The following is a 227,987-nucleotide window of genomic DNA, read 5'->3' on the forward strand; positions in this document are numbered from 1 at the left end:
GCAACGTCAAGAAGGACACCGCACCGCTCGCCCCGGACCTCCTCTTCCCGGGTACGCAGCTGACGATGGGCGAGACCGTCTACAAGAAGGGCGCGATGGCGTCCACGAAGAACTGCGCGTCGGCCGCCCAGGGCACGCTCGGCCCGGTTCTCACCAAGAACGACTGCACCCGCTTCATGCGCGTCACGTACACGAAGGACGGGATCGCGGTGACGGTGGGCGTGGCCGTCTTCGACGCCGAGGGCCAGGCCCTCAAGGCGAAGAACGACGCCGACGACAAGAGCGTCGTCCAGTCCCTCTCCGGCGAGGGTGTCCCCACCTTCTGCCGCTCGGCGATCTGCCGCTCGACCACCAACTCGTACGGCCGCTACACGTACTTCACGGTCGCCGGTTTCACCAACGGCAAGGACGTGACCCAGAAGGACTCCAAGGTCTTCACCACCGGCGACGACCTGGCCGAGTTCACCTTCCGGCAGATCCACCGCCGCGGCGAGTCCCAGGCCTCCGCGGCCGCCAACCAGTAGACCGCGCCAGTAGACATCGTTCGACCGGCGGAACGGCCGCCGGAGAACAGAACGGCGGCCCGCCCCCCGGCAGGCCGCCGTCCCCGTTTCTGCTCGCCTACTGCTGCTGCTTGCTCACTTGTGCTTGAGCCGCAGCTTCACCGGCACCACGGCCGACTCCAGCTGCGTACGCAGGGTCATCTTCGAGACGCCCTCGGTCCGCTCCTCGAAGCGGATCGGGATCTCGACGGCCGCGTGACCGGCGCGTACGGCCTTGAACTTGAGCTCGACCTGGAAGCTGTAGCCGGCGCTGTCCAGGGAGTGCAGGTCGACGTCGCGCAGGGTCTGCGCCGACCACAGGTTGAAGCCCGCCGTGATGTCACGGATCTTCGTGCCGAGCACCGTACGCGCGTAGCGGTTGGCGAAGCGGGACAGCAGCACGCGGTGCGCGCCCCAGTCGTCGTCGAGCTGGCCGCCCTCGACGTACCGGCTGCCGATGACCAGGCCGACGCCCGAGGCCACGGCGGTGCCGAGCATCCGTGGGACCGCTTCCACGGGGTGGCTGCCATCGGCGTCCATCTGCACGACGTACTGCGCGCCCTCGTCGACGGCGGCGCTCATGCCGGCGACGTACGCACGCCCCAGGCCGTCCTTCTCGGTCCGGTGCAGCACGCTCATCCGGCGCCGCCCGTCCCAGTTGTACTTCTCCGCCAGCTCCTCGGCGATCCGTCCTGTACCATCCGGACTAGAGTCGTCCACTATCTTCAAGTGGAGCCCGTTCAGCGGCAGTTGAAGCACAGCCTCGGCCATTCTCGGCAGATTGGCAGCTTCGTTGTACGTAGGCATCACCACGGTGACAGCCACGTCCGCCCCCACGTCGTACGACATCTCTTTCCCTCCCCTTTTCTCTGTTTGCCCCCCACCGGACGCGGGACTCGGCCCGCGTCCGGCAACCCAACTCAGGTATGCACCTTGCGCTTGGCGGCGTCGTCCTTTTCCTCGGACGAGTCGTCCGTCGCCGCGCGTGTCCTTTCGAGGAGCACGAGCTGGAGGTATTTGAGCTTCTTGGTCTTCACGACCTTGAAGCTTCGCTGGATCACGGTCGCCGACGTCTTCGGCATGCCGCTGAACGGCTTCCCGTCGAGCGTGGTCGACACGAGCCACAGCCGGTCGGCCTTGGCCAGACACTTGGCGGGATGCGGGCACTCGGCCGCGTCGAACGAGCCCCGCTCCTGCGGTGTGCGGTACATCAGCCAGTCCTTGGGCCGGCCCGCGTCGTCGCGCAGCTCGTAGTCCATGGCCCGGCGCTCGGTCTGCACACCACTGAAGACGATGCCGTCGCCCTTCTTCTGGCCAGCCTCGATGAGCTGCGCGGCGCCCCGGAAGTCCGGCTCGCCCAGCGCGTTCTGCCGGGTCTCACGGATGCCGGGCAGCGACTGGAAGGCGATTCCGGCGACCGTGGCCGCCACGAGCACCCAGCCGAAGCCGCGCCGGGCCGCCGCACCCGTACCGGCCTTCGCCCCGGCCACCGGGCCGGCGATCCGGACCACCGCGACGGCCGCGAGCAGCACCCACGCGGGTGCCGTGAACTGCAGATAGCGCGGCAGGAAGAGGTGCAGCTGCGCGGCGGTGACATAGGTCACCAGCGGCGGCAGCACGATCCAGGCGGCCAGCGGAAGGGCCATCCGGCCGGCGAAGAACAGCCCGACCGTGCCGAGCGCCATCACCGGTACGGCCACCGCCCAGGAACCGAAGAGGTTCATGGGGAAGTCCATCAGGTCGTCGATGCCGGGGTTGTTCCAGGCGATCTGGCCGCTCTGGCCCGAGCCCGAGACGGCCATCGGGACGACGAAGCACATGCCGAGCGTGAAGGCCGCCGCGTACGCCCAGCCCACGATCTTGTCGCCCGAGCGGCGCGCGATCACGATCATCACGAGATGTGCGCCGAGCACCGCCATCGAGGCCAGGTGGCTCCAGCCGATCAGCGGCACCGACAGGGTGTAGGCGACCCACACCTTGAACGACGGCTTGTCCAGCGCCCGGGCGAGCAGCAGCGTCGACAGCAGCACCGCCGCCACGGCGAAGGCGTACGGCCTGATCTCCTGCCCGTACCGGGTGGTGAACGGCATGACGGCGACGGCCAGCCCCGCGAGGATGCCCGCCTGCGTGGTGAACAGCCGCCGCCCGAGCAGGGCGAGCAGACCGGCCGAGGCCGCCATGGCCACCGCGCCCGGGATGCGCATCGCGGTCGGGGAGTCCCCGGCCACCGCGAGCCACATGTGCATGAGCACGTAGTACGGCGTGAACACCACGTCGATCGAGCGGATCAGCAGGCTCAGGTCGTGGAACGACAGCGAGGCCGCCCACCAGGTGGCGTGCTCGTCCCGCCACAGCTGCCGGTCACCGATCCCGCGCCAGATCATGGCGAAGGCGAGCACCGTGGGCAGCAGAAACGTCACGGCAGTGACGAGCCGGCCACCCTTCGCATCCTCGGGCTCGTCCTCCCCGGGCTCGTCCGCGGCCGGCTCCGGCTCGACCGGCGCCGGCGGGACGGGCTCGGCGGCCTGCGCCTGCTGCTGCCCGGGCGCGGTGTAGGCGCCCTGGTCGGTGTACTGACCGGGATCGGCGTACTGGCCGGGGGCCGCGTACGCGCCCTGCGCCGGGTCGGCATACGTGCCCTGACCAGGACCGGCGTAGCCGCCCTGGCCGTCGGCGTACGCGCCCTGCCCGGCGTAGGCGCCCTGACCCGCGTACGGATCATGGCCCCCCTGGGCATCGGGATATCCGCCGCCGTACGGCGGAGAGGCATTGACACTCATCGCTTCACCCAAATCCGGAACGCGCCGTCGCCCTTACTCGTGGTGAAGCGCGACACGGCTGCCAGGCGGTAGTGGGAATTGCCGCGCAGCGCGTCGGTCACGGCCGTATCGACCTCGGGCGTGACCGTCCCGCGCAACACGATGACGTCGAACTTCGCGTCCTTGACCGCGGCACGGTAGGCATCGGGGCCGGAGTGCTGCTTGCCCTTCTTGTCCTTGTAGTCCATGCCGAACGTGCTCTGCCACTGGTCGTAGTCGGTCTTGTCCCGCAGGTAGTACGCGGGAACCTCGTGCTCCTCGGCGAGGTAGGTGCCCTTGCGGTCGACCATGTTGCGCAGGATCGCCGTCATCTCCTTGGAGTCCGGGAAGCTGTACGCCTGCTGGGACTGCACCATGCCGAACACCAGCGTCAGGACGTAGAGCATGATCCCGAGCTGCGGGTGCCGGAAGTGCGGGCCGACGAGCCGGGACATGCCGAGGCCCGCCATCGGCCCGGCGAAGAGCAGACCGAAGCCCACGTGCTTGAAGAGCGAGATCTCGGTCTGCAGGTGGATCTGGTAGGCGGGGGCAAGCAGCGCGGTGCCGGTCAGCACCAGACCGAGCGAGACCCGCCGGAACCTGCCCGGCCCCTGCTTGTCGACCCACGGCATCTCGCCCATGCTCGGGCGGATCACATAGGCGATGGAGCCCCCGAGCGCGGCGAGGAACATCAGCCCGCCCCACTCGGAGCTGTGCTGCAGGATCGTCGCCGCCGTGTCGGCGCCCTTGGCACGGTCGGTGGTGGTCTGGCTGATACCGCCGAGCGACCCGGTGTAGAGGTAGGCGGCGACCAGCATGGCGAGCATCGCCCCGCCGAACACCACTCCTCGGGCGAAGGCGAGCAGCCCGCGGTGCCGGTAGGTGGTCAGCACCGCCAGGACGACCAGGGTCGGCAGGTACAGACCCGCCGCGTACTTGGTGCCGAAGGCCAGGAACGCCGGGGGCGCCGCGAGCACGACCATCAGGATGTGCGACCGGCCGGTCCGTACGACGATCCAGAACGACAGCGCGAGCAGGAAGATCGCCGCCGCGTCGAAGGTGGCGAAGTTGCCGAGGAACACCGTCGACTGGATGACCGAGAAGAGGGCCGCCGCGCCGAGCGCCGCCCGGACGTTGAACATCCGGCGGGTCGTCGCGTACAGCAGCGCGGTCGCGCCGAGCATGAAGAAGAGGCTGACGATACGCACTCCGGCGAGCCCGGCCACGCTGTCGGCCATGGCCGCGAGCACCGGGTACAGCTTCGGGTAGCCCGAGAAGTAGCCCTCGAAGTCACCCGGCACGGGCGTGCCGTGCAGGATGTTCCCGACCTCGTAGTGACCGGCCGCGATGTAGAGCGCCTCGTCCTGGAACGCGGTGCCGCGCAGCCGCAGCGAGAGCCCGGTCTGGATCAGCAGGACGCAGAGCATGACCCAGCGGCCCAGCAGCTTGCTGCGCCCGCCGTCCACGGCCCACGCCGACTCCTGCACCGGCGGCAGCGTGTACCCCGGCTTCTCCGACTCCGCCTCGGGCTCCACGGACGCGGGAGCCGCCTCCGGCTCCACCGCCGTGTACGAGGCATAGGGGTCGTACGGCGCGTACGTGTCGTACGCCTGCTGGTCCGTGTACGAGGACCGCAGGTCCTTGACGTCGAAGCGCCAGGTGCCGGTCTCGCTGACATAGCCGCCCTGATGGGCCCCGGCCTGCTCCTGGTACGGAGGGTAGGTCGGCTGTACCCGGGGCCGGGTCTGGGCCTGCTGCGCGTACTGCCGCAGGCTCTCCTGCTGCGCGTACCGCCGCTGGTCCTCTTCGGCCGGGGCGTACTGCTGCTGGTTCCCGTGGCCGTACTGCTGTTGCTGCTGCTGGTGCTGTTGCTGCCCGTTCTGCTGGTACTGGTCGTTCTGCTGGTACTGGTCGTTCTGCTGGTACTGCCCGTTCTGCTGCGGGTACCCGTTGTCGGCGTACTGCTGCTGACCCTGCTGCTGTTGCCCCTGCGCCTGGCCCCGCTGCTGCCCCTGCTGCTGCCCGTACCCGTACTCGTCGTGCAACTCGGAGTCGTCCGCCCAGGTGGGCGTGCGTCGGTCGCTCATGGCTTCGTCACATCGAATCCGAAGCTCGAGTTCGCCGCCTGCTGCTTGAAGGTCTTCTCCGACAGCGGACCGCTGTTGATGCGCCAGTCCGTCTCCTTGTCGAAGTTGAACCAGACGAACCCGATGACGTCGTCGCGCTGCACGGTCCCCTGGAAGAGGGACTTGATGTCGGCGGGCTTGCGCTCACCGGCCTGCGCGGCGGTCTCCGCGATGATGAAGGGTTTGTTCGTGAAGCCGCGGATCTGCGTCATCGTCGGCCCGTACAGCGTCTGGTACGTGTTGGGGCCGGTGGCCGCGTAGTAGCCGATGACACCGACCCAGTCGACGTAGTCGTCGCCCGGCCAGTACGGCTTCAGCTTCACCTTCGGCATCGGGTGGGTGACGTTCGGGCTCCACACCCAGATGACCTGGGTGGCGCCCTCGTCGTCGAAGATGTCGTGGATGTGCTTGTACGCGGCGGTGAAGTCGGCGGCGCTGGTCTTCTTGGTGCCCCACGGGTACCAGAAGCCGTTCATCTCGTGCGCGAAGCTGATCGCGACGGGGAGGTTCAGCTCCTTGACGGACTTCGCGTACTCACGGATGTACTTGTCCTCCTTGCCGGAGGCGATGTCCTTCATGCTGGTCTCGAAGGGCTCCCAGGCGATGAACGCGACAGAGCCGTAGTCCCATGAGTTCTTCACGAGCTCCTGCTCGTACTGGTCGCCCCAGGCGGAGTAGAACTCGATCAGGTTGGGCTTCTTGCCCGCGCGCTTCGCGAAGTCCTCGACGGCCTTCATCTTGGCGGGAGCGCCGTCGGCGGCCACGCCCAGGTACTTCTTCTTCGGGTCCAGCAGCGGCCGCACGTCGTACGGCGGCTCCGGCTTCGCGGACTCACTGGCCTCACCGGTGCCGTCGGCACCCGGCTGCTCGCCCTGTCCGCGCTCGTACTGGTCGCGGCCCTCCTCGGAGAACGTGCTGCACCCGGCCAGCAGCGCACCGGCGATGAGCGTGGCGGCGAGCGCCCGCACGGGACGTGATGCCCGCACTCGGCGTACGGAAAAACTCATGCGGTCGCTTCCTGCACTTCCTGGGCACGCGGCTGTACGAGGACACGGCCGACGACCATCGCGTAGAAGAGGCCGGCGGACAGCATCAGCGCGAAGTCCGGCGGATAGAGGGTGAGCATGCGCCAGGCGGCGACGATGATCCACAGGACGGCGGTACCGCCGGTCCAGAAGATCATGCAGTTCCAGTAGCGGCGCATGCCGTTCTTCTTGGCGCCCGCCGAGCCCGTGGGCTTCCAGCCCATCGGACGGCCCCGCAGCACGTCCCAGACCGCGAAGACGTGCGACCACCCGTACATGATCCGGACGGCCCAGGCCTCGAGTCGGTACGGTGCCCGGTGCCACAGCGGCAGGACCAGCGTCACGTACGCGACGCTCGGCAGCACCCACAGGGCGGCCTCGGCGCGCAGCAGGTCGGGCCGCAGGATCATCAGGGCGAGCGGGATGACCGGCGCGATGAACGTGGCGAGCGCGGTCTGAAGGTAGTAGAGGAACCCCGACACATAGCAGAGCCGGGTCTTGAACTTGAGGTCCATCTCCCAGAACCGCTTGCTGGTGAGGAGCTCCAGGGAGCCCATGCACCAGCGGTACTGCTGGTTGTGGAAGGCACCGGCCGTGTCCGGGCACACACCGGCGGACAGCGCGACGGGCACGTAGCGCAGCTTCCAGCCCAGGGCCCTGAGGTCGAAGCCGGTGTACATGTCCTCGGAGTGCTCGATCAGCGTGATGCCGTTGGTCTGCTCCAGGGCCGCGCGCCGGTAGACGGCGCACGAGCCGACACAGATGGAGCCGTCCAGGTCCTCACGGGAGGTCTGTACGGACCGGTAGAACTGCTCCTGCACGGCGCCCGCGCCGCGCTCGATCCAGTTCTGCGCGTCGACGATGCGGAAGAACTGCGGCGACTGCACGATGGCGCACTTCTCGTCGTCGTCCATGTGCGGCAGCAGCTCGTCGAGCAGGTCCGCGCGCGGCGCGAAGTCGGCGTCCAGGATCAGGATGTGGTCGCCGTCGGTCCTCTCGAAGGAGTAGTTGAGGTTGCCGGCCTTCTTGAACCAGCCGCGGTTGGGCCGCACCACGTAGTTGAACCCGAAGTCGCGGGCCATCGCCCCGACCTCTTCCTCGGCCGCGTCGTCCAGGACGTACGTCTTCACGACACCCTGGTAGCTGTCCGCGAGCCGGTTCACATGGACCCAGGTGTTGTGGAGCACCTCCAGGGGCTCACCGCACACCGGCAGGAAGATGTCCACGCTCGGATACACCGCGGGCTGCCACTTGCGCACGAGGCGCTTGTGGCCCTTGATGTCGAAGTCCTTGCTGAGCCCGTCGAGGTACAACGAGATCAGGTAGTCCGCGATGATGAACGCCAGCAGCGGCAGCGTCAGCCAGAACCACGGACTCGACGCCGTGAACAGAAACTGGCTCATCGCCAGACACGCGAAGCTGATCAGCGAACCGACCGTCAGCACCCACAGGTACCGACGGGAGTACGAGTACTTCTCGACGTCGTCAGGCGGCGTCGGCAGGAGCCCATGACTCTGCGGCGTCCTTTTGCGTTTCCTGTTCTGCGGAACACGAGCAGTCCCCACTGCACTCATGCAAAACCCCCGGGGCCGTTGCGGCCCGTTACCCCCACCCGAACTCGGCCAACCCCTAATCGAACCTTCAGCCGAGCAGCGGAATCATAACCGAGTTTCAGAGGTTACGTCCGAACGTACGTGTTACGCAGGGGTTTCATCACACGCCACAGCGGGCATACGTAGCCACTTGCCCCTTTGTTCTAGGGGCGCGGCTCCCGTCAGCAGCACCCCGCTCCCGGCAGGGTCCGCCGGTTTCGCGCCTCTTTGTTCCGCGCGGCCAACAGCTCGTCGGCCGGGTACCCGACCTCTTCGAGCGTCAGCCCGTGCGGCCGCACCACATGCACGGCGGAGTCCCGCACCCCCGCGGCGAGCACCTTGCCGGGCCAGTCGGGCCCCCGGTGCCCGTCCCCCACGAACAGCAGCGCCCCGATGAGCGAGCGCACCATGTTGTGGCAGAAGGCGTCGGCCCGCACGGTGGCGGTGATGATCCCGTCGCTCCCCCGCTCCAGGCTCAGCTGCTGCAGCGTACGGATGGTCGTGGCGCCCTCCCGCTTCTTGCAGTAGGCGGCGAAGTCGTGCTCGCCGAGCAACCGCTCCGCGGCCTCGTTCATGGCGTCGACGTCGAGCGGCCAGTCGTGCCAGAGGACATGGCTGCGCAGCAGCGGATCGACGCCACCGGGGTTGTCGGTGACGCGATAGGCGTACCGGCGCCAGACGGCCGAGAACCGCGCGTTGAAGCCGCTCGGCGCCTCCCTGACGGCCCACACCCGCACATCCTTGGGAAGCCGCCCGGCCAGCCGCTTGAGCAGCTTCCCGCGCTGTTCGCCCCACACCTCGACGGGCAGATCGACATGCGTCACCTGCCCCCGGGCGTGCACCCCGGCATCGGTCCGCCCGGCCACGGTCAGCTCGTACGTGGTGTCCCGCGACCGTGTCACCGTCCGCAGGGCTTCCTCGATCTCCCCCTGCACGGTCCTGCGCCCGCCGGCCTGCTTGGCCCAGCCGGAGAACTCGCTCCCGTCGTACGAGAGATCCATCCGGATACGGACATGGCCGGGCGCTGCTTCATCACTCACCTGGAGATCCTCTCAGGAACACGGGAGCGGGCCCGCTCCTCGAAAGGAACGGGCCCGCCAACGCAGAACGCTTACGCGTCCTTGGACTCCTCGGCGGCCTCGTCGGCCGGCTTGGCGTCCTCGACGACCTCGTCGGACTTGGCCTCGACGGCCTCGTCCTTCTTCAGGGCGTCGTCCTTCTTGAGGGCGTCTTCCTTGACGGCACGCTGCGTCGCCGCCTCGGCCTCACCGGTGGCCTGCTGGGCCACGGTCAGGGCCTCCACCAGCTCGATGACAGCCATGGGCGCGTTGTCGCCACGGCGGTTACCGATCTTGGTGATACGGGTGTAGCCACCCGGACGGTTCTCGTAGCGCGGGCCGATCTCGGTGAAGAGCGTGTGCACGACGCTCTTGTCCGTGATGACCGTGAGCACCTGACGGCGGTTGTGAAGGTCGCCCTTCTTCGCCTTGGTGACCAGACGCTCGGCGTACGGCCGGAGCCGACGGGCCTTCGCCTCGGTGGTCGTGATCTTGCCGTGCTCGAAGAGCGACTTCGCGAGGTTCGCGAGAAGCAGCTTCTCGTGCGCGGCGCTGCCGCCCAGACGGGCACCCTTGGTGGGCTTCGGCATGGTGTTTCTCCTAGGTGTCTGCCCCGGCCGTATCAGGTACCGAGGTCAGTATCCGAGCGGGCGGCTGCCCGTCGAAGATCCGGGGCGCCCTTTTCGGGGCGCCTCGGAGGGTCCGCGCCCCATAAGGGGCGCGGGGAAACTGCGCGACCAGCCACAACGGTCCCACAGCCACATTCCGGACGTCTCGTGGAGAGACTAGTACTGCTCGGTCTCCACGAAACCCGCGTCCGCGTCGTCGTCGGCGCCGAAGGCGTCGGCGGCGGCGGTCGGGTCGAATCCGGGCGGGCTGTCCTTGAGGGCCAGACCCATCCCGGCGAGCTTCGCCTTGACCTCGTCGATCGACTTCGCACCGAAGTTGCGGATGTCGAGCAGGTCCGCCTCGGACCTGGCCACGAGCTCACCCACGGAGTGGATGCCCTCGCGCTTGAGGCAGTTGTACGACCGAACGGTGAGCTCGAGCTCCTCGATCGGCAGGGCGAGATCGGCGGCGAGCGCGGCGTCCGTCGGGGACGGACCCATGTCGATGCCCTCGGCGTCGATGTTCAGCTCGCGTGCGAGACCGAACAGCTCGACCAGCGTCTTACCGGCGGAGGCCATGGCGTCACGCGGACGCATCGCCTGCTTGGTCTCGACGTCGACGATCAGCTTGTCGAAGTCGGTGCGCTGCTCGACACGCGTCGCCTCGACCTTGTACGTGACCTTCAGAACGGGCGAGTAGATGGAGTCGACCGGAATACGACCGATCTCCTGCCCGACCTGCTTGTTCTGAACAGCCGAAACGTAACCACGGCCACGCTCGACCGTCAGCTCCATCTCCAGCTTGCCCTTGCCGTTGAGCGTGGCGAGGACGAGGTCGGGGTTGTGCACCTCGACACCGGCCGGGGGCGCGATGTCGGCTGCGGTGACCAGACCCGGACCCTGCTTGCGCAGGTACATCACGACCGGCTCGTCGTGCTCCGAGGAGACGACCAGCTGCTTGATGTTGAGGATCAGGTCGGTGACGTCCTCCTTGACGCCCGGCACGGTGGTGAACTCGTGCAGGACACCGTCGATGCGGATGCTGGTGACAGCCGCACCGGGGATGGAGGAGAGAAGAGTCCGGCGGAGCGAGTTGCCGAGGGTGTAGCCGAAGCCCGGCTCCAGCGGCTCGATCACGAACCGGGAGCGGAACTCGTCGACGACCTCTTCGGTCAACGAGGGACGCTGAGCGATCAGCATGAAGTGAATCCTTCAGTCATGGGCACCCACTATTTGATGCCCTTGAGTACTACAAGGGTACGGGCGGTACGGCCCCGAAAGGCCATACCGCCCGGACCCCACAAAAATCAAGACAACCGTGCGTCAGACGCGACGGCGCTTGGGCGGACGGCAGCCGTACTGCGACATTGTGGGGGATAACCCCCACACCCCCAGCCGTATGCCGAGCCGCCCTGCGTCAGAGCGTCAGACGCGGCGGCGCTTGGGCGGACGGCAGCCGTTGTGCGGCGTGGGCGTCACGTCCTGGATGGAGCCGACCTCAAGACCGGTCGCCTGCAGCGAACGGATGGCCGTCTCGCGACCCGAACCCGGGCCCTTGACGAAGACGTCGACCTTGCGCATGCCGTGCTCCTGCGCGCGGCGGGCGGCCGACTCGGCGGCCATCTGCGCGGCGAAGGGGGTGGACTTGCGCGAGCCCTTGAAGCCGACGTGGCCGGCGGAGGCCCAGGAGATCACGTTGCCCGCGGGGTCCGTGATCGAGACGATCGTGTTGTTGAACGTGCTCTTGATGTGCGCGTGACCGTGAGCGACGTTCTTCTTTTCCTTGCGGCGCACCTTCTTGGCAGCGCCCTGACGACCCTTGGGGGGCATCTATATCTCCTACGGGGAGGTGGTCGGTCCTACAGCGAAGACCGCTGATGAAGCGTTGTCCGCTGCGGACTACTTCTTGCCCGGCTTCTTCTTGCCGGCGATGGCGCGACGCGGGCCCTTGCGGGTACGAGCGTTCGTGCTGGTGCGCTGACCGTGGACGGGCAGGCCACGACGGTGGCGCAGACCCTGGTAGCAGCCGATCTCGACCTTGCGGCGGATGTCGGCCTGAACCTCACGGCGGAGGTCACCCTCGGTCTTGAAGTTGTTGTCCACGTACTCGCGGATCCTGACCAGCTCCTCCTCGGAGAGGTCACGAACGCGGGTGTTGGGGTTGACGCCGGTGTCGGCCAGCGTCTTCTGCGAGAGGGTCCGGCCGATGCCGAACACGTAGGTGAGGGCAACCTCCACGCGCTTTTCGCGCGGGATGTCAACACCGGAAACGCGTGCCATTCAATGGCTCCAGTTGTCGTTCGGAGGTCTTCCGCAAAACCGGTTCCCAGCCGCCGTATGAGGTACGAACTGGGTCCCCGGCCTCCGACCGGGGGTATCGGAATCCCTGCGAACAGCGGATCCGGGCTCTGCGTATGAACATGTGCTACTTGCGTCGCGCGAAACTCTGCGGGTGCAGAAGGTTCGGTCGTGCGTCAGCCCTGGCGCTGCTTGTGCCGCGGGTTTTCGCAGATGACCATGACCCGGCCGTGACGGCGGATCACCCTGCACTTGTCGCAGATCTTCTTGACGCTCGGCTTGACCTTCATTGGGTGAGGTTCTCCGGGTCAGTGCCACCGCCCCGCGGAATACGGGACACAGGCAAGATCTACTTGTACCGGTAGACGATCCGGCCACGGGTCAGGTCGTACGGAGACAACTCCACCACGACCCGGTCGTCAGGGAGGATGCGGATGTAGTGCATACGCATCTTGCCGCTGATGTGTGCCAGGACCTGGTGGCCGTTCTGGAGCTCGACCTTGAACATGGCGTTCGGAAGAGACTCGACGACAGTGCCCTCGATCTCGATGGCACCTTGCTTCTTGGCCACGCTTCGCCCTTCGAATCGACTACCTTGATCGACCCCGTGCTTACTGCACGCAGACATGCAGATGCACGAGAGCCGACGAGTCAGTCTACGCCAGGGCCCTCGGAAAGACGAATCGAGATAGCCTGCCCCGCGCGGAAGATCCCTAAGCAGCAGACGCGCCCCTCAGGGGCGCAGGGCACTGCGCGACCGGCCCCACAGGGCCGCAGCCGCGACGCATACACCAGCCCAGCACTACAGCGCGAACTCAGCCCAGAGGGTCAGGAGCCGCCGTGATCCCGTACTCGGCCAGCTTCGCCTTGCCCCCGTCGGGAGCCGTGAGCACGAGCGGCCCCGCCTCCGTCAGCGCGACAGAGTGCTCCCAGTGGGAGGACCACGTGCCGTCCGTCGTGATGACGGTCCAGTCGTCCGAGAGAACCTCGGTCTTCGGCGTACCCAGCGAAACCATGGGCTCGATGGCGAGGCAGAACCCGGGAACGAGCTTCGGCCCCTTCCCCCGACGCCGCTCCACGTAGTTCAGCAGATGCGGATCCATGTGCATCTCGGTGCCGATGCCGTGGCCGCCGTAGTCCTCGACGATCCCGTACTTGCCGCCGCCGGGCTTCGGCTGCCGCCGGATGTACGTCTCGATGGCGCGGGAGACGTCCACGAGCCGGTTTCCCAGCTTCATGGCGGCGATCCCGGCCCACATCGACTCCTCGGTCACCCGGGACAGCTCGATGAGCTCCGGAGCGTGACCGGATCCGACGAAGGCGGTGAAGGCGGCGTCCCCGTGCCAGCCGTCGACGATGGCGCCGGCGTCGATCGAGATGATGTCGCCGTCCTTCAGCACGACGTCGTCGCTCGGGATACCGTGCACGACGACCTCGTTCGCCGAGGTGCAGATCGTCGCGGGGAAGCCGCCGTATCCCAGGAAGTTGGACTTGGCACCGTGCTCGGCCAGCACCTTGCGGGCGACCTCGTCGAGGTCCTTCGTCGTGGCCCCGGGTACCGCCGCTTCCCGTGTCGCCCTGTGGACGGCGGCGACGACCAGGCCCGCCTCACGCATCTTGGCGATCTGCTCGGGGGTCTTGATCTGCACCATGAGGGCCCGCGCTCTCCGTCTTCTCTGCCTGCTCGGTTACGTACACAACAGTACGGCCGCGGCGCCCGACAGGGGCACCGCGGCCGAACCAGCCAGGACGACTACTTGTCGTCGCCGCCCTCGCTGTCGTTCTTGCCCTCGGACTGACGCTTGAGGGCGTCCATCGCGCGCTTGGTGACGTCGTCCACCTTGCCGAGCGCCGAGATCGTCACGACCAGGCCCTGGGCCCGGTAGTAGTCGATGATCGGCTCGGTCTGCGTGTGGTAGACCTCCAGGCGCTTGCGGACGGTCTCCTCGGTGTCGTCGTCACGCTGGTACAGCTCGCCGCCGCAGGCGTCACAGACGTCCGTCTTCTTCGGCGGGCTGTACGTCACGTGGAAGACATGACTCGAGTCCCTGCGGCAGATGCGGCGGCCTGCGATGCGCTTGACCACCTCGTCCTCGGGGACCTCCAGGTCGAGCACCGCGTCCAGCTCCACAGCGTCGGCCTTGAGCGCCTGATCGAGCGCCTCGGCCTGCGAGACGTTCCGCGGGAAGCCGTCGAGCAGGAAGCCGTTCGCGGCGTCCGGCTGCTCCATGCGGTCCCTGGCCATGGCGATCGTGACCTCGTCCGGCACAAGGTTGCCCTCGTCCATGTACGACTTCGCCAGTTTGCCGAGTTCGGTCTTCTGGCTGATGTTCGCACGGAAGAGGTCGCCCGTGGAGATGTGCGGAATCGACAGGTTCTGGGCAAGGAACGCGGCCTGCGTTCCCTTGCCCGCACCGGGCGGCCCGACGAGGACGATACGCATCAGCGGAGGAACCCTTCGTAATTGCGCTGCTGGAGCTGGCTCTCGATCTGCTTCACCGTCTCCAGACCCACACCCACGATGATCAGGATGCTGGTACCACCGAACGGGAAGTTCTGGTTTGCCCCGAAACCAACCAACGCCATCGTCGGTACGAGAGCGATCAGACCCAAGTACAGCGAACCTGGCCAGGTGATCCGGTTGAGTACGTATCCCAGGTACTCAGCGGTCGGCCGGCCAGCCCGGATGCCCGGGATGAAGCCACCATACTTCTTCATGTTGTCCGCGACTTCCTCGGGGTTGAACGAGATAGCCACGTAGAAGAAGGCGAAGAACACGATCAGCAAGAAGTACGTGCTGATGTAAATCGGGTGGTCACCCTTGGTGAGGTTCTGTTCGATCCAGGTCTTCCAGCCGGACGTCCCACCTGCGAACTGAGCGATCAGCGCCGGGATGTAGAGCAGCGACGAGGCAAAGATCACAGGGATGATGCCGGCCTGGTTGACCTTCAGCGGGATGTACGTGGACGTGCCGCCGTAGGACCGGCGGCCGATCATTCGCTTCGCGTACTGGACGGGAATGCGGCGCTGAGCCTGCTCCACGAAGACGACCAGACCGACCATGACGAGACCGACCGCGATCACCGTGCCGAACTCGATCCAGCCGTCCGCGAGGTTGCCCTGCTGCTTGATGGCCCACAGCGCGGACGGGAAGGTCGCGGCGATCGAGATGAACATCAGGATCGACATGCCGTTGCCGATGCCGCGGTCGGTGATGAGCTCACCGAGCCACATGACGACGGCCGTACCGGCGGTCATCGTGATGACCATCGTGATCGTGACGAAGATCGACTGGTCGGGCACGATCTGTTGTGCGACCGGGCAGCTGGTGAACAGTGCACCACTGCGGGCGGTGGCCACCAGGCCGGTGCCCTGCAGGATGGCCAGGGCCACCGTCAGATAACGGGTGTACTGCGTGATCTTCGCCGTACCGGCCTGACCCTCCTTCTTGAGGGCCTCCAGTCGCGGGATCACCACGGTCAACAGCTGCAGAATGATGCTCGCCGTGATGTACGGCATGATGCCCAGCGCGAAGATCGTGATCTGCAGCAGGGCGCCACCGCTGAACATGTTGACCAGACCGAACAGGCCCGTGTTCTGGCTCGCGTCGTCGATACAGATCTGGACGTTCTTGTAGTCGACACCGGGGATCGGGATGTGCGTACCAACCCGATAGACCACGATGATGCCGAGCGTGAAGAGCAGCTTCTTGCGCAGGTCGGGCGTCTTGAACGCCCGGGCGAACGCGGTGAGCACGGTGCCTCCTGCGACCCCCGCGCAAGTGCGTCAGAGGTGACGGTCTTGAGGTTCGACGAATAAGTAACGGACAGCTGACTAACAGTTAAGAACCGCCCTGAGTTCCCAGAGGTCACACCGGGCGAAAATTAGCAGTGCAGGCCACCTTACCGGCGACACCGCTCCCCTAGGAACGACCAACCGGGGATGCCCCTTTTGTGGGGCACCCCCGGTCGGGTTCGCTCAAGTCATCGAGACGCCTGGTGATTTCAGACGAGCTCGGTGACGGTACCGCCGGCGGCGGTGATCTTCTCCTTGGCGGAGCCGGAGACGGCGTCAACCGAAACCTGCAGCGCCACGGTGATCTCGCCCTGGCCGAGGACCTTGACGAGGCTGTTCTTGCGAACGGCACCCTTGGCGACGAGCCCCTCGACGGTGACCTCGCCACCCTCCGGGTACAGCGCGCCCAGCTTGTCGAGGTTCACGACCTGGAACTCGGTCTTGAACGGGTTCCGGAAGCCCTTGAGCTTCGGGAGACGCATGTGGAGGGGCATCTGGCCACCCTCGAAGCGCTCCGGAACCTGGTAACGGGCCTTGGTGCCCTTGGTACCACGTCCAGCCGTCTTACCCTTCGACGCCTCACCACGACCCACACGGGTCTTGGCGGTCTTGGCGCCCGGGGCGGGACGGAGGTTGTGGATCTTGAGCGGGTTGTTCTCCGCCATGATCAGTCGACCTCCTCAACCGTCACGAGGTGGCGGACGGTGTGAACCATTCCGCGGAACTCGGGGCGGTCCTCCTTGACGACCTGCGTGTTGATCCCCTTGAGACCAAGGGACCGCAGGGTGTCACGGTGGTTCTGCTTGCTGCCGATGTACGACTTCGTCTGCGTGACCTTGAGGCGAGCCATTACGCACCCGCTCCCGCACGCGCACGGAGCAGAGCCGCGGGGGCGACGTCCTCGAGGGGCAGACCGCGGCGGGCCGCGATCTCCTCGGGACGCTGCAGGCCCTTGAGGGCCGCCACGGTCGCGTGCACGATGTTGATCGCGTTGGACGAGCCGAGCGACTTCGACAGGATGTCGTGGACGCCGGCGCACTCGAGGACAGCACGCACCGGGCCACCGGCGATAACGCCGGTACCGGGGGAAGCAGGCTTGAGCAGGACGACGCCCGCGGCCTTCTCGCCCGTGATCGGGTGCGGGATGGTGCCCTGGATACGGGGGACCTTGAAGAAGTGCTTCTTGGCCTCCTCAACACCCTTGGCGATGGCGGCCGGCACCTCCTTGGCCTTGCCGTAGCCGACACCGACGGTGCCATCGCCATCGCCCACTACGACGAGCGCAGTGAAGCTGAAGCGACGACCACCCTTCACAACCTTGGCGACGCGGTTGATCGCGACAACGCGCTCAACGTACGCGGTCTTCTCGGCAGCAGCGCCGCCGTCACGGCCCTTCCGGTCCCGCCGCTCGCCGCCACCGGCACCGCTTCCGCGGCGCTGGGGTCCAGCCATTGGAATTACCTCTCTCTGTTTCCGCTAGCTACGGAACCAGGACTCAGAACTTGAGTCCGGCCTCGCGGGCGGCGTCCGCCAGGGCAGCGATGCGCCCGGCGTACTGGTTGCCACCACGGTCGAATACGACAGCCTCGACACCGGCGGCCTTGGCACGCTCGGCGACAAGAGCGCCGACCTTGCCGGCCTGCGCCGACTTCTCGCCCTCGCCACGGATCGACGCGTCCAGGGTCGACGCCGACGCCAGGGTGTGACCCTTGATGTCGTCGATGACCTGGGCCACGATGTGGCGGTTCGAGCGCGTCACGACCAGGCGAGGACGCTCAGCCGTTCCGTTGACCTTCTTACGGATCCGGATGTGGCGCCGCTTGATGGCAGCACGCTTGTAAGCGTCGCCCTTAGCGATCTTCGTACCGTATGCCATGGCTTACTTACCCGCCTTTCCGACCTTGCGGCGGATGACTTCGCCCTCGTACTTGACACCCTTGGCCTTGTACGGGTCGGGCTTGCGCAGCTTGCGGATGTTGGCCGCAACCTCGCCGACCTTCTGCTTGTCGATGCCCTCGACCGAGAAACGGGTGGGGGCTTCCACCTTGAAGGTGATCCCCTCGGGGGCCTCGACCAGGATCGGGTGGCTGTAGCCGAGCGAGAACTCCAGGTTGGAACCCTTCGCCAGGACTCGGTAACCGACACCGCTGATTTCGAGCTTCTTCACGTAACCCGTGGTCACGCCGGTGATCATGTTCGCCACCAGCGTGCGGGACAGGCCGTGCAGGGCCTTGTTCTGACGCTCGTCGTTCGGGCGGGTGACATTGAGAATGCCGTCCTCGCCCTTAGCGATCTCGATCGGCGCCGCGACGGTGTGGGAGAGGGAGCCCTTGGGGCCCTTCACCGAAACCGTACGGCCGTCGATGGTGACGTCCACGCCGGCGGGAACCGTGATGGGGAGCTTGCCAATACGCGACATAGCTTCTTCCGTTCCCTTCCGCTACCAGACGTAGGCGAGAACTTCTCCGCCTACGCCCTTCTTGCCGGCCTGCTTGTCGGTGAGGAGACCGTGCGACGTGGAGATGATCGCCACGCCGAGGCCACCGAGCACCTTGGGCAGGGAGGTGGACTTCGCGTACACACGCAGACCCGGCTTCGAGATCCGCTTGATGCCCGCGATGGAGCGCTCACGGTTCGGGCCGAACTTCAGCTCGAGGACGAGCTTCTTGCCGACCTCGGCGTCCTCGACCTTCCAGCCGGTGATGAAGCCCTCCTGCTGGAGGATCTCCGCGATGTGAGACTTGATCTTGCTGTGCGGCATCGCGACATCGTCGTGGTACGCCGAGTTCGCGTTACGCAGACGAGTAAGCATGTCTGCGATGGGATCAGTCATGGTCATGAATTGGCCTTCGGCCTCTCTCGCCGGGGTTTCCAGTGCGCCATCCCTCTCCCCACTCAGTGGCGGGACGGGTGCGGTGCGGGGACCTACGGCGTAGTAAGTCGTACGGGCGTCCAGGCGCCCAACCCTCCTAGCCTAAGCCATGGAGGGGTGGGCGCCCGACATCGCCCTTTACTTACCGAGAGCCTCTGGAATCCCGAAGTACGGGATTACCAGGAGCTCTTGGTCACGCCCGGCAGCTCGCCACGGTGAGCCATCTCACGAAGGCACACGCGGCAGAGGCCGAACTTGCGGTACACGGAGTGCGGACGGCCGCAGCGCTGGCAGCGCGTGTAGCCACGTACGCCGAACTTGGGCTTACGAGCAGCCTTGGCAATCAGAGCCTTCTTCGCCATCTCGCTTACGCCTCCTTGAAGGGGAAGCCGAGGTGACGGAGAAGGGCACGGCCTTCGGCGTCGTTGGTCGCCGTGGTGACCACGGTGATGTCCATACCCCGGACGCGGTCGATCTTGTCCTGGTCGATCTCGTGGAACATGACCTGCTCCGTGAGACCGAAGGTGTAGTTGCCACGGCCGTCGAACTGCTTGGGGGACAGACCACGGAAGTCGCGGATGCGCGGCAGCGCGAGCGACAGGGTGCGGTCCAGGAACTCCCACATGCGGTCGCCACGAAGCGTGACGTGGGCACCGATCGGCTGGCCCTCACGCAGCTTGAACTGCGCGATGGACTTACGGGCCTTGGTGACGGCCGGCTTCTGACCGGTGATCGTGGTGAGGTCGCGAATCGCGCCGTCGATCAGCTTGGAGTCGCGGGCGGCGTCGCCCACACCCATGTTGACCACGATCTTGACGAGACCCGGGGTCTGCATGACGTTCTCGTAGGAGAACTCTTCCTGCAGCTTGCCCGCGATCTCCTCGCGGTACTTCGTCTTGAGACGCGGAGTCGTGGTGGTAGCCATCAGATGTCCTCACCCGTCCGCTTGGCAACGCGAACCTTGTTGCCCTCGTCGTCGAAGCGGTAACCGACACGCGTGACGACCTTGTTGCCGTCCTTCTCAACGACCAGCTGGACGTTGGAGACGTGGACGGGCGCCTCGGTCGTGACGATGCCACCGGCCTGCGAACCGCGAGCGGTCGGGCCGGCCTTGGTGTGCTTCTTGACCCGGTTGACACCCTCGACCAGGACGCGGTCCTCGCGGGGGTAGGCCGCGATGACCTTGCCCTGCTTGCCCTTGTCCTTACCGGTGATGACCTGTACCAGGTCGCCCTTCTTGATCTTCATGCTTACAGCACCTCCGGCGCGAGCGAGATGATCTTCATGAACTTCTTCTCGCGCAGCTCCCGGCCCACCGGGCCGAAGATGCGGGTGCCGCGAGGGTCGCCGTCGTTCTTCAGAATGACGGCGGCGTTCTCGTCGAAGCGGATGTACGAGCCGTCGGGACGGCGGCGCTCCTTGACGGTGCGAACGATGACCGCCTTGATGACGTCACCCTTCTTCACGTTGCCGCCGGGGATCGCGTCCTTGACGGTGGCGACGATCACGTCACCGATGCCCGCGTAGCGGCGACCGGAGCCACCGAGCACACGGATGCAAAGGATCTCCTTCGCACCAGTGTTGTCGGCGACACGCAGTCGCGACTCCTGCTGGATCACGTCTATCTCCTGTTTGTCTGCCGGTTCCCGGCAGGGGCCCTGTCCTGTACGGGATTCGGGCCCCTGCCGAGCCTGGCGGAACTGTCCTGCGGGGGGTGCCCCGCAGGAGAATTACTTGGCCTTCTCGAGGATCTCGACGATGCGCCAGCGCTTCGTCGCGGACAGCGGCCGGGTCTCCATGATGATGACCCGGTCGCCGACGCCCGCGGCGTTCTGCTCGTCGTGCGCCTTGAGCTTGTTCGTACGGCGGATGACCTTGCCGTACAGCGCGTGCTTGACGCGGTCCTCGACAGCGACGACGACGGTCTTGTCCATCTTGTCGCTGACGACCAGACCCTCACGGGTCTTGCGGAAACCGCGGCTCGTGTTGGTCTCTTCAGTCACGTTGCTCTCGCTCATCAGGCGCTCTCCACCGTCTCGATGCCCAGCTCGCGCTCACGCATCAGGGTGTAGATCCGCGCGATGTCCTTGCGGACGGCCTTCAGCCGACCGTGGTTCTCGAGCTGACCGGTCGCCGCCTGGAAGCGGAGGTTGAACAGCTCTTCCTTGGCTTCGCGGAGCTTCGCGAGAAGCTCCTCGTCACCCAGTTCGCGCAGCTCGGACGCCTTGGTACCGGCCGACATCACGCTTCACCTGCCTCGCGCTTGACGATCCGGCACTTCATCGGCAGCTTGTGGGCTGCGCGAGTCAGGGCCTCACGGGCGATCTTCTCGTTGGGGTAGGACAGCTCGAACATGACCCGGCCCGGGTGCACGTTCGCGACCCACCACTCGGGGGAACCCTTACCGGAACCCATGCGGGTCTCGGCGGGCTTCTTGGTCAGCGGGCGGTCCGGGTAGATGTTGATCCAGACCTTGCCGCCACGCTTGATGTGACGGGTCATCGCGATACGAGCCGCCTCGATCTGGCGGTTCGTCACGTACGCCGGCGTGAGGGCCTGAATGCCGTACTCGCCGAACGAAACCTCCGTACCACCCTTGGCCTGACCACGGCGCTTGGGGTGGTGCTGCTTGCGGTGCTTGACCCTACGGGGGATCAGCATTTCGGTCAGGCCTCCGTTCCGGTGCTCTCAGCCGGAGCGGCAGCGGCGGCGGGAGCGTCGGCCTTGGGGGCCTCGGCAGCCGGCGCGGACTGCTGCTGCGGCTTGCGGCCGCGGCCGCCACGCTCGCCACCGCGGCCACCGCCACGGGCCGGGCGGTCGCCGCCCGGGCCGCCACCACGGGCCGGGCGGTTACCCGCACGGGCAGCGGCGTTCTCGGCGCGGACCTCGGCGATGTTCTTGACGTCGCCCTTGTAGATCCAGACCTTCACACCGATACGGCCGAAGGTCGTCTTGGCCTCGAAGAAGCCGTAGTCGACGTTCGCGCGGAGCGTGTGCAGGGGCACACGGCCCTCGCGGTAGAACTCCGAGCGGGACATCTCGGCGCCGCCGAGACGGCCACCACACTGGATCTTGATGCCCTTGGCGCCGGCCTTCATCGTGCCCTGCATGCTCTTGCGCATGGCACGACGGAAGGAGACGCGGGAGGACAGCTGCTCGGCGACGGCCTGGGCCACCAGCTGAGCGTCCGTCTCCGGGCTCTTGACCTCAAGGATGTTCAGCTGGACCTGCTTGCCGGTCAGCTTCTCGAGGTCACCGCGGATGCGGTCGGCCTCGGCGCCACGACGGCCGATGACGATGCCCGGGCGCGCGGTGTGGATGTCCACACGGACGCGGTCACGGGTGCGCTCGATCTCAACCTTCGAGATGCCGGCGCGCTCCATGCCGGACGTCATCATCCGACGGATGGCGACGTCTTCCTTGACGTAGTCCTTGTACAGCTTGTCGGCGTACCAACGGGACTTGAAGTCCGTGGTGATGCCGAGCCGGAACCCATGCGGGTTAACCTTCTGGCCCATTACCGGGTTCCTTCCTTGCTGCTGACGACCACGGTGATGTGGCTGGTCCGCTTGCGGATCCGGTAGGCACGGCCCTGAGCACGCGGACGGAACCGCTTCAGGGTCGGGCCCTCGTCGACGTAGGCCTCGGAGATGACAAGGCTGCCGGCGTCGGTGTGGTCGTAGTTGTGTGCGGCGTTGGCAATGGCGCTGTCAAGCACCTTGCCGACCGGCACGCTCGCGGCCTGCGGGGCGAAACGCAGGACCGCCTGAGCCTCCGTGGCATCCATGCCACGGATAAGGTCCACCACGCGGCGGGCCTTCATGGGCGTAACGCGGATGTACCGCGCCTGGGCCCTGGCTTCCATGGTTGTCCTTCCAGTGTCTGTCATGGTCGATTCCACCCCGCGTTAGCGGCGCTTCGACTTCCGGTCGTCCTTGACGTGACCCCGGAAGGTGCGCGTCGGCGAGAACTCGCCGAGCTTGTGGCCGACCATCGACTCGGTGACAAACACCGGAATGTGGGTCTTGCCGTTGTGCACCGCGATCGTGTGGCCGAGCATGGCCGGGATGATCATCGAGCGACGGGACCAGGTCTTGATGACGTTCTTGGAACCGGCTTCGTTCTGTGCGTCCACCTTCTTGATCAGGTGGTCGTCGACGAAGGGCCCCTTCTTGAGACTGCGCGGCATCTAAACCCGCTCCTAGCGCTTCTTGTTCGTCTTGCGGCGGCGGACGATGTACTTGCTCGAAGCCTTCTTCGGCGAACGAGTACGACCCTCCTTCTGACCCCACGGCGAGACCGGGTGGCGACCACCGGAAGTCTTGCCTTCACCACCACCGTGCGGGTGGTCAACCGGGTTCATCGCCACACCGCGAACGGTCGGGCGGACGCCCAGCCAGCGCTTGCGGCCGGCCTTGCCCCAGTTGATGTTCGACTGCTCGGCGTTGCCGACCTCGCCGACGGTTGCGCGGCAGCGCACGTCGACCAGGCGGATCTCTCCGGACGGCATGCGCAGGTGGGCCATCTGGCCCTCCTTCGCGAGCAGCTGCACGGAGGCACCGGCGGAGCGGGCGAACTTGGCACCGCCACCGGGACGGAGCTCGATCGCGTGGATCGTGGTACCGACCGGGATGTTGCGGAGGGCCAGGTTGTTGCCCGGCTTGATGTCGGCCCCGGGACCGTTCTCGACGCGGTCGCCCTGCGACAGGTTGCGGGGGGCGAGGATGTAGCGCTTCTCGCCGTCCGCGTAGTGAAGCAGCGCGATGCGCGCGGTGCGGTTGGGGTCGTACTCGATGTGCGCGACCTTCGCCGGCACGCCGTCCTTGTCATGGCGACGGAAGTCGATGACACGGTAGGCGCGCTTGTGTCCACCACCCTGGTGGCGAACGGTCACACGACCGGAATTGTTACGGCCGCCCTTGCTGTGCAGCGGGCGAACCAGCGACTTCTCCGGCGTGGACCGCGTGACCTCGACGAAGTCGGCGACGCTGGAGCCACGACGGCCCGGCGTAGTCGGCTTGTACTTGCGGATTCCCATTTCTCAGTCCTCGTCCGATATTCGGACCAGGGCGCTCCGTTAGGAGGCCTGGCCGAAGATGTCGATACGGTCGCCCTCAGCGAGGGTCACGATCGCGCGCTTGCTGTCCGCACGCTTGCCGAAGCCGGTGCGGGTGCGCTTGCGCTTGCCCTGACGGTTGATCGTGTTGACCCCGGTGACCTTGACCGAGAAGACCGCCTGGACGGCCTGCTTGATCTGGGTCTTGTTGGCCCGCGGGTCCACGACGAAGGTGTACTTGCCCTCGTCGAGCAGCGCGTAGCTCTTCTCCGAGACGACCGGCTTGAGGAGGACGTCACGGGGATCCGTGAAGCTCTTGCTCAGCGGGGTCTCGACGGTGTTCTTGCCCTCGGTGGCGTGGCGCTTCGCCTTGGCGACGCGCGCGGCCTTGGCGGCCTTGGCCGCCTTGGGCGCAATGCTCGGGTGACGCGTAGCCATCAGGCTTCGCTCCCTTCGGTGTCAGCGGCCTTGGGGCCAGACACGAAGGACTCGAACGCGGACTGGGTGAAGACCACGTCGTCCGAGACGAGAACGTCGTACGTGTTCAGCTGGCCCGGCTCCAGGATGTGCACCTGGGGCAGGTTGCGGGCGGAGAGCAGGCCCTGCTCGTCCTCGCGGGAGATGACCAGGAGCACGTTCTTGCGCTCGCTGATCTTGCCCAGCAGGGACTTCGCGGCCTTCGTGGAGATCTCGCCGTCGACCACGCCGGTGACGACGTGGATACGAGCGTTGCGGGCCCGGTCGGTGAGGGCGTGGCGCAGGGCCGCGGCCTTCATCTTCTTCGGGGTCCGCTGCGAGTAGTCACGCGGCACGGGACCGTGCACGACGCCACCACCGGCGAACTGGGGCGCGCGGGTCGAGCCCTGACGGGCGCGGCCGGTGCCCTTCTGGCGGTACGGCTTCTTGCCGCCACCGCGAACCTCGCCACGGGTCTTGGTCTTGTGCGTGCCCTGGCGGGCAGCGGCCAGCTGGGCGACGACGACCTGGTGGATCAGCGGAATGCTGATCTTCTCGACGTCGAAGATCTCCGCGGGGAGCTCGACCGTCCCGGTCTTGTCGCCTGCCGGCGAAAGGATGTCAACAGTGCTCATCGTTACCTCAGGCCCCCTTGGCCGCGGTGCGGACCAGGACGAGGCCGCCGTTCGGACCGGGAACCGCGCCCTTGATGAGCAGCAGACCCTTCTCCGCGTCAACGGCGTGGACGGTCAGGTTCTGGGTGGTGACCCGCTCGTTGCCCATGCGACCCGCCATGCGGAGGCCCTTGAACACACGGCCCGGGGTGGCGCAGCCACCGATGGAGCCGGGAGAGCGGTGCTTGCGCTGGGTGCCGTGACCGGCGCCGAGGCCCTTGAAGTTGTGACGCTTCATGACACCGGCGAAGCCCTTGCCCTTGCTCTTGCCGGTCACGTCCACCTTCACGCCGGCCTCGAAGACCTCCGCGGAGATCTCCTGACCCAGCGTGTACTCGGAGGCGTCCGCGGTGCGGATCTCGACGAGGTGGCGGCGGGGGGTGACGTCGGCCTTGGCGAAGTGACCCTTGAGGGGCTTGTTCACCTTGCGCGGGTCGATCTCGCCGAAGGCGATCTGGACCGCTTCGTAGCCGTCGGAGTCATTCGTACGGACCTGGGTGACGACGTTGGGGGAGGCCTTGACGACCGTCACGGGAACAACACGGTTGTTCTCGTCCCACACCTGCGTCATGCCGAGCTTCTCGCCCAGGATGCCCTTGATCTGCTTAGCCATTCTCAGATCACCGGCCCCTAGAGCTTGATCTCGATGTCGACACCGGCCGGGAGGTCGAGTCGCATCAGGGAGTCAACGGTCTTGGGCGTCGGGTCGAGGATGTCGATCAGGCGCTTGTGCGTGCGCATCTCGAAGTGCTCGCGCGAGTCCTTGTACTTGTGCGGCGACTTGATGACGCAGTACACGTTCTTCTCAGTGGGCAGCGGCACCGGGCCCGCGACAGACGCACCAGTTCGCGTCACCGTCTCGACGATCTTCTTCGCCGAGCTGTCGATGACCTCGTGGTCGTAGGCCTTGAGCCGGATGCGGATCTTCTGTCCCGCCATGGCTACTCAGTAGTCCTTAGTCTCGTTTAACGCTCTGGAACCCGGGGGTTCGCGTCCCTTGCCTCCGACCCACGCGGTCGGGCGTGTCGCGCTCCTGCTGACAGAGATGTCCACGAGTGGATTTCCCTGCCGAGGGACGCGGCTGAGCCCAAAAGACAACCGCTGGACCGGGGGCTGAACACCCACCGGGCGCCTGGTCTGCACCCCGCTGACACTTCCCGGAAGATTCCCGTACGTCCGCTCCAGCGCTGCCTTACGGCAGTTGGAGCGACGAGTACTGTGGGACTCGCTTCCGGTCCTCCCGGCGGGAGGCGCGCAGCATCGGCACTCAACCGAGCAACCCCGACAGTCTGCCATACGGGGCATACGGCTGGCCAATCGAGCCGGAGAGAATACCCCCAGGGTGACGCAGGTCAAACACAGGCTCGCAGGGGGAGCGGGGCGGGCGCCCTCCACAGGGCCGCAGGCCGTGGGCCGCCACACGGCCGACCGCCACCGCCGGCCGCTCTCCCGCCGCCAGGTCTCGCAGCCGTCCCGCACTCGCGACGCGATGGCGGTCGCGGTCGCTCGCGGTCGGCGGGCCTGCCCCCGGCCCCCGTCGTCCGGCTTCTCAGCTCCGGGGCTCGTCGCGTTCGAGTGCGTCGAAGTCGATCGGCTGATAGTCCCGGGCGTAGCCGCGCAGGAACTCGGCCGCCTCAGCCGGCAGGGGCGGGGTCGCGATCACCGCGTACTCCAGTACGCGCTTCGGGGCGAAGTACTTCCAGAACTCGTACTCCGGCTCCCCCGCCGCGAGGCCCGGATACCGGTCCGTGACGCCGAGGCTGTCCAGGAGTTCGACAAGCGTGGCGTCGGCGAGGTTCGCCATCGGCTCGCGCGGGAGCACGATCCGCTCCACACCGGGGTCGAGACGAGGCTGCTTCCCTTGCGCGATGTCCTCCAACTGGGGCCGGTCCAGCACGTACCAGGGCCCGGCATGCTCCTGTACGAGCCAGCTGTCCCGGGTGTCACTGCGATGGATGGCGCATTCGTCGCCCCGGAAGATCTGCTCGACGTAGCCGAGACCGGGCTGGATCAGGGTCTGGGTCTCGCCGGCCGCCTGATACGTGATCTCCCTTCCGTGTCCTGTCGCGATCTGCGCGAACTCGGCGGCGAACTCCGACCGGGCGGGCGAGGCACGCAGGCAGGAGAAGTGGAGCGACCCGACCAGGAACGCGTGGTCCTCCTGCCAGGTCGCCCGCATGAGGCGGTACGGAGGAACACTGCTGGCCCACCCGGGGATGTGCAGGACGAATTCCCCGCAGAAGACACACGAAGCGTGTTCACTACTCATTACAGCTTTCCCTTTCCGCGACGCGGTTCATGCCAAGGTACGCACATCGTCGGTCATCCCATTCGCACGGGAACGATGAACCCCAACGGATTCACCGGACCCCCCTCAGGATATGTCCCCTGCGGCAGCTCACGGATTCCATCACCGTCGAAAAATCTCAGATTTCCGTCCCTGCTGACGACAACTTCCATATGATCCGACGCCTTGTATTCCAGATCCCGCGACATGCTGTTGGGAATCCCCCGCGCCTCTTCTATTCGGTTGGGCGGTCCGGGAATTCGGTCTTCCGGGTGCGTATGGGCGATGAAATCGTAATCCTGCCCCCTGAGGTCCCGCGGAATGGAACTCGTCCGCTCCGTCCCCCGGAAGAGACGCAGATCTCCCGCCGGATTCTGGATGATGGCGTGCTCGACCCCGTGGAAGCTCTGGAGTTCGGAGAGATGCGAAACGTTCACCTCTCCGGGCCGGATGGGTATGTGCCCGTTCTCCAGCGCCCGGGTGAGCTGCCTGGCCTTCGGGGACAGCGCCCGGTAAGGGATCTGGCCACCCGGCATGCGGGCTGCGCCCTTGAAGACGCCGCTCATGCCGCGAACACCCTCGGCCATGCCCTTGAGCCCGACCTTGAGCCCGTTCATGGTCCGGAGGCCCTTGAGCCCCTTGGCGAGTCCGCCGAGAGTCGTCAGCCCCTTCATGCCGGGTATGCAGTCCAGCGCCGCGAAGGCCACATCCCACAGGGACGCCTGCCCCTTCATATATTTGTTGAGGGTGTCGGCCAGGACGACGAGCGCAGCGATGAGCACGATGGCGCCGAGAATGGGCCCACCGATAATGAGGGCGATGATCCCGAGGACGGCGACGACGACCTTGCACACGGCGACGATCGTGTCCCAGTTGTCGACGAACCAGTCACCGACCTCCTCGTACCACTTACGGTTCTGAATGCCGGCGTCGGAGGCCTCGTCCAGCTTCCGCTTCGCATCCCCGGCGGCGTCCTCGCGCATCTTCCGCGCATCCGCCGCCATCTTCTTCGCGGCATCGAGGGCGTTCTGCGCGGTGGTGACGTCGGACTGGGCGGAGGTGTGGGCGTCCTTGGCACTCTGCGCGTCGCGGGTGGCGGCACGGACTTTCGCCTCGTCCGGCTTGGGGACGTCCTTGCCCGCCGATGTCGGGTCGTCCTTGTACTTGTCGGCTTCCTTATTGGCGCGGGTGACCCACGAGTCGGCGGAGGAGAGACGGGACTTGGCGGAGGACAGGTCCGCCTGCGCCTCCCGGCCCTGGGCGAGGGCCTTGTCGGCGAGGGCCTGAGCGCGCTCCAACTGCGGCCAGTAGGCGGCCAGCGCGTCCCCGGCAAGGTCGTACGACTTCTTCAGCTTCTTGAGATTCTTCGGAACCCCGGAGAACTCGTCCCGGAACACATCGGCGGTCTTGCCCACCATCGACAGGACGGCGTCCTCGTCCGCCATCCCTTTGACGAGACGCAGCGCGTCCTGCACATCGTCCGCGAAGTCGTGCAGGCTCTTGGCCAGCGACTTCACCCGGACCGGATCCCCCGGCGTCGGATCCTTCTCCAGATCGAGGACATGCCAGTCCGTCGGCCGATAACCCGCCACGCCTCAACCCCCGTCACAACTGCCCCATACGAAACCGTACGCAGCAGCGAATTTACTAGGCGTCGACGTCCCTCGCATGCAAGATCAGTTCGGATCCCGAGGTCAGGCCTGCCGGTCGAGTCGCTGTTCAGGGACTGCGACGGAGCGTCCGTGGCTCTGGCCCAGCAGCGTCGGGAAGGGAGCCGGACCGGGAGTACGTCCGCACGCTCGCCGGAGCACGCCCTCCACGCCCCTCGCTCAGGAGCGGCGTCCGCGCAGGGCCTTCCAGGCGTCCTCGGCCGCGTATGTGATGGTCAGCCGCCAGACCTCCAGCTTGTCCAGCACCTTCGACACGACCTTCCACCACTTGAGCCACAGCGGCAGCTGCCGGAACGGTACGTGGTCGAGGGTGTCGTCGATGGCGTTCTCGGCGACGCTCATGCGCCCGGTCCCTTCCGCCCGCAGCGCGGCGTACAGCTCCGGCGTCAACTCGCCATTGAGCCGCGCCGCAACGCCGGCCGCGGTGAACGCGAACCCCCGCTGATCGCGGTCGGACAGCCGCATCGCCCTGACGATCCGCGGCGAGGCCTCGGCCAGAGAGCAGTTGAAGGCCAGCCCGATCACGGCGGAGCCCAGTGGGCCCTCGCCGCGTGCGTACGCCGCGTCCCACTCGGCGGGGTCGTCGAAGCGAAGCAGGCTCTCGTCGCCGCCCCAGTCCCACCCGGACACCATGTTCCGCCTCTCCCGATGTCAGCTACGTCGGCGGAGGACCCGCCAGATTTCCTCAGCCGTTTCCCCGGACCTCAGCCACCAGCTCTCCAGCTTGTTGCGCACCCCTGACACGACCTTCCACCACTTGAACCGCGGAGGCAGTTGCCGGAACGGCACGAAGGCCAGCGTGTCCTTGATGGCGTACTCGGCAATGCTCTTGATCCCCTCCGCTTGTAGCGCGGCGTACAGCTCGGGGGTCAGCCGACCGTTGATCCGCGCCGCGGCACCGGCCGCGGTGAACGCGAACCCCCGCTGAGCGAGATCCCGCAGCTGCATCGCCCTGATAATTCGAGGCGATGCCTCCTCCAGCGGACAATTGAAGGCCAGCCCGATCACCGCTGAACCCAGAGGCCACTCACCACGCTCGAAGGCGGCGTCGACCTCGGCGGGGTCGTCGATGTGCGACACGCCCTCGCCGGTTTCCCAGTTCCACTCGGACGCCACGCCCGGCCCTCAGAATTCGTCCGAAAACGGGGCGGAATTCCCTCCCCAGTGGAACCGGTAGCCATCACTTCCACTGTCGAAAACAGCGAGGAGGCCGCGGTCAGGAAGGTCGAATTCCTTCCGCACCCAGCCGTCCATCGCCAGTGCCGCCACTTCGGAGCGGAAGTGAGCGAGAGGGAAAGTGAGCGCGGCGACCTCGATGAGCAGACCGTCGGGGTGTGCGGACGACAGGTCGGAGGAGTGAACCGAGAGCCCGAAGGAGAGCCATGCGGCGTCACGCCAGTTGATGCCATGGGGAGGCGCCAGCCATACGTTGCGGTAGATCTGCAGCCGGAACCCTTCGCCCGCATCCGCACCAGGCGCGCGGTGCTCCGCCGTCAGGTCTGCGGCCAGGCCGCCCAGAGGGCTCCGGAAACGATAATTGAAAATGCTACTCACCTGTCTCAACTCTAGAATTTCAAGCGCACCTTCCGGGCGTCGGAGGCCATCTTCTTCGCGGCATCGAGGGCGTTCTGCGCGGTGGTGACGTCCGACTGGGCGGAGGTGTGGGCGTCCTTGGCACTCTGCGCGTCGCGGGTGGCGGCACGGACTTTCGCCTCGTCCGGCTTGGGCACGTCCTTGCCCGCCGACCCCGGGTCGTTCTTGTACTTGTCGGCTTCCTTGTTGGCCCGGGTCACCCACGAGTCGGCCGACGACAGGCGGGACTTGGCGGAGGAGAGATCAGCCTGCGCCTCCCGGCGCAGGGCCAGCGCCTTGTCTCCAGGTCGTACGACTTCTTCAGCTTCTTGAGATTCTTCGGAACACCGGAGAACTCGTCCCGGAACACATCGGCGGTCTTCCCCACCATCGACAGGACGGCATCCTCATCCGTCATCCCCTTCACCAACCGCAGAGCATCCTGCACGTCATCGGCAAAGTCGCGCAGGCTCTTCGCCAACGACTTCACCCGTACCGGATCCCCCGGCGTCGGATCCTTCTCCAGATCCAGCACATGCCAGTCCGTCGGCCGATAACCCGCCACGCCGCAACCCCCGTCACGCCAACCCCGTCAACCACACATACGCACAAGTGAAGTTACTGGGTACGGGCGTTCGGCGTGAAGATCACATCGCACCGTGCCCAGCAGCCACCACCGCCTCGTCAGCCCTACTCGTCCTTGAGGGTCCACACCGGCGAGTCCTTGGGCGGCAGCGGGCGGATCGGCAGCTTCGTGAAGTCGATGTCCGCGTCATCGTCCGCGTCCCCCATCGGCAGGCGGCCTTCTGCTTCGGCGTGGTGGTAGTACGCGCCATAGGCCCAGAATTCCGGCAGCTCGTGGCACATGAGATCGGGGTACGGAGAGATCTCCAGGCTTCCGTACCTCTCGTTGATCCTCGCCACTGCCTCTGCACGGGAAATCCCGAAACGCTCCGTCATCTCGCCCGCCATCTCGCGAAAATATTCGAGCATTCCTTCGTCGAGCTTCATAAGAAATTCTGCGGTCACGACGTCAGCGACCCTACTCGTCTTTGAGGGTCCAGAAGGGGGACTCCCTGGGTGGCGGTGGGCGAACCTCCCACTCCGAGAGGTCACCGTCCACATCCGGATCACCCGAGGGAAGCGGTTGCGCGTCACGTGTCGCCCTGAAGTAGAGATGATAGGCCCAGAATTCCGGGAACTCATGACACATAAGGTCCTGGTTCATACCGCTGATGTCCTCGTCGGCATACCTCTCATTAATCCTCGCCACGGCCTCGGCTCTCGAGATTCTGAAATGTTCAACCAGCACGTCCACCATTTCTCGAAAATAGTCGAGCATCTCGTCATCGAGTCGAGTCAGGAACTCTTCGGTTCTCATGATGCTGGCCCAAACCTCTGATGGAATGAATTATTGAAGAGTTCTGCCGCCCGGTCCGAATAGATCGCTACCTGGTGGCCTGAGAACACAGGGTCGGCTTTACCCTTTACAAAGCTTCCGGGATTTCTCAGCATGGGCCCCTCCACGAGCTCATAGTTGTGCATCGCGCCCCCGCTGCGGTGGTGCTTCATGAAGGAAGCGAGTTCATCACTCGGACCATCGAATATCTTGCCGTTCAACTTGTCCATTTCACTCTTCGGAACTCTGAAGTGTAGTACGGCAGGGACATCACCCCTATCATCGGCCAGCCTCTTGGCCCAGGTAAGCGCCTGCCGGGGATCATTCGTCACATAGAAACCTCCCCTGCCGAAGTCCATCTTGCGATTGCTGACCGCGAGATTGATTCCGTCATTGACAATGCTGTCCGCGGCACCGCCGAAAGTTCCATGATAGAGATCCACCATGCACGGCGCCTTGAGCCCCAGGGGGTCCATCCACTGCAGGGGATTATTCACATAGGCGTAGTGATTCGGCGCTGGTGTGCGCCCCAGCGGATCGGGGCTCAAATAGCGTGCCGTGCCGGGCTCGTAGTAGCGGTGATGGTTGTAGTGAAGCCCGGTTTCCGCGTCGAAGTACTGGCCCGGGAAACGCAGCGGGCAGTCGGCGCGGTCACCACCGGCCGGACCGGCTGGAACGCCCCACAGCGTCGACGACCGCGTCCAGACGACGTCTCCGTCCTCGTCGACCAGTTCCGTCGGCGTTCCGATGAGGTCGGTGACGATCGCGTAGAAGCGCTCGTCGATCTCTTCCTGTGGTGAATCCGGCCCCACCGGTCCACGACCGCGGACCCGTTGGCCGACCGGTGTCGTTCCGCTGCCCCAGTCCCACGACGTACTGACGACGCCGTCCGTCTGCTCCGCGAGCCGGTCACCGTCCCAGAAGAAGGTGACATGCTCGACCACGGTCGTGCCGTCGTCCCCGAGCAGTTGTTTCGCCACACGCCGGCCGAGCGGATCGTAGACGTAGTGCCAGTAGCGGCCATCCGGTGTGCGGACGTCCGTGAGCTGGTCCTCGGCGTTCCACACATAGCGCCACTCACGCCTGCCGCCAGACAGTAGCTTCGTGACCCGCCGGACCACCCGGCCCTGACCGTCGTGCCGGTAGAACGTACGACCCGCCCGCTCGATCAGGCTGCCCGAATACGTCCGGTCCCCAGGGCCTGTCTCGGTGTCGTCCACCGGCGCGGACGTACCGAAGGCGACGAGATTGCCGAGGCCGTCGTACCGATACGTCTCGTCCCAGCCGACGCCGCCCCGCGCGGCGGTCACCCGCCCGGCCCGGTCCAGTTCGAAGGACCGCTCGCCCTGGCGGAGGTCGGACATCCCGACAAGGCCGCCGTCGACACTGTGCTGGTAGGTACGCCGTATCACTTCGCCCGAGCCCGACGAGCGCACTTGCTGCGTCGTCCGCAGACGGTCCGCGTCCCAGTCATGGGTTAGACGTGCCGCATCCCCGAGTGCCCGCTCGATCTCGCGTCCCACGACGTCGTACTGGAAGGTGACGTCGTGCCGCCCCAGCTGCTGCACCAGCGAACGCCGCTCGGGCGCGTACGTCCAGCGCGTGACCGCGCCGCTCGGCGTCCTCCGAAGAGTGCGGCGCCCTGTGGTGTCGTACTCGGTGCGGACCTCCTGCCCGTTCCACCGCTCCGCCAGGACCCGGCCCGTCGCATCGTGCTCGATACCGAGTTCGACATCGGTGTTCCGCGCCCGGACAAGCCTGCCGAGCGGGTCGTAGGCATACGTCGTCGTCGCGCCGTCGGCATCCATGGTCACGACGTTGCCGAGCGAGTCATAGCTGAACACCGTGACCTGTCCCGCTCCGTTGACCCGCTCGACCAGTCGGCCCACCGCGTCGTAGCGGTAGGTCAGTCTGCGGCCGTTGAAGTCCGTCTCCGACGTCAACCGGCCCACTGGGTCGTACTCGTAGCTCCAGACCTGCCCGGCTCCGTTGGTGACGCTTCTCAGCCGAAGTTCGGTGTCGTACTCGAACCGCTCCAGCGTCCCGTCCTCGTTCTCGCGCACGGAGCAGAGGTCGAAGTGGGTGTTCTGGTACGCGGTGTGGCGGCCGGTCGACGACGAGTACTCCAGGGGATTGCCCTCGGCGTCGTACGACCAGCGCTCGGTGGTCCCGTTCGGAAGCTCACGCCAGGAGATCTGGCCCTCCACCGTCCAGCCAACCCGGGTGACTCCTCCGAGAGGATCGGTGAGTTCGTTGATCCGGCCGAAGGCGTCCCGGACGAAGGAACTGCTCGCACCCAACGCGTCTGTCATTCCGACGACCAGGCCGGCGTCGTCGTTGACGACGGTCTGCTGATGTTGGCCGAGCGCGTCCACGACTCCGGTGAGACCACCGCGCTCGTCGAACATGAAGGAGGTCGTGGCACCGAGCGGGTCGACGACGGCCACGCGGTTGCCGCGCTCGTCGTAGACCGACTCCCATGAACTGCCGTCCGGTTGCGTCACCTTGGTAACCAGATCGAGTTCGTTGTACTCGGTGGTGATGACACCCGCGTCGGGCCGGACGACTTCCGTGACGTTGCCCGCCACGTCGTGGCTGTAGCGCGTGGTACGCCCGAGCGAGTCGGTGAGGGCGACCAGTCGGCCGCGATCGTCCCAGGTGCGCGACGTGGTGTGGCCGAGAGGATCGGTCTCGCTGACAGGCCGGTACGCCGCGTCGAAGCTGTACGCCAGGGAATGCCCGAGGGAGTCGGTCGCGACGGTGGTGCGCGTTTCGTCGTCGTACGCGTAGGAGTAGGCGAGGACTCCGTCCGCGCCGCCCGAGCGAACACACCGGTCGACGTCGTCGTACGCGTAGCGGTACCAGTCGCCCTGTCTGCTCTGCCAGCCCGTGATCCGCTGCCGGTCGTCGTAGCTGTAGCGCTGGGGCACCGAGGACGAGTCGCTGACACCGGTGAGGCGGCCCTGCTCGTCGTACTCGTAGGCCACGAGGCGCGGCCGGCCGGGAGCGCTGAGCAAGGTGAGGGCGGTGATGCGGTTCGAAGCCGTGGTGATTCCGAGCCGGTAGCCGGAGTGGTGGATCAGCTCTTGCGGGGAGCCGTCGGGGGCGTACCGGACATCGATGGTGTTGCCGTTGCGGTCTTCGATACCGGCAAGCAGCAGTTCGCCCGCCCCGCCGCTCGGTATTCGCCTGAACCGCAGCGTCGTGCCGTTGTCCGGCCGCCACACCGTGATCTCACCGTCGGGGGTGCCGTCCCAGCTCAATGGCCAGCTGGGGCCGACGATCGGCTGCGCCGGCTCGGCAGCCTCCGGAACGGCGTAGTACAGCACGGTGCCGTCGTCCGCGATGAACCGGATGCCCTCGTCGTCGGCCAGGAGCCGCTGGTCCAGGGTCGATGTCCAGCCGGCTCCGAACCAGCGCCCGGCCTTCACGCCGGTGCGGTGGCTGCGTTCGACGACAAGGGGCAGGACGCCGGGCAACGAGACGTCCGGTATCGACATCACCATTTGGCCGGTGGCCATGTCGATCGGATCACCGCAGGTGAAGAGGTTCTTCATCTGACGTCCGAGACCCTGCACACGCGGACCGAGGCCCTTGAGGCCCATGGCCATGCCCTTGAGGCCCACCTTGCCCAGGGATTTCAAACCCTTGGCGAGTCCACCGAGGCTGGTCAGCCCCTTCATGCCCGGGATGCAGTCCAGCGCGGCGAAGGCCACATCCAACAGGGACGCTTGGCCCTTCATGTACTTGTTAAGGGTGTCGGCCAGGACCACGAGGGCGGCGATGAGGACGATGGCGCCGAGGATGGGCCCACCGATGATCATCGCGATGATGCCCAGGACGGCGACGACGACCTTGCACACGGCGACGATGGTGTCCCAGTTGTCGGTGAACCAGTCGCCGACCTCCTCGTACCACTTGCGGTTCTGAATGCCGGCGTCGGAGGCTTCGTCGAGTTTCCGCTTCGCGTCGCCGGCGGCGTCCTCGCGCATCTTCCGCGCGTCCGCGGCCATCTTCTTCGCGGCATCGAGGGCGTTCTGCGCGGTGGTGACGTCGGACTGGGCGGAGGTGTGGGCGTCCTTGGCACTCTGGGCGTCCCGGGTGGCGGCGCGGACCTTGGCCTCGTCCGGCTTGGGGACGTCCTTGCCCGCCGATGTCGGGTCGTCCTTGTACTTGTCGGCTTCCTTGTTGGCCCGGGTGACCCACGAGTCGGCCGAGGAGAGGCGGGACTTGGCGGAGGAGAGGTCCGACTGGGCTTCACGGCCCTGGGCGAGGGCCTTGTCGGCGAGGGCCTGAGCGCGTTCCAACTGCGGCCAGTAGGCGGCCAGCGCGTCCCCGGCAAGGTCGTACGACTTCTTCAGCTTCTTCAAGTTCTTCGGGACGCCGGAGAACTCGTCCCGGAACACATCGGCGGTCTTGCCCACCATCGTCAGGACGGCGTCCTCGTCCGCCATCCCCTTCACCAGACGGAGGGCGTCCTGCACGTCGTCGGCGAAGTCGTGCAGGCTCTTCGCCAGCGACTTGACCCGTACCGGATCGCCCGGCGTCGGATCCTTGTCCAGGTCCAGCACATGCCAGTCCGTCGGCCGATAACCCGCCACGCCGCAACCCCCGTCACGCCAGTACCAAAGACATCCGTGTGCACACGTGAACCTACCGGGAACACCGGTGCGATCAAGCTGCCGCCGGAAACTCCGAACCGATCAGGAATGAGCCGACACTCCAACTGGTCTCAGGCAGACGCGAGAACCTTCTCCAGCTCAAGGTCGTACGCGCGAAACGCGGCCCGCCCGCTCTCCGGTGCCTCCGAATACGGGTGGAGGATGCCCGGCAGTTGGGCGACCCGCCACATCCGGAAGGCCGATTCAGGGGAGTTGCGGCCCGAGGGGTCCACCAGTTCGGAGGCGATGTCGAGGATCTCGGCGAGGTGGACGGCCGCGGCCCGTTCCTCCACCTCGGCGCAGATGGCGGCAGTGATCAAAGCCTGGAGGAATTGGGTCAGTTGGAGGTCGGCGCCCATCCGGCACATGCGCCGCACCACACGCGGTTCCGCAAGCTCTTCGAGAGGCTCCGGAACCCCCGTGAGACCCGCCGACCACAGCAACAGGAACTCCGGCGTCACCTCGTGCTCGCGCAAATACCCCAGCTCGTCCGCGATCGCCATGCCCGGGGCGCCGAACCGGCAGACCTCCTGGATGCCGTCCATCAGGCGCCCCAGTTCCTGTCGTCTGCCTGCCAGGAAGCCGTCCACCGAGACGTCAGCGAGCTTCCATGTCCCCGTGAAATTCACGGCACCGATCTCCACGACGCCCCCGAGCGACGCGAACACCGAACGCGCGAGCGACTCCTCAGGTACGGGCGTAATCTCGTCCCCTGCTTCGCGTTGCTTGCACACCCGCACAGTCTCGTGCAGGTCACCCGTCGAGGCCGAGCCGATAGGGGGCATCCGCGACGGCTCGTCGTCCAGCCCATAGCCTCTCCCTCATGCCTCGCACCACCCCACCCCGCCCCCTCGACGCCACCGCCCTCTTCCCCGAGTTGGCGCCCCTGGCCCGTACCGCCGTCAGGCTGCACCCCCGCGCCGGTACGCCCACCGCCACCGACAGTTCGATCGGCGGCCCCCTGCTGTGGCCGGCCGATGAGCCGTGGCCCACCTGCCCGGATCACAACAGCGCCTCGCACCACGGTGTAGCCCCCGACGACGTACGGCTGGGGCGGCGCATCCTCGCCGAGGCCTGGGCCCGGCCGCGCGCCGAGGGTGCCGACCTCCTCACGCCGGAGGAGCGCGTGATCGTCGACCGTGCCTCGATCTCCGGCAGCGCGCGAATACCCCAGGACGGCCCGGTCCCCATGATCCCGGTGGTCCAGCTGTACGCCTCGGACGTCCCCGCGCTGCCCGGCCCGGCCGGTACCGACCTGCTCCAGGTGCTGTGGTGCCCCTTCGACCACGACGAGGACTACCTCCCGGCGGTCGAGCTGTACTGGCGGGCCTCCGCCGACGTGACCGACCCCCTGGCCGCCCCGCCACAGCCGTCGGTGATCGGCAGCGACGACTACCTCCCCGAACCCTGCGTCCTCCACCCGGAGACGGTCACCGAGTACCCGGCCCCGCACGAACTGCCCGAGGACCTCGCGGAACGCATCGAGGCCTGGGAGGAGGACCAGAGCCCGGACGACCCGGATGACCCGGACCACCTGGACGACCTGGACGACCTGGACGACGTCACCGTCGTGGACTATCAGTACGACCTCAGCGTCGCCCCCGGCTGCAAGCTCGGCGGCCACGCGCCCTGGAGCTTCAGCGACCCGTTCCCGATGGCCTGCCCCGAGTGCGGCTCGGACGTACGCCCGCTGCTCACCATCGACGGCACCGAATGGGACGGCGGCAGCGGAAGCTGGCGCCCGACCGAGGACGCCGACTACACGGGCCTCCACTTCCTCGGCCCGGCCTGCTCGACCCACCTGAACATCGGCCGCAGCTACAACCTGCAGCTGTACGTGTGCACGTCCTCGCCCGACCATCCGCACGTGCAGAACATGCAATAGCACCTCGTCCGGGACTGCAATCCCGATCGAGGGCCCGACCACCGAGGAAGTCGGACCCTTCCCGATGGATGAGCAGAACCCCGGCGCGACCCCTACGCCCAGCCCCGGATTCCGCGGGGCAACATCCACCAGCCGACGAAGCCCCAGGGTCACCGCCCGTCGGTCAACTCCTCCCGCACGGCCCCGTACGCCGGCTTCCGTCCGAAGTCCTCCCCCAGCAGCGTCGCCGCCCCCTGCCCCGCGAAAACCCCCGGCACCCACGAGTACTTGTCCGTGAACCCCCACACGGTGAAGGACTTGCAGCTCCGCGCCCCCAGGCAGGCATCCATCAGCCCTCGGAAGTACGTCGCCTGAGTCGCGAGCTTCTCCTCATCCACCGGCAGGATCATCCGTACGTCCACCTCGGTGAAGGCGGTCTGCATCCCCAGCCGTTCGAACCGCGCGAGGTTCCCCGCCACATCCCCCGGGAAGCCGTACTGGATGGCCAGATGCCCCTGGATCCCGAAGCCCTGCACCGGAACGCCCTCCGCCCGAAGCCGCTTCGCCAGTTCGTAGTAGGCGGTCGACTTCGCGTTGACGCCCTCCACGTTGTAGTCGTTCAGGAAGAGCTTCGCCTTCGGGTCCGCCGCGTGGGCCCAGCGGAAGGCGTCGGCAATGTACGACGGTCCGAGCTTCTGCAGCCAGATCGAGTTCCGCAGCGAACCGTCCTCCTCGAAGACCTCGTTCACCACGTCCCACTGCTGGATCCTGCCCTTGTACCGCTTGACCTCCGTGGTGACGTGCTTCCGCAGGATCCCCCGAAGCTCCCCCGCCCCGATCGAACCGTCCGCCACCCCCGTCGTCAGCCACCCCGGCAACTGGCTGTGCCACACCAGCGTGTGGCCCCGCACCACCTGCCCCCGCTCCCGCGCGAACCGCACCAACTCATCCGCCCCCGACCAGTCGTACGTCCCCCGCGCCGGCTCGACGACCTCCCACTTCATGACGTTCTCGGCGGTGACGGAGTTGAACTCCCGCCCGGTCGCCCGCCGATACGTCGTGTCCTCGCCCAGCGCCGCCATGTCCACGGCCGTACCGATCCGCAGGTCGGCACGCTCGGCGAGCGCCCGCAGCGGAGCCTTCCCGCCGGGCGATGCCTCGTGCGCGGAAGCCGTCTGTACGCCCGTGACCAGCAACGTCACGCCGAGCAGCCCGACAACAGGCGTGCGGAAGCTCTTCATGTGCGATCCCTCCAATGAATACGACTCAGCGAACGCAATCGACCGAACGCGGCTCAGCGAACGCGGCACAGCAAACTCGGCTCAGCGAACTCGGTAGCTCTCCAACGGCCCCAGATACGTCGGCGTCAACCCACCCGTATCGATCACCAACCGCTGCACCACCACCGTCGGATCGACCATCCAGAACTTCAGCCGGTGCACCCCGGCGGCCCCGATCATGTGGCGCGTAGACGTGCGATTGACGTTGTCCGATGTGTTGCGGGCCCACTCGATGTCCATCAGCCCGTCATCGGCACCCGTGGCCGCGTGGATGTCGACGATCTGCGGGGCGTCCCCGTCGAACGAGATCCCGTACTTCAGCCCGCCCGTCGGCAAGGTCGGGTTCCGCGGAGACAGATACGCCCACACCGTGACCTCCCCCGCGGACAGCAGGCTCACCTCGTACTCCAGCCGCGGAGACGATCCCCCGGGCGTCCGCCGAGGAGCCGTCACCGGCCACGGCGTCACCCCCGCCCCCGTACGCCCGATCCCGTCGATCCGCCGCCACGCCCCCACCGAGCGCGCGAAGTGCTCGGCATCGACGGCCACGTACCCACCCGCCTCGACGAACCCCCGCAGCCCCCGCGCCCCACGCACCGACGGCCGCTCGGCAACCACCCCGACCGTCACCACCGCACCCGCCCCCTCCACACTCACCGACGCCTCCGTACGCCCCCGCGGCGCCCGGTCCCAGTCCACCGTCAGCACCACGCGCACCTGCTTCTCGACCCGACCCCGCGGCCGGTCGACCCTGACCCACGGCACCGATGGAGTGATCCGATAGTCGAAGGCCGTACGCCCCCGATTGAAGACCTCGATGTACTGGTCGGGCCGGGTCTGGTACGGGCTGAAAACAGGCAGCTCAGCCGGACGCGCACCCGCACCCGCACCCGCCGACTCATCCGCCACCCCCGGCCACCACTCCCCCGACTCCACCCCATCCACCGCCACCCCCATCTCAGCGGCCACCGGCACCTCAACCCGCCTCACCGCCGGAAAGATCTCATCCGGCAGAGCCACGTTGTCCCGCTCCGGCTGCTGCCACGGCGCATTGGGCCCGTACCGCTCCACATCCCCGTACCCGATGTGCGGCTGCGTCTGGAAGCCCCGCCATTTCCCGCCCGCCACCCGGGAGTTGAAGCGCTCGGCGAGAGCGAAGTCCCGCGCCAGCCCGGCCTCCGCCTCGGCCGCCAGGTCATTCGTCGCGGCCCGCCCCTGCCGCGCGTACAGCAGATTGGTGAACTCCGCTTCCCGCAACCCGTACAGGTTGGCCGTCGCCGCCACCGCGTACCCGACGAGCTCGAACCACGCGTCCTGGTCCGCGGCCGGCAGCCGTCGGCCGATCCGGTCCGTGTCCTTCGCCAGCCGCCGCCACTCCTCCGTGACCCGCTCCAGCTCACGGTGACCGAAGTAGAAGGGCGTCTGCTGGTCGTCGTACACGACCTTCCCGTCCGCCAGCGTGATCCGGCGATTCAACAGCTCAGGCTTCCGCCGCGACTGGAGCTGCGCGTACCGCGCCAGCACCGACGAGATCGACGAGATCTCAGCAGCCGCCGCCCCGCCGAAGTTCTGCCGCGCATACCCCCGCTCCCACTCCCCCAGCCTCTCCACCGGCCAACGCCCCGGATCCCAGGCATAGTTGAGAAAGAACTCGGCCGGCAGCTCATTGCCCTTCAAGTCACCGACGTTCGTGACCCACAACTCCCGGTTCCCGTACGCGACCGCCTGGTGGAGCTGGTCCCACATGTTCGGCAGCGAAGTGGTGTCCACCCACTTGTAGTTGCGGCCGACGCCGACGTAGTCGAAGTGGTAGTACAGCCCGTACCCGCCACCCCGAACCGCCTCCGCCCCCGCCCCCGCCTCAGCCTCAGCCTCAGCCTCAGCCTCAGCCTCAGCCGGATGCTTGCGGATGTTCCCCCAGTTGTCGTCCGTCAGTACGACGGTCACGTCGTCCGGCGCCCGCAGCCCGCGGTCCCAGTACCGCTGGACCTCCTTGTAGAGCGTCCACACCTGCGGGGTCTCGGCGGCCGGACGGCCGGTGACGTCCTCGATGATCGACCGCTGTGTCGCGATGATCTCCCGCATCAGCTCGATGCCGTCACCGTCGGGCAGGCTCGTGTCCCCGTTCCCGCGCATGCCGAGCGTGACGACACCCTCGAAGTCCTGGTCGACCATGCGCCGCACGCCCTCACGCCAATACGCCTTGATCGCCTCGGAGTTGCGCCGGAACGACCACTCCCCCGTACCGCCGTACGGATCCCGCCCCGGCGTCACGACGTTCCCCGCGCTGTCGCGCACGGCCGGCACCGCATGCCGGTTCCACTCCTCGATGCCCCGCATCATCGGCGCCTCATGAGACGTGCCCATGACAATCCCATACGCCTTCGCCCTGGCGTGGTTCTCGGGATCGTCCTCGGCGAAGGCCCGCCCCCACACCGCCGGCCACAGATAGTTCGCCTTCAGCCGCAGCAGCACCTCGAAGACCCTGGCGTAGAAGTCCGCGTTGAAGCCGCCGGGATGACCGGGCGCCTTCCCCGGCCCGAAGAACGCGGGCGCCCACGTCCCCAGCGCAGGGTTCTCGTCGTTGATGAAGACCCCGCGGTACTTCACCGCCGGCGTGCCCTGGCTGTACCGCCCCGGCAGCACGTACACCTCGCTCCGCCGCACCGGCCGCACGTCGTCCCACCAGTACCAGGGCGAGACCCCGATCCCGTACGAGACGTCGTACGCCCCGAAGATCGTGCCGCGCGGATCGCTGCCCGCGACGACGAAGGCCCGCTCCACCCCCGGCATCGGCCGCTCGACCACGGTCTGCAGCGAGGTCTCCCACTTGCCCCGGATCCCGCGGACGTCGAGCTTCCCGGCCGCGACCAGCCCGTCGATCAGCGGACTGCGCCCGATCGTCCCGACGAGCACGACCTCCCGCGCCACCGCCGAACCCGGCCGCACCCCCGTGACCCGCTCGATGTCGTCCCGCAGATCCCCTGCCACCCGTACGACTCCGGGGTGGTCGTCAGGGCTGACCACCACCGCCACCCCGACCAGCGAAAACCCGCCCAACACCGGCGAGAAGGACAGATACGCCCCCGAGTCCCCCACCCGCAGACCCCCACCCCCGCCGTCGGCCCACGCACTCCCGGCCCCCATCGACAGCACCGGCACAGCACCGATCCCGGCCCCGAGCACACCCCTACGACTGACGCACCCAGACATGCCACACCCCTCGATCCCCTATTTGGTCAGCGGCATGACAAATGGTGAAGGGAGTGCAGCGAGGGGACAACGGGTCGAACGCGCCGAATAGTTTCGAAGACGGGAAGGCCCGAGAGCCCGTACGACCTCGGTCGTACGGGCCCGCCCGGCTAGTCCTCCCCCACAAGCCCTTCGAAGGGCACTTCCTTGCAGGGCTTGATCCGTCCCTCGACCACGTACATGCTCCAGGCGGGGCTGACGTCGTCCTTCACCCTCTCCGGCTCCTCGAAGGCCAGGGTGTCGCCGGGGTGCAGGGTGTACGTCCAGGGTTCACTCAAGATGCCCTTCTCCACGTCGTAGGTCCTCGTTTGCGGCGGCGGCAGCTCACCGCGCGGCTGCTCACAGACGTAGCCGCTCCTGGGCTTGTCGACACTGACGAAGATGCCCTCCGCACGCAGCCGCTCGGTCAGCGCCGTCTTCTCGTCCCAACTCAGGGCGATCTCGTCGAGGGTGAGGGTGACACTGCCGTCCTCGTGCCGCTCGACGGCGTACGCCTGCGCCCCACCCGTCGATGCCGGCAGCGCCACCACGCCCCCCACCGCGGCGACACACGCCGCGAGGGCGACCAGCGCCCGGCGAGTGGTGATCGTGCGGCGGATCACCGGCTCCGGCTGCGGCGGGTCCTCGGCCCGGAGAGCGATCTCCCGCTGGAGTTCGTTCAGCAGCCGGTCCTCGAAGGTCTTCGTCGTCCTGGTGCTCATGCCTCTCCCCCTGCGTACGTGAGTGCTGCCTGCTGCCCGCCGGCTCCGGCCGCCGCCGAGCGCAGCGACCTGCGTGCCCGGTGGAGCCGCACCCGGGCGGTGACCTTGCGTATGCCCAGCGCCACGGCGGCCTCGGTGACGCTCAACTGGTCGACGGCGACGAGTTCGATCACCGCACGCTCGCCGTCGGGGAGCGTGACCATGGCGGCCAGCGCGCGACGCCCGGCCTCCTCGGCGTCGAGCTTCTCCTCCAGCCGGTCGATGTCGTCGCCGTCCAGCAGCCGGCGGCCGGCGATACGGCCGCCGAGCACGTTCTGACGCGCGCTCCTCCGGGCTTCCGCGGCCACCACGTTGCGTGCGATGCCGTACAGCCAGGCCGTCTCGCTCCCGAGGTCGGGGCGGTAGGCGCGGGCGGAGTCGATCACCGCGAGGAAGGTCTCGGCGGTGAGGTCTGCGACGGTGTGCGGGTCGGTGACCCGCCGGGCCATGAAGCGGGTGACGGTGTCGACATGGCGGCGATAGAAGACCTCGAAGGCGGCCGGGTCGTACATCTCTCCCGGTGGACCGCCCCGGCCTTTGCTGTCGGATGCCAAGGTGTGAACCTCCCGTTGTCCGTCCTGCTGTCACTTCTACTTGGAACAGGCAGCCGAATGCGTTACGGGACGGCCCCGGCGGGCCTGCCGGAAAAGGCGAAGGGGCCCGCACGACCGAAGTCGTACGGGCCCCTTCAAGGAGCTCAGCGATGCTGGAGCTACCAGGCGTTCAAGCCCAACAGGTAAGCGAGGCTTACTTGTTGATCTTGGTGACCTGGCCGGCGCCCACGGTCCGGCCACCCTCACGGATGGCGAACTTCAGGCCCTCCTCCATGGCGACGGGCTGGATGAGCTCAACGGTCATCTCAGTGTTGTCGCCCGGCATGACCATCTCGGTGCCCTCGGGGAGGGTCACCACACCAGTCACGTCCGTCGTGCGGAAGTAGAACTGGGGACGGTAGTTGTTGAAGAACGGCGTGTGACGGCCACCCTCGTCCTTGGACAGGATGTACGCCTGGGCCTCGAACTCCGTGTGCGGGGTGACCGAGCCGGGCTTGATGATGACCTGGCCGCGCTCGACGTCCTCGCGCTTGATGCCACGAAGAAGCAGACCGACGTTCTCACCGGCCTGGCCCTCGTCGAGCAGCTTGCGGAACATCTCGATGCCCGTGACCGTGGTGGTGGTCTTCTCGGTCTTGATGCCGACGATGTCGACGGTCTCGTTGACCTTGAGGACACCACGCTCGATACGACCGGTGACGACGGTGCCACGACCGGTGATCGTGAAGACGTCCTCGATCGGCATGAGGAACGGCTTGTCGACGTCACGCTCGGGCTGCGGGATCGACTCGTCGACGGCCTTCATCAGGTCGAGGACGGACTGGCCCCACTCCTTGTCGCCCTCAAGAGCCTTGAGCGCCGAGACCTTGACGACCGGAAGGTCGTCGCCCGGGAACTCGTACTCGGAGAGCAGCTCACGGACCTCGAGCTCGACGAGCTCCAGGATCTCCTCGTCGTCCACCATGTCGGCCTTGTTCAGCGCGACAACGATGTACGGAACGCCGACCTGGCGGGCCAGGAGCACGTGCTCCTTGGTCTGCGGCATCGGGCCGTCGGTGGCGGCGACCACGAGGATGGCGCCGTCCATCTGGGCAGCACCGGTGATCATGTTCTTGATGTAGTCCGCGTGACCCGGGCAGTCGACGTGCGCGTAGTGACGCGTCTCCGTCTGGTACTCGACGTGCGCGATGGAGATCGTGATACCGCGCTGGCGCTCCTCAGGAGCCTTGTCGATCTGGTCGAAGGCCGAGGCCTCGTTCAGGTCCGGGTACGCGTCATGCAGCACCTTGGTAATGGCGGCCGTGAGGGTCGTCTTACCGTGGTCGATGTGACCGATGGTGCCGATGTTGACGTGCGGCTTAGTCCGCTCGAACTTCGCCTTCGCCACTGGGTCCTCCTGTGGAGTGGTTCTGGTACGCCTTACTCATCGGCGCCAGGGTGATCTTTGCTGGGATGCCGCCCGCCGGGATTTCCGTTTCCGGATGAATCCCGTCGGTCGGTGTCAAGCCTAAAGCGTGCAAACGGTGTGCGTTACTCGCCCTTGGCCTTCGCGATGATCTCCTCGGCGACGTTCCGGGGAACCTCGGCGTAGGAGTCGAACTGCATCGAGTAGCTTGCGCGACCCGAGGTCTTGCTGCGGAGGTCGCCGACGTAGCCGAACATCTCCGAGAGGGGCACGAGGCCCTTCACGACACGGGCGCCGCTGCGCTCCTCCATGGCCTGGATCTGGCCACGGCGGGAGTTGAGGTCGCCGATGACATCACCCATCGACTCCTCGGGCGTGGTGACCTCGACGGCCATCATCGGCTCGAGCAGCACGGGGCTGGCCTTGCGAGCGGCCTCCTTGAACGCCTGCGAGCCGGCGATCTTGAAGGCGAGCTCGGAGGAGTCGACCTCGTGGTAGCCACCGTCGAGAAGAATGACGCGGACGCCCGTCATCTCGTAGCCGGCCAGGATGCCGAACTGCATGGCCTCCTGCGCACCGGCGTCCACCGACGGGATGTACTCCCGCGGGATACGGCCACCGGTGACCTTGTTCACGAACTCGTACGCCGGACCATCGGTCTCGGTGATGGGCTCGATCGCGATCTGCACCTTGGCGAACTGACCGGTACCACCGGTCTGCTTCTTGTGGGTGTAGTCGTGACGCTCGACGGCCTTGCGGATCGTCTCACGGTACGCGACCTGCGGCTTACCGACGTTGGCCTCGACCCTGAACTCACGGCGCATACGGTCGACCAGCACCTCGAGGTGCAGCTCGCCCATACCACCGATGATGGTCTGGCCGGTCTCCTCGTCCGAGTGAACCTGGAAGGAGGGGTCCTCCTCCGCGAGACGCTGGATGGCTACACCCAGCTTCTCCTGGTCACCCTTGGACTTGGGCTCGATGGCGACCTGGATGACCGGCGCCGGGAAGTCCATGGACTCCAGGATGACCGGGTGCTTGTCGTCACTGAGCGTCTCACCGGTGGTGGTCTGCTTCAGGCCCATCACGGCGACGATGTCGCCGGCGCCCACCGCCTCGATCTCCTCACGCTTGTTCGCGTGCATGCGGTAGATCTTGCCGATGCGCTCCTTCTTGCCCTTGACGGAGTTCAGCACGGCAGTGCCGGACACCAGGCGGCCCGAGTAGACCCGGACGAAGGTGAGCTTGCCCAGGTGCGGGTCGCTCATGATCTTGAACGCGAGGGCGGACAGCGGCTCGTCCACGGACGGCTTGCGCTGGATGACGACCTCGGGGTCCTTCACGTCGTGGCCCTCGATGGCCTCGACGTCAAGCGGGGTCGGCAGGTAGCGCACGACCGCGTCGAGCAGGGGCTGAACGCCCTTGTTCTTGAACGCGGTGCCACAGAACACCGGGGTGACCGTGGTGCCCTCGGACTTGCCGGACGCGATGGTGATACGGCGGATCGCGGCGTACAGCTGCTCCACGGAAGGCTCCTTGCCCTCCAGGTACAGCTCCATGATCTCGTCGTCGTTCTCGGCGACCGTCTCGACGAGCTTGCCGCGGTACTCCTCGGCAGCCTCGGTGTGGGTGGCCGGGATGTCGACGACGTCGTACATCTCGCCCTTCTCCGCCTCGGCGGACCACACGAGAGCCTTCATCGTGACCAGGTCGACGACGCCCTTGAAGTCGGCCTCGGCACCGATCGGGAGCTGCATGACGATCGGCTGCGCGCCGAGGCGGCCGCTGATCATGTCGACGCAGCGGTGGAACTCCGCGCCGGTCCGGTCGAGCTTGTTCACGAAGCAGATGCGCGGCACGCCGTAACGGTCGGCCTGACGCCACACCGTCTCGGACTGCGGCTCGACACCCGCGACACCGTCGAACACGGTGACGGCACCGTCGAGGACGCGGAGCGAACGCTCCACCTCGACCGTGAAGTCGACGTGACCCGGGGTGTCGATGATGTTGATCGTGTAGTCGTTGTCCTCAAGCGGCCAATGACAGGTGGTAGCAGCAGAGGTGATCGTGATGCCACGCTCCTGCTCCTGCTCCATCCAGTCCATGGTGGCAGCGCCGTCGTGGACTTCACCGATCTTGTAGCTGACGCCGGTGTAGAAGAGGATCCGCTCGGTGGTGGTCGTCTTACCCGCGTCGATGTGGGCCATGATCCCGATGTTGCGGACCTTGGCCAGGTCAAGTGAAGTGGTAGCCATAAGGCTTCGGTCTTCTCTCGGTCTCGATGGGGGTAGCGACTACCAGCGGTAGTGCGCGAAGGCCTTGTTGGACTCGGCCATCTTGTGGGTGTCCTCGCGCTTCTTCACAGCGGCACCAAGGCCGTTGGAGGCGTCGAGAAGCTCGTTGAGCAGACGCTCGGTCATGGTCTTCTCGCGACGGGCGCGGGAGTAACCGACCAGCCAGCGCAGCGCCAGGGTGCTCGCGCGGCCGGGCTTGACCTCGACCGGCACCTGGTAGGTGGCGCCACCGACACGGCGGGACTTGACCTCGAGGGTCGGCTTGATGTTCTCAAGAGCGCGCTTGAGCGTGATGACCGGGTCGTTGCCGGTCTTCTCGCGCAGGCCCTCCATGGCGCCGTAGACGATGCGCTCGGCGGTGGAGCGCTTGCCGTTCAGCAGCACCTTGTTGATGAGCGACGTGACAAGAGGAGAACCGTAGACCGGGTCGATGATGACCGGGCGCTTCGGGGCGGGGCCCTTACGAGGCATTTCTACTTCTCCTTCTTGGCGCCGTAGCGGCTGCGGGCCTGCTTGCGGTTCTTGACACCCTGGGTGTCCAGGGAACCTCGGATGATCTTGTAGCGAACACCCGGCAGGTCCTTCACACGGCCACCACGCACGAGCACGATGGAGTGCTCCTGCAGGTTGTGTCCCTCACCCGGAATGTAAGCGGTGACTTCGATCCCGCTGGTCAGACGCACACGCGCGACCTTACGCAGGGCCGAGTTCGGCTTCTTCGGGGTGGTCGTGAACACACGCGTGCAGACGCCGCGACGCTGGGGCGAACCCTCGAGTGCGGGCGTCTTGTTCTTCTCGACCTTGTCCTGCCGGCCCTTCCGGACCAGCTGCTGGATCGTAGGCACTACTTCTCCGGTTTCTGTGTGCCGAATGGTGAAGCTAACCTGGAACATCGCCGACCCACGCGGTCGGGTGTGTCGAATCCTGCAGACTCTCGCCGTGAGGCGAGAAGGGCGCAGATTTACGGTGGCCGCTTACGACTCCCCTTGCGGTTTGAAGGCACGCACGGGAGCCAGGGCACACCCCAGGCACAAGGTCTGAGCGTACCTACCTCATACGCTGCGGTCAAAACAAATGGGCCGCACTACCATCCGTGAGCGGACCATGCCAACCCGCCAAGCCGTCCGTGATCTTCATCCGGTCGTCAGCGCGGCGATGAGCAGCAGCGTCACCACCAGGGTCCAGCTGGCCGTGGCCAGCCATCCGATGACGAGCCCGGTGAGCGCCAGACCGTCACCGCCCTCGCCCCTGCGCCGGATCTCGGAGCGCGCGGAATGGCCGAGAATCACCGCGGGAAGACCGGTGAGCCCGAAGGTCACCAGGCACAGCCCGCCGCAGATCGCCGACCCGATCGCCTTCTCGTTCGTCTTCGGCACGGGAAGGGGCAGGAACGTCCGTGGCACGGCTCCTACGGCCGCCGGGAGCGGTACGGGCCCCTGGGGCAGGTCGGCCACCAGAAGGGCCAGCTCGCCCACCGTACGGGCCGCGTAGGCCCGCGCCACGCGCTTCTCGAACTCGGCCTGCTCCATGCGTCCCTCGCCGAAGCCGGCTCTGAGCACGTCGACGGCCCGCTCCCGGTCCGCGTGCGAGGCGAGCATCGAATGACTGCCGTCCGCGTACCCGGGCTGCGGAGGACCGCCCTGCCCGTACCAGACGGGCGGCTGAGCGCCCTGCCCACGCCACGACGGCACACCACCCGGCCCCGGCCGGGCCTGCGGATCCTTCGGCCCCTCCCCGGGCTGCCACGACGGGTACGACACGGGAGCACCTCCCCCCGAAAGACTGGGCTTCCATCATGCTCCAACGCGGCATTTCCGGCATAGGTTCCCGTCACGGAAAAGCCGAAGGGCGGCCACCCCGGAGGGTGACCGCCCTTCAACTCAAGCAACCCGCTTACTGGTTGTACGGACCGTAGTCGTAGTCCTCCAGCGGAACGGCCTGGCCGGAGCCCGTGCCGAACGGCGAGTAGTCGATGTCGTCGTAGCCGACGGCCGAGTACATCGCGGCCTTGGCCTCCTCGGTCGGCTCGACCCGGATGTTGCGGTAGCGGGACAGGCCCGTACCGGCCGGGATGAGCTTACCGATGATGACGTTCTCCTTGAGGCCGATCAGGGAGTCGGACTTGGCGTTGATCGCCGCGTCCGTCAGAACCCTGGTCGTCTCCTGGAAGGACGCCGCCGACAGCCACGACTCGGTGGCCAGCGACGCCTTGGTGATACCCATCAGCTGCGGACGGCCGGAGGCCGGGTGGCCGCCTTCCTGGACCACACGACGGTTCTCGGTCTCGAACTTCGACCGCTCGACGAGCTCGCCGGGCAGCAGCTCCGCGTCGCCCGACTCGATGATCGTCACACGGCGGAGCATCTGCCGGATGATGATCTCGATGTGCTTGTCGTGGATCGACACGCCCTGCGAGTTGTAGACCCGCTGGACTTCGCCGACCAGGTGGACCTGGACGGCACGCTGACCCAGGATGCGCAGCACGTCGTGCGGGTTGGTGGCACCCACGGTGAGCTTCTGGCCCACCTCGACGTGGTCGCCCTCGCCCACCAGCAGACGGGCACGCTTCGAGATCGGGAACGCCGTCTCGTCGCTGCCGTCGTCGGGGGTGACGACGAGCTTCTTGGTCTTCTCGGTCTCCTCGATCCGCACGCGGCCGGAGGCCTCGGAGATCGGGGCGACACCCTTCGGCGTACGAGCCTCGAAGAGCTCGACGACACGGGGCAGACCCTGGGTGATGTCGTCACCGGCCACACCACCGGTGTGGAAGGTACGCATCGTCAGCTGCGTGCCGGGCTCACCGATGGACTGGGCGGCGATGATGCCGACCGCCTCACCGATGTCGACCAGCTTGCCGGTGGCCAGCGAACGGCCGTAGCACATGGCGCAGGTACCGACGGCGGACTCGCAGGTCAGGACCGAACGGGTCTTGACCTCCTCGATGCCGTACTTGACGAGCTCGTCGATGAGGACGTCGCCCAGGTCGGTGTTGGCCGGGGCCAGCACCTTGCCGTCGACGGTGATGTCCTCGGCCAGCGCACGTGCGTACACGCTGGTCTCGACGTTCTCCGTCTTGCGCAGGACTCCGTCGGAACCCCGCTCGGCGATCGCCAGACGCAGACCGCGGTCGGTGCCGCAGTCCTCCTCGCGAATGATGACGTCCTGCGAGACGTCCACCAGACGACGGGTGAGGTAACCCGAGTCGGCGGTACGCAGGGCGGTGTCAGCCAGACCCTTACGGGCACCGTGCGTGGAGATGAAGTACTCCAGGACGGACAGGCCCTCACGGAAGGACGCCTTGATGGGACGCGGGATCGTCTCGTTCTTGGCGTTCGACACCAGACCACGCATACCGGCGATCTGACGCATCTGCATCATGTTTCCGCGAGCGCCCGAGTTGACCATCATCGAGACCGGGTTGGTCTTCGGGAAGTTCGCGTTCATCGCCTCGGCAACCTCGTTGGTCGCCTTGGTCCAGATCGCGATGAGCTCCTGCGTGCGCTCGTCCTTGGTGATCAGACCACGCTCGTACTGCTTCTGGACCTTCTCGTCCTGGTCCTCGTAGCCCTTGACGATCGCGCGCTTCGCGTCGGGAACGACGATGTCGGAGATGGCCACGGTGACGCCGGAACGGGTCGCCCAGTAGAAGCCGGCCGCCTTCAGGTTGTCGAGCGTCGCCGCCACGATGACCTTGGGGTAGCGCTCGGCGAGGTCGTTGACGATCTCGGAGAGCTGCTTCTTGCCGACCTCGTAGTCGACGAACGGGTAGTCCTCGGGCAGCAGCTCGTTGAAGAGCGCGCGGCCCAGGGTGGTGTTCAGGCGGAAGGTGTCACCCTGCTGCCACTCCGGGTCGCCCTCCTCCTGAGCCGGCGGGGTCCAGCCGCGCGGCGGGATGGTGCCCACCGGGAAGCGGATGTCCACGCGCGACTGCAGCGAGAGGTCACCGGCGTCGAACGCCATGATCGCCTCGGCCGCGGAGCCGAAGGACCGGCCCTCGCCCTTGACGTCCCGCAGCTCGCCGTCGGTGGTGAGGAAGAACAGACCGAGGACCATGTCCTGGGTCGGCATCGTCACCGGACGGCCGTCCGCGGGCTTGAGGATGTTGTTCGAGGACAGCATCAGGATGCGGGCCTCGGCCTGCGCCTCCGCGGAGAGCGGCAGGTGCACGGCCATCTGGTCACCGTCGAAGTCCGCGTTGAACGCGGTGCAGACGAGCGGGTGGATCTGGATGGCCTTGCCCTCGACCAGCTGCGGCTCGAAGGCCTGGATGCCGAGGCGGTGCAGCGTCGGCGCACGGTTCAGCAGAACCGGGTGCTCGGCGATGACCTCTTCCAGGACGTCGTACACGACCGTGCGGCCGCGCTCGACCATGCGCTTGGCGCTCTTGATGTTCTGCGCGTGGTTCAGGTCGACCAGGCGCTTCATCACGAACGGCTTGAAGAGCTCCAGCGCCATGGCCTTCGGCAGACCGCACTGGTGCAGCTTCAGCTGCGGACCGACGACGATCACGGAACGCGCGGAGTAGTCCACGCGCTTGCCGAGCAGGTTCTGACGGAAACGACCCTGCTTGCCCTTGAGCATGTCGCTCAGGGACTTCAGCGGGCGGTTGCCCGGACCGGTGACCGGACGACCACGACGACCGTTGTCGAACAGCGCGTCGACGGCCTCCTGGAGCATGCGCTTCTCGTTGTTCACGATGATCTCGGGCGCGCCGAGGTCGAGAAGCCGCTTCAGACGGTTGTTCCGGTTGATCACACGGCGGTACAGGTCGTTCAGGTCGGAGGTCGCGAAGCGGCCACCGTCCAGCTGCACCATCGGGCGAAGGTCCGGCGGGATGACCGGGACGCAGTCGAGAACCATGCCCTTGGGGCTGTTGGAGGTCTGCAGGAACGCAGACACGACCTTCAGCCGCTTCAGCGCACGGGTCTTCTTCTGGCCCTTGCCGGTACGGATGATCTCGCGGAGGCGCTCGGCCTCCTCGTCCAGGTCGAAGGACTCCAGGCGCTTCTGCAGGGCAGCCGCACCCATGGAGCCGTCGAAGTAGGTCCCGAAGCGGTCACGCAGCTCGCGGTAGAGGAGCTCGTCACCCTCCAGGTCCTGGACCTTGAGGTTCTTGAAGCGGGTCCAGACCTCGTCGAGACGGTCGATCTCGCGCTGCGAACGGTCCCGCAGCTGCTTCATCTCACGCTCGGCACCTTCGCGCACCTTGCGGCGCACGTCGGCCTTGGCGCCCTCGGCCTCGAGCTCGGCCAGGTCGGTCTCGAGCTTCTTGGCGCGGGTCTCGAGGTCGGCGTCGCGGCGGTTCTCGATCTGCTGACGCTCGACGGAGACGTGAGCCTCCAGCGACGGCAGGTCGCGGGTACGACGCTCGTCGTCCACGTACGTGATCATGTACGCGGCGAAGTAGATGACCTTCTCGAGGTCCTTCGGGGCGAGGTCGAGCAGGTAGCCCAGCCGCGACGGAACGCCCTTGAAGTACCAGATGTGGGTCACGGGAGCGGCCAGCTCAATGTGGCCCATCCGCTCACGACGCACCTTGGCGCGAGTGACCTCGACGCCGCAGCGCTCGCAGATGATGCCCTTGAAGCGGACACGCTTGTACTTGCCGCAGTAGCACTCCCAGTCCCGGGTCGGACCGAAGATCTTCTCGCAGAAGAGTCCGTCCTTTTCAGGCTTGAGGGTGCGGTAGTTGATGGTCTCCGGCTTCTTGACCTCACCGTGGGACCACTGACGAATGTCGTCAGCGGTAGCAAGGCCGATCCGCAGCTCGTCGAAGAAGTTGACGTCGAGCACTTGTCGTCAATCCCTCTTTCGGGGTCGATTCTTCACTGGTCTGACTGGGGTCCGGGGTTAGCCGGGGCTCTTGTTCAAGGAGCCCCGGCCAGACCCGTCAGACCTCTTCGACGCTGCTCGGCTCGCGCCGGGACAGGTCGATACCGAGCTCCTCCGCGGCGCGGAAGACGTCCTCGTCCGTGTCGCGCATCTCGATGGACATGCCGTCCGAGGACAGCACCTCCACGTTGAGGCAGAGCGACTGCATTTCCTTGATGAGCACCTTGAAGGACTCGGGAATGCCGGGCTCGGGGATGTTCTCGCCCTTGACGATGGCCTCGTAGACCTTCACTCGGCCGGTCACGTCGTCGGACTTGATGGTCAGCAGTTCCTGGAGGGCGTAAGCGGCGCCATAAGCCTCGAGCGCCCACACCTCCATCTCACCGAAGCGCTGGCCACCGAACTGGGCCTTACCACCCAGCGGCTGCTGGGTGATCATCGAGTACGGACCGGTCGAGCGGGCGTGGAGCTTGTCGTCGACCAGGTGGTGGAGCTTGAGGATGTACATGTAGCCGACCGAGATCGGCTCCGGGAACGGCTCGCCGGAGCGGCCGTCGAACAGAGGCGCCTTACCGGTGGGGAGCACCATGCGCTCGCCGTCGCGGTTCGGAATCGTGTGCTGCAGCAGACCGGCCAGCTCGTCCTCACGCGCACCGTCGAAGACGGGGGTGGCGACGTTCGTGCCCGGGTCGACCTTGTCGGCCTCGATGGCCTGGAGGCGCTGCGCCCAGTCGTCCGCCAGACCGGAGACGTCCCAGCCGCGGCTGGCGAGCCAGCCGAGGTGGATCTCCAGGACCTGTCCCGGGTTCATTCGGGACGGGACACCCAGCGGGTTGAGGATGATGTCGACCGGGGTGCCGTCCTCCAGGAACGGCATGTCCTCGATCGGCAGGATCTTCGAGATGACACCCTTGTTGCCGTGACGGCCGGCGAGCTTGTCACCGTCCGTGATCTTGCGCTTCTGCGCCACGTAGACACGAACCAGCTGGTTCACGCCCGGCGGCAGCTCGTCGCCCTCTTCACGGTCGAAGACGCGGACGCCGATGACCTTGCCGATCTCGCCGTGCGGCACCTTCAGCGAGGTGTCGCGCACCTCGCGCGCCTTCTCACCGAAGATCGCGCGGAGCAGGCGCTCCTCCGGGGTCAGCTCGGTCTCACCCTTGGGCGTGACCTTGCCGACCAGGATGTCGCCGGCGACGACCTCGGCACCGATGCGGATGATGCCGCGCTCGTCGAGGTCCGCCAGGACCTCCTCGGAGACGTTCGGGATGTCCCGGGTGATCTCCTCGGGGCCGAGCTTGGTGTCACGGGCGTCGACCTCGTGCTCCTCGATGTGGATCGAGGAGAGGACGTCGTCCTGGACGAGGCGCTGCGACAGGATGATCGCGTCCTCGTAGTTGTGACCCTCCCAGGGCATGAAGGCGACGAGCAGGTTCTTGCCCAGCGCCATCTCGCCTTCCTGGGTGGCCGGACCGTCGGCGAGAACCTGGTTCTCGACGACCCGGTCGCCCTCGTCCACGATCACCTTCTGGTTGACCGAGGTGCCCTGGTTGGAGCGCGAGAACTTGGCGACGCGGTACGTGGTGTACGTGCCGTCGTCGTTGGCGACGGTGATGTAGTCCGCGGATACCTCCTGGACGACACCCGCCTTCTCGGCCTTGATGACGTCACCGGCGTCGACGGCGCAGCGGTACTCCATGCCCGTACCGACGAGGGGGGCCTCGGCGGTGATCAGCGGCACGGCCTGGCGCATCATGTTCGCGCCCATGAGGGCACGGTTGGCGTCGTCGTGCTCCAGGAAGGGGATCATCGCGGTCGCGACGGACACCATCTGGCGCGGGGAGACGTCCATGTAGTCGACGTCGTCACCGGGGACGTAGTCGACCTCGCCGCCACGACGGCGGACCAGGACACGGGCCTCGTCGAAGCGCATGTCGTCATTGAGCGAGGCGTTGGCCTGCGCGATGACGAACCGGTCCTCCTCGTCGGCTGTCAGGTAGTCGACCTCGTCGGTGACCTGGCCCTCGACGACCTTGCGGTACGGCGTCTCGACGAAACCGAACGCGTTGATCCGGCCGTAGGAGGCGAGCGAGCCGATCAGGCCGATGTTCGGGCCTTCGGGGGTCTCGATCGGACACATGCGGCCGTAGTGCGAGGGGTGCACGTCACGGACTTCGAAGCCGGCCCGCTCACGGGACAGACCACCCGGGCCGAGCGCGTTGAGACGACGCTTGTGCGTCAGGCCCGACAGCGGGTTGTTCTGGTCCATGAACTGCGACAGCTGGCTGGTGCCGAAGAACTCCTTGATGGAGGCGACGACCGGCCGGATGTTGATCAGGGTCTGCGGCGTGATCGCCTCGACGTCCTGAGTCGTCATCCGCTCACGGACGACACGCTCCATACGCGCCAGACCCGTACGGACCTGGTTCTGGATGAGCTCGCCGACGTTGCGCAGACGACGGTTGCCGAAGTGGTCGATGTCGTCGGTCTCGACGACGATCGAGGCGCCGTTGGGACCAACGGTCTCGGTCTCACCGGCGTGCAGCTTCACCAGGTACTTGATCGTCTCGATGATGTCTTCGACGGTCAGGATCCCGGCGTCCAGCGGGGCCTCGCTGCCCAGCTTCTTGTTGACCTTGTAACGGCCGACATTGGCGAGGTCGTAACGCTTCGGGTTGAAGTAGAGGTTCTCCAGAAGCGTCTGCGCGGCCTCACGGGTCGGGGGCTCGCCCGGACGCAGCTTGCGGTAGATGTCGAGCAGTGCGTCGTCCTGGCCCTGGGTGTGGTCCTTCTCCAGGGTGGCGCGCATGGACTCGTACTCGCCGAACTCCTCGAGGATCTGCTCGGTCGTCCAACCGAGAGCCTTCAGGAGAACGGTGACGGACTGCTTGCGCTTGCGGTCGATGCGGACACCGACCATGTCGCGCTTGTCGATCTCCATCTCCAGCCAGGCACCCCGGGAGGGGATGACCTTGACCGAGAAGATGTCCTTGTCGGACGTCTTGTCGATGGAGGAGTCGAAGTAGACACCCGGCGAACGGACCAGCTGCGTCACGACGACACGCTCGGTGCCGTTGATGACGAAGGTGCCCTTGTTGGTCATGAGCGGGAAATCACCCATGAAGACCGTCTGGGACTTGATCTCGCCGGTCTCGTTGTTGGTGAACTCGGCCGTGACGAAGAGCGGGGCCGCGTACGTGAAGTCGCGCTCCTTGCACTCGTCGATCGAGTTCTTGGGAGGCTCGAAGCGGTGGTCGCGGAAAGTCAGGGACATCGACCCGGAGAAGTCCTCGATCGGGGAGATCTCCTCGAAGATCTCCTCCAGACCGGACTTGGTGGGGACGTCCTGTCCGCTGTCCAGAGCCGCCTCGACACGAGCCTTCCACGCGTCGTTTCCGAGCAGCCAGTCGAAGCTCTCGGTTTGCAGCGCAAGAAGGTTCGGAACCTCGAGGGGCTCCTTGATCTTTGCAAAAGAGATGCGCAGCGGGGCGGTGCTGGCGCCGTTGTTCGTATTCGCGGAGGCAGTGCGCGAGGCGGCCAAGAGGGGGTCCTTCCGAGGGCTCGGACTCACTACGCGCGTACCGGTCCCAAGCCGGACACCAGGACAGCCGTTTCCTGAATCAGCCAAAAGGCCAGGTCAGGATCGGTTCAATCCACAGTGCTGAAGCGAGGGCATGCCCCTGGTGACGGGCAGGAGGCAGCTAACAGGCAGCGCAAAGGGTCAGTGTAGCCACTAGGCCCACTGATGTCCAGTGCGGGTTTTTGAAGACCCTCGTTGTTCTCAACCCCTGCTGCAAGCCACGCCCTCGATGCACATCGATACTGCCCTCTTCGCCACCGATCCATGCCTCGGATCCGGATCGTTGTGACGACGCGTCCTGAGAATTGCGCGCTGCGTGCGGTTCGTCAAGGCCCCCCATGCCCGAACCGGGTGCTGCCATCGTCACTTGCAACCCGTCTTGCAACCTGTCTCGCTGCCCGTCACAGGGCGGCCGGAGGCACGAACGAAGATCACCATACTCGTAGCGACCGACAGCGCAAGGCAGTCGCCGCACGGCCCCCTCGAACGCCGAAGAGCGACCACCCAGATGGATGATCGCTCTTCGGTGCGTCAGCGTTACAGCCCCTGCGGGAGCGGCTGTGTCGGCCCGCTGGAGCCGTCGCCGCGGGGCGCCCTCAGGCGCCCCGGCGGGCGGCTCGTGGTGTTACTTGACCTCGACGGAGGCGCCGGCGCCCTTGAGGGACTCGGCGGCCTTCTCGGCGGCGTCCTTGGCGACCTTCTCGAGGACCGGCTTCGGAGCGCCGTCCACGAGGTCCTTGGCCTCCTTGAGACCCAGCGAGGTCAGCTCACGCACGACCTTGATGACCTGGATCTTCTTGTCGCCGGCACCCGTGAGGATGACGTCGAACTCGTCCTGCTCGGCCTCGGCCTCGGCGGGGGCGGCGGCACCGGCGGGGCCGGCAACGGCGACCGCGGCGGCGGCGGTGACGTCGAACTTCTCCTCGAAGGCCTTCACGAACTCGGAGAGCTCGATGAGGGTGAGGGACTCGAACTGCGCGAGCAGCTCTTCCTGGGACAGCTTCGCCATGATGGCGTCCTTCCACTAATTCGGCAGGTGCCGGATGTACTGGTGAGGCGGGCGTACGTTCGGCCCGCTACGACCGTCGCCTCAGGCGGCGGTCAATGCGCGAGCCGAATTACTCGGCACCGCCCTGCTCTTCGAGCTTGACGCGAAGCGCCTCCGCAGTGCGGACGAACTTCGACGGAAGCGCCTGGAAGAGCTGCGCAGCCTGAGTCTGCTTGCCCTTCATGGCACCCGCCAGCTTGGCGAGCAGAACCTCGCGGGACTCGAGGTCCGCAAGCTTCTTGATCTCGTCGGCGGACAGCGCCTTGCCGTCAAGGACACCGCCCTTGATGACGAGGTTGGGGTTGTCCTTGGCGAAGTCACGAAGACCCTTCGCCGACGTCACCGGGTCACCGGAGATGAAGGCAACCGCCGTCGGACCGTTGAACAGGTCGTCGAGCGTCGAGATCCCGGCCTCGTTGGCCGCGATCTTGGTCAGCGTGTTCTTCACCACGGCGTACTGGGCGTCTTCACCGAGCGAACGACGCAGCGTCTTGAGCTGCGCCACGGTGAGACCCCGGTACTCGGTCAGCACAGCGGCGTTCGAGCTGCGGAACTGGTCCGCGAGCTCGGCTACCGCGGCAGCCTTGTCGGGCCTTGCCATAAGCGTGGCCTCCTTCCGGGTGATGAGGACCGCTCAGAAGGAGACTGGGAAAACGAAACGCCCCGGCGCAGGCGCACGGGGCGTGACTCGACCGAACGGATCCGTACGAAGTACGGGACTGCCCGGGAGTTCATCCACAGTCACCTACGCGGGTCGTCCGCAGTTTCAGCGGATCCTTCGGTCACCGCGCCCTCCAGGAGCACACGGCAACGACCAGCGGTCTTTGGCTTCTGTGGAAGGTTACGTGAACGGGTCGCTGTCAAGCAAATCCGTACGTGGGCCGACGCCGTACGCCGGCCCACGCCGGGGTCAGCTCTCGATGTCGCCCATCATCTCGGCGAGGTCCATGACGTCCTTGGCGGGCGGCGCCTCGACCGTCACGGGCTTGTTGTAGTCGACGAAGGTGATGGTCATGTCGAGCTTGCCCTTGTCGGCGTCGCCCTTCATGCGGAACCGCTTGGTGCGGTCGTCGCCGTCGATCCACATGTCCATCGTGAGCGCGTCCACGCCCATCTTCTCGTACTGCTCAAGGCTCTTCTCCCGCTGCTCACGGGTGGCCTTGCTCTCGCTCTTGAGGGACTTGCGGAACTCGTCGAGGGTGACCGTGCCCTTGTAGTGGGTGGTCTCGACGCCGTCGATCTTCTCGGTGCCGACCTTCTTCACGTCCTTGGAACCGGTGAGGAAGGTGGACTCCTGGGCCGGGTTCTTGTCGGCCGTCCCGGCGCCCGGAGCCGCGCCCCCCAGCGCGTCCTCCCCCAGCGTGGACAGGTCGAACTTGATCCAGCTCTTGCCGTCCATCTCCTTGGCGGCCGCGGCGCCCCCGCCTATGTACATCGCCTTGTCGACGAGGCGGATCTCGGCGGTGCCGTCCGCGCCCTGGTCGAGGGCGGTCATCTTCATGCTCATGGCGACGTCCGGCTTCATGCGCATCTGGGCATCGGCCTTGACGCGCCCCTCCTCAGGGGTCCTGCCGGTCATCCGGTAGCTGATGGAGGTGATGTCCTCCGTGTTCTTCGCCGCCTTGGCCACGGCCGCGGCGGGCGTCATCTTCGGTGACTCCTCGCTCGCGCCGTCCTTCGAACAGCCGACGGCACCCCCGGCGAGGACCAGCGCGGCGAGTGCCGCACCGGTCGTCCTACGACGCACGGATCCGCGCACAGAAATCTTCATGGTTCCCCCCAAGGAACAGATGAGCGACTCACAGACAGGGCGTGAGCGTATCCCAGAGGGACTCGGCCGGTCCTCCGAGTTCCTTGAGGCCCGTGGGACGTCCGGGGCGCCCTGAAGGCGCCCCTCCGCGTCCCGTACGAGGGCTCTCAGGCCGCCGGCTGAGTCTGCATCAGGTCCTTGAAGTCGGCGGTGTCGCCCGCCGGGGGTTCCTCGGTGGAGATCTTCACGCCGTAGTCGCTGTAGAACGCCGTGGAGGACATCGAGCCGGTCGCCAGCTCACCCTTCTCGACCTTCTTGACCAGCAGGTCCTCGTCGTTGACCCATATGTCGATGGTCTCGGTGGTGACTCCGGCCTGCTCCAACTGGCGCTTCATGTCTGCCAGTTGGTCCGCGTTGAGGTTCGAGCTCTCGCCCGCGAGGTCCGCGACGTCGACCGTGCCCGAGTAGTGCGTGGTGTTCTCGCCGCGCACCTTCTCCTCGCCGACCTTCTTGACGTCCCCGGAGGCCAGCAGGAGCTTCACCGACTGGTTCGGCGTGGTGTTCTGCATCTGGTCCTTCATGTACGCGCCCGATCCGCCGGCGAGGTCCGCCAGGTCGTCGTACGCGTACTTGATCCAGTGCTTGCCGCCGGACTGCTCGGCGAACTTGTCGCCCATCTTCGCGTAGTAGGCATCCGGCAGATAGCGGGCCTCCATGGAGGTGGTGCCCAGCTGCCGCATCTGGTCGGCCATCGTGCCGCCGGTGTACGTGATCGTCAGGGTGCCGGTGAGGCCGTCGGCCCAGCCGAGGGCGCCGTCCGCCTCCATGGACATGATCGTGCCCATGGTCGTGGTGGACTCGACCTTGGCGGAGTCGGCCTTGTCGGTGGACTTCTCGACGGTGCGCAGGGCCGCGATCGGGTTCGCCTGGGTCTTGGCCTTGCCGGCCGCCTTGTCGCCCCCTCCGGAGCTTGCGCCCGAGCTCCCGCCCGAACCCCCGTCGGAGTCCGAGCCGCTACAGGCCGCGACCCCCGTCAGCGCGGCGGCCATCGCGATCGAGACAGTCGCGCGTCGCACGGCAGTGCTCTTCATTCGTCCCCCTATGCGATTCCTGTGCCTTGCACGCTAGCGCAGGGCACTGACACCCGGTCCGGAATCGGGCATCTGACAAAGAGGGACGGGCCCCGCACCTCGAAAGGTTGCGGGGCCCGTCCTGGAATCGCGTGTGCGACGCGGCTGCCGGTGAGCGTCAGGCTCAGACGGAGGCCGGGTCCTCCTCGACGAGGAGGTTGCGGGTGCGGTTCGGGTCGAGCGGGATACCGGGGCCGATCGTCGTGCTGATCGCGGCCTTCCGGATGTAACGACCCTTGGCGGCGGACGGCTTCAGACGGAGGATCTCCTCCAGCGCGGCGCCGTAGTTCTCCACCAGCTGGGTCTCGTCGAACGAGGTCTTGCCGATGATGAAGTGCAGGTTCGAGTGCTTGTCGACGCGGAACTCGATCTTGCCGCCCTTGATCTCGGTCACGGCCTTGGCCACGTCCGGGGTCACGGTGCCGGTCTTCGGGTTCGGCATCAGACCACGCGGGCCGAGGACACGGCCCAGGCGGCCGACCTTGCCCATGAGGTCCGGGGTGGCGACGACGGCGTCGAAGTCCAGACGGCCCTTCGCCACCTCGTCGATGAGCTCGTCGGAGCCGACGATGTCGGCGCCCGCGGCGGTCGCTGCCTCGGCACGGTCACCGGTCGCGAAGACCAGGACCCGGGCGGTCTTACCGGTGCCGTGCGGGAGGTTCACGGTGCCACGGACCATCTGGTCGGCCTTGCGCGGGTCGACACCCAGGCGGAAGGCGACCTCGACGGTGCCGTCGAACTTGCTCGTGGAGGTCTCCTTGGCGAGACGGACGGCCTCGAGCGGGGCGTACTGCTTGTCCCGGTCGATCTTGGCGTCCGCAGCGCGGAGAGACTTGCTGCGCTTGCTCACTACTGCTCCTGTGTGTTCTGAGGAGTCGTGGTGTGGGCCGAGCAGGCCCTGCCACGGTCTTTCCTACGGGGTGGAGGTCAGCCCTCGACCGTGATGCCCATGGAACGGGCGGTGCCGGCGATGATCTTCGACGCGGCGTCCAGGTCGTTGGCGTTCAGGTCGGGCATCTTCGTGGTGGCGATCTCGCGGACCTGCGCCTGGGTGATCTTGGCGACCTTGGTCTTGTGCGGCTCGCCGGAGCCCTTCTCCACGCCCGCGGCCTTGAGGATCATCTTCGCGGCCGGCGGGGTCTTGGTGATGAAGGTGAAGGAGCGGTCTTCGTAGACCGTGATCTCCACCGGGATCACCCAGCCACGCTGCGACTCGGTCGCGGCGTTGTAGGCCTTGCAGAACTCCATGATGTTGACGCCGTGCTGGCCCAGCGCGGGGCCGACCGGCGGCGCCGGGTTGGCCGCACCGGCCTGGATCTGGAGCTTGATGAGCCCCGTGACCTTCTTCTTCTTGGGAGGCATTGCTCTCTCCGGGTCCTAGTGAGAGTTTTCAGCCGCCGATCCGGATCATCCGGACGGAGGCATACCGCACAACGATAACGGGTATCTGTGCGCGGCCAAAAACCGAGCAGGTCAGACAGGCTTTGAGGGCCCGTCTGACCTGGTCGGAGGCGTGTGTTCCGGAAGATCGTCCCGCGAGGGTCAGTTCTTCTGGATCTGGTCGAAGCTCAGCTCGACCGGGGTCTCGCGGCCGAAGATCTCGACGAGGCCCTTGACCTTCTTCGAGTCGGCGTTGATCTCGTTGATGGTCGCCTGCAGCGTCGCGAACGGGCCGTCGGTGACGGTGACCGAGTCGCCGACCTCGAAGTCCAGCACCTGGACCTCGAGCTTGCGGGACGGAGCCGGCTTGCCCTCGGCCTCGGCCGCCTCGCGGGCGGCCTTCTCCTCGGCCTCCGGAGCGAGCATCTTGACGATCTCGTCCAGCGTCAGCGGGTACGGGTCGTACGCGTTGCCCACGAAGCCGGTGACACCGGGGGTGTTGCGGACGACGCCCCAGGACTCGTTCGTCAGGTCCATGCGCACCAGCACGTAGCCGGGGAGCTTGTTCTGACGGACGGTCTTGCGCTCGCCGTTCTTGATCTGCGCGACCTCTTCCTGCGGCACCTCGGCCGCGAAGATGAAGTCCTCGACGTTCAGAGAGACGGCACGCTGTTCGAGGTTCGTCTTCACGCGGTTCTCGTAACCCGCGTACGTGTGGATGACGTACCACTCGCCGGGCAGCCTGCGGAGCTCCTCGCGGAGGGCCACGACGGGGTCGACCGGCTCGGCCTCTTCTTCTTCGGCCTCTTCGAGCTTCTCGTCGTCGGCCTCGTCGGAGACGGCCGCGTCCTCGGCGTCCGCGTCGGCTTCGGTGTCCACGTCGGTCTCGACGTCCTCGCCGGACTCGTCCTCGACGTGCAGGGCAGCCTCTTCGGCGGCCTCGCCGGCTTCGGCGTCTGCAGCCTCGACCTCGTCCTCGACGTCCGCGCCCTCGACGATGTCGAGCTCGTCGTCAACGGACTCGACCGACTCGCCGGCGTCGTTCAGGTTCGGGTCAGACACGGTGGCTGCTTCTTCCTGGATCATGGGGGTGGAACACGCGAAAGCGGGCGCCGGGTACGGCGCCCTTCGCGCTTGGCTCAGCCGAATACGTACTTGGCGGCCTTGTCGAGTCCGAAGTCAATCACAGTCACCAGACCGATCATGATGACAACGAACACAATCACCACTGTGGTGTACGTCGTCAGCTGATTCCGGGTCGGCCAGACAACCTTGCGGAGTTCCGCGACGATCTGGCGGTAGAAGAGGGCAAGGCGCTTCAGCGGGCCCTTCTTGGCACGCTTACCGCCCTTGCGGCCCTTCTTCTGGGACTCCGGCGCCTCATCCTGGGCATCAGGCATGTCGATGGAGCCCACGGCGTCCGTCACTCGTCCTCACCTGATTCCGGGTCGTGGCCGTGCCGCGCCCGGGTATGAGCCGCACGGCGGTGTTATTGCAGTACGTACATGCGCACACATCCTGGCGAAAGGAGTGTGTAGCAGGGCCGGAGGGACTTGAACCCCCAACCGCTGGTTTTGGAGACCAGTGCTCTACCAATTGAGCTACGACCCTTTGTTTCCCCAACAACGTACCGCATCCGCCCGGGTGCTCGGTGTGCACCGGGTGGGCGCGGCCGGTGAAGGCCAACGAGGTGAGAGTGTACGTGGTCGACGGCCGGTCGTCGAACAGAAAGTGTCCGTAAGGACTTTGTCGGTCGGCGCTCACTCTGTGAAACCGGTGTGCCGGGGAGGTTTCGTGTCTGGAACGATGGGCCCATGAGCCCTGCAACCCCTCCCACCGAGCGCCGGGTCTCCGCCCGGGTCGGTGCGATCTCCGAGTCCGCCACCCTCGCCGTGGACGCCAAGGCCAAGGCCCTCAAGGCCGCAGGACGTCCGGTGATCGGCTTCGGCGCCGGTGAGCCCGACTTCCCGACCCCGGGCTACATCGTCGAGGCCGCCATCGAGGCCTGCAAGAACCCGAAGTACCACCGGTACACGCCGGCCGGCGGCCTTCCCGAGCTGAAGGCGGCGATCGTCGCCAAGACGCTGCGCGATTCCGACTACGAGGTTGACGCCTCCCAGGTCCTGGTGACCAACGGCGGCAAGCAGGCCATCTACGAGGCGTTCGCCGCGATCCTCGACCCGGGCGACGAGGTCATCGTCCCGGCGCCCTACTGGACGACGTACCCGGAGTCGATCCGTCTCGCCGGCGGTGTCCCGGTCGAGGTCGTCGCCGACGAGACCACCGGCTACCGCGTCTCGGTCGAGCAGCTGGAGGCGGCCCGTACGGAGAAGACGAAGGTCGTCCTCTTCGTGTCGCCGTCGAACCCGACGGGCGCCGTCTACAGCGCCGAGGACACCGAGGCGATCGGCCGCTGGGCCGTCGAGCACGGTCTGTGGGTGCTGACGGACGAGATCTACGAGCACCTGGTCTACGGGGACGCGAAGTTCACCTCGCTGCCCGCGATCCTGCCCGAGCTGCGCGACAAGTGCATCGTGGTCAACGGCGTCGCGAAGACGTATGCGATGACCGGCTGGCGTGTCGGGTGGATCATCGGCCCGAAGGACGTGGTGAAGGCCGCGACGAACCTCCAGTCGCACGCCACGTCGAACGTGTCGAACGTCGCCCAGGCCGCCGCCATCGCCGCTGTCTCCGGCGACCTGAAGGCCGTCGCCGAGATGCGCGAGGCCTTCGACCGCCGCCGCAAGACCATCGTGCGGATGCTCAACGAGATCGACGGCGTGCTCTGCCCGGAGCCCGAGGGCGCCTTCTACGCGTACCCCTCGGTGAAGGCCCTCATCGGCAAGGAGATCCGCGGCAGGCGCCCGCAGGACTCCGTCGAGCTGGCCGCGCTGATCCTGGAGGAGGCCGAGGTCGCGGTCGTCCCGGGCGAGGCCTTCGGCACGCCGGGCTACCTGCGGCTCTCGTACGCGCTGGGTGACGAGGACCTCGTCGAGGGCGTCTCGCGCATCCAGAAGCTGCTGGCCGAGGCCAAGGACTGAACCCTCCCACCGTGAGTGGGTACGAGCGGGCCGCTTCCCTCCGGGAGGCGGCCCGCTTCTTCGTGTCGTGGTTCGTGTCTCAGTGCGAGCAAGACCACGTTCAGGGAAAGCGCTACCGATACGGAGGCGGCGTACGGCAGGATCCTGGAATGGAGCACGTACGTGATGTCTCTGAGCTGCCCAAAGCTCATCTGCACCTGCATTTCACCGGGTCGATGCGGATCACCACTCTGCTGGAACTGGCCGACAAGCACGGGATCCACCTTCCCGACGCGCTGACCAGCGGGGAGCCGCCGAAACTGCGAGCCACCGACGAGCGGGGCTGGTTCCGTTTCCAGCGGCTGTACGACGCGGCGCGGTCGTGCCTCAGAGATCCCGAGGACATCCAGCGGCTGGTGCGGGAGGCCGCCGAGGAGGACATCAAGGACGGCTCGGGGTGGCTGGAGATCCAGGTCGACCCGACCTCGTACGCGCCGCGGCTGGGTGGGCTGATCCCGGCGCTGGAGATCATCCTGGACGCCGTGGACTCGGCCGCGCGGGAGACCGGGCTCGGGATGCGGGTCCTGGTGGCCGCGAACCGGATGAAGCATCCGCTGGACGCCCGCACGCTGGCCCGGCTGGCCGTGCGGTACGCGGACCGCGGCATCGTCGGCTTCGGGCTCTCCAACGACGAGCGGCGCGGGATGGCGCGGGACTTCGACCGGGCGTTCGCCATCGCGCGTGAGGGCGGGCTGCTGGCGGCGCCGCACGGCGGCGAGCTGACAGGCCCGGCGTCCGTCCGCGACTGCCTGGACGACCTGCACGCCTCGCGGATCGGGCACGGGGTGCGGGCGGCCGAGGACCCGCGGCTGCTGAAGCGGCTCGCGGACCGGGGCATCACCTGCGAGGTCTGCCCGGCGTCGAACGTCGCCCTGGGGGTGTACGAGAAGCCGGAGGACGTCCCCCTGCGCACGCTCTTCGAGGCGGGGGTCCCGCTGGCACTCGGCGCGGACGACCCGCTGCTGTTCGGCTCACGGCTGGCCGCCCAGTACGACATCGCGCGTCAACATCACGCCTTCACGGACGCCGAACTGGCCGAGCTGGCACGGCAGTCGGTACGGGGTTCGGCGGCCCCGCACGACATCAAGGAGAAGCTGCTGTCCGGGATCGACGGCTGGCTGACCGCCCCGGCCGCCTGAAGTGGGCGTGGGGCGGATACGCCTGGAAGCCGATGTCCAGTTCCGTGTGCCGTCCCCGGCTCAGGGGCATGTGCAGCGTGAGCGAGGCGACCAGCACGTCGAGCCCCTTGGCGGCCCTCTTGTCCAGGGGGCCGAAGCCGGCCGCGACCTCCAGCTGGGCGGACGCCGAGGCGAAGGTGTCCCGGGCGCCGAAGAGGAACAGCGTCCGGGCGTGGACGGCGGGGCGGATCCGGTCGACGGGGTCGAGGCGGTCCCAGCGCTGTTCCCAGCGCGCCTGCCATGCCGCCGCGTGGTCGGCGGTGCGCCGTTCGTCGGTGCGGACGGTGCCCGGGGTGCCCCGGGTCAGCCCGCGGCGCAGCGACGGCCATGTGGAGGGTCGCAGGCCCAGTGTCCGGTGGGCGAGGACGAGGTCGACCGGCACTCCGGGCGCGAACGTCCTGGGCACGCTGTCACGCAGCGGGACGTGGACGACGGTGTGCGGGGAGTACGCGGCGAACGAGAACAGCGCGGCGAGGCGGGCCAGTCCGTCGTGGTCGCCGACCAGATAACCCCAGTCCCGCAAGGGGTCGCTGAGTGTGGTGTGGCGCAGTGCGGGGCGCGGCTGGACCACGCGGAACGCGTACCGGCCGGCGCTCGGCCGGAACTCATCGACCCTCAGCCGCACAGGAGTTCTCTCATGCCCTCAGGGTGATCGCCGGACCGGGCGACCGGCAAGCGAAATACCTCAGAGGCTGACGCCGACCGTCACCGGTTCGTTGACGAGTGTGATCCCGAAGGCGGCGTGGACACCCGCGACGACCTCTCGGGCGAGCGCGAGGAGGTCCTCCGTGGTGGCCTCGCCGCGGTTGGTGAGGGCCAGGGTGTGCTTGGTGGAGATGCGGGCGGGGCCGGTGCCGTAGCCCTTGGTGAAGCCGGACTTGTCGATCAGCCAGGCCGCGGAGGTCTTGGTGTGCCCGTCGCCCGCCGGGTACGCGGGCGGGATCACGCCGTCGCCGAGACGCTCGGCCACGCGCGCGTGGAACACGGCGAACTCCTCGTGGGTGAGGATCGGGTTGGTGAAGAACGAGCCCGCCGACCAGGTGTCGTGGTCCTCCGGGTCGAGCACCATGCCCTTGCCGGAGCGCAGCTTCAGGACGGTCTCCCGGGCCTTCTCCAGCGGCACGCGGTCGCCCGGCTCGACACCGAGGGCGCGGGCCGTCTCGGCGTACTTGACCGGCGCGGAGAGCCCGGAGGCGTCCTCCAGGCCGAAGCGGACACGCAGCACGACGAAGCGCTCGGGCTCGGCCTTGAAGCGGCTGTGGCGGTACGAGAAGGCGCACTCGGCGTTCGGAACGGTGACCGTCTCACCGGTCCGCCGGTCGTAGGCGATCACTTCGGTGATCGTCGACGACACCTCCTGGCCGTACGCCCCCACGTTCTGGATGGGCGTCGCACCCGCGGAGCCCGGGATTCCGGCGAGGCACTCGATGCCCGCGAGGCCGGCCTCGACGGTGCGGGCGACGGCGTCGGTCCACACCTCTCCGGCGGCCAGCTCCAGCTTCGTACCGTCGAGGGCGAAGCCGCGGGTGGCGATGCGCAGGGCGGTGCCCGCGAAGCCCTTGTCACCGATGACCAGGTTGGATCCGCCGCCGATCAGCAGCAGCGGTGTGCCGGAGTCGTCGGCCTCGCGGACGGCGGCGATCACCTCGGCGTCGGTCGTGGCGGTGATCAGGCGCGCGGCGGGGCCGCCGAGCCGGAAGGTGGTCAGCGGGGCGAGCGGGGCGTCGTGGAGTTCCAGCACGTGCCCAAGAGTACGAGAACGGCCCCGCCGGTCGGGGCGGGGCCGTTCTCGCGGCTGAACCGTTCGGGGCGTCGGCCGGTCACAGACGGCGCAACGCCTCCGCCCAGTCGAGCGGGAGGTCGTCCGCCGTGACCGTCCACGAGACGAACTTCGCGTCCCGCATCTGGGGGCCGAGGCCCCGGGCGGTCGGCGCGTGCGTGCCGGAGCGGGCGAAGTTCTTGAGCGCCGCGGGCGACTCCCAGGCGGACAGGGTCCAGAAGGTCCGCCGCAGCGGGGCCGCCCTGAGCGTGGCGCCGTACGCTCCGGGGGCCTTGCTCACCTGCCGCCAGACGGCCGGTGTCCTGGCGAAGAACTTCAGCGCTCCCCAGCGGGTGCGGGTCTCGAAGCGGGAGGCGAAGACGTGCACCTCGGCGCCCTGCGGCGGCTTGTTCGGCACGGTCCAGGGGAGGGTGGGCATGATCGGACTCCTTTCGGGTTCGCGTTCGGGATCGGGTTCGGATTCCGGGCTCGGTGAGGGCCCTCAGTGGGAGGCCGTCTCCAGCACCCGCTCGGGCGCGGTCCCGGCGCTCTCCTCGCCCGCCTCCGCCGCCCGGCGACGACGGGGGATGAGCAGTGCCGCGACTCCCGCCACGGCCACCGCGGCGGAGCCGACCCAGAGCGCCGGCTGGGTGCCGTCCACGAAGGTCTGCGCGGTCCCGTAGCCGCCCTGGGCGGAGAAGATCGAGGCCATCACCGCGATACCGAGGGCGCCGCCGACCTCACGCAGCGCGTTGTTCGCGCCGGACGCGATCCCCTGCTCGTGCGGCCGGACGCTGGACATGACCAGGTTGGAGGCGGGGGCGAAGAAGAGGGACATGCCCACACCGCTGATGATCAGGGCGGGCAGCTGCGCCGCGTACGACGTGTCGGGGGCGATCACGGTGGCGAACCAGCCGAGCCCGACGGCCTGGAGGAACAGACCCGCGGCGACGACTGGGCGACCGCCGATCCGGTCGGACAGATAGCCGGCGACGGGCGCGATGAGCATCGGCATCCCCGTCCAGGGCAGCATCCGCAGCCCGGCCTGGGTGGGCGAGTAGCCGAGGACGCCCTGCATGTACTGGCTGAGCAGGAAGATCGAGCCGAACATCCCGAGGAACATCAGCAGGCTGGCCGCGTTGATGCCGGCGAAGGCCCGGTTGCGGAAGAGCCGCATCGGCAGCATCGGGTGCTTGGCGTTGATGCCGTGGAGCACGAAGCCGACGAGCAGAGCGGTACCGGCGAACAGCCCCAGCAGGACTATCCCGTCGGTCCAGCCGACGACGGGCGCCCGGACCAGCCCGTACACGATCCCGAAGAGGCCGCCGCTGGCCAGCAGGGTGCCACGGATGTCGAGCGGGGCGCCGGCGCCGAACGACTCCGACAGACGCAGCCGGGCGAGCGGCAGCAGGACCAGCCCCAGCGGAACGTTCAGCCAGAAGATCCACTGCCAGGAGATGTGCTCGGTGAGGCTGCCGCCGATCAGCGGCCCCGAAGCGACCGCGAGACCGTTGACGGCACCCCAGATCCCGTACGCCATCCCGCGCTTGGCGGCCGGAACGGCGGCCGTGAGAAGGGTCAGCGTCAGCGGCATCATGATGGCGGCGCCGACGCCCTGGACGGCACGGGCGGCGATCAGCGAGTCGATGCCGGGCGCCATGGCCGCGGCGGCGGACGCGGCGGTGAACACGGTGATGCCGACGAGGAAGAGCCGGCGGCGGCCGAACCGGTCGCCCAGAGCCGCGCCGAACATCAGCAGCACGGCGAAGGTGAGCGTGTACGCGCTCACGGTCCATTCCAGATCGGAGAGGTCTCCCCCGAGGTCCTTGCGGATCGAGGGCAGTGCGGTGGTGACGACGAGGTTGTCGAGCGCCGCCATGAACCCGGCGACGCTGGTGATGACGAGGGCCCAGACGGCTCCCCCGCGACGTTCGGTCTGCTGTGACATCGCTCCCCCAGCGGGTGATCGCTGACTTCGATTAGTTATTGCTGACTAACTTTCACGGGCATGAAAGGGCGGCGCTCCTCGCCACCCTTGGTTCAGTGTTCGAGCCGGCCCTTGAGCCGGGCCGAGGGGTAGAGCCCCTCCCAGACCCGGTGCTCGGGCGGAAATCCCATGGCCACCAGGCAGTTGATGAGCATCCCGTACGCCATGAAGGTCGTGGTCTCGTCGACATCGGCACCGAGCGGCAGATGGGCCGTGTCCCACAGGCGCATCCAGCCCGCCCGTACCGCTTCACCGAGTTCACGGTCGCCCGCCTGCTCGGCCGCCGCCACCGCGACGTACATCTGCATCTGCATCAGCAGCCGCTCGGGCTCCTCGGCGATCACCCTGACGTACGCGTCCGCCATGGCGTGCAGGGCCTCCTCGCCCTCCAGCCCCTTGGCCGCGTCCGCGAAGGTGCGCGTGGCCTCCTCCATGCACCGCTCGGCCGCCGCGAGGAAGATCGCCTTCTTGCCCGGGAAGAGCCGGAAGAGGTACGGCTGCGAGACACCCACGCGCTTGGCGATCGCCTCGGTGGACGTGCCGTAGTAGCCGCCCCGGGAGAACTCGCTCATCGCCGCACGGATGACGCTCTCGCGCCTCTCTTCTGCGCTCATCCTGACCATGCGAGTAAGTTAGTACTCAATCACTAACCGAGTCAAGGAGGTGGGGTGCGGAGAGAAGAAGCAAGCGGCGCGGGAAGCAGGAAGTAAGGGGCGCCCGCAATGGCGGACGCCCCTTACTCTCACCCCTCGCGCCCCTGCCGGGCCCTGCCCGTCAGGCGAGGCGGACGACCGCGCGGGACATGCCCAGGACCTTCTGGCCCGCACTCATCGCGACGAGGTCGACGCGGACGGTGTTGTCGTCGAGCTTGGCCGCGACCTTGCCGCTGACCTCGATCGTGGCGCCCTGGTCGTCGTTCGGGACGACGACCGGCTTGGTGAAGCGGACGCCGTACTCGACGACCGCGCCCGGGTCGCCGGTCCAGTCGGTGACGACCCGGACCGCCTCGGCCATGGTGAACATGCCGTGCGCGATGACGTCCGGGAGGCCGACCTCCTTGGCGAACTTCTCGTTCCAGTGGATCGGGTTGAAGTCCCCCGAGGCGCCCGCGTACCGCACGAGCGTGGCGCGCGTCACGCCGAAGGTCTGGGCCGGCAGTTCGGTGCCGACCTCGACGTCGTCGTACGAGATCTTCGCCGTCATCTGTTCACGCCCCCTCGGCCGCGCGGGACACGAGCTTGGTCCAGGCGGTCACCACGTGCTCGCCCGCCTCGTCGTGGACCTCGCCGCGGATGTCCAGAATGTCGTTGCCCGCCAGCGACTTGATCGCCTCGATGGTGGAGGTGACCGTGAGCCGGTCGCCCGCGCGCACCGGGCGGCGGTGGACGAACTTCTGGTCGCCGTGCACCACACGGCTGTAGTCGAGCCCCAGTTGGGGGTCCTGGACGACCTGTCCCGCCGCCTTGAACGTGATGGTGAACACGAAGGTCGGCGGGGCGATCACATCGGCGTGACCGAGAGCCTTGGCGGCCTCCGGGTCCGTGTACGCGGGATTGGTGTCGCCCACCGCCTCCGCGAACTCGCGGATCTTCTCCCGGCCGACCTCATAGGGCTCGGTGGGCGGATAGGACCGCCCCACGAAGGACTGGTCGAGCGCCATGGGCCCGGCACCTCCTGGTTCGCAACTGGGTGTAACGACGCGAGGCCGCCCCCCGACTTCAGGGGACGGCCTCGTGTACGAGCCTGATTTATCGCGTTTCGCGGTGCGCGGTGTGCGCATTGCAACGCGGGCAGTGCTTCTTCATCTCCAGTCGGTCCGGGTTGTTACGCCGGTTCTTCTTGGTGATGTAGTTCCGCTCCTTGCACTCCACGCAGGCCAGCGTGATCTTCGGGCGGACGTCGGTGGCAGCCACAGGAGTGCTCCTTGACGAACGGATGGGACGATTAGCGCATTAACACACAGAAGAGTAGCCGATCGAAGGACCGACCCCACAATCGGCTACTGTCAGTAGCGGTGACCGGACTTGAACCGGTGACACAGCGATTATGAGCCGCTTGCTCTACCGACTGAGCTACACCGCTGAGATGTGATCGGTCCCCGTCTTGCGACGGGAACCTTCCACACCAGAGCCCCAATACGGAATCGAACCGTAGACCTTCTCCTTACCATGGAGACGCTCTACCGACTGAGCTATTGGGGCGAGCGATGAAGACATTACACGCTCGGCCACCGAACGCCCAAATCCGTTTCGCGGCACCTGCCCCGGCCCGTTCCGGGCCGCTCGCGGGGCGTTTCACGCGCCCCTCCCGCACGACGGACCACACCGGTACGACTATTCCGCTCCTCCTCGATGCACGCCGGTCGCCACCCTAGGCTCGACTCACGCTGCGTGATCTTGTGCCCCTCCTTCGCAGCCGCCTGTCCCTCTTTCGCAGCCGCCCTTTCGCAGCCGCCGCCGAGCCCCAGGAGCGCGATGCCCGACAGTCAGCCGCAGCAGCCACACTCCTCCTCGTCCTCGTCGGGCTCCTCGGGTTCGTCCGGCCGGAGCGACGGCTCCGACCTGCTGCTCTGCGGTGCGCGGCTCACCGACGGCCGGACCGTGGACGTGAGGCTGGGCGGCGGGCGCATCGAGGCGGTCGGCACGGCGGGCAGCCTCACCGCGCACAGCGCGCGCGTGGACCTCGCCGGCTATCTGCTCCTGCCGGCCCCGGCCGAGCCCCACGCGCACGGGGACACGGCCCTGTCGGCCGACGGCGACGGACCGGTTTCGTACGAGGCCCACGAGGTCCAGCGCCGTACGACCGAGGCCGCGTTGCTCCAGCTCGGGCACGGGGCCACCGCCCTGCGCTCGCACGTGCGCGTGGGCGATGTGCAGGGGCTGGGTTCGATGGCCGCGGTGCTCCAGGCGCGGCGCGCGCTGCGCGGGCTGGCCGAGTTGGCGGTGGTGGCGATGCCCCGGGTACTGACCGGGCTCGCCGGGGCGGACGGGCTGGCGATACTGCGGGACGCGGTGAAAATGGGCGCCTCCGTAGTGGGTGGTTGTCCAGATTTGGACCCTGATCCGACGGGATACGTGGAGGCGGTCCTGGAGGTCGCCTCGGAGCACGGCTGCCCGGTCGATCTGCACACGGACGGTGACGACCCGGCGCGGCTGGCACGGCTCGCGGCGATGGCCGGCGGACTGCGGCCGGGGGTGACGCTCGGCCCGTGCGGCGGACTCGGGCGGCTGCCCACCGAGGTCGCCTCGCGGGCGGCGGACCAACTGGCCGCGGCCGGCGTGGGCGTGGTCTGTCTGCCCCAGGGCGGCTGCTCGGGCGTGGACCGCCGCGGAACGGCTCCGGTACGGCTGCTGCGGGCGGCCGGGGTGCGGGTGGCGGCCGGGAGCGGCGCCCTCAGGGACGTGTCGAACCCCGTGGGGCGCGGGGACCCCTTGGAGGCGGCGTATCTGCTGGCCTCGCGGTACGGGCTGCGGGCCGGGGACGCCTACGACGCGGTGAGTTCGTCGGCGCGGGCTGCATTGGGGTTGCCCGAAGTCCGGGTAGAGGCCGGGTTCCCCGCGGAGTTGCTCGCGGTGCGCGGGGACCGGCTCGATGCGGCGTTGTCCCTGGCGTACAGCCGGATCGTCGTGCATCGGGGGCGGGTGGTGGCGCGGACGAGTGCGGTACGGGAGTACTGCAACTCCGCTGTGACCGTGGCGTTGGACCTGCCTCGACAGGGGCGGACGGGGCGCGCGGAGGAGCCTTCGTGAGGCTTGGAGGGTCCGGAGGCGGGGTGCTTTTGGCGCGGGCACGCGCGCGTGGAGGCCTGTTCGGGCTCCACGCGCGCGGACCGGTGCCTACGAAATCCGCCCGCCCCGTGGCCGTCGGGCTGCCGACGTGACGGTCGAGTTCCGGACAGGCCGTCAGAAGCCGCTCAGCAGGCCTCCGGTGAACGGGTTGCCCGGACCCCCGAACCCGTCCGCGGGTATCTCGGTGGCACCGGACGGGGCGCTGATGTCGCCTGCCTCGCCAAACTTGACCACCAGGGGGAGCCGGGTGCCCTTCGGACCGTCCGCGAGGGCGGCGAGGTCTGCGGAGACCCGGGTCAAGTCGCCGTTCTTCAGGGAGAAGTTGACGGCGATCTTCTTGTTCGGGGCGTCCTTGAGGTCCTCGTCGGTGGGCAGTTCGGCGCCCGCCGGAAGGTCGTCGGCCAGCGGCCGGAGCTTGTCGAGGACACCGGTGAGCAGCTCGCGGAACGAGGCCTTGGCGACGATCCGTTCGACGCCGTCGCTGCCTCCCTCGTTGCTGAAGGTGACCTCGCGGGCGAAGACTCCGCGTACGGCCTTGAGGATCTTCTGCTGGGTCTTGGTGTCGATCTCGCCGGGCCCAGCGGACTTGTCAGCCTTGCTGCCCTTGCCGCCCTTCTCGGAGCCCGAGGCGCCCTTGCCGGCCCGGTCGAGCTTGCTGGTGTCGACCTTGACCCACTCGCCCTCGATGACCTTCTTGAGCTCCTTCTCGCTCTCGGGGAGTTCGTCGGCCGACGGCAGCGGGAAGCCCATGGCCTCACCGACCGCCTTCATGTCGGCGCGGTAGTACGTGTAGTCGCCGACGAGGCGGTATTCGGCCAGAACGCCGTCGGGCCCCGAGATCGTCACGCCCGTACCGACGAGGTCCTTCTCCCCCGAGTCGGCGAGCGGCTTCCTCGACTCGACGGACACCTTCACCCGCACTCCGGTGAAGAGTTCGGCGAGCTCGGGCGGCATCTCCTCGCCGGGCTCGGCCTCCTCGGCCAGCTTCGTGAGGGCGGAGGGCTTGGCGTCGAGCCCCAACTCGAAGGCCAGCGACTTCTTTTCGCCGAGCCCTTCGAAGGCGTGGTCGACCTTCTGACCTGCGGTGAGGTTCTCGACCGTGCCGCAGGCGGCCACGCCGGCGAGCAGCGCCGTGGTGCAGGCGGCCGCGGTGAGGGTCTTGCGCAGGGCAGGGCGGTTGCGCGTGGCAGGGCTCATGCGCGTCGCAAGGCTCTCGCGTGTGGTGGTGATGACGGTCTCCTTCATGACGCCGTGCGGCGTCACCCCTCGTACACAGTGATCGTTCATGAGACTCACGAGTTATCCACAGGGTTGTGCGGCGAGTGGGGTCGTCCGGGCGTACGGTCGGAAACATGCGCATTGTTATCGCTGGAGGTCATGGTCAGATCGCGCTGCGGTTGGAGCGGCTGCTCTCCGCGCGCGGTGACGAGGTGGCGGGGATCATCCGCCGCGCCGAGCAGAGCGAGGATCTGCGGGCGGCCGGCGCCGAGCCGGTCGTGTGCGATCTGGAGTCCGCTTCGGTCGAGGAGGTCGCCACGCATCTGGAGGGCGCGGACGCCGCCGTCTTCGCGGCGGGCGCGGGCCCGGGCAGCGGGGTGGACCGCAAGAACACCGTGGACCGGGGCGCCGCCGTGCTGTTCGCGGACGCGGCCGCCCGGGCCGGAGTGCGTCGGCATGTCGTCGTGTCGTCGATGGGCGCGGATCCGGAGCACCCAGGGGACGACATCTTCGACGCGTATCTGCGCGCCAAGGGCGAGGCGGACGCGTACGTACGCGCTCACCGGGGCCTGGACTGGACGATCCTGCGTCCCGGGATGCTGACGAACGACGCCGGTACCGGTCTCGTACGTCTGGAGGCCGCCACGGGGCGCGGCCCCATCCCGCGCGACGACGTCGCGGCGGTCCTCGCGGAACTGGTGGACACTCCGGCGACGGCCGGGCTGACGCTGGAGCTGATCAGCGGCTCGGCGCCGGTGTCCGTGGCGGTGAAGTCGGTGGCCGGGAACTGACCGGGGGACCGGGAGACCGGGAGGACGCACGCGGGCGTGGGGCGGTGATCGGCCGCCCCGCCCCGCGAGCGGGAGGGGGAGGTTCCGTGCCCGTTGAGATACCCGCAGCCCAGGAAGCATTGCTGCGGAAGATGTACGACGTCTTCAGCACCCCCGAACGCGACGCGTTCATCCCCCACTGCCTGGCGCCCGACGTGAACTGGCCGAACGTCGCCGACGGGGTCCGCCTGCACGGCCCCGAGGCGGTACACGCCTACTGGGCCGCCCAGTTCGCAGCCGCACACCCCCTCGTACGACTGGAGGGGCTGCGCCTCGACGAGGACGGGCGCCGCGTGATCGCTGTGGTGCGACTCGGACTGCGGGACGCCGTCACGGGCGAACACTGGGCGGAGGAGCCGGTCGAGCACGTGTACGCCTTCGGGGCGGACGGGCTGGTGAGCAGGATGGACGTACGTCGGCCCTGAACCGGCGGGGCGCGGCTAGGCGCGGGATCAGTGGGGCAGCAAGGGGCTGCGGGGTCGGGGGCCAGCGAGCGGGCAGCCGAGGTCAGAAGAGCGGCATCTGGCCGGGGAACTCCGCGACGACGTACCCGTCCAGCGCCGGCTGCGCGGCGCCCAGCTCCGCCTGTCTGCGCGATCCGGGGCACGACACGAGCTCCCCACTCCCCCGCGCCCCCGGCGGGTCGTGCCGGGCGAACCGCCCCGCGACAACGGCGATCTCGCGACGGCACTCGGGGCAGTTCCTGCGACGTGAGGACATGAACTCAGGGTACGAAGGAAGCGGCGGAAGGCCGCGGAGGCCCCGGCCCAGGAATCGGCCGCCAGGCTGCTCGCGACAGAGCCGGCAGCCCGGAGACAGGGACAGCGTCCAAGGTCCACGCTCGCCCCTGAGGGCGCACCACCCCAGACACGCAGAAACCCCCTCCGAACTGCAAGAATGCAGTTCTGAGGGGGTTTCTCTCAGCGTGGCGGCGCCAGGATTCGAACCTGGGAAGGCTGAGCCGGCAGATTTACAGTCTGCTCCCTTTGGCCGCTCGGGCACACCGCCGGGGTCGCTGCCGTTCGAACCGCTATTCGGCGGCGCTCCGTGGCAACGACGTAAACGATACCCGATGCTCGGGGGTGCTTCGCCACCCGATTGATCGGCCCCAGGAGGGGAGCGGGTGGCTAGGCTTATGCGGATGCGGCCCGGGACCGACGCGGTGCTCGACGGCCGCCACTACGCACCCCGATACAAGGAGCCACAGGACATGGCCGACTCCAGTTTCGACATCGTCTCGAAGGTCGAGCGGCAGGAGGTCGACAACGCCCTCAACCAGGCCGGCAAGGAGATCTCGCAGCGCTACGACTTCAAGAACGTCGGCGCCTCCATCTCCTGGTCCGGCGAGAAGATCCTCATGGAGGCGAACTCCGAGGAGCGGGTCAAGGCCATCCTCGACGTGTTCCAGTCCAAGCTGGTCAAGCGAGGCATCTCGCTCAAGGCACTGGACGCCGGCGAGCCCCAGCTCTCCGGCAAGGAGTACAAGATCTTCGCCTCGATCGAGGAAGGCATCTCCCAGGAGAACGCGAAAAAGGTGGCGAAGATCATTCGTGATGAGGGCCCGAAGGGCGTCAAGGCGCAGGTGCAGGGCGAGGAGCTGCGGGTCAGCTCGAAGAGCCGTGACGACCTGCAGGCCGTACAGGCGCTGCTGAAGGGCCAGGACTTCGACTTCGCGTTGCAGTTCGTCAACTACCGGTGACCGCGTGCTCGTTGCGCGTACGTAAGGCAGCACGAGGAAGGGTGGGCACCGTGGGTGCCCACCCTTCTCGCCTGCTGGCCGCGGTCTCGGGGGCGTGCGCTCAGTTGCGCGAGTTGCCGAACAGGAGGCGGTAGGCGATCAGCAGGACGAGCGAGCCGCCGATCGCGGCGGCCCAGGTGGCACCGTCGTAGAAGTCCTTGGCAACCGGGTGGTCCAGCCAACGGGCCGATATCCAGCCGCCGATGAACGCACCCGCGACGCCGATCAGCGTCGTGCCGATGAAGCCGCCGGGATCACGGCCCGGCAGCAGGAATTTGGCGATGGCTCCGGCCAACAGCCCAAGGATGATCCAGCTGATGATGCCCATGCCGTGAACCTGCCTCTCCGTGCTGTGCCTGTGCTGTGATCTTTCTCCGGCCAGGCTTTGTTCATGCCGTTCTGGTGTTGCCGATCGCGCGCTTGTTTGCTCGCTTGTTCGTTTGCTGTCACTGGTGTTCGTTTGCTGTTGCTGGGGAGGACGTCGGCACGGCGGCGACCGGTTGCACTGATCAGTAGGGTGCGACCCATGGCACAGTCGGATTCCGGCCGAACCGGTTCGGCCCGGCCCGGAGCGTCGCAGCGCACGGCGGAGCTGAAGCGGACGCTCGGCGTCGGCGACGCCGTTGTCATCGGCCTCGGATCCATGGTCGGTGCGGGAATCTTCGCCGCCCTGGGGCCCGCGGCACGGGCCGCCGGGTCCGGACTTCTCCTCGGCCTGGGCATCGCCGCCGTCGTCGCCTATTGCAACGCGACAGCGTCGGCGCGCCTCGCCGCCCGCTACCCCGCGTCCGGCGGGACGTACGTATACGGGCGGGAGCGGCTCGGGGAGTTCTGGGGGTATCTGGCGGGCTGGTCGTTCGTCGTCGGCAAGACCTCCTCGTGTGCGGCGATGGCGCTCACCGTGGGCGCGTACGTCTGGCCGGAGCAGGCGCACGCCGTGGCCGTCGGGGCCGTGGTGGCGCTGACCGCGGTGAACTACGGCGGTGTCCAGAAGTCCGCGTGGCTGACGCGGGCGATCGTGGCGGTGGTCCTAGGGGTCCTCGCTTCCGTGGTCGTCGTGTCTCTCACCTCCGCGCACGCCGACGCCGGGCGGCTGGACGTGGGGGTCTCCGGAGGTGTCGGCGGCGTGCTTCAGTCAGCCGGCCTGCTGTTCTTCGCCTTCGCCGGGTACGCGCGGATCGCGACGCTCGGCGAGGAGGTGCGGGATCCGGCGCGCACCATTCCGCGCGCGATCCCGCTCGCGCTGGGCATCGCGCTGGTCGTGTACGCGGCTGTCGCGGTGGCCGTCCTCTCTGTGTTGGGGTCGGGCGGGCTCGGTCGGGCAACGGCACCACTGGCCGACGCGGTGCGCGCCGCGGGCATGCCGGAACTCGTCCCGGTCGTGCGGGTGGGCGCCGCCGTAGCAGCGCTCGGCTCCCTTCTCGCGCTGATCCTGGGGGTGTCACGGACCACGCTGGCGATGGCCCGCGACGGGCATCTGCCGAGCGCGCTGGCCGCCGTGCATCCGCGCTTCCAGGTGCCTCATCGGGCGGAGTTGGCCGTCGGAGCGGTGGTCGTCGCGGTGACCGCGACGGTGGATGTGCGGGGTGCTATCGGCTTCTCCTCCTTCGGGGTACTCGTGTACTACGCGATCGCCAACGCGGCGGCCTGGACGTTGAGTTCGACGGTCGTGTCCCGGGTTGCGCCAGTGGTGGGGCTGGCGGGGTGTGTGACCTTGGCTTTCGCGTTGCCGTGGGTGTCGGTGGTTGTGGGCGTGGGCGTGCTGGGGTTGGGAGCGGGCGTGTATGGGGTGAGGAGACGGCTGTCCCGTGCTGAGCGCTGAGCGGGCGGAGCTCCGTACGGAGGGTTCAGCGCAGAGGGCTCGGCGCTGAGGGCGCTTGTAGGAGATGCGGGTCATGGGGGCCGGCTCGCCCCGCGGCGGAGCCGCAAATGTCACAGTCCCGCGCCCCTCCCGGAAAGGGCGCCCCCTAGTCGAAGGCTGAAACTCCGCTACGAAGCCCGCGCCGCCCCCGTGCGTATGCGGAAGTCGCCCCACGGCTCCAGATCCGCGCCGTCGTGGGACTCGTCGTACCAGCCCGTGCCGTCGAGCCAGGTGTGGAGCCAGGCCGTGAGGGTGGGCGCGTCCACGTACCAGGCGTGGTCGGCCTCGTCCGCGTTGGGCTCGAAGAGGAGGACGGTGGCGTCGGGGGTGCGGCAGTCCACGCAGGCGTACATCCCGCAGCCCCAGTGGGATATCGGCAGGACGCCCTCGGGCCAGGGCCATTCGGGGTCCTTGCGGCCGCTCTCGCGATGGGCGAGGTACTGCGCGACGACGGCGGGTTCGCCGGACGGCGGGCTGTCGAGCAGGGGAAGCAGACCGTACTCCGGGCCGAATCCTCCGTCGCCTATCCGCAGATAGAGGGCGGCGAGCAGCGGCGGGATGGTGAAGCCCAGGGTGGACTCCGCGCGGGCGAGCGTCGCCGCGTCCACGGGCTCGGGGAGCGAAGGCCAGCCCCACGGCCGGGAGTTGCGTGCCTCGGTGGAGACACGTGCCAGCAACTGCTCGATCTCGGTCATGCATTCATGATGCAGGGCGCCACTGACATTCGGGCAGCCTGTGGACAACCCTCATTCGAGACGGACGGCGATGCCCTTCTCCCCAAAGAATTCAAGGAGTTCCTCGAACGTCCAGGGCCGCTGACCTGTGCGCGGGACGAGGCCGAGGCAGGTACGGGCGACCTCCGCGTCGTGCCAGACGAGGGTGAAGGGCCACCGAGCTCCCCAGCGGCCGCAGAGGCAGTCGGCGAGCGCGTCCAGCCCCCAACCGAAATAGCCTCCGGGCCCGTTCACCGCCTCGCCCAGCGCGCAGAAGAAGCCCGGCAGGTCGGTGATGCGGCGGCCGTCGAGGTGAAACGTGCCGCCGGCTTCTGCGTCGGGCCTGTCCGGCTCGTGATGGTCCAACGCCATGCTCAGCCAGTGGCGGCGGCCCTCCGCGCCGCACCCGGCCCAGAGACCGGGCTCGGTGGGCCGGCCGCCGTCCCACAGCTCCCAGACCTCCTCGGCCGCGGTCGGAGGCCGCTCCGACCAGGGTTCGAGCGTGACGTCCACCAGGCCACGGCCGCGCGCGGACGGGATCCATGCCACGAGTTCGCCCTCGACGGCGGACTGGACGGTGCGGCCGGACGCGTCCAGGCGTATCAGCCTGGCGTGTCCGAGGTCCTCCTCCCCCGCGTCCAGGGCCGCCTGGAGGGCTCCGCGCGGGGCGCAGCCGAGCACCCGCACCCACGGTTCGGCGAGGTCCGGCTGCCCGTCCAGGACATGCGCCAGGTCCCGGCAGCCGCCCCATGGTTCGCTCTGTGCACCGAGCAGCCGGTAGCCCGGGGAGAGCGGCGGGCACTGCGGATAGTCGTACGGGTTGTCCGGCGACTCGCTCGCCTCGATCGTGATGTCGCGCAGCGACAGGTCACGCGCGCACGGGCGGTCGCCGAGGACGCGTACGTCCTCCAGGAACCACTCCTCGACCTGTGCGCCCTCCTTGTCGAGGATCTCCAGGGTCAGCGTGCCGACGGGCGCCGAGCCGTCCTCACGCGCACGCGTGAGGACCTTGCTCAGCTCGCCCTCGGGGGCACAGCCGATCAGTTCGTACGTCCCGCGCGCGGGAGGCTGCGGATCGCCGAAGAGGTTCTCGGCTTCCGCGCACAGGGCCCAGATCTCGTCGATCTCGTCCTCGGCGCTGTACGCCGCGAGGGCGTACTTCGGGGGCTCCACCTCCGGAGCCGCCCTACCAGCGGGACGAGGCGAACGGCTGGTCCGTACGTACGATTTCGCGCCCCAGGGGGAACAGCGAGACCGGGATCAGCTTGAAGTTGGCGATCCCCAGAGGGATGCCGATGATCGTGATGCACTGGAGGAAGCCCGTCACGATGTGGGCGAGGGCGAGCCACCAGCCGGCGAGGATCACCCACAGGATGTTGCCGATGAAGGACGGCGCGCCCGCGTCACGGCGCTCGACCGTCGTCCGGCCGAACGGCCACAGGGCGTAGACGGCGATGCGGAAGGCCGCGATGCCGAACGGGATGCCGATGATGGTGATGCACAGCAGCACGCCCGCGAACACGTAGCCGAGGAACAGCCAGAAGCCGCTCAGGACGAGCCAAATGATGTTCAGGATTGTCTTCACTGGTTACGACCTGCCATCTGCTCGAGCCGGGCGATGCGCTCCGCCATCGGCGGATGCGTAGAGAACATCTTGGAGAGTCCCTGGCCCGGACGGAAGGGGTTGGCGATCATCATGTGGCTTGCGGTCTCGATGCGCGGCTCCGGAGGTAGCGGAAGCTGTTTCGTGCCTGCCTCCAGCTTGCTCAGGGCGCTCGCGAGGGCAAGCGGGTCGCCGGTGAGCTGGGCGCCTGACGCGTCCGCCTCGTACTCCCTGGAGCGGCTGATGGCGAGCTGGATGAGGGACGCGGCGAGCGGGCCCAGGATCATGATCAACAGCATGCCGAGGATGCCGGGGCCGTCGTCGTCGTTGGATCGCCCGATCGGGATCAGCCAGGCGAAGTTGACCAGGAACATGATGACGGAGGCCAGGGCGCCCGCGACGGACGAGATCAGGATGTCGCGGTTGTAGACGTGGCTCAGTTCGTGGCCGATGACGCCGCGCAGCTCCCGCTCGTTCAGGATGCGCAGGATGCCCTCGGTGCAGCACACGGCGGCGTTGCGCGGGTTGCGGCCCGTCGCGAACGCGTTCGGCGCCTCCGTCGGGGAGATGTACAGCCGGGGCATGGGCTGGCGGGCCTGTGTGGAGAGCTCGCGGACCATCTTGTACAGAGCCGGGGCCTCGAACTCGCTCACCGGGCGCGCGCGCATCGCGCGTAGAGCCATTTTGTCGCTGTTCCAGTACGCGTACGCGTTCGTGCCGATCGCGACGACGAGTGCGACGACGAGGCCCATACGCCCGAAGAAACTGCCGATGCCGATGATGAGTGCGGACAGTCCCCCGAGGAGTACGGCGGTCCTGAGCCCGTTGTGCCGGCGGTGCACGGTACGCCCTCCAAGTCGTGCGGCAGGGGAACCCTTTGCTTGTCGATCTCTGACGTCACTGGTCCGTGGCTCCACGGTCCAGTGGACCCTCCCGTACTGGTCAACGCCAGGCGGGAAGCACTAGTTCCCTTGTGCGCGCGGCGACGCGCGTGGGCCGTCCGGGTGATGAAGGGGGACATCGCAGGCGCGCGTGGGGCTCGGATGCTCCACGCGCGCGTGCGCATGCTTTGCGGCAGCGGCGGTCAGAAGAGGCCGGTGTCGGAGAAGCGCAGGATCAGTTGGGGTGCTCCGGAGAGGGCGATACCGAGGACGGCGGTCAGGGCGATCGCGGCCGTGAGTGGGGCCGGTACGCGGTGGGTCTCTGGTTCGCCCTCCGGGGCGCGGAACAGGAGGGTCGTCCACTGGAGGTAGTAGAAGAGCGCGATCACGACGTTGACGGCCATGACCACGGCGAGCCAGCCGAGGCCCGCGTCGACGGCGGCCGAGAAGACGGTGACCTTCGCGAAGAGGCCGATGATGCCCGGCGGCAGGCCCGCGAGACAGAGCAGGAAGAAGCCGAGGACGAGCGCCGCGAGGGGCCGTGAGGCGTACAGGCCCCGGTAGTCGCTGACGCGGTTCAGCGGCTTCGTGCGGGCCACCAGGGCGGCCACCGCGAAGGCGCCGAGGTTCACCGCGGCGTACATCAGGGCGTACGCGACGGTGGAGCCGATGGCCTTCTCGGCGTCCTCGGAGTACGCGGCGGCGGCGATCGGCACCAGGAGGTAGCCGGCCTGGCCGACGGAGGACCAGGCGAGCAGGCGGACCGCGCTGTACGCGCGCGTGGACCGCTGTCTGAGGGCGCCGACGTTGCCGACGGTCATGGTGAGCGCGGCCAGGGCGGCGAGTGCGGGGCCCCAGACGTCCGCGTACGACGGGAGGGCGATCACGGTGACGAGGATCAGCCCGGAGAAGCCGACCGCCTTGCCGACGACCGACAGGTAGGCCGCGACCGGGAGAGGCGCCCCTACGTAGGTGTCGGGTACCCAGAAGTGGAAGGGGACGGCGGCGGTCTTGAAGGCGAAGCCGACGAGGGTGAGGACGACTCCCGCCTGGGCGAGCGTCTGCAACTGGTCGTCGACGTTCTCGATCCTGGTGGCGATCTCCGTGAGGTACAGGGTGCCTGTCGACGCGTAGACGAAGCTGATGCCCATGAGGCTCACGGCGGTCGCGGTGACCGAGGACAGGAAGAACTTCAGGGCCGCTTCGGAGGACTTCCTGTCGCCGTGCTTGATGCCCACGAGGGCGAAGGCGGGCAGGGAGGCGACCTCCAGGGCGACGATCAGGGTCGCGAGGTCGCGGGAGGCTGGCAGCAGGGCGGCGCCCGCGGCGGAGGAGAGCAACAGGAACCAGAACTCCCCTTCGGGGAGTTCCTTGTCGGCGTCCTTGAGGGCCGTCATCGACAGGAGGGCCGCCAGGAGTGCGCCTCCCAGGACGAGGAACTGGATGACCAGCGTGAACCGGTCCGCGGTGTAGCTGCAGACAGCGGCGTCGCCCGTCAGGCAGAAGGTGGAGCGGTCGCCGTCCAGGAGGGGCAGCAGCATGAGCGCGGAGGCGGCGAGTCCGGCGACGGAGACCCAGCCGAGCAGGGCCTTCCTGTTGTCTCCCACGAACAGGTCGGTGACGAGCACCACGAGTCCGACGACCGCCGCGATGGTGGGCGGCGCGATCGCGAGCCAGTCGACGGACTGGACCAGGGACTGGGCCTGGGCGCTCATCGGGTGCCTCCTGCGAAGAGCTGCTGCACGGCCGGGTCGGTCAGGCCGAGCAGTGCCTTGGGCCAGAGCCCGGCGATGACGGTCAGGACGACGAGCGGCGTCCAGGCGGCGAACTCGTACGACTGGACGTCGGCGAGCTTCGGCCCCTCCTGCGGGACCGCGCCCATGCAGACGCGGCGGACCACGACGAGCATGTACGCGGCGGTGAGCAGGGTGCCGAACGCGGCGATCGTCATGAAGGTCAGGAACGCGGGGCGGCTGAGGCCGTCGGCGGGGTCGAACGCGCCGAACAGGGCCAGCATCTCGCCCCAGAACCCGGCCAGGCCCGGCAGGCCGAGCGAGGCGACGGCGGCGAAGGCGAGCAGGCCGCCGAGCCGGGGCGCCTTGCCGTAGAGCGCGGCGCCGGTCTGCTGCGCGAGGGTGTCGAGGTCGGTCGTGCCCGTGCGGTCCTTGAGCGCGCCGACCAGGAAGAAGAGCAGGCCGGTGATGAGGCCGTGGGCGATGTTGGCGAACAGCGCGCCGTTCACGCCGGTCGGGGTCATCGACGCGATGCCGAGGAGCACGAAGCCCATGTGGCCGACGGAGGAGTACGCGATGAGGCGCTTGAGGTCGCCCTTCGCGCCCTGCTTGGCGAGGGCGAGGCAGGCGAGAGATCCGTAGATGATGCCGACGACCGCGAAGGCGGCGAGGTAGGGCGCGAACGTGCTCATGCCGTCCGGCGTGATGGGCAGCAGGATCCGGACAAAGCCGTACGTGCCCATCTTCAGCAGGACGCCGGCCAGCAGGACCGAGCCGACGGTCGGGGCGGCGGTGTGCGCGTCCGGCAGCCAGCTGTGGAGCGGCCACATCGGTGTCTTGACGGCGAGCCCGATACCGATCGCCAGAACGGCGATGACCTGCACCGATGTGGTCAGCGCCGGGTGATTGTCAGTGGCGAGTGCCACCATGTCGAATGTGCCCGCCTTGATTCCGATCAGGAGCAGGCCCAACAGCATGACGACGGAACCGAGCAGTGTGTAGAGGATGAACTTCCAGGCGGCGGCCTGCTTTTGTTCACCGCCCCAGCGGGCGATGAGGAAGTACATCGGGATGAGCACCATCTCGAAGGCCAGGAAGAACAGCAGCAGGTCGAGGACGGCGAAGGTCGCGAGGGTGCCGGACTCGAGAACGAGGACGAGCGCCACGAATGCCTTCGGGGACGGGCCCGACGGCATTTTGAAGTAGGAGTACAGCGCGCAGAGGAAGGTCAGCAGCGCGGTCAGTACGAGGAGGGGGAGCGAGATGCCGTCGATGCCGAGGTGGATCCGCACGTCGAGTGCGGGGATCCAGCTGATGTCCGTCGTGGCCTGCATCTTCGACGGATGGTCGTGGTCGAAGCCCAGCGTGAGGACGATCGCGGCGATGAGCACGGCGCCGGTGACGCTCACGCCGTGCCGCAGCACGGCCTGTTCGGGCGACTTCCCCTTCAGCCCGGGCGGAGCCGGCAGGAGAGCCGCGGCGGCCCCGATGAGCGGGCCGACGACGATGAATGCCAGAAGGACCTGCATCACGGATTCACTGATATCGATCACGCCTGCTCACGCTCCCGCTGTGGCGACGAGGAGGGCGGCGACCACCAGGACGACGGTGCCGGCGAGCAGCGCGCTCACATAGGTCTGCAGATTGCCGGTCTGGGCACGCCGGACGGCCGTGCCGAGCCAGCGGGGCAGGGCTCCCGCGCCGCGTACGTAGGTGTCGACGACCTCGCGGTCGAGGAACCGTACGAGCGTGGCGGCGGCCTGGACCGGGCGGACGAACAGCGCCGCGTACACGGCGTCGAGGTGGAAGCCGACGGCCGCATGGCGGTGCAGCGGGCCGAGCAGGAGTCGGCCCGGGTCCGCCGGGTCGGGCGCGGAGGCCACGTCTCCGTACGCGGGCGCGTGGCTGGCGATGGCCTCGGCCTCGACGAGTCCTGCGTCCCCCTGGGGGTGGGCCGCGACCGCACCCATCGGTACGCGGGCCGCCATGGCCATGGTGTGCCGCCAGGCGCCGTACGTGACGATGCCGCCGACCAGAGCCACACCCGTGCCCAGCACGGCGGTGGTGAGGGTCGGGGTCAGGTCGCGTCCGTCGAACCACTCGGGCAGCGGGCCGGTGGCGAGTCCGAAGGCGAGCGACGGGACGGCGAGCACCCAGAGGACGGCGTTCATGGCGATGGGCTGCCTGCCGTGGTCGGGGGCCTCCGGTCCGTGGCCGCGGAAGACGAGGAGCCACAGGCGCATCGCGTACGCGGCGGTGAGCAGGGCCGTGACCAGGCCGGCGACGAGGACGATCCAGCCGACGGCGCCGGGAATGCCCTCGGCGTGCCCGGTGGCGACGTGCTCGGCGGCGCCGAGGACGGCCTCCTTGGTGAAGAAGCCGCTGAAGGGCGGGATCGCGGCGAGCGCGAGGAGCGCCACGGTCATCGTCCAGTACGCGTCGGGGACGCGGGCGCGCAGGTCCTTCATGCGGGACATGGCGGCCAGGGAGTTGGTGCCGGCGGCGTGGATGATCACGCCTGCCCCGAGGAACAGCAGCGCCTTGAAGGCGCCGTGCGAGAGGAGGTGGAAGACGGCGGCGCCGCGGTCGCCGACGGCGAGGGCGCCGGTCATGTAGCCGAGCTGGCCGATCGTCGAGTACGCGAGGACGCGCTTGATGTCGTCCTGGGCAAGCGCGGCGAGGGCCGAGCCGGCCATCGTGACGGCGGCCATGACCGCGAGGACGACCAGGGCCGCCGAGGAGGCGGCGAAGACCGGGAGGAGTCGGGCGATGAAGTAGACACCGGCGGCGACCATCGTCGCGGCGTGGATCAGCGCGGAGACGGGGGTGGGGCCCGCCATCGCGTCGGGGAGCCAGGTGTGGAGCGGGAACTGCGCCGACTTGCCCGCCACACCGGCCAGGAGCAGCAGGGCGATCAGGGTCGGGTGGTCGAGTCCGCCGCTCGCGACGTTGCCGAGGATCTTCGTGATGCGGAAGGACCCGGCGTCGGTGGCAAGCGCGAACAGGCCGATCAGGAAGGGGACATCGCCGAGCTTGGTGACCAGGAAGGCCTTGATGGAGGCGGCGCGTGCCTCCGGGGTCTCCCAGTAGTGGCCGACGAGGAAGTACGAGCAGATGCCCATGATCTCCCAGCCGACCAGCAGCACCATCAGGTCGCCGGAGTAGACGACGAGCAGCATCGCGGAGGTGAAGAGGGAGACGAGAGCGGCGTACGAGGGGTAGCGCGGGTCGTCGCGCAGGTAGCCCGTCGAGTAGATCTGCACGCAGGTGGCGACCAGGCCGACCAGCACGGCGACGAGGGCTGCGAAGCCGTCGACGTACAGGGCGAGTTCGATGGGGACCGAGCCGGTGGGGGTGAGCTCGGTGGCGGCGCTCACCGCCTGGCCGCCGCCCTGTCGTACGGCGACGACCACGGCGAGTCCGAGGGCCGCGAGCGGGGGCAGGACGGCGAGGGGGCGTACGAAACCGGGGGCCGTGCGGCCCAGGAGCAGGCCGGCCACGGCGCCCAGGAACGGGAGGAGGGGGACGAGGACGGCGAGGGTGGTCGTGGTCACGCGGTGGCCTCAGCCTTCTCGGCCGGTACGGGACGGGCGGCGCCGGAGTCGTCGGGCTCGGAGTCGTCGTCGGTCTCGGCGGTGTCGCGGAGCTTGTCGATGTCCGCGGTGCCCCGGTTGCGGTGGACGGCGAGGACGATCGCCAGGCCGATGCCGATCTCGGCGGCGGCGATGGCGATGGTGAACAGGGTCAGAGCCTGGCCGGAGTGGAGCGTGTCCTGGGCGGTCTTGCTGAGCCAGACGTCGAAGGCGACGAGGTTCAGGTTGACGGCGTTGAGCATCAGCTCGACGGACATCAGGACCAGGATCGCGTTGCGGCGCGCGAGGACTCCGTACAGGCCCGTGGAGAAGAGGAGGGCGGAGAGCACGGCGGGATAGGCGAGGTGCATCAGCGGGCGCCTTCCTTGTCGCTCCGGGGGGTGTCGTTTCCGGGGCCGTCGGTCCGGGTGCCGTTGCTTCGCGTGCTCGGGACGCTCGTGGTGGTCGCCGTGTTCGCCTTGGCCTTGCGGGACAGGACGATCGCGCCGACCAGGGCTGCGAGCAGCAGGACCGAGAGGGCCTCGAAGGGGAGCACCCAGCTCTGGAAGAGGCTCGCGCCGGTGACCTCGGTGGAGCCGGCGGCGGCACCGTCCAGGTCGATCCAGGTCGTCCGGAAGGCGTCAACGACGACCCAGACGAGGGCGGCTGCCGCGGCGATCGCCACGGTCAGGGCGGCCCAGCGGTTGCCGGAATCGGCGTCCGGGGAGCGGCCGATGGGAGCCCTGGTGAGCATCAGACCGAAGAGGAGGAGTACGACGACGGAGCCGACGTAGATGAGGACCTGCACCCAGGCGATGAACTCGGCCGTGAGGAGAAGGTATTCGACGGCGAGACCGCCGAGGGCCACCACCAGCCACAGGGCGGCGTGCACCAGCTGCTTCGTGGTGACCGTGACGACCGCGGCGCCGAAGGTGACCAGGCCGACGAGGAGGAAGGCGATCTCGACGCCGGTCGGGGAGAGAAAGCCTTGGGATTCGGAGGCGGCGGAGGTGGTCGTGGCGTGGGCCGCCATGGCGGTGGCTGCGGCGAGGGTCACGATTCACCGCCCTGCGGATCGGTGGGCTTGGCCTGCGGGGCGGGGCCGGACCCAGCCCCGGGCGCCGCTCCGGGTTCAGATGTGGGTTCCGGTGTGGGTTCGGGCTGGGCTGCGGCCGCCAGCTTCTCCGCGGATTTGCGGGCGGCGGCGATCTCCTTCGGTTCCTCGGCTCCGGGGTCGAGGGCCGGCGGGGCCGGGACGGTCCACATCCAGTCGCGGAGTTTGTCGCGCTCGTGGGTGAGTTCGTGGATGTCGGTCTCGGCGTACTCGAACTCGGGGGACCAGAAGAGGGCGTCGAAGGGGCAGACCTCGATGCAGATACCGCAGTACATGCAGAGGGCGAAGTCGATGGCGAAGCGGTCGAGGACGTTGCGGCTGCGCTCGCGCCCGCCGGGGGCGGCGGGCGGGACCGTCTCCTTGTGGGAGTCGATGTAGATGCACCAGTCCGGGCACTCACGGGCGCACAGCATGCAGACCGTGCAGTTCTCCTCGAAGAGGCCGATGACGCCGCGGGTGCGGGGCGGGAGTTCGGGCTGGGCGTCCGGGTACTGCGCGGTGACGGTCTTCTTCGTCATCGTGCGGAGGGTGACGGCCAGACCCTTGGCGAGGCCGGAGCCAGGGATGGGGGCCATGGTTACGAGATCACCACCTTCACGACGCCGGTCAGGGCGATCTGGGCGAGGGAGAGGGGGACGAGGAGGGTCCAGGAGAGTTTCTGGAGCTGGTCCTCGCGCAGGCGGGGGTAGGTGACGCGCAGCCAGATGACGACGAAGGCGAGGACCGCCGTCTTCAGCAGGGTCCAGACCCAGCCGAGGCCGTCGGCGTCCCACGGGCCGTGCCAGCCGCCCAGGAAGAGCACGGTGGTCAGGCCGCACAGGACGACGATTCCGGCGTACTCGGCGAGGAGGAACAGCGCGAAGCGGAGGCCCGTGTATTCGGTGTACGCGCCGAAGATGATCTCCGAGTCGGCCACCGGCATGTCGAAGGGCGGGCGCTGGAGTTCGGCGAGGCCTGCCACGAAGAAGACGATGGCGCCGACGATCTGCCAGGGCAGCCACCACCACTCGAAGGCGTCGACGATGCCGGGGAGGGAGACCGTGCCCGCCGCCATCGCGACCGAGGCGGCGGTGAGCAGCATCGGGAGTTCGTACGCGAGGAGTTGGGCGGCGGTGCGGAGGCCGCCGAGGAGGGAGAACTTGTTGGCCGAGGCCCAGCCCGCCATGAGCGAGCCGAGGACGCCCACGCCCATCACGGCGAGTACGAAGAAGATGCCCGCGTCGATGACCTCGCCGACCGCGCCCTCGCCCGGGCCGATCGGGATGGCGAGGAGGACGAGGAGGTACGGGAGGAGGGCGACGGCGGGGGCCAGCTGGAAGATACGTCGGTCCGCGCCCGCGGGGACGATGTCTTCCTTCTGCGCGAACTTCACGCCGTCCGCGACGAGTTGGGCCCAGCCGTGGAAGCCGCCCGCGTACATGGGGCCGAGGCGGCCCTGCATGTGGGCCATCACCTTGTGTTCCGTCTGACCGACGATCAGCGGGAAGGTGAGGAACACGACGAAGACGATCAGGAGTCGCAGGGCGACGTCGAGCACGTCGTTCACTGCCGGCCTCCTGGGGGGTTTTCGTCGTCGGTGGGGGTGGGGTTAGGAGTGGGGCTGGGGGTGGAGTCGGCTTCTGGAGCTTCCGAGGGCTCGGTTGCCTCGGATTCCGGGGTGTTCTCGGGCTCCGGTGCGGGCTGCTCGGTCGGTGGCGGCTTCTCCGTGGCTGAGTCCTGGTCGGCCTCGTCGAAGGCGGGGCGGGCGTGGTGCCAGGGGGCGTCCGAGCTGCGGGGGCGTGCCGGGCCGGTCGGCTGATCGTCGCCGGAGGGGGCGGCGGGTGGGGCAGGAGCGTCGGGTGTGGCGGGTGTGGCAGGTGCCTGGCGTTGTGACGCCGAGCCTTCGCCCGCGGTGCGCGCTCTGCGGGGGGACGTCGACGCTGGCGGCGGTGCCGGTTCTGATGCCGGTGCGGCTTCGGTGCCCTCGGCCGGGGACGGGGCAACCCCCGCGGTGGGGGCCGGGGCTTGGGCCGCCTCCGAAGCAGGAGCGGGAGCGGGAGCGGGAGCCGACTCAGCTTCCGCGCCCGCGGCCGAAGGGTCGGTGCCGCGCTGGGTCGCCGAGCCCTCGCTCACGCTGCGAGCCCGTCGGGCCGTAGGCCGAGCCTCCGCTGCGGCACCGCCGCCCTCCGGGGACGCGGCGCCCCCAGCCTGCGAACCCGCAGACGCGGCACCCTCAGCAGCCGCACCCGGCGCAGCCGCCTGGCTTGCCGAGCCCTCCCCCGCCGTGCGGGCCCGCCGCACCGGGCGGTCGCCTGCGGCACGTGCGGTGCCTCGGGCCGGACGGGCCGGGGCAGGCGGGAGTTGGCCCTTGAGGGGGCCCCACTCGTTGGGGTCGGGAACGCCCGGCGGGAGCATCTGGCGGCGCTTCGGGCCGCCGTGTTCCGACTCGCCCGGTTCCTTCGCGCCCGGCCAGGCCTTGGCCACACGCGCGGCCAGGACGAAGTCCTTGCGGAGAGGGTGGCCCTCGAAGCCCTCGGGAAGGAGGAGCGGGTCCAGGCCGGGGTGGCCTTCGAAGGTGACGCCGAACATCTCGTGGGTCTCGCGTTCGTGCCAGGCGGCGCCCGCGTAGACCTCGACGGCGGAGGGGAGTACGGGGGCGTCGTGCGGGACGGTCGTCCGTACGAGGAGGCGGCGGACCGGAGCGAGGGCGACGACGTGGGCCGAGACGCGGAAACCGGTGCCGGGTTCGTCGACGGCACTCAGCCAGTCGAAGTACGTACAGCCGAGGTCGTCGCGCGCGGTCTCCAGGGAGGCGAGCCAGGACGTCGGCGGTACGTCGACCGTCAGGACCTCGTACGACTCCTCGGCCGTGGTGTCCGGGCCGAAGAGTTCCTCGACGGGGGCGGGGAGCCAACCGGTCATCGGGCGTCCCCCGTGGCCGACGGCCCTGTGGAGGACGGCTGCGCGGACGGCGGCTGTACGAGGCCGCTCTGGAGGGCTGCCGTGGAGGGGCGCGAGGTTCCGTAGCGCTCCCCCAGCGACTCCCTGGCGATCTTCTCCTGGAGCTTGAGGATGCCCTGGAGGAGGGCCTCGGGCCGGGGCGGGCAGCCGGGGACGTACACGTCGACGGGGATGATCTGGTCGACGCCCTTCGTGACGGAGTACGAGTCCCAGTACGGGCCGCCGCAGTTGGAGCAGGCGCCGAAGGAGATGACGTACTTCGGCTCGGGCATCTGCTCGTACAGGCGCTTCACGGCCGGGGCCATCTTGTCGGTGACCGTGCCGGACACGACCATCAGGTCGGCCTGGCGGGGGCCCGGCGCGAACGGGATGACGCCGAGGCGGATGAAGTCGTGGCGGGCCATCGACGCCGCGATGAACTCGATCGCGCAGCAGGCGAGGCCGAAGTTGAAGACCCAGAGCGAGTAGCGGCGGCCCCAGTTCAGGACCACCTTCATCGGCTCGGGGGCGAGGCGCGAGAGCACGCCGAGCCGCTTCGGCTCGGGCAGGAGCACAGGCCCCGGGGTCACGTCCGTGTTCGGGGTCGTGTTCGGGGTCATGTCCGGAGCCGTATCCGAAGTCACGTCCGGGGTCACGTCCATGTGAGGACGCCCTTCTTGTATGCGTACAGCAGGCCCACGGCCAGGAAGCCGAGGAAGATGAACATCTCGACGAGGGTCGCCGCGCCGTAGCCCGGCGCGGCGAAGACCGTCGCCCAGGGGAAGAGGAAGATCGAGTCGACGGCGAAGATCACGTAGAGGAAGGCGTAGACGTAGTAGCGGACCTGGGTGTGGGCCCAGCCCTCGCCGACGGGGTCGACGCCGCATTCGTACGTCATGAGCTTCTCGGGTGTCGGAACGACGGGCCGCAGCAGACGCCCCGCTCCGAAGGCGACGGCGACGAACAGCACGCCGACCACGGCGAGCACTCCGACGACCGAATAGGACTCGAAATAGTCCGCCGCGAGGACGGTCCCGGCTGTCTCGGCGGCCCCAGCGGTCCCGGTCGCCACGACCATGGTCGGTTCCGGCACGTCCGCCCCTCGCTCCCTGACCTCGGATGACCCCGTACTGACTGCGCGCTGACCACGCGTGCGCCACGGGATGCGCCGTGCGATGCGCCGCGTTCGACGATCTGTACGCACCGGAGTCTAGGGCCTGATAAAGAGACGGTAAGCAGCCCGTCACGGGTAGGCATGATGCGACGGCTTTCCCGGGCAGTGATCCGGCCGCCTGCCGACCGTCTTCCGGGCGTCCGCGGGGCGCCTTCCAGCCGTCTTCCGCGTACCTTCCAGCCGGTCTTCAACCCCTCCCGCACCCTCCCGGGTCGTCGTGAAGGCCGGGGATGGTGGGGTTTACCCCAGGGGATCCGGGCGGTCCACCTCATGGCGCGGCGGCCCGCGGCCCGGCAGGCTGGCGCCTATGACCGAACGCATCCTGGCCGCCGACACTCCGGACGGCGCCTCCGACCGGCCGCCACCCGCGCGCTTCGCGTACGACCGGCACACCTGGAAGGAGATCGCGCATCTCCTGGCCAACCTGCCGGTGTCGCTCGTCGGGTTCACGTATGTGGTGACCGTGCTGTTCACGGGTGCCTTCCTGACCCTGACGGTGATCGGGTTCCCGCTGCTCGCGGCCGGACTGATGGGCGCGCGCCAGCTGGGCAAGCTGGAGCGCGGCCGGGCCAGGGGGCTGCTCGGGGTGCGGGTCGACGAGCCGAGCCCGCTGCCGTTGCGCGGGCGGGGCGGGTTCTTCCCTCAGCTGTGGATGGCGCTGAAGGACCCGGTCGGCTGGCGCACGGTGCTGTACGAGTTCATGCGGCTGCCGTGGGGCATGGTCACCTTCACCGTCACCCTGGTCTCGTTGTTCGTGCTGTGGCCGGTGCTTCCGTTCATCGCACGGGGACTGGCCAACGCGGACCGGGCGATGGTGCGCGGGCTGCTCTCGCCCTCGGACGAGCTGGAGCGTCGGATCGCCGAGTTGGAGTCCGACCGGGGGGTGGTCGTCGACACGGCCGCGGCCGACCTGCGGCGCATCGAGCGCGATCTGCACGACGGGGCGCAGGCCCGGCTGGTGAACCTCGCGATGGGCCTCGGCCTGGCGAAGGAGAAGCTGCTGGAGGGCCAGGCCGACGAGACCGTCGCCGCCATGGTCGACGAGGCGCACGGCGAGGTGAAACTGGCCCTGCAGGAGCTGCGGGATCTGGCCCGCGGCATCCATCCCGCGGTCCTCACCGACCGCGGTCTGGACGCCGCGCTGTCCTCGGTCGCCTCGCGCTGCACGGTGCCGGTGAAGGTGACCGCCGATCTGCCGACGCGGCCGGCCGCGGCCATCGAGGGCATCGCGTACTTCACCGTCTCCGAGCTCCTTCAGAACGTCAGCAAGCACAGCGGGGCGCGCTCCGCGTCCGTCGACGTGTGGCGCTCCGACAACCGCCTCCTCATACAGGTCTGGGACGACGGCCGCGGCGGAGCCGCCCTCGACGGCGGCACGGGAATGGCCGGACTCGCGGACCGGCTCGGCGCGGTGGACGGCCTGTTCGTCATCGACTCACCGGTCGGGGGACCGACGACGATCACGGCCGAACTCCCTTGGCGGGACCGGGAACTGACCGAGTAGGCGGAACCGGTGGAGTGAGGCGGAGCGGGTGGAGTGGATGGAGCGGGGCTGAGCACGTGGAGTGGGCCGAGCAGGCGGGACGGGCGTGGATGCGGACCTCGCGTCCTCCGGTCCCGGCCTGCACACACCTGCCTGCACACACGGGCCCGGCCTGCACACGCCCTGCCTGCACACACGGGCCCAGCCTGTACGCGTCCGCCCGCACGCAGATGCCCAGGCTGCACGCGCCCGCCCGCACACACATGCCCGCCTGTATTCATGTCGGCCACCGTCGTGGGCCCGGCGCGCTGCCCGGCCCCAGCCGTACCCCGACCCCCGCCTCAACCCCGGCACCGACCCCAGCCCCAACTTGGGCCCCGGCCCCCAGAAGGTAGGGAAAACCCCCGCCCCAAGACGCCGACCCGCTCCATGTCCCGGCCGGCCGGGACCGAGCACTGTGGAGTTACAACAGCGGACGAGTAGAAACGGACGGCGGCCATGGCCACGGAGTACGGACAGGGATACGGGTGGGACGGCGGACCCGGCTTCCGCGGGGAGGGCGCCGAGGAGCGGCGGCACCTGCTCCCGGCCGCGCTGCGGGCGCCGATCGAGGCGCGCAGCTGGCGTGAGTTCGGGTACCTGATGCTGAGTCTGCCGATCAGCATCATCATGTTCACCTTCGCCGTGACGATGGTGTCGCTCGGCGCGGGCCTGCTGGTCACGTTCCTCGGCATCCCGGTACTCGCCGCCGGCCTCGCGGGCTGCCGCGGTCTCGGCGCGATGGAGCGGACCAGGGCGCGCGCGCTGCTGGGGCTCGACGTCGCGGCGCCGGAGCCGTTGCGCATGACGAAGCAGGGCCCGATGGCGTGGATGGGCGCGATGCTGAAGAGCGGCGCGTCCTGGCGGCACCTGCTGTACGCGGTACTGCACTTCCCCTGGGCCGTGTTCGCCTTCTCGGTGGCCATCAGCTTCTGGACGTACGGCTGGGCGATGCTGACGTACCCCCTGTGGTTCTGGCTGTTCCCGGTCTACGGCGGGCAGGACGGGCTCCAGCTGTACGGGGACCAGGGGCACAGCATCTATCTGGACAACCCCTTCGAGATCACGGTGACCGCGCTGGTGGGCCTGCTGCTCACGATGGCCACGCCGTGGATCGTGCGGGCGCTGACGCAGGTGGACCGGCTGCTGGTGCACGGGCTGCTCGGGCCGTCGAAGCTGGCCACGCGGGTCGTCGAGCTGGAGTCGGACCGGGGCGTCGTGATCGACACGGCGGCGGCCGACCTGCGGCGCATCGAGCGCGATCTGCACGACGGGGCGCAGGCCCGGCTGGTCGCCCTCGCGATGGATCTGGGGCTCGCGAAGGAGAAGCTCACGGAGGATCCGCAGGCGGCGGCGCGGATGGTGGGCGAGGCGCACGGTGAGGTGAAGACGGCGCTCCAGGAGCTGCGGGATCTGGCGCGCGGGATCCACCCGGCGGTCCTCACCGACCGCGGTCTGGACGCCGCGCTGTCCTCGGTGGCGTCCCGGTGCACGGTTCCCGTGCAGGTCGAGGTCGATCTGCCGACCAGGCCGGCGCCTGCGATCGAGGGGATCGCGTACTTCACCGTCTCGGAGCTGCTGCAGAACATCAGCAAGCACTCGGGGGCCACCCGGGCCTCGGTCGATGTCTGGCGGATCGAGAACCGGCTCATGATCCAGGTGGTCGACAACGGTGTGGGCGGTGCGGATGTCGCCGCCGGCTCGGGGCTTGCGGGGCTGGCGGAGCGGCTCGACTCGGTCGACGGCATCCTCGTGGTGGACTCCCCTGTCGCCGGGCCGACCCGCATCACAGCGGAGCTGCCCTGGCGCGGGTGAGCGGTCCCTTCATATTGCGTGTTGGCGGTGGGTCCGGGGAGTCTCCTCTCCCCGGACCCACCGCTTCCCGCGACCTGGGAGTCCGCCCCCAGGGCCGCGGACCGACAACGATTCCCTCACCCACCCTCAGTTGGTCCCAAATGCTGGAATGCTGGGGGTTGACGTACGAGCGTGGGGGGCCGAGCAATCGTGGAGGACAGGGTGCGCGTGGTCATCGCCGAGGATTCAGTGCTGCTCAGGGAGGGCCTGACCCGGTTGCTGACCGACCGTGGGCACGAGGTGATCGCCGGAGTCGGCGACGGGGAGGCGTTGATCAAGACGATCACGGAGTTCGCGGCGCAGGACGCGCTGCCGGACGTCGTGGTCGCGGACGTACGGATGCCGCCGACGCACACGGACGAGGGCGTGAAGGCGGCCGTGCAGCTGCGCAAGCAGCACCCGGGGCTCGGGGTACTGGTGCTGTCGCAGTACGTGGAGGAGCAGTACGCCACCGAACTGCTCGCCGGTTCCAGTCACGGCGTCGGCTATCTGCTGAAGGACCGGGTAGCCGAAGTGAGGGAATTCGTGGACGCGGTCGTCCGCGTGGCCCGCGGCGGCACCGCGCTGGATCCCGAGGTCGTCGCGCAGCTGCTCGGGCGCAGCCGCAAGCAGGACGTCCTCGCGGGGCTGACGCCACGCGAGCGGGAGGTCCTAGGACTCATGGCCGAGGGGCGGACGAACTCCGCGATCGCACGACAGCTCGTGGTCAGCGACGGCGCGGTCGAGAAGCACGTGAGCAACATCTTCATGAAGCTGGGCCTGTCCCAGAGTGACGGGGATCACCGGCGTGTTCTCGCGGTCCTCACCTACCTGAACTCCTGACGACCTGACACTGTGTCAGAAATCACCGCAACGCAAGCACGAGAACCAGGCATGAGCACGAGAACCAAAGGATGAGCATCAAGCGTCTTCACAGGTAACGCCGGGGGGCGGATAAATCGTGGCAAATCAGGGTGTCCGACGGTCTCAAAAAGGGGTCCACCCTACGAACAGTCAGGGGAAGGCGACCCTTAGCGACGTAGGGTTGGACCCGGGATGGCCTGCGGGAGGGCCGATCCCGGACAGCCGCCTCGAAGGAGGTTCACTTCAGTGACCAGTCAGGTCAGCAGTCCGGCCGAGCATGCCGACGGAACCGTCGTAGGAGAACAGCGCAAACCGGCGGGCACAAAGGACGTACGCCGGCTGGACCGGGTGATCATCAGGTTCGCCGGGGACTCCGGAGACGGTATGCAACTCACCGGAGACCGCTTCACCTCCGAGACGGCATCCTTCGGAAACGACCTTTCGACACTGCCGAACTTCCCCGCCGAGATCCGCGCGCCCGCAGGCACCCTGCCGGGCGTTTCGTCTTTCCAGCTGCATTTCGCCGACCACGACATCCTCACCCCCGGCGACGCGCCCAACGTCCTCGTGGCGATGAACCCGGCCGCGCTGAAGGCCAACATCGCCGACGTGCCGCGCGGCGCGGAGATCATCGTCAACACGGACGAGTTCACCAAACGGGCGATGCAGAAGGTCGGCTATGCCACGAGCCCCCTGGAGGACGGTTCGCTGGACGGCTACAGCGTCCACCCCGTCCCCCTCACCACGCTGACCGTCGAGGCGCTCAAGGAGTTCGACCTCACCCGGAAGGAAGCCGAGCGCAGCAAGAACATGTTCGCGCTGGGCCTGCTCAGCTGGATGTACCACCGGCCGACCGAGGGCACCGAGAAGTTCCTCACCACCAAGTTCGCCAAGAAGCCGGACATCGCGGCGGCCAACATCGCCGCGTTCCGCGCGGGCTGGAACTTCGGCGAGACCACCGAGGACTTCGCGGTCTCCTACGAGATCGCGCCGGCCACCGCGGCGTTCCCGACCGGCACCTACCGCAACATCTCCGGGAACCTGGCCCTGTCCTACGGCCTGATCGCGGCCTCGACCCAGGCGGACCTGCCCCTCTACCTGGGCTCCTACCCGATCACCCCGGCCTCGGACATCCTGCACGAACTCAGCAAGCACAAGAACTTCGGCGTACGGACCTTCCAGGCCGAGGACGAGATCGCCGGCATCGGCGCCGCGCTGGGGGCGGCCTTCGGCGGATCGCTCGCCGTGACCACCACCTCCGGACCGGGTGTCGCGCTCAAGAGCGAGACGATCGGGCTCGCCGTGTCGCTGGAACTGCCGCTGCTGGTCATCGACATCCAGCGCGGCGGCCCCTCCACCGGCCTGCCCACCAAGACCGAACAGGCCGACCTGCTCCAGGCGATGTTCGGCCGCAACGGCGAGGCACCGGTGCCGATCGTGGCCCCCCAGACCCCCGCCGACTGCTTCGACGCGGCCATCGAAGCCGCCCGCATCGCGCTCACCTACCGCACCCCGGTCCTGCTGCTGTCCGACGGCTACCTCGCCAACGGATCCGAACCGTGGCGGATCCCGGAGACCGACGAACTCCCCGACCTGCGCGTGCAGTTCGCCCAGGGCCCGAACCACACCCTGGACGACGGCACCGAGGTCTTCTGGCCCTACAAGCGCGACCCGGGGACCCTCGCCCGGCCGTGGGCGATCCCGGGTACGCCGGGTCTGGAACACCGGATCGGCGGCATCGAGAAGCAGGACGGCACGGGCAACATCTCGTACGACCCGGCCAACCACGACTTCATGGTGCGTACGCGTCAGGCGAAGATCGACGGCATCGACGTACCGGATGTCGAGGTCGACGACCCGCACGGCGCCACCACCCTCGTCCTGGGCTGGGGCTCCACGTATGGACCCATCACCGCGGCGGTACGGCGGCTGCGGGCGGCCGGGGAGGCGATCGCGCAGGCGCATCTGCGGCACCTCAACCCGTTCCCCGCGAATCTCGGCACGGTGCTGAAGGCGTACGACAAGGTGGTGATCCCCGAGATGAACCTCGGGCAGCTCGCCACCCTGGTCAGGGCGAAATACCTGGTGGACGCCCACTCCTACAACCAGGTCAACGGAATGCCGTTCAAGGCCGAACAGCTCGCCACGGCTCTCAAGGAGGCCATCGATGGCTGAGACGACCACGGAAGGTCCGGGCACGATCGAGGCGCTCACTCTGGTGCCCAAGGCCGAGGCCAGGCAGTCCATGAAGGACTTCAAGTCCGATCAGGAAGTGCGCTGGTGCCCCGGCTGCGGTGACTACGCGATCCTCGCGGCGGTGCAGGGCTTCATGCCCGAACTGGGTCTCGCCAAGGAGAACATCGTCTTCGTCTCGGGCATCGGCTGCTCGTCCCGCTTCCCGTACTACATGAACACGTACGGGATGCACTCCATCCACGGCCGCGCCCCCGCCATCGCGACCGGGCTCGCCTCCTCCCGCCGCGACCTGAGCGTGTGGGTGGTGACCGGTGACGGGGACGCGCTGTCCATCGGCGGCAACCACCTCATCCACGCCCTCCGCCGGAACGTGAACCTCAAGATCCTGCTCTTCAACAACCGGATCTACGGGCTCACCAAGGGCCAGTACAGCCCGACTTCAGAGGTCGGCAAGATCACCAAGTCGACGCCGATGGGCTCCCTGGACGCGCCCTTCAACCCGGTGTCGCTGGCGATCGGCGCGGAGGCGTCGTTCGTGGCGCGGACCGTCGACTCCGACCGCAAGCATCTGACAGAGGTGCTGCGGCAGGCAGCCGCCCACCCGGGCACGGCCCTCGTCGAGATCTACCAGAACTGCAACATCTTCAACGACGGCGCCTTCGAGGTCCTCAAGGACCGGCAGCAGGCCGAGGAGGCGGTCATCCGCCTGGAGCACGGGCGGCAGATCCGCTTCGGGGCACCGCTCGAAAGCGGCCTCGGTTCCAAGGGTGTCGTGCGTGACGCCGTGACCGGCGACCTGAAGGTCGTCACCGTCACTCCGGAGAACGAGCCGCAGATCCTGGTCCACGACGCGCACTCCGCCTCCCCCACCACGGCGTTCGCGCTGTCCCGGCTCGCCGACCCGGACACGCTGCACCACACGCCGATCGGTGTCCTGAGGGCCGTCGACCGCCCGGTCTACGACACCCAGATGGCCGACCAGCTCGACACGGCCATCGAACAGAACGGCAAGGGCGACCTGTCGGCGCTGCTCGCGGGCGGGGACACCTGGACGGTCGTCGGCTGACACCGACACCGACATCGACGCCGACACCGTCGTACGGATTCTCTGAGGCCCGGGCTCTTCAGGCCCGGGCCTCGCTGTTTGCCTGGCGGGCTTTCGCCTCGTCGTAGGCCTGGCGTGCCTCCAGTACGGCGTCCATCCGCTCCTCGGTCCAGCCCGCGAGCGTCTTCACCTGGTCGGCTGCCTCGCGGCCCAGGTCCGTGAGCGAGTAGTCGACGCGCGGCGGGATGACCGGCTTGGCGTCCCGGTGCACGAGCCCGTCGCGCTCCAGGGTCTGCAGGGTCTGGGTGAGCATCTTCTCGCTGACCCTGCCGATCGCGCGGCGCAGCTCGCTGAAGCGGTACGGGCGCTCCAGCAGGACGATCAGGACGAGGACGCCCCAGCGGCTGGTGACGTGCTCCAGGACGAGACGGTACGGGCACATCGCCTCGCCCTCGACGCTCCACTTGCTGGTCAGCGCGGGACCGCCCGTTGCCACGGCCCCGCGGGAACCGCCGGTTGCCACGGCACCGCCGGTCGCTGTGGAAGCACTCACTGCTGAATCACTTACGGCCATGCCAGTACCTTACTTCAAAGTGGGTACTTTCGCAGAGTTAGTGCCTCTCCTATGGTTAGTGGCATACCCAGCCCACAAGGAGTTGTTTCCACCATGAGCATCGTCGTCACCGGAGCCACCGGACACCTCGGCCGTTTCGTCATCGAGGGACTGCTGGAGAAGGTCCCGGCGGACCAGATCACGGCCGTCGTCCGCAGCGAGGAGAAGGCCGCGGGCTTCGCGGCCCGTGGCGTGAAGCTCGCGATCGCCGACTACAACGCTCCCGAGACCTTCGACGGCGTCTTCTCGGCCGGCGACAAGGTGCTGCTGATCTCGGGCAACGAGTTCGACAAGGGCCGCGTCGGCCAGCACAAGGTCGTCCTCGACGCCGCCAAGGCGGCCGGCGTCGCGCTCCTCGCGTACACCAGCGCCCCCGGCAGCCTGTCCGCCGCGCTGGCCGACGACCACCGCGGCACCGAGGCGGCGATCCTGGAGTCCGGCGTGACGTACGCACTGCTGCGCAACGGCTGGTACCACGAGAACTACACCGAGAACCTGGCCCCGGTCCTGGAGCACGGCGCCGTCGTGCAGGCCGCCGGTGAGGGCAGGATCTCCGCGGCCTCCCGCGCGGACTACGCGGCCGCCGCCGTGGCCGTGCTGACCGGCGAGGGCCACGAGAACAAGACGTACGAGCTGGGTGGCGACACCGCGTTCGGCTTCGCGGAGTACGCGGCCGAGCTGAGCAGGCAGACCGGCAAGGAGATCGCCTACAACGCCGTCCCCGGCGAGGTGTACGAGGGCATCCTGACCGGCGCCGGACTGCCCGCGCCCTTCGCCTCGATCCTGGCCGGCGTCGACGCGTCCATCGAGAAGGGCGAGCTGGTCGTCGCCACCGGTGACCTCTCCCGGCTGACCGGCCGCCCGACCACGCCGATCGCGGAGTCGATCGCGGCGGCGCTGAAGGGCTGACCCACCGGGCCCCGGACCCCAGCCCCAGACTCAGCCCCACGGAAGCACCCCCGTTTGTAATGACCGTATGGCGATACGGGCATGACAGGCGGGGGTGCTCGGCGCTACCTTCTTGGAGGTTGCGCGTGGTTCGGACGCCGCGCGTCCGCTGCGGACGTCATGCGTCCGCAGCGTGGTGAGAGGGAGGGGCCGTGCCGGTGGAGTCCAAGGGCGAACAGCACATAGGTCTGGATTCCAAGAGCGAACAGCGGATCGGTCTGCTGAACGGCTTCGCGGCGTACGGCATGTGGGGGCTCGTGCCCCTCTTCTGGCCGCTCCTCGAACCCGCGGGAGCGGCGGAGATCCTCGCCCACCGCATGGTGTGGTCCCTCGGCGTCGTGGTGATCGCGCTCGTGGTGATGCGGCGCTGGGCCTGGGCCGGTCCGCTGCTGCGACAGCCGCGCAGACTGGGCCTGATCACCATCGCGGCGGCCACCATCACGGTCAACTGGGGCGTCTACATCTGGGCCGTGAACGCCGGCCACGTGGTCGAGGCGTCCCTCGGCTACTTCATCAACCCGCTCGTCACCATCGCGATGGGCGTCCTGCTCCTGAAGGAGCGGCTGCGGCCCGCGCAGTGGGCGGCGGTGGGCATCGGCTTCGCCGCGGTGCTCGTACTGACCATCGGGTACGGCCAGCCGCCGTGGATCTCCCTCTGCCTCGCCTTCTCCTTCGCGACGTACGGCCTGGTGAAGAAGAAGGTCAACCTCGGCGGTCTGGAGTCGTTGGCCGCGGAGACCGCGATCCAGTTCCTGCCCGCGCTCGGCTATCTGCTGTGGCTGTCGTCCCGGGGCGACGCGACCTTCGGCGGCGAGGGCGCCGGGCACGCGACGCTGCTGGCCGCGACGGGTTTGGTGACCGCGGTGCCGCTCGTCTGCTTCGGAGCGGCGGCGATCCGGGTGCCGCTCTCGACGCTGGGACTGCTCCAGTACCTGGCACCCGTGCTGCAGTTCCTGCTCGGCATCCTGTACTTCCACGAGGCGATGCCCGCCGAGCGGTGGGCCGGGTTCGCGCTGGTGTGGGCCGCGTTGTCGCTGCTGACGTGGGATGCGCTGCGGACTGCGCGGAAGTCGCGGATGGTGCTGCGGGAGGCGGCCGCGGCGGCGACCGCTGCAACGGCAGCGACCGCCGCCGCGGAAGCGGCCCGGGAGGCGGCGGCCACGGGCCCGACCACCGCCGGCGGCACCGCCACCAGCACAAACACATAGCCGGTGACGGCGTCGGCGTCGGCGTCAGTAATCCGTGTCCTTGCCGAGGAACAGTTCCGCGAAGCCGGTCGCCGCGGCGGGTGAGGCGAGGATCCGCCGCAGCCTGGCCATCGAGGTGCCCGCCTTGAAGGGATCGCCGGACGAGGCGCCGTGGTACACGTCGGAGAGCCACTGCGAGAACTCCTGGTACTGCCACACCCGCCGCAGACAGGCCGCCGAGTAGCCGCGCAGTCCGCTGTCGTCACCCTTGCCGTAGTACGCGACGAGCGCGTCGCCGAGCAGCAGGGAGTCGTGGATCGCGAGGTTCATGCCCTTCGCGCCGATCGGCGCGAGGAGGTGCGCCGAGTCGCCGGCGAGATACAGCCGCCCGTACGCCATCGGCTCCACCACGTAGTTGTGCATGGCCAGGACCCGCTTCTCGATCAGCTTGCCCTCGTTGAGCGGCTGGGCCCCCTTCGCCCCCAGGCGGGCGTGGAGTTCGGCCCAGACGCGCTCGTGCGACCAGTTCTCCGGGTCGTCGTCCGGCGGGCACTCCAGGTAGTAGCGGGTGACCTGCGGGCTGCGGGCCATGTGCCCGGCGAACCCGCGCGGATGGATGCCGAAGACGACACAGTCCGAGGACGGCGGCGCCTCGGCCAGCAGCGCCAGCCAGCCGACACCGAAGTCGTACCGGGCGACGGTGGCGTGCTCCGCGGGCATACGGTCCCGGGTCACCCCGCGTGCGCCGTCGCAGCCCGCGATGAACTCGCAGTCCAGGCGGACCCGTTCACCCGTCTCCGGATCCGTGTACGCCACCGAGGGGCGGTCCGTGTCGATCCCGGCCGGCTCGACGTCACGGACGCCGAAGCGGATGTCGCCGCCCCGGACGTCCGCGTACTCGCGCACCAGATCCGTCACCAGCAGCGGCTGCGGGTACACGTAGTGCCGGTGGCCCGACACATCGGCGTACGGGAACCTGTGGCGCTCTCCGGCGAACCGGAACTCGCACTCGGTGTGCGCCACGGTGTTCTCCAGGAGCCGGTCCGCCAGGCCCCGCCCCTCCAGCGCGCGGACCGCCCACTCCTCCAGGAAGCCCGCGCGCGGCCGCTGTTCGATGAAGTCCCTGCTCTCGTTCTCCAGCACCACGCAGTCGACGGAGGCGGCCCGGAGGATGTTGGCGAGGGTCAGTCCTGCGGGCCCCGCCCCCACGATGACGACGCGGGTGCGCTGCGTGTGGACGGGAGCGGAGGCGGGAGCGGAGGCGGGGGCGGACGGAGTGGGGGCGTCTGCGGTCATGCGAACAGTATGGCGAATCCGGTGTGGCCCGATTGTCAACTCGAAGCCTGTCGGGTGGGGTTGCGGGTGGGGTTGGCGGACGCGTCGGGAACGGCGTCGGCGGGCGCGGCGGCGATGACGGTGGCCGCGGCCGTGGTGGGTGCGGCGAGTACGGCGGGTCCGATGGGCGCTCCGGCCGTCGGCGGCTTCGTACGACTTCTGAGGCCGAAGGACGACAGCAGCGCGCCCAGTGTCACCATCGCCACCGGGACGATCAGGGCCGCGCGGAAGGCGGAGAGGGTGGCGTCCGGGTCGGAGCTCGCGGAGGCGCCGGAGGAGGCCAGGCCGTACACCGCCGTCACCGCCGAGATGCCGATCGCCGAGCCGAACTGGGTGAAGGTGTGCAACAGACCGCTCGCCAGGCCCTGTTCGGACTCCGCCACACCGTCCGTCGCCGCGATCGTGAGCGGCCCGTAGGCCAGCGCGAAGGCGGTGCCCGCGATGATCAGGGTCGGGAACATCGCCGCGTACGACCAGTCCATGCCCACGGGAAGGAAGAGCCCGTACGCCACGACCGCCAGGACGAAGCCGCCGAGGATCACCTTGCCGTGGCCGAAGCGGGTGACCAGGCGCGGGGTGAGCGTGGGGGCGAGGATCGCGTCGCAGCCCAGCACCACCAGGGCGATCGCCGTCTGCAGGGAGGACCAGCCGCGCAGTTCCTGGAGGTAGAGCGTCAGGACGAACTGGAAGCCGAAGAAGGCGCCCACGAAGAGGAGCGCGCCGAGGTCGGCCCGCACGACGGAGCCGGTACGGAGGATGCCGAGGCGCACGAGGGGGGTGGGGGTGCGGCGTTCGACGGCGACGAAGACGACGAGCAGGGTGGTCGCCGCGAGAGCGGCGCCGGCGGTCAACTGCCAGCCGTCCAGGCCGTGTTCGAGGCGGATGACGGCGTAGGCGGCGAGCAGCATGGCTGCCGCGGCGGCGGTGGCACCGAGGACGTCGAAGCCTTCGGTACGGCGCCGGGGGCGCCCGGGGCTCTTCTCGCGTTCCTTGGTGAGCGGCATGGCCGGGATCAGGCGTACCGCCGCCACGAGCAGGGCGCCCGCGAGCAGGACCGGGGCGAAGAAGACCCAGCGCCAGCCCAGTTGGGTGAGCAGGCCGCCGATGACCAGGCCGAGGGAGAAGCCGCCGGCCGCCGTGCCCGCGAAGACCAGCAACGCCTTGTTGCGCTGCTCGCCCTCCTCGTACGACGTCGTGATGAGGGACAGCGCGGCCGGTGTCATGAACGCGGCCGAGACGCCGGTGACGAAGCGGGCGACGATCAGCGTCCAGCCCTCCGTGGCGAAGCCGCCCAGGCCCGAGAAGGCGAGGAAGACCGTCAGCCAGGTGAGGAACATCCGGCGGCGGCCCAGCAGGTCGGCCGCACGGCCGCCGAGCAGGGTGAAGCCGGCGTAGCCGAGTACGTACGCGCTCATCACCCAGGCCGCGGTGTCGGTCGGCAGGTCGAGGTCGGATCTGATGGAGGGGATCGCCACCGCCAGCATGGCGACGTCGATGCCCTCCAGGAAGATCGTTCCGCAGAGGACGAGCAGCAGGGCCCAGGCACGGGTGCCCATCACGACTCCTTGGGTCGGCGAAGGGGCGGTTACCTGAATGAGGGTCGGTTCCCTCTTGTAACCGGTGCCAGCCTGCGGCAGCATCGGCGGACATGGAAGAAGGCACTTTGGAGTCACCGAGTCATTGCGCGGTAACCATGGACGGCACGGATGGCGCGGACACCGATCCCTTCCAGTGGGACACCCGGGAGGACTGCCAGGTGCGGCAGATCCTCGACCGGGTGGCCGACAAGTGGTCGCTCCTCGTGATCGCCCTCCTCGACAACCGGCGGTTGCGGTTCACCGAGTTGCGGCGGGAGATCGACGGGGTCAGTCAGCGGATGCTGACGGTCACTCTGCGGCAGTTGGAGCGGGACGGGCTCGTGAAGCGGACCGTGCATCCTGTGGTGCCGCCTCGCGTGGAGTACGAGCTCACTCCGCTCGGCGGGACCCTCCACTCGACCATCCGGTCGTTGGTCGCCTGGACGGAGGCCCACCAGGGGGAGATCGCGGCGGCCCGGGAGGCTTATGACGAGCGGGTGGGGGCGGCTTCTGGGTGAGGGGGTGGTTTTCGCCCCCCGCCGCCCCTACCCATTCCCGTCCCTTTCCGGGGGCTGCGCCCCCAGACCCCCGCCATCGGCCTGAACGGCCTCGTCCTCAAACGCCGGACGGGCTGGGTGTGTCGGCCCGGGCTGCGAATTCTTTAGCCCTCCGGCGTTTGAGGAGCGGGGGTTCGGGGGCGGAGCCCCTGAGTAAGGGACGGGAATGGGTAAGGGCGGCGGGGGCGAAAAACCCCTCCTCAGCCGGCCCCCTCCCCCGCCAGCCGCGCCCGATGCGTGCGGGCCTTCTGGCGGTTGCCGCAGTGTTCCATCGCGCACCACCGCCGCCGCCCGGGCCGGGACGTGTCGACGAAGAGCAACGCACAGTTGTGGGACCCGCACTCACGGATCCGCCCCGCATACGGCCCGGTGAACAACTCCACCGCGTCACACGCAACGGTCGCCAGCAACCGCGCCCCGGTGGCCCCCGGTGCCCACCCCCGCGCCCCGTCCGCCTCGACCCGGGCGGCAAGCGGCGCCCCAGCCGCAGCAGCGTTGACGACATCAAGAGGACGGGCCTGGAGAGGCCGCCCATGAGCCCGGTCCGCGGCCAGCAGGAAGACCGCGTCCCGCAAGGCTCGGATTTGCGCCAACTCCCCCTCGGTGACGGTCACTTCGAGCCCACCGGGCAAGCGGCTCCGCTCCACCCACCGCACCAGATCCGCGGGCTCGTGCAGCACCTCGAACCGAGCGAACTCCCCCGGCCCGCCCGTCGTCACGAGCTCCAGACACAGCGCCCCGGGATCGAAGCGGAACGACTTCCCCCCGTACGACACGAGAGTCAGTCCGGGCGATTTCATTGCACGCTCACTCACGTAACCACTATAAGTGGTTACCATGACAGAAACACAGCCCCAGTCCCAGTCCCAGACACCTTCATCGACCCCGGCACCCCTGCACTGGAAGCTCGTCGTCGACGCCGCCGACCCACACACCCAGGCAGACTTCTGGGCCGCCACCCTCGGCTACCTGGTCGAGGACCACAGCGTCCTGGTCGAGCGCCTGCTCGGCTTCGGCGCCGTACCGCCCGAGGTCACCGTCGAGTCGCACGGCCGCCGGGCCTGGCGCGACGCCGCGGCCGTACGCCACCCCTACGATCCGTACGACAAGGACAGCGGCACCGGCCTCGGACGACGGCTGCTCTTCCAGCGCGTACCGGAGCCGAAGACGGTCAAGAACCGGCTGCACATCGACGTGCACACCGGGGACAGGCCGCGGGAGGCGGAGGTCGCACGGCTGACCGGGCTGGGCGCGGCGGTACTCCGAGAGGTGAAGGAGCAGGGCGGCGAGTGGGTGGTGATGACGGACCCGGAGGGCAACGAGTTCTGCGTGCACTGACACGCGGGGCCCCACGGCGACCGGGGCGCCCATCCGTACGCGGCAGCCACGGAGGTCCGCCCGCCCACCCGTCCGCGGCGACAGGGAGCAGCCCCCTTCCACAGCTCACCCGTACTGCCACGAGCAGCCCTCGACCAGGTGAACCCCACCAATCCGCTATCCGAACACCCCTGACCGGATTGCGCTCTTGACGGAACGTCAACCTCAGCTTCACCATCAGGCACCCATTCCCACATGGAATTCGGAGCCCCCCACATGAAGCTCTCTGTTCCCGGACGTGTCACGGGTGCCGCGGTCATAGCCGTCGCCGCACTCCTCACGACAAGCGCGATAGCCGACGCCGCGCCCGCGCGCGTGGCCGCCGCACCGGACATACCCGTCGCCAACGTCAAGGCCCATCTCACCCAACTGCAGTCCATAGCCACCGCCAACGGCGGCAACCGCGCCCACGGCCGCACCGGCTACAAGGCGTCGCTCGACTACGTGAAGGCCAAACTGGACGCGGCCGGATTCACCACGACCATCCAGCAGTTCACCGCCTCCAGCCGCGTCGGCTACAACCTGATCGCCGACTGGCCCGGCGGCGACGCCAACCAGGTCGTCATGGCGGGCTCCCACCTCGACAGCGTCACCTCGGGGGCCGGCATCAACGACAACGGCTCGGGCTCGGCGGCCCTGCTGGAAGCCGCGCTCACCGTGTCGCGCACCCAGTACCAGCCCACCAAGCATCTGCGGTTCGCCTGGTGGGGAGCCGAAGAGCTGGGCATGATCGGCTCGCGCAACTACGTCAACGGCCTCACCACCGCCAACCGCGCCAAGATCAGCGGCTATCTCAACTTCGACATGATCGGGTCGCCGAACCCCGGCTACTTCGTCTACGACGACGACCCGGCCATCGAGAAGACTCTCAAGGACTTCTACGCGGGTATAGGCGTCGCCACCGAGATCGAGACCGAGGGCGACGGCCGCTCGGACCACGCCCCCTTCAAGAGCGCGGGCATCCCCGTCGGCGGCGTCTTCACCGGCGCCAGCAGCACCAAGTCCGCGGCCCAGGCCGCCAAGTGGGGCGGCACGGCGGGTCAGTCGTTCGACCGCTGCTACCACTCCTCGTGCGACACGACGGCGAACATCAACGACACCGCCCTGAACCGGAACAGCGACGCCCTGGCGTACGCGGTGTGGGAGCTCTCGGAGTAGCCGAACCCGCTCCGGCCGACTCCGGCAGCTCAGGCCCACCCCGGTCGACTCCGATCGGCCCCGGCCCACCGCGGCCCGTCCGTCTTCCGGGGTAGCCGACGATTGCATGCGTGTGCATATACTGCGTACGCATGCAGTCGTCGTACGCCTTCCATGACGGAGCCGCTCATGACCCGCCACTTCCTCTTCCTCCTGGGCAGCGCCCGCGACAGCGGCAACACCGAGCTGCTGGCCCGCAGGGCCGCCGAACAGCTGCCGGCCGACGTCGAACAGCGCTGGCTGAGTCTCACCGAGCACCCGGTGCCCGACTTCGAGGACCTGCGCCACGACAGCGACCATGCCCGGCCGTCCGGCGACAACACGGCCCTGCTGCTCGACGCCACGCTCGCGGCGACGGACCTCGTCATCGCCTCCCCGCTGTACTGGTACTCCGTGTCCGCACACACCAAGCGCTACCTGGACTACTGGTCGGGCTGGCTGCGCACCCCGGGCCTCGACTTCAAAAAGACGATGGCCGGGCGCACGCTGTGGGGCGTCACGGCCCTCGCGCACGAGGAGGAAGAGGTCGCCGACCCACTCATCGGCACGCTCAACCACTCGGCCGCGTACATGGGGATGCGGTTCGGCGGCGTCCTCCTCGGCAACGGCAGCAAGCCCGGTGATGTCCTGACCGACTCGGCCGCCCTGACCCGCGCCAAGACGTTCTTCGCGCAGGAGCCCCCGCTCGCCCGCTTCCCGTACGACAGCTGAGGCCCCGCCGCCTACGGACCCAGGGATGGCGCCGCTCTACGCGGTGATGTCCTTCGCCGTGAACCGTGCCCACGCCGCCGCTCCGAACACCGCCGCGTACAGCCCCTGGAGCTGCAGGTTGCGTATCAGGTCGTCCCAGTAGACCGGGTCGCGCATGAGGTCGGCGAAGGACAGCCAGTAGTGCGAGAAGAAGTACGGCTGTATCGCGTGGAGCTGGGGGATCTGGTCGAGGATCTGCACGGTGATGAGCAGGCCGACGGTCGTCGCCATCGCCGCGATCCCGCTGTTCGTCAGGGTCGAGACGAACAGGCCGAGGGCCGCGATCCCGATCAGTGACGCGGCGACGGCCAGCGCGATCAGCAGCGCCCGCCCGAGCCCCTCGCCGAAACTGATCCGCGTGCCGGAGATCGTCGTCAGCTCGCCCAGCGGGAACAGAAGTGCTCCCACGATGAGCGCCGAGGTCGCCACCACGAGGGTCGCGATGACGCAGAAGGCCAGCGTGGTCGCGTACTTGGTGATCAGCAGGCGGGTCCGGCCGGCCGGGGCGACCAGCAGATAGCGCAGTGTCCCCGCGTTGGCCTCGCCCGCTATCGCGTCGCCCGCGACGACGCCGACCGCCATCGGCAGGAAGAACGGCAGTGTGGCGGCGAGTGCGGTGAAGACCAGGAACAGTCCGTTGTTGGTGATCTGCGCGATGAAGGCGGGCCCCTCGCCTCCGCCGCCTCCGGCCGACGAGCCGTCGCTCGTCTCGATCTTGACCGCGATCCCGACCAGCACCGGCACCGCGGCCAGCACGGCGAGCAGCGCGATCGTCCGCCACCGCCGGAGTGTGGTCCCCAGCTCGTTGCGCAGCAGGCCGAGGGTCCACAGCGGGGTCGGCGTCCGTACTCCGGCCGCTGTCTTCGCGGCCTGGGCCGGCGGCTCGGTGAGTTCAGCCCGCGACATCGAATCCCTCCCCCGTGAGCGCCACGAACGCGTCCTCCAGCGAGGCCCGTTCGACCCCGAAGCCCCGGACGCGGACGCCCGCCGTCACCAGTGCCGCGTTCACCTCGGCAAGTTCGCGGTCCGGTGGCTCGGCGGTCACCCGGTCCTCGGTGACCACGACATCGCTCACGCCCTGTTCCTTCAGCACCCGGGCCGCGTCGCCCGGATCCGGTGTCGTCACGACGAGCCGGCCGCGCGCGCCCGCCGCGAGATCGGCCACCGGGCCCTGGGTGATCAGCCGTCCCTGGGCCATCACCGCCACGTGCGTACAGACCTGCTCGATCTCGTCGAGCAGATGCGAGGAGAGGAAGACGGTGGTGCCGTCCGACGCCAACTCCCTCACCAGGGAACGGATTTCCCGCATCCCCTGCGGGTCGAGACCGTTGGTCGGCTCGTCCAGCACGAGCAGTCGGCGGGGCTGCAGCAGTGCCGCCGCGAGCCCGAGCCGCTGCTTCATCCCCAGGGAGTACGCCTTCGCCTTCTTGCCCGCGGCTGCCGTCAGCCCGACACGGTCCAGCGCTGCCGCGACGCGCGTACGCCGGGTGCGCGGGTCGGCGGTCGGGTCGGCCGAGTCGTATCGCAGGAGGTTGTCGCGGCCGGAGAGGAAGCCGTAGAGAGCCGGTCCCTCGATGAGCGCGCCGACGTGCGGCAGGACGGCACTGGTGGCGCGCGGCATGGGCTGGCCCAGCACACGCGCCGTACCGGACGTCGGCTCGATCAGGCCCATCAGCATTCTGATGGTGGTCGTCTTGCCGGAGCCGTTCGGTCCGAGGAAGCCGAAGACGCTGCCCGCCGGGACGGCCAGGTCGAGGCCGTCGACGGCGAGCTGTCCGCCGCGGTAGCGCTTGGTGAGGGCGCGGGTGGCGATCACGGTGTCACCCGTGTCCGCGGTCGCTGCCGCGTCCGCCACCGTGTCACCGGCGTTCGCCGTGTGACCGGCCTCCGCGGTGTCGCCCGCGTCGGCCGTGCCGCGCTCACCCGCCATGTCCCCGTCCGCGGTGGACAGTTCCGCCATCGACTCCCTCACTTCGCCTTTCCCACAAAGGGCTCCGGGACCGCGTGCGCTACTTCGCCGCGTTGGCCGCCTTCACGAGCGCGTCCTTGGTGACCGCGCCCGCGTAGACCTTGCCGTCGTCCGTGATGAGCGCGTTGACCAGGCGGGTCGAGAAGACCGTGCCAGAGCCGAACTTGCCGGTCACGTGGTCGCCCAGCGAGTCGAGGAAGCGGCCCGCGTCACCCGCGCCGGAGGACTCCGACGGCATGCCCTCGCCGCCGGTGTCGAACTGGGCTATCGAGCTCCAGCCCTCACCGATGACGTTCAGGCCCTGGAACTCCTCGCCCAGGTCCTCGCCGCCCTTGGGCTGCGCCCGGTCCGCCGGGCCCTCGGCCTTCGCCTCGTCGCCCTCGGTGACCTTCGTGCCCTTGGGCGGGCTGAAGTCGAAGGTGGACGCGGCCGGCTTGGAGAAGTCGACCTTGGTGAAGCCCGCGTCGATGACGGCCGCGCCGCCGCTCGCCGGGGTCAGCGTGAACTTCAGGGGCAGACCGGTCTTCGAGTCCACCGCGATGGAGATCGCGCCGACCGTCGAACCGGACGCCTTGGGCTTGATCAGCAGCTTGTAGGCGTCACGGCCCGCGACCTGAGCCGTACCGTCGACCGTCACGGATGTCGTGTCGTCGGCCGCCTTCAGTGCCTCGTCGGCCAGCTCCTTGGGGGTGGCCGGCACGTCGTCGGCCTTGCCCTTCGTCCCCTTCTCGGCGGCGCCGGAGGAGTCCTTCATGTGGTACGCCTCGTTCGACGCGCTGTCGTACGCCCACACCTCGTCGCCGTTGTGGATCACGCTGTACTCGGCGGCCTTGTCGAGCAGTGAGAGCTTCTGCTTGTCCTCGCCGTCGGACGCGACCCGCAACGTGTGCGTACCGGACGCCAGTTCAAGCAGCTTGGACGATGGGTCCGCGGAGGAACCCGAGTCGTCGCCGCCTCCGCCCATTCCGCCGAGGCTGCTCTCCAGGCCGCCGAGGTTCGGCAGGCCGAGGTCCGTGCTGATCTTCACTGTGCCGGACAGCTGCTGTACGTCCGACGCGGCGATCTTCTCGATGAGCTGCTGGGCGGTGATGTCCGGCAGGTCCGGGTCACCGGAGCCGGCGAACGCCGGGACCAACCCGATGGTCGCCGCCGCCACCCCCAGCACCGCGACGGGGACGACGTACCGAGCGGCTTTGCGTCGGCCGGTGCGCAGGTCCTCGTTCGTGTTGTCGTCGGAATCGTACGGTGCCATGTGTGCCCTACCTCCGTCGTCGGCGGCTGATGCACTCGTCCACCCCTGGCCGCCATTGTCACCCGAACTCCTGTGAAGTGGTGTGTCCAATCTGACCAAATCGGCCCGCGGAAAGCGTCAGACCTCGGAGCCAACTCCGCGTACACCTGGGGTATGACATGGGTGGACGGCGCCTCCCCCGACCCGTAGGGGTCGTGCGGGGAAGACGCCGTCCGTGTATCGCGCCGGAGCCGGGTGAAACCCCTTCAGATCCGGGTGGATCACATCCTGATCCCGGGTGGACGGCTTTCCGAGCCTGGGTGGATGGCGTCCACGATCAGAGCGTACGGCTTCGCGATCCGGCGGATCAGCCGGTGGTCAGCGGGCTGTTCACCGGTTCACGAACACGTAGTCCGCCCCGTACGGAACTCCCACGATCTTGCCCACCTTGCAGGACCCGGCCGGAGCGACTCCGCCCACGGTGTTCAGCCGCAGGATCTCCGCGGTGTGCGCGAGCAGCCCCCGGTGCTTGCCGGACTGCGTGGCCCTGAGGTCCAGTTCGGGGATGTTCTTGTCGCCGTTCGAGGTCTTGGAGATGAGCGCGCCGGTGACGGCGCTGCGGTCGGCCGCGATCCACTGCGGGGTACCCGAGTTGGGCTTCACGAACGAGTGCGCGATGGGACCGGCGAGCACGGCGGCCACGTCACGCTGGGCGAAGGACGTGGTGCCGTCGGCCGCCTTCTTGCACTCGTAGATCTGCTTGCCCTTGATGACGGACGCCTGGAAGTTGTTCAGCGCGTGCCGGAAGTCGAACTTGGTGGTGACCTTGTGGAGCTGGCCGCGGACGGCCCCGCCCGGGAACTCGGCGGTGTGCAGATTGGCGTAGAAGCTGCCCGGGTCGGACTTCAGCTGCCCCAGCAGGGCGGCGTCCTTGACCTTGACCGTGCCGGTGACCGTGCGGCCCTTGGCGTTGTCCAGCAGCTTGGTGAAGTCGACCTTGACGCCGCCGTTGACCCCCTTGGCACCCTGGTGGATGTGGAGCAGGGTCGGCTTGCCGGTGCCGCGCCACTTGACGGCGACGGACACCTTGTCCCCCTTGACCTTGACGAACTCGAGCGCCGCGCCGTCCTTGTCACCGACGGCGGGGCCGCCCTGTACGGGCACCTCGTTGGCGCCGTTCAGGCTGGCGGCGAGGATGGTGCCGCCGCTGCCGCCGGCGAGAGCGCCGCTCTGCACCTCGATGGACTTGTCCCCGTGTCCCGAGTGGCCCGCGCCGGCACTCGCGCTCGCACCCTTGCCGGAGCTCCCGCTGTCGGCGACCGCCGGGATGACGGCGGCGGCGACTCCGGCCGCGGTGGCCACCGCGACGCCGGTCATGACGAGCTTCTTACGACGCTGCGCGAACGTAACGATTGTCCCCATGATTCTTTTTCTCCCCGTATTTCCGCTGACGCCCCCTGCGTCAACTTCTATGGGGACTACGGACCGGATCCGAATTTGGACTCGTTCCAGGTCTGTGACCTGAGTCACAGATGAAGAGGATCTTGGGGAAATGCCCGAGGGGATCTTGGGAGAACGGGGAAACGAGCAGGTCAGCCCGCCCGGTGGACCACCGCGTCGCACAGCTCCACCAGCGCCGCCTTCGCGTCGCACTCCGGGAGCGGCGCCAGTGTGGCGCGCGCGTCCTCCGCGTACCGCACGGTGTCGCGGCGGGCCTGGTCCAGGGCAGGGTGCACGCGCAGCCTGGCCAGCGCCTCGGCGTGCCGCGCGTCGTCGGACAGGTCCGAGGCGAGCAGGTCCGACAGCGCGATGTCCTCGGCGAGCCCCAGCCGCTCCACGCGCTCACGCAGCCGCAGCACGGGCATCGTCGGGATGCCCTCGCGCAGGTCGGTGCCCGGCGTCTTGCCGGACTCGCGCGTGTCGCTGGCGATGTCCAGCACGTCGTCGGCGAGCTGGAAGGCGACGCCGAGCCGCTCGCCGTACTGCGTCAGCACGTCGACGACCGTCTCGTCGGCGCCCGACATCATCGCGCCGAATCGTCCCGCCACGGCGATCAGCGAGCCGGTCTTGCCGCTGAGCACGTCCATGTAGTGGTCGATCGGGTCGCGACCGTCGCGCGGCCCCGCCGTCTCCAGGATCTGGCCGGTGACCAGCCTCTCGAACGCCTCCGCCTGGATGCGTACGGCCTCGGGGCCGAGGTCGGCCAGTATGTGCGAGGCCCGCGCGAAGAGGAAGTCGCCGGTGAGGACCGCGACCGAGTTGCCCCAGCGGCTGTTGGCGCTGGGCACTCCGCGGCGCACGTCCGCCTCGTCCATCACGTCGTCGTGGTACAGCGTGGCGAGGTGGGTCAGCTCGACGACCACGGCCGAGGGCACGACACCCGGCGCGTACGGGTCACCGAACTGTGCGGCGAGCGTCACGAGCAGCGGCCGGAACCGCTTGCCGCCGGCGCGCACGAGGTGCTGCGCGGCCTCCGTGATGAACGGGACCTCGCTCTTGGTGGCTTCGAGCAGTCCCTCCTCGACAGCCGCCAATCCGGCCTGGACATCGGCTTCGAGAGCCTGGTCCCGCACGCTCAGCCCGAACGGCCCGACGACGGTCACGAGGGTCTCCTGTCTGCTGACGCTCTCAACGGCGGTCTCTGGATGCTCTGAGTGTTCCGGGTGCTGCCGGTGTTGCGGATGCTGTGGGTGTTTGTCGATGTGTCGCTGCTGGCACTCAAGTCAGCGTATCCGGTCGCCTTTCGATCACAGTGAGCGCCCGCCCGTCACCTGCCATCACCCTGCCTGACACGCTCCACCTGCCCCCTTTTGCCCCCCACACCCAGCCGGGCGGTATCCGATCACGGAAGGTATGTTCTTGATCTGCCGATACAGCTGATACATCCGGTACGGCCGACACATGCGGTACGTCCTGAAAGCGAGCCATTTTTCAGGAAGTGATGCTCCTTGTCCCGCGACACGATCGAGTCCGGCCCGGATCCCGAGCCGGAGCCCGGTGGCCCGCCCTCGGACCCCGCGGACGACCATGCCTTCCTCGGCCAGCCCAGGGGCCTGCTCACCCTCTCGGGCCTGGAGGTCTGGGAGCGGTTCTCGTTCCTCGGGATGCAGGCGATCCTCGTCCTGTACTTCGCGGACACGGTCGCCCACGGCGGCATGGGCATGTCCGCCGGAACGGCCGCGTCCGTCTCGGCCGCGTACGGGACGCTGGTCTATCTGGTCTCGGTGGCCGGCGGCTGGCTGGCCGACCGCATCCTCGGCTCGTACCGGGCGGTCCTGTGGGGCGGCGTCCTGATCGCCTGCGGCCACTACTCGATGGCGGTGCCCACCGCGGCCATGACCTGGGCGGGACTGGGCCTGATCAGCGCGGGCACGGGCCTGCTGAAGCCGAACGTCGCCACCATGGTCGGCAAGCTGTACCGCACCGACGACGACCGCCGCGACGCCGGTTTCGCCGTGTACTACATGGCGATCAACATCGGCGCCTTCGCGGGCCCGCTGATCACTGCCTGGCTCGGCGACCACCAGGGCTGGCACTGGGGCTTCTCGGCCGCCGCGGTCGGTATGACCTTCGGTCTGATCCAGTACGTCGCGGGCCGCCGTCACCTGGCCGGGCGCAGGAACGCGGCCGAATTCGCGCTGCCGCCGGCGTCCATGCGCAGGGCCGTCCGACTGATCGTCCTGGGGCTGCTGGGGGTGGCCGTCCTCGCGGTCCTGCTGGCCGCCGCCGGATGGCTGACCATGGACCGCTTCGTGGACCTGCTGACCCTGATCTCGGTGATCGCTCCGGTGGTCTACTTCGCGGTGATGTTCAGGAGTCCCCGGGTGACTCCCGGGGAACGCGGCCGGCTGCGCCCGTACATCGTGCTGTTCCTGGCCTCCACGGTCTTCAACTTCATCCTCTTCCAGGCGTACTCGACGATGATGCTGCTGGCCGCCTCGAACGCCGAGACGACGATCCTCGGCTTCGACTTCCCCGCCGGCTGGTACGCGTCCGCCCTGGGCGCCTTCGAGGTGGCGCTGGCCCCGGTCGTGGCCGCGCTGTGGGTGCGGATGGGGCACCGCCAGCCGCACGCCTCCAACAAGATCGCGTTCGGAGTGGTGCTGGGAGGCCTGTCCTTCCTCCTGATGGTGCTGCCGACCTCCGGCCACGCAGGCGACGACTACCTGATGTCGGCGTGGTGGATCGTCGGCTCGTACTTCCTGCTGGGGCTCGGCGACATCCTCCTGGAGACCTCCGGCATGTCGGCCACCACCAAGCTCGCCCCGCGGGCCTTCGCCAGCCAGACGATGTCCCTCTGGTTCCTCTCGCTGGCCCTCGCCAACGGCATCCAGGCCCAGACCGTGAAGCTCTACGACGACGTCTCCAAGCCCGCCTACTTCGGCGTCAACGGCGCGATCGCCGTCGCCGCGGGCCTGCTCGTGATCGCCGCCGCGCCCTGGCTGCGCCGCACGATGCACCCGGTCCACTGAGACCCCACAGGCCCTGGAGGTCACCGCCATGCGCATCCGTACGTCCTTCCCCTACGAGACGGCTCACGAGGATCTCCGCGTTCCCCTCCCGGACGGAACCAAGCTCTACGCGCGCGTGTGGCGCCCGCTCACCGACGAACCCGTACCGACCCTGCTCGAATACCTGCCCTACCGCCTGACCGACTGGACGGCCCCGCGCGACTGGCAGCGCCACCCCTGGTACGCGGGGCACGGCTACGCCTCCGTACGCGTGGACATCCGCGGGCACGGCAACTCCGAGGGCATGCCCGGCGACGAGTACTCGGCGACGGAGCTGGCCGACGGGGTCGAGGTCGTCAACTGGCTCGCCGCCCAGCCCTGGTGCTCGGGCAAGGTCGGCATGTTCGGCATCTCCTGGGGCGGCTTCAACTCCCTCCAGATCGCGGCCCTCGCGCCCGAGCCGCTCAAGGCGGTGGTCACCGTCTGCTCGACGGACGACCGCTATGACAACGACGTGCACTACATGGGTGGTTCCGTGCTCGCCGTCGACATGCACGCGTGGGCGGCGACCATGCTCGCGTTCGTCTCCCGCCCGCCGGATCCGCTGTACGCGGGCGAGGTCTGGCACGACCTGTGGGTGAAACGTCTGGAGACCGTCGATCCGTTCCTGCACACCTGGCTGGCGCACCAGACGAGGGACGACCACTGGCGCCGCGGCAGCGTGTGCGAGGACTACTCGGCGGTCCGGGCGGCGGTGCTCGCGGTCGGCGGCTGGCACGACCCGTACCGGGACGCGGTCCTGCGCCTGGTGGAACACCTCCCGGCGGACCGCGTACGGGGGATCGTCGGGCCGTGGTCGCACCAGTACCCCGACCGGGGGCTGCCGCCCGGCCCCGCGATCGGCTTCCTCCAGGAAACGCTGCGCTGGTGGGACCACTGGCTCAAGGGCACGGAGACCGGGATCATGTCCGAGCCGCTCCTGCGCTCGTACGTCAGCGACTCCCACCCGCCCGCCACGGTGTACCCGACGCTGCCGGGCCGCTGGGTCGGCGATCCGGCCTGGCCCTCTCCCCTGGTGGCCCCGGTGACGTACGTCCTTCAGGGCGAGCCCGTGGTGGTGCGGTCGCCTCAGCACACGGGGGTGGACGCGGGCCGCTTCTTCCCCTTCGGCAACGACGCGGACCTGCCGCCCGACCAGCGGGACGAGGACGCGAGGTCGGCGTGCTTCGACTTCGAGGTCCCGGAGGAGATCTGGGTACTGGGCCGCCCGCGGGTGAGGTTGAGGCTCACTACGGAGGCGACGCGTGGACAAGTAGTGGCCCGAATCTGCGACGTGGCCCCCGACGGCTCCTCGACCCTCGTCACCCGGGGCGTCCTGAACCTGTCAGCCCGTCATGGCCGCGACCAGGTGGTTCCCTGGAAACCGGGCTCTACGGAGGATGTGGTTCTCGACCTGAACGCCATCGGCCACGCCTTCCCTCCGGGCCATCGCGTCCGTCTCGCCGTCTCCTCCGCGTACTGGCCGTGGATCTGGCCCCAGCCGGGTTCGGAGGCGGGCTTCACCCTCACCCCTTCGGGGAGCGTGCTGGAACTCCCGCTCCGCGCACAGCAGTCGGACCCGTCCATCTCCTTCGAGGAGCCGGAGCAGGCGGAGCCCATGGGGGTCAACTTCCCCGCGACACTGGACGAGCCGCGCCCCGAGCGCCTCGTCGTCCGCGATGTCGCCAAGGGCGAGTGGCGCCTGGAGGTGGACCCTCGCTACGGAGGCACCCGGGTGTATCCCGACGGCCTCGAATTCACCGAGGAAGCCCTGGACACGTACACGATCGTCGAATCGGACCCGCTGTCGGCCCGCGCCCACTCGGACTGGTTCGTCCGGCTGCACCGGCCTGACCTGCCGTGGGACGCGAGCGTCGAGGCGCACTCCGAAACCACCTGCGACGAGGCGGACTTCATCACCTCGAACGAGGTGATCTGCAAGAACGGTGACGAGGTGGTGTTCCACCGCACCTGGGAGAAAAGGATTCCGCGGACGGCGGGGTGAGCTCGTACGCTCCCCGCATGAAGGCGAACGCGCACGTGGGCCCCGCGACGGCGAAGGCGTATGCGAGCCCCGCGCCCGCAAGCGCGTGTGCGAGCCCCACGAGCGCAAAAGCGTGTGATGAGACCCCATGACCGCGTACGCCTATGTGGGTCCTGCGGACATAGCGGCGGCCGTCCGGCCCGGCGGGGGCGGCGCCCGGATCCGGAACCCGGCCGACCTCGACACCTTCCTGTCCGCCCGCCCCGCCGACGAACTCGCCGAGCCCTTCACCTTCGTCGTCGACGCCTCCCTGACCCTGCGCCTGGCCCCACGCCGCTCCGAGCACGTGGCCTGCGCGGACGGGAAACCGGTGCGCGCCGCCGGGGAGTTGGGCTTCGCGAGGACCTCGTCCGGCTGGGCGGTCACGTACGCGAGCAACCAGTCCACCGGCTACTGCCCCGACCCCGAGTCGTGGCGGTCGCTCGCGGCGGCCCTCACCCACGCGGGCATCGACCGCTCCGCCGCCGACACCGGCGGCTACACCCACCCGATCGTCTACCGCCGCTGCCCGTCCTGCGCCGAGTGGAACTCCGTACAGGACGCCCATTTCGTCTGTTCCCTCTGCGACGCCGACCTCCCGGCCGACCACCGCACCGGCCCGACGGACCTCGCGCTCCTCGCCGACGAGGAGGGCAACTCGGTCAGGATCACGGTCCTCGGCCGGCATCCGCGAATGGTGGCGGGCCTCGCGGCCGAGATCGTCGTGGAGACGCCTTTCGTGCGTGGCCGCCTCGAACTCTCTCTGTGGCGCCGCCGACTTGAGGCCTGGGGGCATGCCCTGGACGCCGCATTCGACCGCGGTGAGGACATCGCGTGGATGACGGTGGAGCGAGGCCCGTCGATTTCCATTCGGCTCACGGGAGAACGGGATTGCCCCGAAGTGATCGTGGAGGACGACACGATTTCCATGGCCACCGTGTGCGTTCCCGTCGATCTTCCCCGGAACTGGATCGACAGCCATCAGCAGAAACTTCGTGACGTTCTCACTCTCTGGAACCCGGAAGACTGACTCTCCGGAGCCCCGAAGAGCACTAGGGGAACGTTTACGGACAAGTAGCACCTTATGCCGACTGGGCGGGCATCCAGACTCCGCCCGACTTGCCCCAATTAGACACATGGCGCACCTAATTCCCCACCTGCGTACGTGAATTGGGTCACGTCCGCCCGGGACGGTCACTTTGCCGCTTCGGTCGATTCACCTTTGCTCAAAGCAAGTTGAACTTCACCTTCCGAATGGATCAAGAATTCCCATCCGTCCCGAACAGGCAAATCACATCGCCATGTGAATTCTGGGCTTGTTCACGGCATGTGCTCTCGCATACGTTCACGTCACTCCGGATGGACCGCCTAATCCTGCCGCCGCCCGGAGATCCCAACCACCCATTCACTCGCGTACGGCAGGAGCGGGGGACCCAGGTAGGCCGCCGGTCCGGATTCCGGAACGGCTCGGGGTGAAGCCGCGTGCAGCATGCGGCCGGGCAGCTCCCGCCCGAACCCGACAGCTCACCTCGCAGGCGTCGGAGAGGAAACGCGCCATGGCCGCACGAGGCAAGCACCGCCGCCCCCGAATGAACACCCTCACGCGTGGCATCGTCGCCGCGGGAACCGGCGGAGCCGCGCTCGCGCTCCCCATCGTGGGGGCCGCCGGCGCCCACGCCGCACAGCCGACGCAGGCCGCACAGGCCCCCCAGGTCGCACCGGCCGCGGTCCCGCAGGTCTCGCTCGTCACGTACAAGGTGGTCTCGGGCGACACCCTGACCAAGATCGCCAAGAAGCACTCCACGAGCGGCGGCTGGCAGAACCTGTACAAGGCCAACCGCGCGGTCATCGGCGACGACCCGGCGGTCATCCGCCCGGGCCTCAAGCTGACGGTCGGCACGAAGAACGCCCAGACCTCCGCGAAGACGGCCACCGCGACGAAGGCCTCCACCGCGTCCGCCGTCACCCCCGCCGCCGCGAAGACGTACACGAACGACCTCGACGGCTGGATCAGGGAGTCGCTGGACATCATGGCCCAGCAGGGCATCCCGGGGTCGTACGACGGCATCTACCGCAACGTCATGCGCGAGTCGTCGGGCAACCCGCAGGCCATGAACAACTGGGACTCCAACGCCGCGGCCGGCACGCCGTCGAAGGGCCTCCTCCAGACCATCGACCCGACCTTCAACGCCTACCACGTGGCCGGCACCTCGATGGACCCCTTCGACCCGGTCGCCAACATCACGGCGGCGTGCAACTACGCCGCCGCGAGGTACGGCTCGATCGACAACGTCTTCGGGGCGTACTGAGCGGGCGGGTACCGGTCCGACCGGTGCCGGACGTGCTGATCCGGACGTGCTGGTGCCGGACGTGCTGATGCCGGGCGGCCCGCGGCGAGGGAGACCGACCTCTCCGCGGGCCGCCCGGCTTTCTCCTGACGCAGAACCCTGACGCAGAACTAGGGCCGCGGCCCGAAGAGCCGCTCCAGCACCACCGCGATCCCGTCCTCCTCGTTCGACAGGGTCACCTCGTCGGCCACCGCCTGGAGTTCGGGGTGGGCGTTGGCCATCGCGACGCCGTGGGCCGCCCAGTCGAACATCGGGATGTCGTTGGGCATGTCACCGAAGGCGATCGTGGTGGCGGGAGTGAGGCCGAGGTGTTCGGCCGCCAGGGCGAGCCCCGTCGCCTTGGTCACGCCACATGGCTGGAGTTCGACTGTGCCGGGGCCGGACATCGTGACCGTGGCGAGGGAACCGACCGCTCCGCGGGCCGCGGACGCCAACTCGTCGTCGGACAGCAGGGGATGGCGCAGCAGCACCTTGCTGATGGGTTCCGTCCAGAGGTCGTCGCGACGCAGGACCCGTACCGCGGGGAGCGTGGGGTGGGGCATCTCGTACCCCGGCTCGATGAGCGTGAGTCCGTCGACCCCGTCCTGGTCGACGGCGGCGTACACGTCCCCGACCTCCGCCTCGATCTTGCCGAGCGCCGTCTCGGCCAGCTCGCGGTCGAGGGTGACCGACCAGACCATGCGCTCGGCGCCGGCGTCGTACAGCTGCGCTCCCTGACCGCACACCGCCAGTCCCTGGCTGCCCAGTTCGTCCAGCAGGGGGCGTACGCGTGGTGCCGGGCGCCCCGTCACCACGAGGTGCCTGGCACCTCTCCCGATTGCCATCGCCAGCGCGGCGCGTGACCTGTCCGAAAGGGTGTCGTCGCCTCGCAACAACGTCCCGTCCAGGTCAGTGGCGATGAGTGAATATGCGATCGGTGCGGCCATGATCAGAGAATACGGATCGAACGCCCCAACGACTCGACGGGAACCGGACGTCGTCCGGTATCTCGTCAGGCACAGAGGTCGTCACAGGCACCATCCGTCGGCCGCGCGGAGGCAAATCGCGGGCGAGGAGGAGCAGTTGGCCATGCCCTGCCCGCTCCCCCGCCCCCGGTCAACCGGCCCGTCGCCCTTCCCCGGGCCGCATCTCCCCGTGCCCGGCCCCGTCCCGTGGACACGGCTCGCGCGCGGTCTTCGCGCCGCTCGACGGCTTCGGCGACGCGTTGATGCGTACGCGCACGAACCGGAGGTTCCGTTCAGCCGCGCGCCCCCACCAGATGCCGGACCAGCCTCGGTGAGGCGAACTCCGTGCCGCACACGAACCGCATCACGGGCCCGTACGAAGCCGCCGCCGGCAGCCCCGTGAAGTACAGCCCCGGTACGGAGGAACTGAACCCGGCGCCCAGCTTCGGCGTCCCCCGGCTCACCGCCAGCTCCGTACGCAGTTCGTGCCCGAGGAAGTCCATCGCGGCGAGGTCGACGCGGTATCCGGTCGCGGCGACGACATGGTCCGCGGAGAGTTCCTCGACGCGTCCGTCGAGGTTCTGGACGGCGAGGGACGGGTGGCCGCCCGCCGATCCGGAGCGGACGATCCGCGACACCTCGCTCACCTGCACCTTCCCCTCGAACCGCTCCCGCAGCCACCAGGCCCCGAGCGGGCCGAGCACCCGGCGGACGAGGAAGTGCCGGGCCTGCGGCGGCAGATGGCGGTACGGGTGGGGGTAGTAGCTGAGCGCCCACAGCGACCAGGCCCGGCCGAAGGGCGACTCGGGGCGCAGCCTCGGCTGTGTCCACGGGGGCGCGCCGAAGGCGACCGAGCCCTTGCCGCGCGCCACCACGCGCACCTGCGCGCCCGCCTCCGCCGCGAGCGCCGCCGTCTCCAGGGCGGACTGGCCCGCGCCCACGACGATCAGCTCCTTGCCGGAGAACCGGGACAGGTCGTGGAGCTGCGAGCTGTGCGAGACGGGCCCCGTGGGGGTCGGTCCGTCGGGTGCGGCAGCGGCCAGCTCGGGCGGCAGATACGCCAGCCCGGACAGCCCGGTCGCGACGACGACCGCCCGCGCGGTGAACAACTCCCCGGAGTCCAGCTTGAGTTCGAAGCCACCCGAGCCACCCGAGCCACCGGAGCCCACCGAGCCGCTCCGACCGCCCTGCCCGGCATTCCCCTGATCACCCAGCCGGTCGACCGAGACGACGCGCACCCGCTCCAGGTCCGGCACGAGCTTCTGCCGGAACCACTCCCCGTAGGCGACGAACGTCTCGACCGGAACGATGTCCTCGTCCGTGACGAGTCGCCGGATGCCGGCCGCGTCGCAGTAGTCGACGAGGTCGTGCCCGCGCTGCGGGGCGTCGATGTTCGAGGCGGCCGGGGTCGACTTCAGCAGCATCCCCTCAGGCATGTGCGCACGCCAGCTCACCATGGGCTCACCGAACACCCGTACCGGAATGCCGCGCGCTCGCAGATGCGCGGCGGTGGACAGGCCGAAGGGCCCGGCACCGATCACTGCCACCGTCTCCATCACGAAGTCCCCTCCCCAGGACGCTGCTTCGTCACTTCGTGGTCAGCACCAACAGGTGCTGTGTAGTACTGGCTCGTCGTACTGCTGGCCCTTCGTACTGCTGGCCCTTCGTACTGCTGGCTCGTGCTCGGGCGGGCCCTCACCCCGTGCTCGGACGGGTGCTCCGGCGGTTGGTCCGCCACAGCTGGTACATGTGCTTCACTCCGGGCCGTACGAAGCGAGCGAGCATGGTGAAGAACGGCCGCAGGTCGTCTGCCGCCAGCCACGCCAGCTCCGTGCCGCTCGCGTGGGCCGGGGCGTGCGGTGTCGTGTAGCCGCTGCGGCGGTACGCGAGCAGGGCGGGCAGGTCGATGTTCTCCACGATGTACCGCCGGCCCGCGAGCTGTTCCCCCTCCGGAACGGTGCGGCCGGTCAGATCCAGATGCATGGCACGGACGACGTCGATCCCCGACTCGTTCTCGAAGAGCCGGAACTGCGCGCCCATCCGCGGGTTGAAGTCGAGCAGTTTGTACTGGCCGTCGCGCCGGTCGAAACGCAGGTCGAGGTCGATGACGCCACTGAAGCCGATCTGTTTGATGAAACGTGCGGCGATGTCCGCGAGTTCCGGATTGTCGACCACGTACGCGTTCGCCGTCATCCCCGCGTGCGGCGGCCAGGAGCGGACCTTGACGCCGGTGAACATCGCGAGCGGCGTCGAGTTCGCGTCGAAGTACGCGTGCACGATCCAGTCCTCGGCGTCCTCCCTGGGCAGGTACTCCTGGAGGATCACCCCGGGGTGCTCGCCCCAGTCGCGCGCGAGCGCGAGCAACCCCTCGCGGGTCGCGATCCGGGTCGTCCCGTTCACGGCCGGTCGCGCGCGGCGCACGAAGGCCTCGCGGTTCTTGGCCACGAGCGGGAAGACCGCCTTGGCCGCGAAGTCCTCGATCTCCTCGTACGACTCCGGGCAGGCGGACTCCGGGCTGGGTATGCCGTGCTCCAGGCAGAGTTCGTGCAGTCCCTGCTTGCTGGCGAGCCGGCGCGGAAGGACGGCCTCCACTCTGGGGAACAGGAAGCGGTCCGCGAGCTCCGCCTGATGCTCGGCGATCAGCACCGCGGCCTCCTCGTCGGTCGGGATCAGCACGGTGGGCCGGCCGATCCGGCGCCCCACGCGCAGCAGTCCCTCGACGAGCCGCTCCGGCCGCTCCGTCCCCGTGGTCGGCCAGACGAACGCCTGCCGCAGATGCCGCGAGGCCGCGGCGGGCGTGTACCGGTCCTCCGTAATCGCGTACATCGGTACGCCCAGGCGCCCGAGGCTGCGGATCGCGCCTACTCCGCCGTGGTGCAGCGGGTAGTCGCCGAACTTCACGATCAGGCCCGGAACATCCCGGTCCGCGCCGAACGGCACGCCTGAGAAACGTCTGGCCACGGGTCCCCCCACGTGTCCCTCCCACTGGACCCGGACCCACCCCGTCCGCGCCCCCCGAAAGGACGCTAAGCCGGAATCAACTACTCCGACCCCACCCCTAATGGGACATTGCGAACTCTTTAGACACTGCCCAAGAGCGCCGACTCCCCCGTAACGTGTGCTGCACCCACACGGAAAGCGAGGCAGTACCCGATGCCCCCCTTCGATGTCACCGAGGGCGATCCCTTCGGCCCGCACAATCTTCCGTACGGCGTGTTCTCCCTCGACGGCTCCGACAGCAGGCCCGACGGCGACTCCGGCCGGCGGAGCGTGGGCGTTCGGCTGGGCGACCACGTGCTGGACGCGGGGGCCGCGGCCGTGGAACTCGGCTCCCCGTACGCCGCGCTGCTCGCCCGTCCCTCGCTGAACCCACTGCTCGCGGCCGGCCGCACGGCATGGTCGGACGTGCGGCGCGCGATCACGGCGTGGGTGACGGTGCCGGCCCACCGCGAGACGATCGCGCCCCTGCTCCACCCGCTTTCCGAGGTTTCTCTCCACCTCCCCTTCGAGGTCGCCGACTACGTCGACTTCTACGCCTCCGAGAACCACGCCCGGAACGTCGGCCAGATCTTCCGCCCCGACGCCGAGGACTCCCTCACCCCCAACTGGAAGCATCTGCCGATCGGTTACCACGGCAGGTCGGGCACCGTCGTGGTCTCCGGGACCGAGGTCGTACGCCCCTCGGGCCAGCGCAAGGCCCCGGCCGACCCGGCGCCGGTCTTCGGGCCGTCCGTCCGGCTGGACATCGAGGCGGAGGTCGGCTTCGTGGTCGGCACGCCCTCGCCGATGGGCACGGCCGTCCCGCTGAGCGACTTCCGCGACCACGTCTTCGGGCTCTGCCTCCTCAACGACTGGTCAGCCCGCGACCTCCAGGCCTGGGAGTACGTCCCCCTCGGCCCGTTCCTCGGCAAGTCCTTCGCCACCTCGGTGTCGGCCTGGATCACACCGCTCGACGCCCTGGACGACGCCCGGGTCGCACCCCCGACGCGTACGCATCCGCTGCTGCCGTATCTGGACGACTCCGACGACGCCTCGGAGGACCCCGGCGGCTATGACCTGCGCATCTCCGTCGCCGTCAACGGCCATGTCGTCTCCGAGCCTCCCTTCTCGACGATGTACTGGACGGCCGCCCAGCAGCTGGCCCACATGACGGTGAACGGCGCGTCGCTGCGCACGGGTGATCTGTACGGGTCGGGCACCGTGAGCGGGGCCTCGGACGACCAGCGGGGCTCGCTCCTGGAGCTGACCTGGAACGGGCGCGACACCCTCGAACTGCCGGACGGCAAGCGGACGTTCCTGGAGGACGGCGACGTGGTGACCCTGACCGCATGGGCACCGGGACCGGACGGGACCCGGGTGGGCCTGGGCGAGGTGACGGGACGGATCACACCGGGCGCGTAGCAGCCGCCCGCCGACCGGCGGGGGCAGACCGGCAGGGCTCGACGGACTCGGACGCGGACCCGGACGTCAGTGCGTACGCCTCACGCACGGTCTGACGCTCGCGGCCAGGCCATGGGCGGTGCGGATGGGCGGTGCGGAAGCGCGCATCCATCGCACCGCCCACCAGGCCGAACCGGACCGAGCCCGGCCGAACCGAGCCCGGCTGGTAGCCGGCCCTGGACCTATATCCAGTCCTCCGGCTCCGGCTCAGGCCCCTCTTCCATGTCGGGCCAGTAGAACCCGGGGTCGTCGTCGCTCCGAGGCACCGGAACCGACCTCTCGCCTCTTCCCGAGCCCGCCGCTCGCCCAGAGCCAGAGCCCGAACCGGAAGCAGAGCCCGAGCCGGAACCAGAACCGGAGTCAGAACCGGAACCAGAACCGGAAGGCCGCTCCAGGGAAGCAAGCACCCCGATCACGCCCTCCCCGTACGTCGCGAGCTTCTTCTCGCCGATCCCGCTGATCCCGCCCAGCTCCGCGACGGAGCCGGGCCACACCGTGGCGATCTCCCGCAGCGTGGCGTCGTGGAAGATGACGTACGCCGGGACGCCCTGCTCCTTGGCCTGGCCTGCACGCCAGGCGCGCAGGGCCTCGAAGGCGGGGAGCAGCGCCGGAGAGAGCTCGGCCGCCGCGGCTGCCGCCTTGGCCTTGCGCTCGCTCCGGCCGGAACCGGACGAGGAGGACGAGGAACGGGAAGCCACCGGCTTCGGCGGCTCCTTGCGCAGCGGCACCTCCCGCTCGCGCCGCAGCACGGTCCCGCTCGCCTCGGTCAGCACCAGCGTGCCGTACTCACCCTCGACCGCGAGGAGCCCCTGGGCCAGCAACTGCCGGACGACACCGCGCCATTCGCCCTCGGCCAGCTCCTCGCCGATGCCGAACACGGACAGCTGGTCGTGGTCGAACTGGATGACCTTGGCGCTCCTGCGCCCGAGCAGGATGTCGACGATCTGGATCGCCCCGAACTTCTGCCCCCGCTCACGCTGCAGCCGCACCACCGTGGACAGCACCTTCTGGGCCGCGACCGTGCCGTCCCAGGTCTCGGGCGGGAGCAGGCACGTGTCGCAGTTCCCGCAGGCCGGGGCCTCCGGGTCCTGGCCGAAGTAGGCGAGCAGCTGGCCGCGCCGGCACTGGGCCGTCTCGCACAGGGCGAGCATCGCGTCGAGATGTGAGGCCGCCCGGCGCCGGAACGCCTCGTCGCCCTCGCTCGACTGGATCATCTTGCGCTGTTGTATGACGTCGTTCAGGCCGTAGGCCATCCATGCCGTGGAGGGCAGTCCGTCTCGGCCGGCGCGGCCCGTCTCCTGGTAGTAGCCCTCGACCGACTTCGGCAGGTCGAGGTGGGCGACGAACCGGACGTCCGGCTTGTCGATGCCCATGCCGAAGGCGATGGTCGCGCACACGACCAGGCCGTCCTCGCGGAGGAACCGCGACTGGTGGGCGGCGCGCGTGCCGGAGTCCAGACCCGCGTGGTACGGCACTGCCGCGATGCCGTTGCGGGCGAGGAACTCGGCCGTCTTCTCGACCGAGTTGCGCGACAGGCAGTACACGATGCCCGCGTCGCCCGCGTGCTCCTCCTTCAGGAAGGACAGGAGCTGCTTCTTCGGGTCGGCCTTCGGGACGATCCGGTACTGGATGTTGGGCCGGTCGAAGCTCGCCACGAAGTGACGGGCGTCCGGCATGCCCAGGCGCTGGGTGATCTCCTTGTGCGTGGCGTGCGTGGCCGTCGCGGTGAGCGCGATCCGCGGTACGTCGGGCCAGCGCTCGCCGAGCAGGGAGAGCGAGAGGTAGTCGGGGCGGAAGTCGTGGCCCCACTGCGACACGCAGTGCGCCTCGTCGATCGCGAAGACGGAGATCTTGCCGCGCTTGAGGAGGTCGAGCGTGGACTCCAGACGCAGCCGCTCCGGCGCGAGGTAGATCACGTCGAGCTCGCCCGCGAGGAACTCGGCCTCGACGGTTCGCCGCTCGGAGAAGTCCTGCGTGGAGTTCATGAACCCGGCGCGCACGCCGAGCGCCCGCAGCGCGTCCACCTGGTCCTGCATCAGTGCGATGAGGGGTGAGACCACGACGCCCGTGCCCGGTCTGACCAGGGCCGGAATCTGGTAGCAGAGCGACTTTCCGCCGCCCGTGGGCATGAGGACGACCGCGTCCCCGCCGCTCACCACATGCTCGATGACGGCTTCCTGCTCGCCTCGGAAGGCCTCGTAACCGAAGACCCGATGGAGCGTGCCGAGCGCTTCGCTCTCCGCCACCTCTGTCATCACACCCGTCCCGCCCATCGTCCCGTCCCCCGTACGTCGTGCCTCGACCACTGCCCCCACGATAGGGGTCCGCACCGACAGCCTCAGAGTTATCCACAGGCTGCGCCGAAGGTTCTGCCGAATACGTCCGTCATACGTCCGTCGCCCCGCGGCCGAAAACACTTCGGGCCCCGGCTCCCAAAGGAACCGGGGCCCGAAGAGCACCAGGTCAGCGAACGAACACGCCCGCCTGACCAGCCAGGTCGAGGAAGTACTGCGGCGCCACACCCAGTACCAGCGTGACCGCCACTCCCACCCCGATCGCCGTCATCGTGAGCGGCGACGGCACGGCGACCGTCGGTCCCTCCGGACGCGGCTCGCTGAAGAACATCAGCACGATCACGCGGATGTAGAAGAACGCCGCGATGGCCGACGAGATCACACCGACCACGACCAGCGCGCCCGCGCCGCCCTCGGCCGCCGCCTTGAACACGGCGAACTTCCCGGCGAAGCCGGAGGTCAGCGGGATGCCCGCGAAGGCCAGCAGGAAGACCGCGAACACGGCGGCCACCAGCGGTGACCTGCGTCCGAGACCGGCCCACTTGGACAGGTGCGTGGCCTCGCCGCCCGCGTCCCGTACGAGGGTGACCACCGCGAACGCGCCGATCGTCACGAACGAGTACGCGCCCAGGTAGAAGAGCACCGACGAGACACCGTCCGGCGTGGTCGCGATGACACCCGCGAGGATGAATCCCGCGTGCGCGATCGACGAGTACGCGAGGAGCCGCTTGATGTCGGTCTGGGTGATCGCGACGATCGCACCGCCCAGCATGGTGACGACCGCGACGCCCATCATCACCGGACGCCAGTCCCAGCGCAGGCCCGGCAGCACGACGTACAGCAGCCGCAGCAGCGCGCCGAAGGCGGCCACCTTGGTCGCGGCGGCCATGAAGCCGGTGACCGGGGTCGGCGCGCCCTGGTAGACATCCGGGGTCCACATGTGGAACGGCACGGCGCCGACCTTGAAGAGCAGGCCCATGACGACCATCGCGGCGCCGATGAGCAGCAGCGCGTCGTTGCCCATGGTGTCGGCGAGTGCCGGGTTCACCGTCCCGATGGTGCCGTCGACGACCTGCGCGATCGTCGCGTACGACACCGAACCGGCGTAGCCGTACAGCAGGGCGATGCCGAAGAGGGTGAACGCGGAGGCGAAGGCGCCGAGCAGGAAGTACTTGACCGCGGCCTCCTGCGACATGATCCGCTTGCGGCGGGCCACGGCACAGAGCAGATAGAGCGGCAGCGAGAAGACTTCCAGGGCGATGAACAGCGTCAGCAGGTCGTTCGCCGCCGGGAAGACGAGCATGCCGCCGATCGCGAAGAGCAGCAGCGGGAACACCTCGGTGGTGGCGAACCCGGCCTTGACCGCGGCCTGCTCGCTGTCGCTGCCCGGCACGGACGCGGCCTGCGCGGCGAAGGAGTCGACGCGGTTGCCGTGCGCGACCGGGTCCAGACGTCGCTCGGCGAACGTGAACACGCCGAGCACACCGGCCAGCAGGATCGTGCCCTGCAGGAACAGCGCGGGCCCGTCGACCGCGATGGCGCCCATCGCGGCGATACCGGCCTTCGTGGTGCCGTATCCGCCGGCCGCCAGTCCCACGACCGCGGCGAAGGCGGCGGCGAGGGCGACGACGGACACGAACACCTGGACGTAGTAGCGGGACTTCCGGGGCACGAAGGCCTCGACCAGGATCCCGATGATCGCCGCACCGATGACGATCAGGGTGGGCGACAATTGCCCGTATTCGATCTTCGGCGCGTCGATCTTGTCGATCGGGTCGGCCGCCATTGTCCACAGGCTGTGGACGGCTGTAGCGCTCACGGGGCCGCCTCCACCTCGGGCTGGGGGTCCTTCTTCTGTACGTCGGACATGGTCTGCTTGACCGCCGGGTTGACGATGTCGGTGATCGGCTTCGGGTAGACGCCGAGGAAGATCAGCAGGGCGATCAGCGGGGTGACCACCACGAGTTCCCGCACCCGGAGGTCGGGCATCGCGGAGACCTCGGGTTTCACCGGGCCGGTCATCGTCCGCTGGTAGAGCACGAGCGTGTAGAGCGCGGCGAGGACGATGCCGAAGGTGGCGATGATCCCGATGGCCGGGTAGCGCGTGAACGTGCCGACCAGGACCAGGAACTCACTCACGAACGGCGCGAGCCCCGGCAGGGACAGCGTCGCGAGGCTGCCGATCAGGAACGTGCCGGCGAGCACCGGCGCGACTTTCTGCACCCCTCCGTAGTCGGCGATCAGACGCGAGCCGCGCCGCGAGATCAGGAAGCCGGCCACCAGCATCAGCGCGGCGGTCGAGATCCCGTGGTTGACCATGTAGAGCGTCGCGCCCGACTGGCCCTGGCTCGTCATGGCGAAGATGCCCATGATGATGAACCCGAAGTGGGAGATCGACGCGTACGCCACCAGCCGCTTGATGTCGCGCTGGCCCACCGCGAGCAGCGCCCCGTAGATGATGCTGATCAGGGCGAGTACGAGGATGACCGGCGTCGCCCACTTCGAGGCCTCCGGGAAGAGCTGGAGGCAGAAGCGGAGCATCGCGAAGGTGCCGACCTTGTCGACCACCGCCGTGATCAGGACGGCGACCGGGGCGGTGGCCTCCCCCATCGCGTTGGGCAGCCAGGTGTGCAGCGGCCACAGGGGCGCCTTCACCGCGAAGGCGAAGAAGAAGCCCAGGAAGAGCCATCGCTCGGTGTTGGTCGCCATGTCCAGCGTGCCGTTGGCCCGGGCCTCGGCGATCTCCTGGAGCGAGAAGTTTCCCGCCACTACGTAGAGACCGATCACGGCGGCCAGCATGATCAGGCCGCCGACCAGGTTGTAGAGGAGGAACTTCACCGCGGCGTACGAGCGCTGGGCCGCCGCGTGCTCGTCCGAGCCCGCGTGGGCTCGGTCGCCGAAGCCGCCGATGAGGAAGTACATCGGGATGAGCATGGCTTCGAAGAAGATGTAGAAGAGGAAGACGTCGGTGGCCTCGAAGGAGATGATCACCATCGCCTCGACGGCGAGGATCAGGGCGAAGAAGCCCTGGGTCGGCCGCCAGCGGCTGCTGTTGGTCTCCAGCGGGTCGGCGTCGTGCCAGCCCGCGAGGATCACGAACGGGATCAGCAGCGCGGTCAGCGCGACCAGCGCCACCCCGATGCCGTCCACGCCCAGTTCGTACTTCACCCCGAAGTCCGCGATCCAGGCGTGCGATTCGGTGAGCTGGTAGCGGTCGCCGTCCGGGTCGAAGCGGATCAGGACGACCAGGGCGAGTACCAGGGTGGCGAGCGAGACGGTCAGCGCCAGCCACTTGGCGGCGGTGCGGCGCGCGGCCGGCACGGCGGCCGTGGCGATGGCCCCGATCGCCGGGAGCACCGCCGTCGCTGTCAGCAGAGGAAAGGACATCGGTATCAGACCGCCCTCATCAACAGGGTCGCGGCGATGAGGATCGCAGCACCGCCGAACATGGAGACCGCGTACGACCGCGCGTAGCCGTTCTGCAGCTTGCGGAGCCGTCCGGAGAGGCCGCCCATCGAGGCCGCCGTGCCGTTGACGACCCCGTCGACCAGGGTGTGGTCGACGTACACCAGGGAGCGCGTGAGGTGCTCTCCGCCGCGTACGAGGACGACGTGGTTGAAGTCGTCCTGGAGGAGGTCGCGCCGGGCGGCCCGGGTGAGCAGGGAGCCGCGCGGGGCGACCACCGGGACGGGACGGCGCCCGTACTGGACGTAGGCGAGAGCGACGCCGATGACGAGCACGACCATGGTGGCGAGCGTGACCGTCGTCGCGCTGACCGGCGGGTGACCGTGCTCGAACTCGGTGACGGGCTCCAGCCAGTGCACGAAGCGCTCGCCGATGCTGAAGAACCCGCCCGCGAAGACCGATCCGAAGGCCAGCACGATCATCGGGATCGTCATGGACCTGGGGGACTCGTGCGGGTGCGGCTCGTGGCCGTTCTCGTCGGGCTGCCAGCGCTTCTCTCCGAAGAAGGTCATCAGCATCACGCGCGTCATGTAGTACGCGGTGATGGCCGCGCCGAGCAGGGCCACGCTGCCAAGGATCCAGCCCTCGGTGCCGCCCTTGGCGAAGGCCGCCTCGATGATCTTGTCCTTGGAGAAGAAGCCGGACAGGCCCGGGAAGCCGATGATGGCCAGGTAGCCGAGGCCGAACGTCACGAAGGTGACCGGCATGTACTTCCTGAGGCCGCCGTACTTCCTCATGTCGACCTCGTCGTTCATGCCGTGCATGACCGAACCGGCGCCGAGGAAGAGCCCGGCCTTGAAGAAGCCGTGCGTCACCAGGTGCATGATCGCGAAGACGTAGCCGATGGGGCCGAGGCCCGCCGCGAGGATCATGTAGCCGATCTGCGACATGGTCGAACCGGCGAGCGCCTTCTTGATGTCGTCCTTGGCGCAACCGACGATCGCACCGAAGAGGAGCGTGACCGCTCCGACCACGGTGGTCACGAGCTGGGCGTCCGGCGCGGCGTTGAAGATGTCGGCAGAGCGGACGATCAGGTACACGCCCGCGGTCACCATCGTCGCGGCGTGGATGAGGGCCGAGACCGGGGTCGGGCCCTCCATCGCGTCCCCGAGCCAGGACTGCAGCGGCACCTGGGCGGACTTGCCGCAGGCGGCGAGCAGCAGCATCAGGGCGATGGCGGTCAGTTTGCCCTCGCCGGTCTCACCGGTGGCCTCCAGGACCGGCCCGAAGGCGAAGGTCCCGAAGGTGGTGAACATCAGCATGATCGCGATCGACAGGCCCATGTCGCCGACGCGGTTGACCAGGAAGGCCTTCTTCGCGGCGGTGGCGGCGCTGGGCTTGTGCTGCCAGAAGCCGATCAGGAGGTACGAGGCGAGGCCGACGCCCTCCCAGCCGACGTACAGCAGCAGGTAGTTGTCCGCGAGGACGAGCAGGAGCATCGCCGCGAGGAACAGGTTCAGATAGCCGAAGAAGCGGCGGCGCCGCTCGTCGTGCTCCATGTACCCGATCGAGTACAGGTGGATCAGCGAGCCGACGCCCGTGATCAGCAGCACGAACGTCATCGACAACTGGTCGAGCTGGAAGGCCACGTCAGCCTGGAAGCCCTCTACGGGGATCCAGCTGAACAGGTGCTGGGCCATGGCCCGGTGTTCGGCGTCCTTGCCCAGCATGTCGGCGAAGAGGATCGCGCCGATCACGAAGGAGACGGACGCGAGAGCCGTACCGATCAGGTGGCCGACGGCGTCCAGTCGTCGGCCACCGCACAGCAGTACGGCCGCTCCGAGCAGAGGCGCCGCCACAAGCAGCGCAATCAGGTTCTCCACGATTCAGCGACCCCTTACAGCTTCATCAGGCTGGCGTCGTCGACCGAGGCCGAGTGGCGGGAACGGAACAGCGACACGATGATCGCGAGCCCGACCACGACCTCCGCGGCGGCGACGACCATCGTGAAGAAGGCGATGATCTGGCCGTCGAGATTGCCGTGCATCCGGGAGAAGGCGACGAACGCGAGGTTGCAGGCGTTGAGCATGAGCTCGATGCACATGAACACCACGATCGCGTTGCGCCTGATCAGGACGCCGGTGGCGCCGATCGTGAACAACAGGGCGGCGAGGTAGAGGTAGTTGACGGGGTTCACTTCGCGGCCTCCTCTTCCCGCTCTTCGCGGCCGAGCCGCTCCTCGGAGCGCTGCTCAAGGGCCTTGAGGTCCTTGATCGCCTCGTCCGACACGTCACGGATCTGGCCGCGGTCACGCAGTGTCTTGATGACGGTGAGCTCGGACGGGGTGCCGTCCGGCAGGAGGCCGGCGATGTCCACCGCGTTGTGCCGGGCGTAGACGCCGGGGGCGGGCAGCGGCGGGAGCTGCTTGTTCGCCCGCACGCGCTCCCCGGCCAGTTCGCGCTGGGTCTTGGCCCGCTCGGTGCGCTCGCGGTGGGTGAGCACCATGGCGCCGACGGCGGCCGTGATGAGCAGGGCGCCGGTGATCTCGAAGGCGAAGACGTACTTCGTGAAGATGAGGGCGGCCAGACCCTCCACGTTGCCACCGGAGTTGGCCTGGGCCAGCCCGTTGAACTCCGACAGCGACGCGTTGCCGATGCCCGCGCAGAGCAGGATCCCGAAGCCGAGGCCGCACAGGAGGGCCAGCCAGCGCTGGCCCTTGATGGTCTCCTTCAGGGAGTCCGCCGCGGTGACACCGACGAGCATGACCACGAAGAGGAACAGCATCATGATCGCGCCGGTGTAGACGACGACCTGGACGATGCCCAGGAAGTACGCGCCGTTGGCGAGGTAGAACACCGCCAGGATGATCATGGTCCCGGCGAGGCAGAGCGCGCTGTGCACGGCCTTCTTCATGAAGACGGTGCACAGGGCGCCGATCACCGCGACGGAGCCGAGGATCCAGAACTGGAAGGCCTCGCCGGTGGACGTCGAGTAGGCCGCGAGGGAGGTGGAGTGGGCGGCGAGTTGCGCGCTCATGCGTCCGCCCCCTCTTCCTCGGCCGCGCCCGAAGGGCCTGCCATCGGATGCAGCTCTCCCTTGGAGACGGCCACCTGGGGCACCGTGCCGGGCGCGGCCTCCGTGACCAGGCCCCGGTAGTAGTCGCCCTCGTCCATGCCGGGGAAGATCGAGTGCGGTGACTCGACCATGCCCTCCTCGAGACCGGCGAGCAGCTGCTCCTTGGTGTAGATGAGGTTGGCGCGGCTGCTGTCGGCCAGCTCGAACTCGTTCGTCATCGTCAACGCGCGCGTGGGGCACGCCTCGATGCACAGGCCGCACAGGATGCAGCGGGCGTAGTTGATCTGGTAGACGCGGCCGTACCGCTCGCCCGGGGAGTAGCGCTCCTCCTCGGTGTTCTCCGCGCCCTCCACATAGATGGCGTCCGCGGGACAGGCCCAGGCGCACAGCTCGCAGCCGATGCACTTCTCCAGGCCGTCCGGATGGCGGTTGAGCTGGTGCCGGCCGTGGAACCGCGGGGCGGTGGTCTTCTGCTGCTCCGGATACTGCTCGGTCAGCCGCTTCTTGAACATGGCCTTGAAGGTCACGCCGAAGCCTGCGACGGGATTCTGGAAACCGGGTTTGGTCTCCTTCTGCTCATCAGCCATCGGACGCCTCCTTTCCGTCACGAGGTCCATCGATTCCGTCACTGTCAGTATTCACGCCGCCACTGACAATCAACTCCCGCTCCCGGCGCGGACGTCGCCGGGGCACCGGCGGCAGCTCCTGTCCGGGCAGCGGCGGTACGGGGAATCCGCCCGCCATCGGGTCGAAGGCAACGGGTTCGTCCGGCGTCTCCTGGGCGTCCTTGCGGTCGCGGTACATGTCGGCGATGAAGGAGAGCAACAGCAGCACAAGGACCGCGCCCGCCACGTACAGGGCGATGTCGGCGAAGTCGTAGTTCTCGTTCCGCAGGGTCCGTACGGTCGCGACGCACATCAGCCAGACCACGGAGACCGGGATGAGGACCTTCCAGCCGAGCTTCATCAGCTGGTCGTAGCGGACGCGGGGCAGCGTGCCGCGCAGCCAGATGAAGAAGAACAGCAGCAGTTGCACCTTGATGACGAACCAGAGCATCGGCCACCAGCCGTGGTTCGCACCTTCCCAGAAGGTGCTGACCGGCCAGGGGGCCCGCCAGCCGCCCAGGAAGAGCGTCACGGAGACCGCCGAGACGGTCACCATGTTCACGTACTCGGCGAGCATGAACAGCGCGAACTTGATGGACGAGTACTCGGTGTTGAAGCCGCCGACCAGGTCGCCCTCGGACTCAGGCATGTCGAAGGGGGCGCGGTTGGTCTCGCCGACCATCGTCACGATGTAGATCAGGAACGACACCGGCAGCAGGATGATGTACCAGCGGTCCTGCTGCTGGGCGACGATCTCCGAGGTCGACATCGAGCCGGAGTACAGGAACACCGACGCGAACGCGGCGCCCATGGCGATCTCGTACGAGATCATCTGCGCACAGGAGCGCAGACCGCCGAGGAGCGGATACGTCGACCCGGAGGACCAGCCCGCGAGCACGATCCCGTAGATGCCCACCGAGGCGACCGCGAGGATGTAGAGCATCGCGATCGGCAGGTCGGTGAGCTGCATCGTGGTGCGCTGACCGAAGATCGAGATCTGGTTGTCGGCCGGCCCGAAGGGGATCACGGCGATCGCCATGAAGGCCGGGATGGCCGCCACGATCGGCGCGAGGATGTAGACGACCTTGTCGGCGCGCTTGACGATCAGGTCTTCCTTGAGCATCAGCTTGATGCCGTCGGCGAGCGACTGGAGCATGCCCCAGGGGCCGTGCCGGTTGGGGCCGATGCGCAGCTGCATCCAGGCGACGACCTTGCGCTCCCACACGATGGAGAACAGCACGGTGATCATCAGGAAGGCGAAGCAGAAGACCGCCTTGATGACGACGAGCCACCAGGGGTCGCGGCCGAACATGGAGAGGTCCTCCGCGGCCAGGTACACGGGCGCGGCGAGGTTTCCGGTCATGCCTCCACCTCCTTGGGGGTCTCGGCGGCGAGCGTCGCCGGGCCGATGCGGACGAGTGCGCCGGGCAGCGCGCCCGTGTCCGAGGCGACGCCTCCCCCGGCGGAGTTCAGCGGGAGCCAGACCACGCGGTCGGGCATCTCGGTGATCTGCAGGGGAAGTTCGACCACTCCGGAGGGGCCGGTCACGGCGAGCAGGTCGCCGTTCTTGACGCCCGCCTCGGCGGCCGTGGCGGCCGACACGCGCGCGTGTGCGGCGTGCCGCGTCCCGGCGAGTGCCTCGTCGCCCTCCTGGAGACGGCCCTGGTCGAGCAGCAGCCGGTGTCCGGCGAGCACGGCCTCCCCCGAGGCGGGCCGCGGCAGCACGGCCGCGGTGTCCACGGGTTCGGTGGCCCGCGCCCCGTCCCAGGTGCCGAGCCGGTCCAGCTCCACGCGCGCGGTGCGCAGGTCCGGCAGCCCCAGGTGTACGTCCATGGCGTCGGCCAGCATCTGCAGGACGCGCCCGTCGGTGGGCGACAGCCGTCGGGTCAGCTGCTCGGGCTTGAGCGCGGACTCGAAGAGGCGTGCGCGGCCTTCCCAGTTGAGGAAGGTGCCCGCCTTCTCGGCGACCGCGGCCACCGGGAAGACGACGTCCGCGTGCTCGGTGACCTCACTGGGGCGCAGTTCGAGCGACACCAGGAAGCCCACCGCGGAAAGTGCTTCACGCGCGCGTGCCGGGTCGGGGAGGTCGGCGACCTCGACGCCCGCCACGACGAGCGCGGAGAGCTCGCCGGTGGCGGCGGCCTCGACGATCTGTGCGGTGTCACGGCCGTGGCGGTGCGGCAGAGCGGCGAGTCCCCAGGCCAGCGTGACCTCGTCCCGCGCGCGCGGGTCGGTGGCCGGGCGTCCGCCGGGCAGCAGCGAGGGCAGCGCCCCCGCCTCGATCGCGCCGCGCTCCCCGGCCCGGCGCGGGATCCACACCAGTTGGGCGCCGGTCGCGGTGGCGGCCCGTACGGCGGCGGTGAGCCCGCCGGCCACGGCGGCCAGCCGCTCGCCGACGACGATCACGGCGCCCTCGGCGCGCAGGGCCTCGGCGGCCTTCGCCCCGTCGCCCTCCAGGCCGGCCCCGGAGGCGAGCGCGTCCAGCCACTCGGTCTCGGTGCCGGGGGCGGCCGGCAGCAGCGTCCCGCCCGCCTTGTCCAGGCCGCGGGTGGCGTGCGTGGCCAGCGAGAAGGTCTTCTGCCCGTGTCCCCGCCAGGCCTTGCGCAGCCTCAGGAAGACACCGGGCGCCTCCTCCTCGGACTCGAATCCGGCGAGCAGGACGGCGGGTGCCTTCTCCAGTGCGGTGTACGTGACGCCCGTACCGTCGAGGTCCCGTCCGCGTCCGGCGACCCGGGCGGCCAGGAAGTCGGCCTCCTCGCCGCTGTGCACGCGCGCGCGGAAGTCGATGTCGTTCGTGTCGAGGGCCACGCGCGCGAACTTGCTGTACGCGTAGGCGTCCTCGACGGTCAGCCGGCCGCCGGTCAGGACACCGGCCCGGGAGCGGGCGGCCAGCAGCCCCTGGGCCGCGGCCTCCAGGGCCTCCGGCCAGGAAGCGGGCTCCAGCTCACCGGACTCGCCGCGCACCAGGGGGGTCTGCAGCCGGTCCCTCTGCTGGGCGTAGCGGAAGCCGAACCGCCCCTTGTCGCAGAGCCACTCCTCGTTGACCTCGGGGTCCGGGGAGGCGAGGCGCCGCATGACCTTGCCGCGCCGGTGGTCGGTGCGGGTCGCGCAGCCGCCGGAGCAGTGCTCGCACACCGAGTGCGAGGAGACGAGGTCGAAGGGCCGGGAGCGGAAGCGGTACGCCGCCGAGGTCAGCGCGCCGACCGGGCAGATCTGGATCGTGTTCCCGGAGAAGTACGACTCGAAGGGGTCGCCCTCACCGGTGCCGACCTGCTGGAGCGCGCCCCGCTCGATCAGCTCGATCATCGGGTCGCCGGCGATCTGGTTGGAGAACCGGGTGCAGCGGGCGCACAGCACGCACCGCTCGCGGTCGAGCAGCACCTGGGTGGAGATCGGCACGGGCTTCTCGTAGGTGCGCTTCTTGCCCTCGAAGCGGGACTCGGAGTGGCCGTGCGACATGGCCTGGTTCTGCAGGGGGCACTCGCCGCCCTTGTCGCAGACCGGGCAGTCCAGCGGGTGGTTGATGAGCAGGAGCTCCATCACACCCTTCTGGGCCTTCTCGGCGGCAGGAGAGGTGAGGTGGGTCTTGACGACCATCCCGTCCGTGCAGGTGATCGTGCAGGACGCCATGGGCTTGCGCTGGCCCTCGACATCGACGATGCACTGACGGCAGGCACCGGCCGGGTCGAGGAGCGGATGGTCGCAGAAGCGGGGGATCTCGATGCCGAGCTGTTCGGCCGCGCGGATGACCAGGGTGCCCTTGGGCACGCTGATCTCGACGCCGTCGATGGTCAGCGAGACGAGATCCTCCGGCGGAACCGCCGCCTCCCCGCCTCCGGAGGGAGCGCTCGTGGTTACCGTCATGCGTTCACCTCCGTGTGCTTTTCCTTGTCGGCCCAGGCCGTCGACTTGGCGGGGTCGAAGGGGCAGCCCCGGCCGTTGATGTGCTCCTCGTACTCCGCGCGGAAGTACTTGAGCGAGGAGAAGATCGGCGAGGCGGCACCGTCGCCGAGGGCGCAGAAGGACTTGCCGTTGATGTTGTCGGCGATGTCGTTCAGCTTGTCGAGGTCGGACATGACGCCCTTGCCGGCCTCGATGTCGCGCAGCAACTGCACGAGCCAGTACGTCCCTTCGCGGCAGGGCGTGCACTTGCCGCAGGACTCGTGGGCGTAGAACTCGGTCCACCGCGTGACCGCACGGACGACGCAGGTCGTCTCGTCGAAGCACTGGAGTGCTTTTGTGCCGAGCATGGAACCCGCGGCGCCCACTCCTTCGTAGTCAAGAGGGACGTCGAGGTGCTCGTCGGTGAACATCGGGGTGGAGGAGCCGCCCGGCGTCCAGAACTTGAGGCGGTGTCCCTTCCGGATGCCGCCGCTCATGTCGAGGAGCTGACGGAGTGTGATGCCGAGCGGGGCCTCGTACTGGCCGGGGCTGGTGACATGGCCGCTGAGGGAGTAGAGCGTGAAGCCCGGGGACTTCTCGCTTCCCATCGACCGGAACCATTCCTTGCCCTTGTGGAGAATCGCGGGAACCGACGCGATGGACTCGACGTTATTCACAACAGTCGGACACGCATAGAGGCCCGCGACGGCAGGGAAAGGGGGACGAAGTCGCGGCTGTCCACGGCGGCCTTCGAGCGAGTCGAGCAGCGCGGTCTCCTCACCGCAGATGTACGCGCCCGCGCCCGCGTGCACGGTGAGCTGGAGATCCAGTCCGCTGCCCAGGATGTTCTCGCCGAGGTAGCCCGCCGCATAGGCCTCGCGTACGGCCTCGTGCAACCGCCTGAGCACGGGGACGACTTCACCACGCAGATAGATGAATGCATGCGACGACCGGATCGCATAACAGGCGATGACAATGCCCTCAATGAGGCTGTGCGGGTTCGCGAAGAGAAGCGGGATGTCCTTACAGGTGCCCGGCTCCGATTCGTCGGCGTTGACAACTAGATAGTGAGGCTTTCCATCACCCTGGGGAATGAACTGCCACTTCATTCCGGTGGGGAATCCCGCGCCGCCACGGCCGCGCAGACCGGAGTCCTTCACATACGCGATGAGGTCGTCCGGCGACATCGCGAGCGCCTTGCGCAGGCCCTCGTACCCGTCGTGCCTCCGGTAGACGTCCAGCGACCAGGACTTGTCCTCGTCCCAGAAGGCGGACAGCACCGGTGAGAGCAGCTTCTCGGGGCTCGTCTCTCCGCCGGCCTCCGGCTGGGAGGTGCCCCCGTATTGAGTGGACAAGGTCATCACTCCCCCTCCTCGGCAGTGGGCCCGGCCGGGTGGGACGGGTCGGAGGCCGACGTGTCCTGCGGTGCGTCGTGCGAACTGAGGTGCTCGGACGGGGACGGGTCGTGCGGCGGCGCGTCCTGGGGAGCGCCGGACCCTCGCGGATGCACCACACGCGCGGGGCCCGTCTCCCCCTTGGCCAGCCGGAGCCCGATCAGCGAAGCGGGGCCGGCGCCGCCGCTCGCCTCGACCGCGCCCTCGCGCTCGTCGGGGAAGCCCGCCAGGATGCGGGCGGTGTCCTTGAAGGTGCACAGGGGGGCACCGCGCGTCGGCTCGACCTGTGTTCCCGCGCGCAGGTCGTCGACGAGGCGCTTCGCGCTCGCCACGGTCTGGTTGTCGAAGAACTCCCAGTTGACCATCACGACCGGCGCGAAGTCGCAGGCCGCGTTGCACTCGATGTGCTCCAGGGTGACCAGGCCGTCGTCGGTGGTCTCGCCGTTGCCGACACCGAGGTGGTCCTGGAGGGACTCGAAGATCGCGTCACCGCCCATGACCGCGCACAGGGTGTTGGTGCAGACGCCCACCTGGTAGTCACCGCTCGGCTTGCGCCGGTACATCGAGTAGAAGGTCGCGACCGCGGTGACCTCGGCCGTGGTCAGGTCGAGCATCTCCGCGCAGAACCGCTGCCCGGTGCGCGTGACGTGGCCCTCCTCCGACTGCACGAGATGCAGCAACGGCAGGAGGGCGGACCGGGAGTCCGGGTAGCGGGCGATGATCTCGCGCGCGTCCGCCTCCAGCCTGGCTCGAACGTCGTCCGGGTAGTCGGGCGCGGGCAGTTGGGGCATGCCCAGGCTGACGCCCTCGGGGGTCGTGGTCACCGGTCGACGCCTCCCATCACGGGGTCGATGGACGCGACGGCGACGATGACGTCGGCGATCTGGCCGCCCTCGCACATCGCCGCCATGGCCTGCAGATTGGTGAAGGACGGGTCCCGGTAGTGGACCCGGTAGGGGCGGGTGCCTCCGTCGGAAACGGCGTGCACCCCGAGTTCGCCCTTGGGCGACTCGACGGCCGCGTACGCCTGTCCCGGCGGCACGCGGAACCCCTCGGTCACCAGCTTGAAGTGGTGGATCAGGGCCTCCATGGAGGTGCCCATGATCTGCTTGATGTGGTCGAGCGAGTTGCCGAGTCCGTCGGGGCCGAGCGCGAGCTGGGCGGGCCAGGCGATCTTCTTGTCGGTGACCATGACCGGGCCGGGCTGCAGCCGGTCCAGGCACTGCTCGACGATCCGCAGCGACTGGCGCATCTCCTCGAGACGGATCAGGAAGCGCCCGTACGCGTCGCAGGTGTCGGTGGTCGGGACGTCGAAGTCGTACGTCTCGTAGCCGCAGTACGGCTGCGCCTTGCGCAGGTCGTGCGGCAGACCGGCCGAGCGGAGGATCGGGCCCGTGGCGCCGAGGGCCATGCAGCCGGCCAGGTCGAGATGGCCGATGTCCTGCATACGGGCCTTGAAGATGGGGTTCCCGGTGGCGAGCTTGTCGTACTCGGGAAGGTTCTTCTGCATCTTCTTCACGAACTCGCGGATCTGGTCCACCGCACCCGGGGGCAGGTCCTGGGCGAGGCCGCCGGGCCGGATGTACGCGTGGTTCATGCGCAGGCCGGTGATCAGCTCGTAGATGTCGAGGATGAGCTCACGGTCACGGAAGCCGTAGATCATGATCGTGGTGGCGCCGAGCTCCATGCCGCCGGTGGCGATGCACACCAGGTGCGAGGAGAGCCGGTTCAGCTCCATCAGGAGCACCCGGATGATCGTGGCGCGGTCCGGGATCTGGTCCTCGATGCCGAGGAGCTTCTCGACGGCCAGGCAGTACGCGGTCTCGTTGAAGAACGACGTCAGGTAGTCCATGCGCGTCACGAAGGTCGTGCCCTGTGTCCACGTACGGAATTCGAGGTTCTTCTCGATGCCGGTGTGCAGATAACCGATGCCGCAGCGGGCCTCGGTGACCGTCTCGCCGTCGATCTCCAGGATGAGCCGGAGCACGCCGTGCGTGGACGGGTGCTGGGGGCCCATGTTGACGACGATGCGCTCGTCGTCGGCCTTGGCCGCGGTCTGGACGACCTCGTCCCAGTCGCCGCCGGTGACCGTGTAGACGGTGCCCTCGGTGGTCTCGCGCGCCGAAGCGGCAGATGCGTGCGACGTGCTCATGAGTACGACCTCCGCTGGTCCGGAGCCGGGATCTGGGCGCCCTTGTACTCGACGGGGATGCCGCCGAGGGGATAGTCCTTGCGCTGCGGAAAGCCCTGCCAGTCGTCCGGCATCATGATCCGCGTCAGCGCCGGGTGGCCCTCGAAGACGATGCCGAAGAAGTCGTACGTCTCGCGCTCGTGCCAGTCGTTCGTCGGATAGACCGTGACCAGGGACGGGATGCGCGGCTCGCTGTCCGGGGCGCTGACCTCCAGACGGATCAGCCGGTTGTGGGTGATCGAGCGCAGGTGGTAGACGGCGTGCAGCTCGCGGCCCTTGTCCTGCGGGTAGTGGACTCCGCTCACTCCGGTGCAGAGCTCGAAGCGCAGGGCCGGGTCGTCGCGCAGGGTCTGGGCGACCTGGAGCAGGTGCTCGCGGTCGATGTGGAAGGTCATCTCGTCGCGGTCGACGATCGTCTTCTCGATCGCGTTCTCGGGGACGAGACCCTGTTCCTCCAGGGCGCCTTCGAGCTCGTCGGCGACCTCGTCGAACCAGCCGCCGTACGGGCGGGAGGCCGCTCCCGGCAGCCGGATCGAGCGGACCAGGCCGCCGTAGCCGGAGGTGTCCCCGCCGTTGTTGGCGCCGAACATGCCGCGCTGGACGCGGATCTCCTCACCGCCGTCGCCGCGCTGGCCCGGGAGGTTGGAGGCGCCGAGGTCCTTCTCGGGGTTCACCCCGTTGCCGTTAGCGTCGCTCACCGCAGCAGGCCCTTCATCTCGATGGTGGGGAGCGCCTTGAGCGCCGCTTCCTCCGCCTCGCGGGCCGCCTCCTCGGCGTTCACGCCGAGCTTCGAGGACTGGATCTTCTGGTGGAGCTTGAGAATCGCGTCCATCAGCATCTCGGGCCGTGGCGGACAGCCGGGCAGATAGATGTCGACAGGGACGATGTGGTCGACGCCCTGCACGATCGCGTAGTTGTTGAACATGCCGCCCGACGAGGCGCAAACCCCCATGGAGATCACCCACTTGGGGTTCGGCATCTGGTCGTAGACCTGCCTCAGGACCGGCGCCATCTTCTGGCTGACGCGTCCGGCGACGATCATCAGGTCGGCCTGGCGCGGCGAGCCGCGGAAGACCTCCATGCCGAAGCGCGCCAGGTCGTAGCGGCCCGCGCCCGTCGTCATCATCTCGATGGCGCAGCAGGCGAGGCCGAAGGTGGCGGGGAAGACGGACGACTTGCGCACCCATCCCGCGGCCTGCTCGACGGTGGTCAGCAGGAAGCCGCTCGGCAGCTTTTCTTCGAGTCCCATGCTCAGTGGCTCCTCTGTCCCCTATACGGGGCTCAGTCCCTTGCGGGGTTCAGTCCCATGCGGGTTTCAGTCCCATTCCAGGCCGCCTCGCCGCCACACGTACGCGTACGCGACGAAGACGGTGAGCACGAAGAGCAGCATCTCCACGAGCCCGAAAACCCCGAGTGCGTCGAACGTGACGGCCCAGGGATAGAGGAAGACGATCTCGATATCGAAAATGATGAAGAGCATCGCCGTCAGGTAGTACTTGATGGGGAACCGCCCGCCGCCTGCCGGCGTGGGGGTCGGCTCGATACCGCACTCGTAGGCTTCGAGCTTGGCCCGGTTGTATCGCTTTGGACCGATAAGCGTGGCCATGACCACGGAGAAGATCGCAAAGCCTGCTCCGAGGGCTCCCAGTACGAGGATGGGCGCATACGCGTTCACCGCTCCTCGCTCCTCTCAGTCGGCATTGACTGCTGGCGGTTGCATCAGGCGTCGCTCCCTGCCTCGCATGCCCCATGAACCTCATGAGGCCCACGAGCTCCGTGCGGCTCCACGAAGATCGCGTACATGTGAAGCAGGTCACAAGCCCAACTGCCCCGCATCTTATGCCTGCGGGTCTGTGATCTGCGACACGGGGTACGACAACGTCTTTGTGATCTCCACCACCCAGCGAAGGATCATGAAGTCGGATGAGTGCCGATCTTCGTACGAGAAGCGTCCGAGTGATCACCAGAGGTGACATTTTCGCCCGTCGTCGCTGGTCCAGGCTTCGGCGCACTATCAAGGCCGCGAGATCCAAGGCAAATTGGTGTTGGACATCGGCGCTTGATAGAGGAACTCGTTCACACTTCGGGGGGAGTTGGAGTGCCCGGTGTGGACGACCCGGGTGCGCGCATCGCGCGTGCATCCGTTCACGAGCGGAACGGGTCGTCGGCCCGACCTCCACGGCTCCCCCGTCTCACGCGCGCGACACCGCCACAGAGGCAGCCGTTCCGTGACCTGCGTCACATTGGTAACGGCCGGGAAACAACCGGGCTTGGCCAACCGCTCCAACGAGTGGTAGGTCGCGGGCAATTCGGGCGTAACGCTGAAAGACCGTGATCACAGGCTTCACGGGCAGTGTCCGCAATGCCCGTTACGGCGTCAATAAGGAACGCCACGCCCGGGATTCGGGCGGCCCATTGAACAACTGTGGCGCACCACACGTTTCTTGAAGGTATGGAGGAGCCCCTGATACCGGTTGTCCCTATGTCCCACACCGCTCACATACGCAGCCACCGGAAACCCCGGCCTCGCAGCAGCTCGGCGCTCGCGATGCGCGCCGGAGTTGCCGGTGGCGTCCTCAGCACCCTGGCAGTGGCCGGTGCGGCCGGATCGGCGAACGCTGCCGAGCCGGTGACCCAGACCATCGAGCTGCCCACCCTCACGGCCGACATGACCGCTCAGGTCGCCGAGTCGGCGGAGGTCACCCAGCAGGCCGCGGCCGACTACCAGCTGCGCGCCGAGCGCGACGCCGCCGCCGCGAAGGCCGCCAAGCAGGCCAAGGCGGACCTCGCCGACGCCAAGAAGAAGGCTGAGGCCAAGCAGAAGGCCGAGGACGCCCGCAAGGCCGCGGCCGAGCGTGCCACCCGGTCGTCGGCGCGGACCACGCTCACCTCGACGTCGGCCGACAGCGACGTCCCCGCCCCCGCGAGCGGCAGCGTCGGCACGGTCATCAACTTCCTCAAGGCGCAGCTCGGCGACGCCTACGTCATGGGCGCCAGCGGCCCGGACGCGTGGGACTGCTCCAGCCTGGTGCAGGCCGCGTACAAGCAGGTCGGCGTGGATCTGCCGCGCGTCTCCCAGGACCAGTCCGTGGCCGGCACCCCGGTCTCGCTGTCCAACGTCCAGGTCGGCGACATCCTGTACTGGGGTGGCGCGGGCTCGGCGTACCACGTGGGCGTCTACATCGGTAACGGCCAGTACCTGGACGCCGCGAACCCCTCGAAGGGTGTCGTCATCCAGGACCTGTCGGGCTACCCGGCGAGCGGCGCGGTACGCGTCCTCTGACCCAGGTCACGCCTTCCCGGCCCCTGACCGGGCTTCTCCGGGCCTCGGCCACGCACATTGAAGGGCCGCTCCCCCAACACGGGGAGCGGCCCTCAGCCGTGCCTCAGCGGCCCCACCCGTAGCCACGCCTCACCGGCCGGCGTGCCTCGTCCCGGTTCGGGCGGGTTCGGCAGGCCGGGCCGGTGGTCGCGTGTTACGCCTTCGGGGCCACCTTGGAGAGGCCGTTGATGATGCGGTCCATCGCGTCGCCGCCCGTCGGGTCGGTCAGGTTGGCCAGCATCTTCAGCGTGAACTTCATCAGAATGGGGTGCGTGAGACCCCGCTGCGTGGCGATCTTCATGACCTTCGGGTTGCCGATGAGCTTCACGAAGGCGCGGCCCAGCGTGTAATAGCCACCGTAGGTGTCCTTGAGGACCTTCGGGTAGCGCTGGAGGGCGAGTTCGCGCTGGGCGGGGGTCGCACGGGCGTGCGCCTGGACGATGACGTCGGCGGCGATCTGGCCCGACTCCATGGCGTACGCGATGCCCTCGCCGTTGAAGGGGTTCACCATGCCGCCCGCGTCACCGACGAGCAACAGGCCCTTCGTGTAGTGGGGCTGGCGGTTGAAGGCCATCGGGAGGGCGGCGCCCCGGATCGGGATCGTCATGTTCTCCGGGGTGTAGCCCCAGTCCGCGGGCATCGAGGCGCACCAGGCCTTCAGGACCTCGCGCCAGTCCAGCTCCTTGAAGGAGGACGTGGTGTTGAGGACGCCCAGGCCGACGTTGGACGTGCCGTCGCCCATGCCGAAGATCCAGCCGTAGCCGGGCAGCAGCCGGTCCTCGCCCGGGCCGCGCTTGTCCCACAGTTCCAGCCACGACTCCAGGTAGTCGTCGTCGTGGCGCGGGGACGTGAAGTACGTACGGACCGCGACGCCCATCGGACGGTCCTCGCGGCGGTGCAGGCCCATCGCCAGCGACAGCCGGGTCGAGTTGCCGTCGGCGGCGACCACGAGGGGCGCGTGGAAGGTGACCTCGCGCTTCTCCTTGGAGTCGGCGTCGCCGAGCTTCGCGTGCACACCGGTGATCCGGCCCGTGCGGTCGTCGATGATCGGGGCGCCGACATTGCATCGCTCGTGCAGCCGCGCGCCCGCCTTCTGCGCCTGCCGGGCCAGCTGCTCGTCGAAGTCGTCCCGCTTCCGTACGAGTCCGTAGTCGGGGTAGGCGGCGAGATCCGGCCAGTCCAGCTGGAGGCGGACGCCGCCGCCGATGATGCGGAGCCCCTTGTTCCGGAGCCAGCCCGCCTCCTCCGAGATGTCGATGCCCATGGAGACGAGCTGTTTGGTGGCGCGCGGTGTCAGCCCGTCACCGCACACCTTCTCCCGCGGGAACGCGGTCTTTTCGAGGAGCAGGACGTCCAGTCCGGCCTTGGCCAAGTAGTAGGCGGTGGTGGAACCGGCTGGCCCGGCCCCGACGACGATCACATCGGCGGTGTGTTCGGAGAGGGGCTGGGACTCGGTCACGGCGGGTTCTCCCCAAGTCTCGAAGGCTCTAGGTCTCGAAGTGCGAAGTCTCGAAATCCGCGTGCTGAGGGGCACGGGACATGGGCAGTCTATGCAGCGGTACTGATCACCTGGCTGAAGGGCTGCCCCGTGAACCGAGCTCTCCCCGTGGTACACCTGCGCGTCCCGACCGACGAGGACGCGTTCGCCTGGCACCGGGTCTTCGCCGACCCGGACGTGATGGAGTTCCACGGCGGAAAGCCGGCCGAGCTGTCCTTCTACGAGGAGTTGACCGCCCGGCAGCGCCGGCACGACGCCGAGTACGGATTCTGCTTCTGGACCATGCTCGACGAGGAGGGCCAGGTCATCGGCTTCACCGGCGCGCAGCCGTGGCCGCGCGAGTGGGGGCCGAAGGGCGAGATCGAGATCGGCTGGCGGCTCGGGCGCAAGCACTGGGGCAAGGGGTACGTCACCGCGGCCGCGCGGATCACCCTGGAGAGGGTGCGCGCGACGGGCGTGCCCAGCGTGGTCGCCATGGTGAACTCCCGCAACGAGCGCTCGATCGCGGTGACCAGACGCCTCGGCATGGAACTCGCCGAGACGTTCACGACGGAGACGTCGGACCAGCTGGGGCACTGCTACCGGTTGGCTCTCTGACGGTTTCCGGCCAGGCGCCCGCCCGGCTCCCGCCCGGTTCTCGTCCGGCTCGCGCCCGGTTCTCGTCCGGTTTTCGAGGGCTGCCGGGGGCGTCCGGCCGGGCTTTCCGACACCTTCCGGCACGGCTCGGCAGGGCTTACTCTGCCGGTACCGCTGGGGGTGACGTCTGTGCGCATAACACCCAAGACACCCGAAGTGCGCGTACCGCGGCTCGTCGGTCTGATGGCCGTGGACGCGCGCGAGACGGCCGAGGCGCGTGGGGTGCTGCTCGCCGCGCCGGACCGGCCCGACTTCCATCTGACCGTCGTCGATTACGTCGTACGCCAGTATCCGCTGCCGGGGTCCGAGGTGGCTCGCGGTGCGGTCGTCACTGTGTGGTTCGACTTCGGCGAGGGGGAAGGCGGGGGCGGGGCGGGTGTGCGGGAGCCTCGGCGGGGTGGGCCGCCGCACGGAGGGTTGTACCGGGAGCTCGATGAGCCGGAGGATCCGTTTGCCGTGCTGCGGTAGGTGGCGGGGCGAAGGACTGCGCCGTTCCCCGCGCCCCTGAAAGCTCCCCGTGCCCCTGGGAGAAGCGGCTTATGGAGCCTGCTTATGGGGTCTGCTTGTAGCCCCTGTGCAGGGCCACGACCCCGCCCGTCAGGTTGCGCCAGGCCACCTTCGACCAACCCGCCTTGGTGAGGCGTTCGGCGAGGGCCGGCTGGTCGGGCCAGTCGCGGATGGACTCGGCGAGGTAGACGTACGCGTCGGGGTTGGAGGAGACCGCGCGGGCCACCGGCGGGAGGGCGCGCATCAGGTACTCGGTGTAGACCGTGCGGAAGGGCGCCCAGGTCGGGTGCGAGAACTCGCAGATGACGACGCGTCCGCCGGGCCTGGTCACCCGGTACAGCTCGCGCAGCGCGGTGTCCGTGTCCTGTACGTTCCGCAGGCCGAAGGAGATCGTCACCGCGTCGAAGGTGTCGTCCTTGAACGGCAGCTTCGTGGCGTCCCCCGCGGTGAGCGGCAGCCAGGGGTGGTTCTTCTTGCCGACCCGGAGCATCCCGAGGGAGAAGTCGCAGGGGACGACGTACGCACCCGTGCGAGCGAAGGGCAGCGAGGAGGTGGCGGTGCCCGCGGCGAGGTCGAGGATCTTCTGCGCGGGCCGCGCGTCGACCGCCTTCGCGACCTCCTTGCGCCAGACCCGGTCCTGGCCGAGCGACAGCACGTCGTTCGTCAGGTCGTAGCGTTCCGCCACGTCGTCGAACATCGAGGCGACTTCGTGCGGCTGCTTGTTCAGGGATGCGCGGGTCACACCCCCATTGTGGCAGTACGGGCCGGGTGACTCTCCAGCACCCGGCCCGTACGCCGGTCGGAATCCCGCCGTGAGACCCGTGAAGGGCACTCAGGGCAGCAGCCTCGGCTTCTTCTTCGCCGCCACGTCCTCCACCCAGCCGCAGAGCAGGATGAACACGGCGATGAGGATCCAGCCGATGCCGAACATGAACCACTGGCTCTCCAGCGGCAGATACGTCTCGAAGGCCGGTACGTTCCAGAACTGGTCGATCAGCGGGACGGCCAGGATCAGTGCGATCTCGTGCCAGAGGTAGAGGGTCACGGCACGGGCGTTGAAGATCGTCACGATCCGGTCGAGGCGCTTGAAGCGGGCCAGCCCGGCGAAGTCGATCCGGAAGTGCGCCTTCGCGTACATCAGGAGCGTCACGAACCCCGCCGACCAGAAGGCCTGCGCCAGCGGGATGTCGTCGAGGTCGTACGAGCCCGTCTCGGCCTGGTGCGTGAAGGCGTACCAGCCGGCGTAGCCGATCGCGGCGAGCGAGAGGACGACGACGGCGAACGGCTTGAGCCGTTGCAGGACACCGTCGCGGTGCGCGAAGCCGAGCATCCAGCAGAAGAGGAACGTGGCCAGGTCGGTGAGCGCGCTCCCGAAGCGGTCGTCCGGCGGCTCCCACAGGAAGTGGACGACCAGGATCGGGGCGAGGGAGAGGACGAGCACCGCGACCGGGGCCAGCCGGAACACCCTAAGGAGCAGCGGCGAGAGCAGCACGAACCACAGGTACGTCCGCAGGTACCAGAGGATCTCCCAGGCCTGCTCGCCCCACGCGTTGCCCGGCGGGTCGCCGAGCGGCACGATCCAGTAGACGATCTGCCAGCCGGGCATCCAGTCGTGGATCAGCATCGCGGTGACGACGAAGAATCCCCAGAACCAGAAGGGCGGCAGGAGCCGACGGATCCGGCTCCTGATCACCTTGAGGGCGGGCCGCTCCAGCGACTTCGCCATCAGCGTGCCGGCCAGCGCGAACATGATCCCCATGGAGGGGAAGACCATGCCCGCCCAGGCCCACCCGAACGTGTGGTACGTGACGACGCGGACCAGGGCGACCGCGCGCAGGGTGTCGAAGTAGCGGTCGCGGCCGGCGGGCTTCGGCGGCGCGTCCGGGGCCTGGGCCTGGGCCGGTTCGGGCTCCGGCTCCCGGCCGCGAAGCTCGGCCTCGGCCTCGGTGGTGGCCGCGAACTCCCCTTCCACCGGCGGTGGTTCCACCGTCGGCAGCTGTGCGGTGTCGCCCGGCGCCTGCTCCGGCACGGGGTACGCGGTGTAGTCCGCCGGGGCGTACCCCTGGGCGTACTCCGGTGCGTACCCCCGCTGGTCGTTGCCGGCGTACTGCTGGGGGTACGGCTCGCCACCGTACTGCGGCTGCCCGTACGGCTGTTGCTGCTGGCCGGACCCGCACCCGGACCCGTATCCGGACCCATGGCCGTAGCCCTGTGGTTGCTCCTGCGGGTAGCCCGGCTGATCCGTCCCCCAGCTCATCAGCTGACCCCCGCCGGTGTGCCGACCTCGCCCGTGCGCTTCAGCTTCTGCCAGCGCAGACGGCCGCCGGTGAGGGCGGTGATGCAGGAGTGGATGAGGACGAGGTACATCATCTGCCGGTACGCGAGCTGCTGCAGCGGCATCATCAGCAGGTAGCGGTACTTCTCCCGGTCCAGCCGGAACGCGTAGGCCGCGCAGACGAGTTGGAGACCCAGGACGGCCAGCCAGGCGAGCAGGGCCGCCTTGAAGTCGATGAAGATCATCGAGTAGGCGGTGAACACGTCGATCAGCGGGGCGAAGACCGGCGTGACGATCTGGAAGATGACGACCAGCGGCATACCGACCCGGCCGAAGCGGCCCGAAGGTCCCTTGTCCGTAAGGGACTTGCGGTGCTTCCACAGCGCCTGCATCGTCCCGTACGACCAGCGGTAGCGCTGGGACCACAGCTGCTTGAGCGAGGCGGGCGCCTCCGTCCAGGCCCTGGCGTGCTCCTGGTAGACGACCCGCCAGCCACCGCGGTGCATCGCGATGGTGATGTCGGTGTCCTCGGCGAGCGTGTCCTCGCTCATGCCGCCGACCTCCAGGACGGCGTCCCGGCGGAACGCGCCGATCGCGCCCGGGATCGTGGGCATGCAGCGCAGCAGGTCGTACATGCGGCGGTCGAGGTTGAAGCCCATCACGTACTCGATGTGCTGCCAGGCGCCGATGATCGTGTTGCGGTTGCCGACCTTGGCGTTGCCCGCGACCGCGCCGACCTCCGGGTCCGCGAAGGGCTGGACGAGCTGGTGCACGGCGTCCGGCTCGAAGACCGTGTCACCGTCCATCATCACGACGATGTCGTAACTCGCGCTGCGGACACCGTTGTTGAGGGCGGCCGGCTTGCCCGCGTTCTCCTGGCGGATGACCCGGACGTTCGTCATGCCGAAGGACCGTGCCGCATCGCGCGCGATCTGGGACGTGTCGTCCGTCGACCCGTCGTCGACCACGATGATCTCGATCGGATGCGTGCTCTTCGCCAGCGACTCAAGGGTGTTGGCGATGCACTCCTTCTCGTTGTACGCGGGCACGATCACGCTGACGGGCTGCGTGACGGTCGGCCCCCAGCTGAACCGGCGTTTGTTGCGCTGCCGGTAGTGCCTGCGGGCAAGGATCAGCATCATCCCGAAGCGGCCCATGACGGAGACACCGACGACGGCGAGACCGGCCGCGAGCCCCGGTACGGTCCACTCGGCGACGGCGACGGCCGCGACGAGGGCCTTGCCTTCGTAGAGGGTGGTGCCGGTGGCGGTGCGGTGGGCGGCCTGGAGGCTGTTGACTCCCCCGGCCTGGCCCGACTGCCCCAACTGACCGTTCTGCCCCTGCTGTTGACCCTGCTGGCCCTGCTGGCCGCCGGGCACCTGACCGCCCGCCTGCTCACTCTGCTCACTGCCGGGCTGCTGACCGTTCTGGGCGGCCTGGCCGGTCTGGCCGTTGGCCTGCTGGTTCGCGCTCTCCGTCTGCCGGATCGCGCCGCTGATGGTGGTGAAGGTGTAGCCCTTCGCCTTCATCTTCTTGATGTACGTCCCGAGGGCCTTGACCGTCTGGGAACGCTCGCCGCCCGCGTCGTGGAAGAGGACGGACGCGCCCTTGTTCTTCGACGGCGTGGCCCACTTGATGATCTTCGAGACGCCCGGGCGCTTCCAGTCGTCGCTGTCGGTGTCGACGAAGACGCTGGTGTAGCCCTCCTCGCCGAGCTTCTTGTAGACGGGCCAGCTGTAGTTGTCGATGGCGTCCGCCTCGGAGGAGTACGGGGCACGGAACAGCGTGGTCGTGATGCCCGCCGCACCCGCGAGCGCGAGCTGCGTCTGGTCCATCTCGCGGGCGATCCGGTCGTCGCTCTGGTACGAGAGGTCGACGTGCGTGAAGGTGTGGATGCCGATCTCGTTGCCCTGGTTCACCAGGTCCTTCACGATGCTCGGATAGCGCGACACCATCGAGCCGACCACGAAGAACGTGCCCGGGACGTCGTTCTCCTCAAGGATCTTCAGGATCTGCGGAGTCCAGGTGGGGTTGGGGCCGTCGTCGAAGGTGAGCGCGATGGTCTTCTCGGGGACGGACTGGCTCTGGGCCTCTCCGCCCCGGAAGGAGAGGATCGGCCCGCCGTCGAGGATCTTGTCGGGGACCTTGCTGGAGCTGGCGTTGCTGCGTACGCGCTCGTCGCCGCCGACCTCGGCGCGCAGATAGCCGTCGAGCAGCATCACGCTGGTGAGTGCGAGAAGGAGCAGCAGGGCGAGGATGACACGCGGTTTCTGCAGCGCCGCGGCCTTGCCCGCGGCCCGGGTCATCCGGGACGGGGCGCGCCTGCGGCCGCGCGAGGGCGTCGTAGTAGCCATGAGTGTGAGTGCGTTCCGGTCAGTTGGCGGCCACGGCCGCCGAGGCGGACGCGGACGGAGCGGAGACGGAGGCGGGGTCCGCGGATGCCGACGGGGCGGCGGTGGGCGCGGCTCCGGCCGGCGGGGCGCCGGTGGCGACGCCCGTGGGCGGGACGCCGGTGGGCTGCGCGGGCGGGCTGCCGGTGCCGCCCTGCGGCTGGGCACCGCCGCCGGGCCGGGAGTTCTGGTTGCCCGGGCCGCCGCCCCCGAAGGGCAGCAGCGAGGACGGGGAGAGTGAGGGGCCCCAGCCCATGAACGCCATGCCGAGCACGACCGCGTACCCGATGCAGACGACGCCCAGGAGGAGGCCGATCCGGCGCAGCAGCTTCGCTCTGCGCCCGGAGTTGTCAACGAACACGGGACCGTCTTCGGACCCGTTGGACCCGTTGCCGCGTTTGCGGCGGCGGCCACGCCCAGCGGCGCGGGATTCGATGGCAGGCTCGGAATGCATTCCCCGGATATTAGGCAGCCTTTATGTGTCCGAAACTCTGATTTCCTTGTGAGTGGGCCATGAGAAATGCCTGATCCTGTCGTTTCCCTGAGAGAGTTCCGCTCGGCTTCGTGGACCGCGGTCGCCTGTGAGACGTTTTCAGCCCACGACGTGAACCAGAGAGCGGTGCATACGCAATGCGGAGTTTCCTCAAGCCGACTGCAGGGTTCGTCTGTCTGGCGGCCCTGACCTGCGCCGGGTGCTCCTCGGAGCCGGACTCGGAGTCGTCGTCATCGTCGTCCTCACAGCCATCGGCGGCGGGGGCCTCGCAGTCGCCGTCGGCCTCGGCCTCGGCGGCGTCGGCCACCACGTACGCCCCGTACGTCAGCGCCACCACCGCCTCCGACAACGACTCGGCCGGCTCCCCGGCCACGTACAACCTGGCCTTCGTCATCGCGGGCGGCAGCAGCTGCACACCGAAGTGGAACGGCACGACGGCCATCGGCGACTCGGCGGTCAAGTCCCGTATATCGGCGCTCACGGAGTCCGGTGGCGCGGTGCGCGTCTCCTTCGGCGGCGCCTCCGGCAAGGAGCTCGCCTCGACCTGCGACACCGCCTCCGAACTGGCCGAAGCCTACGGGGCCGCGCTCGACGCCGCCGGGGCGACGGAGGCCGACTTCGATATCGAGGGCAAGCAGTTGACCGACTCCGACTCGGTCGCACTGCGCTCCGAGGCGATCGCCCTGCTCCAGAAGGAGCGCTCCGACCTCGCGGTCACCTTCACCCTGCCCGTGATGCCGTCCGGGCTCGACAACGACAGCCTGGCGCTGCTGGAGTCCGCCAACGACAAGGGCGTCCAGGTCTCCACGGTCAACATCATGACCATGAACTACGGCAGTTCGTACGACGAGGACATGGGCGACTACGCGGAGACGTCGGCCGAGGCCGCCCACGATCAGCTGGAGGACGTCTTCGGGCTGTCGGACGACGGGGCCTGGAAGGGGCTCGCCCTCACCTCGATGATCGGCGTCAACGACGTCGACAACGAGACGTTCTCCCTGTCCGACGCGGCCCAGGTTCGCTCGTTCGCGGAGGAGAAGGGGGTGGCGTGGGTGTCGATGTGGTCGACGTTCCGGGACCAGCCGTGTGAAGGGGACGATGCGGATTCCGATGACGCGGCGACGAATTGCAGTGGCGTTGAGCAGGAGGCGGGAGATTTCGCCGAGGCGTTCACCGGGTGAGTAGGGTCACTTTTCCAGTGCGGGTGGGTAGGGGTTGCCCGCACAGTTCCCCGCGCCCCTTAAAAGCAGGGGTGCCGCATTTAGGGACGCGGGGAACTGCGCGGGCAACCACGACAAACCCGCACCCGATACCCAGCCAACCAGCGGAGCTACGAGGCTACCGACGCCGATGCACAAGCCGCCCCGCGCAAACGGTGGCGATACACGTGCCGTCCGGGGCGAACACGGCAAGGTCGGCCCGCCCCACCTCCCGAATCGCCGGCGGCGCCGCACTCGGCAGCACGACGACATCCGTCCGCCCGGCGGCGGCCCGGAGTTCGGGTGAGTCGGCGTACTCCTCCAGCACGACCACCGCGCCCAGCTTCAGCACCGCGTGAATGCGTTCGCGCGCTGTCGGGGCGTCCGGAATCGGCCCCCGGTGGACCAGGGCGGGCCCGAGCACTCCGGGCCACCGCCGCACCCGTGCGTCGGGAAACCGCTCGCGGAGATCCGCGAACGTCCCGACGGCCCCCACCCGGTCCCGTCCCACGACGACCGCGCCGTCCTTGATCGGCTCTCCGCCGTCCCAGACGACGCGTACCTCGTCGGCGGTGTGGATCGTCTCCAACTGGTCCTCGTAAGGGCTCAGTTGGAGGCGAGGAGCTTCAGCTCCGGGTGGGCCGTGCCGCCCTCGATCGCCGTGGAGGAGATGTGGGACTGGACCCGCTCGTCGACCGGGTCGTTCGCCGGGTCGTCGTGGACGACGAGGTGCTCGTACGTCGTGGCCCGCTGGGCCGGGACGCGGCCGGCCTTGCGGATCAGGTCGATGATCTCCATACGGTTGGAGCGGTGCTTGGCACCGGCCGAGGAGACGACGTTCTCCTCCAGCATGATCGAACCGAGGTCGTCCGCGCCGTAGTGCAGCGACAGCTGGCCGACCTCCTTGCCGGTCGTGAGCCAACTGCCCTGGATGTGGGCGATGTTGTCCATGAAGAGCCGCGCGATGGCGATCATCCGCAGGTACTCGAAGAGCGTGGCCTGCGTACGGCCCTTGAGGTGGTTGTTCTCGGGCTGGTACGTGTACGGGATGAAGGCCCGGAAGCCGCCCGTCCGGTCCTGTACGTCACGGATCATCCGCAGGTGCTCGATGCGCTCGGCGTTGGTCTCGCCGGTGCCCATGAGCATGGTCGACGTGGACTCGACGCCCAGGTTGTGCGCCGCCTCCATGATCTCCAGCCAGCGCTCGCCGCTCTCCTTCAGCGGGGCGATGGCCTTGCGGGGCCGCGCGGGCAGCAGCTCGGCACCGGCACCGGCGAAGGAGTCGAGCCCGGCGGCGTGAATGCGCTGGATCGCCTCCTCGGCGGAGACCTTGGAGATACGGGCCATGTGCTCGACCTCGCTCGCCCCCAGGCTGTGGATGACGAGCTGCGGGTAGGCGGCCTTGATCGCGGCGAAGTGCTCTTCGTAGTACTCGACACCGAAGTCCGGGTGGTGCCCGCCCTGGAACATGATCTGCGTCCCGCCGAGCTCGACGGTCTCCGCGCAGCGGCGCAGGATGTCCTCGAGATCCCGCGTCCAGCCCTTGGCGGTGTCCTTCGGCGGCGCGTAGAACGCGCAGAACTTGCACGCCGTGACGCAGACGTTCGTGTAGTTGATGTTGCGCTCGATGATGTACGTCGCGATGTGCTCCGTACCGGCGTACCGACGGCGGCGTACGGCGTCGGCGGCGGCGCCGAGCGCGTGCAGCGGGGCGTCGCGGTAGAGGTCGAGCGCCTCTTCCGGGGTGATCCGCCCACCCTCGGCGGCACGGTCGAGGACGGACTGGAGGTCGGCCTTCTCGGTCACCGGAGCGGTCCCTTTCATAGGGGTGTGGACGGACTGATCCAGCGTACGCCAGGCCGGGTGATCACCCGACGTCAGGACAGGTGATCACTCGATGTCAGGCCGCGAACGCCCCGATGAGCAGGCCCACGAAGGCGCCCGCGATCAGGAAGGGCCCGAACGGCATGGAGGTCTTGCGCCCGGCCCTGCGGACGACCACGAGGCCCAGCCCGTACAGCCCGCCGAACAGGAACCCGGCGAAGGTGCCGAGCAGCAGGGCTCCCCAGCCGTACCAGCCGAGGACGGCCCCGAGCCCCAGCGCCAGCTTCACGTCACCGAAGCCCATGCCGTTGGGGTTGATGAGGAAGAGCACGAAGTAGCCGCCGCCGAGGGCGAGGGATCCGTACAGCGCGGTCAGCCAGTCCCCGTCGTTCTCGGGCGCGGCGGCTGCTCCCGCGAGCAGGACCAGGGCGGCTCCCGCGAGCGACAGCGTCAGCACGTCCGGTAGCCGCTGCACGGTGAAGTCCACGACGGCGAGCAGCACCCCGAGGGGCGCGACCAACAGCCAGACCCCCAGCTCGGGCCGCGTCCCGGTCGCCGCGGCGAGCAACCCGCAGACGAGGGCGGTGGCGAGGGCGACGAGGGGGGTGCTGGGCCCGTACGCCCTCCCCCCACACTCCCGACATCGGGCCAGGCCGACCCAGCCACCGATGAGATGCCCTTCGGGACACCGCGTCTGCCAGGGCTCGTCGGGGGCGACGGAGAAGCGGTGGGCTGCGCGGGGCACGAACAGACCGACGACGCCGCCCCAGAGGGCGGCGCCGCCGATCATCAGCAGGTCGATCGACTGGAAGCCGCTCATCCCACTGCGGCCACGCCGCTGCGCCAAGCCGGCAGCAGCTCGTCCAGCAACGCCTCGGTCCGGGGCGGCAGGCCGCGTGCCCCGGAGCGCGCCACCAGATCCGAGGCAAGCCTCTTCAACCGCTCGCTGTCCCCGGTCGCATGAGTGGCCCGAAGCAACTCGTTCCACAACCGCTCATCCCCCGGCGCGGAGCCGAGCGCCGCGTTCAACGCCTCGATCGCCTTCTCCGCCCGGTCCTTCTCCAGGTGGAACGCGGACAGGGCGAGCCCGATGTCCGCAACGAGCAACGGCAGTTGGGCGTCGATGATCTCGTGGGTCAGCCACCCGTACCGCCCGGCCGACCGCTCCGCGAGCAACGGCCCCCGCACCAGCACCAGCGCATCGGTCAGCAGTCGCCCGCGCACGGCACGGCTGTTGGCGCCCCGCCCCTGCGTGGCCTCGTGGTACAGCGACCGCAGCACATCCAGGTCGGACACGACGGACTTGGCGAGCTTGAGCCGCCCGGTCGAGTCGGTGCCGAGCCGCGGCGTACCGTCCGGGTCGTTGCCGAGCCAGGCGCGCAGCCGCTCGACGAGCGCGTCCCGGACGTCGTCCGTGACACCGCGCGGCCAGAGCGCGGAGGACAACACCCGCGGATGCACACCCTCACGGTGCAGAAGCAGCAGCGCCAACGCCTCGTGCAGCAACGGGCTGCGCTCACCGTCCGGCGTTTCGAGGCCGATGATCTCGTACGGGCCGACGAGCCGCGCGTACACCGCGGGACGCCCCTGCTCGCTGATGTCGACGAGGAACGGCGGTGTGGTGGTCGGACGGTCGTCGTCGCGCTCGGGGTCGGCATCGGTGAACAGCTCGACGACGGCCCGCTGCTGGGACACCGGCAGGAGCTGCGCGTCGAGTTCGAGGCCGAGGAGCGGCGCGAGGAGCTTGCCCTCGCTGGTGATCTCCATCTCCCAGGCGGCACCGGGCAGATCGCCCGACTGCGTACCGACGAGGTATCCGATGCCCAACCGGCTTGCGTCGGCGGCCAGTTCGGCGAGCGTGACGGCGTCCTCGGCGGACGGCTCGGCGGCGAGCAGCACGAGGTGCGGGGCCCAACGGGTGTGCTGGGCAGGGCCCGTACGGCCGGTCAGCACGGAGTCGTGACCGGCGGCACCGAGCGCCCCGCGCCGCTGCCGCGTCTCCGCCTCCATGGTCTCCACGAGCGCCTCGATGTCGTCGAGGTGGCGGAGCCGGTTGGGCGCAAGGGGCGTGAGGTCCTCGCCGAAGCCGACGAGGGTGATCGTCATGCGGTCGGACCAGCCGTTCGTCGCCAACTCGGCGGCCACGGAGGCGAAGACGCCCGCCCGGTCCTGCTCACGGCCGCTCAGCGAGACGATGCCGGGCACGGCCTCCAGGTTGAGGAGGAGCCGCGAGTCGTCCATCGTGCCGAGGCTGACGAGGCCGGGGTAGGGGGCGGCCGTGTCGACGTCCTCGTACCGCTCGGCGTCCGCCCGCGCGAGCATCCAGAACGTCTGGTCCTGCCCGAGCTGCCAGGGCGCCGGCGGCTTCCCGGCGGGCTGGGCGAGTTGGAGGTGCAGGTCGCCGTTGCCGCTCATCCAGGCCGCGTAGACGGTCGGCAGCGGCCGGGACTCACCCGCGAGCGAGGCGGCGAGCCCGCGCAGGGAGAGGTCGAGGAGGCGTACGCCCTCGGGGTCGGCCCCCACCAGCAGCGCGTCCTGCGCGTCGGCGGCGGCGCCGGTGGGCGTCGGCGGTTCCATGCCGCGACGGCCGCCGACGGCACCGAGGGCGGACTGCCACAGGGCCTGCCTGCGACGCCGGCCGAGGGCGCCGAGGAGTCCGGCGGCGAGCAGGGGCGCGCCAAGCAGTGCCTGCGGCAGCCCGAACCCACCGTCCTCCCCGGCGGCGGGGGCGGCGTGCTCCTGGCCCTGCTGCCCCTGCTGTCCTTGCTGCCCGTCCTGACCCTGCTGGTGCCCCTGGTCGGGGGCGGGCCGCTGCTCGGGAAGACTGATGTGGGCGGTGTCACGGTCGAGGGATCCGGAGCCGCCCTGCTGACCGCCGGCGCCCTCGGCACCGCCGCCGGTCTTGGCGTAGTCGGAGATCTGCTGCTGAACTTCCTCCGAGACCTTCGGGGCCTCGTCGGGCATCTCCACCAGCTCGCCGCCGCGGGCGTCGCCGGGCATCTCCATGATCCAGCCGGGCCGGATGAGGCTGGCCTCGGAGAGCTTCGAACCGTCGGGCTGCGTACGGTCCTTGTTGAGCTGGTAGATCTCCTTGTACCGCCGCCCGTCGCCGAGGTGGCGCTCTGCGACCTCCCAGAGGGAGTCGTGGTGACGGCCCTCGGGGGGCTGGATCCGGTAGAACTTCGTATCGTCGTCGGAGGCGTGGGCTCCGGTCCCGCTCTCGGCGTGCGCGGCGGCGGAGGCCGCCTGCTCGGCCAGGGCGGCGGCCGTCGAGGCCGCCTGCTCCTGCTGCTGGCCCAGCAGCCCGCCCGGCGTCTGCTGCGCTGCCGCGGCGGCCGGCCGCTGGTTCCCCTCCAGCTGCTGCCCGAGCTGCGACAGCCCCGGCGTGAAGCTCGCCGCGGTCGCGCCGACGAGCAGCAGCGCCGCGACGAGCTGCCGCGCGAGCAGCTGGCTCGGACCGGCGCCGGGTACGCGGTTCGGCAGCCCGACGCCCGACAGCGCGGCCTTCACCTCGACGAGCACGCACGCGGTGAACTGGGCCCAGGCGAACCAGACGACGACGGTCAGCGTATTGATGAACGTATCGACGCTGATCTCTTTCTGGAGCCAGTCCAGACTCGGCGAACCGCTCGGCAGCGGCCAGCCGATCTGCGAGGCCAGCGCCCCGGGCACCCCGATCAGCAGCACGAGCAGGGCCACGAAGGCGAGAAACGCCTTCAGAAAGTCCCCGAACGTACGTCGCCGCCGAGGCAACGGCTGCGGCGTCCGATTCCTCGGACCCGGCGAGCTTCCCGTCGAGTTGGAAGTGGTACGTCGCGCCATGGCGGGTGTCCTGGTGTCGTGTGTGGAGGGAGGGACAGTTGTGGGGTAAAGCGAGCCTACCGGGGTTCCCAAAGGACGCGCTGCCCCCCTTCACCAGGGCGGCAATGAAGTGGATCACCCAGCACCCTCAGAGTGGCCGAACCGACAACGACAGACCCCGGCCTACACAAACACCCCGCAACACCTTCATCACACTCCGTAGAGTGCACGGCGTGAAGGCCGACATGGGACGCCGCTACCGGCTGTACCCCAGCGAGGGCCAGGAGAGAGTCCTGACCGGTTGGGGACACACGTGCCGCGCCCTGTGGAACATGGCGCTTGAGCAGCGGGCGTACCTGTGGACTCAACGCCGGCTCACCCTGCGGGCCAACGAGCAGTGCAAGCAACTGACCATTGCCCGGGCGGAGTTGCCGTGGCTGGCCGAACTACCCGCTCAGGCCGCTCAACAGGTGCTGCGACATCTGGACCGAGCGTACGAGAACTTCTTCAATCCGGATCATCCAGCACGTTTCCCGCAGCGCAAGAAGCGCACGCACCGCTTATCGGTCTCCCTCCCCGGACAGACCGTGGAGGTACGCAAACTCAACCGGCATTGGGCAGAAGTACGTCTGCCCAAACTGGGCTGGGTGCGCTTCCGGCTGTCACGAGCGCTGGGCGGCCCCATCCGCAACGTGACCGTAAACCGGGATGGAAGTGGCTGGCACATCTCCTTCGGCGTGGCAACAGGCGTCAGGCCGCAAGCGCCCAACGAAAAACCCGGATGCGGCGTGGACTTCGGGGTAGCGGCCTCGGCCTACGTATCCACCGAGAGCTCGCCCCGCATCAAACCCGAAGGCCTGACCTCACACGAACGACAGCGCCTGGGAGCCCTGGAGCAACGCAAGGCTCGTCAGATCACCTACGCCAGGAAACACCAAGGAGGCAGGTACAGACGGCGGCTGCGTGCCACGCTCGCGTCCATTGACCGGCTGAGGACACGCGAAACGAACCGCCGCAGGGACTTCACACACAAACTCACCACCGATCTCGCCAAAAGCCACGGCTTCGTCGGCGTTGAGGACCTTCGTGTGACTCAGATGACCTCCAGCGCCAGAGGCACGCCGGAACGACCCGGCCGAAGCGTCTCCCAAAAGGCCGGGCTCAACCGCGCCATCCTGGACAACTGCCCTGCAGAACGCCGTCGTCAACTGGAGTACAAGTGCCGCTTGTACGGTTCTGAGCTGATTGCCGTTCCTGCGTTCCACACCTCCCAGACCTGCGCCGCCTGCGGCAAGGTCGACCCCGCGTCCCGCAAGGGGTGCGGCCGGCTGTTCGTCTGTACCCACTGCCGGCACGAGGACGACGCCGACCACAATGCCTCGGTCGAGATCGAGGCCCGAGCCCGCCGGGCGGGTGGCTCGGACAACAACAGCACGCGCAGCACCGGAAAGGTGCGAGTCCCGGCCCCGGGCCGAAGGCGCATGCGTGAAGCCCAATCGGCAACCTGATGCACGCCGACGGGAATCTCCGGCTCCAGCCGAAGAGCATCGTCAATTAGATCTTATTGAGGGCAACGGCAACACCGCACGATCACTCGTGGCGATGCCACTCGTCTCGGTTGCGAAGCGGGTCGACGCGTTCGCAACCGTCATGTCACAAACCTCGCGACCACCACACAATCCCCCATTGACGCCCAGCTTCTCTCTACCCGCTCCTGATAGCTTCGTTTCCTGTTGCACACAGTCGCCGCACTTTGGGGGAGAACACCCGTGGCCCGCCGCACCCTGCCCACCGCCGTCGCATTCGCCACGACAGCGGCCCTTGTACTCACCGCCTGCGGCGGGAGCGACGATTCGTCGTCGGACGACATCAAGGGGGCGGACAAGGGGTCCAGCAGTCCGTCGGCTTCGGCTCCACCGTCCAAGGCATCCGACGCGAAGCGCCCAGCGATCAAGCTCCCCAGCACCTTCCAGCTCACATTCGAGAACTGGACGAGCGGCGACGCCGACAAGCAGGCCGTACTCAATGACGGCAAGGAGGAGCTTCGGGCGGGATACGCGGCGATCATCGCCAACGAGCCCGACGGCGGTGACGCCCTCGCCTTCTACACCACCGAACCAGGTCTGTCGCAGGCCCAACTGTGGATCAAGACGTACACGGCCAAGAACCTCACGGTCATCGGCGAACTGCCGGCTTACGACGCCAAGGTCACGCTTGCCAACAAGGGTGCGGCGTCTCTCAGCTACTGCACTGACGAAAGCAAGGCGTCCACGAAGCAGCGCAAGACCGGCGAGGTCGAGGGGAATCCGGCGGGCACGGACCCCAAGGTCCAATACGTGATCACGATGGTCAAGAACGCACAGGACGTGTGGCAGACCGACACCGTCATCTCGAAGAGGGGCGGTTGCTAGCGATGAGGCCGCACGACGCATCCCTGCCTCTGGTACTCGCAACGCTCACCACAGTTCTCCTCACCTCCACACCTGCCGCCGCAGTCGGGGAAGGCGGTACGTACGGCGACGCCAAGGGCGAGGAGATCTCCGCCGCCACCTCCCGGTCCAGGATCAAGCTCACCCAAGTCAGCGGCCCCACCGGCGGAAAACGGGGCTCTCTCTCATCGACGGACGTGAACTGGGAACCGCCACCCTGCTGGTACGAGCCCCTCTTCACTCCCGAGCAGCTCAAGAACTTCGCGGAGACCGACGGCAGCGGCCAAGTCAGTATCCGCCAGGGGTGGATCGGGTCGAAGCTGTGGACCGACCACTTCAGGGACGAGAACGACGCCCCCAATCACTTCGGCACGCCATCGACCACGAAGGGCTACAAGGACTACAACCTCGGCAAGGACGGCTACTTCTGGCACGGGGTCGCTCCGGACGTCACCACCATCGACGACACATCGCTGTGCGGCCGGCTCATGTTCTGGCAGAACGCCGGCGAGATCCCCGACGATCCGAACGCCCCCACCCCCGAGACCCTGGCCGACTACGCGTACGACAAGGTCAAGGTCCCGGACACCGAGGTCGAGCTGAAGCCGGAGGCCGAGTCCACGGTGAACCTCCCGACCTGGGTCTGGCTGGACAAGGGAACGTTCCAGGAGGTCAAGGTCCGTGCCGAGTTGCCCGGTACCAACCTCTGGGCGGAGACCACCGCGAAGCCGGTGAGTCTTCATCTCGTCCCCGGTACCGGGGACGCGGAGACGTACCCCGCCTCCGGTGAGTGCGAGATCAACGACGACGGCTCGATCGGCACCCCTTACAAGAAGGGCGACGCCGAGCAGACGCCCCCCTGCGGCATCACGTACCTGCGCGCCACCAGCGGCCAGCCCTACGCGCTCAAGGCCTCCGTCACCTGGCAGATCTCCTGGGAAGGCACCGGCGGTGCCGGTGGCGACCTGCCCGACGGCACCTTCGAGACCACCCAGGACATGAACGTCCAGGAAATCCAGTCGATCAACCGCTGACGCACGATCATCCCTTCGCGCCTTCGCGGCAGTTGTTCCCCTTCTCCGACACCCCACAACAGAAGAAGAGACGCGCACACCATGGCATCCCCCCACCCGGCACGCGCCGCACGCACGACCGGTATCGCTCTGCTGATGCTCGGTCTGACTTCCACCGTCGCTCTCACCGGGTGCGGCGGCACCACGGACGAGGACGGGAAGGCCGGCACGAAGGCCTCGGCCTCCGCCTCCGCCCCCAAGGGCGCCGTGACCCGCGAGCAGGCGGCGAAGATCGTCGACAACTACGCGGCTGTCAACGGCAAGGCGAACGCGACGCGGAACGCGAAGCTGCTGGCGACGGTCGAAGGCGGCCAGGTCCACGAGCAGAGCAAGGCGGACTACAAGACCTTCGGCACCTGGACGAAGGCGGACCAGGGCGACTACGAGAAGCCCTTCTCCTACCAGGACCGTACGTACTACATCCCTGCCGGTGAGGACTGGTTCGCGGTCAAGGCCACCGCCAGCGGATCGAAGATCCCCGCCCTCCTGATCTTCGACAAGGACGGCGGCGCCTGGAAGTTGATGTCCGCGGTCTACTCCGACGCACCGATCCCGGCGATCGACACCGGCAACCACGGTCTCGCCACCGCCGTAGCGCCCACCACCCGTGTCGGATCCCTGGCCCCGAACGACGTGAGCGCGGCCTTCGAGGACCTGTACGAGACCGGTGGGAAGAAGGCCGGCGCCGCGATCTCCCACACCACGGACCCGGCCAAGGACGCCCTCAAGCTCTACAAGGGGCGCGACACATTCGATCTGGCCAAGTGGGCGACCAAGAAGTTCTTCGCCAAGGACCCTGCGTACGGGACGACTTACGCGCTGCGGCTCGCCGACGGCGGCGTGCTCGCGGTCGTCCCGACCGCCCACACCCAGGAAACTCTGCTCAAGCAGCAGTACATGGGCAGCTTCGAGATCACCCCGAACAAGGAGGAGTCCGTCTACAACCCGGCCAAGCGCGCCATCGTCACCGACACCTTCCAGGGCATGACGCTCGCCACCCTCCCGAAGTCCGGCAAGCCTTCGGTGATCGCGTACGAGTACCGGATGACGGACTCGAAGTAGACGACGGGACCGGTGAGGCATGGTCGGCACGGTGACGGGGGCACCGTGCGCCTCATATAGTCACAACTTGCGCAGACAGCAGACACACGCCGCCGAGGCACGGACACCACAGGGGGAACGCACATGGGCAAGCCCGACCTCGCGCTGCCGCTCAGTGAGCTGGAGGACTACGGCACCCGGCTGCGTGACATCAAGACGCGGATGAACCACACCAAGAAGCTCTTCGAGTCCTACAAGGACGACATCGGTGACGGCGGCGTCTACGACAAGTTGGAGGACTTCGAGTCCAACTGGGAGGACGGCCGCGAGGACATCAACCAGCAGCTCGACGCGCTGGCCCAGATGTCCGAGGCGATCGTCCGGGAGTTCAAGAAGCTGGACGACGACCTGGCGAAGCAGGTCTCCGAGGGTGTGAAGAGCGAGGAGAAGGGCGGCGGCAAGGGCCAGAGCGGCGGCAACAAGTAGCCTCGGCCCTTCTCCCCACGGAGAGAGCGTAGGGCCGGCGCTCACCGGCCCGGCCGACCTCGTCAGCCGACCCCGTCAGCCGACCTCGTTCTCCGCCACCGCCCGGCCCCGGACCGTCACATCCCCGCCGTAGAACATCCCCGTGAAGACCGGCGCGTACGTCAGCTGGACCTCCACCTCGACCGCGTCGGCGTTCGCGGCGACGCAGTGGGTGGCGGCGATGTCCGCGCCGGTCATGCCCATCTCCTGGGCGAAGGCCTTGACCCGGGCGCCGCAGTTCTCGAAGAGGATGGGGGCGGGGCCGCCCTCGTTCTCGTACAGGGCCTCGCGGTCGATGTCCTGGGCCGCGTACCGGGCGGCCTGTTCGGCGATGTCGGCGGCGCGTTCCCGCTTGGAGATCGACAGGCCGCCGTCGATGACGAAGGCCGAGAGAGACAGGAACACCAGGGCGAAGATGATGACCGCTCCGGCGCCCGAGCCCCGGTCGTCGAGCCTCGTGCGGCGAGTGTGGACCCAGTCGCGTACGGCGGGCGGGATGTTCACGCGGCCCTCCGCAGGGGGTCGATCGGCGAACTGAAGCTCGCGGTGAGCGTGGTGGGGACGTCGAGGCCGAGCATCGCCAGGCCCCGCACCTCGCAGCTCACCTCGACCGTGAAGATGCTGTCGGGCTCGAAGCCCGCGCTCGTCTGGTTGACGGTCACGGGACCCGAGCAGACTTCGCCGAGGTCCGCGGCGGCCGCCTTGCGGGCCTCGGACATGGCGATGGCATGGTTCTTCTGGATCGAGCCGGCCCGGGCCGCGTCCCGCGCCGCGCCGTCGATCGCACCGCGCCCGTCCACGAGCTGCCCGAAGGCCACGAGGACCAGGATGAAGAGGATCATCACCGGGGCCAGGATGACCACTTCGATCGTGGACAGCCCCCGGTCGCGGGCGCCCACAGCGGCACGAGCCCTTTGCCCCACGAAACCCCGTACCGCCGAGCGCACCCCGGCAGGAAGCGCCCCCATCAGTTGCCCTCCTCCGGAACGAACCGCTCCACCGGTCCCGAGGACTGCGCGTGCACCGTCATGTCCAGCCCGGGAAACACCGACGGCACCTTCGCCGTGATCTCCACGCCCACCGTGTTCTGCTCCGGCTGGAGCATCTCCACGGTCGGGGAGAGCACCAACTGCGGCCCCAACTGCGCGATGTAGCTGTCGACGACGTCCCGTGCCTCGCCCCGCCACGCGCCCGGCTGTTCGTCGGCCGTCGCGCGGGCCTTGCGGGCGCCGGCCTGGGCCGCCGCCTGGGCGACGTGGTCGGCGAAGAAGTACAGCGCGAACTGCACGGTGGCGAAGATCATGAAGAAGAGCACGGGCGTGAGCAGCACGAACTCGATCGCGGTCATGCCGGAGTCGCCGCGGGCGGAGGCGGCCTCCACCCGGCGGCGTACCCAGCGTCGTACGCTCACCAGTTACCCCGTATGAGAGATATGAGAGATATGGGATATATGAGAGGGCGAGAGTCGGGAGGCGGAATCAGCAGGTGCTGCCCGCGTCCGCGCCCTTGATGCAGTCGCCGACCTTGTTGGCACCGTCGCTCAGCGCGGCGTTGATGATCGCGGCGACCACGCCGACGATCGCCACGACGACCGCCGAGATGATGACCCACTCCACCGCGGACGCACCACGGTCGAGCTCGCCGGAGCGGGCACGCTGCACCCGCCCCTGGAGGAAGGTGATCAGGAAGTCCACCCCCGGGATCCCGGTGCTGAAGTTCCGTCCGTTCATGGTGAGTTGTCCTCTCAGAATTCTTGGAAGTAGGAGCGGTCGACGTCAGACCTGGAACACACGCATCGCCGCCGGGAAGATCAGGAAGACCAGGAAGCCCGCGCAGAGCAGCAGCTGCGCGACGAGCATCGACTGCGACTTCTCGCCCGCGCTGCCCTCGATCTCGGCGAGTTCGCGGTGCCGCATCGTCTCGGCCCGGGAGGCGAGCGACTCGCGCACCTTCGCGCCGTCGTCCGCGACCAGCGCCAACGAGGCCGACAGGTCCTTCAGTTCCTCCACCCCCAGGTCCTCGCCCAGCGAACCGAGCGCCTGCCACTGGCTGATGCCGGTGATCCGGGCGTCCGCGAGCGCATTACGGATGCGCTGCGTGGCCCAGCCGTCGGAGACCTCGGCGGCGGCCATCAGGGCCTCCGGGAGACCCCGGCCGCCCGCGAGACTCATCGACACGAGGTCCAGATACGCGCCGATGACGCGCCGCAGGTCACGCCGCTTCTCCGCCGCGTCCCTGCGTACTTCCAGGTCCGGCAGGAAGAAGAAGATGGTCGCGAACATCAGCGCGAGCCAGATCGGGATGACCGGGCTGCGGCCGACCCCGAGCGTCCAGACCACGGCGAACATGAACGGGCCGAAGAACAGCCCGGCCGCCGCGAGCAGCACCTTCGTAGCGAGGAAGTTCTCCCAACTCCGGTCCAGCACGGCCAGATCGGCCCGCAGCGACCGCAGCTCCCAGCCCTGCTGCATGTAGAACTCGGAGACGCGCGCGCCGACTCCGGTCCGTACGCTCCCGAGCCGCCCCTTGTCGGCGGTGGTCCGGTGCAAGGACTCGTACGCCGCTCCCCTCGCGCGCATCGCGTCGATGCGGGCGACCTGCGAGACCGCGCTGCGCTTGGACGGCATCAGGGCGCGTACGAGGGCGTAGATGCCCAGGCCCAGGACGGCGCCGACCACGACGGGCATGGTCAGGGTCGAGTTCATCGGCGTACCCCTTCCTCCGGCAGCGTCTGCGACGGAGCCTGTGTCTGGGACGGCGACGGCGTACGGGGGCGGACGAACTGGACCGACGCCTCGTCCCGTACCAGGAAGCGTTCCGGTGTCTCGATGGTCGAGAGCTTGCGCAGCCATACGAAGCCGAGCGCGAACAGGCCGCAGACACAGGCGAGTACGAGCTGGCCGACCGCCGTGCCGTACGGCTCGACGAATTCGCGGTTGAAGATCGACAGGCCGAGGACGAACGCGACCGAGACGGCGACGACGATCTGTACGGAGCGACGGGTCGAGGCTCGCTGCGCCATGACCCGCTGCCGCATGTCGACCTCTTCGCGTGCCGACTTGGCGAGCGCGCCCAGGACCTGCCGCAGACCCGGGCCGCGCAGCCGCGCGTTGAGGATCAGCGCGGCCACGATGATGTCGGCGGACGCGTCGTCGATCTCGTCGGCGAGCTGCTGCAGGGCTTCCGGCAGCGGCGTACGGGAGCGGAGGCGGTCGACGAGGGCGTCGAGGTGCGGGCGCAGGACCGGTGCGGCGGCGCGTGCGGAGGCGGGGATGGCCTGCTCCAGGCCGACCGCGCCCGCGATGGTGTCGCGCAGCGACTCGGTCCAGGAGGCGAGGGCCTCCACGCGGCGCATGGCCGATTTCTCCTCGGAGGCGCCGCCGAAGAGCTTGTCCCAGAAGAAGACGAGGACGGCGGTCGCGATTCCGGCGACGGCCCACCGGGTGAGCAGCAGGACGACGATTCCGGCGCCGGCCGCGATCGAACCGCGCTGACCGGCGAACCGGACGAGCTCGGAGGCCCGTTCGCTCGCCTTCTGCTTCTCGTGCTCGGGCTTGGCGGGCAGTCCGCGGACCGCGACGGCGAACAGCGCGAGACCGCCACCGACGGCGATGCCGCACGCGAGGGCGTACAGGACCGTAGTGGAGAACAGCCCGCCCATGGAGCCGAGCGAGTCAAGAGCGGCGAGAGTCATGGTCAGGTCACCCCCAGTTCCCGCCGGGCAGGCGATAGCCGTGCTGGATCAGGTCTTCGAGGCAGGCGAGGGGCGCGTGCGGCACGACCCGGCCGTCCGAGGCCTCGGCGAACACCTCGCTGGACAGGACGCGTCCGTCGACGCCGTTGACCTCGCGGATGGAGGTGACCATGCGCTGAAGTCGGCCGCCCGTCTGGTAGTTGTTGCGCCGCTGGATGAAGACGACGAAGTTCACCGCGCCCGCGACGAGCATCTGGCTGGCCTCGATGGGCAGCCGCTCGGTGGCCTGGAGCGCGTACGTGGAAATACGGTTGAAGACCTCGCTGGAGCTGTTGGCGTGGATCGTGGACAGCGAGCCGTCGTTGCCCTGGGACATCGCGTTCAGCATGGTCACGATCTCGTCGCCGAGGACCTCACCGACGATGACGCGCGAGGGGTTCATACGCAGCGAACGCCGGACCAGCTCCGCCATCGAAATGGTGCCCTGGCCCTCGGAGTTGGGCAGCCGCTCCTCGAACGCCACGACGTTCGGGTGCAGATCGGCGAACTGGTCGAGCCCGAGCTCCAGTGCGCGCTCGACGGTGATGAGGCGCTCGTGCGGCGGGATCTCGTTCGCCAGGGCCCTCAGGAGCGTGGTCTTACCGGCGTTCGTCGCACCCGCGATCATGATGTTCTTGCGCGCCCGGACGGCACAGGCGAGGAAGTGCCCGACCTCGGGGGTGAGCGTGCCGTTGCCGACGAGGTCGGACATGAAGACCTTGCCCATGCGCGCGCGACGGATGGACAGCGCGGGCCTGCGCGTCACATCCATGACGGCGGAGAGGCGGGACCCGTCCGGCAGCCGCAGGTCGAGCTGCGGGTTGGCGGAGTCGAAGGGCCGGGAGGAGAGACCGGAGTACGCGCCGAGAATCTGGATGAGCTCGATGAGCTCCTCGTCGGTCTCGGCGACGGGATCGCCCTTGGTCTCCTCGCCGTTGGCGTAGCCGACGAAGACCTGGTCGTACCCGTTGATGTCGATGTTCTCGACCTCGGGGTTGTCCAGCAGCGGCTGCAGACGCCCCACTCCGAAGAGCGCGGCGTGCACGGCGGCGGCGTACTGCTCCTCGGTCTCGGCGTCCAGCGGCGTACGCCCGGAGTTGATCTCCGTACGGGCGTACTCCTCCAGTATCTGGGCTATCACCGCGCGGGCGTAGTGCCGCTCGTCCTCGTTGGACATCGGCGTGACGCCGGAGACCTGGTCGAGCCGGCGCTGCTCGGCGATACGGTCACCGGCCTCCTGCCGGAACCGCTTGACCAGCTGGTGGTCGACTGCCGTCATCGGCCGGCTCCGGCGGTGGGCTGACCGTTCGGACCGCCGGCCGCCGGTACGGCCCAGGCCGCGCCGAACTGCTGGTAGAGGTCCGAGGTCACCTTGCGCGCCGAGCGGATGAGCAGCGACTTGTCGAGCCGTCCGCGCTTGCGGCCGGCCAACTGGTCGGCGCCTGCCGGGTCTTCGGCGATCGTGCCGACGACGCGGGCGCCGGTCTGCGCGGCCACCAGCATGTCGTTGACCTGGTGGACGAGCTTGCCGGACTCGCCCGGGTCGGTGATGAGGACGACCCCGATGAGGGGCGTGCCCAGCGCCGCCGCACCGCGCGCTCCGCCGTGCAGCTTGGCGCTGAGGGCGGCGGCCCGGTCGCGTACGCGCGCGATGGCCTCCGGCTCGGTGCGGGAGATGAGGAGTACGAGGGCGGCCTGCGAGAACATCTCGACGGCCGGGGTGTCCCCGCTGATCCGTCCGCAGTCCGCGATGACGTCGGCGGGCGCGTGCGGGGAGTCGGCGAGCTGCGCGAAGGCCCGGCCGAGCGTGGGCCACAGCCCCGCGAGCCCGGCCGCCTGCTCGGCGTTCCCGAGCCCGACGAGCACTTCGAGCCCACCGCTCAACGGCTGCACGTGGTCCCAGAGTTGATCCGGTACGAGACCACGGCGGGCGGTGGCGGCGATGGAGAGCATGCCGGTGTTCGGGTTCAGCGGCCCGCCGTGCGCGGCGGCACTGCGGTACACGAGGTCGCCGCCGGCCGGGTCGGTCTCGGCGAGCAGCACCCTGCGGGGCCAGACGGCGGCGAGGGCGACGGCCGCCGTGGTGACGCCGGGGGAACCTTTGTCGGCGGCGAGGGCGATGAGGGCCATGGTGTGTGTGACTCTCTTCGCCGCTAGTTGCCGGAGACCTTGACGAGGGCGACCTGGTTCGCCGCGGCGGCGCGGGCCAGCGCGGCGGCATCGCTCTCGTCGACGGTCACCGTGTAACGCTTGTTGGTGCTGCTGATGGTGGTGTCGCTCTTGGTCGCGGGCACGCTCTTGATGCGCGCGTCGGAGACGATCGGCGTGTTGCCGCTGCCCGCGGCACCGGTGCCCGTGTCATCGTCCGAGTTCGAGGAACCGGTGGTGCCGACCTGGTAGGCGGCCACGAGGTCGCCCACCTCGATGCCCTCGGGGTACTGCCCCTCCTTGAGGGAGAGTCCGACGACGGCCTTGCCGGACTGGAGGCTGGCCTCGGTGCCGAACATCTCGCCGATGACGAGGGTGCCCTTGTAGATCGTGGACTTGGCCTTGAGCTTCTTCAGGGTGTCGACCTGGGACCACCTGACGTAGTTGATCCCCGCGTCGTCCGCGACCAGCACCGACTCCACGTTGTTGCCGACGGGCTGGCCCGCCTGGACGTCGGCCGTCACCTTGACGACCTCGACGCGGTCACCGGCGCGCAGCACCAGCATGGTCGCCCCGAGCGCACCCACGAGGATCAGCAGGACCGCGAGCGCGGCCAGCGCGGGTTTGCGCTCGCGAGGCGGCGAGGGAAGGCGCTCCCCCATCGTCGGCTGAACCGGCGCAGCGGAACGGTTGTTGCCCGCCCCCGTACGCTCCTGGATCTTCACGCAACCGCTCCCCGTACACCCAAGAAGGTTTCGTCATTCAGGACACTTGGAACACTTCACCCTCACCGGGCGTACCGCCCGACCTGGTCGAATAGCCACGGCCGCAACGAGCGTCAAGTCATCGCACCGTATCAGCAGCGCATAAGCCCCTCAAGGCGCGCCCATGGCCTCGGATCCCACACGCCCCGACGTTATCCACGCGCAACGCGGGCCGTTCGGTTCCCGGTCGAGGAAGGCCCTGCATACGGGGCCGCCACTGTGCACCAGCGAATCATCCTCCCCTGCTCCGAGGGCCGTTCGTCACGCTCCGTCCATGAGGTCTGCACTAGTCGCTCACGGGGGTGGGGTGGGGGCCCGACGGGGGCGTGGAAGGATCTCCAGCGATCTTCGGCCGCGCTCCGGCGGCGAGGGCGACGTCCGTACGGGTTCGGTACGGGTTCGCTACGGGTTTCGGACGGGTGGAGTTGGTTGCGGTGACGGGGCTTCTGCCCGTGAGTGGTGCGGCCCTGTCCGCGGATGCCCGGCTCCTCTCCGCGATACGCGAAGTCGGCGCGCGCCGGGGCGTCGACTTCAACTACACGGACGACGCGGCGACGGCGGAGCTGCTCGCGCGGCACCGGCGCACGCTGAGTGCCGCCGAGCACGGTCCCCTGATGTGGCTGGGCTCACTGGCACTGGTCGCGGCCATCGTGTGGCCGTTCCTCGGCCACACGGTGCCCGCCTTCGAAGGCCGGCCGGAGCTGGCCTTCGGCCCGGCGGGCCCGCTGTTCGTGGTGGCCGTGGCATCCCTCGTCGTCGTACGGCGGCGCTGGAAAAGGGAGTTGCTCCACCCGAGGCTGGCGGGCTACCGCGAGGTGCTGGGCCTGGCGCGTGCGCACGGGGTGCCGGTGACGCACGTACCGGGCTGGCTGGTGGGCCGGTCGCTGAGCGGCGACCGGGAGACGGTGCCGGTTCCCACGTACGCGGAGGTCACGTACGCGGAGGTGGAGCCGTTGCCTGCGGGGCCGGCGCTGCCTGCGGAACCGACGTCCGGCGAGGCAACCGACAAGCCCATGGAGACCGAGGAAGCGGCAAGGAAAGCAACCGAAGGGGCGGCACCCACAGCGCCGCCCCCGGCCATCCCCTCGAAGCCGGCCTCGGTCGCGTCGTACGAGGCCATGGCGGACGAGGGCGGCTGGCACGACGAGGCGGGGTGCCTGCTGCTGTTCGTGGCGATCGGTGGCGTGGCCTGGGCGTTCTCCGAGGAGAACCCCCTCGGGTACCTGGCCGCCGTCCTCGCGGTCCCCCTCGCGATCACGACCTGGCTGGCGGGAGCCCGCCAGGGCCGCGAGAGGCAACGTCTCCGGGAGGCGGCGGTGGAGTACGTACGAGCCCTGTCCGCCGCACAGTCGGCGGGCGCGGCTGTCCCCGAACTCTCCCCGGCGCTCCGCAAGTTGCTGGAGGAGGAAGCGGAGAAGGTCCGGGGCTGAGTGGAGGCACTACGTTCTCGGGCTCCCAAGCATCTCCAACTGCCGGCCGGCGCCTCGGCCGCAGCCACCACGCTTCCACCTCCGCCTCGGCCTCGGCCTGCCGTGCCGGTTCTCGAACTCGGCGAAGCTGCCCGGGCCGCCGTCCATCCGGCCCGAACTCCTCCACGAGCCGCCGTGGCCCGGTGAAGCCGCGGCCGGAGTTCGTACTTCTCCCTCCGGTCCGGGTGTTGGCGAACCGCATCTTCAGGAAGGGCAACGGCTCCCGGCCGAGGTGGTTGAGGCGGAGCATGCGGTACCGGGTCTCCGCCTCGCCGATGCTCTCCCCGCCGGAGAACTCACAGGCGTACGCCGGAAACGTCAGCCGGACGAACGGCGTCAGCTCGGGAAGCTCGACGCGATAGAAGCGGTGCACTTCGGGGGCCACACCCACTGCCACGTCGAAAGGCCGACGCCCGGCCGGCGCCCGAAACCCTTCCAGCGCACCGAGGAAGGGGTTCCGGTCGAAAATCCTCTTCTCCCTCTCCCGGGCGAACTCCAAAGTCGCCACGGCCAGTTCATGGTCGTAGGAGTCACGGCCGCCGAACTGAAGCAACCGCTGCCCATCGGCGGAGAGGGCACCGGCGAACTCGATTCCCCGCACCGGCGACCAGTGCCAGGCGTCGGCAAGCCCGGGCAGCGGGGCCGCCCCTTTGAAACCGGCGACTACGGCCTGAAGATCCACACTCCCACCCTAAGAGGGCCGACGCAGAGGCCCGAGGCCATCCCTGACGTCCCTCACCAATAGCCAATAGCCACTCACCATCACCATCACCATCCGCCACTCACCGTCCACCACCAGGAACCAAGGAGCCCGTCCCCCCATGAAGCGAACCACCGCCCTGGCCGCCTCCGCGCTCTCCCTGTCCGCACTCACCCTCCTGACCGCATGCGGCAGCGGTGACTCGGATTCGGGTACGGACGCCGCGGACAAGCCCGGGGCCACTGCATCCCGGGCGAAGCAGGTCAGCCCGGCGGACCGGCTGGCCAAGCTCATGATCACGAAGGCCGACGTGGACGGTTACGCGGTCGAGGAGCCCTCCGACGAGTTCGTGTTCGCCAAGTCCCCGGACGAGGTGACCCTGGACAAGAAGGTGTGCGCCCCGCTGGCGTACGCGATGAACCAACTCCCGCTCGGCGAAGCGCAGGCGGACCTCACGCGGGTCGCCTCGAAGGACGGCCTCAACGGCGGCTTCACGTACGTCACGCTCACCGCCTACGAGGACGGCGGAGCGGAGTCGGCCATGGCCGGCCTCTCCAAGGCGGTGGCCTCCTGCGGCGACGGCTTCACCGCCAAGTCGAAGAGCGGCACCAGCCCGTACGACTCGGTCACCGCCGAACCGACCACCAAGGCGGGCGACGAGTCCCTCGCCTTCAAGTCCACGATGACGGTCCTGGGCACCACCCACACCCTCCACTCGGCCGCCGTACGCCACGACGACGTCATCGCCGTCTACTTCTCGGTGGACGGCAGGGCGATCGCGGAGTCCCGGCCGAGCGACGTGAAGCTGGCGGCCGTTGTGGTGGGGGCGCAGAACGCGAAGCTTGGTTGATGCCCGCAAGGTCGCTGCCTGAATCAGCCTCGTCAGAATCCCCACGGGGCAGGGTGCGGGGAGAGTGAGGGATCCTCCGACCAGATCAGCCGGGACTCGAGTTGATCCCCCAGAAGCCCGACGAGGCGTTCCACCATCCAACCGTTCCAGCAGACAGCTGTGGGGAACTGCGGAAAACGGAATGCCGCCGGCTCGACGGGCAGCGCCTCCGGCCGGAACACCGATTTCTTGATCCTGCCGATCTGGTCCGGCGCCGACGAGCGCTGTTCATCGAAACAGTCGACCACTCGCTCCACGACGTGGAGAAGGTATTCGTCCCCCGCGGATCCGTCGATGTTCACCGGCACGAGACGCCCTGCTGTTGCGAGCTCGTCCCCCAGGACGCCAGCGATACGGCCGCTGACGACGGGGCAGCATGGATCGCCGTTGGGAAACTCTCTCCTGGGCCATCGTGGTTCGCCTCCCCATTCGGCGTTGAAGCCGGTGGGGGGCTCGCCGACAGAGCCGCCGAGCTGCCAGCGCATGAGTTCCACGGGCGAATTGTCGAAATGGAGAAGCTGGAACTCCCGCATGCTCGGCAGCAGGCGGTATACCGAAAGGGGACCTTGGTTCTCTGCAGCCGTCATGGTGCCTTCGCCTGACTCAACCCGCACGGCACGATCACCACAGGCCTGGGATCAGTCCGGCGGCACGGTCACTTCTTCGGAAACGCCCCATGCACGGGCCGCCCCGCGATCGCCTCGTCGACCTCGTGCTGGAAATGCTCGAAGTTGGTGAGGGCGAACCAGCCACAGGGCTCGACGCGCTCGGGAAGCACGTCGTCGTTCTCGTCCACGTAGCCTTCGATGCTGGCGTCGTAGAAGCAGTGCTGCTTCAGCAGGTGTCCGGGTTCCAGGTCCTCATGGGCCACGGTCCGGAAATACCCTTTGTTCCATGTCCAGTTCATGGTGAAGAAGGGGGGCATCAGCAACCGGTCCGGTGTCAATGCGGAAAGGTCCGGCTCCGGATTCTCGGCGGGAACGTCGTAGATGTAGGCGAGGATGCCGCCGGGGAACCTGCCCTGCGGACCGCTCTCGCCGATCTTCACGATTCTGCCGAATCGATAGGTGGAGTCGTCCAGCTGCAGCGCAAACACATCGCCGACCTCATGCGAGCGACGCTGGCCCTTCATCTTCTTCAACGGCATGACGAAGTGTGTTCCTTCCATAGAGTTCCGCCAGGTCAGGCCATGAAGATCCTGCCATAGCGCAAAGCCGTCCCATATATGGAACGCTTGGGAGATATGGAGTTGATCTGGTCGATGGGGACACCGTTCTTGATCCTGCTGAACCCCGACGCACGGACGTCCTCGATGAGCCCCTGTTCGATCGCACGAGCCTGCCATTTCTTCAGGCCGGTGGCTCCTCGCACTTCCTGGAGCCGCACGATTCCGTAATTCTTTGCTATGTGCTGCCGTTCACGCCTGGAAATCTTGTTGGTGATTCCCGCGTAGATCTTGTTTCCCTGCGCGTCCAGCCCATGGTAGACGGAGTACCCGCCCTGGCTGTTCCGCGCTTTCCACGCTCTGAGTGCGATGACCTTCGCACACGGCGCCAGCCCCAGGGCATCGAGCCAGGACAGCGGGTTCCGCACATAGCCGTGATGGTTGTCCTCGGGCAACAGCCCCAGGGGGTCCGGAGAGGTGTACTGGGCGGTCTGCGGGTCGTAGTAGCGGTGGAAGTTGTAGTGCCAGCCGGTCTCGGGGTCGTAGTACTGACCGGGGAACCGCAACGGACAGTCCGGACCGTCGATGGTCGTGCCCGCGTCTTCGCCCCAGAGGGTGGTTCTGCCGACCCAGACCACGTCTCCCGACTCGGAGACCATTTCGGTTGGGGTTCCGACCAGATCGGCGACGATCGCATGGAATCGCCAGTCGTATTCGTCCTGACCGGGCGTGCCGTCGAGCTGCAGGAGAGGCGTATGCGTATCGGGCTCGTACTCCCAGGTCCGCACATTTCCCGAACTCGACGTCTGTGCCGTCAGGTTCTCTCCGTCCCAGTCGAAGACAACGAATTCCGCGACCGTGTCGTCGGAGTCGAGCCGTTGCTTCGAGATGCGCCGGCCGAGCGGATCGTAGGCGTAGCGCCAATGCGTCCCGTCAGGGGTGTGGACATCGGTGAGCCGGTCCTCCGCGCTCCACCGGTATGTCCAGATCTTCCGGGCTCCGGAGAGCATCCGCTTGATGCGGCGCACCACGCGCCCCTGAGCGTCGTGCTCATACGTGGAGCGGCCGGCCCGCCGGACCAGAGTGCCGCTCGCCACCCGCTCGTCGGAGGTCGTCGCCTCCGCGTTCGACGTCTCGGCGAGTACGACGTTTCCGACGGCGTCGTAGCCGTACCGTTCCCGTCGCTCCGGGCCCCGTACGGATGTCACACGGCCGACGGCGTCCAGTTCGAAGCGGCTCGTGCCCGCGCCGAGCGCGTCGATGGCCGAGACGTGACCGCCGGGCGCGTAGGAATACCGGCGCCGTTCCAACGCCGGCGCCTCTGGCTCCGCAGGCAGGATCTCCTGCTTCTCCAGGAGATTCTCCGGGAGCCAGGACTGCGCGAGCCGGGCCCGTGCTCCGAGCCCCCTCCGCACCTCGCCGCCCCCCGCGTCGTATGCGAAGTCGAGGGTGTGTCCCTGTGCGGTGAGGTGCGTCGGGCGGTCTTCCGAGTCGTACGTCCACCGGGATACGACCCCGTTCGGTGTGACCCGCTCGATGCGACGCCCGAGTACGTCGTAAACGGACTCCACAGTGCGCCCATTGACCGATTCGGAGACGATCCGGCCGATGGCATCGCGGTGCAGGGCGACTTCGGCATCGGCGTTTCGGGCCCGGACCAACTGCCCTGCGCCGTTGTAGCCGAATGTCGAGACCACGCCGTCGGAGAACCGCTGCTCGACGATATTTCCCAGCAGGTCGTGTACGTAGTCGACGGTCTCGCCGCCCGTCTTCTCTTTACGCGTCAATTGACCCGCGGCGTCGTAGCGATAGTTCAGATCGCTGCCGTTGAAGTCCCGCTCTGCCACCAGTTGCCCGGCGGCGTCGAATTCATAGGTCCAGCTGCGGTCCTGCGGGTTCGCCACATTGAGCAGCTGTTGCTCCGTGTCATAGACGAACTTGTAGACGCTGCCGTCGGGGTTGATACGCACGAGTGGCAGATCGAACGGTCCGATCTCGTGCCGGGTCGTGCCGCCGGACGGCTCGTGGTGTGCGACCTCGTTTCCCTCGGCGTCGTATTCCCACATCTCACGTGAGCCGTCCGGACCTTCGCTGAAAGCGGGCAGCCCTTCGGTCGTCCATCCCGTGCGGGTGATCCGTCCGACCGGATCCTGGATCTCGACGACGCGGCCGAAGGGGTCTCGCGTGCATCGTGTGGTGCCGCCGAGGGAGTCGGCCAGCTCCAGCGGGAGACCGGCAGCGTCCGTGGTGAGCGTACGAGTGTGGCCCAGCGGGTCGGTATGCGTGGCGAGCCGGCCACCCGTGTCGTACGTGTACCTGGTCTCGGCCCCCACCGGGTCGACTGCCCGGACGAGATTGCCGTTCGCGTCGTAACTCTGCCTCCAGGTCGACCCGTCGGGCTCGACCACACTGACCGGAAGGCCGAGTTCGCCGAACTCGGTCGTGGTGACAGAACCGTCGGGGAGCCGAATGCCGACGAGACGGCCGCCCGTGTCATGGCTGAACTCGGTGACGCGTTCCAATGGGTCCGTCAGCGAGAGCAACTGGTCGTAACGGTCCCAGGTGCGGTGAGTGGTGTGGCCCAACGGGTCGGTTTCTGCGACGAGTTGGTACGCGTCGTTGAAGCGGTAGAGGGTCGTATGTCCCAGTGAGTTGGTCGCGGCGGTGGTACGGGCTTCCTCGTCGTACGCGTAGGTGTAGTCGAGAATCCCGTCCATGCCGTGCGACGCGACGCACCGGCCCTCCGTGTCGTACGTATAGCGGTACCAGGTGCCGATCCGGTCGTCCCAACCCGTGATACGGCGATGGGCGTCGTAGGTGAACTTCAGTGGCAGGTCCGAGGAGTTGTAGATCTCGGCGAGATTGCCCCGGCCGTCGTAGCCGTAGCGGATGAGAGTCGGCTGCTCCGGGTGGCTGCTCAGGCTCAACTCGGTGACGCGACCCGCCTCGCAGGTCACCCCTATGCGATAACCACCGTGGTGAATCACCTCGGACGGGGTGCCGTCCTCGGCGTACGCGATGGAGATCCGGTTGCGGTTGCGGTCACTGATCCTCGTCAGTACCAGTTCCGTCGGCGGCCTGTCGGGCAGCGGTTCGAAGTGCAGCGTCTGACCGGTCTCGGGCCGGTGGACGGTGAGCATGCCGCCCTGGACGCGGTCCCATTCCAGCGGCCACCGCGGTCCCTCGACCGGCAGGACGGCCACATCGGTCTCGGGCACGGGGTACTGGAGGACCATCCCGTCGTCGTTGGCGAACCGCACCCCGGTCGGCTCCAGCAGCAGCCGTTGGTCCAGGGTGGACGACCAACTCGGGCCGAAGAGACGGCCGGAGCGCAGGCCGGTGCGGTGGTGCCTTTCGAGGACGAGAGGCAGTACGCCGGGCAGGGTGACGTCCGTGGCGGACATCACCACCTCTCCCGTGGCCACGTCGACCGGGTCGCCACAGGTGAAGAGCTTCTTCATCTGGCGGCCCATGGAGCGGGTCCCCTTGCCCAGGCCCTTGACGCCCATGGCCATGCCCTTGAGACCGGTCTTGCCGAAGGCCCGCAGCCCCTTGGCGAGTCCGCCGAGGCTGGTGAGGCCCTTCATGCCGGGTATGCAGTCCAGCGCGGCGAAGGCCACATCCAATAGGGACGCTTGGCCCTTCATATATTTGTTGAGGGTGTCGGCCAGGACGACCAGGGCGGCGATCAGGACGATCGCACCGAGGATCGGCCCACCGATGATCAGGGCGATGACCCCGAGCACAGCCACGACGACCTTGCAGACGGCGACGATGGTGTCCCAGTTGTCGGTGAACCAGTCACCGACCTCCTCGTACCATTTGCGGTTCTGAATGCCGGCGTCGGAGGCCTCGTCGAGTTTCCGCTTCGCATCCCCGGCGGCGTCCTCGCGCATCTTCCGGGCATCCGCGGCCATCTTCTTCGCGGCGTCGAGGGCGTTCTGCGCGGTGGTGACGTCGGACTGGGCGGAGGTGTGGGCGTCCTTGGCACTCTGGGCGTCGCGGGTGGCGGCGCGGACCTTGGACTCGTCCGGCTTGGGGACGTCCTTACCTGCAGACCCCGGGTCGTCCTTGTATTTGTCGGCTTCCTTGTTCGCCCGGGTGACCCATGAATCGGCGGAGGAGAGGCGGGACTTGGCGGAGGACAGGTCCGACTGGGCTTCACGGCCCTGGGCGAGGGCCTTGTCGGCGAGGGCCTGCGCGCGCTCCAGTTGCGGCCAGTAGGCGGCCAGCGCGTCCCCGGCAAGGTCGTACGACTTCTTCAGCTTCTTGAGGTTCTTCGGAACCCCGGAGAACTCGTCCCGGAACACATCGGCGGTCTTGCCCACCATCGTCAGGACGGCGTCCTCGTCAGCCATCCCCTTCACCAGGCGGAGGGCGTCCTGCACGTCGTCGGCGAAGTCGTGCAGGCTCTTGGCCAGCGACTTGACCCGTACCGGATCGCCCGGCGTCGGATCCTTGTCCAGGTCCAGCACATGCCAGTCCGTCGGCCGATAACCCGCCACGCCGCAACCCCCGTCACGCCAACCCCGTCAACCACACATACGCACAAGTGAAGTTACTGGGTACGGACGTTCGATGAAAAGGTCGCGATGGCGGCGGGTGCGGCTGCGCGGTTACGACGGCCCGCCGCCGCCCCGCCACCGGCCCGCTCCGCTACTCCGCGAAGCGGAACGTCGACGTGATCGCGTCGAAGATGTCGAAGAACGAGTCGGCGAGGTCGAGCACCTGGCTGCTGCCCGCGATGAGGGCGACCTTGCCCTCCTGCCCCGGGACGGGGATGAACGTTTGCATGAGCACGGCGCGGATGGTGCGCTTGAGGGCGTCGTCGGGTACGGGGATGTCCTCGATGCCGTACGTCCGCGCGGCCGTGCCGACGCCCGGGATGTCGACCGTCGTGACCTTCCGCCACGCGTCGCCCTCCTTCTTGGCCTCGCGCACGGCGAGCTGGCTCGCGATGACCTGCGGGTCGGTGGAGAGGGGCTCGCCGGCCTGCGTACGCCCGCCGACGAGCGAGACGGTGATCGAGCCGGTGATGGGGGTGTCACCGCCGAAGCTCTCGGCCATGCAGCCGCAGTACAGCGCGCCGGACTTCCAGGCGTCCCCTGCGGCCTTCCGCAGGAACGCGGTGTACGTGTCCTGGTGCTTGGCCAACTCGGGCTGTTGCCGCACCCGTTCGGCCACCATCCGCCGGATCGAGTCGTCCCGCGACTCGGGCCGCACGTCGAACTCCCACCACGACTCCGGAACCTTGATCCGGAAGCCGCCGCGCTCGATGGTGAGTGTCTCCATGTAGCGGGCCATGTTGGTTGCTCTCCCCCGGTTCCGAAGCAAACTGCAGTCTGTGATGTGCGTGCAAGCCTACGAGGCCGCGTACGCGCGGTCCCAGCGGCTCATTCGTACGCTTCCCCAGGTGCCCATCGCCACGGCGGCGAGGACGAGGCCTGCGATGAGTCCTCCGTACGAGTCGGACTCGGTTCCGGTATCGGCATCGGTCACCGGGCCGGCGACGCCTTCGGGGTCGTACCGGACGCGCAGGATGTCGCCCTTCGACACCGAACGGCAGCCGTCGCCCTCGGAGAGCGTCGGCGAGATCCTTGTGCCGTCCGACCGCCGCTGAAGGGTGCACCGGTCGGTTCTGGCGTCCTCTATGTCCACGACCGTGGCCGTGGTCCACCGCCCGCGCTCGGCGAGCGCGGACTGCTGCCCGGCCTCGAGCGCCACCACGCCGAGCGCCACACCCGCGACCACCGGAACAATGAGCTGCCAGGCCATCTTCCGCTGGGCACGCGGAACACGCCGCAGCCCGAGCATCGGTACGAGCACCGCCGCCAGCGGCAACAGCAACCCAGCCGTCAGTAGGGCCACCCCGCCGAGCCAGGACTTCAGCGGCAGCGCGGGGGCGAGCCAGCCGAGTCCTGCGGATCCGAGGGCGCAGGTGAGGCTGAAGGCGAGCCAACGGGCGGTCTCTTTCGACATTCGAGCAGCCTAGGCCCGGATGTCCGGGGCGCTCGTCACAGCCAAATCACCCCACCCGGCCCATACGGGAATCAGCGGGACACATTCGCTCTGGCGAAACCGTTGGCCCCACGGATACCGTCACTGCTCTTGACTGAACCTAAATCTCACGGGGAGTCCACTGTGAAGCGCCGCACTTTGCCCGTTGCTGCCGCGTTGGCCGCGACCGCAGCCCTCCTGCTGACGGCTTGCGGCGGGGACGACAAGTCGGACGACGGCGACAAGATCGCGGGCGCCGACCAGGCGTCCAAGGAATCGGCTTCGCCGAGCGCGGAAGCATCGGATGCCGTTGAGCGCCCCACGGTCACTCTTCCCAAGGACGTCAGCAACGTCTTCGAGAGCTGGAAGACGGGCGACGCGACAAAGGACGCGGCACTCGCGGACGTCACCCGGCGGATCAACGCCACGGACGCGTCCATCACTGCCGGCGAGCCGGACTCCGAGGCGATCAAGTTCTACTACAAGGGTGACGCCCTCATCGACGCCGTCGAGTGGGTCCAGGGCTACAAGAAGGACGGCAAGTCGATCACAGGGACGACGCGCTACTTCAACCCTGAGATCAAGATCGCGGACAAGGACACGGCCGCTGTCGCGTACTGCTCCGACGAGAGCAAGGCGTACGACAAGGACCGGAAGACGAACAAGGCCGACAAGACAACCGTCACCAAGAACTCGTACGTCACCTACAGCGCGCGCGTCCAGAAGAACGATCAGGGTGTCTGGCAGACCACGAGTCTGCTCTCGGAGAGGGGGAACGCGAAGTGCGCTCCGTGACATTGCGGGGCGGATGGTTCGTGACGGGAGTAGCGGCCACCGCGCTGGTACTGACTCCCGGCACCGCATTCGCCGACAAGGGCGGCAACAACGCGCAGGGCAGCGGCAAGGCGCAGACCAGTGGCGGCCAGGGTGGCGGCGCCATCGACTCCCTCGTCACCTTCAGCGGCAGTACCGGCGGCGGGGGCAAGGCGAAAACGGGCAACGTGCGGCCCGTGGGCGACTGGGACCCTCCGGCCTGCTGGTACGAGCCCCGCACGGCGGACCAGTTCGGCAAGTACGTCGAGGACACGTACAACGAGACGGTCAACTACCCGGGCCAACACAGCTACGCCAAGACGGCTGTGGGCCAGTTCAGGGACAAGTACAAGGACGGCGAGTACAAGGACTACAACAAGGACGTGGCGGACGAGGGCAACTGGTGGGTCGCCGTCCGTGACGAGGACCGCTGGATGGAGCCGGAGGCGCAGATCTGCGACGAGCAGCCGTTCTGGGTCGAGAACGGTGACGACCCGGGCGTCCCCAACGCGGTCACCCCGCAGGTCCTCGCCGAACTCGCGTACAACCGTCTTCAGCTCCCGGAAACCGAGGTCACGCTCGCTCCCGAGGCGAATACCAAAGTGAATCTGCCTACGTGGGCCTGGCTGGACGAAGCCACGTTCAAGGAGGTCGACGTCACCGCCGAGCTCAACGCGGGCGGCCTCAACATCCAGGCCACGACCACGGCCAAGCCGGTGTCTCTCAAACTGGAGCCGGGCACGGCGGACGCCGAGACCTACCCCGCCTCCGGCGAGTGCGTGATCAACGACGACGGTTCGATCGGCGAGCCGTACGCCAAGGGCAAGGCCGACGAGACACCGCCGTGCGGCCTGAGGTATCTGCGCTCGTCGGGCGACGGAACATTCAAGCTCCAGGCCACCGTCACCTGGGAGATCAGCTGGACGGGAACCGGCGGCGCGGGAGGCGACCTCCCCGACGGCACCTTTGGCGCCGACCAGGAGATCACCGTCCAGGAGATCCAGTCGGTCAACCGCTGACAACAGCGACACAGAGGGCCGATGTCGGGGGCGTACCAAGACCATTGGTACGCCCCCGACATCGGACCACATCCATCCGGGTCGCTGTGTGGCCAGACACGTTCAGGCCGCAGGAGCAATTCGCTTGCCCCGGTTCGTCCTCATCCGCCCAACCGTGCAAAGAAGTTCGCTGTAGCGAAAATGATCGCCCCACGGATACCGTCGTTGCTCTCGACTGCACTTCTGTCTCACGGGGAGTCCACTGTGAAGCGCCGCACTTTGCCGGTTGCTGCCGCGTTCGCCACCTTGCCACTGGCGGCTTGTGGGGGCGCGAGCGAGGACGAGCGATCCAGCAGCGGCGACAAGCTCGCAACCACCCGACCGGGAGCGGAGAAGCCGGAGAGATCGAGTGAGCGGTCAGCGGCGCCGGCGGACGACGAAGCGGACGGCGTGGACGTGTCTCTGCCCGCCGACATGGACCTGGTCTTCGACTGGGACAAGCCGACGAACGGGAACGAGGCGGCCGCGACGGCCGACGCCGCCAACTTCTTCCGCGCCATCTACCGGGGCGTGGACAAGCGCACGCCCAAGGACCCGGCAGTGACCGCGTACGCCACCGGCGATGGGCTGAGCTACGCGACGACGCAGATCAATGCCTGGATCGACGGCGGTTGGACCGCCACCGGCACCCTGCGCCACTACGACGCCACCACACGGTCCACCGCCAACGGCAACTCGGTGGAGGTCGCGTTCTGCGCGGACTCCGGCAAGTTCTACGGCGAGGAAATCAAGACCGAGAAGATCCTGAGGACCGAGCCCGGCATCAAGGACTTCGACCACTACACGCTCGTCATGGTCAAGTCCTCCACGGACCCGGACCTGTGGCAGGCGTCCAAGGTGTTCGTCGAGACGAAGGCGACGAATTGCCGGTGAGTTCCGGCAACAGAGCCGACAACTGGGTCGGTAGCGACCGCTCCCTCTCCTCACCCCACATACAAACCACTCGGGAAACCCGGACCACAATATGAGTGACCTGCGTCTCGAAGACACCGTCTTCGAAGACCTGAAGAAGACCTTCTCGACGATCAGCGACCGTATGGACACCGCGCGCCGCACACTCCGTGGCGCCGACGGCTCCGCGGTCGGGCAGAGCAAACTCGTCGAGGAGGTCCACGAATTCGCCGACGACTGGGGCTACGGCATCAAGCAGCTCGGCAAGCACACCCAGGGCGCCGTGAAGATGATCAACAAGATAGGTGAGGAGTTCGGCAAGCTCGACCACGATCTCGCCGAGTCCCTCAAGACGAAGAAGAAGGGCAAGTAGTCGTGGCCGGCAAGCGCCCCACCTTTCCGAACATAGGTTGGGACCCGACGCCGGGGGATGTCGACGACACCCGGGACCTCGCCAGGAAACTCGGCGGCCTGGCGAGCGATCTCGGCACCACTCTCCGCGAGTTGGAGCGGATCGAAGCCGGTGCCTGGAAGGGCAAGACCGCGGTCGCCTTCACCGAGTACGTCGGCAAGGACGTCACCCCGCTCATCCGCAAGAGCCACGACTCCTTCGACAAGGCCTCGCGTGCACTGCACCGGTGGGCGAACGAACTCCTCGACTTCCAGGACGAGGCGAACCGGCTGGAGAAGTCAGCCGGGGAGAAGCTGGAAGCCAGGGAGACCGCCCAGCAGAAGGCCGACGCGAAAGGCGACGGCAAGGGCAGCGAAGAGCTCGGCAAGGCCTCCGGCGCGGTCGACGAGATCACCGGCAAGGTCCACGACCTCGAGGACCGCTACAAGCGGGCCGCCGGCAACATAAGCAAGGAACTCGACAAGGCCGGCGACATCGCGCCCGACGAGCCGGGTTTCTGGGACAAGCTCACCAAGGGCGTCTCGGACGCGTGGGACGCCACCGGGCAGTGGATCAAGGACCACGCCGACATGATCAAGCTGATCGGCGATCTGCTGAGTGATCTGAGTGCCGTGCTGGGCATGTTGGCCATCATCACCCTGCCCTTCCCACCCCTGGCGGCGATCTTCGGTACCGCGGCGCTCATCGCGAGCGGTCTCGCACTGGCGGCCCACGGGCTGGCCAAGTGGGGCGGGGCCGATGTGAGCTGGATGCAGATGGGGCTGGACGCAGTGGGACTCATGCCGGGGATCGGCATGTTCAGCAAGGGCATCAAGGTGGTCGGCGCCGGCAAGGCCGCGACGATGGCCGAGAACCTCGGCCAGGGTTTCACGAAGACCTCGATCGGCAGCTCACGCATCCTGATGGCCTTCGGCAAGAACGCGCAGGGACTCGAGGGCGGACTCGGCAAGGCCGGCCTGGTGAAGATCGGCGGCAAGTCCGGCGACGTCTACGAGGTGGCACACGCGACCAGTGGCCTGAAGTCACGTATGGGTGGCCTTGCCGCCGCCGGTTACCACGAGGGCCAGTGGCTCGGTTCCAAGGGTCTCAACATGATTCCGGGCGTCGACATCAGCCCCTTGGGTGCCGGTATCGCCATCGACGCGGGGGCCAAGATCCTCCCCAAGATCACGAGCATCCACCAGCACGTGGGGGAGGCTCTCTTCCCTGGCGACCAGTTCGAGAAGTCGGCCACCGGAGGCTGAGCCTCCGGACCGGAATGTCAGAGTGAACCGACCAGGACGAGCCTGCCGACTCGCCACGCTCCTCCCCAGTCGCCCGCCCAGTCGCCGCGTAAGGAAGTGAATACGGACATGAACATCTGGCAGCCGGAACCAGGAGAGACGCTTCTCGGGCGCGCTCCGATGACCTTCGCGACGGGCGCCGCCACGCAGGTCAAAGGCATGCGCTGGTTCCGCGACACCGAGCGCAACGACATTCAGGCCGAGCTGCCGGGCTGGCCCGAGGGGCCGGTGTTCACGCCCCGGTCGACAGGAGAAACGGCCGCGAGGAAGACCGTCAAGGGAGCGGCGATGGTCCTGGGCGTCGCCGTCATGGCCGTCCTCAGCTCCGCCGGAGGCAATGTGAGTGGGTCCTCCGGCCCGGACTCCGGCAAGGACACCCCGGACGACCCCGAGAACGAGGTCGAGGACTTCCCGGTCATGTGGGCCGCGCCCGGCACGCTGGCCCGCACCCTGCCCTGGCAGCTGGATCCTGCGCGCTCGGACGAGAAGCGTTACCGGACGCACGCGATCGTCACCGACCGCCGACTGGTCGTCGTGGGCCTCCCGTACCACAAGAAGGACTCCACGATCATCGAGGACGAGGTCCTCTGGGAGACCCCCCGGTCCAACATCAGCGAGGTCGAGCACAGGGACTTCAAGGACGGGAACGACGTCAAGATCGTGTTCTCCGACGGCTCGTGGTGCAGGTTGAGCAGCTTCAGACGGCAGAAAGTCACCGGGTATCTCATCCACCCCTTCGACGTGGTCCCCCTGGACAGCCTCACGCCGGCACAACGCGGCGCCATCGACAATTTCGTCGCAACGGCCCACGCCCGTGACCTCGGAACCCCCGTGGTCACTCGTCGCTCCTCCGGCCACTACCGGGTCGAGGTTCCGGTGCCGAGCGAGCTGAGCTCCTTCTTCGGCTCCGGCAGCCGCAGTCTGGTCATGGACACCGACGGGGTCGAGGTACCGCACAAGGACATCCGCCCGGAAGACCTCTGACCCCTGCCCGTACGCCTGACGAGAACGGCCCCGCCTTCCATGACTCCCCCCACCGAGACCACGAGCCCTCTTCCTCCCGCCCCCGCCTCCCAAGAACCCCCACCCATCTGGTTCCTGGCCCCCGAGGGCTTCTTCGCTCTCCCCCTCGCCGCCACTCCCGAGGAGCGAGCCGACCTCTCCCATTCCTTCGTACGGGAGCTCTACTCCCGCGGCGACGAGAACATATGGGAGCCGGCCGCCCCGTACTACGCGGCGATGGCCGAGATGATGGCGGGCACCGGAGTCTCGTACTCGGCAGTGGGGCTGTTCTCGACGGCCGACGAGAACGGGCCGCAGGACGACGGGGCGCAGGCCGACGGGACGCAGGACGGGGAAGTCGTCCGGCACGAAGGAGCCGACGGAGTCGCCCAGTGCGCCCTCACCGTGGCCGCCGTGCCGACGGACCAGGACGACGCCGACACCGACGTCGTGGCCCAGGGCATCCTCGCGATCCTCTCCGGCGACGAGTACAACGACGCCCGCTGGCTCGACCTGCCCTGCGGACCCGCCGTGTCCTGCGTGACGCTGCGCGAGTACAGGATCAAACCGGAACTGACGGAGACCGGCGAGCAGGTCGATCTGCTCACAGGACAGATCCAGGTCCATGTCCCTTTCCCCACAGGCCCGTTCACCGCGGTCTTCACGCTCCACACGGCGTCCATGGACTACTGGACCGAGTTCTGCGACCTGATGGCGGCCGTCCTCCAGACGGTGTCCTTCACGGATCCGGCGGAAGTCGCGGAGGGTGCGGAGGGTGAGCAGAAGCAGAGCCAGGCATGATGATCGTCGAGACCGATTCCGACCCAGCCGAAGAAGTTCCTGGAGAGCTCGGCCACCATGCTGCGCGAGCGCGTCGAGGCCGACCAGGCGTTCCCTTTCGGCCCGATGCCACCGCAGGTGTCGCCGCTGGTCCTCTTCACCAAGCAGTTCGCCTGCGACGAGGAACACAGCCCCCTGCACCTGAGCATGCTGGTCGAACCCGAACCCTCGGCCGACGGGCACGCGGACACGGCCCCCTTCGTCTCGCCCCACTTCGGCGAGGGCCTGCGCTGCGTACGCCGTTGGACCCGTCCCGACGGTGGCCCGATCACATCCATCGCATACGCATGGAACGACGCGGCCCGTGGCATCGACCTGGTACTCAAGGGGCACTACGACGACCCCGACCTCCTCGAAGCCTCTCTCGACGCAATCGACGACTTCGCAAAAAGCATCTGGATCACCTGACGAACTCCGCGGAGGCGCGGAGCAGACCACCTTGGGGGACAACGACATGGCAGGGTCAGCCAAACCAGGTCGGCGGAGAGCGGCTGCGGCTTCGTTGCGGTATGAGCACCGGCCCGGCAAACGATCGGGGCAAGAGAGCAAGCAGTCCAGCAAGGGCGACACCCTGTTCGGCTGCCTTGTGTTCCTGCTCTTTACGGCCGTAGTCGTCCTGCTCGCCCTTTTGGACATGTTCTGGGGCGACGAGACCTGGGAGTGGTCGGCAGACACATGGCCAGGTGGCGCGTACGGCTTCGCCGTATTCCTGGGCGCGTTGGTGCCGTGCGTGACAACCGTGTTCTTCATGGCCTTGGGCCGTGTGGCCTGGAAGTCCTGGAAGGCCCACAAGATCCGCTCGCTCGGCTGCACGCTCCTGGCCGTCGTGTGCGGAGCGGCGATGCTGCAGCTCGTATCGCTGATCTACAACGCTCAGAACACCGGCAAGTGGGGCCGCGGTGCTGACAGCGCCCCCAGCTGGGTCTTCAGCAACTACCCCTGGCTGTGGGCGGTCGGCCTGGTGTCCACCATCGCCATGGCCGCCCTGCTGATCACCTTGGCCGTGGCGCGCCAGAAACGGACTTCTTCGACCACTGACGCCGGTTCGCTCGAACCGAATTGACCGCTTCTGACGCCTCTCGCGGAGAACTTCGCAGTGGCGAAAACCCGCCCCCCACAGCTAGCGTCGGGCGGCATGCGACAGACCGCGCCCGCCGACCGGACCGCCGATGGCAAGACCGTTGGTGAGACCAGTGGTGAGACCGATGGCCAGACCGACGGTGAGAACGTCTTCGGCCTGATCACGCCCGAGGACTGGTTTCGCATTCCGCTTCTGCCCGAGGAGCGGCGTGAGGCGTCCGTGGGTGCCCTGGTCAAGAGGCAGTTCGCCGGTGTGGACGACCAGCCGGTGCTTCGCAGGCAGGCGGAGGAACAGTTGCTGGGGGCCGCCGAGGCGGGTGTCGAGCAGGGCGGAGTGGTGCTCTACCTGTCGTTCCTGGAAGCGGCGGGCATCCCTCTCGCCGCCTCCCTGCTGATTTCCCGCATCCACCAGCGGTTCGACACCCTCGACGCGGTCTCGGCGCTCAAGGACAAGGGCGAGGCAGGTCTCGTACGGCTGCCGGCCGCCGGGCGGGCGGCCCGTCGGCGACGGGCGGAGCGGACGCGGGAGTCCCGGCGGCTCGGAACCGAGTTCGCGGACACCATCGTGGAGTACTTCGTACCCGTACCGGACCGGGACGAGGTGCTGATGCTGACCTTCAGCACCCCCCTGGAGCCCATCGCGGACTCGATGGTGGAGCTCTTCGACGCGGTCGCCGGTACCCTCCGCTGGCAGAAAAAGGCCCAGCCAGCTCAACCGACCCAAGCGAATCAGGCACCTCAAGCAGCGCAGACGACCAACCCGACGCAGGTAACTCAGACAGCTAAAGCGACTCAGGAACCACGGGGGCAACAAGCATGACGGAGGGGCGACTCAGGGTCTCCACCGAGGATCTGCACACGGCCGGGGTGGGCCTGCGGACGGTGGCCACGGAGTTCGAGGGGCTCGACAAGCTGCTGGACGCCTACGACCGGCGGACGGTCGGGCACAAGCTGTTGCAGGAGCGGCTGCAGGAGTTCTCCGACGGCTGGAACGACAACCGCGAGAAGATGATCGAGGAGATCAAGGGCCTGGGCGAGGTCGCCAAGACGGCCGGCGAGGCGTACACCCAGATCGACGACGAGCTCTACAAGGCGCTCGTCGGTCAGGACAAGAACGGCCAGGACAAGAACGGCCAGGACAAGAGCGGCAAGAGCAAGACCGGCAAGGACCAGAAGTGACGCGCCCCGCCGACCACCGCTGGGAGGTGCTGGGCGAGAACGAGGATCCCGTACCGGGTGATGTGTACGACCTCACGGCGCTCGCCAAGCGTTTCACCGCCACCGCGAAGACCATCTCGGACGCCGCCGCCGCGCTGCGCAGGCTCGGCGACCAGAAGAGCTGGGACTCCAAGGCGGGCCGGGAGTTCGCCGAGAAGGCCGACGACACGGCGAAGACAGTGAGCAAGGCGCACAGCCGCTACGAGGAGGCCAGCGCCGCGCTGAAGGAGTACCACACCACGCTGGAGACCATCCAGGAGGACGCGGACCGGCTGCTCGGGCAGGCCGAGACGAAGAGCGGTGACCTCACGACCGCGAAGTCCAAGGCCGACAACCCGCCCAAGGAAACCGACAAGGCCGGGCAGAAGACGCTCGACACCACGGTGACGGACCTGCAGGGCGACCTGGACGGCCTGCGCGGGCAGCTCGCCACGCTCAAGAGCCGCCACAACACGGCGGGGAACACGGCCGCCAAGCGCATCCACGAGATCACCGAGGGCGACGACCTCAACGACTCCTGGCTGGACGACCTCCGGGACACCCTGAACATCGTCGCCGACATCGCGGGAGCCGTCGCCGCCGTGTGCGGGCTGGTGGCACTCCTGGTCGGCTGGATCCCGATCATCGGACAGGCTCTCGCCGGTGTCCTGGGCACCATCGCACTGATCGCGACCGCCATCTCGCTCGTCTGCCACGTCCTCCTGGCCATCAACGGCGACGGCTCGTGGGGTGATGTCGCCATGGACGTACTGGGCCTTGCGACCTTCGGCATCGGACGGGTCTTCTCCGCCGGCGCCAAGCTCGCCGCCACGGCCGGCCGCAGCCGCGTCTGGACCGCGGCGACCCAGTACGTACGTGGCTGGCACCCCGGCCTCGACTCGGCGGCGCGGCGCGCGATGGTCATAGAGATGGTCGGTGCGCGAGCGGGAGCTACCACGTCCGCCGCGGCGCCGAACGTCTCCCTGGGCGCCGCGTTCAGGGGCCTGCCCCGTTCCTTCGCGGACGACCTCGGCGCGGTCCGGAGCAACTGGAGGGACCTGTTCAAGGGCAGCGACAACATCGCGGCGTTCCGCGACGCCTGGAACACGGGTGGCGTACGCGGCTTCGGCAGCATGTACGCGGGGCCGGGGATGGTCGACGAGCTGGCCCGTATCAAGAACATCGATCCCGCGGACCTGAGCTTCGTCGGCACGCCCGACGCATTCAAGCAGGCCCTGCAGTACAACTCATGGGCAATCGGGTCGACGAGTACCGCGGCGGTCGCGGACGCCAAGAGCTTCATCGGGCTCTTCGGGAGCGAGGACATCGATGTGACCGGACCCGATGCGTCACTGGCCGGAAGGTAGCCCCTGATGCCCTCGATGCCCTCGATGCCCCAGATGCCTCCGTTGCCCGTGACGCACACCGCGGACACGGCAGCCTCGGCGGAAACGGCGTCCGCGGACTGGCACCAGTGCCGAGTCACACTGCCCGCCCCGCACAACTGGCTCGTACTCGATCTCACCGCCGAGCGGCCCGAGGAGTGGGCACGGGCCGCGGCCGACGAGCACTTCTCGGCCGACGACGCCCCCGCCGACTGGCGCGAGGCGTTCGCCGAGGACGTGCTCTGGTACTGGGCCGTCGCCGCCCGGCAGAAGGCGCTCTGCGCGGCGGTCCTCGCGCCGCGGGACGGTGGCGTGGCCGCGTTCTACTGCGTACGGGAACTGGTGGGCATCCCTGCCGAGTCGCTGCGCCTGGACGCGCTGCGCGCGGAGGCCGAGGCCGCCGAGGGGCCGTTCTTCCGTCCGCCGGAGATCACGGAGGTGGAGCTGCCGCTGGGCGCCGCGCTGCGCGTGCACCGCCTGGAGCCCACGGATCCCGAGGCCGGCAGCGGCACGGTGCTGGAGGGCGTGGCGCACTACGTCCTGCCCCGGGCGCATTCCACGGCTCTGGAGTGCCGGCTCCTCTGGCAGGCCATGGGGCTGGGCGAGGAACTCGGCAAGGTCGCCGACGAGTTGGCGGCCTCAGTCCGACTTGTCTGAACCACCCTGAACGCGCGCCTTCGGGCGCAGCCCCGCCATGCCCTCCAGCCCGAACCGTTCCCAGCGAATCAGCGCCACTGGCGCCCAGCTGAAGCCGACGATGAAGAAGCTGAGCAGCGTGGTGATTCCCTCGGGCAGGATCCAGCCGAGCTGGGCGGCGAGCAGCGAGACGACAACCAGGTAGACGCTGAACAGAACAAGGACGAGCGCCTTGAGCAGCGCCTCGCCCGGTCCGAGCCTGGGCTTCTCCTCGGTCCCCCGGACCGCCGCGAGGAGGAGCAGGGGCAGCATCAGACCCAGCAGGCCGCCCATGCCGATACCGCCGATGCCCACGGCGTTCCGTCCGTCGTCGGGGACCACGGGCGACAGGAACGAGTCGTCGGCCAGGCCGATGGTCAGGGCAACACCCGCGAAGGCGCCGAGCGTCATGGTCGCCAGGACCAGCAGCAGCCCCGCACCGAACGCGATGTTCCCTGCGACCGACCGCCCAGGACTCCGCCCCCGGGACTCCCCGGCCCCTGATCCAACAGACATGGACTCTCCCATTCCTCGCGGGGTCCGGACGAGGATAGCTGGCCGGGTCGGCGGGGAGGAGTGGCGCGGGATCCGGAACCGGAACAGGCGACTCCGAACGAAACCGCCCTGCGCGGCCGACCGGCGCCCGCACCGGCACTCGCCGGCACCCACCGGTACAGACACCGGTACAGGCACCCGCACCGGTGCCGGCACCGGGAACCAACCGCCTAGCGGTTCACGGCCTGGACCTCCTTGACCGTGACGTTCTCCTCGTACGTGGACAGACCGTCCGGCAGCGCGGGCTGCTGCGGCGGGCCGTCCGGGTCGGCGGAGTCGGTCCAGGTCACCTTCCAGGTGATCGACGCCTTGAAGGGGTAGGTGCCCGTGCCGGACGAGCGACGGTAGGTGACGTTGCAGCCCGCGTCCTCGCTGTCGACCGTGTAGCCGTTCCTGCCCTTCACGAGGTCGTACGTGCAGGTCTGCGGGTCGGCTTCGTCGGTACCGGCCTCGACCTTGAGCGCGACCGGGGTCGCGACGGTGGTCGCGGCCATCTGGACGCCCTTGTAGTCGATGCTCGCGGTCGTCCACACGCGATCGAAGTCGCCCTTGAACTTCACCCGCGTACCGAGGTTCACGATGAGCCGGTCCGCGCGCGGGCTCAGCTCGACGGGCGGCGCGGGCAACTTGGTGGAGTTGAAGGCGAGTTCGGAGAGGGTCTCGGGGGTGAGCTTGTTGGGATCGGGCTGCGGGTCGGCCGGCGGGACCCAGATCTCCCAGTTGTCCGTGGTGACCGGGCAGGCGTCGGTGTACTCGTCGTTGCGGAACTGCACCTGCCACCACAGGCCCTTGTCGTCCTTGCGGTAGCCCTCTTCCTCGCGCTTCCTGGCGTAGCTCGCCGCGGGCTCCTGCGCCCCGTCGTACGCGGTCTTGATGAACTCCTCGTACTCCTCGGAGGTGTACATGGGCTCGTACCAGCAGACCGGGGGCTTCCAGTTCGCGTTCGAGGACGTGGTGGTCGAGGTGGGGCCGCCGCCCGAACCGGCCTTGCTCTGGTCGATCCGGATGTGGGCGCCGATGGTGCCGTTGCCGGAACCGGCGCCGGAGTCCTGGTTCGGCTGGTCGGGCGCGGTGGTCCCCTGGTCTCCGCCGGTGGTCTCACCCGCGTACGCCGGGAAACCCGTCCCCAGCGCCATGACCAGCCCCGCGGCCACGGCGGTCCGCAGAACGGGACGAGCCGCGCCCGCCCCAGTGCCGGTACTGGTACTGGTACTGGTACTGGTACGTATCCCCGTCCTAGCCCTTATCCCTATCCCTGCACGCACGACGCGTCCCCCTTCTTCCAGTTCTGCTGCGTCACCTGCCAGTCGCCGCGGGAGTCCTTCTCGACCTGGAGCGTGTAGAGGACGAAGTCCTTGTCGCTCGGCTGGGTGCGCTGCACCTTCTCGGTCTTGATCACCTTGTTGTACGCCTTGCTCTGGTCCTCGCAGTAACGGGCCGCCGCCTTCTCGCCGTTGGCGACGTCGGTGACCTCGAAGTCGAAGTACCGGTAGTCGCCCGTGACGGTCAGCCCGTCCTTCTTGACCGTCGCCACGCGATCACCCCAGTAGGCGAGGGCGTTCGCCGCGAAGTAGCGGTTCATGTTGGCGGTCCGCCCGTCCCCCTCGGCAAAGGCCTCGATACGGGCCTGCGCCGCGTACGCCACATCCCGCACGATCGCGTCCTTCGCCACGTCCCCGGTCGACTCCTTCTGGACGTCGACCGTGATGTCCGAGGGCAGATCGAAGGCCGGGGCGCCTTTCTCGGCGGACGCGGATACCGACGGCGTCGGAGAACTCGACCCGTCCCCGCCCGCTCCCGCGATCTTGTCGTTCCCGGAGTCGCCCGAATCGCTACTGCAACCGGTGAGAGAAAGAGCGGCAGCAGCGAAGAGGCAGGCCACGGCGGTCCGCCGTCGCGTGGTCAGCATGTACTTATCCCAGGGTCGAGTGATCGATTTTTCCGGTGAATGTGCTTCTTGGGCAGCACCGGCAGTGCTGGGCGGTGCTGAAGTGCCGTGCAATGGAACGGACTTGAGGCACCTGAGGGACACAGATGGACACGCGAGGAAGTCGACATCCGGTTCCCGAACGCCAATGCCTCAGGCTCAGCGGGCAGCCCGGCTCTTCCCCTTGCCCTTCTTGCGCAGCTTCTTCATCCGGGCACGTTCCCGGGCGGCTTGCGCCTCGGCGCGGGCACTGCCCACCCGGAAGGCGAGCCATCCCACGACGGCCGCCGTCAGCACGCTGGAGACGAGGGCACTGCCCGAGCCGGGGATGTACTCACAGCCGAGCCTGCTGGAAGAGCAGTTCTTGCCGGGCAGCGCACCGAGCACGTACATGAACGCCCCGAACGCCAGCCCGCCGCAGATCGATACGCCGGCCACACGACCCGCACGCCGCGGCTTCGAGCCGCCCCGTTCGACCGCCGAGAACCGCAGGGCACCGATCGAGCCCGCCACCATGATCAGCCCGAAGACGGCACCTACCGCCCATGGCCCGCCGGGCCAGTCCAGCACCCATGGGGCGGACTTCCGGACGAACCATTTCCACGTCCCGAGAGCCACGAGGAGCAAGGCCCCGGCACCGATGACCACTCCGGCGATGCCCAGACCGTCCCGCGCCCGGAATCCACGCCCGCCGTCGCCACTCATGGCACCCCCTGTACCGAACCTGCCGTACCGAACCTGCCGCAGTCACGCGAGCCCCGGAGACAGCCCGGTGCGGTGGGACGCCGAGGCCTCCCACCGCACCGGACCACACCTGCACCAGGCGACCTCAGCCACCCAAAAGCGATAAGCCGCCCAAAAAGGCAACTTCAGCCCTTGACACCCTTGGCCAGCTCGTCATCCAGGTCCTGGTACGCCTTCGCGGCGCTGGTCAGGAACTTGGACATGCCGGTCAGGCCCTCGATCGTGTCCTTCGCGCCCTTCTTGAACTCGGTGAAGGAGTCCTCGAAGGCCTGCGAGCCCTTGCGGGTGGTGTAACCGTCCTTGACGAGGCCCTGGATGTAGCGCTCAAGGGCGTCGAGCTTCTCGTCGATCTTGTCCTTGGCGTCGGTCAGCTTGGTAGCCGCCTTGTGCATCTCGTCATAAGTGATATCTGCGTCTTTGCCGCCGGCCATGTGGCGTCCTCCATAACAACTCGACTTGCCGCAGGGCCAACCCCCGTGGCTCCCGTTGCGGATGATGCGATCGTCCGCCGAGTCTGCAGCTTACGCAGGACGCTTGCAGCCGCACACCCCGGATCCTTCAAGAGCCTTCAGGGAACCAGCACATACGCCGTTGCCTGTGGGAAGGGTGGAGCGGATATCGTCACTGGGCAGCTTCTGGGCAGCAGGAGAGCAGTCAACGGGGAGGACGATCGTGCGCCTGACTCTGACCGTCGTCGATCCACTGGGCGGCGCCAACGCCGACGTGGTGCTCGACGCGGATCCCGAGTCCTCGGTCGGGGACATCGCGAAAGAGCTGGCCGCACACGTCGGCTACAGCGGCGGGGCACAGATCATCCCCATCGGACACCACGGACAGCCCGGACAGCAGGCGGGCAACGGCGGAGCGCCCCTCGCCTATGTCGACGGCCATCCCGTCGACCCGGCCTCCACCATCGGCACCTCCCCCCTGCGCGAGGGCGCCGTCGTCAGCCTGCACGACCCCGCCGGCTGCCTGCCCGGCGAGCCGACCGGCCTGGTCGAGCTGCGCGTCGCGAGCGGGCCCGCGGCCGGCGCCGTGCACCGGCTCGGCATCGGGCGGTACGACATCGGCAGCGGCCCCGCCTCCTACGTACGGATCGACGATCCCGAGCTTCCCTCCCGCGCGCTGACGTTGTCAGTTGCAACGGACGGAACCTGCCAGGTCGTCGCACACGGGGAGGACCGGAACAACAGGGATGACAAGGACGACAAGGACAAGGGCGGCGTCACCCTCGACGGCGAACCCCTCGACGGCAAGGACTGGCCCCTCGGCGCCCAGGTCGCCGTCGGCAACACCCTTCTCGAACTCGACCGTTACTCCCCACCCAACGCCGCGTTGAAGTGGTCCGACGACGGGGCCGGGCTCGATTACAACCGGCCGCCCCGGCTCCAGCCGCCCGAGCGCCAGACCCGGTTCAAGCTGCCCGCCCCGCCGCGCGACTTCGAGGCCCGGCCGCTGCCCTGGCTGATGGCCCTGACCCCGCTGGTCGGCGCCGTCGTCGCCGTGATGATCTTCGGGCGCTGGTACTACCTGATCATGGCTCTGCTGAGCCCGCTGATCCTCTTCGGCAACTACTTCATGGACAAGAAGCACGGGCGCAAGTCCCATGCGAAGCAGGTCAAGGAGTACAAGGAGCACAAGGAGCGGATCGAGAAGGACGCTCAGGACGCGCTGATAGCCGAGCGGCTCGACCGGCGGCTCGCCGTCCCCGATCCCGCGTCCGTGCTGTCCATGAGCACCGGGCCCCGTACGCGGCTGTGGGAGCGGCGGCGCACCGACGCCGACCATCTCGTCCTCCGCGTCGGCACGGGACAGCTGCCCTCCGAGGTCGTGCTCGACGACCCCGAGCAGGACGACCACAAGCGCGAGGTCACCTGGAAGATCCAGGACGCCCCGGTGACCCTGCCGCTGCGCGAGCGCGGGGTCGTCGGGATCGCCGGGCCCGGCGACTCGGCCCAGTCCATCGGCCGTTGGATCGTCGCGCAGAGCGCCGTGCTGCACAGCCCGCTCGACGTGCAGTTCTACGTCCTCACCGAGAACAGCGCCCAGACCACCTGGGACTGGGTCCGCTGGCTGCCGCACTCGCGCCCCTCCGGCGCCCAGGACGCCAACGTCCTGATCGGCACGGACGCCGAGACCGTCGGCGCCCGCATCGGCGAACTCACCCAGCTCCTCGACGCCCGCCAGAAGGCCGCCAAGGAGAACGGGCGCCAGACCAACTTCACCGACCCGGATATTGTGGTTATTTGGGACGGTTCTCGGCGGCTTCGGTCCATGCCGGGTGTGGTGCGGCTGTTGCGCGAAGGTCCTGGCGTCAGCATGTACGCGATCTGCCTCGATGCCGAAGAGCGGTTCCTGCCCGGCGAGTGCCAGGCCATCGTCATCGCCGAGCCGAAGCCCGAGGAGCGCACCACCTCGGTCACGGCGTCCCGGGAACCCGCGGCCCAGGGCAGCGGTTTCCCCTCCTTCCAGGCCTGGCACACCGCCGAGCCCGACGACCAGCAGTCCGGCGAGCAGAAGCCGCTCGAACTGCGGCTGCGCGTCGAGCAGACGGGCACGGCCCGGGTCAAGAACGTACGGCCCGACTTCGTGTCGGCGGCCTGGTGCGCGCGTCTGTCCCGGTCCCTCTCCCCCATCCGCGACATCAGCGGCGAGACCGAGGACTCGGCGCTGCCCGGCTCCAGCCGACTGCTCGACGTGCTGCAGCTGGAGCCGCCGACGGGCGACGCGATCTCCGCCCGCTGGCGCATGGGCGGGCAGTCGACGATGGCGGTCGTCGGTGAGTCGTACGACGGGGCGTTCGGCATCGACATCCGGCGGGACGGGCCGCACGGTCTGATCGCGGGTACGACCGGTTCGGGCAAGTCGGAGCTGCTGCAGACCATCGTGGCCGCGCTGGCCGTGGCGAACACTCCCGAGAACATGACGTTCGTGCTGGTCGACTACAAGGGTGGCGCGGCCTTCAAGGACTGTGTGAACCTGCCGCACACCGTCGGCATGGTCACCGACCTCGACGCTCACCTCGTCGAGCGGGCCCTGGAGTCGCTCGGCGCCGAGCTTCACCGACGCGAGCACATCCTGGCCGCCGCCGACGCCAAGGACATCGAGGACTACCAGGATCTCGTACGGCGCGATCCCTCGAACCGGCCGCTGCCCCGACTCCTCATCGTCATCGACGAGTTCGCCTCGATGGTGCGTGACCTGCCCGACTTCGTGACGGGTCTGGTCAACATCGCCCAGCGAGGCCGTTCGCTCGGTATCCACCTGCTGCTGGCCACGCAGCGGCCCTCCGGCGTCGTGTCTCCCGAGATCCGGGCCAACACCAACCTCCGCATCGCGCTGCGCGTGACGGACGGCGGCGAGTCGAGCGACGTCATCGACTCGCCCGAGGCCGGGCACATCTCCAAGAGCACGCCCGGTCGCGCGTACGTCCGGCTCGGGCACGCCTCGCTCGTACCGTTCCAGTCCGGCCGCGTGGGCGGACGGCGGCCCGGAGCCGCCGACCCGACCGTGCTCGCGCCCTGGGCCGGGCCGCTGGCCTGGGAGGACCTGGGCCGTGCCGCGCTCGTCAAGCCGAAGGCCGAGGCGCGTGAGGAGGAGGAGATCACCGACCTGAAGGTGCTCGTGGACGCGATCCGCGACGCCAACGGGGCGCTCGGCATCCCCTCCCAGCACAGCCCGTGGCTGCCCGCGCTCTCCGAGACGCTGCTGCTGGACGAGGTCGAGATGCCCGCGGTCGCCGCACTGTCGGCGGGCAAGCTGCCGCCGGCCCCGTTCGGTGTCGAGGACCTGCCCGCCGACCAGGCCCGCCGGCCGGTCGTCGTCGACTTCTCCACCTTCGGGCACCTCATCGTGGGCGGTGCGCCGCGCAGTGGCCGTTCGCAGATCCTGCGGACGCTCGCCGGGTCGATCGCCCGCACCCACTCCTCGTCGGACGTGCACCTGTACGGCATCGACTGCGGCAACGGCGCGCTCAACGCGCTGACGCGGCTGCCGCACTGCGGTGCCGTCGTCGCACGTAACCAGACGGAGCGGGCCGTACGACTGGTCACGCGCCTCAAGGGTGAGCTGACGCGACGTCAGGACCTGTTGTCCGACAAGGGGTTCGCCGACATCGGGGAACAGCGGGCGTCCGTCACCGAGGAGGAGCGGCTGCCGCACATCGTCGTACTGCTCGACCGGTGGGAGGGCTGGCTGCCGACGCTCGGCGAGTACAACCACGGTGAGCTGACCGACGAGTTGCAGACGATGATGCGCGAGGGCGCGAGCGTCGGCATCCACCTCGTCGTCACCGGTGACCGGCAGGTGCTGCTCGGCCGGATGGCCTCGCTCACCGAGGAGAAGTACGGTCTGCGCCTCGCCGACAAGTCCGACTTCTCGATGCTCGGCATCAACGCACGCAAGGTGCCGGAAGAGATCCCGCCCGGGCGCGGCTTCAAGAACGAGACGGCGATCGAGACGCAGTTCGCGCTGCTGTCGGACGACCTGACCGGTCAGGGTCAGGCGGCGGCGCTCGCCACGATCGGCGAGGCGGCCACGGCCCGGGACGCCGAAGTCCCGCGCGCCAAGCGCCCGTTCCGGGTGGACTCGCTGCCCTCCCGCATCGGTTTCGCGGAGGCCTGGGAGATGCGGGACCCGGCGGTCGCGCAGTCGAAACTGTGGGGTCTGGCAGGCATCGGCGGCGACGACATCATGGCCTTCGGCCCGGACCTCTCGCAGGGCGTGCCGACGTTCGTCGTCGCGGGCCCCGCGAAGTCGGGCCGCAGCACGGCCCTGTTGAACCTCGCCCGCTCGTACCTCCTCCAGGGCGTACGCCTCGTCATCGCGGCCCCGCGCCCGTCGCCACTCCGTGAACTCGACGGCCAGGACGGCGTGTTGAAGGTCTTCACCGACGACGACATCGAGAGCGACGACTTCAACGAGGCCATCGAGTCGGCGTCCCCCGAGGAGCCCATCGTGGTCGTCGTCGACGACGGCGAGGTCCTGGAGGACGCGGACTGCGAGCGCGAGTTGAAGCGTCTCGTCCAGCGCGGCGCCGAACGCGGCCTCGCGCTCGTCATCGGCGGCGACGAGGAAGAGGTCTGCAGCGGCTTCTCCGGCTGGCAGGTCGAGGCCAAGAAGGGCCGCCGCGGCCTCCTCCTCTCCCCCCAGGACTCCGGCGCCGGCGAACTGATCGGCATCCGCACCACCCGCAGCATGGTCGGCGGCCCCATCACCCCGGGCAAGGGAATGCTCCACCTGGGCAACGGGGAGCCGGTCACGGTGACCGTGCCGCTGTAGTACCGGGCACCACAGGAGGTTCTGCGTCGGCGGTCAGTAGCCGCCGACGCTCGCCCTCACGCCGACGCCGGGCTGCTCAGCCGCTCACTCGACCTTCGACATCCGGGCCACCGGATCCCCCGCGTCCGCGTTGTCCGTCTCGTACCGGAGGTCGTCGCCCACCGGGACCAGACGGACCTCGTGGCGGCCCGTCGTGCACTCGGACGTGGTGGACGGCTTGGAGATGCTGGTGGCGACGAGTTGCTCGGGGGTGACCTTTTTGAGGATGAGGTCGGTGTCGCAGGTGCCGCCGATGAGGTCGGTCTGGCGGAAGGTGCCGAGCTGGTCGCCCACCTCGGCCTGGCGGACGGTGACGCGGAACGTGCCCATGGGGAGCTTGCCGTCCAAGGCGAAGCCGTCGCCCTCCCAGGTGCCGAGGTAGGAACTGGGGACGGCGGAGAGGTCGCTGCCGTCCGTGCCGGAGGCACTCGGCTCGGACGCGCTCGGGGTGGCCGCGGGCTGGGAGTTGGCCGGGCCGCCCGCGTCACTGCCGCTGTCGCTGTCGTTGTCCCCGCCCGGCAGCAGGTCGCCCACGAACGGCCCGCCGATCACCACCGCCGCCAGCGCTCCCGCCACCGCGAGCGCCACCGTGCAACTCAGCTTGCGGCCACGGCCGTTCGCCGTAGGCACGGAGGTCGCGGCCACGCTGACGGACACCTTCCCCGGGGAGGTGTCCGGGCCCGCCGCCGCGTCGCGGGGTTCCGGGACGTGGGTCGGGGGGCCGGACAGCTGCACCTGCGGTGCGTGCGGCGGCGTATGGGGGGCGTAGGGCGCGTACGACGGGTCCGGGGGGCCGAACACACCCGCGGGAGGTGCCGAGTCGGCCGGGGTCGGTGTCGCCCGGTCCCCGTCCGTCACCGCCGCTCGGGGGCCTTCCGTCGGCGCCGAACCGTTGGTGGAGTCGCCCACCGAAGGGCTGCTGAAGCCCACCACCCCCGACGGCGGCACGTCCACCGCCTCCAGGTTCAGGAGCTGGACCGCGCTGCGGCTGACCTGTTCCACCAGCGGCCCCGGCAGCCATCCCGCCGTCACCAGTCGGGCCGCGCCCTCCGCGGCGAGGCGGGAGGAGAGGGCGGCCGGGGTGGGACGGGCGGCCGGGTCCTTCGAGAGGCAGTCGGCCACCACCTCCCTCAAGTCGCCCGACAGCGCGCCCAGCTCGGGCTCCTCGTGGACCACCTTGTAGAGGAGCGAGGCCGAGGAGTCGCCGGGGAAGGGGGACGAGCCCGTCGCCGCGTACGCCAGTACCGCACCCAGCGAGAAGACGTCCGCCGCGCCCGTGACCCCCTTGCCGAGGATCTGCTCGGGCGACATGTAGCCGGGCGAGCCGACGGAGACGCCGGTCGAGGTCAGGGAGGCCGTGCCGTCCGTCGCGCGGGCGATGCCGAAGTCGATGAGGAGGGGGCCGTCGAGGGTCAGCAGGACGTTCGACGGCTTGACGTCACGGTGGACGAGGTCCAGGCCGTGCACCGCCGACAGCGCCTCGGCGAGTCCGGCGCCGAGGACCCGTACGGAATGTTCCGGGAGCGGGCCCGCGTCGGCGACCGCCGCGGAGAGGGAGGGGCCGGCCGCGTAGGCCGTCGCCACCCATGGGACGGGCGCGTCGGGTCCGGCGTCCAGCACGGGTGCCGTGTACGCGCCGCCCACCCGCCGCGCCGCCTCCACCTCCCGGCGGAAACGGGCCCTGAACTCCTCGTCGAGCGCGAAGTGCGGGTGCACGATCTTGACCGCGACGGTACGGCCGCCCGCGCTGCGGCCCAGATAGACACGGCCCATCCCGCCCGAGCCGAGCCGGCCCAGCAGCCGGTAGGGCCCCACGACGGTGGGTTCATCGACTCCGAGCGGTTGCATGGCGCGCACCTCCCCCGTGTTCCATTACCCCGTCCCCGTGGGTGTGGCACCGTCCCGCCGTGCCGCCCTGTCCAGCAGGGTAATGCCGTGCCGTACGCCGGTGACCTTCCCTACGGCTGCAACAGATCCATTACGGCTGCAGCAGATCCACCTTCACGTCCGCCGCGAACCCGGTCGTCGGCCCCACCCTCCGCGCGAACTCGGTGACCGCCTCCAGCTGCGGTCCCCCGAAGCGGAAGTCGAGGGTCGTGAAGTAGCGCTCCAGGACGCTCTCGTCGAAGGCCTCCCAGCGGGCCGCCTGCTCGGCGACCTTGCCGACCTCGTCCAGGGAGAGGTCCCGGGAGGCGAGGAAGGCCTCGTGGACCTGGCGCGTGAGGACGGGCTCGCGCTCCAGGTACTCGCGCCGGGCCGCCCAGACCGCGAAGACGAACGGCAGACCCGTCCACTCCTTCCACAGCGTGCCCAGGTCGTGCACCTGGAGGCCGTAGCGCGGGCCGTCGAGGAGGTTGGCGCGCAGGGCGGCGTCGCCGATCAGCACCGCCGCGTCGGCCTCCTGCATCATCAGGCTGAGGTCGGGCGGGCACGTGTAATAGGACGGCGTGACTCCGTACCGCTCCGCCAGCAGTAGCTGCGCGAGACGTACGGACGTACGGGAGGTCGAGCCGAGGGCGACCCTGGCGCCGTCGAGCTGGTCCAGCGGGACCTGGGAGACCAGTACGCAGGACATCACCGGGCCGTCGCAGCCGACCGCGATGTCGGGGAAGGCGACCAGCTCGTCGGCGTGCTTGAGGAACTCGACGAGGGTGATGGGGCCGATGTCGAGCTCGCCCCGCACGAGCCGCTCGCTGAGCTTCTCCGGGGTGTCCTTGGTGAGCTCGAAGTCGAGCAGCGTGCCCGTTCTCGCGAGCCCCCAGTAGAGGGGCAGGCAGTTCAGGAACTGGATGTGGCCGACGCGCGGCCTGGACGGGCGGGCGTCGGGACGCCCCTCGGGAGACTCGGGAGAATTGTCCACATCGCGAGGCTAGCGCCCATGGGGTACGGTGCAGGCTTCAGGGTCCCGAGTGGTTTCCGAAAGGATCTAGTCCGCTCCTGTCAACCCCTGTGACGCCAAGTGATACCGCTACGTCAACCCATCGGGCGACCCCGCCAAACTTCCGGGTGACGTGATCTTGCCCTCTATTGCTTTCGGCTGCCCTCCTGGGTACGCTCATCGCAAGTTGCAGTTTGGTTTCCCTTGCAGTACAGAGCCTGCGGAGCATGTGACCGCGGGCTCTCGTCGTTTTCAGACGAATGCAGTTGTTTACAAGCTTTTGTTTACACCTTGCAGGTTCTGGAGCAGGGCAACCCTTTGGGCCCAAGGAGGGCTTATGGCTACCGGAACCGTGAAGTGGTTCAACGCTGAAAAGGGCTTTGGTTTCATCGCCCAGGAAGGCGGCGGCCCGGACGTCTTCGTCCACTACTCCGCGATCAACGCGAGCGGATTCCGCTCTCTCGAAGAGAACCAGGCGGTTACCTTCGACGTGACCCAGGGTCCGAAGGGCCCGCAGGCGGAGAACGTCACCCCCGTCTGATCCTTCGGCCGAGTCTTGGCTCCATGAGCCCAATACTCTGATCCGGAACCGAGAGCAGTACCCAAGGAGCCCCTACACCGTCAGGTGTCGGGGCTCCTGCCTTTTCTCACGGCCCCTGCCGTTCAGTTCTCACGGCTCCTACCGTTCAGACACTGAGAGACGCGCGCGCCGCGACCGCGTCCGCCGGGTCCCAGCCCTCGCCCGGTACGGACGCGAGCAACAGGCGGGTGTACGGGTCCGACGGCTCCGTCAGTACGCGGCCGGTGGGGCCCTGCTCCACCGTCCGGCCGCGGCGCATCACCAGGACCTCGTCCGTGACGTGCTGCACGACGGCCAGATCGTGGCTGACGAAGACCAGGGCCACCCCGGTGTCCCGGCGGATGTCGTCCAGGAGCCGCAGGATCTGGGCCTGGATCGACACGTCCAGCGCGGCGACCGCCTCGTCCAGGACGAGGATGCGGGGGTCCACGGCCAGGGCCCGGGCGATCGCCAGTCGTTGCCGTTGGCCGCCCGAGAGGTGGCGGGGGCGGGCCTCCGCCTCCCGTTCGCCGAGGCCCACCTGGTCCAGGAGCGTTGCCGCGAGGGACTCCGCGCGGCCGTGCAGGCGGAGGGCTGTGCGGAGGCACTGGGTCGCTGTGAGTCTGGGGTCCAGGGAGATGTACGGGTCCTGGAAGACCATCTGGATCTCTCGGGCTCGGGTCAGTCTTGCCGTTCGGCGACGGGGGGTACGGGGGTCTCGGGGGCGGCCTTCCACTGTGATCGTGCCGGTGTCGGGGGTGGTGAGGCCTACGAGCATGCGGGCGACTGTGGTTTTGCCTGAGCCGGATTCGCCGACGATGCCGAGGGCTCCGCCGGTCTGGAGGGTGAAGGAGATGTCCTCCGCGGCTGTGTGGCGGGCCCCGCCGGGGAGGGGGTACGTCTTGCCGAGCCCTTCTACCTTCAGCAGGGGGCTTGTCATTTGTGGCTCACCTTGTCTTTCGGCTCACTCGCCGCTGTGCGTTGTGCCCACCCGTTCCGCCCTGCGGAACGCCTGCCCACAACTCGGCAGGCCACAAAGGCGCCCTCTTCCAGCGGCACCCTTTCCGGGCTCCACGTCTCGCATTGCTCCTCCGCCTCCCCGCACCGCGGTGCGAAGGGGCAGCCCTGGAACGTGTCCGCGAGGGATGGGGGGCGGCCCGGGATGGGGGTCAGGGGGTTGGTGTCGCCGAGGGTTGGGGTGCAGGTGAGGAGGCCTTGGGTGTAGGGGTGGGCCGGGGTCGTGAAGAGGGCTCGGGCTGTGCGTTCCTCTACGACACGGCCGGCGTACATGACGTACACGCGGTCGCAGTACGCCGCCGCCAGGTGCAGGTCGTGGGTGATGAAGAGCAGGCCCGCGCCCTGTTCCTCGCGGGCCGTGCGGAGTTGGGCGAGGATCTCGGCCTGGGTGGTGACGTCGAGGGCGCTGGTGGCCTCGTCGGCGAGCAGGAGTCGGGGGCGGGCGGCCAGGGCGCCGGCGATGACGACGCGCTGGAGCATGCCGCCGGAGAGTTCGTGGGGGCGCTGGCGGACCCGCTGTTCGGGGTCGGACAGGCCGACGGCGGCGAGGAGTTCGACGGCCTGTTCCTTGGTGGCGCCGCGTTCGACGAGGAAGTCGCCGATGCGGCGGACCGGGTTGAGGGTGGCGCGCGGGTCCTGGTGGATCATCGCGACGGTGTCGGCGCGGTGGGCGCGCAGGGCTTCGCCGCGCAGGCCGAGTACGTCCGTGCCGTCGACGCGGACCGAGCCGTCGAAGTCGGCGCCCGTGGGCAGCAGGCCGAGCGCCGCCTTCGCGGTGGTCGACTTTCCGGAGCCCGACTCGCCGACCAGGCCGACGACTTCACCCTCGGCGACGGTCAGGGTGACGGAGTCGAGCAAGGGGCGGGCCGTGCCGGGCACTTGGACCGTGAGGTCTTCGAGAGACAGCAGCATGGGCTCAGTCCTGACTTCCTAGGCGGTCGGCGGCCCAGACGCCGGCCACGTTGACGGACACGACGACCAGGGCGATGGCCGTGCCGGGGACGAGGGCGGGCAGCAGGGCGCCCTGGACGACGGCGGACTGGCCCTCCTGGACCATCAACCCCCAGTCGGAGGAGGGTGGTTGGGCACCGAAGCCCAGGTAGGAGAGGGTCGCCAGGGACATCACGGCCTCGCCGAAGAGGACGACGAGGTAGCCGAGGACCGAGCGGCCCAGGTTGGGCACCAGGTGCAGGGCGCAGATGCGGGTGCCGCCCATGCCCTGGACGCGGTAGGCGTCGACGTACGGTTTGCGGACCTCGGAGAGGGCGAGTGAGCGGGTGTAGCGGGCGACGGTCGGGGTGAAGGCCAGCCCGAGGGCGAGCACGGAGGTCGTGGTCCCGGTGCCGAAGACGGCGATGATCAGGACGGTGAAGAGCAGGCCCGGGAAGGCGTACATCACGTCGGTGATCCGGGAGACGAGGGCGTCGATCCAGCCGCCGTGCCAGGCCGAGAGCACGCCGAGGGTGACTCCGAGGACGGCGGCGACCGCGAGGAGCAGGAGCGGGGTGATCAGGCTCGTACGGGCTCCGTGGAGCACGCGGGAGAGCAGGTCCTGGCCGGAGGAGTCGGTGCCGAGGAGGTGGTCGGCGCTGGTGCCGGCGAGGGACGCGGAGAGGTCGATGGCGTCGGGCGCGTAGGGCGCGATGAGCGGGGCGAGGGCCGCCGCGAGGACGACCAGGGCGAGTACGGCGGCGGCTGTCAGGACGCCGAGAGGGCGTCGGCGGGGGCCGGTCGCCACGGGCCGCAGGGCGAGGGTGGTCATGCGGGGCGCACCTCCTTGACGCGCGGGTCCAGCAGCGGGTGGACGAGGTCGACGACGGTCGTCACCACGACGTAGCCGGTGACCATCAGCAGCAGGACCGCCTGTGCCACCGGGAAGTCGTGCGCGTTGATCGAGCCGACCAGGAGCGAGCCGATGCCGCTGAGGCCGAAGGCCGTCTCGACGACGACCGTGCCGGCGAGCATGCCCGCCATGACCAGGCCGCACATGGTGACGATGGGGCCGAGCGCGTTGCGCAGGACGTGTCGGCGGATGATGTCGCGTTCCGGGACGCCGGAGGCGCGGGCCGCCTCCACGTGGTCGGAGGCGGCGGCGTCCGCCATGGCCTGGCGCGTGACCCGGCTGATGATCGCAAGCGCGCCCAGCGCCAACGACAGGGCGGGCAGCGTCAGATGGTGCAGGGTGCCCGCGATTCCCGTACCGCTGCCGGTCACCGGGAACCAGCCCAGTTGTACGCCGAAGAGCGAGACGAGTGCGATCGCGGCGACGAAGGACGGCACGGAGGCGGCGAGGGTCGTGCCGCCGACGACCGCCGAGTCCACCCAGGTCGAGCGGCGCACGGCGGCCAGGATTCCGGCGCCGACGCCGAGGACGACGAAGAGCACGGTGGCGTACGCGACGAGTTGCAGGGTGGTCGGCAGGCGGGCGGAGACCAGGTCGCCGACCTGGTCGCTGTACTGGAAGGAGCGGCCGAGGTCGAGGTGGACGCAGTCCCACAGCCAGCGCCCGTACTGGACGACGAGCGGCTCGTCGAGGTGGTACTGCGCGCGGACCGAGGCGAGCCGTTCGGGGGTGAGCTTGTCGCGCCCGCCCGCGAGGAACACGGCGGGGTCGCCGGGCGCCGCGTACACGGCGGCGAAGATGACGAAGGAAGCGGCGAACAGGGTGGCCAGCAGACCGGCCAGCCGCCGGGATATACGAGCGAGCATGAGAGGTGTCTCCAACCAGCCTTGCTTGGCGAACTAGCTCTTCCTGGAGCCGAGTTCGGCTGCCCACGGGTAGTAGAGGTAGGCCTGTGAGGCCGGCGGACCGGTCAGCTTCGCGTCGAGGAGCAGGATCGTGGGGATCTGGGCGATCGGGATCCAGACCGCCGCGTCCGCGAAGCGCCGCTGCACGTCGATGGCGAGCGAGGCGCGTTCGGTGTCGTCGAGGGTGGCGAGCGCCTTCTTCACGTTCCTGTCGTACGTGGCGTCCTTGAAGCCGACCCAGTTGTTGGAGGAGTCGGACAGGCCGTTGTCGTAGAAGCCCATGGGGTCGGCCTTGGAGATGTACCAGTCGCCCACCAGCAGGTCGATCTCGTCGCGGGCCTGCGGATCGCTGTAGAACTCCTCGAACTGGGACGTCGGTACGGTCTTGATCTGGGCCTTGAGCCCGATGCGCTGGAGTGCGGCGCGTACGGCGTTGGCGGTGACGGTCCGGCCCTGGCTGGCGTCGGTGCCGATGACGAGGGGCGCTCCGGGCGTGCCCGCCTCCTTCACCAGTTTCTTGGCCTCGGCGAGGTCGTCGGCGGTGGGTGACGCGGGGGCCAGCGACCCCAACTGCTTCTGAGCGGCCTGGAATTCGGCCTTCTCGTAGCCCCAGGCGCCGGAGCCGACGGGGGTGGCCCACGGTTCGACGAGGCCGCCGTACCCGGAGTCGGCGATGCCCTTGCGGTCGAGGGAGAGGGAGAGCGCGCGGCGGATCCGCTCGTCCTTGAGGCCGCCGCGGGCGGTCGGGATGAGGACGAGGGAGGCGGTGGAGGGCCCGTAGTGCTGGGCGATGCCCTTGTCCTTGAGGAGGGCGGCGGCCGTGTTGGGCGACTCGGCGTACGCGCCGTCCGCCGCGCCGGTCTTGAGCGCGTTCACGAGCGCGCTGTCGGCGGCCCAGCGGAAGACGACCTCGCGGGTCATCGGCTGCTTGCCCCAGTAGTCGTCGTAGGCGGCGATGGTGATCGAGTCGCCGGACTTCCAGTTCTTCAGCGCGTACGGTCCGGAGCAGGCGTCCGCCTGGCCGGGGGTGCCGAAGTCCTGGCCGGCCTTCTCGACCTGCTCCTTGTTCCAGACGATTCCGGCGTCTCCGGCGAGGGCCTTTGTGAAGAGGGCGTCGGGGGCCTTGAAGCCGATCGTGATCTCGTCGGCGCCCGTCTTCCTCATCGACGAGACGTTGCCGAACTCGTCGGACTGTTCCATGTCCGGGTCGGCGTGCCGCTTCAGGGACCACAGGACGTCGTCGGCGGTGAGCTTCGAGCCGTCGTGGAAGGTGACGCCGGAGCGGACGGTGAGGGTGAGGGTCCTGCCGTCGGTGGAGGTCTTCGCCGAGGAGGCGAGGAAGGGCTTGGTCGTCATGTCGGGCTGGAGCTGGTAGAGCCGCTCGCAGACGTTGGTGAGGACGACGCGGCCGGCGCTGGTGCCCTGGGTGTCGAGGTCGAGCGAGTCGGGCTCGTCCTCCAGGAGCCAGTCGGCCCTGGCAAGCGTGCCCTTGGCGGCCGCAGTGGTGGGGCTGAGCTCCAGCTTGGCGGCGTCGGCGGACGCGCCGCCGGTGCCGCTCGTGGTGTCGGCGCCGCTGCAGGCGCCGACGGTCAGGAGGGTCGCTGCGGCCAGGACCGCCGTGGCGCCCCGCCTTCTGTCGCTGTGGGTCGTCATCCGGCATCTCCGTAAGGGCCGTCGTACAGGTTCCAGGGCAGGTGCTGGTAGTCGCGGTCGCAGGGCGTGCCCGCGGTCACGTGGTAGTCGCCGCCGGTCAGGTCGACGCAGGAGGAGACGAGCGTGGTCCAGTGCTGGACCACGGGCATGCGGCTGTCGGGGTGGGTGCACAGCGACTCGGGGAGGCCGAGGTGGTCCGACATGGCCTGCTTGATCAGCTTGCGGCTCTCGTCGGGACCGGTGGAGCCGCGCAGGACGCGCAGGCCCTGTTCGGCGCGCGGCACCCGGACCAGGGAGTCCGACGACAGGGGCCGGTAGCCGGCGGCGAGGGCGGCGGGGATGCCCGCCTGGTAGTGGTTGCCGTGCACGAGGAGCCCGTCGGTCGGATGCATCCAGCCGTGCCCGGCCGGGGTGGTCTCCAGGTCGATGGCGTACCCCTCGCGGCAGGTCAGCAGGGCGTTGCTGGCGATGTGCGCGCGGGTTCGGCAGAGCACTTCGAGGGCGTCGGTGATGGTGTGCTGGTCCAGGACCCGGCGTCGTACGACGGTCTGCGGCAGGCCCACCGCGTCGTCGAACCGTCCGCCCAGGCCGTTCGCGTTGAGCGCGATCCCCGCCGAGTTGGCACCCTGGCGGCCGATCTGGCCCGCCTCGACCTGCATGATCAGGGTGGGCTTCGGCGGCTGGACGACGCGGAGCATGACGACCGTGTCGGAGACACCGGCCCGCCAGTCCCAGTTCTGGCCCGCCCAGACCCGGCCGTCGCCGCTGGCCTCTCCGTAGGCGGCGAAGGAGGTGCAGCCTTCGGAGCGTTCCTCGACGGGGACCTCGACGGGTGCTTCCTGAAGCTCCCCCCGCGCTTCGCCCATCCTGGCGAAGGACCGGTCGTAGATGACCTCACCTCGGGCGTTGAGGGCGAGGACGTCGAGCAGGTCCACGCCCGCGCCGTCGGCGATCCCCCGCATCTCCTCGACGAGGTCGGGGGCGTAGTCGCGTACGGGGTCCAGCCAGCGGGCGGCTCGTGCGGTCACCTGCTGCCAGGTGAGGCCCGAGGAGTGCCCGAACGCCTCCTCGTAGTACGCGAGTGCGGTGTGCAGCCGGGGGCGGACGGCTTCGCCGTACTGGCGGCCTCGGTCCAGGGGGTTGCCGGAGATCTCGATGATGGGGAGGGTGCGGGGTGCCATTCTTCTCCTCGCGGTGGAGGGCTCCGCGCAACCGTCCTGTAACGTTGGTTACGAGATGCTCTCCTTTTGGAATGCGTTGCCCAGGAGAGTAACGGCAATCACACCGGAGTCAATACCTGTAATGAATATTTCAGAGGAGTCGGGCGGCGGCGAGGGTCTCGCCCGGCTGCGCGCGACCGTGCGCGAGAAGTGGGATTCGCTGTCCGCCTCCGAGCGGGCCGTGGCGCAGCACCTGGTCAGCGCGCCCGTGGAGTCCCTGCTGTTCGCGTCCGCCCAGGAGCTGGGCAGCGCGAGCGGCACCAGCAACGCCAGCGTCGTACGCACCCTCCAGCGCCTCGACTACGCGGGGCTGCCCGCGCTCAAGCGGGAGCTGGCCTCCGACTTCACCTCGTCGGTGGCACCCGAGGTCCGCCTCCAGCAGCGCATCGCCCATGTGGGGCGGGACCTGGACGGCATCTGGGGCGAGGTCTTCGACGAGGCCCAGGAGCGGATCGAGCACGCGCGGCGGCTCACGCCGGGTGACGCGCTTCGGGACGCGGTCGGCATCCTGGCCGAGGCGGCGGAGTCCGGCGAGATCCACTGCTACGGCGTCGCTGCCTCCGAATTCGCCGCGCGACACCTGGCGTTGGCGCTCGGCCGCATCGGGTGCCGGGCCCGCCATCTCGGCGAGACGGGTTTCGCGCTGGCCGATCCGTTGCTCCGGCTGCGGCAGGGCGATGCGGTGGTCATCTTCCAGCCGGGGCGCGCCTTGGCCGAGCTGACGGTCATCACTGAACGCGCGCGGTCCGTGGGCGCCCGGGTCATCCTCGTCACCGACGAGCTCGCCGAGCTGTACGGCCCGAGCGTGGACGCCGTCCTCATCGCGCCGCACACCCCGACGGGCATAACGGCGGAGGCCCTCACCGCGATCGTCGTCGCCGACGCGCTCCTCCTCGCCCTCACTGCCCTCGACGAGACGCGGGCAGTGGAGACGTCACATCAACTTACGGCGTTGCGGGAGCAGTTGCTGAAACCGAAGCGCAAGTAGCGACCACTTTTCTGCGCCCCCGCCGCCCCTACCCATTCCCATCCCTGACTCAGGGGCTCCGCCCCCGAACCCCCGCTCCTCAAACGCCGGAGGGGCTGAAGATTTCGCAGTTCCCCGCGCCCCTAAAAGGGGCGCGGGGAACTGCGCAGTCCAGTCACAACACACCCGCACGCATGCCACCCCGCAAGCCCCCACCAACCAGCCCGTCCGGCGTTTGAGGACGAGGCCGTTCAGGCCGATCTCCCACCCACGGTCAACCCACCCACCCCGCACCTCCAGCCTCTCCGGCGTCTGAGGAGCGGGGGTCTGGGGGCGGAGCCCCCGGTAAGGGACGGGAATGGGTAGGGGCGGCGGGGGCGAAGAAACCCGGGCCGGAGGCCTACTCCGCGTACAGTTCCTCGATCTCCCGGGCGAACTCCCGCGTGACGACCGCCCTGCGGAGCTTCATCGTCGGGGTCAGGTGGCCCGCCGTCTCCGTGAAATTCAGGGGGAGCACGGTGAAGCGGCGGATCGATTCGGCTCGGGAGACGAGGCGGTTGGCGTCGTCGACGGCGCGTTGGAGGACGGCGAGGAGGTCGGGATCGGTGACCAGGGCCGCGACCGGGACGTCCGACTTGGCGGTCATCCGGCACCAGTGGGCCATGCCCTCGGCGTCAAGGGTCAACAGGGCGGTGATGTAGGGGCGGTTGTCGCCTACGACCACGCACTGGTTGATGAGCGGATGGGCCCGCAGCCAGTCCTCCAGCGGCGCAGGAGCCACGTTCTTGCCGCTGGTGGTGACGAGGATGTCCTTCTTGCGCCCGGTGATGGTGAGGTAGCCCTCGTCGTCCAGCTCGCCGAGGTCACCGGTGGCGAACCACCCTTCCTGGTCGGCCGGGACCACCCCGCCCGCCTGCGGGTCCCAGTAGCCGCGGAACACATGCTCCCCGCTGAGCAGGATCTCGCCGTCCTGGGCGATCCGGACACGCGTACCGGGCAGCGGCCACCCGACCGTGCCGAGCCGCGGCCGGTGCGGGTAGGTGAGCGTCGTGGCGGCCGTCGACTCGGTCAGGCCGTAGCCCTCGAAGACCTGGATGCCCGCGCCGGCGTAGAAGGAGGCGAGGCGGCGCCCGAGCGGGGAGCCGCCGCACACCACCTGGCGGACCTTGCCGCCGAGGGCGGCGCGGATACGGCGGTAGACGAGCGGGTCGTAGAGGGCACGGGCCGCCTTGAGCTTCGCACCCGGCCCCGGGCCCGCCCCGTGCTGCTGGGCCTCCAACGCCTCCCCGTACCCGCGCGCCACCCGCGCCGCCCGGTCGAAGGAGGCGGCACGGCCCATCTTCTCGGCGGTGGCGCGGCCGGTGTTGTAGACCTTCTCCAGCACGTACGGGATGGCCAGGAGGAAGGTCGGGCTGAAGCCGGCGAGGTCGGCGAGCAGTTCCTCCGTACGGATGCTCGGCGCGTGCCCCAGCCGGACCCGCGCCCGCATACAGGCGATGGCGACCATCCGGCCGAAGACGTGCGAGAGGGGCAGGTAGAGGAGCGTGGACGCCGGGTCCTTGAAGGTGGACTTGAAGACCGGGTGGAGCAGTTGGACGGCGTTGTCGACCTCGGCGAAGAAGTTGGCGTGGGTCAGCGCGCAGCCCTTGGGCCGGCCCGTGGTGCCCGAGGTGTACATGATCGTCGCGAGCGAGTCGGGACCGAGGACGCCCCGGCGTACCGCGACCTCCTGGTCCGGCACGTCACGCCCCAGCTCGGCGAGCCGCTCGGTGTGCCCCTTCTCGAAGATCCACATGTGGCGGACATCGGGGAGCCGGTCGCGCTCAGGGCCGAGCGCGGCGGCCTGCGCCACATGCTCGACGGCGATCGCCACCGCACCGGAGTCCTGGAGGATCCAGCGGGTCTGAAAGATCGACGAGGTGGGGTAGACGGGGACGGTGACGAGCCCGGCGGCCCAGGCCGCGAAGTCCAGCAGCGTCCACTCGTAGGTCGTACGCGCCATGATCGCGAGCCGGTCGCCCGGCAGCAGCCCCTCCGCGATCAGCCCCTTGGCGACCGCCAGGACCTCGGCCGCGAACTCGGCTGCCGTGACGTCCGTCCAGGTGCCGTCCGCCCCCTTCCGGCTGAGCACCGGGTCGTCGGGGGCCTGTTCCGCGTTGTCGAAGGGGATGTCCGCGAGCGAGCCGTGCGTGACGGCGTACACCATCGGGGGCACCGAGACCTCACGCACGACCCCGTCGAGCCGCCTGACCTCGGGTTCAGGGATGACGAGCTCGGGATTGTCGGAGGGATCGCGGGACACTGACGGCTCCTAACTCTTGCACTCCCCCCATTACGGACCTGTGAAGTGGCGGGTTCACCTGGGAAAGTGAGGTGCTTCTGTGCGGAAGAGTGAGAGGTTCGTGCACGTTCGGACGCCTGTTCATCTTTTGCCCAACATACCGACGCAACAGGGGCGTTGCCCGCGGATCCGTCGAGTTCGTGCCCTTCGGCCCCTCACTGACGTTCAAGTCGGCCCCTCACGGACGTTCGAGTCGGCCCCTCACGGACGTTCGAGTCCGCTCCTCACGGACGTTCGAGGATCGCCGTGACGCCCTGCCCTCCCGCCGCACAGATCGAGATCAGTCCGCGCCCGGGAGCGTCCCGTTCGGCGAGCAGTTTCGCGAGGGTCGCCACGATCCGCGCCCCGGTGGCCGCGAAGGGGTGACCGGTCGCGAGCGAGGAGCCCGCCACGTTCAGCCGGTCACGGTCGACCGTGCCGAGCCCCCGCTTCTCCCAGGCCGCCAGCGTGGCCAGCACCTGTGACGCGAACGCCTCGTGCACCTCGACGAAGTCGAAGTCGTCCAGGCCGAGCCCGGCCCGCTCCAGCATGCGCGGCACGGCGTGGGCGGGCGCCATCAGCAGACCGTCCTCGCCACCGGCCACATCGCCGTTCACGAAGTCGACGGCCGCCGTCTCGTACGCCGTCAGATACGCGAGCGGCGCCAGCCCGCGCACCGACGCCCACTCCTCGCTCGCGAGCAGCACGAGTGCCGCGCCGTCCGTGAGGGGCGTCGAGTTCCCGGCCGTCATGGTCGGGGCGGGATTGTCGGGGCTATCGGGATTGCCGGGGTTACCTGGGGTGCCTTGGCCCTTCAGCCCGAACACCGGCTTCAGGGAGGCGAGTTTGCCGACCGTCGAGCCGGGCCGGAGGTTCTGGTCGCGGGCCAGCCCCCGGAAGGGCACGACCAGGTCCCCGAAGAAGCCGCGCTCGTACGCCGCCGCCAGCCGCTGATGGCTGGCCGCCGCCAACTCGTCCTGCGCCTCCCGGGTCACGCCCCAGACCCGGGCCGTGACAGCCGCGTGCTCGCCCATCGAGAGGCCCGTACGGGGCTCCGCGTTGCGCGGGATGTCCGGGACGAGGTGGCCGGGGCGGATCCGGGCGAGTGCCTTCAGCCGGGCGCCCGTCGACTTCGCGCGCCGGACCTCCAGCAGGATGCGCCGCAGCTGGTCGTTGACGCCGAGCGGGGCGTCGCTGGCCGTGTCCGCGCCGCCCGCGATCGCCGACTCGGTCTGCCCGAGGGTGATCTTGTTGGCCGCGGCGATGACGGCCTGGAGGCCGGTCCCGCAGGCCTGCTGGATGTCGTACGCGGGGGTGCGGGCGTCCAGCCTCGACCCGAGCACGGTCTCGCGCGCGAGGTTGAAGTCCCGGCTGTGCTTGAGCACGGCACCGGCGACCAACTCCCCCACCGCGCCCGGCTCTTCGAGCCCGAAGCGGCTGAGGCGTCCGACGTGCTCGACGAGTCCGTCGACCGCCGCGGTCAGCATCTCCTGGTTCGAGGCGGTCGCGTACGGGCCGTCCGAGCGGGCGAAGGGGATACGGGTGCCGCCGACGATCGCGACGCGACGCGGCTGCGGCGCCCGGAAGGATCCCCGCAGAGGCTCCCGAAGGGGTTCCGGCAGGGGTTCCGGCAGGGGTTCCGGCAGGGGTTCAAGGGGGCTCATCTCGACCTGCTCCTCACCGTGACGTAGGCTTACCTCGGGTAACCTTACTCCAGAGTAAGAATACGACCGAGCTGGGAGTTGGACGATGGCCGACCGCTACCTGAGCCTCACCGGCACCGCCCCCGGCCGGTTCCTGACCCGCCGGCTCGGGCTGCCGCAGCCGGTGCGACTACGGCGCTGGAGCGCCGAACAGCCGTCACTCCAAGGGGAGTTGCTGCATCTCACCGCGGGCAAGTCGGAGCTGGACCTCGCACCCGTACTGGCCCGGTCCGGGCCACGCTCCGGCGGCGAGGAGCCCCACTCCGGCGGCGACAGGCCCGTCGCCGTCGTCCTCGACGCCACCGGCGTCCGTGACATCGACGCGCTGGCCGAGGTGCACGCGGCCCTCCACCCCGTCGTACGGTCGGTCGCCGAGAGCGGGCGGGTCGTGGTGCTCGGCGCGCCCCTGGATCCCGCCGACCATCACCAGGCCGCCGTCCAGCAGGCCCTCGAAGGGTTCGTACGGTCCCTCGGCAAGGAGATCGGGCGCGGGCGGACGGTGAATCTCGTACGGCTCCTGGAGGCGGGGGCCGCCGAGTCGACGTTGCGCTTTCTGCTGTCGCCCAGGTCGGCCTATGTCAGCGGGCAGGTGATCGAGGTCGGCGGCCACGGTGGCGGGGACGGTGGCAGTGGTGATGGCGGTGAGCCGGCCGGGCCCGAGGATCCCGAGAAGCCCCTTGCCGGGCGTACCGCGCTCGTCACCGGGGCCGCCCGCGGGATCGGTGAGGCCGTCGCCGCGACGCTGGCGCGGGACGGGGCTCAGGTGGTGTGCCTCGACGTGCCCGCCGCCGGAGGCGATCTCGCCGCCGTCGCCGAGCGGCTCGGCGGGGTCGCGCTGCCGCTCGACATCACGGCGGACGACGCGGGGGCGCGGATCGCCGACGCACTCCCCGGCGGGCGGCTCGACGTACTGGTCCACAACGCGGGGATCACCCGGGACCGTCGGCTGGTCAACATGGCTGCGGAGCGGTGGGGTTCGGTGCTCGACGTCAACCTTGCGAGTGTGCTCCGCACGACCGACGCCCTGCTGTCCGCCGGCGCGCTCCGAGCGGGTGGGCGGGTGGTCGCCACCGCGTCCATCGCCGGGATCGCTGGGAACGCCGGGCAGACGAACTATGCCGCGTCCAAGGCGGGGGTCGTGGGCCTGGTGCGGTCGCTCGCCCCTCGGGCGCTCTCGGAATACGGAGTGACGGTGAATGCGGTCGCGCCCGGGTTCATCGAGACCAAGATGACTGCCGCCGTACCGTTGTTCATTCGCGAGGCGGGGCGCCGGATGAACTCGCTTGCCCAGGGCGGGTTGCCGGTTGACGTGGCCGAGACGACTGCTTGGTTCGCGCATCCGGGGTCCGGGGCGGTCAACGGGCAGGTTGTTCGGGTGTGCGGGCAGAGCCTATTGGGTGCGTGAAGGGTCCGTGCTCAGCCCAGAAAGGAAGTCAGCGTTGGATGACGTAACGGGTTCTATTCGTACCCAGGTTCTCGACCGTTCGCCGCGCCTATGGCCCTTGCTCGCCCGGGGTGCTTTCCTCTCGCCCTTCAAGCGGCCCCGGACGGGAGTCACGGCACCCCGTACCCGATTGGTTCTCCCGGGTCTTCGTATCGACCTGGGAAAGCTCGCCGCTTATGAGCGGGCCTGTGGATTCGGGGTGGGGGCCGACGAGTTGCCCATTACCTATCCGCACGTTCTCGGATTTCCGTTGGTCATGCGGCTGATGAGTGAGCGGGCCTTTCCGTTGCCGTTGCTCGGGCTGGTGCACACGTCCATCGGGATCACCCGGCGGAAGGCGACGGCGGCGACCGGGGAGTACGAACTCGCCGTGTACGTCGACGAGTTGGTGCCCCACCGACGCGGGACCGAGGCCGTCGTCATGACGGAGATGCGGGCGGGGGGCGAGCTCGTGTGGGAGTCGCGGAGTACGTATCTGGCGCGGCACCGCACCTCGGCGGGGAGCACGGGCGGGCCGGCCGCGCCCGAGGAGCGCAAGCCGCTGCCCGTCGTGGCCGAGTGGGCGCTCGCCGGGGACGTGGGGCGGCGGTACGGGGCCGCGTCCGGCGACCGCAACCCGATCCACCTGCACCCCCTCACCGCCCGGCTGTTCGGCTTCCCCCGGGCCATCGCGCACGGCATGTGGACCGTGGCGCGCTGCCTCGCCGAGCACGGGACGCCTCAAGCGGCCGTGGTCCGGGCGGAGTTCAGGGCGCCGGTGCTTCTGCCGGGGACGGTGTCGTACGGGGCGGAGGGTGCCGCCTTCGAGCTACGCGGAGCGGGTGGCCGGCTGCACCTGTCCGGAGAGGTCCTCCCCGTACTCTGACGCGCGCCTCGCCCTGCTACCCCGCCGAGCCGTGCTCCGACCAGGGTCTCCCCTCCATCAGGTCCCCCAGGCCCGCCCAGGCGAAGTTCATCAGGGTCGTGGCGGCCTGCCGGGCGGAGACGCCGGGGGTGGCGTTGGCCCAGGCGGCGAGGGACTCGGCGGCACCGACGAGGGCTTCGGCGAGGCCGGCCACCTCGCGCTCGGGCAGCGACGGGTCCCGGTGCGCCTCACGGGCGGCCACCACGATCAGCTGCGTGACGAACGCGACGATCTCCTCGCGCATCGCGGCGAACTCCGCGGCGAACGGCTCCCCGTGCGTACGCGCCTGGAGGTGCAGCACCGCCCAGCCGTCCGGGTTCTGCGCGGTGTGCGTGAAGAACGCCCGCAGCCCGTCCCAGAGTTGGCGGTCGGCGGGCAGGTCCTGCTGGACCCCCGCGCGCACGGCCGCGGTCAGGGCGGCGGCCTCACGGCGGATGCACGCGGTGAAGAGGTCTTCCTTGGAGTTCAGGTACAGATAGACCAACGGCTTGGACACGCCCGCCAGATCGGCGATCTCGTCCATCGACGCGGCCCGGTATCCCCGCTGCCCGAAGGTCTGCACCGCCGCGTCCAGCATCTGCTGTTCGCGCACGGCTCGCGGCATCCGCTTGCTCTTCACTGCACCCATACGAGCAAGAGTACGAGTTGTCTGCCGACGGCTCTGCGGTGTTGGGGGCTGGCCGGATCGGCCTGAACGGCCTCGTCCTCAAACTCCCCCACTCTCGGCTTCGCTCGAGCGGGGGGACCCCCACGACGGGCTGAGTGTGTCGGCCGGCGCCGAAAAGTGCTCCTGATCAGCCTGATCAGTTACGACGTCTGGCCCTGGGCCCGTGTCACCTCGTCCACCGCGTCGTCCTCCTGGCTGCGGTTGGCCTCCAGGTTGGACTTGACGCGGTCGACGCGCTCGACGATCTGGATCGAGGCGCGGTCGCGTTCCTTGCGCAGGACGACGAAGCTGATGGGGGCCGAGATCAGCAGGGAGAGCAGGATGATCCACATGCCGTTCGAGTCGCCGAGTCCGCGCGGGGCGATGCCGGAGTAGACGAGGCCCCAGACGACCACGAGGCAGCCCACCAGGATTCCCAGGCGCATCAGTGTGTAGCGGAGCATCTCAATCCACTCTTCCGTGTCGAACGGGTTCTAAGGGGTCCGAAGGGATCCGAAAGTCCCCGACATTCCCAAAGGGCACCGTCCAGTCAAGCACGAGCGGCACCGGATCTTGCAGGGGGGTGCGGGGGATCAGGTGAGCGGCAGCAGCATGAAAATGTCGTCGCGTTCGTCGCCGGGCGCGACGCGTATCGCGTCCGGTATGCGGCCGACCTCCTTGTAGCCGCACGAGCCGTAGAACCGCTCCAGGCCGTGTCCGCCCCGGCAGGTGAGGCGGATCGCCTCGATGCCGTCGAGGGAGCGGGCCGCGTCCGCGGCGGCGGCCAGGAGGTCCCGGCCGTACCCCTTGCCCTGGTGCTTCGGGTGGACCATCACCGTGTAGAGCCACAGCCAGTGGGTCATCAGCCGGTGGGTGTTGAAGGTGAGGAAGGCCGCCGCGGCCACCTGGCCCTCCTCGTCGAACCCGGCCAGGAGGCGGGCGCGGCCCTCCGCCATCGCCACGAAGTGTTTCACCAGCTCCGGCCGGATGACCTCACGGTCCACCGGTGCCACGAAGCCGACGGCGCCTCCCGCGTTGGAGACATCCGTCCACAGATCAAGAAGACCGTCACGAACCTCGGCGGTGACAGCCGGTTCGAGAACGAAGGTAAGGGCCATAAGGCAAGGCTAACCATTACGCGACACCGACCTCAAGACAGACCGGCGTCACGTACGTCACGTGCTTTCCTCGCCCCCGCCGCCCCTACCCATTCCCATCCCGTACTCAGGGGCTCCGCCCCCGAACCCCCAAAAGACTGCGCAGTTCCCCGCGCCCCTAGGTCTTCAGGGGCGCGGGGAACTGCACACCCAGCCCATGCCCACCCGCACCCCTAGGTCTTCAGGGGCGCGGGGAACTGCGCAGTCCAGCCACGACTCACCCGCACCCCTAGGTCTTTAGGGGCGCGGGGAACTGCGCAGTCCAGCCCCTCCCACCCGCACCCGAAAAGTCACCCCAAGAACGTCAGACCCTCATCGGCTGAGGCAACTCGCGACGCCCCGCGTCGGGCCCGTCGTACTCGCGGATGATCTCGTACCGCGTGTTCCGCTCGACCGGCCGGAACCCGGCGTCGCGGATCAGGTCGAGCAGATCCTCACGCGTCAGCTTGTTCGGCGTGCCGTAGTTGTCGGCGTCGTGGGTGATCTTGTACTCGACGACCGACCCGTCCATGTCGTCCGCACCGTGCTGAAGCGCCAGCTGGGCGGTCTGCACACCGTGCATCACCCAGAAGACCTTGACGTGCGGCACGTTGTCGAAGAGCAGCCTGGAGACCGCGAAGGTCTTCAAGGCCTCCGCACCCGTCGCCATCTGCGTCCGCGCCTGGAGGCGGTTGCGGACCTTGCCGTCCTTCACGTCGACGAAGTCGTGCTGGTAGCGCAGCGGGATGAACACCTGGAAGCCGCCGGTCTCGTCCTGCAGCTCACGCAGACGCAGGACGTGGTCGACCCGGTGGCGAGGCTCCTCGATGTGCCCGTACAGCATCGTGCACGGGGTCTTGAGACCCTTCTCGTGCGCGAGGCGGTGGATGCGCGACCAGTCCTCCCAGTGGGTGCGGTGGTCGACGATGTGCTGCCGGATCTCCCAGTCGAAGATCTCGGCGCCGCCGCCGGTCAGCGACTCCAGACCCGCGTCGATCAGCTCGTCCAGGATCTCGGACGCCGAAAGACCGCTGATCGTCTCGAAGTGGTGGATCTCCGTGGCCGTGAAGGCCTTCAGGGAGACGTCCGGGAGCGCCTTCTTCAGTTCGCTGAGCGAGCGCGGGTAGTAGCGCCACGGCAGGTTCGGGTGCAGGCCGTTCACGATGTGCAGCTCGGTGAGGTTCTCGCCCTCCATCGCCTTGGCGAGACGAACGGCCTCCTCGATGCGCATCGTGTACGCGTCCTTCTCGCCCGGCTTGCGCTGGAACGAGCAGTAGGCGCACGACGCGGTGCACACGTTCGTCATGTTGAGGTGGCGGTTGACGTTGAAGTGGACGACGTCGCCGTTCTTCCGCATCCGCACCTCGTGGGCGAGCCCGCCCAGCCAGGCCAGGTCGTCCGACTCGTACAGCGCGATGCCGTCCTCGCGGGTCAGCCGCTCACCGGCCCGGACCTTGTCCTCCAGCTCGCGCTTGAGCCCGACATCCATGCTGCTTCTACCTCTCGTAAGTGACGAACCTTGTCAACCGTACGCCCAGCCGCCTATTCCTCTTCGGGCAGCTCACCCACCCGGTTCTCCCACTTCGTGGAGAGCACGATGGTCGTACGCGTCCGGGAGACGCCCTTCGTCCCCGACAGCCGCCGGATGGTCTTCTCCAGACCGTCCACGTCGGGCGCCCGCACCTTGAGCATGTACGAGTCGTCGCCGGCGATGAACCAGCAGTCCTCGATCTCGTTGAGGTCCTTGAGCCGGTGCGCCACGTCCTCGTGGTCGGTGGCGTCGGAGAGCGAGATGCCGATGAGGGCGGTGACGCCGAGACCGAGCGAGGTCGCGTCGACCGTCGCGCGGTAGCCGGTGATGACACCGGCGGCCTCCAGGCGGTTGATGCGGTCGGTGACGCTGGGTCCCGACAGACCGACGAGGCGTCCCAGCTCCGCGTAGGAGGCCCGGCCGTTCTCCCTGAGGGCCTGGATGAGCTGCCTGTCCACCGCGTCCATGCGATCGATAGCCTTCCGCTGAAAGTTCCTGAAGTGATGCCCTGAAGTGATGCGTGGGTACTGCGCGTTGCTCGGTCGTACGGGTCTGTCGTACAAGTCGGTCGTACTGCTCGGTCGTACGGGTCGAACGTGGTGCTCAGGTGCTGCCCGGATGCTGCTCAGGTGGTGCGTGAGCCCCCGCCGAGTTCGCCCTCCCAGCGGCGGTAGAGCGTGTGCCCGACGCCCGCCGCGTCCAGCACGCGCCCGGCGACGAAGTCCACCAGGTCCTGGATGTGGGTCGCTCCCGCGTAGAACGCCGGAGAGGCCGGCAGTACGGTCGCGCCCGCGTCGTCCAGTGTCACCAGATGCCGCAGGGTCTGCCCGTTCAACGGGGTCTCGCGGACGGCGACGACCAGCTTGCGCCGCTCCTTGAGGGTGACGCTCGCGGCACGCTGCAACAGGTCTTTGGAGAGGCCGAGCGCGACCCCGGCGACACAGGCGGTGGAGGCGGGCACGATCAGCATGCCCTTCGAGGCGTACGAACCGGACGACGGCCCCGCCGCCAAGTCACCCGCGCTCCAGTGCCGTACGTCGTCGACGTCCACCGCGAAGGTGCCGGGCTTGCCGTCGGCCCCCCGGCCGAGCCATTCCCGGAGGTCCTCCTGCCAGTGGCCGTCCCGGAAGCTGATCCCGGTCTCGTCTAGCAGCGTGAGCCGTGAGGCCCGCGAGACGACCAGGTCGACGCTCTCGCCGGCCGCGAGGAGGGCACGCAGCACGGCAGCCGCGTACGGCGTTCCGGACGCGCCGGAGACCCCCACGATCCAAGGCCGACGCTGAGTTTCTCCTGCGTTCACACCCTGAGCCTACCGGCGGGCCGCCCGGAGCTCAGGACCGGCCGCGCCTGCGGGCGGTCCACGGGCCGCACCCTGCTCACCCGGCACTCACGCGGCACTCACACGGTCAGACCGCGCACCAGCAGATCGAGCAGCGCGCACGCGAACAGGGCGATGCCGATGAAGCCGTTGACACTGAAGAAGGCGCGGTTCACCCGGGAGAGGTCGTGCGGGCGGACGATCGAGTGCTCGTACAGGAACGCGCCCGCCACGATCACCAGGCCGATCCAGAAGAAGGTGCCCGCGTCGGTGGCCAGCGCGTACCAGACGAAGAGTGCCGTCGTGAGGGTGTGGCAGACGCGCGCGCCCCAGACGGCCGCCGGGATGCCGAAGCGCGCCGGGACCGACATGACGCCGATCTCGCGGTCCGTCTTCACGTCCTGGCAGGCGTAGATGAGGTCGAAGCCGCCGATCCAGATGCCGACCGCGAGGCCGAGGATCACCGCGTCCCAGGACCACTCACCGGTGATCGCCAGCCAGCCGCCGATCGGCCCCATGGCCTGCGCGAGACCGAGGATGGCCTGCGGGAAGTTCGTGAACCGCTTGCCGTACGGGTACACGACCATCGGGATGACCGCGATGGGCGCGAGCGCCAGGCAGAGCGGGTTGAGCAGGGCCGCCGCGCCGAGGAAGAAGACGAGGGCGACCAGCGCGCCCGTCCACGCGTGCTTCACGCTCATCGCGCCGGTGACCAGCTCGCGATGGGCCGTACGGGGATTGCGGGCGTCGATCTCCCGGTCGATGATCCGGTTCGCGGCCATGGCGAACGTCCGCAGGCCGACCATCGCGACGGTCACCAGCAGCAGCCGCCCCCAGTGGATGTTCCCGTCCAGCGTGAACATCGCCGTCAGCGCCGCGATGTACGCGAAGGGCAGCGCGAAGACGGAGTGCTCGATCATGACGAGGCGCAGGAACGCCTTGGTGCGCCCCGGCTGGGGCTGGGGGATCGCGGCTGATGCGCTGCTCACGAGAGTCCGTACTCCTTCCACCGGCGGTCGACCTTCGCCGCCGTCTCCGGGTCGGACAGCACCATGTCGGGCCAGCCGCCGTCCCGCGTGTACCCCTCCTCGGGCCACTTCTTCGTGGCGTCGATGCCCGCCTTGCCGCCCCAGAACTGCTGGTACGAGGAGTGGTCGAGGTGGTCGACCGGCCCCTCGACGACGGTGAGGTCACGGGAGTAGTCCGTGTTCCCCAGCGCGCGCCACGCGACCTCGTGCAGGTCGTGGACGTCGCAGTCGGAGTCGACGACCACGATCAGTTTGGTCAGGGACATCATGTGGGCGCCCCAGACGGCGTGCATCACCTTCTGGGCGTGCTTCGGGTACTTCTTGTCGATCGCGACGATCGCGCAGTTGTGGAAACCGCCCGCCTCGGGGAGGTGGTAGTCCACGATGTCCGGCACGATGATCTTGAGGAGGGGGAGGAAGAACCTCTCCGTCGCCCGGCCCAGCGGACCGTCCTCGGTCGGCGGCCGGCCGACCACGATCGACTGGAGCAGCGGACGCTTGCGCATCGTCACACAGTCGATGGTCAGGGCCGGGAAGGGCTCCTGCGGAGTGTAGAACCCGGTGTGGTCGCCGAAGGGGCCTTCCGGGAGCATCTCGCCTGGCTCCAGCCACCCCTCCAGTACGACCTCGGCCTGCGCCGGCACCTGCAACGGCACGGTCTTGCAGTCGACCATCTCGATCCGCTTGCCCTGGACGAACCCGGCGAAGAGGTACTCGTCGATGTCACCGGGCAGCGGGGCCGTGGACGCGTACGTCACCGCGGGCGGGCAGCCGAAGGCGATCGCGACCGGCAGCCGCTCGCCCTTCCGCGCCGCCAC

Annotated in this window: 217 protein-coding genes, 4 tRNA genes, 1 pseudogene and 1 riboswitch (2 of these 223 running past the window's edge); of the genes and pseudogenes, 54 read left to right on the plus strand and 168 right to left on the minus strand. The window is 68.7% G+C overall.

Annotated features, from left to right (window positions below):
- Positions 1-524, plus strand: the 3' portion of a protein-coding gene (locus ACN20J_RS20510; RefSeq protein WP_372505577.1) for a hypothetical protein. The gene continues 346 nt to the left of window position 1, outside the view; only the last 524 of its 870 coding nucleotides appear in the window; its start codon lies off the left edge, out of view; it ends in the stop codon at positions 522-524.
- A gap of 114 nt (positions 525-638) precedes the next feature.
- On the opposite strand, the gene ACN20J_RS20515 is transcribed toward ACN20J_RS20510, so the two are convergent.
- The 47 genes and pseudogenes from ACN20J_RS20515 to ACN20J_RS20745 all read right to left on the minus strand — a co-directional run bounded on the left by ACN20J_RS20515 (position 639) and on the right by ACN20J_RS20745 (position 37,223).
- Positions 639-1,391, minus strand: a complete 753-nt coding sequence (locus tag ACN20J_RS20515) for a polyprenol monophosphomannose synthase (RefSeq protein ID WP_143642837.1) — start codon at positions 1,389-1,391, stop codon at positions 639-641.
- A gap of 71 nt (positions 1,392-1,462) precedes the next feature.
- Positions 1,463-3,322, minus strand: a complete 1,860-nt coding sequence (locus ACN20J_RS20520; RefSeq protein WP_190231098.1) for a glycosyltransferase family 39 protein — start codon at positions 3,320-3,322, stop codon at positions 1,463-1,465.
- Complete coding sequence (locus ACN20J_RS20525; RefSeq protein ID WP_419666487.1) at positions 3,319-5,427, minus strand: ArnT family glycosyltransferase; 2,109 nt, start codon at positions 5,425-5,427, stop codon at positions 3,319-3,321. Before ACN20J_RS20525 ends, ACN20J_RS20520 begins: the two co-directional genes overlap by 4 nt.
- Positions 5,424-6,473, minus strand: coding sequence for a glycoside hydrolase family 26 protein (locus ACN20J_RS20530; protein WP_189845064.1), 1,050 nt, complete (start codon positions 6,471-6,473; stop codon positions 5,424-5,426). The genes ACN20J_RS20525 and ACN20J_RS20530 overlap by 4 nt, the downstream gene beginning before the upstream one ends.
- Positions 6,470-8,065 carry a glycosyltransferase family 2 protein gene (locus tag ACN20J_RS20535; protein ID WP_189845065.1) on the minus strand — a complete coding sequence of 532 codons (1,596 nt, stop codon included), beginning with the start codon at positions 8,063-8,065 and terminating at the stop codon, positions 6,470-6,472. The genes ACN20J_RS20530 and ACN20J_RS20535 overlap by 4 nt, the downstream gene beginning before the upstream one ends.
- 200 nt (positions 8,066-8,265) lie before the next feature.
- A complete protein-coding gene (gene truA / locus ACN20J_RS20540; RefSeq protein ID WP_419666488.1) occupies positions 8,266-9,123 on the minus strand; it encodes a tRNA pseudouridine(38-40) synthase TruA in 858 nt (285 codons plus the stop codon).
- A gap of 71 nt (positions 9,124-9,194) precedes the next feature.
- Positions 9,195-9,731 (minus strand): 50S ribosomal protein L17, encoded by a 537-nt coding sequence (gene rplQ, locus ACN20J_RS20545; RefSeq protein WP_189845067.1) that lies wholly within the window; start codon positions 9,729-9,731, stop codon positions 9,195-9,197.
- Positions 9,732-9,926: 195 nt separating this feature from the next.
- On the minus strand, positions 9,927-10,949 hold the full coding sequence (locus ACN20J_RS20550) for a DNA-directed RNA polymerase subunit alpha (protein ID WP_003966937.1): 1,023 nt from the start codon (positions 10,947-10,949) through the stop codon (positions 9,927-9,929).
- A 225-nt stretch (positions 10,950-11,174) separates the two neighbouring features.
- Positions 11,175-11,579: a 30S ribosomal protein S11 gene (rpsK, locus tag ACN20J_RS20555; protein WP_006376016.1), complete on the minus strand. Its 405-nt coding sequence runs from the start codon at positions 11,577-11,579 to the stop codon at positions 11,175-11,177.
- 69 nt (positions 11,580-11,648) lie between these two features.
- The gene (gene rpsM / locus ACN20J_RS20560; RefSeq protein ID WP_107022207.1) at positions 11,649-12,029 is read right to left on the minus strand and encodes a 30S ribosomal protein S13; all 381 of its coding nucleotides are present in this window, start codon (positions 12,027-12,029) and stop codon (positions 11,649-11,651) included.
- 194 nt (positions 12,030-12,223) lie between these two features.
- Complete coding sequence (gene rpmJ, locus ACN20J_RS20565; RefSeq protein WP_003998809.1) at positions 12,224-12,337, minus strand: 50S ribosomal protein L36; 114 nt, start codon at positions 12,335-12,337, stop codon at positions 12,224-12,226.
- A 59-nt stretch (positions 12,338-12,396) separates the two neighbouring features.
- Complete coding sequence (gene infA, locus ACN20J_RS20570; RefSeq protein WP_003948620.1) at positions 12,397-12,618, minus strand: translation initiation factor IF-1; 222 nt, start codon at positions 12,616-12,618, stop codon at positions 12,397-12,399.
- A 244-nt stretch (positions 12,619-12,862) separates the two neighbouring features.
- Entirely contained in the window at positions 12,863-13,699 is an 837-nt protein-coding gene (gene map / locus ACN20J_RS20575; protein WP_190231095.1) for a type I methionyl aminopeptidase, read from the minus strand.
- A 101-nt stretch (positions 13,700-13,800) separates the two neighbouring features.
- Entirely contained in the window at positions 13,801-14,490 is a 690-nt protein-coding gene (locus ACN20J_RS20580; protein ID WP_189845069.1) for an adenylate kinase, read from the minus strand.
- On the minus strand, positions 14,490-15,803 hold the full coding sequence (gene secY / locus ACN20J_RS20585) for a preprotein translocase subunit SecY (RefSeq protein WP_055614916.1): 1,314 nt from the start codon (positions 15,801-15,803) through the stop codon (positions 14,490-14,492). The genes ACN20J_RS20580 and secY overlap by 1 nt, the downstream gene beginning before the upstream one ends.
- Before the next feature lie 248 nt (positions 15,804-16,051).
- A complete protein-coding gene (gene rplO, locus ACN20J_RS20590) occupies positions 16,052-16,507 on the minus strand; it encodes a 50S ribosomal protein L15 (RefSeq protein ID WP_055614917.1) in 456 nt (151 codons plus the stop codon).
- A gap of 2 nt (positions 16,508-16,509) precedes the next feature.
- Positions 16,510-16,692: a 50S ribosomal protein L30 gene (gene rpmD, locus ACN20J_RS20595; RefSeq protein WP_055553514.1), complete on the minus strand. Its 183-nt coding sequence runs from the start codon at positions 16,690-16,692 to the stop codon at positions 16,510-16,512.
- On the minus strand, positions 16,692-17,294 hold the full coding sequence (gene rpsE / locus ACN20J_RS20600) for a 30S ribosomal protein S5 (RefSeq protein WP_055513610.1): 603 nt from the start codon (positions 17,292-17,294) through the stop codon (positions 16,692-16,694). Before rpsE ends, rpmD begins: the two co-directional genes overlap by 1 nt.
- Positions 17,295-17,337: 43 nt before the next feature.
- Complete coding sequence (gene rplR, locus ACN20J_RS20605; protein WP_055614918.1) at positions 17,338-17,718, minus strand: 50S ribosomal protein L18; 381 nt, start codon at positions 17,716-17,718, stop codon at positions 17,338-17,340.
- A gap of 3 nt (positions 17,719-17,721) precedes the next feature.
- A complete protein-coding gene (rplF, locus tag ACN20J_RS20610) occupies positions 17,722-18,261 on the minus strand; it encodes a 50S ribosomal protein L6 (protein WP_189845070.1) in 540 nt (179 codons plus the stop codon).
- 21 nt (positions 18,262-18,282) lie between these two features.
- Complete coding sequence (gene rpsH / locus ACN20J_RS20615) at positions 18,283-18,681, minus strand: 30S ribosomal protein S8 (protein ID WP_055614920.1); 399 nt, start codon at positions 18,679-18,681, stop codon at positions 18,283-18,285.
- A gap of 209 nt (positions 18,682-18,890) precedes the next feature.
- Complete coding sequence (locus tag ACN20J_RS20620; protein WP_003948630.1) at positions 18,891-19,076, minus strand: type Z 30S ribosomal protein S14; 186 nt, start codon at positions 19,074-19,076, stop codon at positions 18,891-18,893.
- Positions 19,077-19,081: 5 nt separating this feature from the next.
- Positions 19,082-19,639, minus strand: coding sequence for a 50S ribosomal protein L5 (gene rplE / locus ACN20J_RS20625; RefSeq protein WP_010986351.1), 558 nt, complete (start codon positions 19,637-19,639; stop codon positions 19,082-19,084).
- A complete protein-coding gene (gene rplX / locus ACN20J_RS20630) occupies positions 19,639-19,962 on the minus strand; it encodes a 50S ribosomal protein L24 (protein ID WP_055614922.1) in 324 nt (107 codons plus the stop codon). The genes rplE and rplX overlap by 1 nt, the downstream gene beginning before the upstream one ends.
- 2 nt (positions 19,963-19,964) lie before the next feature.
- Positions 19,965-20,333 (minus strand): 50S ribosomal protein L14, encoded by a 369-nt coding sequence (gene rplN / locus ACN20J_RS20635; protein ID WP_003992364.1) that lies wholly within the window; start codon positions 20,331-20,333, stop codon positions 19,965-19,967.
- Positions 20,334-20,444: 111 nt separating this feature from the next.
- Entirely contained in the window at positions 20,445-20,732 is a 288-nt protein-coding gene (gene rpsQ, locus ACN20J_RS20640) for a 30S ribosomal protein S17 (RefSeq protein WP_189845071.1), read from the minus strand.
- Positions 20,732-20,956: a 50S ribosomal protein L29 gene (gene rpmC, locus ACN20J_RS20645; protein ID WP_003998824.1), complete on the minus strand. Its 225-nt coding sequence runs from the start codon at positions 20,954-20,956 to the stop codon at positions 20,732-20,734. The genes rpsQ and rpmC overlap by 1 nt, the downstream gene beginning before the upstream one ends.
- Complete coding sequence (rplP, locus tag ACN20J_RS20650) at positions 20,956-21,375, minus strand: 50S ribosomal protein L16 (RefSeq protein ID WP_055614924.1); 420 nt, start codon at positions 21,373-21,375, stop codon at positions 20,956-20,958. Before rplP ends, rpmC begins: the two co-directional genes overlap by 1 nt.
- A 5-nt stretch (positions 21,376-21,380) precedes the next feature.
- A complete protein-coding gene (gene rpsC / locus ACN20J_RS20655) occupies positions 21,381-22,232 on the minus strand; it encodes a 30S ribosomal protein S3 (RefSeq protein WP_055614925.1) in 852 nt (283 codons plus the stop codon).
- Complete coding sequence (gene rplV, locus ACN20J_RS20660) at positions 22,232-22,579, minus strand: 50S ribosomal protein L22 (protein WP_006604878.1); 348 nt, start codon at positions 22,577-22,579, stop codon at positions 22,232-22,234. The genes rpsC and rplV overlap by 1 nt, the downstream gene beginning before the upstream one ends.
- A gap of 42 nt (positions 22,580-22,621) precedes the next feature.
- Entirely contained in the window at positions 22,622-22,903 is a 282-nt protein-coding gene (gene rpsS, locus ACN20J_RS20665) for a 30S ribosomal protein S19 (RefSeq protein WP_010986346.1), read from the minus strand.
- Between the two features lie 12 nt (positions 22,904-22,915).
- The gene (gene rplB / locus ACN20J_RS20670; RefSeq protein WP_189845072.1) at positions 22,916-23,752 is read right to left on the minus strand and encodes a 50S ribosomal protein L2; all 837 of its coding nucleotides are present in this window, start codon (positions 23,750-23,752) and stop codon (positions 22,916-22,918) included.
- A 39-nt stretch (positions 23,753-23,791) separates the two neighbouring features.
- Positions 23,792-24,208 carry a 50S ribosomal protein L23 gene (gene rplW, locus ACN20J_RS20675; protein ID WP_055614927.1) on the minus strand — a complete coding sequence of 139 codons (417 nt, stop codon included), beginning with the start codon at positions 24,206-24,208 and terminating at the stop codon, positions 23,792-23,794.
- Complete coding sequence (gene rplD, locus ACN20J_RS20680; RefSeq protein ID WP_055614928.1) at positions 24,208-24,861, minus strand: 50S ribosomal protein L4; 654 nt, start codon at positions 24,859-24,861, stop codon at positions 24,208-24,210. The genes rplW and rplD overlap by 1 nt, the downstream gene beginning before the upstream one ends.
- A 7-nt stretch (positions 24,862-24,868) precedes the next feature.
- A complete protein-coding gene (rplC, locus tag ACN20J_RS20685; protein WP_055614929.1) occupies positions 24,869-25,513 on the minus strand; it encodes a 50S ribosomal protein L3 in 645 nt (214 codons plus the stop codon).
- Between the two features lie 17 nt (positions 25,514-25,530).
- On the minus strand, positions 25,531-25,839 hold the full coding sequence (gene rpsJ / locus ACN20J_RS20690) for a 30S ribosomal protein S10 (protein ID WP_003948644.1): 309 nt from the start codon (positions 25,837-25,839) through the stop codon (positions 25,531-25,533).
- A 610-nt stretch (positions 25,840-26,449) separates the two neighbouring features.
- Complete coding sequence (locus tag ACN20J_RS20695; RefSeq protein ID WP_419666489.1) at positions 26,450-27,169, minus strand: hypothetical protein; 720 nt, start codon at positions 27,167-27,169, stop codon at positions 26,450-26,452.
- Between the two features lie 578 nt (positions 27,170-27,747).
- A pseudogene (locus ACN20J_RS20700) lies at positions 27,748-28,779 on the minus strand (putative T7SS-secreted protein); the annotation flags it as partial.
- A 237-nt stretch (positions 28,780-29,016) separates the two neighbouring features.
- Positions 29,017-29,490 (minus strand): hypothetical protein, encoded by a 474-nt coding sequence (locus ACN20J_RS20705; RefSeq protein ID WP_419666490.1) that lies wholly within the window; start codon positions 29,488-29,490, stop codon positions 29,017-29,019.
- 18 nt (positions 29,491-29,508) lie between these two features.
- Entirely contained in the window at positions 29,509-29,973 is a 465-nt protein-coding gene (locus tag ACN20J_RS20710; protein WP_419666491.1) for a hypothetical protein, read from the minus strand.
- Positions 29,974-29,982: 9 nt separating this feature from the next.
- The gene (locus ACN20J_RS20715) at positions 29,983-30,411 is read right to left on the minus strand and encodes a hypothetical protein (protein ID WP_419666492.1); all 429 of its coding nucleotides are present in this window, start codon (positions 30,409-30,411) and stop codon (positions 29,983-29,985) included.
- Positions 30,412-30,422: 11 nt separating this feature from the next.
- Entirely contained in the window at positions 30,423-30,650 is a 228-nt protein-coding gene (locus ACN20J_RS20720) for a hypothetical protein (RefSeq protein ID WP_419666493.1), read from the minus strand.
- Positions 30,647-30,964 (minus strand): hypothetical protein, encoded by a 318-nt coding sequence (locus ACN20J_RS20725; RefSeq protein ID WP_419666494.1) that lies wholly within the window; start codon positions 30,962-30,964, stop codon positions 30,647-30,649. Before ACN20J_RS20725 ends, ACN20J_RS20720 begins: the two co-directional genes overlap by 4 nt.
- Before the next feature lie 155 nt (positions 30,965-31,119).
- Complete coding sequence (locus tag ACN20J_RS20730; protein WP_189845077.1) at positions 31,120-31,458, minus strand: hypothetical protein; 339 nt, start codon at positions 31,456-31,458, stop codon at positions 31,120-31,122.
- Between the two features lie 13 nt (positions 31,459-31,471).
- Positions 31,472-31,810, minus strand: a complete 339-nt coding sequence (locus tag ACN20J_RS20735) for a hypothetical protein (RefSeq protein WP_189845078.1) — start codon at positions 31,808-31,810, stop codon at positions 31,472-31,474.
- Positions 31,807-36,429, minus strand: a complete 4,623-nt coding sequence (locus tag ACN20J_RS20740) for an RHS repeat-associated core domain-containing protein (protein WP_419666495.1) — start codon at positions 36,427-36,429, stop codon at positions 31,807-31,809. Before ACN20J_RS20740 ends, ACN20J_RS20735 begins: the two co-directional genes overlap by 4 nt.
- A gap of 131 nt (positions 36,430-36,560) precedes the next feature.
- Entirely contained in the window at positions 36,561-37,223 is a 663-nt protein-coding gene (locus ACN20J_RS20745) for a hypothetical protein (protein ID WP_419666496.1), read from the minus strand.
- Positions 37,224-37,312: 89 nt separating this feature from the next.
- Between ACN20J_RS20745 and ACN20J_RS20750 the strand changes: the two genes are divergently transcribed.
- Complete coding sequence (locus ACN20J_RS20750; protein WP_419666497.1) at positions 37,313-38,374, plus strand: hypothetical protein; 1,062 nt, start codon at positions 37,313-37,315, stop codon at positions 38,372-38,374.
- 149 nt (positions 38,375-38,523) lie between these two features.
- Here the strand turns inward: ACN20J_RS20750 and ACN20J_RS20755 are convergent, their stop codons facing one another.
- The 20 genes from ACN20J_RS20755 to ACN20J_RS20850 all read right to left on the minus strand — a co-directional run bounded on the left by ACN20J_RS20755 (position 38,524) and on the right by ACN20J_RS20850 (position 64,209).
- The gene (locus ACN20J_RS20755; RefSeq protein WP_419666498.1) at positions 38,524-39,594 is read right to left on the minus strand and encodes an endo-1,4-beta-xylanase; all 1,071 of its coding nucleotides are present in this window, start codon (positions 39,592-39,594) and stop codon (positions 38,524-38,526) included.
- 81 nt (positions 39,595-39,675) lie between these two features.
- Positions 39,676-42,846 carry a glycosyl hydrolase 115 family protein gene (locus ACN20J_RS20760; protein ID WP_419666499.1) on the minus strand — a complete coding sequence of 1,057 codons (3,171 nt, stop codon included), beginning with the start codon at positions 42,844-42,846 and terminating at the stop codon, positions 39,676-39,678.
- A 149-nt stretch (positions 42,847-42,995) separates the two neighbouring features.
- Positions 42,996-43,586 carry a hypothetical protein gene (locus ACN20J_RS20765; RefSeq protein ID WP_361914047.1) on the minus strand — a complete coding sequence of 197 codons (591 nt, stop codon included), beginning with the start codon at positions 43,584-43,586 and terminating at the stop codon, positions 42,996-42,998.
- Positions 43,583-44,137, minus strand: coding sequence for an RNA polymerase sigma factor (locus ACN20J_RS20770; protein WP_189844601.1), 555 nt, complete (start codon positions 44,135-44,137; stop codon positions 43,583-43,585). Before ACN20J_RS20770 ends, ACN20J_RS20765 begins: the two co-directional genes overlap by 4 nt.
- Positions 44,138-44,372: 235 nt before the next feature.
- A complete protein-coding gene (gene tuf, locus ACN20J_RS20775) occupies positions 44,373-45,566 on the minus strand; it encodes an elongation factor Tu (RefSeq protein ID WP_055610510.1) in 1,194 nt (397 codons plus the stop codon).
- Positions 45,567-45,709: 143 nt separating this feature from the next.
- Positions 45,710-47,839 (minus strand): elongation factor G, encoded by a 2,130-nt coding sequence (fusA, locus tag ACN20J_RS20780; protein ID WP_189844510.1) that lies wholly within the window; start codon positions 47,837-47,839, stop codon positions 45,710-45,712.
- A 39-nt stretch (positions 47,840-47,878) separates the two neighbouring features.
- The gene (rpsG, locus tag ACN20J_RS20785) at positions 47,879-48,349 is read right to left on the minus strand and encodes a 30S ribosomal protein S7 (protein WP_030345396.1); all 471 of its coding nucleotides are present in this window, start codon (positions 48,347-48,349) and stop codon (positions 47,879-47,881) included.
- 2 nt (positions 48,350-48,351) lie between these two features.
- Positions 48,352-48,723 (minus strand): 30S ribosomal protein S12, encoded by a 372-nt coding sequence (gene rpsL, locus ACN20J_RS20790; RefSeq protein ID WP_003948652.1) that lies wholly within the window; start codon positions 48,721-48,723, stop codon positions 48,352-48,354.
- A 288-nt stretch (positions 48,724-49,011) separates the two neighbouring features.
- Positions 49,012-49,638 carry a DUF1707 and DUF4190 domain-containing protein gene (locus ACN20J_RS20795; RefSeq protein ID WP_419666500.1) on the minus strand — a complete coding sequence of 209 codons (627 nt, stop codon included), beginning with the start codon at positions 49,636-49,638 and terminating at the stop codon, positions 49,012-49,014.
- A 133-nt stretch (positions 49,639-49,771) separates the two neighbouring features.
- The gene (locus ACN20J_RS20800) at positions 49,772-53,671 is read right to left on the minus strand and encodes a DNA-directed RNA polymerase subunit beta' (protein ID WP_055610508.1); all 3,900 of its coding nucleotides are present in this window, start codon (positions 53,669-53,671) and stop codon (positions 49,772-49,774) included.
- Positions 53,672-53,768: 97 nt separating this feature from the next.
- The gene (gene rpoB / locus ACN20J_RS20805) at positions 53,769-57,251 is read right to left on the minus strand and encodes a DNA-directed RNA polymerase subunit beta (RefSeq protein WP_189844516.1); all 3,483 of its coding nucleotides are present in this window, start codon (positions 57,249-57,251) and stop codon (positions 53,769-53,771) included.
- A 664-nt stretch (positions 57,252-57,915) separates the two neighbouring features.
- Positions 57,916-58,299 carry a 50S ribosomal protein L7/L12 gene (gene rplL, locus ACN20J_RS20810; RefSeq protein ID WP_143642864.1) on the minus strand — a complete coding sequence of 128 codons (384 nt, stop codon included), beginning with the start codon at positions 58,297-58,299 and terminating at the stop codon, positions 57,916-57,918.
- 109 nt (positions 58,300-58,408) lie between these two features.
- The gene (gene rplJ / locus ACN20J_RS20815) at positions 58,409-58,939 is read right to left on the minus strand and encodes a 50S ribosomal protein L10 (RefSeq protein ID WP_055610505.1); all 531 of its coding nucleotides are present in this window, start codon (positions 58,937-58,939) and stop codon (positions 58,409-58,411) included.
- Positions 58,940-59,248: 309 nt separating this feature from the next.
- A complete protein-coding gene (locus tag ACN20J_RS20820; protein ID WP_419666501.1) occupies positions 59,249-60,109 on the minus strand; it encodes a DUF1396 domain-containing protein in 861 nt (286 codons plus the stop codon).
- Positions 60,110-60,255: 146 nt separating this feature from the next.
- On the minus strand, positions 60,256-61,179 hold the full coding sequence (locus ACN20J_RS20825; RefSeq protein WP_419666502.1) for a hypothetical protein: 924 nt from the start codon (positions 61,177-61,179) through the stop codon (positions 60,256-60,258).
- 163 nt (positions 61,180-61,342) lie between these two features.
- A complete protein-coding gene (gene rplA / locus ACN20J_RS20830; RefSeq protein WP_189844519.1) occupies positions 61,343-62,068 on the minus strand; it encodes a 50S ribosomal protein L1 in 726 nt (241 codons plus the stop codon).
- Positions 62,069-62,145: 77 nt separating this feature from the next.
- Entirely contained in the window at positions 62,146-62,580 is a 435-nt protein-coding gene (gene rplK, locus ACN20J_RS20835) for a 50S ribosomal protein L11 (protein WP_030359033.1), read from the minus strand.
- 180 nt (positions 62,581-62,760) lie between these two features.
- Complete coding sequence (gene nusG, locus ACN20J_RS20840; protein WP_190231080.1) at positions 62,761-63,660, minus strand: transcription termination/antitermination protein NusG; 900 nt, start codon at positions 63,658-63,660, stop codon at positions 62,761-62,763.
- Positions 63,661-63,737: 77 nt separating this feature from the next.
- On the minus strand, positions 63,738-64,025 hold the full coding sequence (gene secE / locus ACN20J_RS20845) for a preprotein translocase subunit SecE (RefSeq protein ID WP_055610500.1): 288 nt from the start codon (positions 64,023-64,025) through the stop codon (positions 63,738-63,740).
- A gap of 111 nt (positions 64,026-64,136) precedes the next feature.
- A tRNA-Trp gene (locus ACN20J_RS20850) sits at positions 64,137-64,209 on the minus strand.
- Positions 64,210-64,412: 203 nt separating this feature from the next.
- Here ACN20J_RS20850 and ACN20J_RS20855 point away from each other — a divergent pair.
- Positions 64,413-65,639, plus strand: coding sequence for a pyridoxal phosphate-dependent aminotransferase (locus tag ACN20J_RS20855; RefSeq protein ID WP_190231079.1), 1,227 nt, complete (start codon positions 64,413-64,415; stop codon positions 65,637-65,639).
- Positions 65,640-65,788: 149 nt separating this feature from the next.
- Positions 65,789-66,817, plus strand: a complete 1,029-nt coding sequence (locus ACN20J_RS20860; protein WP_361993707.1) for an adenosine deaminase — start codon at positions 65,789-65,791, stop codon at positions 66,815-66,817.
- Here ACN20J_RS20860 and ACN20J_RS20865 read toward each other — a convergent pair.
- The 10 genes from ACN20J_RS20865 to ACN20J_RS20910 all read right to left on the minus strand — a co-directional run bounded on the left by ACN20J_RS20865 (position 66,762) and on the right by ACN20J_RS20910 (position 72,803).
- Positions 66,762-67,481, minus strand: a complete 720-nt coding sequence (locus ACN20J_RS20865; protein WP_189844523.1) for a hypothetical protein — start codon at positions 67,479-67,481, stop codon at positions 66,762-66,764. The genes ACN20J_RS20860 and ACN20J_RS20865 overlap by 56 nt on opposite strands.
- Before the next feature lie 60 nt (positions 67,482-67,541).
- Positions 67,542-68,597 (minus strand): UDP-N-acetylmuramate dehydrogenase, encoded by a 1,056-nt coding sequence (locus ACN20J_RS20870; RefSeq protein WP_190231078.1) that lies wholly within the window; start codon positions 68,595-68,597, stop codon positions 67,542-67,544.
- Between the two features lie 79 nt (positions 68,598-68,676).
- The gene (locus ACN20J_RS20875) at positions 68,677-69,054 is read right to left on the minus strand and encodes a DUF3291 domain-containing protein (RefSeq protein WP_189844525.1); all 378 of its coding nucleotides are present in this window, start codon (positions 69,052-69,054) and stop codon (positions 68,677-68,679) included.
- A gap of 63 nt (positions 69,055-69,117) precedes the next feature.
- Positions 69,118-70,563: a DHA2 family efflux MFS transporter permease subunit gene (locus ACN20J_RS20880; RefSeq protein WP_190231077.1), complete on the minus strand. Its 1,446-nt coding sequence runs from the start codon at positions 70,561-70,563 to the stop codon at positions 69,118-69,120.
- Positions 70,564-70,655: 92 nt separating this feature from the next.
- Positions 70,656-71,225 (minus strand): TetR/AcrR family transcriptional regulator, encoded by a 570-nt coding sequence (locus ACN20J_RS20885; protein WP_206190651.1) that lies wholly within the window; start codon positions 71,223-71,225, stop codon positions 70,656-70,658.
- A gap of 151 nt (positions 71,226-71,376) precedes the next feature.
- A complete protein-coding gene (locus ACN20J_RS20890) occupies positions 71,377-71,805 on the minus strand; it encodes a MaoC family dehydratase (protein ID WP_055610493.1) in 429 nt (142 codons plus the stop codon).
- A 4-nt stretch (positions 71,806-71,809) separates the two neighbouring features.
- Positions 71,810-72,262 (minus strand): MaoC family dehydratase N-terminal domain-containing protein, encoded by a 453-nt coding sequence (locus ACN20J_RS20895; protein WP_055610492.1) that lies wholly within the window; start codon positions 72,260-72,262, stop codon positions 71,810-71,812.
- A gap of 88 nt (positions 72,263-72,350) precedes the next feature.
- Positions 72,351-72,515 (minus strand): 50S ribosomal protein L33, encoded by a 165-nt coding sequence (rpmG, locus tag ACN20J_RS20900; RefSeq protein WP_003948671.1) that lies wholly within the window; start codon positions 72,513-72,515, stop codon positions 72,351-72,353.
- A gap of 96 nt (positions 72,516-72,611) precedes the next feature.
- Positions 72,612-72,684 (minus strand) — tRNA-Met (locus ACN20J_RS20905).
- Between the two features lie 46 nt (positions 72,685-72,730).
- Positions 72,731-72,803: transfer RNA gene (locus ACN20J_RS20910), tRNA-Thr, on the minus strand.
- Between the two features lie 273 nt (positions 72,804-73,076).
- On the opposite strand from ACN20J_RS20910, the gene ACN20J_RS20915 reads away from it, so the two are divergent.
- Complete coding sequence (locus tag ACN20J_RS20915) at positions 73,077-74,351, plus strand: amidohydrolase family protein (RefSeq protein WP_190231074.1); 1,275 nt, start codon at positions 73,077-73,079, stop codon at positions 74,349-74,351.
- A gap of 153 nt (positions 74,352-74,504) precedes the next feature.
- Here the strand turns inward: ACN20J_RS20915 and ACN20J_RS20920 are convergent, their stop codons facing one another.
- Positions 74,505-75,677 carry a hypothetical protein gene (locus ACN20J_RS20920; protein WP_419666503.1) on the minus strand — a complete coding sequence of 391 codons (1,173 nt, stop codon included), beginning with the start codon at positions 75,675-75,677 and terminating at the stop codon, positions 74,505-74,507.
- 65 nt (positions 75,678-75,742) lie between these two features.
- Here ACN20J_RS20920 and ACN20J_RS20925 point away from each other — a divergent pair, with 65 nt between their 5' ends.
- Together ACN20J_RS20925 and ACN20J_RS20930 are read left to right on the plus strand one after the other, a co-directional pair.
- Positions 75,743-76,399, plus strand: a complete 657-nt coding sequence (locus tag ACN20J_RS20925; protein ID WP_189844529.1) for an NAD(P)H-binding protein — start codon at positions 75,743-75,745, stop codon at positions 76,397-76,399.
- 86 nt (positions 76,400-76,485) lie between these two features.
- Positions 76,486-76,863, plus strand: a complete 378-nt coding sequence (locus ACN20J_RS20930) for a nuclear transport factor 2 family protein (RefSeq protein ID WP_419666504.1) — start codon at positions 76,486-76,488, stop codon at positions 76,861-76,863.
- An 82-nt stretch (positions 76,864-76,945) separates the two neighbouring features.
- Here the strand turns inward: ACN20J_RS20930 and ACN20J_RS20935 are convergent, their stop codons facing one another.
- Together ACN20J_RS20935 and ACN20J_RS20940 are read right to left on the minus strand one after the other, a co-directional pair.
- A complete protein-coding gene (locus tag ACN20J_RS20935) occupies positions 76,946-77,158 on the minus strand; it encodes a hypothetical protein (protein WP_189844530.1) in 213 nt (70 codons plus the stop codon).
- Between the two features lie 206 nt (positions 77,159-77,364).
- Positions 77,365-77,446 (minus strand) — tRNA-Tyr (locus ACN20J_RS20940).
- 202 nt (positions 77,447-77,648) lie between these two features.
- Here ACN20J_RS20940 and ACN20J_RS20945 point away from each other — a divergent pair.
- A complete protein-coding gene (locus ACN20J_RS20945) occupies positions 77,649-78,137 on the plus strand; it encodes a YajQ family cyclic di-GMP-binding protein (RefSeq protein WP_190231134.1) in 489 nt (162 codons plus the stop codon).
- Between the two features lie 100 nt (positions 78,138-78,237).
- Here the strand turns inward: ACN20J_RS20945 and ACN20J_RS20950 are convergent, their stop codons facing one another.
- Positions 78,238-78,504, minus strand: a complete 267-nt coding sequence (locus tag ACN20J_RS20950) for a GlsB/YeaQ/YmgE family stress response membrane protein (RefSeq protein ID WP_189844531.1) — start codon at positions 78,502-78,504, stop codon at positions 78,238-78,240.
- A 198-nt stretch (positions 78,505-78,702) separates the two neighbouring features.
- On the opposite strand from ACN20J_RS20950, the gene ACN20J_RS20955 reads away from it, so the two are divergent.
- Positions 78,703-79,998, plus strand: a complete 1,296-nt coding sequence (locus tag ACN20J_RS20955; protein ID WP_419666505.1) for an APC family permease — start codon at positions 78,703-78,705, stop codon at positions 79,996-79,998.
- Positions 79,999-80,165: 167 nt separating this feature from the next.
- Here the strand turns inward: ACN20J_RS20955 and ACN20J_RS20960 are convergent, their stop codons facing one another.
- The 14 genes from ACN20J_RS20960 to ACN20J_RS21025 form a co-directional block, all read right to left on the minus strand.
- On the minus strand, positions 80,166-80,732 hold the full coding sequence (locus ACN20J_RS20960; RefSeq protein ID WP_364186349.1) for an SMI1/KNR4 family protein: 567 nt from the start codon (positions 80,730-80,732) through the stop codon (positions 80,166-80,168).
- A 51-nt stretch (positions 80,733-80,783) separates the two neighbouring features.
- Positions 80,784-81,923 carry a barstar family protein gene (locus ACN20J_RS20965; protein WP_419666506.1) on the minus strand — a complete coding sequence of 380 codons (1,140 nt, stop codon included), beginning with the start codon at positions 81,921-81,923 and terminating at the stop codon, positions 80,784-80,786.
- 13 nt (positions 81,924-81,936) lie between these two features.
- On the minus strand, positions 81,937-82,335 hold the full coding sequence (locus ACN20J_RS20970) for a YccF domain-containing protein (RefSeq protein ID WP_055614639.1): 399 nt from the start codon (positions 82,333-82,335) through the stop codon (positions 81,937-81,939).
- Positions 82,332-83,195, minus strand: a complete 864-nt coding sequence (gene htpX, locus ACN20J_RS20975) for a zinc metalloprotease HtpX (RefSeq protein ID WP_055614640.1) — start codon at positions 83,193-83,195, stop codon at positions 82,332-82,334. Before htpX ends, ACN20J_RS20970 begins: the two co-directional genes overlap by 4 nt.
- 242 nt (positions 83,196-83,437) lie before the next feature.
- Entirely contained in the window at positions 83,438-84,949 is a 1,512-nt protein-coding gene (locus tag ACN20J_RS20980; RefSeq protein WP_419666507.1) for an NADH-quinone oxidoreductase subunit N, read from the minus strand.
- Positions 84,946-86,520 carry a complex I subunit 4 family protein gene (locus ACN20J_RS20985; protein WP_189844536.1) on the minus strand — a complete coding sequence of 525 codons (1,575 nt, stop codon included), beginning with the start codon at positions 86,518-86,520 and terminating at the stop codon, positions 84,946-84,948. The genes ACN20J_RS20980 and ACN20J_RS20985 overlap by 4 nt, the downstream gene beginning before the upstream one ends.
- 6 nt (positions 86,521-86,526) lie before the next feature.
- Entirely contained in the window at positions 86,527-88,521 is a 1,995-nt protein-coding gene (locus ACN20J_RS20990; RefSeq protein WP_419666508.1) for an NADH-quinone oxidoreductase subunit L, read from the minus strand.
- Positions 88,518-88,910: an NADH-quinone oxidoreductase subunit NuoK gene (gene nuoK, locus ACN20J_RS20995; RefSeq protein ID WP_189844538.1), complete on the minus strand. Its 393-nt coding sequence runs from the start codon at positions 88,908-88,910 to the stop codon at positions 88,518-88,520. Before nuoK (ACN20J_RS20995) ends, ACN20J_RS20990 begins: the two co-directional genes overlap by 4 nt.
- Positions 88,910-89,596, minus strand: coding sequence for an NADH-quinone oxidoreductase subunit J (locus ACN20J_RS21000; protein ID WP_419666509.1), 687 nt, complete (start codon positions 89,594-89,596; stop codon positions 88,910-88,912). Before ACN20J_RS21000 ends, nuoK (ACN20J_RS20995) begins: the two co-directional genes overlap by 1 nt.
- Positions 89,593-90,228: a 4Fe-4S binding protein gene (locus ACN20J_RS21005; protein WP_419666510.1), complete on the minus strand. Its 636-nt coding sequence runs from the start codon at positions 90,226-90,228 to the stop codon at positions 89,593-89,595. Before ACN20J_RS21005 ends, ACN20J_RS21000 begins: the two co-directional genes overlap by 4 nt.
- A 2-nt stretch (positions 90,229-90,230) precedes the next feature.
- Positions 90,231-91,199 carry a complex I subunit 1/NuoH family protein gene (locus tag ACN20J_RS21010; protein ID WP_189844540.1) on the minus strand — a complete coding sequence of 323 codons (969 nt, stop codon included), beginning with the start codon at positions 91,197-91,199 and terminating at the stop codon, positions 90,231-90,233.
- Positions 91,196-92,554, minus strand: a complete 1,359-nt coding sequence (locus tag ACN20J_RS21015) for an NADH-quinone oxidoreductase subunit C (RefSeq protein ID WP_419666511.1) — start codon at positions 92,552-92,554, stop codon at positions 91,196-91,198. The genes ACN20J_RS21010 and ACN20J_RS21015 overlap by 4 nt, the downstream gene beginning before the upstream one ends.
- Positions 92,551-93,192, minus strand: a complete 642-nt coding sequence (locus tag ACN20J_RS21020; protein WP_361896058.1) for an NADH-quinone oxidoreductase subunit B — start codon at positions 93,190-93,192, stop codon at positions 92,551-92,553. The genes ACN20J_RS21015 and ACN20J_RS21020 overlap by 4 nt, the downstream gene beginning before the upstream one ends.
- Positions 93,193-93,224: 32 nt before the next feature.
- A complete protein-coding gene (locus ACN20J_RS21025) occupies positions 93,225-93,665 on the minus strand; it encodes an NADH-quinone oxidoreductase subunit A (protein ID WP_372505580.1) in 441 nt (146 codons plus the stop codon).
- A gap of 388 nt (positions 93,666-94,053) precedes the next feature.
- Here ACN20J_RS21025 and ACN20J_RS21030 point away from each other — a divergent pair, with 388 nt between their 5' ends.
- The 5 genes from ACN20J_RS21030 (at position 94,054) to ACN20J_RS21050 (ending at position 101,227) form a co-directional block, all read left to right on the plus strand.
- Entirely contained in the window at positions 94,054-95,250 is a 1,197-nt protein-coding gene (locus tag ACN20J_RS21030) for a sensor histidine kinase (RefSeq protein ID WP_189844543.1), read from the plus strand.
- Between the two features lie 477 nt (positions 95,251-95,727).
- Positions 95,728-97,083, plus strand: a complete 1,356-nt coding sequence (locus ACN20J_RS21035; RefSeq protein ID WP_190231063.1) for a sensor histidine kinase — start codon at positions 95,728-95,730, stop codon at positions 97,081-97,083.
- A gap of 189 nt (positions 97,084-97,272) precedes the next feature.
- Positions 97,273-97,944, plus strand: coding sequence for a response regulator transcription factor (locus tag ACN20J_RS21040; RefSeq protein ID WP_189844607.1), 672 nt, complete (start codon positions 97,273-97,275; stop codon positions 97,942-97,944).
- A 267-nt stretch (positions 97,945-98,211) separates the two neighbouring features.
- Complete coding sequence (locus ACN20J_RS21045; protein ID WP_190231062.1) at positions 98,212-100,140, plus strand: 2-oxoacid:acceptor oxidoreductase subunit alpha; 1,929 nt, start codon at positions 98,212-98,214, stop codon at positions 100,138-100,140.
- Positions 100,133-101,227: a 2-oxoacid:ferredoxin oxidoreductase subunit beta gene (locus ACN20J_RS21050; RefSeq protein ID WP_190231061.1), complete on the plus strand. Its 1,095-nt coding sequence runs from the start codon at positions 100,133-100,135 to the stop codon at positions 101,225-101,227. Before ACN20J_RS21045 ends, ACN20J_RS21050 begins: the two co-directional genes overlap by 8 nt.
- A gap of 58 nt (positions 101,228-101,285) precedes the next feature.
- On the opposite strand, the gene ACN20J_RS21055 is transcribed toward ACN20J_RS21050, so the two are convergent.
- Entirely contained in the window at positions 101,286-101,648 is a 363-nt protein-coding gene (locus ACN20J_RS21055) for a winged helix-turn-helix transcriptional regulator (RefSeq protein WP_246575514.1), read from the minus strand.
- A 225-nt stretch (positions 101,649-101,873) separates the two neighbouring features.
- On the opposite strand from ACN20J_RS21055, the gene ACN20J_RS21060 reads away from it, so the two are divergent.
- Both ACN20J_RS21060 and rarD read left to right on the plus strand, forming a co-directional pair.
- Positions 101,874-102,728 carry an SDR family oxidoreductase gene (locus tag ACN20J_RS21060; protein WP_055612670.1) on the plus strand — a complete coding sequence of 285 codons (855 nt, stop codon included), beginning with the start codon at positions 101,874-101,876 and terminating at the stop codon, positions 102,726-102,728.
- 221 nt (positions 102,729-102,949) lie between these two features.
- On the plus strand, positions 102,950-103,975 hold the full coding sequence (gene rarD, locus ACN20J_RS21065; protein WP_190231133.1) for an EamA family transporter RarD: 1,026 nt from the start codon (positions 102,950-102,952) through the stop codon (positions 103,973-103,975).
- 24 nt (positions 103,976-103,999) lie between these two features.
- On the opposite strand, the gene ACN20J_RS21070 is transcribed toward rarD, so the two are convergent.
- Both ACN20J_RS21070 and ACN20J_RS21075 read right to left on the minus strand, forming a co-directional pair.
- Positions 104,000-105,250, minus strand: a complete 1,251-nt coding sequence (locus tag ACN20J_RS21070; protein WP_419666512.1) for a 4-hydroxybenzoate 3-monooxygenase — start codon at positions 105,248-105,250, stop codon at positions 104,000-104,002.
- A gap of 35 nt (positions 105,251-105,285) precedes the next feature.
- Positions 105,286-106,845: an MFS transporter gene (locus ACN20J_RS21075; protein ID WP_419666513.1), complete on the minus strand. Its 1,560-nt coding sequence runs from the start codon at positions 106,843-106,845 to the stop codon at positions 105,286-105,288.
- Positions 106,846-106,937: 92 nt separating this feature from the next.
- Between ACN20J_RS21075 and ACN20J_RS21080 the strand changes: the two genes are divergently transcribed.
- Positions 106,938-107,384 carry a winged helix-turn-helix transcriptional regulator gene (locus tag ACN20J_RS21080; RefSeq protein WP_190231057.1) on the plus strand — a complete coding sequence of 149 codons (447 nt, stop codon included), beginning with the start codon at positions 106,938-106,940 and terminating at the stop codon, positions 107,382-107,384.
- A 239-nt stretch (positions 107,385-107,623) separates the two neighbouring features.
- Here the strand turns inward: ACN20J_RS21080 and ACN20J_RS21085 are convergent, their stop codons facing one another.
- Positions 107,624-108,223 carry a CGNR zinc finger domain-containing protein gene (locus tag ACN20J_RS21085; protein ID WP_246575513.1) on the minus strand — a complete coding sequence of 200 codons (600 nt, stop codon included), beginning with the start codon at positions 108,221-108,223 and terminating at the stop codon, positions 107,624-107,626.
- A 37-nt stretch (positions 108,224-108,260) separates the two neighbouring features.
- Between ACN20J_RS21085 and ACN20J_RS21090 the strand changes: the two genes are divergently transcribed.
- The 3 genes from ACN20J_RS21090 to ACN20J_RS21100 all read left to right on the plus strand — a co-directional run bounded on the left by ACN20J_RS21090 (position 108,261) and on the right by ACN20J_RS21100 (position 110,708).
- Positions 108,261-108,761: a VOC family protein gene (locus tag ACN20J_RS21090; RefSeq protein WP_419666514.1), complete on the plus strand. Its 501-nt coding sequence runs from the start codon at positions 108,261-108,263 to the stop codon at positions 108,759-108,761.
- 255 nt (positions 108,762-109,016) lie between these two features.
- A complete protein-coding gene (locus ACN20J_RS21095) occupies positions 109,017-109,958 on the plus strand; it encodes a M28 family metallopeptidase (protein WP_359727770.1) in 942 nt (313 codons plus the stop codon).
- A gap of 168 nt (positions 109,959-110,126) precedes the next feature.
- Complete coding sequence (locus ACN20J_RS21100) at positions 110,127-110,708, plus strand: flavodoxin family protein (RefSeq protein ID WP_189844554.1); 582 nt, start codon at positions 110,127-110,129, stop codon at positions 110,706-110,708.
- A 36-nt stretch (positions 110,709-110,744) separates the two neighbouring features.
- Here ACN20J_RS21100 and ACN20J_RS21105 read toward each other — a convergent pair whose 3' ends face one another.
- The 5 genes from ACN20J_RS21105 to ACN20J_RS21125 all read right to left on the minus strand — a co-directional run bounded on the left by ACN20J_RS21105 (position 110,745) and on the right by ACN20J_RS21125 (position 116,550).
- Entirely contained in the window at positions 110,745-111,653 is a 909-nt protein-coding gene (locus ACN20J_RS21105) for an ABC transporter permease (RefSeq protein WP_190231054.1), read from the minus strand.
- Positions 111,640-112,707 (minus strand): ABC transporter ATP-binding protein, encoded by a 1,068-nt coding sequence (locus ACN20J_RS21110; RefSeq protein ID WP_419666515.1) that lies wholly within the window; start codon positions 112,705-112,707, stop codon positions 111,640-111,642. Before ACN20J_RS21110 ends, ACN20J_RS21105 begins: the two co-directional genes overlap by 14 nt.
- A 49-nt stretch (positions 112,708-112,756) precedes the next feature.
- Positions 112,757-113,968, minus strand: coding sequence for a LolA family protein (locus ACN20J_RS21115; protein ID WP_190231053.1), 1,212 nt, complete (start codon positions 113,966-113,968; stop codon positions 112,757-112,759).
- A 369-nt stretch (positions 113,969-114,337) separates the two neighbouring features.
- Entirely contained in the window at positions 114,338-115,369 is a 1,032-nt protein-coding gene (locus ACN20J_RS21120; protein WP_419666516.1) for a CHRD domain-containing protein, read from the minus strand.
- 170 nt (positions 115,370-115,539) lie between these two features.
- Positions 115,540-116,550 (minus strand): polyprenyl synthetase family protein, encoded by a 1,011-nt coding sequence (locus ACN20J_RS21125; protein WP_055616139.1) that lies wholly within the window; start codon positions 116,548-116,550, stop codon positions 115,540-115,542.
- Positions 116,551-116,895: 345 nt separating this feature from the next.
- On the opposite strand from ACN20J_RS21125, the gene ACN20J_RS21130 reads away from it, so the two are divergent.
- The 4 genes from ACN20J_RS21130 (at position 116,896) to ACN20J_RS21145 (ending at position 122,769) form a co-directional block, all read left to right on the plus strand.
- Positions 116,896-118,419: a peptide MFS transporter gene (locus ACN20J_RS21130; protein WP_189844558.1), complete on the plus strand. Its 1,524-nt coding sequence runs from the start codon at positions 116,896-116,898 to the stop codon at positions 118,417-118,419.
- 28 nt (positions 118,420-118,447) lie between these two features.
- Complete coding sequence (locus ACN20J_RS21135; RefSeq protein ID WP_419666517.1) at positions 118,448-120,442, plus strand: CocE/NonD family hydrolase; 1,995 nt, start codon at positions 118,448-118,450, stop codon at positions 120,440-120,442.
- A 127-nt stretch (positions 120,443-120,569) separates the two neighbouring features.
- Entirely contained in the window at positions 120,570-121,490 is a 921-nt protein-coding gene (locus tag ACN20J_RS21140; protein ID WP_419666518.1) for a DUF5959 family protein, read from the plus strand.
- 358 nt (positions 121,491-121,848) lie between these two features.
- Positions 121,849-122,013, plus strand: a riboswitch (cyclic di-AMP (ydaO/yuaA leader).
- A 3-nt stretch (positions 122,014-122,016) separates the two neighbouring features.
- Positions 122,017-122,769, plus strand: a complete 753-nt coding sequence (locus tag ACN20J_RS21145; RefSeq protein WP_419666519.1) for a transglycosylase SLT domain-containing protein — start codon at positions 122,017-122,019, stop codon at positions 122,767-122,769.
- 149 nt (positions 122,770-122,918) lie between these two features.
- Here ACN20J_RS21145 and ACN20J_RS21150 read toward each other — a convergent pair whose 3' ends face one another.
- From ACN20J_RS21150 to ACN20J_RS21160, 3 genes are all read right to left on the minus strand, one after another.
- Positions 122,919-123,734 (minus strand): HAD family hydrolase, encoded by an 816-nt coding sequence (locus tag ACN20J_RS21150; RefSeq protein WP_189844561.1) that lies wholly within the window; start codon positions 123,732-123,734, stop codon positions 122,919-122,921.
- A 311-nt stretch (positions 123,735-124,045) separates the two neighbouring features.
- On the minus strand, positions 124,046-125,311 hold the full coding sequence (locus tag ACN20J_RS21155) for an NAD(P)-binding domain-containing protein (protein ID WP_364186307.1): 1,266 nt from the start codon (positions 125,309-125,311) through the stop codon (positions 124,046-124,048).
- Positions 125,312-125,447: 136 nt separating this feature from the next.
- Positions 125,448-126,713 (minus strand): ATP-grasp domain-containing protein, encoded by a 1,266-nt coding sequence (locus ACN20J_RS21160; protein ID WP_419666520.1) that lies wholly within the window; start codon positions 126,711-126,713, stop codon positions 125,448-125,450.
- 192 nt (positions 126,714-126,905) lie between these two features.
- Here ACN20J_RS21160 and fahA point away from each other — a divergent pair, with 192 nt between their 5' ends.
- Positions 126,906-128,153, plus strand: a complete 1,248-nt coding sequence (gene fahA, locus ACN20J_RS21165; protein ID WP_419666521.1) for a fumarylacetoacetase — start codon at positions 126,906-126,908, stop codon at positions 128,151-128,153.
- 221 nt (positions 128,154-128,374) lie between these two features.
- Here fahA and recQ read toward each other — a convergent pair whose 3' ends face one another.
- The 15 genes from recQ to ACN20J_RS21240 all read right to left on the minus strand — a co-directional run bounded on the left by recQ (position 128,375) and on the right by ACN20J_RS21240 (position 146,713).
- Positions 128,375-130,465, minus strand: coding sequence for a DNA helicase RecQ (gene recQ, locus ACN20J_RS21170; RefSeq protein WP_419668921.1), 2,091 nt, complete (start codon positions 130,463-130,465; stop codon positions 128,375-128,377).
- A gap of 190 nt (positions 130,466-130,655) precedes the next feature.
- Positions 130,656-132,305 carry an NADH-quinone oxidoreductase subunit NuoN gene (gene nuoN / locus ACN20J_RS21175; RefSeq protein WP_189844564.1) on the minus strand — a complete coding sequence of 550 codons (1,650 nt, stop codon included), beginning with the start codon at positions 132,303-132,305 and terminating at the stop codon, positions 130,656-130,658.
- Complete coding sequence (locus tag ACN20J_RS21180; RefSeq protein ID WP_189844565.1) at positions 132,302-133,873, minus strand: NADH-quinone oxidoreductase subunit M; 1,572 nt, start codon at positions 133,871-133,873, stop codon at positions 132,302-132,304. Before ACN20J_RS21180 ends, nuoN begins: the two co-directional genes overlap by 4 nt.
- 5 nt (positions 133,874-133,878) lie before the next feature.
- The gene (gene nuoL, locus ACN20J_RS21185; RefSeq protein ID WP_190231044.1) at positions 133,879-135,774 is read right to left on the minus strand and encodes an NADH-quinone oxidoreductase subunit L; all 1,896 of its coding nucleotides are present in this window, start codon (positions 135,772-135,774) and stop codon (positions 133,879-133,881) included.
- Positions 135,775-135,788: 14 nt separating this feature from the next.
- A complete protein-coding gene (gene nuoK / locus ACN20J_RS21190) occupies positions 135,789-136,088 on the minus strand; it encodes an NADH-quinone oxidoreductase subunit NuoK (protein WP_003974374.1) in 300 nt (99 codons plus the stop codon).
- Positions 136,085-136,927, minus strand: coding sequence for an NADH-quinone oxidoreductase subunit J (locus tag ACN20J_RS21195; protein WP_419666522.1), 843 nt, complete (start codon positions 136,925-136,927; stop codon positions 136,085-136,087). The genes nuoK (ACN20J_RS21190) and ACN20J_RS21195 overlap by 4 nt, the downstream gene beginning before the upstream one ends.
- A complete protein-coding gene (gene nuoI / locus ACN20J_RS21200; protein ID WP_269649260.1) occupies positions 136,924-137,553 on the minus strand; it encodes an NADH-quinone oxidoreductase subunit NuoI in 630 nt (209 codons plus the stop codon). The genes ACN20J_RS21195 and nuoI overlap by 4 nt, the downstream gene beginning before the upstream one ends.
- Positions 137,546-138,934 (minus strand): NADH-quinone oxidoreductase subunit NuoH, encoded by a 1,389-nt coding sequence (nuoH, locus tag ACN20J_RS21205; protein ID WP_307523718.1) that lies wholly within the window; start codon positions 138,932-138,934, stop codon positions 137,546-137,548. Before nuoH ends, nuoI begins: the two co-directional genes overlap by 8 nt.
- The gene (locus ACN20J_RS21210; RefSeq protein ID WP_419666523.1) at positions 138,931-141,435 is read right to left on the minus strand and encodes an NADH-quinone oxidoreductase subunit G; all 2,505 of its coding nucleotides are present in this window, start codon (positions 141,433-141,435) and stop codon (positions 138,931-138,933) included. Before ACN20J_RS21210 ends, nuoH begins: the two co-directional genes overlap by 4 nt.
- Positions 141,432-142,814, minus strand: coding sequence for an NADH-quinone oxidoreductase subunit NuoF (nuoF, locus tag ACN20J_RS21215; protein ID WP_189844570.1), 1,383 nt, complete (start codon positions 142,812-142,814; stop codon positions 141,432-141,434). Before nuoF ends, ACN20J_RS21210 begins: the two co-directional genes overlap by 4 nt.
- On the minus strand, positions 142,814-143,638 hold the full coding sequence (gene nuoE / locus ACN20J_RS21220; RefSeq protein ID WP_189844612.1) for an NADH-quinone oxidoreductase subunit NuoE: 825 nt from the start codon (positions 143,636-143,638) through the stop codon (positions 142,814-142,816). Before nuoE ends, nuoF begins: the two co-directional genes overlap by 1 nt.
- 29 nt (positions 143,639-143,667) lie before the next feature.
- Positions 143,668-144,999, minus strand: coding sequence for an NADH-quinone oxidoreductase subunit D (locus ACN20J_RS21225; RefSeq protein WP_189844571.1), 1,332 nt, complete (start codon positions 144,997-144,999; stop codon positions 143,668-143,670).
- Positions 144,996-145,736: an NADH-quinone oxidoreductase subunit C gene (locus ACN20J_RS21230; RefSeq protein WP_189844572.1), complete on the minus strand. Its 741-nt coding sequence runs from the start codon at positions 145,734-145,736 to the stop codon at positions 144,996-144,998. The genes ACN20J_RS21225 and ACN20J_RS21230 overlap by 4 nt, the downstream gene beginning before the upstream one ends.
- Entirely contained in the window at positions 145,733-146,287 is a 555-nt protein-coding gene (locus ACN20J_RS21235) for a NuoB/complex I 20 kDa subunit family protein (protein WP_018528252.1), read from the minus strand. Before ACN20J_RS21235 ends, ACN20J_RS21230 begins: the two co-directional genes overlap by 4 nt.
- 66 nt (positions 146,288-146,353) lie before the next feature.
- Positions 146,354-146,713 carry an NADH-quinone oxidoreductase subunit A gene (locus tag ACN20J_RS21240; protein WP_033319564.1) on the minus strand — a complete coding sequence of 120 codons (360 nt, stop codon included), beginning with the start codon at positions 146,711-146,713 and terminating at the stop codon, positions 146,354-146,356.
- Between the two features lie 777 nt (positions 146,714-147,490).
- Here ACN20J_RS21240 and ACN20J_RS21245 point away from each other — a divergent pair.
- The gene (locus ACN20J_RS21245) at positions 147,491-148,321 is read left to right on the plus strand and encodes a C40 family peptidase (RefSeq protein ID WP_189844573.1); all 831 of its coding nucleotides are present in this window, start codon (positions 147,491-147,493) and stop codon (positions 148,319-148,321) included.
- A gap of 193 nt (positions 148,322-148,514) precedes the next feature.
- Here the strand turns inward: ACN20J_RS21245 and ACN20J_RS21250 are convergent, their stop codons facing one another.
- Positions 148,515-149,819 (minus strand): geranylgeranyl reductase family protein, encoded by a 1,305-nt coding sequence (locus tag ACN20J_RS21250; protein ID WP_190231042.1) that lies wholly within the window; start codon positions 149,817-149,819, stop codon positions 148,515-148,517.
- Positions 149,820-149,948: 129 nt separating this feature from the next.
- Between ACN20J_RS21250 and ACN20J_RS21255 the strand changes: the two genes are divergently transcribed.
- Positions 149,949-150,455, plus strand: coding sequence for a GNAT family N-acetyltransferase (locus ACN20J_RS21255; RefSeq protein WP_189844575.1), 507 nt, complete (start codon positions 149,949-149,951; stop codon positions 150,453-150,455).
- Positions 150,456-150,623: 168 nt separating this feature from the next.
- Positions 150,624-150,962 (plus strand): PASTA domain-containing protein, encoded by a 339-nt coding sequence (locus ACN20J_RS21260; RefSeq protein WP_189844576.1) that lies wholly within the window; start codon positions 150,624-150,626, stop codon positions 150,960-150,962.
- Between the two features lie 82 nt (positions 150,963-151,044).
- On the opposite strand, the gene ACN20J_RS21265 is transcribed toward ACN20J_RS21260, so the two are convergent.
- From ACN20J_RS21265 to ACN20J_RS21280, 4 genes are all read right to left on the minus strand, one after another.
- Positions 151,045-151,743, minus strand: a complete 699-nt coding sequence (locus ACN20J_RS21265; protein WP_190231041.1) for a demethylmenaquinone methyltransferase — start codon at positions 151,741-151,743, stop codon at positions 151,045-151,047.
- A 90-nt stretch (positions 151,744-151,833) separates the two neighbouring features.
- The gene (locus tag ACN20J_RS21270) at positions 151,834-153,258 is read right to left on the minus strand and encodes an acyltransferase family protein (protein ID WP_419666524.1); all 1,425 of its coding nucleotides are present in this window, start codon (positions 153,256-153,258) and stop codon (positions 151,834-151,836) included.
- Positions 153,258-155,630, minus strand: a complete 2,373-nt coding sequence (locus ACN20J_RS21275) for a bifunctional polysaccharide deacetylase/glycosyltransferase family 2 protein (RefSeq protein WP_419666525.1) — start codon at positions 155,628-155,630, stop codon at positions 153,258-153,260. Before ACN20J_RS21275 ends, ACN20J_RS21270 begins: the two co-directional genes overlap by 1 nt.
- A gap of 19 nt (positions 155,631-155,649) precedes the next feature.
- Positions 155,650-156,120 (minus strand): hypothetical protein, encoded by a 471-nt coding sequence (locus ACN20J_RS21280; protein WP_190231038.1) that lies wholly within the window; start codon positions 156,118-156,120, stop codon positions 155,650-155,652.
- A 176-nt stretch (positions 156,121-156,296) separates the two neighbouring features.
- On the opposite strand from ACN20J_RS21280, the gene ACN20J_RS21285 reads away from it, so the two are divergent.
- Positions 156,297-157,340: a chitinase gene (locus ACN20J_RS21285; protein WP_419666526.1), complete on the plus strand. Its 1,044-nt coding sequence runs from the start codon at positions 156,297-156,299 to the stop codon at positions 157,338-157,340.
- Positions 157,341-157,497: 157 nt separating this feature from the next.
- Here the strand turns inward: ACN20J_RS21285 and ACN20J_RS21290 are convergent, their stop codons facing one another.
- The 4 genes from ACN20J_RS21290 to ACN20J_RS21305 form a co-directional block, all read right to left on the minus strand.
- Entirely contained in the window at positions 157,498-157,947 is a 450-nt protein-coding gene (locus tag ACN20J_RS21290; RefSeq protein WP_189844582.1) for an imidazolonepropionase-like domain-containing protein, read from the minus strand.
- A 17-nt stretch (positions 157,948-157,964) separates the two neighbouring features.
- On the minus strand, positions 157,965-159,164 hold the full coding sequence (mqnC, locus tag ACN20J_RS21295) for a cyclic dehypoxanthinyl futalosine synthase (protein ID WP_190231035.1): 1,200 nt from the start codon (positions 159,162-159,164) through the stop codon (positions 157,965-157,967).
- Positions 159,165-159,258: 94 nt separating this feature from the next.
- Positions 159,259-160,002: a prepilin peptidase gene (locus tag ACN20J_RS21300; RefSeq protein ID WP_189844584.1), complete on the minus strand. Its 744-nt coding sequence runs from the start codon at positions 160,000-160,002 to the stop codon at positions 159,259-159,261.
- Positions 159,999-163,004, minus strand: coding sequence for a bacterial transcriptional activator domain-containing protein (locus ACN20J_RS21305; protein WP_189844585.1), 3,006 nt, complete (start codon positions 163,002-163,004; stop codon positions 159,999-160,001). The genes ACN20J_RS21300 and ACN20J_RS21305 overlap by 4 nt, the downstream gene beginning before the upstream one ends.
- 212 nt (positions 163,005-163,216) lie before the next feature.
- Here ACN20J_RS21305 and ACN20J_RS21310 point away from each other — a divergent pair, with 212 nt between their 5' ends.
- From ACN20J_RS21310 to ACN20J_RS21330, 5 genes are all read left to right on the plus strand, one after another.
- Entirely contained in the window at positions 163,217-164,491 is a 1,275-nt protein-coding gene (locus ACN20J_RS21310; RefSeq protein ID WP_419666527.1) for an RNA-guided endonuclease InsQ/TnpB family protein, read from the plus strand.
- A 261-nt stretch (positions 164,492-164,752) separates the two neighbouring features.
- The gene (locus ACN20J_RS21315) at positions 164,753-165,394 is read left to right on the plus strand and encodes a hypothetical protein (protein ID WP_361997088.1); all 642 of its coding nucleotides are present in this window, start codon (positions 164,753-164,755) and stop codon (positions 165,392-165,394) included.
- A gap of 2 nt (positions 165,395-165,396) precedes the next feature.
- Positions 165,397-166,446, plus strand: coding sequence for a hypothetical protein (locus ACN20J_RS21320; RefSeq protein ID WP_419666528.1), 1,050 nt, complete (start codon positions 165,397-165,399; stop codon positions 166,444-166,446).
- Between the two features lie 81 nt (positions 166,447-166,527).
- Positions 166,528-167,547, plus strand: a complete 1,020-nt coding sequence (locus ACN20J_RS21325) for a hypothetical protein (protein ID WP_419666529.1) — start codon at positions 166,528-166,530, stop codon at positions 167,545-167,547.
- Between the two features lie 123 nt (positions 167,548-167,670).
- On the plus strand, positions 167,671-168,012 hold the full coding sequence (locus ACN20J_RS21330) for a hypothetical protein (protein ID WP_189844590.1): 342 nt from the start codon (positions 167,671-167,673) through the stop codon (positions 168,010-168,012).
- A 75-nt stretch (positions 168,013-168,087) separates the two neighbouring features.
- Here ACN20J_RS21330 and ACN20J_RS21335 read toward each other — a convergent pair whose 3' ends face one another.
- The 9 genes from ACN20J_RS21335 to ACN20J_RS21375 all read right to left on the minus strand — a co-directional run bounded on the left by ACN20J_RS21335 (position 168,088) and on the right by ACN20J_RS21375 (position 174,657).
- The gene (locus ACN20J_RS21335) at positions 168,088-168,555 is read right to left on the minus strand and encodes a pilus assembly protein TadG-related protein (RefSeq protein WP_373310865.1); all 468 of its coding nucleotides are present in this window, start codon (positions 168,553-168,555) and stop codon (positions 168,088-168,090) included.
- Positions 168,552-169,019: a TadE/TadG family type IV pilus assembly protein gene (locus ACN20J_RS21340; protein WP_419666530.1), complete on the minus strand. Its 468-nt coding sequence runs from the start codon at positions 169,017-169,019 to the stop codon at positions 168,552-168,554. Before ACN20J_RS21340 ends, ACN20J_RS21335 begins: the two co-directional genes overlap by 4 nt.
- Complete coding sequence (locus ACN20J_RS21345; RefSeq protein ID WP_246575511.1) at positions 169,019-169,399, minus strand: TadE family protein; 381 nt, start codon at positions 169,397-169,399, stop codon at positions 169,019-169,021. The genes ACN20J_RS21340 and ACN20J_RS21345 overlap by 1 nt, the downstream gene beginning before the upstream one ends.
- A 130-nt stretch (positions 169,400-169,529) precedes the next feature.
- A complete protein-coding gene (locus ACN20J_RS21350) occupies positions 169,530-169,781 on the minus strand; it encodes a hypothetical protein (protein ID WP_055610899.1) in 252 nt (83 codons plus the stop codon).
- Between the two features lie 45 nt (positions 169,782-169,826).
- A complete protein-coding gene (locus tag ACN20J_RS21355; RefSeq protein WP_419666531.1) occupies positions 169,827-170,756 on the minus strand; it encodes a type II secretion system F family protein in 930 nt (309 codons plus the stop codon).
- Complete coding sequence (locus ACN20J_RS21360) at positions 170,753-171,745, minus strand: type II secretion system F family protein (RefSeq protein ID WP_246575498.1); 993 nt, start codon at positions 171,743-171,745, stop codon at positions 170,753-170,755. The genes ACN20J_RS21355 and ACN20J_RS21360 overlap by 4 nt, the downstream gene beginning before the upstream one ends.
- A gap of 7 nt (positions 171,746-171,752) precedes the next feature.
- Positions 171,753-173,063 (minus strand): CpaF family protein, encoded by a 1,311-nt coding sequence (locus tag ACN20J_RS21365; RefSeq protein ID WP_189844593.1) that lies wholly within the window; start codon positions 173,061-173,063, stop codon positions 171,753-171,755.
- A complete protein-coding gene (locus tag ACN20J_RS21370; protein WP_189844594.1) occupies positions 173,060-173,914 on the minus strand; it encodes a hypothetical protein in 855 nt (284 codons plus the stop codon). The genes ACN20J_RS21365 and ACN20J_RS21370 overlap by 4 nt, the downstream gene beginning before the upstream one ends.
- Before the next feature lie 23 nt (positions 173,915-173,937).
- Complete coding sequence (locus ACN20J_RS21375) at positions 173,938-174,657, minus strand: hypothetical protein (protein ID WP_362301827.1); 720 nt, start codon at positions 174,655-174,657, stop codon at positions 173,938-173,940.
- A gap of 473 nt (positions 174,658-175,130) precedes the next feature.
- On the opposite strand from ACN20J_RS21375, the gene ACN20J_RS21380 reads away from it, so the two are divergent.
- Together ACN20J_RS21380 and ACN20J_RS21385 are read left to right on the plus strand one after the other, a co-directional pair.
- Positions 175,131-176,126, plus strand: a complete 996-nt coding sequence (locus tag ACN20J_RS21380) for a hypothetical protein (protein WP_419666532.1) — start codon at positions 175,131-175,133, stop codon at positions 176,124-176,126.
- A gap of 860 nt (positions 176,127-176,986) precedes the next feature.
- Positions 176,987-177,715, plus strand: a complete 729-nt coding sequence (locus ACN20J_RS21385) for a hypothetical protein (protein WP_419666533.1) — start codon at positions 176,987-176,989, stop codon at positions 177,713-177,715.
- A gap of 32 nt (positions 177,716-177,747) precedes the next feature.
- Here the strand turns inward: ACN20J_RS21385 and ACN20J_RS21390 are convergent, their stop codons facing one another.
- From ACN20J_RS21390 to ACN20J_RS21410, 5 genes are all read right to left on the minus strand, one after another.
- Entirely contained in the window at positions 177,748-178,341 is a 594-nt protein-coding gene (locus ACN20J_RS21390) for a hypothetical protein (protein WP_419666534.1), read from the minus strand.
- Between the two features lie 68 nt (positions 178,342-178,409).
- Positions 178,410-178,901 (minus strand): immunity 26/phosphotriesterase HocA family protein, encoded by a 492-nt coding sequence (locus ACN20J_RS21395; protein WP_361913892.1) that lies wholly within the window; start codon positions 178,899-178,901, stop codon positions 178,410-178,412.
- Positions 178,902-178,936: 35 nt separating this feature from the next.
- A complete protein-coding gene (locus ACN20J_RS21400) occupies positions 178,937-183,424 on the minus strand; it encodes a DUF6531 domain-containing protein (protein WP_419666535.1) in 4,488 nt (1,495 codons plus the stop codon).
- Between the two features lie 151 nt (positions 183,425-183,575).
- Positions 183,576-184,223, minus strand: coding sequence for a hypothetical protein (locus ACN20J_RS21405; protein WP_189844830.1), 648 nt, complete (start codon positions 184,221-184,223; stop codon positions 183,576-183,578).
- Positions 184,224-184,280: 57 nt separating this feature from the next.
- The gene (locus ACN20J_RS21410) at positions 184,281-184,898 is read right to left on the minus strand and encodes a hypothetical protein (protein WP_419666536.1); all 618 of its coding nucleotides are present in this window, start codon (positions 184,896-184,898) and stop codon (positions 184,281-184,283) included.
- Positions 184,899-185,060: 162 nt separating this feature from the next.
- Here ACN20J_RS21410 and ACN20J_RS21415 point away from each other — a divergent pair, with 162 nt between their 5' ends.
- From ACN20J_RS21415 to ACN20J_RS21475, 13 genes are all read left to right on the plus strand, one after another.
- Entirely contained in the window at positions 185,061-185,711 is a 651-nt protein-coding gene (locus ACN20J_RS21415; RefSeq protein ID WP_361913883.1) for a hypothetical protein, read from the plus strand.
- Positions 185,712-185,731: 20 nt separating this feature from the next.
- Positions 185,732-186,748 carry a hypothetical protein gene (locus tag ACN20J_RS21420; protein ID WP_419666537.1) on the plus strand — a complete coding sequence of 339 codons (1,017 nt, stop codon included), beginning with the start codon at positions 185,732-185,734 and terminating at the stop codon, positions 186,746-186,748.
- A gap of 243 nt (positions 186,749-186,991) precedes the next feature.
- Positions 186,992-187,660: a hypothetical protein gene (locus tag ACN20J_RS21425; RefSeq protein ID WP_419666538.1), complete on the plus strand. Its 669-nt coding sequence runs from the start codon at positions 186,992-186,994 to the stop codon at positions 187,658-187,660.
- A 91-nt stretch (positions 187,661-187,751) separates the two neighbouring features.
- Positions 187,752-188,051 carry a hypothetical protein gene (locus tag ACN20J_RS21430; protein WP_143643485.1) on the plus strand — a complete coding sequence of 100 codons (300 nt, stop codon included), beginning with the start codon at positions 187,752-187,754 and terminating at the stop codon, positions 188,049-188,051.
- A gap of 2 nt (positions 188,052-188,053) precedes the next feature.
- Complete coding sequence (locus ACN20J_RS21435; protein ID WP_361997065.1) at positions 188,054-189,334, plus strand: enoyl-CoA hydratase/isomerase family protein; 1,281 nt, start codon at positions 188,054-188,056, stop codon at positions 189,332-189,334.
- A 108-nt stretch (positions 189,335-189,442) separates the two neighbouring features.
- Complete coding sequence (locus tag ACN20J_RS21440; protein ID WP_419666539.1) at positions 189,443-190,357, plus strand: hypothetical protein; 915 nt, start codon at positions 189,443-189,445, stop codon at positions 190,355-190,357.
- A gap of 39 nt (positions 190,358-190,396) precedes the next feature.
- Complete coding sequence (locus ACN20J_RS21445; RefSeq protein WP_361997061.1) at positions 190,397-191,176, plus strand: hypothetical protein; 780 nt, start codon at positions 190,397-190,399, stop codon at positions 191,174-191,176.
- A 57-nt stretch (positions 191,177-191,233) separates the two neighbouring features.
- Positions 191,234-191,623, plus strand: coding sequence for a hypothetical protein (locus ACN20J_RS21450; protein WP_419666540.1), 390 nt, complete (start codon positions 191,234-191,236; stop codon positions 191,621-191,623).
- 31 nt (positions 191,624-191,654) lie between these two features.
- A complete protein-coding gene (locus ACN20J_RS21455) occupies positions 191,655-192,278 on the plus strand; it encodes a hypothetical protein (RefSeq protein WP_419666541.1) in 624 nt (207 codons plus the stop codon).
- 72 nt (positions 192,279-192,350) lie between these two features.
- Positions 192,351-193,115: a hypothetical protein gene (locus ACN20J_RS21460; RefSeq protein WP_419666542.1), complete on the plus strand. Its 765-nt coding sequence runs from the start codon at positions 192,351-192,353 to the stop codon at positions 193,113-193,115.
- The gene (locus ACN20J_RS21465) at positions 193,112-193,474 is read left to right on the plus strand and encodes a hypothetical protein (protein ID WP_419666543.1); all 363 of its coding nucleotides are present in this window, start codon (positions 193,112-193,114) and stop codon (positions 193,472-193,474) included. Before ACN20J_RS21460 ends, ACN20J_RS21465 begins: the two co-directional genes overlap by 4 nt.
- Positions 193,471-194,859 carry a putative T7SS-secreted protein gene (locus ACN20J_RS21470; RefSeq protein WP_419666544.1) on the plus strand — a complete coding sequence of 463 codons (1,389 nt, stop codon included), beginning with the start codon at positions 193,471-193,473 and terminating at the stop codon, positions 194,857-194,859. The genes ACN20J_RS21465 and ACN20J_RS21470 overlap by 4 nt, the downstream gene beginning before the upstream one ends.
- Before the next feature lie 6 nt (positions 194,860-194,865).
- Positions 194,866-195,534, plus strand: a complete 669-nt coding sequence (locus ACN20J_RS21475) for a hypothetical protein (protein ID WP_419666545.1) — start codon at positions 194,866-194,868, stop codon at positions 195,532-195,534.
- Here the strand turns inward: ACN20J_RS21475 and ACN20J_RS21480 are convergent.
- From ACN20J_RS21480 to ACN20J_RS21500, 5 genes are all read right to left on the minus strand, one after another.
- Complete coding sequence (locus tag ACN20J_RS21480; protein WP_419666546.1) at positions 195,517-196,068, minus strand: hypothetical protein; 552 nt, start codon at positions 196,066-196,068, stop codon at positions 195,517-195,519. The two genes, ACN20J_RS21475 and ACN20J_RS21480, sit on opposite strands and share 18 nt — an antisense overlap.
- Before the next feature lie 209 nt (positions 196,069-196,277).
- On the minus strand, positions 196,278-197,243 hold the full coding sequence (locus ACN20J_RS21485; RefSeq protein ID WP_419666547.1) for a hypothetical protein: 966 nt from the start codon (positions 197,241-197,243) through the stop codon (positions 196,278-196,280).
- Between the two features lie 113 nt (positions 197,244-197,356).
- Positions 197,357-198,016: a hypothetical protein gene (locus ACN20J_RS21490; RefSeq protein ID WP_419666548.1), complete on the minus strand. Its 660-nt coding sequence runs from the start codon at positions 198,014-198,016 to the stop codon at positions 197,357-197,359.
- Between the two features lie 177 nt (positions 198,017-198,193).
- On the minus strand, positions 198,194-198,739 hold the full coding sequence (locus tag ACN20J_RS21495; protein WP_190231008.1) for a hypothetical protein: 546 nt from the start codon (positions 198,737-198,739) through the stop codon (positions 198,194-198,196).
- Between the two features lie 164 nt (positions 198,740-198,903).
- Entirely contained in the window at positions 198,904-199,209 is a 306-nt protein-coding gene (locus ACN20J_RS21500; protein ID WP_079053446.1) for a WXG100 family type VII secretion target, read from the minus strand.
- A 241-nt stretch (positions 199,210-199,450) separates the two neighbouring features.
- Here ACN20J_RS21500 and ACN20J_RS21505 point away from each other — a divergent pair, with 241 nt between their 5' ends.
- Positions 199,451-204,058, plus strand: coding sequence for an FtsK/SpoIIIE domain-containing protein (locus ACN20J_RS21505; protein WP_419666549.1), 4,608 nt, complete (start codon positions 199,451-199,453; stop codon positions 204,056-204,058).
- Between the two features lie 84 nt (positions 204,059-204,142).
- Here ACN20J_RS21505 and ACN20J_RS21510 read toward each other — a convergent pair whose 3' ends face one another.
- Together ACN20J_RS21510 and ACN20J_RS21515 are read right to left on the minus strand one after the other, a co-directional pair.
- On the minus strand, positions 204,143-205,945 hold the full coding sequence (locus tag ACN20J_RS21510; protein ID WP_190231006.1) for a serine/threonine-protein kinase: 1,803 nt from the start codon (positions 205,943-205,945) through the stop codon (positions 204,143-204,145).
- Between the two features lie 130 nt (positions 205,946-206,075).
- Positions 206,076-206,957, minus strand: coding sequence for a menaquinone biosynthetic enzyme MqnA/MqnD family protein (locus tag ACN20J_RS21515; RefSeq protein WP_190231005.1), 882 nt, complete (start codon positions 206,955-206,957; stop codon positions 206,076-206,078).
- A gap of 355 nt (positions 206,958-207,312) precedes the next feature.
- On the opposite strand from ACN20J_RS21515, the gene ACN20J_RS21520 reads away from it, so the two are divergent.
- Positions 207,313-207,516, plus strand: a complete 204-nt coding sequence (locus ACN20J_RS21520; RefSeq protein ID WP_033319512.1) for a cold-shock protein — start codon at positions 207,313-207,315, stop codon at positions 207,514-207,516.
- A 145-nt stretch (positions 207,517-207,661) separates the two neighbouring features.
- Here ACN20J_RS21520 and ACN20J_RS21525 read toward each other — a convergent pair whose 3' ends face one another.
- The 6 genes from ACN20J_RS21525 to ACN20J_RS21550 are packed head-to-tail and all read right to left on the minus strand — an operon-like array spanning position 207,662 to position 214,133.
- A complete protein-coding gene (locus ACN20J_RS21525) occupies positions 207,662-208,474 on the minus strand; it encodes an ABC transporter ATP-binding protein (RefSeq protein WP_419666550.1) in 813 nt (270 codons plus the stop codon).
- On the minus strand, positions 208,471-209,463 hold the full coding sequence (locus tag ACN20J_RS21530) for an ABC transporter ATP-binding protein (protein WP_419666551.1): 993 nt from the start codon (positions 209,461-209,463) through the stop codon (positions 208,471-208,473). The genes ACN20J_RS21525 and ACN20J_RS21530 overlap by 4 nt, the downstream gene beginning before the upstream one ends.
- Positions 209,464-209,467: 4 nt before the next feature.
- Positions 209,468-210,313 (minus strand): ABC transporter permease, encoded by an 846-nt coding sequence (locus ACN20J_RS21535; RefSeq protein ID WP_190231002.1) that lies wholly within the window; start codon positions 210,311-210,313, stop codon positions 209,468-209,470.
- Complete coding sequence (locus ACN20J_RS21540) at positions 210,310-211,260, minus strand: ABC transporter permease (RefSeq protein WP_190231001.1); 951 nt, start codon at positions 211,258-211,260, stop codon at positions 210,310-210,312. Before ACN20J_RS21540 ends, ACN20J_RS21535 begins: the two co-directional genes overlap by 4 nt.
- A 33-nt stretch (positions 211,261-211,293) precedes the next feature.
- A complete protein-coding gene (locus ACN20J_RS21545) occupies positions 211,294-212,952 on the minus strand; it encodes an ABC transporter substrate-binding protein (protein ID WP_419666552.1) in 1,659 nt (552 codons plus the stop codon).
- Complete coding sequence (locus ACN20J_RS21550) at positions 212,949-214,133, minus strand: C45 family autoproteolytic acyltransferase/hydolase (protein WP_419666553.1); 1,185 nt, start codon at positions 214,131-214,133, stop codon at positions 212,949-212,951. The genes ACN20J_RS21545 and ACN20J_RS21550 overlap by 4 nt, the downstream gene beginning before the upstream one ends.
- A 121-nt stretch (positions 214,134-214,254) precedes the next feature.
- On the opposite strand from ACN20J_RS21550, the gene ACN20J_RS21555 reads away from it, so the two are divergent.
- Complete coding sequence (locus tag ACN20J_RS21555) at positions 214,255-215,160, plus strand: MurR/RpiR family transcriptional regulator (protein WP_189844856.1); 906 nt, start codon at positions 214,255-214,257, stop codon at positions 215,158-215,160.
- A 379-nt stretch (positions 215,161-215,539) separates the two neighbouring features.
- Here the strand turns inward: ACN20J_RS21555 and ACN20J_RS21560 are convergent, their stop codons facing one another.
- On the minus strand, positions 215,540-217,441 hold the full coding sequence (locus ACN20J_RS21560; protein ID WP_419666554.1) for an AMP-dependent synthetase/ligase: 1,902 nt from the start codon (positions 217,439-217,441) through the stop codon (positions 215,540-215,542).
- Between the two features lie 263 nt (positions 217,442-217,704).
- Positions 217,705-219,123 carry an acetyl-CoA C-acetyltransferase gene (locus ACN20J_RS21565; protein ID WP_419666555.1) on the minus strand — a complete coding sequence of 473 codons (1,419 nt, stop codon included), beginning with the start codon at positions 219,121-219,123 and terminating at the stop codon, positions 217,705-217,707.
- A gap of 85 nt (positions 219,124-219,208) precedes the next feature.
- Here ACN20J_RS21565 and ACN20J_RS21570 point away from each other — a divergent pair, with 85 nt between their 5' ends.
- Both ACN20J_RS21570 and ACN20J_RS21575 read left to right on the plus strand, forming a co-directional pair.
- A complete protein-coding gene (locus ACN20J_RS21570) occupies positions 219,209-220,567 on the plus strand; it encodes a 3-oxoacyl-ACP reductase (RefSeq protein ID WP_419666556.1) in 1,359 nt (452 codons plus the stop codon).
- 55 nt (positions 220,568-220,622) lie between these two features.
- Positions 220,623-221,471 carry a MaoC/PaaZ C-terminal domain-containing protein gene (locus ACN20J_RS21575; protein WP_419668922.1) on the plus strand — a complete coding sequence of 283 codons (849 nt, stop codon included), beginning with the start codon at positions 220,623-220,625 and terminating at the stop codon, positions 221,469-221,471.
- Positions 221,472-221,487: 16 nt separating this feature from the next.
- Here ACN20J_RS21575 and ACN20J_RS21580 read toward each other — a convergent pair whose 3' ends face one another.
- The 8 genes from ACN20J_RS21580 to ACN20J_RS21615 all read right to left on the minus strand — a co-directional run.
- Positions 221,488-222,138 (minus strand): TetR/AcrR family transcriptional regulator, encoded by a 651-nt coding sequence (locus ACN20J_RS21580; protein ID WP_419666557.1) that lies wholly within the window; start codon positions 222,136-222,138, stop codon positions 221,488-221,490.
- A 179-nt stretch (positions 222,139-222,317) separates the two neighbouring features.
- Complete coding sequence (locus ACN20J_RS21585) at positions 222,318-222,620, minus strand: DUF4229 domain-containing protein (RefSeq protein WP_189844859.1); 303 nt, start codon at positions 222,618-222,620, stop codon at positions 222,318-222,320.
- Between the two features lie 129 nt (positions 222,621-222,749).
- Positions 222,750-223,274, minus strand: coding sequence for a GNAT family N-acetyltransferase (locus tag ACN20J_RS21590; protein ID WP_361997016.1), 525 nt, complete (start codon positions 223,272-223,274; stop codon positions 222,750-222,752).
- Positions 223,275-223,617: 343 nt separating this feature from the next.
- Positions 223,618-224,781, minus strand: coding sequence for an aminofutalosine synthase MqnE (gene mqnE / locus ACN20J_RS21595; RefSeq protein ID WP_419666558.1), 1,164 nt, complete (start codon positions 224,779-224,781; stop codon positions 223,618-223,620).
- A gap of 53 nt (positions 224,782-224,834) precedes the next feature.
- Positions 224,835-225,290 (minus strand): Lrp/AsnC family transcriptional regulator, encoded by a 456-nt coding sequence (locus ACN20J_RS21600; protein WP_055616806.1) that lies wholly within the window; start codon positions 225,288-225,290, stop codon positions 224,835-224,837.
- A gap of 158 nt (positions 225,291-225,448) precedes the next feature.
- On the minus strand, positions 225,449-226,123 hold the full coding sequence (locus tag ACN20J_RS21605; protein ID WP_189844861.1) for a UbiX family flavin prenyltransferase: 675 nt from the start codon (positions 226,121-226,123) through the stop codon (positions 225,449-225,451).
- A 98-nt stretch (positions 226,124-226,221) separates the two neighbouring features.
- On the minus strand, positions 226,222-227,130 hold the full coding sequence (gene mqnP, locus ACN20J_RS21610) for a menaquinone biosynthesis prenyltransferase MqnP (RefSeq protein ID WP_189844862.1): 909 nt from the start codon (positions 227,128-227,130) through the stop codon (positions 226,222-226,224).
- Positions 227,127-227,987, minus strand: the 3' portion of a protein-coding gene (locus ACN20J_RS21615; RefSeq protein ID WP_190230995.1) for a menaquinone biosynthesis decarboxylase. It continues 600 nt past the right edge of the window; 861 of the gene's 1,461 nt are visible here — the last part of the coding sequence; its start codon lies off the right edge, out of view; it ends in the stop codon at positions 227,127-227,129. The genes mqnP and ACN20J_RS21615 overlap by 4 nt, the downstream gene beginning before the upstream one ends.

The organism is Streptomyces sp. 2-1 (genome assembly GCF_048564895.1).
In the GTDB taxonomy this organism is placed as follows: Bacteria; Actinomycetota; Actinomycetes; order Streptomycetales; family Streptomycetaceae; genus Streptomyces; species Streptomyces phaeochromogenes.

Excerpts from the sequence above, each read along its gene's own strand:
- ACN20J_RS21360 (WP_246575498.1), bottom strand. The coding sequence starts at position 171,745 with ATGACTCTCGCCGCTCTTGACTCGCTCGGCTCCATGGGCGGGCTGTTC.
- ACN20J_RS21080 (WP_190231057.1), top strand. The coding sequence starts at position 106,938 with ATGGAAGAAGGCACTTTGGAGTCACCGAGTCATTGCGCGGTAACCATG.
- nuoH (WP_307523718.1), bottom strand. The coding sequence starts at position 138,934 with ATGACCGGAAACCTCGCCGCGCCCGTGTACCTGGCCGCGGAGGACCTC.
- ACN20J_RS21460 (WP_419666542.1), top strand. The coding sequence starts at position 192,351 with ATGCGACAGACCGCGCCCGCCGACCGGACCGCCGATGGCAAGACCGTT.
- ACN20J_RS21495 (WP_190231008.1), bottom strand. The coding sequence starts at position 198,739 with ATGAGTGGCGACGGCGGGCGTGGATTCCGGGCGCGGGACGGTCTGGGC.
- ACN20J_RS21520 (WP_033319512.1), top strand. The coding sequence starts at position 207,313 with ATGGCTACCGGAACCGTGAAGTGGTTCAACGCTGAAAAGGGCTTTGGT.
- ACN20J_RS21020 (WP_361896058.1), bottom strand. The coding sequence starts at position 93,192 with ATGACCCCGAACACGACCCCGAACACGGACGTGACCCCGGGGCCTGTG.
- ACN20J_RS20580 (WP_189845069.1), bottom strand. The coding sequence starts at position 14,490 with ATGCGTATCGTCCTCGTCGGGCCGCCCGGTGCGGGCAAGGGAACGCAG.
- ACN20J_RS21510 (WP_190231006.1), bottom strand. The coding sequence starts at position 205,945 with ATGCAACCGCTCGGAGTCGATGAACCCACCGTCGTGGGGCCCTACCGG.
- ACN20J_RS20735 (WP_189845078.1), bottom strand. The coding sequence starts at position 31,810 with ATGAGAACCGAAGAGTTCCTGACTCGACTCGATGACGAGATGCTCGAC.
- ACN20J_RS21060 (WP_055612670.1), top strand. The coding sequence starts at position 101,874 with ATGAGCATCGTCGTCACCGGAGCCACCGGACACCTCGGCCGTTTCGTC.
- ACN20J_RS20705 (WP_419666490.1), bottom strand. The coding sequence starts at position 29,490 with ATGGTGTCCGGGTGGGACTGGGGCGGCGACGAGAGCCTGCTTCGCTTC.
- ACN20J_RS21275 (WP_419666525.1), bottom strand. The coding sequence starts at position 155,630 with ATGGCTACTACGACGCCCTCGCGCGGCCGCAGGCGCGCCCCGTCCCGG.
- ACN20J_RS21050 (WP_190231061.1), top strand. The coding sequence starts at position 100,133 with ATGGCTGAGACGACCACGGAAGGTCCGGGCACGATCGAGGCGCTCACT.
- rpsH (WP_055614920.1), bottom strand. The coding sequence starts at position 18,681 with ATGACCATGACTGATCCCATCGCAGACATGCTTACTCGTCTGCGTAAC.
- ACN20J_RS21070 (WP_419666512.1), bottom strand. The coding sequence starts at position 105,250 with ATGACCGCAGACGCCCCCACTCCGTCCGCCCCCGCCTCCGCTCCCGCC.
- ACN20J_RS21270 (WP_419666524.1), bottom strand. The coding sequence starts at position 153,258 with ATGAGCTGGGGGACGGATCAGCCGGGCTACCCGCAGGAGCAACCACAG.
- ACN20J_RS21485 (WP_419666547.1), bottom strand. The coding sequence starts at position 197,243 with ATGGCGCTGGGGACGGGTTTCCCGGCGTACGCGGGTGAGACCACCGGC.
- ACN20J_RS21075 (WP_419666513.1), bottom strand. The coding sequence starts at position 106,845 with ATGGGCACCCGTGCCTGGGCCCTGCTGCTCGTCCTCTGCGGAACGATC.
- ACN20J_RS20535 (WP_189845065.1), bottom strand. The coding sequence starts at position 8,065 with ATGAGTGCAGTGGGGACTGCTCGTGTTCCGCAGAACAGGAAACGCAAA.
- rpsE (WP_055513610.1), bottom strand. The coding sequence starts at position 17,294 with ATGGCTGGACCCCAGCGCCGCGGAAGCGGTGCCGGTGGCGGCGAGCGG.
- ACN20J_RS21565 (WP_419666555.1), bottom strand. The coding sequence starts at position 219,123 with ATGAGCCCCCTTGAACCCCTGCCGGAACCCCTGCCGGAACCCCTGCCG.
- ACN20J_RS21085 (WP_246575513.1), bottom strand. The coding sequence starts at position 108,223 with ATGAAATCGCCCGGACTGACTCTCGTGTCGTACGGGGGGAAGTCGTTC.
- ACN20J_RS21055 (WP_246575514.1), bottom strand. The coding sequence starts at position 101,648 with ATGTGCCCGTACCGTCTCGTCCTGGAGCACGTCACCAGCCGCTGGGGC.
- ACN20J_RS20750 (WP_419666497.1), top strand. The coding sequence starts at position 37,313 with ATGCCTCGCACCACCCCACCCCGCCCCCTCGACGCCACCGCCCTCTTC.
- ACN20J_RS20960 (WP_364186349.1), bottom strand. The coding sequence starts at position 80,732 with ATGACCGAGATCGAGCAGTTGCTGGCACGTGTCTCCACCGAGGCACGC.
- ACN20J_RS20885 (WP_206190651.1), bottom strand. The coding sequence starts at position 71,225 with ATGGTCAGGATGAGCGCAGAAGAGAGGCGCGAGAGCGTCATCCGTGCG.
- ACN20J_RS20925 (WP_189844529.1), top strand. The coding sequence starts at position 75,743 with ATGCGCATTGTTATCGCTGGAGGTCATGGTCAGATCGCGCTGCGGTTG.
- fusA (WP_189844510.1), bottom strand. The coding sequence starts at position 47,839 with ATGGCTACCACTTCACTTGACCTGGCCAAGGTCCGCAACATCGGGATC.
- ACN20J_RS21305 (WP_189844585.1), bottom strand. The coding sequence starts at position 163,004 with ATGGCGCGACGTACCACTTCCAACTCGACGGGAAGCTCGCCGGGTCCG.
- ACN20J_RS21110 (WP_419666515.1), bottom strand. The coding sequence starts at position 112,707 with ATGGCGGAACTGTCCACCGCGGACGGGGACATGGCGGGTGAGCGCGGC.
- rplR (WP_055614918.1), bottom strand. The coding sequence starts at position 17,718 with ATGGCATACGGTACGAAGATCGCTAAGGGCGACGCTTACAAGCGTGCT.
- ACN20J_RS21530 (WP_419666551.1), bottom strand. The coding sequence starts at position 209,463 with ATGCTGCTGTCTCTCGAAGACCTCACGGTCCAAGTGCCCGGCACGGCC.
- ACN20J_RS21580 (WP_419666557.1), bottom strand. The coding sequence starts at position 222,138 with ATGGGTGCAGTGAAGAGCAAGCGGATGCCGCGAGCCGTGCGCGAACAG.
- ACN20J_RS21590 (WP_361997016.1), bottom strand. The coding sequence starts at position 223,274 with ATGGCCCTTACCTTCGTTCTCGAACCGGCTGTCACCGCCGAGGTTCGT.
- nuoI (WP_269649260.1), bottom strand. The coding sequence starts at position 137,553 with ATGGCTGATGAGCAGAAGGAGACCAAACCCGGTTTCCAGAATCCCGTC.
- ACN20J_RS21385 (WP_419666533.1), top strand. The coding sequence starts at position 176,987 with ATGAAGCGAACCACCGCCCTGGCCGCCTCCGCGCTCTCCCTGTCCGCA.
- rpsS (WP_010986346.1), bottom strand. The coding sequence starts at position 22,903 with ATGCCGCGCAGTCTCAAGAAGGGGCCCTTCGTCGACGACCACCTGATC.
- rplQ (WP_189845067.1), bottom strand. The coding sequence starts at position 9,731 with ATGCCGAAGCCCACCAAGGGTGCCCGTCTGGGCGGCAGCGCCGCGCAC.
- ACN20J_RS20950 (WP_189844531.1), bottom strand. The coding sequence starts at position 78,504 with ATGGGCATCATCAGCTGGATCATCCTTGGGCTGTTGGCCGGAGCCATC.
- map (WP_190231095.1), bottom strand. The coding sequence starts at position 13,699 with ATGGTGCAGATCAAGACCCCCGAGCAGATCGCCAAGATGCGTGAGGCG.
- ACN20J_RS21300 (WP_189844584.1), bottom strand. The coding sequence starts at position 160,002 with ATGAGCGGCTTCCAGTCGATCGACCTGCTGATGATCGGCGGCGCCGCC.
- ACN20J_RS20825 (WP_419666502.1), bottom strand. The coding sequence starts at position 61,179 with ATGAAGAGCACTGCCGTGCGACGCGCGACTGTCTCGATCGCGATGGCC.
- fahA (WP_419666521.1), top strand. The coding sequence starts at position 126,906 with ATGCCCCCCTTCGATGTCACCGAGGGCGATCCCTTCGGCCCGCACAAT.
- ACN20J_RS21525 (WP_419666550.1), bottom strand. The coding sequence starts at position 208,474 with ATGACAAGCCCCCTGCTGAAGGTAGAAGGGCTCGGCAAGACGTACCCC.
- ACN20J_RS21405 (WP_189844830.1), bottom strand. The coding sequence starts at position 184,223 with ATGGCCCGCTACATGGAGACACTCACCATCGAGCGCGGCGGCTTCCGG.
- ACN20J_RS21395 (WP_361913892.1), bottom strand. The coding sequence starts at position 178,901 with ATGCCGTTGAAGAAGATGAAGGGCCAGCGTCGCTCGCATGAGGTCGGC.
- ACN20J_RS20855 (WP_190231079.1), top strand. The coding sequence starts at position 64,413 with ATGAGCCCTGCAACCCCTCCCACCGAGCGCCGGGTCTCCGCCCGGGTC.
- ACN20J_RS21140 (WP_419666518.1), top strand. The coding sequence starts at position 120,570 with ATGACCGCGTACGCCTATGTGGGTCCTGCGGACATAGCGGCGGCCGTC.
- ACN20J_RS20860 (WP_361993707.1), top strand. The coding sequence starts at position 65,789 with ATGGAGCACGTACGTGATGTCTCTGAGCTGCCCAAAGCTCATCTGCAC.
- ACN20J_RS20695 (WP_419666489.1), bottom strand. The coding sequence starts at position 27,169 with ATGAGTAGTGAACACGCTTCGTGTGTCTTCTGCGGGGAATTCGTCCTG.
- nuoK (WP_189844538.1), bottom strand. The coding sequence starts at position 88,910 with ATGCACCTCGCCTATCCCGCCGTGCTCTCCGCCCTCCTCTTCTCCACG.
- ACN20J_RS20820 (WP_419666501.1), bottom strand. The coding sequence starts at position 60,109 with ATGAAGATTTCTGTGCGCGGATCCGTGCGTCGTAGGACGACCGGTGCG.
- rplL (WP_143642864.1), bottom strand. The coding sequence starts at position 58,299 with ATGGCGAAGCTGTCCCAGGAAGAGCTGCTCGCGCAGTTCGAGTCCCTC.
- ACN20J_RS21480 (WP_419666546.1), bottom strand. The coding sequence starts at position 196,068 with ATGTCTGTTGGATCAGGGGCCGGGGAGTCCCGGGGGCGGAGTCCTGGG.
- ACN20J_RS20915 (WP_190231074.1), top strand. The coding sequence starts at position 73,077 with ATGCCCGACAGTCAGCCGCAGCAGCCACACTCCTCCTCGTCCTCGTCG.
- rpsC (WP_055614925.1), bottom strand. The coding sequence starts at position 22,232 with ATGGGCCAGAAGGTTAACCCGCATGGGTTCCGGCTCGGCATCACCACG.
- ACN20J_RS20520 (WP_190231098.1), bottom strand. The coding sequence starts at position 3,322 with ATGAGTGTCAATGCCTCTCCGCCGTACGGCGGCGGATATCCCGATGCC.
- nuoE (WP_189844612.1), bottom strand. The coding sequence starts at position 143,638 with ATGCCCCAACTGCCCGCGCCCGACTACCCGGACGACGTTCGAGCCAGG.
- rpmC (WP_003998824.1), bottom strand. The coding sequence starts at position 20,956 with ATGTCGGCCGGTACCAAGGCGTCCGAGCTGCGCGAACTGGGTGACGAG.
- ACN20J_RS21500 (WP_079053446.1), bottom strand. The coding sequence starts at position 199,209 with ATGGCCGGCGGCAAAGACGCAGATATCACTTATGACGAGATGCACAAG.
- ACN20J_RS21195 (WP_419666522.1), bottom strand. The coding sequence starts at position 136,927 with ATGAGCGCGCAACTCGCCGCCCACTCCACCTCCCTCGCGGCCTACTCG.
- rplO (WP_055614917.1), bottom strand. The coding sequence starts at position 16,507 with ATGGCGGAGAACAACCCGCTCAAGATCCACAACCTCCGTCCCGCCCCG.
- rplW (WP_055614927.1), bottom strand. The coding sequence starts at position 24,208 with ATGGCTACGCGTCACCCGAGCATTGCGCCCAAGGCGGCCAAGGCCGCC.
- ACN20J_RS21440 (WP_419666539.1), top strand. The coding sequence starts at position 189,443 with ATGAACATCTGGCAGCCGGAACCAGGAGAGACGCTTCTCGGGCGCGCT.
- ACN20J_RS20920 (WP_419666503.1), bottom strand. The coding sequence starts at position 75,677 with ATGAACGATCACTGTGTACGAGGGGTGACGCCGCACGGCGTCATGAAG.
- ACN20J_RS21210 (WP_419666523.1), bottom strand. The coding sequence starts at position 141,435 with ATGACGGTAACCACGAGCGCTCCCTCCGGAGGCGGGGAGGCGGCGGTT.
- ACN20J_RS21555 (WP_189844856.1), top strand. The coding sequence starts at position 214,255 with ATGAATATTTCAGAGGAGTCGGGCGGCGGCGAGGGTCTCGCCCGGCTG.
- ACN20J_RS20770 (WP_189844601.1), bottom strand. The coding sequence starts at position 44,137 with ATGTACGACCCGGCCGCCTTCGAGGTCTTCTATCGCCGCCATGTCGAC.
- recQ (WP_419668921.1), bottom strand. The coding sequence starts at position 130,465 with ATGGGCGGGACGGGTGTGATGACAGAGGTGGCGGAGAGCGAAGCGCTC.
- ACN20J_RS21120 (WP_419666516.1), bottom strand. The coding sequence starts at position 115,369 with ATGGGGACAATCGTTACGTTCGCGCAGCGTCGTAAGAAGCTCGTCATG.
- ACN20J_RS20955 (WP_419666505.1), top strand. The coding sequence starts at position 78,703 with ATGGCACAGTCGGATTCCGGCCGAACCGGTTCGGCCCGGCCCGGAGCG.
- rpsG (WP_030345396.1), bottom strand. The coding sequence starts at position 48,349 with ATGCCTCGTAAGGGCCCCGCCCCGAAGCGCCCGGTCATCATCGACCCG.
- ACN20J_RS21320 (WP_419666528.1), top strand. The coding sequence starts at position 165,397 with ATGAGGCCGCACGACGCATCCCTGCCTCTGGTACTCGCAACGCTCACC.
- ACN20J_RS21330 (WP_189844590.1), top strand. The coding sequence starts at position 167,671 with ATGGGCAAGCCCGACCTCGCGCTGCCGCTCAGTGAGCTGGAGGACTAC.
- rpmJ (WP_003998809.1), bottom strand. The coding sequence starts at position 12,337 with ATGAAGGTCAAGCCGAGCGTCAAGAAGATCTGCGACAAGTGCAGGGTG.
- ACN20J_RS20935 (WP_189844530.1), bottom strand. The coding sequence starts at position 77,158 with ATGTCCTCACGTCGCAGGAACTGCCCCGAGTGCCGTCGCGAGATCGCC.
- rplP (WP_055614924.1), bottom strand. The coding sequence starts at position 21,375 with ATGCTGATCCCCCGTAGGGTCAAGCACCGCAAGCAGCACCACCCCAAG.
- ACN20J_RS21145 (WP_419666519.1), top strand. The coding sequence starts at position 122,017 with ATGGCCGCACGAGGCAAGCACCGCCGCCCCCGAATGAACACCCTCACG.
- ACN20J_RS21535 (WP_190231002.1), bottom strand. The coding sequence starts at position 210,313 with ATGACCACCCTCGCCCTGCGGCCCGTGGCGACCGGCCCCCGCCGACGC.
- rpsK (WP_006376016.1), bottom strand. The coding sequence starts at position 11,579 with ATGCCCCCCAAGGGTCGTCAGGGCGCTGCCAAGAAGGTGCGCCGCAAG.
- ACN20J_RS21150 (WP_189844561.1), bottom strand. The coding sequence starts at position 123,734 with ATGGCCGCACCGATCGCATATTCACTCATCGCCACTGACCTGGACGGG.
- ACN20J_RS21450 (WP_419666540.1), top strand. The coding sequence starts at position 191,234 with ATGCTGCGCGAGCGCGTCGAGGCCGACCAGGCGTTCCCTTTCGGCCCG.
- ACN20J_RS21570 (WP_419666556.1), top strand. The coding sequence starts at position 219,209 with ATGGCCGACCGCTACCTGAGCCTCACCGGCACCGCCCCCGGCCGGTTC.
- ACN20J_RS21005 (WP_419666510.1), bottom strand. The coding sequence starts at position 90,228 with ATGGCCCCCATCCCTGGCTCCGGCCTCGCCAAGGGTCTGGCCGTCACC.
- ACN20J_RS21035 (WP_190231063.1), top strand. The coding sequence starts at position 95,728 with ATGGCCACGGAGTACGGACAGGGATACGGGTGGGACGGCGGACCCGGC.
- rplE (WP_010986351.1), bottom strand. The coding sequence starts at position 19,639 with ATGGCTACCACCACGACTCCGCGTCTCAAGACGAAGTACCGCGAGGAG.
- ACN20J_RS21115 (WP_190231053.1), bottom strand. The coding sequence starts at position 113,968 with ATGGCACCGTACGATTCCGACGACAACACGAACGAGGACCTGCGCACC.
- ACN20J_RS20890 (WP_055610493.1), bottom strand. The coding sequence starts at position 71,805 with ATGACGGCGAAGATCTCGTACGACGACGTCGAGGTCGGCACCGAACTG.
- rplX (WP_055614922.1), bottom strand. The coding sequence starts at position 19,962 with ATGAAGATCAAGAAGGGCGACCTGGTACAGGTCATCACCGGTAAGGAC.
- ACN20J_RS21545 (WP_419666552.1), bottom strand. The coding sequence starts at position 212,952 with ATGACGACCCACAGCGACAGAAGGCGGGGCGCCACGGCGGTCCTGGCC.
- ACN20J_RS21245 (WP_189844573.1), top strand. The coding sequence starts at position 147,491 with ATGGAGGAGCCCCTGATACCGGTTGTCCCTATGTCCCACACCGCTCAC.
- ACN20J_RS21345 (WP_246575511.1), bottom strand. The coding sequence starts at position 169,399 with ATGACCGCGATCGAGTTCGTGCTGCTCACGCCCGTGCTCTTCTTCATG.
- ACN20J_RS21015 (WP_419666511.1), bottom strand. The coding sequence starts at position 92,554 with ATGACCGGTTGGCTCCCCGCCCCCGTCGAGGAACTCTTCGGCCCGGAC.
- ACN20J_RS21325 (WP_419666529.1), top strand. The coding sequence starts at position 166,528 with ATGGCATCCCCCCACCCGGCACGCGCCGCACGCACGACCGGTATCGCT.
- rpsJ (WP_003948644.1), bottom strand. The coding sequence starts at position 25,839 with ATGGCGGGACAGAAGATCCGCATCCGGCTCAAGGCCTACGACCACGAG.
- ACN20J_RS20895 (WP_055610492.1), bottom strand. The coding sequence starts at position 72,262 with ATGGCGCTCGACCAGTCCTTCGTGGGGCGGTCCTATCCGCCCACCGAG.
- ACN20J_RS21135 (WP_419666517.1), top strand. The coding sequence starts at position 118,448 with ATGCGCATCCGTACGTCCTTCCCCTACGAGACGGCTCACGAGGATCTC.
- ACN20J_RS20755 (WP_419666498.1), bottom strand. The coding sequence starts at position 39,594 with ATGAAGAGCTTCCGCACGCCTGTTGTCGGGCTGCTCGGCGTGACGTTG.
- rplV (WP_006604878.1), bottom strand. The coding sequence starts at position 22,579 with ATGGAAGCCAGGGCCCAGGCGCGGTACATCCGCGTTACGCCCATGAAG.
- ACN20J_RS21410 (WP_419666536.1), bottom strand. The coding sequence starts at position 184,898 with ATGTCGAAAGAGACCGCCCGTTGGCTCGCCTTCAGCCTCACCTGCGCC.
- rplB (WP_189845072.1), bottom strand. The coding sequence starts at position 23,752 with ATGGGAATCCGCAAGTACAAGCCGACTACGCCGGGCCGTCGTGGCTCC.
- ACN20J_RS21235 (WP_018528252.1), bottom strand. The coding sequence starts at position 146,287 with ATGGGACTCGAAGAAAAGCTGCCGAGCGGCTTCCTGCTGACCACCGTC.
- ACN20J_RS21180 (WP_189844565.1), bottom strand. The coding sequence starts at position 133,873 with ATGTCCTTTCCTCTGCTGACAGCGACGGCGGTGCTCCCGGCGATCGGG.
- ACN20J_RS21445 (WP_361997061.1), top strand. The coding sequence starts at position 190,397 with ATGACTCCCCCCACCGAGACCACGAGCCCTCTTCCTCCCGCCCCCGCC.
- rplJ (WP_055610505.1), bottom strand. The coding sequence starts at position 58,939 with ATGGCAAGGCCCGACAAGGCTGCCGCGGTAGCCGAGCTCGCGGACCAG.
- rplF (WP_189845070.1), bottom strand. The coding sequence starts at position 18,261 with ATGTCGCGTATTGGCAAGCTCCCCATCACGGTTCCCGCCGGCGTGGAC.
- ACN20J_RS20760 (WP_419666499.1), bottom strand. The coding sequence starts at position 42,846 with ATGTCTGGGTGCGTCAGTCGTAGGGGTGTGCTCGGGGCCGGGATCGGT.
- ACN20J_RS21105 (WP_190231054.1), bottom strand. The coding sequence starts at position 111,653 with ATGTCGCGGGCTGAACTCACCGAGCCGCCGGCCCAGGCCGCGAAGACA.
- ACN20J_RS21585 (WP_189844859.1), bottom strand. The coding sequence starts at position 222,620 with ATGCTCCGCTACACACTGATGCGCCTGGGAATCCTGGTGGGCTGCCTC.
- ACN20J_RS21370 (WP_189844594.1), bottom strand. The coding sequence starts at position 173,914 with ATGGCCCTCATCGCCCTCGCCGCCGACAAAGGTTCCCCCGGCGTCACC.
- mqnE (WP_419666558.1), bottom strand. The coding sequence starts at position 224,781 with ATGGATGTCGGGCTCAAGCGCGAGCTGGAGGACAAGGTCCGGGCCGGT.
- nuoF (WP_189844570.1), bottom strand. The coding sequence starts at position 142,814 with ATGACCTTGTCCACTCAATACGGGGGCACCTCCCAGCCGGAGGCCGGC.
- ACN20J_RS21540 (WP_190231001.1), bottom strand. The coding sequence starts at position 211,260 with ATGCTCGCTCGTATATCCCGGCGGCTGGCCGGTCTGCTGGCCACCCTG.
- ACN20J_RS21490 (WP_419666548.1), bottom strand. The coding sequence starts at position 198,016 with ATGCTGACCACGCGACGGCGGACCGCCGTGGCCTGCCTCTTCGCTGCT.
- ACN20J_RS21280 (WP_190231038.1), bottom strand. The coding sequence starts at position 156,120 with ATGCATTCCGAGCCTGCCATCGAATCCCGCGCCGCTGGGCGTGGCCGC.
- rplK (WP_030359033.1), bottom strand. The coding sequence starts at position 62,580 with ATGCCTCCCAAGAAGAAGAAGGTCACGGGGCTCATCAAGCTCCAGATC.
- ACN20J_RS21285 (WP_419666526.1), top strand. The coding sequence starts at position 156,297 with ATGCGGAGTTTCCTCAAGCCGACTGCAGGGTTCGTCTGTCTGGCGGCC.
- ACN20J_RS20880 (WP_190231077.1), bottom strand. The coding sequence starts at position 70,563 with ATGTCACAGCAGACCGAACGTCGCGGGGGAGCCGTCTGGGCCCTCGTC.
- ACN20J_RS21090 (WP_419666514.1), top strand. The coding sequence starts at position 108,261 with ATGACAGAAACACAGCCCCAGTCCCAGTCCCAGACACCTTCATCGACC.
- ACN20J_RS20515 (WP_143642837.1), bottom strand. The coding sequence starts at position 1,391 with ATGTCGTACGACGTGGGGGCGGACGTGGCTGTCACCGTGGTGATGCCT.
- ACN20J_RS21600 (WP_055616806.1), bottom strand. The coding sequence starts at position 225,290 with ATGGACGCGGTGGACAGGCAGCTCATCCAGGCCCTCAGGGAGAACGGC.
- rpsM (WP_107022207.1), bottom strand. The coding sequence starts at position 12,029 with ATGGCACGCGTTTCCGGTGTTGACATCCCGCGCGAAAAGCGCGTGGAG.
- ACN20J_RS20525 (WP_419666487.1), bottom strand. The coding sequence starts at position 5,427 with ATGAGCGACCGACGCACGCCCACCTGGGCGGACGACTCCGAGTTGCAC.
- ACN20J_RS21475 (WP_419666545.1), top strand. The coding sequence starts at position 194,866 with ATGCCCTCGATGCCCTCGATGCCCCAGATGCCTCCGTTGCCCGTGACG.
- ACN20J_RS20530 (WP_189845064.1), bottom strand. The coding sequence starts at position 6,473 with ATGAGTTTTTCCGTACGCCGAGTGCGGGCATCACGTCCCGTGCGGGCG.
- ACN20J_RS21340 (WP_419666530.1), bottom strand. The coding sequence starts at position 169,019 with ATGGGGGCGCTTCCTGCCGGGGTGCGCTCGGCGGTACGGGGTTTCGTG.
- ACN20J_RS21550 (WP_419666553.1), bottom strand. The coding sequence starts at position 214,133 with ATGGCACCCCGCACCCTCCCCATCATCGAGATCTCCGGCAACCCCCTG.
- ACN20J_RS20945 (WP_190231134.1), top strand. The coding sequence starts at position 77,649 with ATGGCCGACTCCAGTTTCGACATCGTCTCGAAGGTCGAGCGGCAGGAG.
- rplD (WP_055614928.1), bottom strand. The coding sequence starts at position 24,861 with ATGAGCACTGTTGACATCCTTTCGCCGGCAGGCGACAAGACCGGGACG.
- ACN20J_RS21095 (WP_359727770.1), top strand. The coding sequence starts at position 109,017 with ATGAAGCTCTCTGTTCCCGGACGTGTCACGGGTGCCGCGGTCATAGCC.
- ACN20J_RS21390 (WP_419666534.1), bottom strand. The coding sequence starts at position 178,341 with ATGACGGCTGCAGAGAACCAAGGTCCCCTTTCGGTATACCGCCTGCTG.
- ACN20J_RS21355 (WP_419666531.1), bottom strand. The coding sequence starts at position 170,756 with ATGAACTCGACCCTGACCATGCCCGTCGTGGTCGGCGCCGTCCTGGGC.
- ACN20J_RS21465 (WP_419666543.1), top strand. The coding sequence starts at position 193,112 with ATGACGGAGGGGCGACTCAGGGTCTCCACCGAGGATCTGCACACGGCC.
- ACN20J_RS21350 (WP_055610899.1), bottom strand. The coding sequence starts at position 169,781 with ATGAACGGACGGAACTTCAGCACCGGGATCCCGGGGGTGGACTTCCTG.
- ACN20J_RS21430 (WP_143643485.1), top strand. The coding sequence starts at position 187,752 with ATGAGTGACCTGCGTCTCGAAGACACCGTCTTCGAAGACCTGAAGAAG.
- ACN20J_RS20620 (WP_003948630.1), bottom strand. The coding sequence starts at position 19,076 with ATGGCGAAGAAGGCTCTGATTGCCAAGGCTGCTCGTAAGCCCAAGTTC.
- rplC (WP_055614929.1), bottom strand. The coding sequence starts at position 25,513 with ATGGCTAAGCAGATCAAGGGCATCCTGGGCGAGAAGCTCGGCATGACG.
- rpmD (WP_055553514.1), bottom strand. The coding sequence starts at position 16,692 with ATGGCTCGCCTCAAGGTCACGCAGACGAAGTCGTACATCGGCAGCAAG.
- rpsQ (WP_189845071.1), bottom strand. The coding sequence starts at position 20,732 with ATGAGCGAGAGCAACGTGACTGAAGAGACCAACACGAGCCGCGGTTTC.
- ACN20J_RS20980 (WP_419666507.1), bottom strand. The coding sequence starts at position 84,949 with ATGAGCGCCCAGGCCCAGTCCCTGGTCCAGTCCGTCGACTGGCTCGCG.
- ACN20J_RS20875 (WP_189844525.1), bottom strand. The coding sequence starts at position 69,054 with ATGCCCACCCTCCCCTGGACCGTGCCGAACAAGCCGCCGCAGGGCGCC.
- ACN20J_RS21225 (WP_189844571.1), bottom strand. The coding sequence starts at position 144,999 with ATGAGCACGTCGCACGCATCTGCCGCTTCGGCGCGCGAGACCACCGAG.
- ACN20J_RS21030 (WP_189844543.1), top strand. The coding sequence starts at position 94,054 with ATGACCGAACGCATCCTGGCCGCCGACACTCCGGACGGCGCCTCCGAC.
- ACN20J_RS21100 (WP_189844554.1), top strand. The coding sequence starts at position 110,127 with ATGACCCGCCACTTCCTCTTCCTCCTGGGCAGCGCCCGCGACAGCGGC.
- ACN20J_RS20550 (WP_003966937.1), bottom strand. The coding sequence starts at position 10,949 with ATGCTGATCGCTCAGCGTCCCTCGTTGACCGAAGAGGTCGTCGACGAG.
- ACN20J_RS21365 (WP_189844593.1), bottom strand. The coding sequence starts at position 173,063 with ATGACGGCAGTCGACCACCAGCTGGTCAAGCGGTTCCGGCAGGAGGCC.
- ACN20J_RS20765 (WP_361914047.1), bottom strand. The coding sequence starts at position 43,586 with ATGAGCACCAGGACGACGAAGACCTTCGAGGACCGGCTGCTGAACGAA.